Origin of the sequence: Rhizobium sp. Leaf306 (assembly GCF_001423425.1) — a bacterium.
GTDB classification, from domain to species: Bacteria; Pseudomonadota; Alphaproteobacteria; order Rhizobiales; family Rhizobiaceae; genus Neorhizobium; species Neorhizobium soli.
The window spans coordinates 1-230,686 of sequence record NZ_LMNX01000001.1; the positions used below are offsets into that span (position 1 = coordinate 1).

The following is a 230,686-nucleotide window of genomic DNA, read 5'->3' on the forward strand; positions in this document are numbered from 1 at the left end:
GTGATCGCCGCAGTCAGCGACGTCTTGCCGTGGTCGACGTGACCGATCGTGCCAATGTTGACGTGAGGCTTATTGCGCTCAAACTTGCTCTTTGCCATTTCCGGCTCTCCATTTTGCGTGAGCCCTCAAGGGCTCCAATTCTTGTTGTCGCCCCGGCACGAGGCCGAGGCGTATTTTGGATCGGTATTCCGATTACTTCTGACCGGAATACTTAGCCTGGATTTCGGTCGCGACGTTCGACGGAACCGGTGCGTAGTGATCGAAGGTCATCGAATACTGTGCACGGCCCTGCGACATGGAGCGCAGGTTGTCGACGTACTTGAACATGTTCGCGAGCGGAACGTGAGCGTTGATAACGATCGCGATGCCGCGCTGTTCCTGGCCCTGGATCTGGCCACGACGGGAGTTCAAGTCGCCGATAACGTCACCGACGTAATCTTCCGGCGTCACAACTTCGACCTTCATCATCGGTTCGAGAAGCTGTGCGCCAGCCTTCTTTGCCGCTTCACGGAAGCAAGCACGCGATGCGATTTCGAACGCGAGGACCGAGGAGTCGACGTCGTGGAAGGCGCCGTCCATCAGGGTTGCCTTGACGCCGAGCATCGGGAAGCCCGCGAGCGGACCCGAAGACAGAACGCTCTCGATACCCTTCTGAACGCCGGGGATGTATTCCTTCGGAATGGAACCACCAACGATCTTGGATTCGAACTTGAATTCGTCGCCATCTGGGTTCGGTTCGAAGACGATCTTGACGCGCGCGAACTGACCGGTACCACCGGACTGCTTCTTGTGCGTGTAATCTTCTTCGTGCGTGCGTGTGATGGTTTCGCGGTAGGCAACCTGCGGCGCACCGACAGTAGCTTCTACCTTGAATTCACGACGCATGCGGTCGACGAGGATGTCGAGATGCAGTTCGCCCATGCCGGCGATGATCGTCTGGCCGGATTCTTCATCCGTCTTGACGCGGAACGAAGGATCTTCAGCAGCCAGGCGGTTAAGCGCGAGGCCCATCTTTTCCTGGTCGCCCTTGGTCTTCGGCTCGATGGCGATCTGGATGACCGGCTCAGGGAATTCCATACGCTCGAGGATAACCGGGTGCAGCGGATCACACAGGGTGTCGCCGGTCGTGGTTTCCTTGAGACCTGCGAGAGCCACGATGTCGCCTGCAAAGGCTTCTTCGATGTCTTCACGGGAGTTGGAGTGCATCTGCAGCATGCGGCCGACGCGCTCGCGCTTTTCCTTGACCGTGTTCATGACGGCCGTGCCCTTGGTGAGCTTGCCGGAATAGATACGGGCGAAGGTGAGCGAACCAACGAAGGGGTCGTTCATGATCTTGAAGGCCAGCATCGAAAGCGGCTCATCATCCGACGGATGACGGGCGATTTCGGCTTCGGTCTTGACGTCGATACCGTTGATGGACGGGATGTCGAGCGGCGAAGGCAGATATTCGACAACGGCGTCGAGCAAAGGCTGAACGCCCTTGTTCTTGAACGCAGTGCCGCAGAACATCGGATGGAACTTGACGTCGATGGTACCACGACGAACCAGCGCACGGATCTTGTCATTGTCCGGCATGATGCCGTTCAAGTAGTTTTCCATGGCTTCTTCATCGATATCGACGACCTGTTCGATCATCTTCTCGCGGTATTCGGCAGCCTTTTCCTTCATGTCGTCAGGAATCTCGACGACGTCCCAGGCAGCGCCGAGCGACTCGTCGCGCCAGATCAGGGCATTCATCTCGATGAGATCGATGACGCCCTTGAACTCGGTTTCTGCACCGATCGGGAGCTGCATGACAACAGCGATGGCGCCGAGACGGGTTTTGATCATTTCTACCGAGCGGTAGAAGTCAGCGCCGGTCTTGTCCATCTTGTTGCAGAAGATCATCCGCGGGACATGGTACTTCTCGGCCTGACGCCAGACGGTTTCCGTCTGCGGCTCTACGCCGGCGTTTGCGTCGAGAAGAGCGATCGCACCGTCGAGCACGCGCAGCGAACGTTCGACTTCAATGGTGAAGTCGACGTGGCCGGGAGTGTCGATGATGTTGAAGCGGCGCATCTTGCCGTCACGGCCCTTCCAGAAGGTCGTGGTCGCAGCGGAGGTGATGGTGATCCCACGCTCCTGCTCCTGCTCCATCCAGTCCATGGTGGCTGCGCCATCATGAACTTCGCCGATCTTGTGCGACTTGCCCGTGTAGTAAAGAATCCGCTCTGTGGTCGTGGTCTTGCCGGCGTCGATATGCGCCATGATACCAAAGTTGCGGTAGTCTTCGATTTTATATTCGCGAGCCATAGGACTGCCTTTCGAAACTCGATCGGATGAAGATTACCAACGGTAATGCGAGAATGCGCGGTTTGCGTCCGCCATCTTGTGGGTGTCTTCACGCTTCTTGACGGCGCTGCCACGGTTGTTCGAAGCATCCATGAGTTCGCCCGAGAGGCGATCGATCATGGTGGTTTCGTTACGCTTGCGGGCAGCAGCGATCAGCCAGCGGATGGCGAGAGCCTGACGGCGCTCCGGACGAACGTCGACCGGGACCTGATAGGTTGCACCACCAACACGACGCGAACGGACTTCGACGTGCGGAGCGACGTTGTCGAGGGCTGTGTGGAAGATGCCGAGCGGATCGGCCTTGGACTTGCCCTGCACGGAGTCAAACGCACCGTAGACAATGCTTTCGGCGACAGACTTCTTGCCGTGAAGCATGATGGCATTCATGAACTTAGTGACGATCAAATCGCCGAACTTAGGGTCCGGATTGATCTCACGCTTTTCTGCACTATGGCGTCGGGACATATTACTCGTCTCTCAAACGGTTTAGACGCTTTATCACGCGGAGAACCTCGCGCAGCGCCGGAAAATTGGAAATCCGAAGGATTACTTCGGACGCTTCGCACCATACTTCGAACGGCGCTGCTTACGGTTCTTGACGCCCTGGGTGTCGAGAACGCCGCGGATGACGTGGTAACGAACGCCTGGCAAGTCCTTTACGCGGCCGCCACGGATCATGACGACAGAGTGTTCCTGCAGGTTGTGACCTTCACCCGGAATGTAGCCGATGACTTCGAAGCCATTGGTGAGGCGAATCTTGGCAACCTTACGCAGAGCCGAGTTAGGCTTCTTCGGGGTCGTCGTATAAACGCGGGTGCAAACGCCGCGCTTCTGCGGGTTTTCCTGCAGAGCAGGAACCTTGTTGCGCTTTACCTGCGCCTGGCGTGGCTTACGGATCAGCTGGTTTACGGTAGGCATATACCCATCCCTTGCAAAATCTTCTTTCAAGCCCCTTTCGGGACCATTCGGATGCCGTTTCCGGCGGCGACACACACATCTCCTCATGCACGAAACGTGGCCCGATCCGTATCCGGATGGACCACATAAGGCAGAGGACGCATTGAAAGCGCGTCGTGCGTGCAGCATTCTTGTAGTCAACGTGCGTTTTTTGGAAACCTGTTTGAGGCGAACTCCGGAGAAAGACTCTCCAGACGCACATGTCTCACATGGTGTCCGATGCCGCGGCGTTTACTGACTTAACCCTTCTGCGTCAAGAGCTGGCCCGAAAATAATGGCGGAAAGCCTTGTTTACCGGGGTTTTCGATCGCCTGAAAAGCCGCCCCAAAACATTAAAGTTCGACCCCGGCATTTCCGTTTGGGAATCACTGAATATGGCAATAAAGGAGGTTTTGGAACATTCCTCGCTCTTGCCTCTTGATGACAATGAAGCGTCAGCCCCTTTACCTGGAGATTGCACATGGCAAACCCCGCCGATAACGACAACACGCTCGATGACCCGATGATTTTCATCATTATCGGCAAGGCTTACGAGACCAAGGGCGGCGAAGGCATCGAGATGCATGTCATTCTGCGCGCACCCGACGATGACTCCGCCGTACGCGAGGCGCTGAACGCGCTGACCGAAGAAGGCTTCCTGGAGGCCGACCTCGATCAGATCGGCGTCCTGACCGACGAGCCGCCGGAAGAGCCGCATGCATCCGCCTATCAGGGTGCGCTTGAGGGCGAAGTCGCGATCATTCGCTTCGACTGAACTTATTTTAGATCTAGATAAACGGAAACGCCCGGATCGCTCCGGGCGTTTTTTTGTGGTGCGTTCCTGAAAAGAGAGCGCCCGTTTCCGGCCGCCCTACCCTCGCAGCCTTATTCGGCCGGAGTCTTTTCCGGGTTCATGTTCTGCAGCATCGGTGTAGCCGAGCTTGCGCCCGAACCCTTCTTACGTTCCTCGAGGATGAGGTCGTCGCGCGAAGTGGCGATGCGGCGGATCTGCGTCATGGTGCCGCCAGTACCAGCCGGGATGAGACGGCCGACGATGACGTTTTCCTTCAGACCCTGCAGCGTATCTGTCTTGCCGGCGATTGCAGCTTCCGTGAGAACCTTTGTGGTTTCCTGGAAGGATGCAGCCGAGATGAAGGACGGCGTCTGCAGCGATGCCTTGGTGATGCCGAGCAGTACCGGGTCGCCGAACGCAGGCTTCTTGCCTTCCTCGATGAGACGGTCGTTGGCATCGTCAAGCTCGATCCGGTCGACATTGTCACCGACGATATACTGGCTGTCGCCGCTATCGGTGATCTCGACCTTCTGAAGCATCTGACGAACAATCACTTCGATGTGCTTGTCGTTGATGACAACGCCCTGCAGACGGTAGACTTCCTGGATTTCGTTGACCAGGTAGGAAGCAAGTGCTTCCACGCCCTTGATCGCCAGGATGTCGTGCGGCGCAGGATTGCCGTCGAGGATGTAGTCGCCCTTTTCGATGTAGTCGCCTTCCTGAAGGTGGAAGGGCTTGCCCTTCGGGATCAGGTATTCGACTGCTTCGACACCGTCTTCGGCAGGCTCGATCTGGACGCGACGCTTGTTCTTGTAGTCGCGGCCGAGGCGGATCGTACCATCGATCTCAGCGATAATGGCGTGATCCTTCGGACGACGAGCTTCGAACAGTTCGGCAACGCGCGGCAGACCACCGGTGATGTCCTTGGTCTTGGCGCTTTCCATCGGGATACGCGCCAGAACATCGCCCTGCGATACCTTGCTGCCCGGTTCTACGGACAAGATGGCATCGACGTTGAGGTTGAAGCGGGCGTCACCACCACGCGACAGCTTCATGATCGCACCCGAAGCGTCCTTGATGACGATTGCAGGCTTCAGATCGATACCGCGCGGGGTCGAACGCCAGTCGATAACCTGACGCTTGGTGATACCCGTGGATTCGTCTGTCGATTCCGATACCGAAATCGAGTCGACCATGTCCTCGAAGAACACCGTACCGGCGACTTCCGTCATCATCGGGCGTGTGTAGGGGTCCCACTCTGCAAGACGCTGACCACGACGAACCTTGTCGCCGTCATCGACATGCAGCTTCGAACCGTAGGCAACGCGCTGCGAGGAACGCTCGACACCACGCTCGTCGAGAATGGTAACCGACATGTTGCGGCCCATTGCGACGAGAACGTTTTCCGAGTTGCGCAGCATGTTGCGGTTCTTGATGAGGATCGTGCCCTCATAGGACGCTTCCAGGAACGACGAGTCGACCACGTTTGCCGTACCACCCAAGTGGAACGTACGCATGGTCAGCTGGGTACCAGGCTCACCGATCGACTGAGCAGCGATAACGCCGACAGCCTCACCCATGTTGACCGGGGTACCGCGCGCAAGGTCACGGCCGTAGCAGATCGAGCATACGCCTGTCTGAACTTCGCAGGTCAGTGCAGAGCGGATACGGATCGACTGAATGCCGGCCTTTTCGATCTCGATGACATCGGGCTCGAGGATCATGCGACCAGCATCGACGATGCGCTCACCCGTGACTGGATGATCGATGTCGTCGAGGGCCGTACGACCGAGAACGCGGGTACCGATGGACGCAACAACCTGACCGGCGTCAACGATGGCGGTCATGGTGAGACCGCTCTCGGTGCCGCAATCGACCATGTTGACGATGCAGTCCTGGGCCACGTCGACGAGACGACGGGTCAGGTAACCGGAGTTCGCCGTCTTCAAGGCGGTGTCTGCGAGACCCTTACGGGCACCGTGGGTCGAGTTGAAGTACTCGTTAACGGTCAGGCCTTCTTTGAAGTTCGAGATGATCGGGGTCTCGATGATTTCACCCGACGGCTTCGCCATCAGGCCGCGCATGCCGCCCAGCTGACGCATCTGGTTCGGTGAACCACGGGCGCCGGAGTGGGACATCATGTAGATCGCGTTCATCGGCTTCTGGCGACCGGTCTCTGCGTCGAATTCGACAGCCTTAATGCGGGCCATCATGTCTTCGGCGACCTTCTCGGTGGCCTTACCCCAGGCGTCTACGACCTTGTTGTACTTCTCGCCCTGAGTGATCAGGCCGTCGTTGTACTGCTGTTCGTATTCCTTCACGAGGGCTTCGGTATCACCGACGATTTTCACCTTCGAGTCCGGGATGATCATGTCGTCCTTACCGAACGAAATGCCAGCCTTGCACGCATGGGTGAAGCCGAGCTGCATGATACGGTCGCAGAAAATGACCGTGTCCTTCTGACCGCAGTGGCGGTAGACCGTGTCGATCATCTTGGAGATGTTCTTCTTGGTCATTTCCTGGTTGCAGGTCTCGTACGGCACCTTGAAGTTCTTCGGCAGAAGTTCGCCGATGATCATACGACCAGGTGTCGTTTCATAGATCTTGGAAACTGGCTTGCCGTCCTCGTCGACCGTCTTGAAACGACCGCGAATCTTGGCGTGCAGGGTGACGACCTTGTTTTCCAGAGCATGGTGCAGTTCGCCCATGTCCGAGAAGACCATGCCTTCGCCCGGCTCGTTCTGATTGAGGATCGACAGATAGTACAGGCCGAGAACCATGTCCTGCGAAGGAACGATGATCGGTGCGCCGTTTGCCGGGTGCAGAATGTTGTTGGTCGACATCATCAGCACGCGGGCTTCAAGCTGGGCTTCCAGCGAGAGCGGCACGTGAACAGCCATCTGGTCACCGTCGAAGTCGGCGTTGAAGGCCGTGCAGACGAGCGGATGCAGCTGGATGGCCTTGCCTTCAACCAGAATTGGTTCGAAGGCCTGGATGCCCAGGCGGTGGAGCGTCGGTGCGCGGTTGAGGAGAACCGGATGCTCGCGGATGACCTCGTCGAGGATATCCCAGACTTCCGGCTTTTCCTTTTCAACCAGCTTCTTCGCCTGCTTGACGGTCGAGGAATAACCCTTGGCGTCGAGACGGGCGTAGATGAACGGCTTGAACAGCTCGAGCGCCATCTTCTTCGGCAGGCCGCACTGGTGCAGCTTCAGTTCCGGACCGGTCACGATGACCGAACGACCGGAATAGTCGACGCGCTTGCCGAGAAGGTTCTGGCGGAAGCGGCCCTGCTTGCCCTTGAGCATGTCGGACAGCGACTTCAGCGGACGCTTGTTGGCACCGGTGATGACGCGGCCACGACGGCCGTTGTCGAACAGCGCGTCCACAGATTCCTGCAGCATGCGCTTTTCGTTGCGGATGATGATGCCGGGAGCGCGCAGTTCGATCAGGCGCTTCAGACGGTTGTTACGGTTGATGACGCGGCGGTACAGATCGTTGAGGTCGGACGTCGCGAAACGACCGCCGTCAAGCGGAACCAGCGGGCGCAGATCCGGTGGGATGACCGGAACGACCTTCATGATCATCCATTCCGGGCGGTTGCCGGATTCCATGAAGTTCTCAACGATCTTCAGGCGCTTCATCAGCTTCTTCTGCTTGAGATCCGAAGTGGTCTCAGCAAGGTCCGTGCGAAGGTCGCCAGCGATCTTTTCGAGGTTCATCGATGCCAGCATCTCGTAGATGGCTTCAGCACCGATCATCGCCGTGAACTGATCTTCACCGAACTCGTCGATGGCGATCATGTATTCCTCTTCCGACAGAAGCTGATTTTCCTTCAGCGACGTCAGGCCAGGCTCGGTGACGATGTAGTTCTCGAAATACAGCACGCGTTCGACATCCTTCAGCGTCATGTCGAGCAGTGTCGAGATACGCGAAGGCAGCGACTTCAGGAACCAGATGTGGGCGACCGGAGCAGCGAGCTCGATATGGCCCATGCGCTCGCGGCGAACGCGCGACAGTGTGACTTCAACGCCGCACTTTTCGCAGATGATGCCCTTGTACTTCATGCGCTTGTACTTGCCGCACAGGCATTCGTAGTCCTTGATCGGTCCGAAAATGCGCGCGCAGAAAAGACCATCGCGTTCAGGCTTGAACGTACGATAGTTGATCGTTTCCGGCTTCTTGATCTCGCCGTAGGACCACGACAGGATCTTTTCCGGGCTCGCAATCGAGATCCGGATCGAATCGAAGTGCTGTGCGGGCACTGTCGGGTTGAAAAGGTTCATGACCTCTTGGTTCATGCCTGTCTCCTTGATGGGGCGTAACGCCCTCAGTCGGGTCGCGGTACCGGCAAATTCCCGGGATGCCGATCCTCGATCCATAAATGACAATAACCGCAGAATGCGGCAAAACTCCCCTCACCCGATGCAAACTCCACCGGCGGAGGGAATGGCGTGCGCGGTTGCCCCCGCACGCCCCTTGTCAAATTTTATTCAGCCGCGTCGGGCAGTGCGTCAGCCGTATCGAGCTTGGAATTTTCCAGTTCGACCGACAGACCCAGCGAGCGCATTTCCTTGACGAGAACGTTGAAGCTCTCCGGAATGCCTGCCTCGAACGTGTCGTCGCCTCGGACGATCGCCTCGTAGACCTTGGTACGACCTGCCACGTCGTCCGACTTCACCGTCAGCATTTCCTGCAGGGTGTAGGCGGCGCCGTAAGCTTCCAGAGCCCAGACTTCCATTTCCCCGAAGCGCTGACCACCGAACTGAGCCTTACCACCGAGCGGCTGCTGGGTGACGAGCGAGTACGGACCAATCGAACGCGCGTGGATCTTGTCGTCCACAAGGTGGTTCAGCTTGATCATGTACATGTAGCCAACAGTCACCTGACGGTCGAAGGCTTCACCGGTACGACCGTCGTACAGGGTCGACTGACCGCTTTCGTGCAGACCGGCCTTCTTCAGCATCGAAGCAACGTCTGGTTCATGCGCACCGTCGAAAACCGGCGTTGCGATGGAGACGCCCTTGCGGGACTGTTCGGCAAGTCTGACCAGCGAGTCATCGTCGAAGTCGACGACTTCGTTCTTGGCCTCACTGGCATACACGTCGGTCAGAACTGTCTTCAGCTCGCCGATGTCCATGGTCTTGCGGTATTCGTCGAGGAGCTCGCCGATCTTCTTACCCATGCCGGCGCAAGCCCAGGCAAGGTGGGTTTCGAGGATCTGACCGACGTTCATGCGCGAAGGCACGCCCAGCGGGTTCAAGCAGATGTCGACATGGGTACCGTCTTCGAGGAACGGCATGTCTTCGACAGGCACGATACGCGAAACAACGCCCTTGTTACCATGACGGCCGGCCATCTTGTCGCCCGGCTGGATCTTGCGCTTCACAGCGACAAAGACCTTGACCATCTTCATCACGCCCGGAGGCATTTCGTCGCCGCGCTGGACCTTTTCGACCTTGTCCATGAAGCGATGCTCGAGCAGCGACTTCGACTCGTCGTATTGACCACGCAGTGCTTCGATCTCGCCCTGTACCTTTTCGTCTTCGACCGCAAACATCCACCACTGGGAGCGGGGATATTCGGAGACGACGGCGTTGGAGAGCTCGACGCCCTTCTTGAAGCCCTTCGGACCGGCGACAGACGCCTGACCACGGAGCATCTCGATCAGACGGCCGTAGACGTTACGGTCGAGGATCGCCTGTTCGTCGTCGCGGTCCTTGGCGAGGCGTTCGATTTCCTCGCGTTCGATCGCCATCGCACGTTCGTCCTTTTCGACGCCGTGACGGTTGAAGACGCGAACTTCGACGACGGTGCCGAACGTGCCCGGAGGCATACGCATGGACGTGTCGCGAACGTCGGAAGCCTTTTCACCGAAGATGGCGCGCAGAAGCTTTTCTTCAGGCGTCATCGGGCTTTCGCCCTTCGGTGTGATCTTGCCGACGAGGATGTCGCCCGGCTGAACTTCGGCGCCGATATAGACGATGCCGGCTTCATCGAGGTTCTTCAGCGCTTCTTCCGATACGTTCGGAATGTCGCGCGTGATTTCTTCAGGACCAAGCTTCGTGTCGCGCGCCATCACTTCGAATTCTTCGATGTGGATGGAGGTGAACACGTCGTCAGACACGATGCGCTCGGACATGAGGATCGAGTCTTCGTAGTTGTAGCCGTTCCAAGGCATGAACGCGACGAGCGCGTTGCGGCCAAGAGCCAGGTCACCGAGGTCGGTCGAAGGACCGTCAGCGATGATGTCGCCCTTGTTCAGAATGTCGCCGACGGCGACCAGCGGACGCTGGTTGACGCAGGTATTCTGGTTGGAGCGCTGGAACTTCTGCAGGCGGTAGATATCGACGCCGGACTTGCCGGATTCGAGGTCTTCCGTCGCACGGATAACGATACGGGTCGCATCCACTTGGTCCACAACACCGCTACGGCGGGCAGCGATCGCCGCGCCGGAGTCACGCGCAACCACAGGCTCCATGCCGGTGCCGACGAACGGCGCTTCGGCGCGAACCAGCGGAACCGCCTGACGCTGCATGTTGGACCCCATGAGGGCGCGGTTGGCGTCGTCGTTTTCGAGGAACGGGATCAGAGCCGCTGCGACGGAGACGAGCTGCTTTGGCGAAACGTCCATCAGGTTGACGGTGTCGCGCGGGGACAGCATGACTTCGCCGGAATGGCGGCAGACCACGAACTCTTCGACGAAGGTGCCTTCGGAGGTGAGTTCCGAGTTCGCCTGCGCAACGTAGTACTTCGCCTCTTCCATAGCGGAGAGATAGACGACGTCCTTCGTGACCTTGCCATCGATGATCTTGCGGTACGGGCTTTCGATGAAGCCGTACTTGTTGACGCGGGCAAAGGTTGCAAGCGAGTTGATTAGACCGATGTTCGGGCCTTCCGGCGTTTCGATCGGGCAAATACGGCCGTAGTGGGTCGGATGAACGTCGCGGACTTCGAAGCCTGCGCGCTCGCGGGTCAGACCACCCGGGCCAAGTGCCGAAAGACGACGCTTGTGGGTGATTTCCGAAAGCGGGTTCACCTGGTCCATGAACTGCGACAGCTGCGAGGAACCGAAGAATTCGCGAACCGCGGCAGCAGCCGGCTTCGCATTGATCAGGTCCTGCGGCATGACGGTGTCGATCTCGATAGACGACATGCGTTCCTTGATGGCGCGCTCCATGCGGAGCAGGCCGAGACGGTACTGATTTTCCATCAGTTCGCCGACGGAACGAACACGGCGGTTGCCGAGGTTGTCGATGTCGTCGATTTCGCCCTTGCCGTCACGCAGTTCGACGAGCATCCGGACCACGGCCAGGATATCGTCCTTGCGCAGAACGCGCATCGTGTCTGGAGCGTCGACGTCGAGACGCATGTTCATTTTCACGCGGCCGACGGCGGAGAGATCGTAACGCTCCGAATCGAAGAACAGCGAATTGAACATGGCTTCGGCCGAGTCCATCGTCGGCGGCTCGCCCGGACGCATGACGCGGTAGATGTCGAACAGTGCATCCTGACGATGCTCGTTCTTGTCTGCGGCCAGCGTGTTGCGGATGTAGGCGCCAACATTGATGTGGTCGATGCCGAGAACCGGGATCTCGTCGAAACCGTGGTCGAGGATGACCTTGAGGGTCTTCTCGTCGATTTCGTCGCCGGCTTCGAGATAGATCTCACCCGTCGAGTAGTTGACGATGTCTTCGGCCAGATAGTTGCCGTAGAGGTCGTCATTCGTTGCCTTGATGGCCTTGAGGCCCTTCTCGGTCAGCGAACGAAGCAGACGCGGGGTCAGCTTCTTGCCGGATTCCACAACGACTTCGCCCGTATCGGCGTCAACCATTTCCGACAGCGCCTTGGCACCCTTGAGGGTTTCGGCGTTGAACGGAATGCGCCAGCCTTCGCCGTCGCGAACATAGTTGGACTTCGTATAGAACGTCGACAGGATTTCTTCGCCGTCCATGCCGAGTGCCATCAGCAGCGACGAGACGGGGATCTTGCGGCGACGGTCGATACGCGCGTAGACGATATCCTTGGCGTCGAATTCGATGTCGAGCCAGGAACCGCGATACGGAATGACGCGAGCAGCGAAAAGCAGCTTGCCGGACGAGTGGCTCTTGCCCTTGTCGTGGTCGAAGAACACGCCTGGCGAACGGTGCATCTGAGACACGATGACGCGTTCGGTACCGTTCACGATGAACGTGCCGTTGTCGGTCATGAGCGGCATGTCGCCCATGTAGACGGACTGTTCCTTGATGTCCTTGATGGACTTCGCGCCCGTATCCTCGTCGATATCAAACACGATGAGACGCAGCGTCACCTTGAGAGGCGCTGCGTAGGTCAGATCGCGCTGACGGCATTCTTCGACGTCGAACTTCGGCGGTTCGAATTCGTAGGACACGAATTCGAGCATGGAAGCGCCGGAGAAATCGCTGATCGGGAAGACAGACCTGAACACGGAGTTCAAACCTTCGTCCGGACGACCACCCTTCGGCTCTTCAACCATCAGAAACTGATCGTAAGACGCCTTCTGAACCTCGATAAGGTTCGGCATTTCTGTGACTTCGGGGATTTTCCCAAAAAACTTGCGTACGCGCCTGCGACCGTTAAATGAAAGGGTCTGAGCCATCGTCGCTCCTTCAAAATTGCATCCGGGCCTGCAACGGACGGGGTTCGCTGGCCAGTCGATCCCGTCGAACATGGTATTCTCAAACTCGTCCTACTTCCCGAAAGCGAAAGGCCGGATTGCCTTCTCGGTTCGGTTCAGGACCATCCTCTTGAGAACCCATTACCCAGGGGCCGTTTTCACGATCCCTGGGTAATAGTTTCGGAGGAAGAAAGCGGGGGAGACTGATCTCCCCCACCGTATTCCGATATTACTTGACGTCGACCTTGGCGCCTGCGTCTTCAAGCTTCTTCTTGAGGTCTGCAGCTTCAGCCTTGGAAACGGCTTCCTTGACAGCCTTAGGAGCGCCTTCGACGAGGTCCTTAGCTTCCTTCAGGCCGAGACCTGTGATTGCGCGGACTTCCTTGATGACGTTGATCTTGTTAGCGCCGGCTTCAACGAGGATAACGTCGAATTCGGTCTTTTCTTCTTCAACGACAGCAGCAGCACCGCCGCCAGCAGCAGCAGCTGCGACAGGAGCAGCAGCCGAAACGCCCCACTTTTCTTCGAGCATCTTGGAAAGCTCAGCAGCTTCCAGAACGGTCAGGGCGGACAGGTCTTCAACGATCTTTGCGAGATCAGCCATTTTATCAGTTCCTTATATTCGGTTCGAACTTGGTTTTGAACAGCGAAAAACCGCCTTACGCGGCTTCGTCCTTCTTTGAGTAAGCCGCAAACACGCGAGCAAGCTGAGCTGCTGGTGCGGATACAACCGTTGCAATGCGGGTAGCCGGGGCGTTCAAGAGGCCCAGCAGCTTGCCACGAAGCTCGTCCAGCGAAGGCAGGGTCGCAAGCGACTTGACTGCTTCAGCGTTGAGCGTGGTTGTTCCCATGGCTCCACCGAGGACAACGATCTTGTCGTTAGTCTTGGCGAAATCCACGACGACTTTGGGAGCAGTGATCGGGTCATTGCTGTAGGCAATGAGTGTCTGACCGGTGAAGAGATCGGAGATCCCTTCTGCTTCCGTACCCTGAAGAGCGATCTTGGCCAGGCGGTTCTTCGCGACTTTGACGGTGCCGCCAGCAGCACGCATTTTTGAACGGAAGTCGTTCATCTGCGCAACTGTGACACCAGCATAGTGGGCCACGACAACTGAACCAGAAGCCTTGAAGACTTCATTCAGCTCCGTGACGAATTCGCGTTTTTCCGCTCTTTCCACTGTCTGTCTCCAGTTGATAGGACCGCAATCCTGCAGGCCCTACCGGGTTTGCCTTTGCCTCGAACGATCGTTTGACGGACCGTCCGTGGCGGTTGAGGATCCTGTCCCCCCGCTCTGTCGCCACGAAGGCTTCAGGCTTAAGGCACACAAGGCTCGAACCGAATTGACAACGCCGGAGCGCCGAAAATCTGCGTTCTTACCCGTCTCATGCAGGCCAAGTGATTAAGGGAAAACCACCTGCAATCTCGGACAGGAATTCCGGATTTCTCCGGAAATTCCCGCTCCCCGAAGGGAGAGGGAATTCATGCAGCCGGAGCCCTGGGGCTCCGGCAATTCATTAAGCGGCTGTGACCGACGAAGGCTCGATCTTGACGCCTGGGCCCATCGTCGACGAAATCGCGACGCGCTTCAGGTAGTTGCCCTTGGCGCCAGCCGGCTTTGCCTTGATGACGGCGTCAGCAAAGGCACGGATGTTTTCTTCGAGTGCCTTGGCATCGAAGGAAGCCTTGCCGATGCCGGCGTGAACGATACCGGCCTTCTCGACGCGGAACTCGACAGCGCCGCCCTTGGAAGCCTTGACGGCTCCGGCAACGTCCATGGTCACAGTACCGACCTTCGGGTTCGGCATCATGCCACGCGGGCCGAGAACCTTACCGAGACGACCGACGAGCGGCATCATGTCAGGAGTTGCGATGCAACGATCGAAGTCGATCTTGCCGCCCTGAACGATTTCCAGCAGGTCTTCTGCGCCAACAATGTCTGCACCAGCAGCCTTGGCTTCATCAGCCTTGGCGCCACGTGCGAAAACAGCAACGCGAACGTCACGGCCGGTGCCGTTCGGCAGGTTGACAACGCCGCGGACCATCTGGTCTGCGTGACGCGGGTCAACGCCGAGGTTCATCGAGATTTCGACGGTTTCGTCGAACTTAGCCGTCGCACGTTCCTTGACCATCGAGATGGCTTCGGTGAGAGCGATGAGCGTTGTCGGATCCACGCCTTCGCGGATCTTCTTCATGCGCTTTGCGAGCTTTACCATGTTAAGCCACCACTTCCAGGCCCATGGAGCGGGCAGAGCCCTCAACCATCAGCATTGCGCCTTCGACGTCGGCTGCGTTGAGATCCTTCATCTTACCTTCGGCGATCGCACGGACCTGAGCCTTGGTGATGGTACCGGCCTTGCCACCCTTGCCAGGTGTCTTGGAACCGGAAGTGATCTTCGCTTCCTTCTTCAGCCAATAAGTAACCGGCGGCTGCTTCATCGCGAAGGTGAAGGACTTGTCCTGGTAGTAGGTGATGACGACCGGGATCGGCATACCCTTTTCCATTTCCTGCGTGGCGGCATTGAACGCCTTGCAGAATTCCATGATGTTGATGCCACGCTGACCAAGCGCCGGGCCGATTGGCGGGGACGGGTTAGCCGATCCTGCCTTGACCTGAAGCTTGAGCTGGCCTGCTACTTTCTTAGCCATTTCTCTGCCTTTCGTTATGGACCGATATCTTGGTCCGAAATGCCGGATTGACCGGCGGCTGCGGTTGCGTGGTGCGGCTTACCGAGGTCCGGCTAGACCCCTCACCTTCCACGCGGGTTACGGCAAACGCCGCACAGGGCCGCCAACTCAATGGCAGCCCATATTCAAAAACAATCAGACCTTCTCGACCTGAGCGTATTCGAGCTCCACCGGAGTGGCGCGGCCAAAGATCGACACTTCGACCTTGAGGCGCGAACGCTCTTCATCGACATCCTGAACAACGCCGTTGAACGACGCGAACGGACCATCGGAAACACGAACCTGTTCACCAACCTCGAACGAGATCGAGGACTTCGGCCGCTCGACACCTTCCTGAACCTGACCGAGGATACGATCGGCTTCGGAGTCAGGGATCGGAACAGGCTTGTTGTCGGAACCAAGGAAGCCGGTAACCTTCGGCGTGTTCTTGATCAGATGGTAGGCTTCGTCCGTCAGGTTCGCACGAACCATGACGTAGCCTGGGAAGAACTTGCGTTCGCTATCGACCTTTCGGCCGCGACGCACTTCCACAACCTTTTCCGTCGGAACGAGGATCTGTTCGAACAAATGCTCAAGCCCCTTCTGGCGAGCCTTGTTCTCGATGTCCTCAGCGACCTTTTTCTCAAAGTTCGAATATGCGTGGACGATGTACCAGCGGGCCGCCATCTTAATACTCCAGGATCAAACGCTGACGTTCAGCACGAAGCCGAGCAACCAGCCAATAAGCTGGTCCGCAGCGAAGAAAAACAGCGCCGCAACCACGACCATGACCAGAACCATGATCGTCGAGATCGTGGTTTCACGGCGGGATGGCCAAGTGATTTTAGACGCTTCGGAACGAACCTGCTTGAAGAACGTTGCCGGATTGGTTTTGGATGCCATCGATTGCCCACGCAATTACGGCACGTAAAGCCGATATCGTTCAGCCCCACGCACCGCGTGTCTGTTGTTCCCTACATAAACACCCATTTCCCGTTAAACAAGAGGAAAAAGGTGCCTACATGAAATTCCCAACTTTGGACAACAACCGCTCAGCGCCTATCAATTACAGTCGCAAGCTATGTGTTGTGCGAAGGCTGGCAGGGGCAGCCGGGCTTGAACCGACGACCTGCGGTTTTGGAGACCGCCGCTCTACCAACTGAGCTATACCCCTTCAAACCGAAGACTGACGGACCATCAAGATCCTCTCCGTCACCGGCTAGGCGCTCCCTTTAAGACGCTGCGCCGGACTTGGCAAGAGTGTTTTTCGAACTTTGCCAGGCTATCTGAATTTGCCGCCGACGTTGTCGCCGAGATCTCTTGCCGAGACCGGGGACAAGACTTGATCCGGCTTCCCCAGGAGAAGATCGCGCGTTGAAAGCTCGACGGCGCCCGTCGCCGTCCCGGTCGCCGGCACGCGCCTCTCTGTTGGCAGCGGAAGCCGTTGCCATGCCAGACGCGGCGGTTTTTCGACGAAGGCACCAGGTTCGTTGACGGTGCGGTCGCGAACGCGGGTGATGATCGATTCGATCGCGAGCGCGCGGCCCTCTTCGTGATAGAAATTGCCCTTGATCTGTACCGTGCCGGCCAATGCCTTGATGAAGGCGCGCAGCAGGTTCGCGTCAAGCGGCTCGGGGTCAGACCAGAACGAGTCGATCCCGCCCTGATGGGTCAACCCGGGCATGTCGTAAACTGCCGCACCGAGTGCAATCGTCGGAAGACCGGCTCTCAGGCTGTGCATCGCCGTCGTGGAGTTGGCAACGATCGTCCCGTGCGAATGGCGAAGGATCGCTCCGAGATCACCTCTTTCGATAAACACGACCCGGTTCGAGACGCGGTAGCGGGCGGCAATCTTCGACACGATCTTGCGCCAGCCCTCGAGATCGTTGTCGAGCGGATGCTGCTTTACGATCAACCGCGCGCTTTCGGGAGCATGTCTCGAGAACGAGTGGATGACCTGATCGATCATCTGAGAGAGATGCCGATAAGGAGAGTTTGCTCGGATCTGGTAGTCGCTCTGCAATTGCAGCGCCAGGAGGTAATTCTTGCCAGTTTCGCCGTCGAAAAATCCCACTGGCAGATCGTGGCGCGAACGGAACATGCGCGGCAGCCACGACAGATAGTCGAACAGCGGATCGTAGTACTTGTCCGAGCGGTAGAACGGGAACATCGGGCGGCCGAAATATGCCAGGAGATTATAGATGACCTCGTTTGTCGCCTCCTGTCCGAACGTGTGGCCGTAGCGCGCCTTGAGATCCGGTTCGGGAACCTGCTCGGCAACCTTGCGAATCACGTTCGGATCGTTGGGGAAGTGCGAGAAGCGGCCCATGCCATTGCGTTCGAGCGTGATCCAGTCCGGCCGAAGATAGCCGAACTCGACGGCATGACACTGAATGCCCAACCGACGTGCAACGCGTCCGGCAAAGCGATGGTAGGGCAGCCTGTCGGCATAATAGAGAATGTCGGTGATGCCTTCGCGACGGATGAGTTCAGCCAGATAGCGTGGCCAGGCCCTCAGCGTTCCGCGATAGTTGATCGCTCCGGACTTGCGCCAGTAGGCCTGGTCTCCGAACGAGAAGTTCACACGCTTCGTACCGATCCCCTGCGCTTCGAACGCGTTTGCCAGCTCGCGCCAGAACACGGACGGTGGACCTTGGAGAAACAGGACTTTTGTCATTCGAAGCCAATACCGCTTGATTCGGGATCATGAAATTGAGGGTCGTTTAGCCTGATCGGGGTTCTCCCGACGTAATACACAGCTCCCCGTACGTGAGACGGATGCCAATTCACACAATTACCGTTAAACAGTTCCGGTACTTTCACGAAGGCACCACCGTCGTCAATGGCGCCTTTTACGCACGAAGCATATCCCAAGGTTACGTCGCCATGCATCAACGCCGATTCCTGCTGCTTCAAGGACCTGCCTCGCCGTTTCTCAAGAAGCTCGCAGAAGCCATTGAAAACAAAGGCGCGGAGGTATCGAAGATCAACCTATCCATAGGTGATGTGGCGTTTTGGTGGCCGCGCAAAAGCGAACTGTTTCGCGAAAAGCCTGAACATTGGGCAGTGTATCTCGATCGCTACATAAGCGATCACAATGTAACCGATATCGTCATGCTTGGTGATGGTCGTGCGCCGCATCACAGCGCGGCTGCCGTTGCGTCAGCCAGAGGCGTTGACGTCCATATTCTCGAACACGGGTATCTGCGGCCCGACTGGCTGACGATAGAGCCGGATGGCATGTCGGCACATTCTCGCTTCCCGCAGGATGCGGAGCGTATCCGCATGATCGCGGAAAGCGCACCGGCCATTGACGGGGTCGGACGCTACCGCTCCAGCTTCTTCACCTACGCGCTCTACGATCTTGTCTATCACGTTCCCAATGTTCTCTTGGGATGGCTCGTTCATCCCCACTACCGGACCCATGGGCCCGTGCATCCGGTTAGGGAATATGCCGGCTGGATCTGGAAGGCGCTGAGGATGAAATCTCGGCGACGGAACGCCGATCTCGCGACCACAGCCGCCCTCACCCCGATTCAGACGGCGGATGGCGTGCGCTTGCCTCGGGTCTTCCTGTTTCCATTGCAGCTTCCTGGGGATTACCAGATCATCCGTCACGCCCCCGGCGGCGACCTCTTCGCCATCGTCGATTCGGTGATTGCTTCTTTCGCAAAGCACGCAGGCAGTAACGACCGCCTGCTGTTCAAGGTCCATCCGATCGACAATGGACTGTCGCGCTGGCCCGAGCGCATCCGGGCCGCCTCAAACCGCCACGGAATATCGGACCGTGTCTTCTATGCGGATGGCGGCGACACCGACGACCTTATCACCCGCGCGGCCGGCGTCGTCACAGTCAACTCGACCGTCGGACTGACCGCGCTATCGATGGCAAAGCCGGTAGTTGCGCTGGGCGCTGCGGTTTACGACATCCCCGGGCTGACGTTCCAAGAGCCACTCGCGGAGTTCTGGACGAATCCGGGACGGCCGGACATGGAACTGTTCGACGCCTTCCAGCGGGCGCTTGCCGCGACGACGCAGGTCCGCGGTGGTTTCATCGGGAGAGACGCGATTGAAGCAGGCGCCGAGAATGTTGCAGCACGGCTGATGGAGCCTGCGCCACGCCTGCCGAAGAGCTGGGCCAAGCCAGGCGGCAGCACGCAGTTCCGCTATATGAATGAACTCTTTGGCTGAACGGCGTACGCGCTTCCTGCGGACGTCTCCTCACCGATTTCAACACGCTGTAACGAAAAAGGCCCCGCGGTTTCCCGCGAGGCCTTTTTCAAGTGGTTGATCTATCGATTACTCGATGATCGAGGCAACGATGCCGGCGCCGACGGTACGACCGCCTTCGCGGATCGCGAAGCGCAGCTTTTCTTCCATCGCGATCGGAACGATCAGCTCGACTTCAACGGTGACGTTGTCGCCTGGCATAACCATTTCCGTGCCTTCTGGAAGCGAAACGATACCGGTCACGTCCGTTGTACGGAAGTAGAACTGAGGACGGTAGTTCGTGAAGAACGGCGTATGACGGCCGCCTTCTTCCTTCGTCNATGTTTCCGGCTGTCCTTCGATTCTACCAGGAAGCGAAACGATACCGGTCACGTCCGTTGTACGGAAGTAGAACTGAGGACGGTAGTTCGTGAAGAACGGCGTATGACGGCCGCCTTCTTCCTTCGTCAGGATGTAGGCTTCTGCCATGAACTTCTTGTGCGGCTTGACCGAACCCGGCTTGCACAGGATCTGGCCACGCTCAACGCCGTCACGCTGTACGCCACGGATCAGAGCGCCGATGTTGTCGCCGGCCTGGCCCTGGTCGAGCAGCTTGCGGAACATTTCAACGCCGGTAACAGTCGTCTTGGTCGTGGCGCGGATGCCGACGATTTCGACTTCTTCACCAACCTTGACGATGCCACGCTCGACGCGACCGGTCACGACCGTACCACGGCCCGAGATCGAGAACACGTCTTCGATCGGCAGCAGGAACGGCTGGTCGATCGGACGCTCAGGCGTCGGGATGTAGGCGTCRACAGCTGCCATCAGTTCGCGAACGGCGTCTTCGCCGATCTTCTTGTTCGAATCTTCAAGAGCGGCCAGAGCCGAACCCTTGACGATCGGAATGTCGTCGCCCGGGAAGTCGTAGGACGACAGAAGTTCGCGGACTTCAAGTTCGACGAGCTCGAGAAGCTCTTCGTCGTCAACCTGGTCAACCTTGTTGAGGAACACGACGATTGCCGGAACGCCAACCTGACGAGCAAGCAGGATGTGCTCGCGGGTCTGTGGCATCGGGCCGTCGGCAGCCGAGCAAACCAGGATCGCGCCGTCCATCTGCGCYGCACCGGTGATCATGTTCTTRACGTAGTCGGCGTGGCCGGGGCAGTCGACGTGTGCGTAGTGGCGGTTTGGCGTYTCGTATTCGACGTGTGCCGTCGAAATGGTGATGCCGCGGGCCTTCTCTTCAGGAGCAGCGTCGATCTGGTCGTAGGCCTTGAATTCGCCGAAGTACTTCGTGATCGCCGCAGTCAGCGACGTCTTGCCGTGGTCGACGTGACCGATCGTGCCAATGTTGACGTGAGGCTTATTGCGCTCAAACTTGCTCTTTGCCATTNGTTACGGACGTACGGCCTTACAGGCAGGGAGGCCCGAGACAGGCTCGTGATCGCCGCAGTCAGCGACGTCTTGCCGTGGTCGACGTGACCGATCGTGCCAATGTTGACGTGAGGCTTATTGCGCTCAAACTTGCTCTTTGCCATTGAATGCTTCCTGTGAACATAAGAGGTTGACCCGGCGACCGGGTTTGGTGTCGCCGTTTAAGGCTTTCCCAAGGATTGCGCAAGACATAATTACGCCGCCGCCCCGTACAAGGGGCAGGCCGAAAGATGGCGCCCTATCTGCCTGTATTTCAAGGCCTCGGCGTGTCGCCTTCCCCGTCCGCCGCCGAGATGGTCGCGTCAGAGATGGTGATGGCCTGATACGTAATCCTGACGTCCGATCCGGTTTTTGCGCGTGCCGCACGTGATCAACACGAGCACAAATCGACGCGATGTTTGAATGGATCAAACCGGTCGAAAATAGAAATCATCTGTCCGGGATATTGGAGCGGGTAGCGGGAATCGAACCCGCGTATTCAGCTTGGAAGGCTGCTGCTCTACCATTGAGCTATACCCGCGGGGGTGGTCCGATCTCGAAGACGAATGGTGGAGAGAGTTGGATTTGAACCAACGTAGGCGTAGCCAACGGATTTACAGTCCGTCCCCTTTAACCACTCGGGCATCTCTCCATTCGTCTGGATCGTTAGACCAAGTCTGCTGACCGTCAGGCTTGCCGCCCCTCGGTCTGCGCCGCGTATATGACGGCCTCATGTCCGTCTGTCAACACGACCTCTTTGAAAAAAGGAGGAAAAAATTGGATATCGTCATGCCACCGGACGAAGGCTCGAGCGGAGGGCTTTGCCGAAACCGCGCTCCTCGATATAAGGCAGCATGAGCACAAAAGATCCTAAAGACAAAACCGCCCGCGACACCCATTACGCGACGCTTCGCCGGAATGTTCGCGATACCAAGCGCGAACGCGGCGAGATCCCGACGCCGCAGCAGGGCCGCGTCAAATCCAACAAGGGCGCCAAGGATTGGACGCCACCGCAGCTGCAGCCGGAACAGGTGCTGCTCTATGGTCTCCATACGGTTCGGGCTGCGATCCAGAACCCGGAGCGCAAGCTGATCAAGCTTTCGGTGACACAGAACGCCTTTATGCGACTGGAGATCGGCGAATCGAGCGAGCTGTCTTTTCCTGTCGAGTTCGTCTCGCCGCAGGATATCGACAAGGTGCTGGGTCCCGAGGCGATCCACCAGGGCGTGATGCTGGAAACGCGGCCCCTGCCCGTACGCCGGCTTGAAGCCCTTAAAGAGAGCCCGCTCCTCCTGGTACTCGACCAGGTAACGGATCCCCATAACGTCGGTGCCGTCATGCGATCGGCCGTAGCCTTCGGCGCCGGCGCACTCATCACCACCCAGAGACATAGCCCTACCGAGTCAGGCGTGCTGGCAAAATCCGCGTCCGGCGCACTGGAACTCATCCCGTATATCCAGATCACCAACCTCGCCGACGCGCTGGAATCGATCCACAAGCTTGGTTTCCAGACGATCGGGCTTGATTCGGAAGGTCCTGCCCCGCTGGAAGGCACGTTCTCCGGTGAGCGGATTGCTTTGGTCCTCGGATCCGAGGGCAAGGGCTTGCGCCAGAAGACCCGCGAAACGGTGAATGCGTTGGCCCGGCTCGACATGCCCGGCGAGATCAAGTCGCTCAACGTCTCGAATGCCGCAGCGATTGGGCTTTACGCGACAAGGCAGCATCTCCTGAAGATCTCCTGAAATCACATCAGCGGCCTGACGAAAACCGTCGGGCCGCCGCGCTCCATCCTGGCGCAAGCTTTATATGAGTATTTCCTAATTATCTTAAATGGGAGAGCTTGGATGGATCGCGGGACCTGGAAGCAACCTGTCATCCTGGAAATCTTCGGCCAACCGGGGCCGATCATCGTGCAAGGCACGCTGGATGCCGCTCTTATGCTGCTCAGCGGATGGCCGGCCGCACGCACAGAAGCGCATATGGCGGCGGTGATGGCGTGCCGCGATGTGCTGACGGGCCGAAGCGTCGCGGCCCTTGCCCGCGCCGATTTCATTGAGGCCGCACTCGAGGCCGGCTTTCATGTTCAACCGCAAACCTTTCTTGCCGATATCGATGCCGAACCAATCAAAGACGTCCCGGCCTCACTTGCGACCCTGCCGGTCTCGCCGGACCGCCTCGCCCCCCTCGCACCGTTCCGGCGCCGCCTCAGTAAGTCGCCCCGCTTACGCGGGCTTACCCTTGCTTATACCGAGCGCGATGCTGACGAACTGGATTCACTCCCGTCATATCACCACCCGGTGATTAGCTGGAGCGAGCCGCATTCCGCGGCATCGGGGGCTGGGCCGGCCAGCCCACACACACCCTGCATGCGCGAATTATTGGCAGAGCTCTCGCGGACGATCGGCATGATTGCACGGCTCGGCGCCCGACGCGCCGCGGGCGTGCTGCGACCCCAGCTTCGCCACGGAGCATCGGATCTTCCGGCCGCGGCGGATGCGCACCTTGGCAATTCCTGGACCGTCGGTCGTCAGCAACCAATGGCATAGGCACGGTGATGTAGAGGCGAGACGAGCTTGCGCTGCTGAAGGCAAGGCAGTAGATCGTCTTCATGATGAGTATGCTTTCCATATTCGAGACGATCGCGCTCGATGCAGGCCGCACGATTCTTGAGATCCGTGACCGTGGCGCTCATACCCACTACAAGCCTGACCACTCGCCGGTGACGGAGGCCGACGAAGCCGCGGAAGCGATCATTCTCGAAGCGCTTGCGCAGCATTGGCCGGCGATCCCCGCGGTTGCAGAAGAAGCCGTCGCCGCCGGGCAGATCCCGGATATTTCCGGTGGTCGTTTCTTTCTGATCGACCCGCTCGACGGCACACGTGAATTCATCAACGGCCGCGATGACTTCACCGTCAATATTGCGCTTATCGAAAACGCCCTTCCGACCGTTGGTATCGTGTATGCTCCGGCGCTCAACGTCGGCTATGGCGGCGCACAGAACCAAGCGTCCAAGCTTTCGATCGCCCCCGATTTCATCATCGAAAACCGTCAGGCGATCCGCGCCCGCGTCATGCCACGGCGACCCATCGCCTGTGCCAGTCGGTCCCACCGAACTGTCGAAACGGATGATTTCCTGGCGCAATACGGCGACCTCGAAACCCTTTCCGTCGGTTCATCGCTGAAATTCGGTCTGCTGGCGGAAGGTGCCGCCGACATCTATCCGCGGTTCGGCCGGACGATGGAATGGGACACGGCAGCAGGAGATGCGGTCTTGCGCGCCGCCGGTGGCAAGACCTGCGCTATCGACGGACACCCGCTCCGGTACGGCAAGGTCGGTCGATCGGATGAGACTGATTTCGCCAATGGCGACTTCATCGCGACCGGCGCATCGGTTGATGCACTGTAGTTTACGAGTTCTGTCGACCACGAAAAAAGGCGCCTCCTTTCAGAAGCGCCTTCCTAAAACAGCTCGATATCTCAGAGGAAGAAATCGCTGTCGTACATTTTGGTCTGGCCCGCGATCTTGATCTGGAAGTCGGCATAACCGTCGCCGTTCACATCGCCTGAGACGATGCCGCCGCTAAAGCGCAACTCGCCCGCCTCGCCCGAAAAGCCTTTCGAACCGATGAAATCGAAGGACTGATTGCCGCCGAAGGTCGTATCCGCGTCGATCGACCGGAGATCGATATAATCGTCTTCTGCGCGGCTGAAGTCCAAGATGATGTCGCGGCTGCTGTTTGCCTTGGAGTCTGCGATCGAGGTGAACACGAACATATCGGCGCCCGATCCACCATAGAGATGGTCGTTGCCGGATCCGCCGTAAAGCTTGTCGTTGCCGCTGCCGCCGTAGAGGTCGTCGTTACCGGCGCCGCCGTAGAGCGTGTCATTACCGCCCTTGCCGTCGATCAAGTCGTTTCCATCATCGCCCCAAAGCTTGTTTGCGCCTGATGAGCCGTAGATCTTGTCGCTCGCACCGGTCCCGATGGCATTCTCGATGCTGACGAGCGTCTCTTTGTAACTGGTTCCGAGCGTCTGCGCCGAGCCCTTGCCGAGATCGATGGCGACGCCGAGACCGGCCAGATCATCATCCTCGTCCTGCGTCTCATAGCTGATCGTATCGGTCCCCGAGCCACCGTTGAAATAGTTGCGATAGCCGACCGAGAAGAAGGCGTCATTGCCCGTCTCGCCGTAATAGTCGCTGTGATAGGTGGAGACTTCGAAAGAGTCGTTGCCGCTGCCGGCATAGACGACATCATAGAGCTTGCTCGACGTCGAAAATCCTGTTGCGACGTAGCTGTCGTTGCCGGAGCCGAGATCGATCTTGTTGCCGCCTTCGAAGGAATTTCGCACCAAATCGTCGTCAGCGCCTGCATAAACCGTGTTGAAACCACCGTATTTGCCGACAAGGTTGAGGAAGATCCGGTCATCGCCGCCATAGGTGTAGACGGTAAGATCAGAATCGTAATCATCCTGGTAGACGGTGTTGTCGTAATCGTTGCCGTAGAATGTGGGCATCCGTTTCCTCCGGTCCGCTCCTGGCATGAGAATCGCCGCGGATTGCTGTGCTTATGCTAGACTACGAATCCTGACGGAATCCGTAATATCCCGTTGTCTGCCATTCAGGTTCGTTAACGCGCAATGGCCGCCTTCGTCATCCCCTCGCTTCGACGCTTTATCTCAATCAGATCAAGTACCACGTTGAAAAATCTTTGCGGAACCTCTTTGATTTCCATGGGTTGGTAGGGCTCACAGGAGATACCGACCATGAAAAAAACAATTCTCACCGCAGCATTTCTCATGACCGCAACGGCAGCTTTCGCGCAGTCGGCTGCAGAAAGCACCGGCGCAAACTCGGTTCTGGGTCGCGCTCCGACCACCGCAGACTTTATCATGCAGGCGTCTGCGAGCGGTATGTACGAGATCGAGTCGAGCAAGCTCGCACTGACCAAGGGCGACGACGCCACCAAGAAATTTGCGCAGCAGATGATTACAGACCATGAAAAGGCTTCTGCCGAACTCAAGGCGCTGATCGACAGCGGCAAGGTCCAGGGCAATCCTGTCACGGCATTGACCGAAGATGACAAGGAAGATGTCGACGAGCTGGCAAAGCTTGAAGGTGCCGATTTCATCGAGGAATATTTCGACGATCAGGTCGAAGCACATGAAGACGCGGTAGACCTCTTCAAGCGCTACGCTGAAGAAGGTGAAAATGCCGATCTGAAGGCCTTTGCCGCGAAGACACTTCCGGCCCTCGAGCATCACTACAAGATGGCACAGGACATGGATAAGTAAGAACTACCCTTCCACAACTGCCATACTCTAAAGAGACAGCCGCCCGATTCGTCGAGGCGGCTTTTTCTGTTGCTTCGCCCTCAGACCCCACTCCCCGGAGGTTCGTTGGAAGCTTACTGAGCAGCGAACCGTCAAACGGATGGTTTTGAAAACGCGAGATAGCGACGCACGAAGGATGCATTGACGTTTCCGTCAGGCCTCAACCGCTGCGTCACGCTTCTTCTTGCCGTCCAGTAACTGAGCGAAGAGTTCGGCCTGTCTTTCGGTTGCTGCTCGGATCGCATTGAGCTGCAAAAGCATGCTGCCAAACGCTGCGACGAGCACAGAGCCGATGAAGGCGGGTGCCGCCCAAGGCAGTGCTGCCAAGAGCGCGAGCAGGGCATAGGACCCCTGCCCGGCGCTGGCAATCAGCGCCACGAGGGCGCAGACCACCAGAACGATCCCGATCCAGCCAATCCACATCAAGACTTTTCCCATCAGTCTCCCCTTAAATTTAAGAGATCCTGACAGAGCGCATTCCATGTTGCAAGGATTGGCCGGCACGAGAAGATATGCCGGAAAGACAACGGAGCGACGTGCGTCACACCCTGCTCTCCTCAGCCCGAGAAAAGCATGATCAACCGATCAAAATGAATGGGATAGAAGTGGTGCCCCCGACAAGGTTCGAACTCGTGACCCCCTGATTACAAATCAGGTGCTCTACCAACTGAGCTACAAGGGCACTTCTGGGGGTGGAATTACCAGATTCTGATTTCGTGTAAAGCGAAAATTCCGTTGATCGCGATAAACACTTTCGAGAAACGAGATACTCGTGGTCTACCCGCAGCCGGAATGGCTGACGAAGTACCGACGCTGCACGGAAGCGGCTTGTTCGTCCTGTCGTTTCTCCTATAGCTACCTGCTGGAAGCCGTATGTTGACGATGCGGTGTTTCAGACTTGTATTCCCTGGGCGCATGTCCGCGTCACACCAAAGGCCTTCCCATGTCGATCGCGACCGAAAAGCTCGCATTCATCGCCTCAACGGCACCCGATGCCGAGGCAGCGTTTGACGAGCTGACCCGGCTTTATGGAAACGTTCCCCTGGTGGAGGCCGACGTGGTCGTGGCCTTGGGTGGTGACGGTCTCATGCTGCAAACGCTGCACGAGACCATGCATATCGGCAAAAGGGTCTACGGCATGAACCGAGGCTCGGTCGGCTTTCTGATGAACGATTTCGAAAAGGTCGATCTTCCCGACCGAATCGCGCGTGCCGTCGAAAACGAGTTTCACCCGCTAAAGATGACGGCGACCGATGCCTGGGGTGCGATATCCCACTCGCTCGCGATCAACGAGGTCTACCTGTTCCGCCAATCCTATCAGGCCGCGAAGCTGAAGGTGGTGGTCGATGGGCACACAAGGCTGGAGGAACTGATCTGCGACGGCCTGATGGTCGCGACGCCTGCCGGCTCCACCGCCTACAATCTGTCGGCGCACGGGCCGATCCTGCCGCTGGAGGCGCCGCTTCTGGCGATGACGCCCGTCAGTGCGTTTCGTCCGCGTCGCTGGCGCGGTGCGCTTTTGCCAAACCGTGTCTGCGTCGACATCGAGATTCTTGAGCCGGAAAAGCGACCGGTCAACGCGGTCGCCGACAATACCGAGGTGAAATCCGTCATCCATATCCGCATCGCGCAATCAACTGAACTGACGGCACGGCTTCTATCGGATCCCGACCATTCCTGGTCTGACCGGATCTTGGCCGAGCAGTTCAACGACTGACAACCACCCCATGAAACGCAAACGGCCGGATCGCGAGATCCGGCCGTTTGTGATTCGTGATGCGTCCAAACCTTACTCGGCTTCGGCGCCAAGATCGGGCTTGCCGCTGATGCGGTGTGCGAGGGCTGCTTCCATGAACTCGTTGAGTTCGCCGTCGAGAACGTCGCTGGGTGCCGTGCTTTCGACACCGGTGCGCAGGTCCTTCACCAGCTGGTATGGCTGCAGAACGTAGGAGCGGATCTGGTGGCCCCAGCCGATGTCGCTCTTCGAAGCGGCTTCCGCATTGGCGGCCGCTTCGCGCTTCATCAGTTCCGCTTCATACATACGGGCGCGTAGCATGTCCCACGCCTTGGCGCGGTTCTTGTGCTGCGAGCGTTCCTGCTGGCAGGCGACAACAATACCGGACGGAATGTGCGTGATACGCACGGCCGAGTCGGTGGTGTTGACGTGCTGCCCGCCGGCACCCGACGAACGATAGGTGTCGATGCGGCAATCGCTCTCGTTGATCTCGATGTTGATCGAGTCGTCGACCACAGGATAGACCCAGATCGACGAGAACGACGTGTGGCGGCGTGCCGCGCTGTCGTAGGGCGAAATGCGCACCAGGCGATGGACGCCCGACTCGGTCTTCAACCAGCCGAACGCATTGTGTCCCTTGACGAGTATAGTCGCGGACTTGATGCCGGCCTCTTCGCCATCGTGCACTTCCAAGAGCTCGACCTTGTAGCCCTGGCGCTCGGCCCAGCGGGTGTACATCCGCAGCAGAATGTTCGCCCAGTCCTGGCTTTCCGTGCCACCGGCACCGGAATGCACTTCGACATAGGTATCGTTGCTGTCTGCCTCGCCCGAAAGCATCGCTTCCACCTGACGGCGGTTGGCTTCAGTGCGCAACGTCTTCAGCGCTTCCTCGGCCTCTTTAACGATCGAGTCGTCGCCCTCGTCTTCCCCCATCGCGATGAGTTCGACATTGTCGTTGAGCTGCTGATCGAGCGCTCGCACGCCGTTGATGCTGTCATCCAGCTGCTGACGCTCGCGCATCAGCTTCTGCGCTTCGGAGGCGTCGTTCCAGAGGTTTGGATCCTCTGCCTTGTTGTTCAACCAGTCCAGTCGTCTTACCGCCTGGTCCCAGTCAAAGATGCCTCCTCAGCAGGCTTATGGCCTGCTTGATTTCGTCGGTTACGTTGATGATTTCCGCGCGCATGGCGTAATGCTTCTCTCGTCTTTTCGTTGTTGACCGAAGTTGCGGTGGACATAGTTGCGCCGGCCCCGGAAGTAAACCCCGGGCCGGCGCGTCGATGTCCTAGAGGACGTCAGTATGAGGATCAAAACAGGCCGGAGGCACCGGACGTGATGGCCTGCTGTGCCTGTGGCGAGGAGTCCAGGATCTGGTCCTGCGTCATGTATTCGCCGCCACCGATGACCTGGAAGACGTCGGCCGGGCCGGTTCCGGGCTTGAAGGCTTCGGTGATCGTATCCGGCTCGCCTTCCATGGCCATCATGCCCGTCTTGCGGTTGACAGCGACGAACTGCATGCCTTCCGGCACCAGGAATTTTTCAGCCGGCATATGCTTTGCCGCCGCTTCGATAAACTGACCAAAGATGGGCGCAGCAAGTCCGCCCCCCGTGCTGCCACGTCCGAGCGGAGCCGGTGTGTCGAAGCCGATATAAAGGCCGGCCACGATGTTCGGCGTGAAGCCGACGAACCAGGCGTCCTTCTCGTCATTGGTCGTTCCGGTCTTTCCGGCGACCGGGCGGTCGGTCAGATGGATCTTGCCGGCCGCGCTGCCGCGCTGCACGACGCCTTCCATCATCGAGGTGATCTGGTAGGCGGTCATCGGATCGAGAACCTGCTCGCGGTTGTCGGCCAGAACCGGCTCTTCCTGGTTCGCCCAACTGTTGGCATTGCAGCCTTCGCAGGTGCGCTCTTCATGGCGGAAAATGGTCTTGCCGTAACGATCCTGGATGCGGTCGATCACGGTCGGCTTGATCTGCTTGCCGCCGTTGGCGATGACCGCATAGGCCGACACCATCCGCATCACGGTCGTTTCGCCGGAACCGAGCGACATGGCGAGAACCGGCAGCATCTTGTCGTAGATGCCGAAGCGTTCCGCATATTCGGCGACCAGTTCCATGCCCATGTCCTGCGCCAGGCGGACAGTCATCTGGTTGCGCGACTTTTCGATACCGGTGCGCAGCGTTGCCGGGCCGTTGCCGTCCTTGTCGCCGTAGTTGGAGGGGCGCCAGACCTGGCCGCCGGTGACAATCTCGATCGGCGCGTCAAGCACAACCGATGCCGGGGTGTAGCCGTTGTCGAGCGCTGCAGAATAGACGAAGGGCTTGAACGACGAACCCGGCTGACGCATCGCCTGGGTGGCGCGGTTGAATTCCGACTGTGCATAGGAGAAGCCGCCGACCATGGCGAGAACGCGGCCGGTATTCGGGTCCATCGCGACAAAGCCGCCCTGTACCTTCGGAGGCTGACGCAGCCGGAAGGTCTTGGCTTCTTCATTGATCGGCTCGACATAGACGACGTCGCCCGGGCTCAGCACGCCATCGGGACCTTTCGCCGTCCGGCGAGAACCCTTGGCGTCGCGATAGGCCCATTTCATGGCGTCCGCGGGGATCGTTCCCGTCACGCGCTCTTCGGTCACCTTGCCGCCACCATCGGCAGCGGGACGCAGACCGATCTCGGCGGACTTGGCGGACGCGCTGATCACGACGGCAAGCTGCCATTCCGGGACATCGCGCAGGTCAGGCGCCTTGCCGTCGGTGATCGCCTTGGCAAGCGAGACACCCCAATCGGGTGAAATGTCGACCGTGGTCACCGGGCCCTGAAAACCGCGGCGTTCGTCGTAATCAAGAAGCCCGTTCTGCAGCGCGGCGCGCGCAGCAAGCTGAAGCTCGGGATTGATCGAGGTGCGGACGGACAGGCCACCTTCATAGAGCGACTTGTCGCCATAACGGCCAATGATCTGGCGACGCACCTCTTCGGAGAAATAGTCGGACGCGAACAGGTGCGTACCACTCCGGCGCTGCTTGACACCAAGCGGCTGGGTCTTGGCATCGTCGGCGTCCATCTGGGTAATGTAGCCGTTTTCGGCCATGCGATCGACAACCCAGTTGCGGCGATCAAGCGCTGCCTGCTGATGGCGGAACGGATGATAGTTGTTGGGGCCCTTCGGCAGCGCCGCGAGATAGGCTGCTTCCGCCGTCGTCAGTTCCGTCACCGACTTGTCGAAATAGGTCAGCGCCGCACCGGCGATGCCATAGGAGTTAAGGCCGAAGAAGATCTCGTTGAGGTAGAGCTCGAGGATCTTGTCCTTCGAGTAGGCCTGTTCGATGCGGAACGACAGGATCGCTTCCTTGACCTTGCGGTCCATCGTCTGGTCTGCCGACAGAAGGAAGTTCTTTGCCACCTGCTGGGTGATCGTAGACGCACCTTCCGGACGACGGCCTGAACCGAAGTTCTGGAGATTGTTCACAACCGCGCGGCCAAGGCCGAAGATATCGACGCCGGGGTGGTTGTAGAAATTCTTGTCTTCAGCAGACAGGAAGGCCGCCTTGACCCGGTCGGGGATAGCCTGGATGGGGAGGAACAAGCGACGCTCGCGCGCATATTCCGTGACCAGTGCACCGTTGCCGGCGTGGACACGCGTGGCAACCGGAGGCTCATAGGCAGCAAGGACCGCATAATCGGGCAAATCCTTGGATACACCATTCAAATAGATGGCAACCGCTGCAGCAACGCCCAGAAAAAGGACGCAGGCCATTCCAAAGAAGTATCCAATCAATCTGATCATGTCGAAGCTACCGTTCGGCTTTCGGGTTGCTGCGCAAGGCGCAACATCGCATGGTTCTCGGCGTTTTGCACGGTGATTACGCCAGCGCAAGGCGTCGAGGATAAAAGGCGCGTTATCCGCCCTGCCTCGTGCAGCAGGGTGTAACCGTCTGAATGTGCGTAAAATAGGGCTTCAACCAAGGTATTTCCGCAACTTAGCTTGTATACGGGGATATTCCCGGGCCGTTGTTGCACGTCAGCCACGCCGCATGCGACGCAGCACTCCCCTCACCCGCCGTTGGCGACAGAGTGACCGCGATACCGATCGACGGCTGCGGCAATCAGGTCTGCGATCCGGTTGCGCCAGTTCTGATCAAGCAGAAGTTTTTCGTCTTCCTGATTGGACAGAAAACCCAGCTCGAGCAGGACGGAGGGAATATCCGGCGCCCGCAGCACCTGGAAGCTTGCCTGCCGATGCGGGTTGTTGATGAGCCCGATCTGCCCCTCGAACGACTTGACGACATTGTCCGCCATGGCGATCGAGAAGGCCTGGGTCTCGCGCCGCGTCAGGTCGAGAAGGATATCCGCCACGTCCGACGGTCCGTTCTGAATGCTGTAGCCGGCGAGCTGGTCAGAAAAGTTTTCTCGCGCCGCAAGGTTCTCCGCCATCCGGTCCGATGCCTTGTCGGAGAGGGTATAGACGGTGGCACCGCGGATATCCTTTTGCGTCAGCGTATCGGCGTGAAGGGATATGAAAAGGTCGGCGCGATGTTCCCGCGCCGTCGCCACCCGCTCGGACAGCGAGAGAAACGTGTCGTCGTCACGCGTCAGAAATGCCTTCACGCCGGATAGCCGGTTCAGGCGCTCGGCAAGCGTCTTTGCGAAATCGAGGGTGATGACCTTTTCCTGCGTCTTCGTCGTCAACGCAGTCGCGCCGGCATCAATCCCGCCATGGCCTGCATCAACCGCAACGGTGAAAACGCCGTCGTCGGCCATCAGTGGCGTCGGCTCCGAGTCAGTTTGCGTCGTGGCGCGCCAGTCCTGGCCTTTCAGGAGAACGGCAAACTCTTCCTTCGAGACGACCTCGGCATCGAGGACGAGACGCCAGACGCCGTTCTCCCCCGGCCGAACATCCGCTGTCGAGAGCTTCACTGGCCGGTTGGTGGTCAGCACGATCCGGGCGCTCTGTTCATCCATGGTGCCGAAGCGGATATCCTTGAACAGACCGCGCGGCGATAGATCTTCGGGTGGAAAACCGAAGGCGGTCGCCGAGAGGTCGACAATGACGCGTTCGGGGCCGCCCACATAGTGCACGGAAAACTCAGGCTTCGATTCGAAGTCGATGACAATGCGGCTGCGTGCCGCGTCGCCGGCAATGCGGGCTCCGAATGCGAGGATCGGCTTCGTGGTTGCCGCCATCGCAGGCGCCAACGCTGCCCCAGCCAGCAACATGACCAAACCAAAAGCGATTCGCCTTACAACACCGGTTGCACCGGTCGCGAAATCGTATCTGGACGTCTCATGTGATACACGCAACGCACCCGTCGGTTTGCCCACCCTCACATAAGTCCCCTAACCTGACTTCGCACATTCGGAATGCAGCAACGGCAGCCGCTGCAGCCGCATGTTTTTAACATAGCAATTTCATGCAGATCGTATGCGAATCATCTCGTCCGCCCGTTGTTTTTGCATAGAATGGCAATTCGATCGACAATATGGCAAAGGCGGCTTTTCCCTTGCTATTGTGACAGATAAACCATACAACGCGAGCGAAGGTTGAAGTGTTGACGGGATAGTCTGCCGATAGGCTGCCAGCTGATAATGATCTGGCGCCATGGACCGACAGACATCCGCCGTCGCTACGCTTCATCCTGATACACGATCCGCCCGGCGGTGGCCGGAAACATATCGGGTGGCATGCCACCCACCGCTCCATCGAGCAAATCTCATTGGAGCAAATTCATCGGGCCCCGTTTGGGGCCTATGGTAAAGTCATTCTCGTTTGGTTTTTGATGGCGCGGCACAATTTTCAGAACCGGGAGAGATCAGGGACGCCTTTGGCTCCGTCTTCTTTCCGGTTGCCCGCACAATCCCACCCGACGGGATCCTTTTTATCCGGCGGAACGACCATTTCGCATGACAAGCCTGTTGTCGGGGAAATCCTCGCGGCAGGCTTTTGTGCATTTGCTCGGCGCCGAGGAGCAGAATTTACATGGCAGACAAAATGCTTATCGACGCGTCTCACGAAGAGGAGACGCGGGTAGTCGTTGTACGCGGCAACCGTATCGAGGAATTCGATTTTGAATCGGAACACAAGAAACAGATCCGGGGCAATATCTATCTGGCCAAAGTGACGCGCGTTGAGCCGTCGCTGCAGGCCGCGTTCGTCGATTACGGTGGCAACCGCCACGGCTTCCTGGCTTTTGCGGAAATCCACCCCGATTACTACCAGATCCCGCTGGCTGACCGGCAGGCGCTGATGCAGCAGGAAGCTGAAGATCAGCGCCGCATTGCGGAAGCCGATTCGGCGGATCCTGGCGATCCGGTGGTCGATCTCTCCCAGCAGGACCAGCCGGATGTCGGCATCGTCCCTGTCAACGCCGTAGAAGAACCGGTTGAAGCTGCAGTTGAAGACGCCCCGGCTGCCGAGGACGCACCGGTTGCAGATGTGGTCGAGAAGAAGGCCAAGCCGAAGCGCACCCGCTCGCGCAAGAAGGTTGTCGAGCCGACTGCGGAAGATGCGCCAGCTACTGAAACTGTCTCCGAAGAAGAAGCGCCCTCCTCCGACGAAAACCCGTCTTCCGACGACGAGGGTTCAAAGCCCGGCGAGATGGCCGCAATGGTCGACACCGATTCGATTTCCGAGGATGCCGGTGGGCGTGGCGGTAACGAAGATGACGATGATGGTGACGACGACGATCACCACGAAAAGGAAGAGATCGAATCCGTTGGCGCCGAAGACGCCATGGAAGAGGTTCCGGATCGCATCCAGCGCAAGCCGCGCAAGCAGTATCGCATCCAGGAAGTCATCAAGCGTCGCCAGATCCTGCTCGTGCAGGTCGCCAAGGAAGAGCGCGGCAACAAGGGCGCAGCTCTCACAACCTATCTGTCGCTCGCAGGCCGCTACTCGGTTCTGATGCCGAACACGGCACGTGGCGGCGGCATTTCCCGCAAGATCACCCAGCCGACGGACCGCAAGCGTCTGAAGGAAGTCGCTCGCGAGCTCGACGTGCCGCAGGGCATGGGCGTGATCCTGCGCACCGCCGGTGCCAACCGCACCCGCGTCGAAATCAAGCGCGACTTCGAGTATCTGATGCGCCTCTGGGAGAACGTCCGTACGCTGACGCTCGCCTCGACAGCACCTTGCCTCGTTTACGAGGAAGGTTCGCTGATCAAGCGCTCGATCCGCGACCTCTATAATAAAGACATCAACGAGGTCATCGTCTCCGGCGAAGAAGGCTATCGTGAAGCGAAAGACTTCATGAAGATGCTGATGCCGAGCCATGCCAAGGTGGTTCAGCCCTACCGCGACCTTCACCCGATCTTTTCCCGTTCGGGCATCGAGGCACAGCTCGACCGCATGCTGCAGCCGCAGGTGACGCTGAAGTCCGGTGGCTATCTCATCATCAACCAGACCGAAGCTTTGGTTGCAGTCGACGTGAACTCCGGTCGTTCGACCCGCGAACATTCGATCGAAGACACAGCACTCCAGACGAACCTTGAAGCTGCCGAAGAAGTTGCCCGCCAGCTCCGCCTGCGCGACCTTGCCGGTCTGATCGTCATCGACTTCATCGACATGGAAGAAAAGCGCAACAACCGCGCTGTCGAGAAGAAGCTGAAGGATTGCCTCAAGAACGACCGCGCCCGCATCCAGGTCGGCCGTATCTCGCATTTCGGCCTGCTCGAAATGTCGCGCCAGCGTATCCGCGCATCGGTTCTCGAATCGACCACGCAGATCTGCTCGCACTGCGGCGGCACAGGTCATGTGCGCTCGCAGTCGTCGGTTGCGCTGCATGTTCTGCGCGGCGTCGAGGAATACCTGCTTAAGAACACCACGCACGACATCACCGTGCGGACCACGCCTGACATCGCGCTCTTCCTGCTCAACCATAAGCGCGGCAGCGTTGTGGATTACGAGAACCGCTTCGGTGTGTCGATCTTCATCGAATCCGACGTCACCATCGGCTCCAACCATTTCGCGATCGATCGCGGCGAAGCCGTCGAGAACCCGGTCAAGATCGAAAGCCTGATGCAGTTTGCGGCGATCCCCGTTGAAGACGAGGACGACGACATCATCATCGAGGTTGATGAAGAGGAAGAAGACGAGGAGATCGTCGCTGCCGCGCCTGCCGCCAAGCAGGACCGCGAGCGGACCGAAGGCGATGATCAGAACGGCCGCAAGCGCAAGCGTCGCCGGCGTCGTCGCAACCGCAACGGCGAGAAGAATGGCGAAGGCCAGACGCTCGACGCGGCAAGCGATGCCGAATCGGGTGCCGATGACGAAGACGATGAAGACGGCGACGAGAACGAAGCAGTTGCTGCCGACGGAACTGCGCCTGTCGCAGACGGCGACGACTCGGATGAGAACTCGCGCCGCAAGCGCCGTCGTCGCGGCAAGCGTGGCGGACGCCGCAACCGGACCGAAGACGGTCAGGAGCTGAACGCGTCCGACGACGAGACCCAAACCGCAGACGCTGGCGACGGTTCCGAAGCCGGTCCGGCCGAGATGGTCGCTGCTGACGCGGGTGCTGATGTCGGTTCTGAAACCGAAGCTGCGCCGGCAGACGTTGCCGCAGCGCCGGTCGAGCCTGCACCCAAACCACGCCGTTCGCGCCGTGGCAAGGCGTCTTCCAAGACGGAAGAGGTTTCTTCCGAAGTTGAGGCTGTTGCCGAAGCTGAGGCCGTCGTCGAGGCTGCTACCGAAGCTCCGGCACCTGCCCCGGTCGAACTTCCGGTGGAAGCTCCGGTCGCAGCGATCGTCGAACAGGTCGATGCAGCCCTTGGCGAACAGACACCTGCCGAGGCCCCTGAAGCTACGCCGGCCGCTGAAGCCTCACCTGTCGCAGAAGCCCCGCAGGCCGAAGAAGCCGCGCCGGTCGCAGAGCCTGCTCCACAGGCTGTCGCTGCCGATGATGCGGACGAATCGAAGCCTGCCCGCGCGAACCGCGCCTCCAACATCTCTTCGTCCAGCGAAGCGGTGGTGAAGAGCTCCGATCCTGCCAAGGCAGCGACCGAGAGCGACGGCGATCCGGCCAAGCCCAAAAAGGGCGGCTGGTGGCAGAAGCGCGGCTTCTTTTGAGCCGTAACCCATCCTAGAAATCGAAACGGCCGCGTCTGACGCGGCCGTTTTTTTGTCTGCGGCATGTCCTCAGAAAATGATTCAAGTCGCTTGCTGATTGATTCCGGAAACGGATCTAAGGCTCTGATTGCAAGTGCTTTTTGTACCGCCTGCCCTGCGGAGTCGGCCACTGTTGCGCAGTCCCGGGCACCCCTGCCGTTTTTACTCTATCGCCTCGCGCCACGCTGGCTTAGTTTTGGCGCAAACAGACATGATGGTGCGGCGTTTCGCGCGAAGCCACGCCCAACAGACCGACGAGGAAACGAATGACCCGCCTTCTCAACCCGATACTGAAGACGCTTGCTGCCGGTTCGATGCTGGCCGCAACGGCGTTTGCCGTTCCGGCCTTTGCCCTGGATGACCAGCAGAAGAAGGAGATGGGCGAATTCATCCGGGAATATCTTATCCAGAACCCGGAAGTGATGATCGAGGTCCAGAACGCGCTGGAGGCCAAGCAGCAGAACCAGCGCGTCGACCAGTCCACCAAGGCGGTCGCGGCCAACAAGGAGGCGATCTTTGCCTCCCCCACCGACATCACGCTTGGCAATCCGAAGGGCGACGTCACGGTCGTTGAATTCTTCGATTACAATTGCGGCTACTGCAAGCATGCGCTGGCCGACATGGACACCATTCTCAAGAGGGACAAGAACGTCCGCTTCGTGCTGAAGGAATTCCCGATCCTCGGCCCGGACTCGATTGCCGCGCACAAGGTTGCCAATGCGGTGCGTCTGGTCGCCCCGACAAAGTATGCCGAGTTCCACCGCACGCTGCTCGGCAGCCGCGAGCACGCGTCCGAAGAGACCGCGCTCTCTGTCGCCACCGCGCTTGGGATCGACGGAGCAGCACTGCGGAAGTCGATGAAGGACAATCCCAACGACGATCTCGTACGCCAGGCCTATCAGTTGGCCACCGCGATCGGCATCACCGGCACGCCGACTTATGTTGTCGGAGACGAGGCCGTGTTCGGTGCTGTTGGCCTCGATACGATCGAGGAAAAGGTCGCCAATGTGCGCGCTTGCGGAAAGGCCAGCTGCTGACGGCCGAGATTTCGAGCGGGATGCTGCATTCTTGCCCGTTCGCCGGTGGATGCATGGCGTTTAGGCGCGTCAGGGGCTTTCCCTTGCCGTCCCAGCGGTTTATACGTGGCCGCTGAATTCTGGGTGGAACAAATAGTTATCTCGATGAGCAAACCGATTTTCGTCCTCAACGGTCCCAACCTCAACATGTTGGGAAAACGCGAACCTGGCATCTATGGCGGCAAAACCTTGGCCGATGTGGAGCAGGAATGTGCGGCCGTTGCTGCCGAACTCGGACTGACTGTCGAGTTTCGCCAGAGCAATCACGAGGGCGTCCTCATTGATTGGATGCATGAGGCCGGCGAGCGGGCTTCCGGTGTCGCCATCAATGCCGGCGCCTTTACCCATACCTCGATCGCCCTTCACGATGCGATCAAGGCCATTTCCGTACCGGTGGTGGAACTTCATATCTCGAATGTGCATGCGCGGGAGGAATTCCGCCACCATTCCATGATTGCACCGGCCTGCAAGGGCATCATCTGCGGGTTCGGCACGCAGAGCTACGTGCTCGCGCTGCACGCCTTGAAGACCACCATCGCCTGACAACATAACAAAACAGTAGGGTTTGCCATGTCTGAGAAGAAAGCCGGTATCGACAAGGGACTGATCCGCGATCTCGCGAACATCCTCAACGACACTGATCTCACCGAGATCGAAGTTGAGCAGGATGACCTGCGCATCCGTGTTTCACGCGCAGGCACTCCCCAGTACGTTCAGGCTCCGATTGCAGCCGCGCCTGCCCTCGCGGCCGCCCCTGCCGCCGCTGCAGCACCCGCTGCCGTAGCCGGCCCGGACCTCAAGAACGCGCTCACCGCTCCGATGGTTGGCACCGTCTACCTGGCACCTGCTCCCGGTTCGCGCAATTTCGTCGAAGTCGGCGCGACCGTGAAGGAAGGCCAGACCCTCGTCATCATCGAAGCCATGAAGACGATGAACCAGATCCCCTCGCCGAAGTCCGGCAAGGTTACGGAAATCCTGGTCACAGACGGGCAGCCTGTCGAATATGGCCAGCCGCTCGTCATCATCGAGTAAGGCGATCTCATGATCTCGAAAATCCTCATAGCCAACCGCGGCGAGATTGCACTTCGCGTCCTGCGCGCCTGCAAGGAACTCGGCATCGCGACCGTCGCCGTTCACTCGACGGCCGATTCGGATGCGATGCATGTGCGCCTCGCCGACGAGAGCGTCTGCATCGGCCCGCCGCCTTCGCGTGACAGCTATCTGAACATCCACCAGATAGTTGCCGCCTGCGAAATCACCGGTGCCGACGCCGTTCATCCCGGTTACGGCTTCCTGTCCGAGAACGCCAAGTTCGCGGATATCTTGGAAGCGCACGGCATCACCTTTATCGGACCGACCGCCGAGCATATCCGGCTGATGGGCGACAAGATCACGGCCAAGAAGACGGCAGTGGAGCTTGGCATTCCGGTCGTTCCGGGTTCGCCCGGCGAAGTTCTGCCTGAGAACGCGCTCGAAATTGCCCGCGAAATCGGTTTCCCGGTGCTGATCAAGGCGACCGCTGGCGGTGGTGGCCGCGGCATGAAGGTGGCAAAGACCGAGGCCGAGCTCGAGGAGGCCGTGTCCACGGCCCGTTCCGAAGCGCTCGCAGCTTTCGGCAACGATGCCGTCTACATGGAAAAGTATCTCGGCAAGCCGCGGCATATCGAGATCCAGGTCGTCGGTGATGGCGAAGGCAATGCCATTCATCTGGGTGAACGCGACTGCTCGCTGCAGCGCCGCCACCAGAAGGTCTGGGAAGAAGCCAATTCGCCGGCCCTCGATGTCGAACAGCGCATGAAGATCGGCCAGATCTGCGCCGACGCCATGAAGAAGATGAAGTATCGCGGCGCCGGTACAGTCGAGTTCCTCTACGAAAACGGCGAGTTCTATTTCATCGAAATGAACACCCGTCTTCAGGTCGAGCATCCGATCACCGAAGCGATCACCAATATCGACCTGGTGCACGAGCAGATCCGTGTTGCCTCCGGAAACGGCCTGTCCGTGACCCAGGACGAGATCCAGTTCCAGGGCCATGCGATCGAGTGCCGCATCAATGCCGAGGATCCAAGGACCTTCGTTCCGTCGCCTGGCACGATCACGCATTTCCATGCTCCCGGCGGTCTCGGCGTTCGCGTCGATTCGGGTGCCTATGCCGGCTACAAGATCCCGCCTTACTACGACAGCCTCATCGGCAAGCTCATCGTGCATGGACGCACCCGCGCCGAATGCATGATGCGCCTTCGCCGCGTGCTGGACGAGTTCGTCGTGGATGGTATCAAGACCACACTTCCCCTCTTCCAGGAACTGGTGGACAATCCGGATATCTTGAGCGGCAACTACGATATTCACTGGCTGGAAAACCATCTGGCCGGCGACAAGTCTCACTAGACGCTACCTACCGGATCCACACGATCCGTTAGCGGTTCATAAGATGCTGTCGACCATTCCGCGCCAGATGTGGCGCGGAATGCGATGGCCGGATCAAGGAGACCGATGGCAGGGCGTCGTGGCAAATATTACCCGGCAATAACCCCGGAAATTCTGTTGCGAGCCTATTCCATCGGGCTTTTCCCGATGGCGGAAGCCGCCGATGACCCGGAGATATTCTGGGTCGATCCCGAGATGCGGGGTATCCTGCCGCTCGACGCTTTTCACGTCTCCAAGAGCCTGCAGAAAACGGTCCGCAAAAAACCCTTCGACATCCGTTTCGACACCGACTTTGAGGGCGTCATCGCGCTTTGCGCGCAACCGGCCGATGACCGGCCGAGCACCTGGATCAACGAGACGATCCGCAAGCTCTATCGCGAACTCCACCACATGGGCCATGCCCATAGCGTGGAGGCTTATGACGGCGATGAACTCGTCGGCGGGCTTTACGGCGTTTCGCTTGGCGCTGCTTTCTTCGGCGAGAGCATGTTTTCGCGCCGAACCGACGCGTCCAAGATCTGCCTCGTGCATCTGGTGGAACGGATGAAGGCCAAGGGGTTCGAGCTGCTCGATACGCAGTTCACGACAGAACACCTGAAGACCTTCGGGGCGATCGACGTTCCGAAGGATGACTATCTCAAGCTGCTGCATGCGGCAGTCAACTCGCCACATCTCGAATTTTGATCTGTCCGGAAATCGTTGATTTCAATTGGTCGCGCGGGCGGGTGCCGGCACGTCGGAAGTCTGCTTGCAGCCTGTCAGCCAGACGTCATAGATTGGGTGCTCGACGGCGTTGAGGCCGGGGCTGTCCGCAAACATCCAACCGGTGAAGATGCGGCGGATCTTGCGGTCGAGTGTGATCTCGTCGACTTCGATAAACCCGTCGATCTTTTGGGCTTCCGTTTCGTCTCGGGAATAGCAGACCTTCGGCGTCACCTGAAGCGCGCCATACTGCACCGTCTCGTTGAGATAGACGTCGAATGTGGTGATGCGGCCGGTGATCTTGTCGATGCCGTTGAAGACGGCAACCGGATTTTCGATCCGCGCAGCCGAGGCATTTCCCCCTGTCAGAACCGAGACGACGGCCAGAAAGACGCCAATCGATCGTGTGCGGGGGGAAAGCTTCGTACGTGTCATTATTGGTCCCGTCTCGAAAAGGCGTCCTGGGAATGCCCGATCGAGGACTAGTTGTGGAATATGGCTAAAACAGGTGCCAGTCAGGCTCAGTTGCCGGGCGTCCAGGCGTCATAGTCGCCGGTGACGCGAGGACGTTCACCATTGGCCGACAGAGAACCCTGAGGCCGGTATGCAAGCGGCGATCCGGTGAGGTTCGGCTTGTGCGACTTCTGCCATTCGCGCGCCTTGTAATCCTCCTGCGACGGAGGCGTATCGGTGCGGTAATGCATCCAGCCGTGCCAGCCTGGCGGGATCGCGGAGGCTTCGGCGTAATCCTTGTAGATCACCCAGCGCTTCGGCTTACCCCAGGAGGTCATCGGGCCTTCGAAATAGACGTTGCCCAACTCATCGTCGCCCACCTTCTTGCCATGGCGCCAGGTGAAGAAACGCGTGCCCATGGTTTGGCCGTTCCACCAGGTGAAGATCTGCAGCAGGAGATTTTTCATGGGCTTGTCCATAGGATTGGCAAACAGGTGACCAGTCGAACTGGCTCCACCGCTTATGCCGCCAGACAGCGGTGATGTCCAGCATTTCCGAGATGTAGACCTCTATTTGAACTTCATCTTGAAGCCCGCATGGCTCTTGGCAAAACCCAACCGCTCGTAGAAGCGATGGGCATCCGTGCGCGCCGCATTGGAGGTCAGTTGCACGAGGCGGCAGTCGCGCCGCTTTGCCTCTTCGATCGCGTAACCGATCATCTGCGCGCCGATCCCCTTCCCGCGCATGTCGGGTCTCGTCTGCACGGCTTCGATAATCATCGACAGCGAGCCGCGACCGGTCAGCGTTCGGTTGAACAGGATCTGGAACGTGCCGACAACGTCGCCGTCCCGCTCGGCAACGAAAAGCTGCTCGTTCTGGGAGGCATCGATCATGTTGAAGGCGCGCAGGTAATCGTCGTAGGCGTCTGCATCGGTCGTATCGCCGTGGCCACCGACATCGTCGGAAGCAAACATTGCGATCAGTTGGGAGAGGTCCGATTCGCGAGCCCTGCGAATGATGATGCCGTCCATGTCACCCTCCCCTGATCCGAGCCGTCTAAAGCGACTGGAGCCGCTTTTCCATGATAATCGCCGGCAGGCCGGAGTTCGGCGCGCCCCATTCCTCCATGCGGTCGACTTCGGCAAAGCCAAGCCGCTGGTAGAAGGAGGCGGCACGCACATTCGGCAGCGACACCTCGACCCGCATGATTTCCGCATCCGGGAAGCAGGTCTCGATTTCGGCAAACAGATCCCGACCGATGCCGTCATTCTGGCAGGCCGGCGCGACGTAGAGCTGATGCAGCATCACCGTCTTTGCCATTTTCGGGTAGACGGCGGCGTAAGCGATGCCGCCGATCTTGCTTCCATCGTCGGCGACGAGAAACTCGCCGTCCTTCTTGATCAGCCGCGTGCGGATGGCGACCGGCGAATGCCAGTTGCGCACCATCTTCTCGACGGCGTCTGCACCGTAGAACGGGTCGTAGGACTGATGAAACGTCTCGGCGAGAAGGACGCGGATCTTCTCCACGTCCTCGTCGCCCGCTGTGCGAATGAAGTAGACCAACAGGTTAGTCCTCGATGCCCAGCTTGGCCTTGACCAGGGCCTGGACGGCCTGCGGATTAGCCTTGCCGCCGGTCGACTTCATCACCTGTCCCACGAACCAGCCGGCAAGCGTCGGCTTGGCCAGAACCTTGGCGACCTGATCGGGATTGGCGGCGATGATGTCGTCCACGGCTTTTTCAATGGCGCCGGTATCGGTGACCTGCTTCATACCGCGGCTCTCGACGATGTCCGCCGGGTCACCGCCTTCGGAAAAGACGATCTCGAACAGGTCCTTGGCGATCTTGCCGGAGATGACTTCCGACTTGATCAGATCGATGATGCCGCCAAGCTGGGCGGGAGAAACCGGAGTCTCTTCAATGCCTTTGCCCGCTTTGTTCAAGGCGCCCAGCAAGTCGTTGATGACCCAGTTGGCCGCCATCTTGCCGTCGCGGCCCTCAGCCACGGCTTCGTAATAGTCGGCGATGGCCTTCTCGGAAACCAGAACCGAGGCGTCATAGATCGAAAGGCCAAGTTCAGCCACGAAGCGGGCCTTCTTGTCGTCAGGCAGTTCCGGCAGGTCCTTGGCGAGCTCTGCGACGAACGCGTCGTCGAAGACGAGCGGCAGCAGGTCCGGATCCGGGAAATAGCGATAGTCGTGCGCGTCTTCCTTGGAGCGCATCGACCGCGTTTCGCCCTTGCCCGGATCAAACAGGCGGGTCTCCTGATCGATCGAGCCGCCGTCCTCGAGGATGGCGATCTGGCGACGGGCTTCGTATTCGATCGACTGGCCGATGAAGCGGATCGAGTTGACGTTCTTTATTTCGCAGCGCGTGCCGAAACCTTCCCCCGGACGACGCACGGACACGTTGACGTCGGCGCGCATCGAGCCCTCGTCCATGTTGCCGTCGCAGGTGCCGAGATAGCGCACGATCGAGCGCAGCTTGGTCATGTAGGCCTTCGCCTCGTCGGACGAACGCATGTCGGGCTTCGAGACGATTTCCATCAGTGCCACGCCGGATCGGTTTAGGTCCACATAGGACATGGTCGGATGCTGGTCGTGCATCGACTTGCCGGCATCCTGTTCCAGGTGCAGGCGTTCGATGCCGATCTCGATATCCTCGAACTGGCCCTGGCGGTCGGGGCCGAGCGAGATCACGATCTGGCCTTCGCCGACGATCGGATCCTTGAACTGCGAGATCTGGTAGCCCTGCGGAAGGTCAGGATAGAAATAGTTTTTGCGGTCGAAGATCGAACGGTTGTTGATCTGCGCCTTCAGGCCAAGGCCTGTGCGGACAGCCTGGCGGACGCATTCCTCGTTGATCACGGGAAGCATGCCGGGCATTGCCGCATCGACCAGCGAGACGTTGGCATTGGCAGGCTTGCCGAACTCGGTCGAAGCGCCGGAGAACAGTTTTGAATTGGAGAGAACCTGGGCGTGCACCTCCATGCCGATGATCACTTCCCAATCGCCAGTGGCGCCGGGAATGAAGCGTTTCGGATCGGGCGTGCGGACGTCAACTAGGGTCATCTTATGCTCGTTCGGGCTTAGTTTCGAAGTGCTTTGTGGGTAGAGCAAATGTTGGCGAGGTGCAAGCGCAGGCCAAGGCTTGCCGGGTGAAACATCTGATACCGCCCAGGATGAATCTTAACCGGAGCGCAGTTAGCTGGGGTTCATGACCCTCAACCTTGCGCTGACACTTCTCGTTCTCTGCATCCTCGTCAACGCAGTCGTCTTTTCCGTCTACTGGATCGACAAGCGGGCCGCCAGGAATGGACGCTGGCGGGTCAGCGAAACAACGCTCCTCCTGCTCGCATTTGCCGGCGGAAGTCTGGGCGCCGTGGCGGCCCAGCGCGTGTTGCGTCACAAGACGCACAAGGAGCCGTTCAGGACCATCCTTGCCGCCATCGTCACGCTGCATGTCTGCGTGAGCACCGTGCTGATCCTTGCGGCGTCCGGAATGCTCGCATCGATCTGGACGCTGCTCGTCGGCGTTTAAAAATTCGGCCCGTAGGTGCCCGGATCGTCGGATACGAGTTGCTTGGACAGTCCCATGGACTGGATGTCGCGATCGATCTTCGGCTGATAGGCGCTCGAAAGCCAATGGACGCTGTATCCCTGCTTTTCGAAGAAACCGACTGCCCCGTCGTTCTGCGCATGGGTCTCGACCCGCGCCTTATCGAACCCGCGACGAACGATATCGGCCTCGATATCGGCGAGCAGCGCCTTTCCGAGCCCCTGCCCCTCAAACTGCGGGTCGATCCAGAAGTCGGTGATCAGGTCGTCGCGATTCTCACAGGCAGCCCAACCGGCGACCGTGCCGTGGGCCTCGATCACCAAGATTGTCAGCCAGGACGAGGAAACGAAGTCGCGAAATGCGGCAAGCGCACTTTCGCGCATGCTGGACGGATCGCCAACGGCGCCCATCGCTTTTTCCCAGCTGAGCAAGCCGATCTGGACTAGCGCGGCTTCGTCGTCCTGACGTGCATTGCGAATGTTAGCCATAGCGTCCCCTGTGTCAGGAACAGTAGATCATCCGCATGCGATTCTGGCTAGAATGACCGTGTTCGCGGAATAGCCAGCAGTCGACCTCCGGCTACCACCATTTCGCAGGCGTAAACTTCCCCGCTGCCTGTTCGATCACATGCGCCGTGCGGAACAGGGTTTCCTCGTCGAACGGCTTGCCGATCAGCTGCAGGCCAAGCGGCAGGCCCTTCTTGTCGAGACCGGCCGGTACGGCGATGCCGGGGAGGCCTGCCATGTTGACCGTCACGGTGAAGATGTCATTCAGGTACATCGCGACCGGATCGGCAGCGAGTGCCTCGTCGGCAATGCCGAAGGCAGACGACGGCGTTGCGGGCGTCAGGATCGCATCGACACCGGCATGGAAGCAGAGTTCGAAATCGCGCTTGATCAGCGTGCGGACCTTCTGCGCCTGCAGGTAATAGGCGTCGTAATAACCGGCAGACAAGACGTAGGTGCCGATCATGATGCGGCGCTTGACCTCGGTGCCGAAGCCGGCCGCGCGGGTCTTTTCGTACATGTCGGAAATGTCCTTGCCATCGACGCGCAGGCCGTAGCGAACGCCGTCATAGCGGGCAAGGTTGGACGAGGCTTCAGCAGGCGCCACGATGTAATAGGCAGGCAGCGCGTATTTCGTGTGCGGCAGCGAGATATCGACGATCTCGGCACCGGCATCCTTCAGATAGGCAATGCCCTTCTGCCACAGGGCCTCGATGTCTTCCGGCATGCCCTCGACGCGGTATTCCTTCGGAATGCCGATCTTCATGCCCTTGACCGACTGGCCGAGCGCCTTTTCGTAATCCGGAATGGGCAGATCGACGGAGGTCGTGTCCTTGCGGTCGACGCTTGCCATCGACTTCAGCATGATCGCGGCATCGCGAACGTCGCGCGCGATCGGGCCGGCCTGATCGAGCGAGGATGCAAACGCGACAGTGCCCCAGCGTGAGCAGCGGCCATAGGTGGGCTTGATGCCGACGGTGCCGGTAAAGGCGGCCGGCTGGCGGATCGAGCCGCCGGTATCGGTCGCAGTCGCACCGGCGCAAAGATGCGCGGCGACGGCAGCGGCTGAACCGCCCGAGGAGCCGCCCGGAACCAGCTGAGTGTTCGAGCCTTCGGCTTTCCAGGGATTGACCACAGGTCCGTAATGCGAGGTCTCGTTGGAGGAGCCCATGGCGAACTCGTCCATGTTGAGCTTGCCAAGCATGACGGCGCCGTCATCCCACAGGTTCTGAGTGACGGTCGATTCGTATTCGGGCTTGAACCCGTCGAGTATATGGCTGCAGGCCTGGGTGTGGACGCCCTTGGTGGCAAACAGATCCTTGATGCCGAGCGGAATACCTTCGAGCGCCCCAACTTGACCCGAAGCGCGACGGGCATCGGAGGCCTTCGCCATCTCCAGCGCCATCTCGGGCGTAACGGTGATGTAGGCGTTAAGGACGGAATTTGCAGCGTCGATAGCGCCGAGATAGGCGTTCGTCAGATCGACGGAAGTGAATTCCTTCGATGCCAGTTTGTCGCGGGCTTCGGCAATGGTCAGGCTGGTCAGGTCGGTCATGATTTTTCGTGCTCTCGAAAGGCTAAAACGGGTCGGCGGCGCTTGGGCTAAAGCGGCTTATTCGACGACCTTCGGCACCATGAAGAAATTGCGGTCGGTTGCGGGCGCATTGGCGACGATATCGTCTGCCTTGTTGCCGTCGGTGACGACGTCGGCGCGCAACCGCATTTCCATCGGCATCACCGAGGTCATAGGCTCGACGCCTGTAACGTCGACTTCCGAGAGTTGTTCGACGAAATCGATGATCCCGTTCAATTCGCCAACCATGCGATTGGCCTCATCCTCCGTAACCGCAATACGGGCGAGGCGCGCGACGCGCTTGACGGTGGCGAGATCGACGGACATGGCAGGGCTCCGGTGGTAAAATTCACCTTCGCTATAATGGCCATGCCCGTCCTTCGCAACAGGCAGGGCGCCGGTTTCCTGGCGCGCCTTAACTGAAATGCCCGTTCAGCAGGTCAGCGTCACGCCGACGCCCGGCACCTCGACGGCGGTGCGGCTGCCTTCCATGCCCTTGACGAACTTGTCGGGTGTCTGCTCGATCATCGGGAACGTGCCGTAGTGGCAGGGAATGGCGTGCTTGAAATCGAAGAAGCGCTGGCAGGCAACGGCTGCGACAGCACCGCCCATGGTGAAGCGGTCGCCGATCGGCACGATGCCGATATCCGGCTGGTGCAACTCGTTAATCAGTCCCATGTCGGTAAAGATATCCGTATCACCCATGTGCAGAACCGACATCTCGTCGTCGAAATGCAGCATCAGTCCGTTCGCGGAACCGAGCGAGTGGGACACGCCGAGCTCGTCGATCTGGCCGGACGAATGGAGCGCCTGTGTGAAGGTCGCGGTGAAGCCCTCGAAGCCGACTGTGCCGCCGGTATTGCCCATCTCGAGCTTCTCGACGCCTTTTCCACCCAGCCAGGATGCGAGATCGGCGTTGGCAAGAACGATGGCGCCCTTTTCCTTGGCGATCGCGACCGTATCACCGACATGGTCGCCATGACCGTGGGTGAGAAGGATATGCGTGACACCTTCGGTCACGTCTTTCAGATCCTGGCCGGCAAAGGTCGGGCTATGGGTCAGGAACGGGTCGATCAGGATCTTTGCCTTTGCCGTTTCGATGCGGAAGGCGGCATGGCCGAGCCAGGTAATTTTCATGGGGAAGTGTCCTTGAGGATGGCAAAAAGAGAGGTGATGACACCAAATCAAAATTCATAGATGAAACTTCGAAAGGGAGGTTCCGAAGCACCGAAAGCGGATGAGACTCTGAACTCGGTTGTCTCACCTCACACCTCATCAAATAACGCGGCGCTTTCACATTTCAAAGGTCTAGGACGATGATTGCGCGAGCAGCGCCCGTATCGGAATTGACACACAGGCGGCGCCACGTTGCCACTGACTTGCCACTGGGTTAAGCGGTCGCATCCCGATATGATCGTCGCATGCTCGCTGCGATTGCGTCACATCCGAACCCCTAAGGAAACCGACATGGCCGACGACGATTATATCTATGACGAGGCTACCGGCGAATGGCTGTCTGCAGCCGATGCGGCTGCGAAGGCTTCCGCTGCATCCGAGGTGCGTGACTCAGCCGGCAATATTCTTGCCGATGGCGATGCAGTCACTCTCATCAAGGATCTCAAGGTGAAGGGAGCCGGTCAGACGCTGAAACAGGGCACCGTCATCCGCTCGATCCGTCTCACCGACAATCCGGAAGAGATCGATTGCCGGCACGATGCGATCAAGGGCCTCGTGCTGCGCACCGAATTCGTGCGCAAGAAAACCTAAGGTCAGCATATGGCAATCCTGACCATAGAAGAGCTCGCCACGACACTTGCGCCCGGCAAGGCAGTTGCAGGGCTCGATCTCGGTACCAAAACCATCGGGCTTGCGATGTCCGATCTCGGCCGGCGGTTCGCCACGCCCCGCACCGTCATCAAGCGCGTCAAGTTCACCAAGGATGCGGAGGTTCTGCTGGCGTTCGCGGAGAAGGAGAAGGTCTCAGCCTTCATTCTCGGGATGCCGATGAACATGGATGGTTCCGCCGGGCCGCGGGCTCAGGCGACCCGCGCCTTTGTGCGGGCGATGTCGGAGAAGACTGCCATTCCTTTCGTCTTCTGGGACGAAAGACTATCGACGGTCGCGGCTGAACGGGCACTTCTGGAGATGGATGTTTCGCGGGCCAAGCGCGCCGAACGCATCGATTCGGCGGCTGCGAGCTTTATTCTTCAGGGAGCCTTGGACAGGCTTTCGTCCCTTGCCAGAGAAACCGGCAACGACGTCCCAACCTGACGGCTACGCCACCAGGCTGCAATCTGCTTGCGCTTGCGGAAGGCGATGATGGCGAAAACGACAAGACTGTCGAATGCGATTGCGCGGGCAACCAGCGGCGGGATGGTTTCGGGTGGAATTCCGAGGACGTCGCCATAGACCTGAAAGACCAGATCATGGGTCTGACGGGTCAGCATGAAGAAGCCGAAGCTCATGTCGTAATAGGAAAGCCCGTACCAGCTGCCCAGCAAAAGCACGGGCCCTGCCCACAAGATCAAGAGCAACTTCATGCGGTTTCGCCTTCTGGTTCCGCTGGAGACAGGTCCAGCGTTACGACCCATCTCGACAGCGCCATCAGGCTGAGGACCAGAGCAGGAATGGCAATGTCGAGCGCCAGCACTGCAAAGATCGTCGTCATGACGATCAGCAATGCGATGCTCGTTGTGGAAGTTGCATTCTTGCCCATGGACGGCCGCGATTTGGTTAAGAAATCATTAACCAGAGATTTAGGCCGCATGGCGAAAGCTGCAATTCAAAACGCCAAACATGGTTAATTTCCAGAGCGTCGCTGTGGAGAACGTCTGCTGCTCAGCCGTAGATGGCGCGAACCAGGCGGCGAACGGAAGACGCTACCTTTTCCCAGTCTTTCTCGGACTTTAACGGTATGCCGGCGAACTCGCCGCTGACGGCAGACGAGACGACCAGATGCTGGATGGCGGCAAACAGGATGGCATTCGTGGTCGCGACATCGACACCCTTCGGGGGTGTGAGCGAGCCGCGCATCTTGTCCAGCCACTTTGCGAGAGCCTTGGTGCGTGATTCGGTCAGACGCCGGACCTGCGGCGTATCCTGCGACACTTCCCAGGCGACGATCTTGCAGACGAGCGGGTCCTCGCGCAGCGCATCCATGAAATAGATGGCGAGCTTTTCCATCAGGTCGCCGTAGGTCAGAAGAAACATGCCGCCGGTATCTTCGGGAATGCGATCCTTGACCCAGTTGCCGAGATCGGCGCCGATCGCGTCGATGAGGCCGTTGAGCCCGCCGTAATAGCGATAGATCAGTTGCTTGTCGCAGCCGGCGCGCCGCGCTACCGCATTGACGCCGAAGCCTTGGAAACCTTCCTCGGCCAGCAGCGTGCGGGCAGCAATGAAGATCGCGCGCTCCGTGCCGGCGCGGTTGCGGGGTCGCACGACTTGAGCGGATGCAGAACCGGTCTCGGTATTCGTCTCGGCTATCTGAAGCATCGCCCGCCTGTCTCGCAACTATTTGTTAACCATGGCGATAGCCCGCCGCTTCCCGTCATCGCAAGCGGCAGACGGCGCCATGCACAGGATAGAAGGCGGAAAACAGAGTGTCGCTGCCGCAACCGTGCGGGCAGCCTATCGTCTCGCCTGTCGGCGATCGCAGCTTACGTTGCTGGCGGGTAGAGAAGATCGACGATGTAGCGAGCGTCGAAGCGTGCATCGAGCATGCCGTAGGTCGAGCGCCAGCCGCCGGCGAGACGGGTTTCGAGGAAGGCATCGGCGATCTTGCCGGCACCGAGGCGCGCAAGCTCTGCTGCACCGGCCGCCAGCGCCAGCTGTTCGATCAGAAGCCTCGCAGCACCCTCGTCGCGCTCGCACAGCGCCATCGCGGCACGCAGAACTTCCACGGTCTTCTTGCCCGATGCGCCGAGATCCCGCTCAAAACCGGCCAGAACCGTATCGAACAGATCGCGGCCTCGCGACAGCACGCGCAGAACGTCGAGCGCCATGACACTGCCCGAGCCTTCCCAGATCGCATTGACCGGCGCCTCGCGGTAATGCCGGGCAATCGGACGCTCCTCGACATAGCCATTGCCGCCCAGGCATTCCATTGCCTCGGCGATAAGCGATGGCGCGATCTTGCAGTTCCAGTATTTGATGACTGGCGTCATGACGCGGGCATAGGCCGCATCGCCGGGGTTGCCGCGGGCGCGATCGAACGCGTCGGCCAGCCGGAACGACAGCGCCGTTGCAGCCGCGACATCCAGCGCCATATCGGCGAGCACGCGCGTCATCAGCGGCTGATCGATCAGGTTCTTGCCGAACACGGCACGACCGCGGGTATGATGGACCGCTTCGGCCAGCGACGCGCGCATCATGCCGGCAGACGCGACAGCACAATCGAGACGGGTCAGAGTCACCATATCGAGAATGGTGCGGATGCCGCCGCCAGACTCTCCGAGCAGATAGCCGAAGGCGTCGGTGAACTCGACTTCGGACGATGCATTGGAGCGGTTGCCGAGCTTGTCCTTCAGCCGCTGGAAATTCAAGCCATTGGCCGAACCGTCCTCGAGGAGCCGCGGCACGAGGAAACAGCCGATTCCCTCATTTGTCTTTGCCAGCATGATAAAGCCGTCGCTCATCGGCGCCGACATGAACCACTTGTGGCCGGAAAGGCGGTAGATCCCCTCGCCCACACGCTCGGCGGTAGACCGGTTGGCGCGCACGTCGGTGCCGCCCTGCTTTTCGGTCATGCCCATGCCGACCGTGATGGCGGACTTCTGCATGGCCGGCCGATTGGTCGAATCGTATTTGCGCGACAGAACTTTCGGCGCCCATTCCTTATGGACGCGTGGGGAAGCCATCATCGCCGCAATCGAAGCGCTCGTCATCGTCAGCGGGCACAGATGGCCGCATTCCAGCTGGGCGGACAGATAAAAGCGCGTGGCGCGAACCTTGTGTTCGTGGGCACGCTGCTCCGGAATGGTCTCCCAGATCGACGAATGCAGGCCGCTTTGCATCGAGCGGCGCATCAGGGCATGCCAGGCAGGATGGAACTCGACCGTGTCCTGCCGCTCGCCGCGCGGACCGTGGGTGCGCAGTTTGGGCGGATTTTCGTTCGCCATCCGCGCCAGTTCCTGGGCTTCCGGAGAGGTCACGTAATTGCCGAGCTGGTCGTATTCGTCGCGGATCGCGCGGTTCAGATCGCCGGTCAGGTCGACCACAAGGGGATCGGAGCGGTAGGCATTGATCCCCGACCAGGGCTTCGGCTGGTTCAGTTCGCCAAATTTTTCTTCATCGCGCGACATGTCGTTCATGGGGCGGTTCTAGCGGAAGTTAAAGGGCGTGGGAACGGCAGCATAGAAGGAATTCGACGGTTCTTCACAAAAGCTGACGACCGGCGCATAATCCATGCTGGCACTGAGCGGAGACGAAAGTTGCAGTCATGAGTTTGCGAAAATTCAGCGTCACGCTACCGCAAGATCTGGCGGACGAGATCGTGAGCCGTGTGGAAACCGGCCAATACGCCTCTACCGATGAGGCAATGCAGGCCGCGGTCGATGCACTTCTGCGGGACGACGCCGAACAGGATGAGCGTCTCGCGGCAATCCGCAACCGCGTCAAAAAATCGCTGGAAGATCCGCGACCCAGTATCAGCGGTGCTGAGGCTCGTGCCCATCTCGACAGGCTTTACACCTCGCATAAGCCGTAGATAACCTCCCATCCCGCTTGCGGCCTTCCCCCCCAGACCTTATAGACCGCCGAACGCAAGCGGAGACGCCCCCTATGGTCTTCTTTCCCCACCGCCATCTCCTTGGCATCAAGGGTCTCACCCGGCAGGACATTACGACGCTTCTCGACAAGGCCGACGAGGCCGTGCAGATTTCCCGTCAGCGGGAAAAGAAGACGTCCACGCTTCGGGGCCTCACCCAGATCAATCTCTTCTTCGAAGCCTCGACGCGCACGCAGTCCTCGTTCGAGCTTGCCGGTAAACGGCTCGGCGCCGACGTGATGAACATGTCCGTCAGCAATTCGTCGGTGAAAAAGGGCGAAACGCTGATCGATACGGCGATGACGCTGAATGCCATGCACCCGGACGTGCTGGTTCTGCGTCATTCCTCGGCCGGTGCCGCCGCCCTGCTTGCTCAGAAGGTGACCTGCTCGGTGGTCAATGCCGGCGATGGCCAGCATGAACATCCGACACAGGCGCTGCTCGACGCTTTGACCATCCGCCGGGCCAAGGGCAAACTATCAGGCATCATCGTCGCCATCTGCGGCGACGTTTTGCATTCGCGGGTCGCCCGCTCGAACATCATCCTGTTGAATGCCATGGGCGCCCGCGTCCGGGTCGTCGCGCCATCGACACTTCTGCCGTCAGGCATCCGCGACATGAGCGTCGAGGTCTTCCACTCGATGGAAGAAGGTTTGCGGGATGCGGATGTGGTGATGATGCTGCGCCTGCAGCGCGAGCGCATGGCCGGCTCCTTCGTGCCGTCGGTGCGCGAATACTTCCACTTCTACGGTCTCGATGCGGAAAAGCTGAAAGTCGCCAAGGGTGATGCGCTGGTCATGCATCCGGGTCCGATGAACCGCGGTGTCGAAATTGCTTCCGATGTCGCGGACGGTCCGCAGAGCGTCATCGAGCAGCAGGTCGAAATGGGCGTCGCCGTCCGCATGGCGGTCATGGAAACACTCCTGACCTCCAATCAGGGAGAGCGCGCATGAGCACGACCACGTCCAACGGCACCGTTCTCAGGAACCTGCGCATCATCGATCCCTCGCGCAATTTCGATGAAACCGGCACGATCATCATCGGCGCCGACGGCCGCATCCTTGCAGCCGGAAAGGATGCCCAGAACCAGGGTACACCCGACGGCGCCACGGTGCGCGATTGCCAGGGTCTTGTCGCAACGCCTGGTCTTGTCGATGCGCGCGTCTATGTCGGCGAGCCGGGTGCTGAACATCGCGAGACGATTTCTTCGGCCAGCCGTGCCGCTGCTGCCGGTGGCGTCACCTCGTTTATCATGATGCCGGATACCGATCCTGTTCTCGACGATATTGCGCTCGTTGAATTCGTGCAGAAGACGGCGCGTGACAAGGCGATCGTCAATGTCCACACTGCCGCAGCGCTCACCAAAGGGCTTGCCGGCAAGGAGATGACCGAGTTCGGCCTGCTGCAGCAAGCCGGTGCCGTGGCCTTTACCAATGGCCGTCACGGCCTGTCCGATTCGCTGCTGCTGCGCCGCGCGATGACCTATGCGCGCGAGTTCGATGCGGTGATCTCGCTCGAACTGCGCGAGAAATATCTCGGCAACGGCGTCATGAACGAGGGACTATTCGCCTCCTGGCTCGGCCTGTCGGGCGTGCCGAAGGAAGCGGAGATCATTCCGCTGGAACGCGATCTGCGGATTGCCGGCCTCACCCGCGCCAAATATCACGCGGCAAAAATCTCGGTGGCGGAATCGGCCGAAGCCATGCGGACTGCCCGGGCACGCGGCGCCAACGTCACCTGCGGCGTGTCGATCAACCATCTGTCGCTCAATGAAAACGACATCGGCGAATACCGCAGCTTCTTCAAGCTGTCGCCGCCACTGCGCTCCGAAGACGACCGGATCGCCATGGTCGAAGCACTCGCCGACGGCAGCATCGATATCATCGTGTCCTCGCATGATCCGCAGGATGTCGATACCAAGCGTCTTCCCTTCGCCGATGCCGCCGATGGCGCGATCGGGCTTGAAACCATGCTGTCGGCAGCCCTTCGCTTGCATCACGACGGTCGCGTGCCGCTGATGCGGCTGGTCTCTGCAATGTCGACCCGCCCGGCCGAAATCTTCGGTCTGGACGCCGGCACGCTGAGACCCGGCGCAAAGGCCGATATCACGCTGATCGATCTCGACGAGCCTTGGATCGTCGCCAAGGATATGCTTCTGTCGCGCTCGAAAAACACGCCGTTCGAGGACGCGCGCTTCTCCGGCCGGGCCGTCGCGACCTATGTCGGCGGGAAATGCGTTTATAAACTGGGATAGAGATGGGGCGGGCCAACCCCTCGCGCGCTTGCGCGAAAGGGTTGGAACGGGGGCAAACCCGACTAGGGGCTTTGGGGGAAACACATGATAACCGACCTTCTTACCTGGCAGATCACGCTGCCGATCGCAGTCGGCGCGCTTGTTCTCGGCTATCTGTTGGGCTCGATCCCGTTCGGCCTGCTTCTCACCCGCGCCGCCGGTCTCGGCGATATCCGCTCGATCGGTTCCGGCAATATCGGGGCGACCAACGTTCTTCGCACCGGAAATAAGAAGCTCGCCGCCGGCACGCTTCTGCTCGACGCATTGAAGGCGACGGTCGCAGCTCTGATCGGTTGGTACGCCTTCGGTCCGGAAGCGGGGCTGCTTGCGGGATTTGCCGCCTTCATGGGTCACCTCTATCCGGTCTGGCTCGGCTTCAAGGGTGGCAAGGGTGTCGCGACCTATATCGGCACGCTGCTGGGGGTCGCACCGCTCATGGTTCTGGTGTTTGCCGCGGTCTGGCTTTCGGTTGCCAAGCTCAGCAAGTACTCATCGCTGTCCGCCCTGGTTGCAACCCTTGTCATTCCGGTTGTGCTGTGGTTCATACAGGAACCAAAGATTGCTGCCGTCATGGCTCTCATGACGATCATCTCCTTTATCAAGCACAAGACCAATATCGAGCGGTTGATTGCCGGCACCGAAAGCAAGATCGGCCAAAAGGGCTAGTCCCTTAAAGGACGGATCATGCCGGATAGCAGCGCAAGACGGATAGGAATTGCGCTCACCGAACGGCAGAAGATCGCCTGGCTGCGGTTGATCCGCTCCGACAATGTCGGCCCGGCGACATTCCGGGATCTCATCAATCATTGCGGCTCGGCGGAAAATGCGCTGGCCATGTTGCCGGAACTGTCAGCGCGCGGCGGATCGACACGGGCAATCCGCATCGCCAGTGCCAGTGAGGCCGAACGCGAGCTGGAGATCGCACGCCGCCAGGGCGCACAGTTCATCGGCATCGGTGAACCCGACTACCCTCCCGCGTTGCGACAGATCGAGGCAGCGCCGCCGCTCGTTGCGGCAAAGGGCGATCTCTCCACCGCCACCCGCCCCTCGGTCGGCATTGTCGGCTCGCGCAACGCCTCAATCGCCGGGGCGAAGTTTGCGGCGGTGATTGCCAGGGATTGCGGCCGCGCCGGTTATGCGATCACTTCAGGACTTGCTCGCGGCATCGATGCGGCGGCGCACCGCGCCAGTCTCGATACCGGCACGATCGCGGTTCTGGCCGGCGGCATCGACCGTCCCTATCCGCCGGAAAACTTCTCCCTGCTCGATGAGATCACGGCCGGCAGCGGCCTTGCCGTCTCCGAAATGCCATTCGGCTGGGAGCCACGCGCTCGGGATTTTCCCCGTCGCAACCGGCTGATTTCAGGCATTTCGCTCGGGCTGGTTGTCGTTGAAGCGGCTGAGCGGTCAGGCTCGCTGATCACCGCAAGGCTTGCTGCCGATTTCGGACGGCTGGTGTTTGCCGTCCCGGGCTCGCCGCTCGATCCGCGCTGCCACGGCACGAACGGACTTCTCAAGCAGGGCGCCATCGTCACGACCGGCGCTTCGGATGTGCTGGCTGCGTTGGCGCCGCTGTCCGATCTCGATAGATTTCAAAATACCGTCATCGAAGAGCCCGGCAGAGGCAGCACACTCCTGCCGCCCGATGACGACGACAGGACGCGCATCATTTCGGCGCTTAGTCCGACACCGGTCGATATCGACGATATCATCCGGCATACGGGTGTTGCCGCGGCCAGTGTCTATCTTATTCTGCTGGAACTCGATCTTGCCGGTCGGCTGCACCGGCACCCGGGCGGCATGGTCTCACTTGCTATGGAAGACTGATCGCGGTCGTCGCCCGGCCTGCACGTCGCCAGCCTCGACATAGGCCATCTCGATGAGGTAGCACAGCATATCAGCCCCCTCGCTGAGCGCGACCTGCCGCAACTCTGCCAGCATCTGCCGGATGTAGGCGATGTTGCGCGAATTCTCGTCGCCCCGTCCGTCCTTGTCACCGTGAGAGACCATTTCACATCCTGTCAAATAGGGCGCGACACCGCCTAATATAACTATTCGTCACCTTATCAGCGCAGCTTAGAGATGTTTATTTAAGATTGCAACTAATTGCACATCACTCTCCGGTTGTAGTTCGTTGTATCCTACTAATTAACGATGACCTCTTGACCCCGGGACAAACGCCCGCCATGTCGGGAGACCAGATTTCCGCCTGGATCGTTACGAGACCGGGCAAAGCTCTATTGCAGAGAAACAAGATGAATGTAGTCATTGTAGAATCTCCAGCCAAAGCCAAGACCATCAACAAGTATCTTGGCTCGGGTTACAAGGTTCTCGCCTCTTTCGGCCACGTCCGCGACCTTCCTGCCAAGGACGGGTCGGTTTTGCCTGACCAGGACTTCGAGATGCTCTGGGAAGTCGACAGCGCATCCCAGAAGCGGATGAAGGATATTGCCGACGCCGTGAAGGGTTCGGACGCCGTTTATCTCGCGACCGACCCGGATCGCGAGGGTGAAGCGATTTCCTGGCATGTCCTCGACCTCTTGAAGAAGAAGAAGGTGATCGGCGATAAGCTGGTCAAGCGCGTCGTGTTCAACGCCATCACCAAGAAGGCGGTTCTCGATGCGATGGCCAACCCGCGCGATATCGACGTGCCGCTGGTGGACGCGTATCTCGCCCGCCGCGCTCTCGACTATCTCGTCGGCTTCAACCTGTCTCCGGTCCTGTGGCGCAAGCTGCCGGGCGCCCGTTCTGCCGGCCGTGTGCAGTCGGTTGCGCTGCGCCTCGTCTGCGACCGCGAAACCGAGATCGAGCGCTTCGTCTCGGAAGAGTACTGGAATATCTCCGCGCTTCTGAAGACACCGCGTGGCGACGAGTTCCTGGCCAAGCTGGTGCAGGCCGAAGGCAAGCGTCTGCAGGGCAAATCGATCACCAACGGCGAGGACGCCGGACGCTTGAAGACCCTGCTCGACGGCGCTGCCTATAGCGTCGAGACGGTCGAAGCAAAGCCGGTCAAGCGCAATCCCGGCCCGCCGTTCACCACCTCAAGCCTCCAGCAGGCCGCGTCGTCCAACATCGGCTTCGGCGCCTCGCGCACGATGCAGGTCGCGCAGAAGCTTTATGAAGGTATCGATATCGGTGGCGAGACCGTAGGTCTCATTACCTACATGCGTACCGATGGCGTTCAGATGGCACCCGAGGCGATCGAGCAGGCGCGTAGCGCCATCGTCGAGCAGTTCGGCCCGCGTTACATGCCCGAAAAGCCGCGCTTCTACTCCACCAAGGCGAAGAATGCGCAGGAAGCCCACGAAGCAATCCGCCCGACCGACTTCAACCGCACGCCGGACAAGGTTCGCCAGTATCTTGATGCCGATCAGGCGCGTCTCTACGAGCTGATCTGGAAGCGCGGCATTGCCAGCCAGATGGCATCTGCCGAGATGGAACGCACAACCGTGGAGATCTCGGCGACAAACGGCGCAGATAAGGCTGGCCTTCGGGCCGTCGGTTCGGTCGTGCGTTTCGACGGCTTCCTCGGCGCCTATGTGGACCGCCGCGAAGAGGATGACAAAAGCGAGGACGACGACGAAGACGGTCGCCTGCCCGAGATCAACGCTGGCGAAAAGCTCGACAAGAACAAGGTCAACTCGAGCCAGCATTTCACTGAGCCACCACCGCGCTATTCGGAAGCATCGCTGATCAAGAAGATGGAAGAGCTCGGCATCGGCCGTCCTTCCACCTATGCCGCGACGCTGAAGACGCTGTCCGATCGCGAATACGTGATCATGGACAAGCGCAAGCTGATCCCGCATTCCAAGGGACGGCTGGTCACGGCGTTCCTCGAGAACTTCTTCACGAAATACGTCGAATACGATTTCACGGCCGATCTCGAAGAGAAGCTCGACAGGATCTCGGCTGGCGAACTGGACTGGAAGCAGGTTCTGCGGGAGTTCTGGCAGGACTTCTTCGGCCAGATCGAAGACACCAAGGAACTGCGCGTCACCAACGTGCTGGATGCTTTGAACGAAGCGCTGGCACCGCTGGTCTTCCCGAAGCGGGAAGACGGTTCGGATCCGCGTATCTGCCAGGTCTGCGGCACCGGCAACCTGTCGCTGAAGCTCGGCAAGTACGGCGCATTCGTCGGCTGCTCGAACTATCCGGAGTGCAACTTCACCCGTCAGTTGTCGTCCGAAGGCGGCGCGGATGCGGAAGCTTCCGGCCTCAACGAACCGAAGGAACTTGGGACCGATCCGATGACCGGCGAGCAGCTGACGCTGCGGTCGGGTCGTTTCGGACCTTATATCCAGCGCGGCGACGGCAAGGAAGCCAAGCGTTCCTCGCTGCCCAAGGGCTGGCTGCCTGACGATATCGACCACGAAAAGGCGCTGGCACTGATCAACCTGCCGCGCGACGTGGGCAAGCATCCGGAATCGGGCAAGATGATTTCGGCAGGTCTTGGCCGTTACGGGCCGTTCCTGCTGCATGACGGTGGCTATGCGAACCTGGAAACGATCGAGGACGTGTTCTCGATCGGTCTCAACCGCGCCGTCACCGTGATTGCCGAGAAAAAGGAAAAAGGCCCCGGCGGACGCGGTCGTGGCACACCGGCAGCGCTCAAGGACCTTGGCGCGCATCCGGACGGCGGCGCGATCACCGTGCGCGACGGCAAATACGGGCCTTACGTCAACTGGGCCAAGGTCAATGCCACGCTGCCGAAGGGCATGGACCCGCAGTCGGTAACGATGGAACAGGCGATGGCGCTGATCATCGAAAAGGGCGGCAAGGCATCGTCGGGCAAGGCCAAGGCGAAAGCGCCTGCCAAGAAGGCCACAGCAAAAAAGGCTGCTGCCAAGACAGAGGCGGACGCAACGACCGAGACCGCCACAAAGAAGTCGCCTGCCAAGGCTAAGACCGCAGCCAAGAAGGCACCGGCCAAAAAGACAACCGCATCGAAGGCGAAGAAGACGGACACGTGAGAGAACCGAACGAGCGATCCAATCGCCAGCAGAAACGCGCCGCGAAGGCTGACCGTGGCGACAGCCAGTCGGCGAGCAGACCGGTAATTGTCCAGGGTGCGGTTCCTCCGCGCGATGTGCTGCTCCAGTTCATCGCTGACAATCCCGACAAGGGCTCGAAACGGGAGATTGCCAAGGCTTTCGGCCTGAAAGGCGATACGCGCATCGAGCTCAAGGATCTGCTGCATTCGCTCGAGGAAGACGGTCTTCTCACCAAGAACCGCAAGTCGCTCTCGCGTCCGGGTGCCCTGCCCCCGGTCACCGTTCTCGACATCACCACCCGCGACAAGGATGGCGAACTGATCGGCCGGCCGACGGAGTGGCCGGACGATATGGGCGCGGCCCCTGCCGTGCTTATTCGCCAGTCGCATGACAGCCGCGGGAAGGGCAAGGCGCCGGCCGCCGGCCTCAACGACCGCATCCTTGCAAAGATCTTCCCGAACAAGGACCGCTCAGGCCCGGCCTATACGGCCCGCGTCATCAAGGTCATCGACAAGCGCCGCGGCGCAGCACTCGGCGTCGTCCAGAGATTGGCCGACGGCGAGATGCGTCTTCTGCCGACCGACCGGCGCGGCGAGGAAATGGTGATCGAACCCGAGGACATCGGAGACGCCAAGGACGGCGATCTGGTCGAGTCGGAAGTCGTTCGCAACGGCCGTTTCGGCCTGCCGCGCGCCCGCGTCCTCAACATTGTCGGCTCCGTCGGTTCGGAAAAGGCGATCTCGATGATCGCCATCTATTCGCACGGCATTCCGCACATCTTCCCGAACGAGGTGATGGAAGAAGCGCAAGCTGCAAAGCCGGCCAGCATGTCGAAGCGCGAAGACTGGCGCGACGTGCCGCTCCTGACAATCGATCCCGCCGACGCCAAGGATCACGACGACGCTGTTTATGCCGAGCCGGACACCTCGCCCGACAATCCGGGCGGCGTCATCGTCACCGTCGCGATCGCCGATGTCTCCTGGTATGTCCGCACCGGCAAGCCATTGGACCGCGAGGCGCAGAAGCGCGGCAATTCCGTCTACTTCCCCGACCGCGTCGTACCGATGCTACCGGAACGCATTTCCAACGATCTCTGCTCGCTGCGCGAGGGCGAAGACCGGCCGGCGCTTGCCGTGCGAATGGTCTTTTCCAAGGAAGGCCGCAAGGCTGGCCATACGTTCCACCGCATCATGATGAAGAGTGCGGCCAAGCTCTCCTACCAGCAGGCTCAGGCCGCCATCAACGGCGAGACCGACGACAAGACCGGTCCGTTGCTGGAGCCTGTCCTGAAGCCGCTGTGGGACGCCTACCGGATCATGACGATCGGCCGCGACCGTCGACAGCCGCTCGAACTCGATATGCCCGAGCGCAAGATCATGCTGCAGCCGGATGGCACGGTGGATCGTGTGATCGTGCCAGAGAGGCTCGACGCGCATCGGCTCATCGAAGAGATGATGATCCAGGCAAACGTCTGCGCCGCCGAGACGCTCGAGAAGAAGAAGCAGTCGCTGATCTACCGTATCCATGACGGCCCCTCGCTTGCCAAGCAGGAGACGCTACGCGAGTTCCTGAACACGCTCGGCATTTCGATGGCTCGCGGCGGCCAGATGCGCTCCAACTCGTTCAACGGCATCCTGTCGCAGGCACAGGGCACGCCGCACCAGATCATGGTCAACGAGATGGTGCTGCGCTCCCAGAGCCAGGCGGTCTACAGCCCCGACAATATCGGCCATTTTGGCCTCAACCTGATGAAATACGCGCATTTCACCTCGCCCATCCGCCGCTATGCGGATCTGATCGTGCATCGCGCGCTGGTCGGGTCGCTCGGCCTCGGCGAAGGCGGAATCACGCCGGGCGAAGAAGCCCAGCTCGAAGACATCGCGGCAGAGATCTCCACCTTCGAGCGCCGCGCCATGGCGGCCGAACGCGACACGGTAAACCGTCTTGTGGCGCACCACCTTTCGACGAAGATCGGCGAGGAGTTCCAGGGCCGCGTGTCCGGCGTGACCAAGGCAGGCCTGTTCGTGGCCCTGCCGACCTATGGCGCCGATGGTTTCGTGCCGGTGTCAACGATCGGCGACGATTACTATATCTATGACGAGGCGCATCAGGCGCTAACAGGCGAACGTTCCGGTCTCGGCTACCAGATCGGCGATACCGTCGATGTGAAGCTGAAGGCGGCAGTTCCGCTTGCCGGTGCGCTTCAGTTTGAAATGCTGAGCGAAGGCAAGAAGCTGCCGGGCGGCGCCCGCTCGTTCCACAAGTCTGCGCGACGAGACAAATCCGGCGGACGGCCCAAAAAGCCCGGTACGCGCCCCTTCCGTGGCGGCAGGAGATAGCAATGCAGTCAGATGGCGAACAGACGGTCCGCTTCGGCGGGTCGGACCCGGTCGATCGACCTCTTGGCCGCTCCATCAAACGGGGCCTCGCCTGTCGCTGTCCTGCCTGTGGAGAGGGCCGGCTTTTCCGTGCCTTCCTGAAGCCAGTCGATCATTGTTCCGTCTGCGGTGAAGATATCTCCCACCATCGTGCAGACGACCTTCCGGCCTATCTCGTCATCGTCGTGGTTGGTCACGTGCTGATGACCGGCTACATGCTGACCGATATGATCCTGCGTGTCTCTCCTTGGGTCCACCTCGCCATCTGGGCACCGCTTGCGGTGCTTGCCGCCATCGCGACGATCCAGCCCATCAAGGGCGGTGTCATCGGCCTGCAATGGGCAAACCGCATGCATGGGTTCGGCGGCGGCGAGGACGGGACCGATTCGACCAGCGGTCCGAGCAACAGACCGAACTGATCATGGTCCACCGTTCGTTACCACCTTCCCGTCCTATTTCATGCGTACGGACGTCCAGTCCGAAGCCGACTTGTAAGGAAGTCTGAATGCCTCAGCCGACGACCGACGAAAACGGCCATGTCGCGGAGATCCACTGGCCATCCCTGATCGCAGCCACCGCCGCCGTCAGCGCCGTGGGAATAGCCATGGGGCTCGGCCTGCCGCTGCTGAGCATCATCCTTGAAAAACGCGGCATCTCATCGACGCTGATCGGGTTGAACGCTGCCATGGCAGGCGTTGCAGCCATGGTTGCCGCCCCGATCACGACGAAATGTGCACATGACTTTGGTGTGGCGCGCAGCATGATGATCGCCGTGGTGATCGCCGCCTTCAGCGCCATCTGTTTCTACTATGCTGACCAATTCTGGATGTGGTTTCCGCTGCGCTTTACCTTCCATGGCGCGACCACGGCCCTGTTCATCCTGTCCGAATTCTGGATCAATGAAGCCGCGCCACCCAGACGACGCGGATTGGTCCTCGGCATATACGCAACGGTGCTGGCGGTCGGGTTTGCGATCGGGCCGATGCTGTTTTCGCTTCTCGGCAGCGATGGCGTGCTTCCGTTCATCGTCGGCGCACTCATTATCATGACGGCCATCATACCGATCTTTCTCGCCCGTCACGAAAGTCCGAAGCTAGACAGCAAGCCCGAGCGGCACTTCTTCCACTATATATTCCTCGTTCCCAGTGCGACGGCAGCCGTCTTCGCCTTTGGTGCAGTCTCGGTTGGCGGACTGTCGCTGTTTCCGATCTATGCGTTGCGCGAACAGATGACCGAATCGCATGCGGCCATCCTCTTGACGGTGATGGGACTGGGCAACATGGCCTTCCAGATCCCGCTGGGGATGATTTCGGACCGCATGCGTGACCGCAGGCCGCTTCTGACCGGCCTCGCCGTGCTGGGCGTTCTCGGCTCTCTGACGATCCCCTTCCTGATCGGCAACTGGATGATGACCGCAGTTCTTCTGTTCATGTGGGGCGGCTGTATCTCCGGCCTCTACACCGTTGGCCTCGCGCATTTGGGAGCTCGCCTTCGAGGTGCCGATCTGGTCGCTGCCAATGCCGCCTTCATCTTCTGCTATGCCGTCGGCACGGTTGCAGGACCACAGGGCATCGGCGCTGCCATGGATGTCGCGGGCAATGACGGCTTTGCCTGGGCGCTGGCCGGTTTCTTTGGCTTTTACGTGGTTGTTTCGGGGGCTCGATGGTTTTTACCAACGAAACAAGGTTGACATTCTGACCGCGATTTGTAATTTCGCCCCAGATTTCGCCGTCGACCGTCTGCGTCCGCGGCTCCACTTTTCTTAAAGGCGCTAAGACCATGGCAAAAGCTACGACCATCAAGATCAAGCTGCTGTCGACGGCTGATACCGGTTTCTTCTACGTAACCACGAAGAACAGCCGTACGATGACAGACAAGATGACCAAGACGAAGTACGATCCGGTTGCCCGGAAGCACGTCGAATTCAAGGAAACCAAGATCAAGTAAGATCTGGTCCCTTAAAGGCATGAAAGAAGGCGCAGGCTGATTAGCCGGGCGCCTTTTTCTTTGCCTGCTGTTTCTACGCGTGAGTATCCAAACGCAAAAAGCGCCACCGTCATTTCTGACAGCGGCGCTTTGATTGGGGGTCGACCGGCTTGCAATCGCGGCACGAGGAGCCGTTGAAATTGCTTGCCAGTCGACCGACCCCACGACCCAGGAGATGCGGCGGACCTGAGCATCATGGGGTATCTCGACGTAAGCTGAAGGAACCCTTCGCCCCGTTGAAACCAAAATTGCGCAAAATCAATGGAAAATCAACTCATACTTAGATCAGTACGAAACTGTTTGGATATGATGGTTAAAATCCACACGCGTCTTTGTAGAAAGACGCTATTCCAACTCTTCAATTGTTAGGTTTATTCTGAGCCAAAGCGTTTTTAGCTTTACCCACCCTACGGTGTTCGATGCGAGCTTAAAGACTAGCCGGACTTCGAGACGGAAGTAAAAGGCGATTATAAATCATCAAGGAGAAGCAGGACTTTCTCGCTTGTGTGTAGATGCTACCGCATCAGTCGGTAATTCTCAAACAAAGCACCGGTCTTCCATTCCCGTATCTGTTTTATTTGGCTCGAAGCCGCATACGAGTCGTCAAATTTAATTGCGGAAACTGGGAAGACGAGAGCTTCTTTATCAAAAAGCCTCGCTGCGGGACGAAAGATATTATATTAGATTGTTTTAATATACGACGATTCTCGTGCAAATCTTAAGCGGCGGCTGCAACGACTCGGTTGCGACCGCTGTTCTTAGCGTCGTAAAGCGCACGGTCGGCTTGTTTCAACAACTGCTCCGGCGTTTCCGCTCCACTGCGGCTACAGGCAATCCCAAGCGAAGCTGTGATATTCAGGCTGGCGCCAGTGCTTTTCAGCACGAACGGCGTCTGCTCGATGATGTTGCGCAATCGTTCGGCAATCAAAGCCGCGGCGGCGCTATCCGTATCGGGCATAACCACAACGAATTCCTCGCCACCGAACCGGCAGGCGAGATCCGCGCCGCGTACTGTGGACCGGATACGGGCCGCAACTTCCTTCAGCACCTCGTCACCGGCGTCGTGGCCGTGCGTGTCGTTGACCGATTTGAAGCGATCGATGTCGGTGATGCAGACGGACAGCGGCCGCCCACGGGCTGTTGCGCGGGCAAACAGCACCTTCATGTGATTGTCGAGATAACGGCGATTGTGCAGACCGGTCAGGGCATCTGTCACAGCCAGTTCGATCGTATGGCGCACGCTTAACCGCAGGCGGTCGTTGTAACGCTTACGCTTGATCTGCGTCAGGGTCCGGGCCACGAGTTCATTCGGATCGATCGGCCGGATAATGTAGTCGTTGACGCCGAGATCGAGCGCCCGGACGATGACCTGGTCGTCGCCGTGTTCCGTCACCAGCAGCAACGGCAGGAATCGGGTCCGCTCCAGCGATCGCAGTTGTGAACAGAGCCTCAGCGGATCGTAGTCATCGAAATTCGTATTGACGATCACCAGATCGAACGGGTTTTCAGCCGCTTCGAAAAGGGCTGCCTGCGGATCGGAGATGGCAGTGATATCCGCGACGGGTTTCAGCGCCCTGACGATGCGTTCCTGCGAGCTTCCGCGGCCATCGACCAGCAGGACCTGCGCGACGTCGTCCTGAGCGTCCTGCCCCGCTGCACTCTTCATCATGTCCTGCAGCGTGAGATCCTGCGCGGTGTCGGACCGGATGCGCAGCTCGTCACTCAGCGTCTTCAGCCGCACGAGGCTTTTGACACGGGAAATCAGCTGCAGGTCGTTGACCGGCTTGGTCAGAAAATCGTCGGCACCGGCTTTCAGGCCGCGCACGCGGTCGGAGGGCTGGTCCAGCGCGGTGACCATGACAACAGGGATATGGGATGTCCGCGGATTGGCTTTCAGCCGCTCGCAGACTTCGAACCCGTCAATGCCCGGCATCATGATGTCGAGCAGGATGACATCGACATGGGCCTGTTCACAGATCGCCAGCGCCTTGTAGCCGTCATCGGCAGTCAAAACGTCGAAATATTCCGCAAGCAGGCGTGCCTCGAGCAGCTTCACGTTTGCGGGAATGTCGTCGACTACCAGGATCCGTGCCGTCATGTCATTCTCCGACCTTACGCGTCGCCAAGATACGTCTTGATGGTCTCTATGAACTTCGGCACCGAGATGGGCTTCGAAACATAGGCTTCGCACCCGCCCTGTCGGATTCGTTCCTCGTCGCCCTTCATCGCGAATGCGGTGACGGCGATGACCGGTATGACGTGCAGTTCGTCGTCTTCCTTCAGCCACTTGGTCACTTCCAGACCCGATACTTCGGGCAGCTGGATATCCATCAGGATCAGATCCGGACGGTGACGGCGGGCAAGATCCAACGCCTCCATGCCATTGCGCGTCTGGATCGTCTCGTAGCCGGACGCTTCGATCAAATCGCGGAAGAGCTTCATGTTCAGCTCGTTGTCTTCGACAATCATGACCCGTTTGGGCATGTCGATCCGTTCCTTAAATCGCGCCTTGCAAGCGTGCTTTCAGTCTATAAGCTTTCCGAACACGAGATTCTTTAAGCCACTAGCGGCACACGTTAAGGGCATTTGGTTGAGAAATAGGTAACTTGAGCAGGCGATGAGGTTCGATCCGTTGAATAACAAGGCACCCGCCGCAGCCCCTGAAGAGACGGCCGGCGCAATCCTCAGCTGGCTTGCGGACGAGCCTGACATGTTCTCCCGGTTTCTAGCGCTTTCCGGTCTCCAGCCCGGCCAACTTCGTTCTGTGATCGACGATCCGGGCTTTCTGGGCGGCATGATCGATTTTCTGATGAGCCACGAGCCAACGCTGATGGCATTTTGCGAAGCGACGAACACGAGACCGGAAACGGTTGCCGCAGCGTCACACTATTATTCCAAGCCTGCACTCGATTCGGGCGACTACTGAGATGGAGAACTCTTCCGGCGTTGCCCTCGATTTCTCCCATGTCCAACTGGGCGACCGCCCGCTGGTCGTATGCGACGTCGATGACGTCGTTCTGGACTTCGCGGCACCTTTCACCGAGTTCATCAAGGCAGAGGGGCTGGAGCTGCTGCCGCGCTCCTTCCGCCTCACCGGCAATATCGTTTCGGTCGAAACGCAGGTCCCTATCGAGGAAGCGGACGTCAAACGCCTGATCGGCGCGTTCTTCGACCGCCAAGAAGACTGGCAGACGCCCTCTGCGCTTTCGATCGAGACCCTTAAGGCGATCGGTAAGGCTGCAGACGTCATCTTCCTCACTGCCATGCCGCCACGCTATCAGGAACAGCGTCGCCGGCTTCTCGACCGGCTCGACCTCACCTTCCCTCTCGTCGCGACGGAGGAGAAGAAAGGCCCTGTCATGCAGATGATCCATGCCGCGCGCCCCCTTCCCTCGGTCTTTATCGATGACATGGCCCACAACCTGCATTCGGTCCGCGACCACGTGGAGAACTGCCTGCTGATCCACATGATGCCGGACAGTCCTCTGCACCAGCTTGCTCCGAAGCCTGATCAACCGATCGTCCGGGCCACAGACTGGCCGCATGCCGCAGAGATGATCGACACCTACATCCTGTCCCAAATCCCGCATCATCGAACCGCAAAATAGTGGTTGAAGGATGTGCGTTCTACTCTTGAGAGGTTGCAGCTTACGGCCTATTGTCGGAATGTTCAACCTTTGTTCCGCTGATGACAGTCGTACCAAATCACAAGCCCGGCTTCTGTCGAGACTGCTTTGCCGAGCAGAAGGCAGAGGTGCGACGGTGTCGCGCCTGCGGCAGTCCACGGCTGGTGTATCATCGCGAACTTCATGACCTGACGCTTGCCCATATCGACTGCGATGCCTTTTACGCCACCATCGAGAAACGCGACGACCCGAGCCTGGCCGACAAGCCGGTGATCATCGGCGGCGGCAAGCGCGGCGTGGTGTCGACCGCCTGCTATATCGCCCGCATCAGCGGCGTCCGGTCGGCAATGCCGATGTTCAAAGCGCTCGAACTCTGCCCGGATGCGGTCGTCATCAAGCCGAACATGGAGAAATACGTCACTGCCGGCCGACAGGTGCGGCAGATGATGATGGATCTGACGCCGCTGGTGCAGCCGATCTCGATCGACGAGGCGTTTCTGGAACTGGCAGGCACCCAGCGTCTGCACCACGATCAGCCCAGCCGCATTCTCGCAAAGCTCGCAAAACGCGTCGAATCCGAGATTGGCATCAGTATTTCCGTCGGGCTCTCCTACTGCAAGTTCCTCGCCAAGGTCGCTTCCGACCTCGAAAAGCCGCGGGGTTTTTCGGTGATCGGTCGCGCAGAAGCCGTGGAGTTTCTGGCGACCCGACCGGTCACGACGATCTGGGGCGTCGGCCGGGCTTTTGATGCGACGCTGGAGGCGGACGGCATCCGCACCATCGGGCAGTTGCAAGCCATGAACGAGGCCGACCTGATGCGCCGCTACGGCACGATGGGCCAGCGCCTCTATCGTTTGTCTCGCGGTATCGACGACCGCGAGGTGCATCTCAACGACCCGGCGAAAAGCGTGTCGGCCGAGACCACGTTCTTCGACGACATCTCCCGCCACGACGACCTGGTCCCGATCATGCGCCGGCTTTCGGAGAAGGTGTCTAAACGACTGAAGAGCGAGGACCTTGCAGGTCAGACGGTGGTGTTGAAATTGAAGACCGCGGATTTCAAAAGCCGAACCCGCAACAAGCGGCTGGAAGACCCGACCCAGCTGGCCGACCGCATCTTTCGCACTGGTATCTCCATGCTGGAGCGGGAGACGGACGGCACGAAATTTCGCCTGCTCGGGATCGGCGTCACCGATCTGACCGATCCTGCCCGCGCAGATCCGCCCGATCTCGTGGATGTTCAGGCCGGACGCCGGGCGGCTGCGGAAGCGGCCATGGACAAGCTGCGTGAGAAGTTCGGAGCTGCGGCCGTCGAGACCGGCTATACGTTTGGCGACAAGCGCCGCGACCGATAGTTTCAATCAAACGTGATTAAATTTTTCCTGCTAAACGTGACGAGATCAGCGCGGATGCAAACCTTCGTTAAACCTCGCTCGGTAAAATGCGGCTCAAGTTTTGCGTATGAGGTTTAGCATGATGCGTCGCCTGGTTCTGGGGTTCTGTCTGATGTCCGCGACGATGCTGTCGCCTCCAGCCTTTGCGGCGGACAGTGTTCCCCTGCAGATCATCGTTTCCAAGGACAGGCAGTCGCTGACCGTCTACGAGGGCGAGACCGTGGTCGCCAGGTCGCGGATATCGAGCGGCAAGGCCGGGCACGATACGCCGACCGGCATCTTCTCCATCCTTGAGAAGCGGAAATACCACGAGTCGAACATCTATTCGAATGCACCGATGCCGTTCATGCAGCGAATCACCTGGTCAGGTATCGCGCTGCACGAGGGCAACGTTCCGAACTATCCGGCGTCGCACGGCTGCGTGCGCCTGCCGAGCGGTTTTGCGACCAAGCTTTACGGCCTGACCGAGCGTGGTGCGCATGTGATCGTGACCGATGCGGACGTGGTGCCGCAGCGCATCGAGGACGTCGTGCTGTTTTCGCCGCGCAAGCCTTTGCCTGCCGGCGCGCTGATGACCGATGTCGATCTTCGCACCGCATCGATCAAGGCCTCGCCGAAGAAGCCGGTGGAAGTGGCGATGAATGTCGCGCCGGCCAATCCGAACCGCGCCACGGATGCTCTTCCGACGCAGCCTGATGATCTCGAGGAAGCGCAGACGCACGCGCTACGCATCCTGATCACGCGGCGTACCGACCGCGAGACGCTGATGGACGCCCAGAAGTTGCTGGAAGAAATGGGCTTTGAGACCGGCGGCTCCGACGGCTATGTCGGACCGCTGACTCGCAGCGCCGTTGCCGGCTTCAAGCGCTGGAAAGGCCTGAAGCAGACGGGCCCGATGATAAGCGGCGAGTTCATCGACGCGCTCTACGCCTCTGCCGGCCAGCCGAAGCCACCCGCCGGCCAGATCATGGTGCGGCAGAATTTCGAACCGCTGTTTGAGGCCCCTGTCGGCATCAAGGCGCCGGAAGTGGCCCTCGGCACGCATCTCTTCACTGTTGACAAGATCGATCGCTCGATCGAATCAGCCGATTGGCACGCGGTGACGTTGCCGAACGTGCTGTCCGATGCGACGATGAAGCGGCTGGGGATCACCGTGGCGGCCGATGCGAAACTGCCGGGTGCCGCGAAAGCCGCACTCGACCGCATCGAGATTTCGCAGGACGTGCGCGACAGGATCGAGACGCTGATGGCGGATGGGACGTCTGTCACGATCAACGACGAATCGCTTGGACCGGAGACCGGCAAGGGCACCGATTTCGTCACGCTGACCAAGTCGTCGAAAAGCGAGATGGTGGCGGTTCAGGATATCGGCTCAACGCCTGCCGCCGAGCCGCGCGCCAAGCGCAGCATCATCCGTTACCAAGGCGGCGTCGGCCTCTACTGAGGCCCACGCCGATAGCGGCAGTTATACGAGTTCCACATCCAGCACACCGGGCGCCGCCTTCAGAGCGGCGGCGATTTCCGGCGAGATACGGTACCGTTCCGTCAGTTCCACCTCGATCTCGCGCTTGCCATCATCCTTGATGACGATGAACGAGACGAGGCCATCGCCGCGGGCATTAAGATGCCGGGCGACCGTCTTCAGCGGCCCTGAGTCGCGCACGAAGACCCGCAGCGCCTTCTGCATGCGGACCGACTGTTCCTCGAGAGACTGCACTGTCTGGATCCGCAGGCCAATGCCTTCCGGGCGCTCGTCGGCCTGAACTGTGATGACAAGCGATTTTCCGGGCTCAAGCAGATCGCGGTATTGGGCAAGCGCTTCGGAAAACAGCACCGCCTCGAACTGACCGGTGGAATCGGAAAACATGACGATGCCCATCTTGTTGCCGGTGCGCGTCTTGCGTTCCTGGCGACCGGTGACGGTCCCGGCAAGACGGCCCGCCGTGGCGCCTGCCCTCACCGCCGTCGAGAAGTCGGCGAAGGTCTGGACGCGCATCTTGTCGAGCACCGCACCGTAGGTATCGAGCGGATGGGCCGACAGGTAGAAGCCGAGCACCTGATACTCGCGCATCAGCATTTCCGACGGCATCCACGGATTGAAGGTTGGAAGCACGAGTTTTTCCGGACCGCTGGCCGCGCCCGAGCCGAAGAAATCGGACTGGCCGGAGACCTTCTCCTCCTGGGCGCGCTGGGCATAGCCGATGACGCGGTCCATACCGGCGCTGAGCTGCGCCCGATCGAAGCCGAAGCAATCGAAGGCGCCGGCGGCGTTGAGGCTTTCAAAGACGCGGCGGTTGATCTGCTTGGGGTCGATGCGCAGACAGAAATCCTCGATCGACGCGAATGGCGTGTCGCCGCGGACTTCTACGATGTGATCGACGGCGTTTTCGCCGACGCCCTTGATGGCGGCGAGCGCGTAATAGATGCGGTTGTCACCTGTCTCGAAGCGGCGGAACGAGGTCTGGACCGATGGCGGAATGACCTTGATGCCGAGCCGTCCCGCGTCTTCGCGGAAATCGTTCAGCTTTTCGGTGTTCGCCATATCGTAGGTCATCGACGCGGCGAGGAACTCGACCGGGTAATGCGCCTTCATATAGGCCGTCTGGTAGGAGACGATGGCGTAGGCGGCGGCGTGGGATTTGTTGAAGCCGTAGTTGGCGAATTTCGCCAGCAGTTCGAAGATGTTCTTCGCCTGCGGCTTCGACACACCGTTCTTGATGGCGCCACTGACAAAGCGTTCGCTCTGCTGGTCCATCTCGGCCTTGATCTTCTTGCCCATGGCACGGCGCAGAAGGTCGGCTTCGCCGAGCGAATAGCCCGACAGGACCTGGGCGATCTGCATCACCTGTTCCTGGTAAACGATAACGCCCTGGGTTTCCTTGAGCAGATAATCGATCGACGGATGGACCGATTCGATTTCTTCCTCGCCATGCTTGCGGGCGTTGTAGGTCGGGATGTTTTCCATCGGACCCGGACGATAAAGCGCCACCAGCGCAATAATGTCCTCGATACAGTCCGGTTTCATGCCGATTAGCGCCTTGCGCATGCCGGCACTTTCCACCTGGAACACGCCGACGGTCTCGCCGCGCGACAGCATCTGGTAGGTCAGTTCGTCATCGAGAGGGATCTTGGCGAGATCCACGACGATATCGCGCTTCATGCAGAATTCAACCGCGGTTTTAAGAACTGTCAGCGTCTTCAGGCCGAGAAAGTCGAACTTGACCAGACCGGCCTGCTCGACCCATTTCATGTTGAACTGAGTGACCGGCATGTCGGAGCGCGGATCGCGGTACATCGGCACCAGCTTCGACAGCGGGCGATCGCCGATGACGATACCGGCGGCGTGGGTCGAGGCGTGGCGGTAGAGACCTTCGATCTTCTGGGCGATATCGAGAAGACGGCCGACGACCGGCTCCTTGTCGACCTCTTCCTGGAACTTCGGCTCTTCCTCGATCGCCTTTGCCAGGGTGGTCGGATTGGCCGGGTTGTTGGGCACCAGTTTGCAGATGCGATCGACCTGGCCATAGGGCATTTCGAGAACGCGGCCGACGTCGCGCAGTGCTGCGCGGGCCTGCAGCGAACCGAAGGTGATGATCTGCGCCACCTGCTCGCGGCCATATTTGCGCTGCACGTAGCGGATCACCTCTTCGCGGCGATCCTGGCAGAAGTCGATGTCGAAGTCGGGCATCGAGACGCGGTCGGGATTGAGGAAGCGTTCGAACAGCAAAGAGAAGCGCAGCGGATCGACGTCGGTGATCGTCAGCGCATAGGCAACCAGCGAGCCTGCACCGGAACCGCGGCCCGGACCGACCGGGATGTTCTGCAGCTTTGCCCATTTGATGAAGTCGGCAACGATCAGGAAGTAGCCCGGAAACTTCATCTTCTCGATGACGCCGAGCTCGAAATCGAGCCGTTCGCGATAATCCTGCTCGGTGAAGCCCGCGGTGATACCGAGTTCGGCCATCCGGTTCTCGAGGCCTTCGACCGACTGACGGCGCAGCTCCGCCGTTTCGGCCCGCTCCGCTTCTGCCGGATCATCGGTGGCGCCGGTGAAGCGCGGCAGGATCGGGCTGCGGGTCTTCAGGATGAACGAGCAGCGCTTGGCGATCTCGACCGTGTTTTCGAGCGCTTCCGGCAGATCGGCGAACAGCTTTGCCATTTCGGCACGGCTCTTCAGGTAATGGTCGGGCGTCAAACGGAAACGGGTATCGTCGGATACGATCGCATTGTGCGCGACGGCCATCAGGGCATCATGAGCGTCGTAATCGGACTTGCCCGGGAAGAAGGCCTCATTGGTCGCGACCAGCGGCACATCCTGGTCGTAGGCAAGATCGATCATCCGCTGCTCATGACGGCGGTCGTAAGTGCCGTGACGCTGCAGTTCAATATACAGACGATCGCCAAAGGCCTGCTTCAATGAAAGGAGGCGCGCCTTTGCGAGTACGGTGTTGCCATCCTTCATTGCCATGTCGACAGGGCCACCGGCAGCACCTGTCAGCGCGATCAGTCCTTCGGTGCCGCCATCTTCGAGCCAGGCGCGGCAGATATGCGTTGCCGCCTGCCCTTCTCCATCGAGATAGGCACGGCTGACGAGATCCACCAGCCGCTCGTATCCCTTGGCATTGGCGGCAAGCACAACGATTGCCGGCAGCTTCGCCAAATGGCCGTTGCGGCGCTCGTCTGGCTGATCCTCCATGTCAATCGACAGCTGGCAACCGATGATCGGCTGAATGCCATCACCGATGGATTTTTGGGCGAATTCCAGCGCGACGAAGAGATTGTTGGTATCGGTGACGGCGATCGCGGGCTGATTGTCCGCGATGGCCTTGGAGAGGATTTTCTTAAGCGGCAGCGCACCTTCCAGAAGCGAATAGGCGGAATGGACGCGCAGATGCACGAACTGTGGCGTCGCTCCCAAATCCTCCGATTCCGATTGTAAAGTCGCTGCGTCCGCCATCTGATACCCATTCCTTGAATCGGGTCATTGTCCGGCGCGGGGGCTTCAGAGTCGAGTCAAGAATGGTCTTCTCAACCTCTTTCCGCTTGCGCCCGCCGGCTGGGCGAGCACGGACCGGCTCACATCACCAGCATGATCATCGACAAGCTGGCAACGAAAGTTGCAATGGAGGCGAATGCGGCAATATCACGAAGAAGGTCAGTCATCGTCGTCTCCCGTGTTCGTTTATGTTGGCACTTTGTTCTCTTTTCGTGCCAACGTCAATAGTAGAACAAAACGGGAATAGAAGATTCTGACCGATGGTTAATGCTGCTTGCTGGCTGGAGGTAACCAGCGCTCCATAGGACCAAGCCGTTGCCGGCCGACGCACGCGGTCGGCAGCCAAACGTCAGCCATCGCTGCGGATCGCTGACGTGACGTCATTCCATGGCAGCAGTGTCCATCGCACGCCCCTTCGAGGATGTGACGATGGACACTATCGGATTAGGGGCACGCTTTGGGGATCAGTGCGTTCGCTAGAACTCGACGACTTTGCCGCCCTCGATCGTGACGCGACGATCCATGCGGGCAGCGAGATCATGATTGTGGGTGGCAATCAGGGCAGCAAGCCCTGACTGGCGCACCAGCGCCTCCAGCGCTTCGAACACGTAGGATGCCGTCTTCGGGTCGAGATTGCCGGTGGGTTCGTCGGCCAGCAAAAGGCGGGGCGCGTTGGCCACCGCACGGGCAATCGCCACGCGCTGCTGTTCACCACCAGACAGTTCCGACGGGCGGTGTTCGCCGCGATGACCGATTCGCATGTAATCGAGAAGCTGGCCCGCGCGTTCGCGCGCTTCCCCCTTCGAAAGGCCGCCAATCAACTGCGGCATCATGATGTTTTCGATCGCCGTGAATTCCGGCAGGAGATGGTGAAACTGGTAGACGAAGCCGATGTCGGAGCGACGGATCGAGGTGCGCTCTTCATCCGACAAACCGTTGCAGGCCCGACCGCCGATCGTCACATCGCCAGCGTCCGGATGTTCAAGCAGGCCTGCCAGATGCAAGAGCGTCGATTTGCCGGTACCGGACGGGGCGACGAGCGCCACGATCTCGCCGCTCACGAGCGAGAAGTCTGCCCCGTTGAGGATCGACAGGCTCGTCTCCCCCTGGCCGTAGTGACGTTCGACGCCTGAGAGATTGAGGACGGTTTTACGCGGGACAGCCATGGAGACCTATTCGTATCGGAGGGCCTGGACAGGATCGAGCTTCGAGGCTCTCCATGCCGGGAAAATGGTGGCGAAGAAGGACAGGACCAGCGCCATGATGACGACCGAGAAGGTCTCGCCAAAACTCATTTCGGCCGGAAGCTGGCTGAGGAAATAGAGCTCCGGATCAAAGAGGATGGTGCCCGAGACCCAGGAGAAGAACTGTCGGATCGATTCGATGTTGAGGCAGACGATAACGCCGAGCGCGACGCCGGCAAACGTGCCAACGATGCCGATGGCAGCACCCGTCATGAAGAAGATCCGCATGATGGCGCCGGAACTCGCGCCCATCGTGCGCAGGATTGCGATATCGGAGCCCTTGTCCTTCACCAGCATGATCAGGCCCGAGATGATGTTCAGTGCCGCGACCAGCACGATCAGCGTCAGGATCATGAACATCACGTTGCGTTCAACCTGAAGCGCCGAGAAGAAGGTCTGGTTGCGCTGACGCCAGTCGGTGATGAAAATCTGGCGACCGGCAGCCTGCTCCACCAGCGGACGCATGTCCTCGACATTGTCGGGGTGATCAATGAACAGTTCGATCGACTGCACCAGCCCTTCGGCATTGAAATAGAGCTGCGATTCCTCAAGCGGCATGTAGATGATCGTCGCGTCGTATTCCGACATGCCGATCTCGAAAACGCCGGACACGGGATAGGATTTAACGCGCGGATTGACACCCATCGGTGTCACGTCGCCTTCGGGCGAAATCAGCGTGATCTGGTCGCCGGCCGAAATGCCGAGCTGCGAGGCAAGCCTGGAGCCGACAAGAACGCCCTGCCCCGACGCGAAGCCGACGATATCGCCCTGCTTGATATTACCAGCAACTTCCGTGACCTTCTCAAGGTCTTCCGGCCGTACGCCGCGCACAAGAGCGCCGGAACCGGCGCCACCCTTGCCGGATGCCAGCGTCTGCCCCTCGACAAGCGGCAGGGCCATCTTGACGCCGGGAACGGCAGCGAATTTCTTGGTCAGTTCGGCGTAATCGGTGAACGGCTGGTCGATCGGCTGGATCACCATGTGGCCGTTGATGCCGAGAATGCGGGAAATGAGCTCGGTGCGAAAGCCGTTCATGACCGCCATCACGATGATCAGTGTCGCGACGCCAAGCATGATGCCGACGAAAGAAAAGCCCGCGATGACCGAGATGAAGGCTTCCTTGCGGCGCGAGCGCAGGTAGCGCCAGGCGACCATTCGCTCGAACGACGAGAAAGCGCCAGCCCGCGGAGACTTGTCGACCTTCTCTGGTTCACCACTCGTCGCGATGCTCGCCATTCACGCTTCCTTACACATGGAGCGCGCGGGAGGCTTCCCGCGCTGCTGTATCAGATATGCCTGCCTAGCCTGTCGTCAGACTGGCCCGGCGAGACGTCGGTGTCCGATCATCCGGCGACGCGGTTGAGCGCCGCTTCGAGCGTCATGACGTCACGGGCTGCGGACTTGCGGTCCTTGACCTCGACCTCGCCGTTGGCGGCGGAGCGCGGACCGACGATTATCTGTACCGGAACACCGATCAGATCCGCTGTCGCGAACTTGGTGCCGGCGCGTTCGTCGGTATCGTCAAGCAGCACGTCCTTGCCGGCCTTGTTGAGCTTTGCGTAGAGATCTTCCGACAGACGATCGCATGCCTCGTCACCGGGCTTCATGTTGATCACCACGACATCGAACGGCGCAACGGATGCCGGCCAGATGATTCCGTTATCGTCATGCGATGCTTCGATGATGGCGGGAACAAGGCGTGTCGGCCCGATGCCGTAGGATCCCATGTGGACAAGATGTTCCTTGCCATCAGGGCCCTGCACCTTTGCGCCCATCGGCTCGGAATATTTCGTGCCGAAATAGAAGATATGGCCGACTTCGATGCCGCGGGCAGAGAGGCGATCGGCATCCGGGATCTGATCGAAGGCTGATTCGTCGTGCATTTCGGACGTCGCGGCGTAGACCGATGTCCACTTGTCAAAGATCGCCTGCATGCCGGCGACATCGTCGAAATCGGTGTCTTCGCCGGGAATGTCGAAATTGACGAAGTCGCGGTGCGAGAAGACTTCCGACTCACCGGTTTCCGCAAGGATGATGAACTCGTGACTGTGGTTGCCACCGATCGGGCCGGTATCGGCACGCATCGGAATGGCGCGCAGGCCCAGCCGATCGAAGGTGCGCAGATAGGCCGCGAACATCTTGTTATACGAATGGACGGCGTCTTCCTTGTTGAGATCGAAGGAATAGGCATCCTTCATCAGGAATTCGCGCGAGCGCATGGTGCCGAAACGCGGGCGGATCTCGTCGCGGAACTTCAGCTGGATATGGTAGAGGTTGAGCGGCAGGCTCTTGTAGGACTTGACGTAGGACCGGAAGATATCCGTGATCATTTCCTCGTTGGTCGGTCCGTAGAGCATCGGCCGCTCCTGGCGGTCCTTGATGCGCAGCATTTCCTTGCCGTAGGCGTCGTAGCGACCGCTTTCCTGCCACAGCTCGGCCGACTGCAGCGTCGGCATCATCAGTTCGACGGCGCCAGCCCGGTTCTGTTCCTCGCGGACGATCTTGTTGACCTTGTCCAGCACGCGCTTGCCGAGCGGCAGCCAGGAATAGATGCCCTGGCTCTGCTGACGGATCATGCCCGCACGCAGCATCAGCCGGTGCGAGACGATTTCCGCTTCCTTGGGGTTTTCCTTCAGGATGGGCATAAAATAGCGGGACAGACGCATGGACGTTTCCGGTTTCCGAGGCGTTCCCCAGATAACAAGGGAATCGGCCGTTTCTTGGTTTAAACTTTGACGGCGTACATAGCCGTTCGAGGGCGCAAATGGAACCCATAGCGCACGCTGCGGAACAGCAGATTGCGCTTGCAACGACTGGAGCTCAACGGTTTGATGACAAGCCCTGCGACAAATTCGTCCACGGGAAATTTTTGCCAAACTGTGTCAAAAATGCAAAAAAATCGAGTGACAAAGCACATTCGTTAGGCTAGGTTCAGCTCACAAAAGAGGCAAGGAGTTCAAATTCTTGCCAGTTCGCGGTCAAGTCTTGGGAGGATCAGATCTCTGGCGCGCTCGTCGCAGCCCCGGTAACGGAATGAGTATCACGCGAAACTGAAAAACAAGGCTTAACCGCCTTGTTTTTTTTTGGCCTGCTCACAGGCCGGGCCGCTTCTGCAGAAATCCAGAACGAAAGCTGCATTTCGTCGCTGCTATGCCTGAAGAAAATGACAGCCGGATGACACGTCCGCCGGCAGCGCCCTACTCAAATGTCGGCATGAAGTTGGGAATGCTGTCGATCCCGAAGCCGAAATAGGTGGAGGCGAGATGGTAGGTGAGGTAGAGCGCCGCCGAGATCACGGTCGTCAACAAGATGACCCTGCCTCCGCGGAATCGAACGGGCGCACTTTCAACCGTCCCGATCATCACTTCCCCATCATCCTGCTGACTGCGAAAGCCAAGCGGCAGGACGGCGAACAGAACCGTCCACCAGAGAATGAAATAGATCGCAGCGACGGTCAGCAATGGCATGATGTATCTCCTCCGCACCACCTATAGAACAGAGGATGCCGGGCGCAAAGGACGAGGTTCGATATTTCCCGTCCGGCCAAGCTCTGCGAGATTGATTCCGCAGACGCAGCCAACATGCCCAAATGCTGACACATCTGCCCGGCCCCGGACCCTCTTGACGCTTACAGCGAGGAGAAGGTGTCGGAGGCCGTGGGCAGACTTGCTTTGGCGACGGCGCCTTAGACCTTGGAGACGAACACCGTCACGACCGGCTTCTTGCCCCAGGCCAGGTTGGCCGCGGAGCGGACGGAGCGACGCACGGCTTCGCGCAGCATGTCGAGATCCTTGCGGCGGGCGCGCGGGATGCTTTCGATCGCATTGAGAACCGCGTCATAAAGCGTGTCCTCCATGTCCTCGCCCTCATAGTCGACCTCCGGCATGCCGAAGGCAACGACGTCGGGATCGCTCAGGAAGTCGAAGCGGCTGTCGAGCAGCACGTTGACCGAGACGTGACCGGCAAAGGAGAGCTTGCGGCGGTCGCCGATACCCATTTCCTCAAAGTCGCCGATCAGCTTGCCGTCCTTGAAGACGCGGCCATGTGGCGCATCGTCGATGACCTGGGCCGGGCCCGGTGCGAGACGCAAAATATTGCCGTTGCGCACGCGCGGGATGGTCTTGATGCCGGCGGTGGCGCCGAGCGCTGCCTGGGCGGTAAGGTGGGCTGCCTCGCCGTGAACAGGCACGAGGATCTCCGGTCTGGTCCACTCGTACATCTTCAGAAGTTCATTGCGGCGCGGGTGGCCGGAAACATGCACAAGCGCATCCGAGTCGGTGATGATCTTGATGCCCTGTTCGATCAGCGCGTTCTTGATTTCGATGATCGGCTTTTCGTTGCCCGGAATGGTGCGCGAGGAGAATACGACCGTATCGCCCGAAGCAAACGCGACGTTGCGCATCTCGTCGCGGGAGATCTTGGCAAGCGCTGCGCGCGATTCGCCCTGGCTGCCCGTCAGGATCACGACGACCTTGTCGCGCGGGATATAACCGAACTCGTCTTCGGAGATGAAGGGCTTGATGCCTTCCATGATGCCGAGGTCGCGGGCCACGGCGACGACTCGCTTCAGCGACGAGCCGAGCAGCAGAACTTCGCGGCCGGCGGCGTCGGCTGCTTCGGCGATCGAGCGGATGCGGCCGACATTCGACGAGAAGGTGGTGATTGCCACCCTGCCCGCAGCATTTTGGATGACCTGGCGCAGGCCTTCCGACACTTCTTCCTCTGAGGGCGAAACGCCTTCGCGCAGTGCGTTGGTGCTGTCGCACATCAGTGCGAGAACGCCCTCGTCGCCGATCGCGCGGAAACGGTTCTCATCGGTCAGGGGCCCTAGCGACGGCGCATGGTCGATCTTCCAGTCGCCGGTATGGACGACGTTGCCGAGCGGTGTGCGGATGACCAGCGACATCGGCTCTGGGATCGAGTGGTTGACGCCGACGGCTTCGATCTCGAACGGGCCGACATTGATGCGGTCGCCAGCCTTGAAGATGGTGATCGGGATTTCGGCGCGCGTGCCTTCGTAATTCCGCTTTGCTTCCAGCATGCCGGCCGTGAATGGCGAAGCGTAGACCGGCACGTTCAGGCCGGGCCACAGATCATTCATGGCGCCGTAGTGATCCTCATGCGCGTGTGTGATGATCATCGCCTTGATGTTTTTCTTCTGGGCCGTCAGAAACCGGATATCGGGCAGGACAAGATCCACGCCCGGCAGGTCCGGACCTGGAAAAGTGACGCCGCAATCGACCATGATCCACTGCCGCTTGTCCGGCGTTCCGTAGCCGTAGAGAGCGAGGTTCATGCCGATCTCACCCACGCCGCCAAGCGGCAGGAACACCAGTTCGTCCTGTTTAGCCATTTTTATTGTTATTCCGTTCTTGCAAAAAATACATCGCCTGCTGCGATCGGCATCAAAGAGCCATGGCCGGTATCAAGCAGCAGAAATCCAGTGTCATCGATACCTGCGAATGTGCCGTTTAGCGAGCGCTCAGGTAGATTTACCGTAATTTTCTCACCAATTCCGCATGCGACGCGGCGCCATCGGTCGACGACTGTGGTAATACCCCGACCCTCGTCCCATTCCTCCAGAACTGTCGCCATCTCCCTGAAAAGATGTGCGAATACATCCTCTGGCGACGCAGAAGACCCTTGGTCGTGTAGACGTGTAACACCGTAGGGTGCGCTATCGGGCATGTGGCGAATATTGATGCCGATGCCAATCACCAGCGCACGGTGGCCGCCCGGAAGTGCTTCGCTTTCAATAAGGATGCCGCAGGTTTTCTTGCGTCCGATCAGGATATCGTTAGGCCATTTGACCTCGAGCGGCGCTCCATCGGTGGGAAGAACGGCCCGCAGGGCGGCGTGAACAGCGACGGCGACAGCAAGCGGAAGCGACGAGAGGCGCTCTGGTGGCGCCGGATCGATCAGCAGCAGTGAGGCATAGAGATTGCCCGGCTCTGACGTCCAGGCGCGGCCGCGGCGGCCACGGCCGTCTGTCTGGCGGGTAGCTGTCAACCACAACAAACCGGCTTCGCCCGCACGGGCGCGGGCGAGGCATTCTGTGTTGGTGGAGCCGACCTCGTTCAGCGCTTCATGACGAAACGCATTGAGCGATAGGCTTCGGCTCCTCAACGTCATCCTCAGAAGAACGACTTCGCAGCAGCGCTGGCGGCTGAGCCGATCGGTCCACCGATCAGCACATAGGCGACGACGAACAGGCCGGACAGGCCGAAGATCAGACGCAGTTCGCCGGAGACACGGGCGAACTGACCCTTCGGCTCATCAAACCACATCAGCTTGACGATGCGCAGGTAGTAGTAGGCGCCGACGACGGAAGAGAGCACGCCGATGATTGCCAGCGCATAGAGCTTAGCCTCGATCGCCGCGACGAAGACGAAGTACTTGGCAAAGAAGCCCGCCAGCGGCGGAATGCCGGCCATTGAGAACATCAGCGCCGTCAGCACCAGCGCCATGAAGGGCTTGGTGGAGGAAAGACCTGCGAGATCTTCCACGGTTTCGACATAGGTACCGTCTTCGCGGCGCATCGCCATGATGCAGGCGAAGGTGCCGAGCGTCATCACCATGTAGATGGTCATGTAGAGCACGACGCCGGAAACGCCGGTTTCCGTGCCGGCCGAAAGGCCAACCAGTGCGTAGCCCATGTGGCCGATCGAGGAATAGGCCATCAGGCGCTTGATGTTCTTCTGACCGATAGCCGCGAAGGAACCGAGCAGCATCGATGCGATCGCCACGAAGACGATGATCTGGCGCCAATCGGAAAGGATCGGCAGGAAGGCTTCCGAGACGACGCGGACGAGGATTGCCATGGCCGCAACCTTGGGCGCCGATGCGAAGAAGGCGGTCACCGGTGTCGGTGCACCTTCATATACGTCCGGCGTCCACATGTGGAACGGCACGGCGGAGATCTTGAAGCAGGCGCCGGCAAGGATGAAGACCATGCCGAAGATGAGCCCGAGGCCGCGCTCTTCAGACGACAAAACGGTGGCGATTTCGTCGAAGCCGGTATTGCCAGTGAAGCCGTAGACCAGCGACATGCCGTAAAGCATCATGCCCGACGACAGGGCGCCGAGGACGAAGTACTTCAGGCCCGCTTCCGTGGAGCGGAGGTTGTCGCGGCTGAAGGCAGCGACGACATAGAGCGCCAACGACATCAGTTCGAGGCCGAGATAGAAGGCGATGAGGTCGTTGGCCGAGATCAGCACCATCATGCCGAGCGTTGCAAGCACCAGGAGAACCGGAAATTCGAACTTGTCGAGTTCCAGCGCCTTGGCCTGCCCCATGGACATAACCATGGCGGTGATCGATCCGATCAGTGCCAGGATCTTCATGAAGCGGGCAAACGTATCCGATACGAAGGCGCCGCCAAAAGCCTGACCGTCGCCGGTCATGAAGACCAGCATGGCGCCTACGACCGCCAGAAGGGCGATCGCAAGACCGGTGACCAGCGGGGCGGATTTTTCGCCGGAGAAGACGCCAATCATCAGAAGGGCGAGCGCGCCTACGGCCAGGATAACTTCCGGCAGGGCCAGACGCAGGCTTTGGCTCAAGAGTTCAGCGGTCATGTCCAGTTTCGTCCCGTCTCAGTGCACGTTGAGTGCAAGGTTCTTTGCTGCGGCCAAGGCTGCGGAGTAATTGTTCACCACGAGATCCACCGAGGCTGCGGTCGCGTTGAGGACCGGCATTGGATAGAAACCGTAGAAAATCGTGAGCGCGACCAGTGGGTAGAGCAGGAACTTCTCGCGCGTCGAAAGGTCGAGAAGTGCCTTCAGCTTTTCCTTTTCCAGTGCCCCGAAAATGACCCGGCGATAAAGCCAGAGCGCATAGGACGCGGAAAGGATGACGCCGGTAGCGGCAAACAGTGCCACCCAGGTGTTGACCCGGAAGACGCCCATGATCGTCAGGAATTCGCCGACGAAGCCGGACGTTCCCGGAAGACCGACATTCGCCATGGTGAGGATCATGAAGGCGACGGCATATTTCGGCATGTTGTTGACGAGACCGCCGTAAGCCGAGATCTCGCGGGTATGGAGGCGGTCATAGACAACACCGACGCAGAGGAAGAGCGCGCCGGAAACGATGCCATGCGACAGCATCTGGAAGATCGCACCCTGAACGCCCTGCTGGTTTGCCGCAAAGATGCCCATCGTGACGTAGCCCATATGGGCAACCGACGAATAGGCGATCAGCTTCTTGATGTCGTCCTGCATCATCGCCACCAGTGAGGTGTAGATGATGGCAATGACGGACAGCGCGAACACCATCGGCGCGAAGTACTCGGATGCCAGCGGGAACATCTGCAAGAGGATACGGATCATGCCGTAGCCGCCGAGCTTCAGCATGACGCCGGCCAGGATGACCGAACCTGCGGTCGGAGCCTGAACGTGCGCATCCGGAAGCCAGGTGTGGACCGGCCACATCGGCATCTTGACCGCGAAGGCTGCAAAGCATGCAAGCCACAGCCAGGTCTGAACGCCGGCCGGGAAGCCGAACTTCAGAAGCTCGGTCATATCGGTCGTGCCGGCCTGCCAGTACATGGCCATCACGGCCAGCATCATCAGAACCGAACCAAGCAGCGTATAGAGGAACAGCTTGTAGGAGGCGTAGACGCGATCCTTGCCGCCCCAGACGCCGATGATGATGAACATCGGAATCAGCGTCGCTTCGAAGAAGATGTAGAAAAGAACGATATCGAGGCCGACGAAGACGCCGGTCATGGCCACCTGCAGAAGCAGGAAGGCAATCATGTATTCCTTGATGCGCTTCTCGATCGCTTCCCAGCTGGCAAGCACGCAGAACGGCATCAGGAATGTCGTCAGGATGACGAACAACATGGAAATGCCGTCGACGCCGAGATGATAGGAAATCCCCGTGCTCAGCCACTCATGCTTTTCGACCATCTGGAAGCCCGGGTTCGAATTGTCGAAACCGATCCAGATGAACAGAGAGACGATAAAGGTGACGACCGTCGTCAGGAGCGCGATGTTGAGCACGTTGCGGCGACCGTTCGCCCCCTCGCCGTTTGTCAGCAAGAGGAGGAGAACGCCGACCAGCGGCAGGAAGGTGACCGTCGAGAGAATTGGCCAGTCGGTCATTACATTGAGCTCCCGAGCATCATCCATGTGACGAGGGCGGCGACGCCGATCAGCATCGCGAACGCGTAGTGATAAAGGTAACCGGACTGCAGCTTGACCACCCGGTCGGTGATATCGACCACGCGGGCGGCGACGCCGTTGGGGCCGTAGTTATCGATGACGGCGACGTCACCCTTCTTCCACAGGAAGCGGCCGAGAGCCTTGGCCGAGCGGACGAAGAGGAAGTCGTAGAGTTCGTCGAAATACCACTTGTTCAGCAGGAACTGGTAGAGGCCCTGCTGCGAAGCGGCGAGACGCTTCGGGGTTTCCGGCGACTTGATGTAGAAGTACCAGGCGGTGACAAAACCGATCAGCATGGCGATGAATGGCGACAGCGCCACCAGTGCCGGCACGTGGTGGAACTCGTGTAGCAGTTCGTTCTGCTCGGACGTGAACAGCGCGCCCTTCCAGAAGGCGTCGTAGTCGTGGCCGTAGAAGAATTCCTTGAACACGACACCAGCGAGCACTGCGCCGGCTGCCAGGATGTAGAGCGGCACCAGCATGACGTTGGGGCTCTCATGGACGTGATGCATCACTTCATGGCTCGCACGCGGCTTGCCGAAGAAGGTGAGGAAGATCAGGCGCCACGAATAGAAGCTCGTGAACATCGCTGCAATGACCAGCAGAGTGAAGGCAAAGCCTGCAACCGGCGAATGGGACGCGTAGGTTGCCTCGATGATGAAGTCCTTCGAGAAGAAGCCTGCAAAACCGATCGGCGTGAACGGAATGCCGACGCCGGTGATGGCAAGCGTGCCGATCAGCATCATGGCGAAGGTCAGCTTGATGTGGCTGCGCAGGCCGCCCATGTGGCGCATGTCCTGTTCGCCATCGACGGCATGGATGACCGAGCCGGCGCAGAGGAACAGGAGTGCCTTGAAGAAGGCATGCGTGAACAGGTGGAATACGGCAGCACCATAAGCGCCGACGCCGAGTGCCACGAACATGTAGCCGAGCTGCGAACAGGTCGAATAAGCGATGACGCGCTTGATGTCGTTCTGCACGAGGCCGACGGTTGCCGCGAAGAAAGCGGTGATCGCACCGATGATGGTGACGATGGTCAGCGCATCTGGCGACAGTTCAAACACCGGCGACATGCGGGCGACGAGGAAGACGCCGGCGGTGACCATGGTTGCTGCGTGAATGAGGGCCGAGACCGGGGTCGGGCCTTCCATCGCGTCCGGCAACCAGGTGTGCAGCAGGAACTGCGCCGACTTGCCCATGGCGCCCATGAACAGAAGCAGGCAGACGACGGTGAGTGCTGTCGCCCGTGTCAGTTCCATGCCGAAGATGTTGGCAACGACCTGCGTCGCTTCCGGTGCGCCTTCAGCTGGCAGGTAGTTGGCAGCAGCGGCAAAGATGGTTTCAAAGCTGATAGAGCCGAACAGCACGAACAGGCCGGCAATGCCGAGAATGAAGCCGAAGTCGCCGACGCGGTTGACGATGAACGCCTTCATGGCAGCAGCCGAAGCGGACGGCTTCTTGTACCAGAAGCCGATCAGCAGATAGGATGCGAGACCCACGCCTTCCCAGCCGAAGAACATCTGGGCCAGGTTGTCGGACGTGATCAGCATCAACATCGCAAAGGTGAACAGCGACAGGTAGGCGAAGAACCGCGGGCGATGCGGATCGTGGTGCATGTAGCCGATCGAGTAGATATGCACGAGCGTCGACACGGAGTTGACGACGACGAACATGATCGCGCTCAGCGTATCGATGCGGAACGACCACTCGACGTCGATGCCGCCGGACTGCATCCACTGCATTACCGGAACCTTGATGACTTCGCCGGCTTCGCCGTGGTGAAGAGCCACGTTGAAGAAGACGATCCAGGAGAGGATCGCCGCGATGATCATCAGACCGCTGGTGACGTATTCGGAAGCCTTGGCACCGATCTGGCGGCCGAACAGGCCGGCGATCAGGAAGCCGATCAGGGGAAGAAAGACGATTGCCTTGTAGATCATGACCCGATCAGCCCTTCATCATATTGACGTCTTCGACCGCGATCGAGCCGCGGTTGCGGTAGAAGACGACGAGAATTGCAAGACCGATGGCGGCTTCCGCAGCAGCGACGGTCAGAATGAACAGTGCGAACACCTGTCCGACGATGTCGTTCAGGAAGGACGAGAAGGCCACCATGTTGAGGTTGACCGCGAGCAGGATAAGCTCGACCGACATCAGGATGATGATGACGTTCTTGCGGTTCAGGAAGATACCGAACACGCCGAGCGTGAACAGGATGGCGCTGACCGTGAGATAGTGGGAAAGACCGATTTCCATGTTTGTTGTTCCTTGTTCCCGCTACCTTCAGAGACCCTGGCCGGACTTGACCTTGACCACCTCGACGGCGGTTTCCGGCGTGCGTGCGACCTGCCTCGAAATATCCTGACGCTTGACGTTGGTGCGATGGCGCAGCGTCAGCACGATGGCGCCGATCATTGCGACCAGAAGCACCATGCCGGCGAGCTGGAAGAAATAGACGTAATTCGTATAGAGCACATCGCCGAGAGCGGCCGTGTTGGTGCGCACGGCAGGGTTCGGGATCGGCATCGTGATGGATTTGGCCGCCTCCGGTGCCAGAACCGAGCCGCCGATCACGACGATCAGTTCAGCCGCGAGGATCAGCCCGATGACGATGCCGATCGGCGCGTACTGGAGGATACCGGAACGCAGTTCGGCAAAATCGATGTCGAGCATCATGACGACGAACAGGAAGAGAACCGCGACCGCGCCGATATAGACGACGAGCAGGATCATCGCCAGGAACTCGGCCCCGGTCAGCAGGAACAGGCCCGCCGAATTGAAGAAGGTGAGGATGAGGAAGAGCACCGAATGGACCGGGTTCTTGGCCGAGATGACCATGAACGCCGACGCCACCGCGATGAACGCGAAGATGTAGAAAAAGATAGCCTGCAGACCCATCGTGGTGCCTTTTCGTTCCTCATCGGGCGGCGCTTCCAAAAAGCCCCCTGCCCGTCAGAACCCGGCGCTTCGAACGCACCGAGATTAAATGACCAATGCTTGCCCGGCGCCCGATCAGAGCGACGGCATGCTCGCCCCGTTACCGGTAGGGCGAGTCGATCCCGATGTTGCGCGCAATTTCACGCTCCCAACGATCGCCGTTTTCGAGAAGACGTGCCTTGTCGAAATACAGTTCTTCGCGGGTTTCCGTCGAGAATTCGAAATTCGGACCTTCGACGATCGCATCGACCGGGCAGGCTTCCTGGCAGAAGCCGCAGTAGATGCACTTCACCATGTCGATATCGTAACGCACCGTGCGGCGGGTGCCGTCGTTACGGCGCGGGCCGGCTTCGATCGTGATCGCCTGGGCGGGACAGATCGCCTCGCACAGCTTGCAGGCGATGCAACGCTCTTCGCCGTTCGGATAGCGGCGCAGTGCATGTTCGCCACGGAAGCGCGGCGAGACCGGGCCCTTTTCGAACGGGTAGTTGATCGTCGCCTTCTGCTTGAAGAAATACCTCATCGACAGGAAGAAGGCGCCGACGAATTCCTTCAGGAACAGCGAGTTGATAGCCTGGGTAATAGCCATCTTATTCTCCAATGATGCCGAGTGACGAACGGGCCATGATCATGCCCATCCCATCAGTTTCAGCACGAATGCAACGATCACGACCATGGCGAGCGACAGAGGCAGAAACACCTTCCAGCCGAGACGCATGAGTTGGTCGTAGCGATAGCGCGGTACGAAGGCCTTCACCATAGCGAACATGAAGAAGACCATGGAGCCTTTCAGCATGAACCAGATGATGCCGGGAACCCAGTTGAGGAACCAGACGTCTACCGGCGGCAGCCAGCCTCCGAGGAAAAGAATAGTGGTCAGCGAGCACATCATCAGGATGGCGGCATATTCGCCGAGCATCAGCATCATGTATGGCGCTGACGAATACTCGACCATGTAACCGGCGACAAGTTCGGATTCCGCTTCCGGCAAATCGAACGGGGGACGGTTGGTTTCTGCAAGCGCCGAGATGAAGAAGATCACGAACATCGGGAACAGCGCCAGCCAGTGCCAGTCGAGGAACGAAGCCGGCAGACCCATCATCGTGCCGAGACCGTCATGCTGTGCATTGACGATGTCGGTCAGGTTGAGCGAGCCGACGCAGAGCAGGACCGAGACGATGACGAAGCCGATCGAGACTTCATAAGACACCATCTGCGCCGCGGAGCGAAGTGCGCCGAGGAACGGGTACTTCGAGTTCGATGCCCAGCCCGCCATGATGATGCCGTAGACTTCGAGCGACGAGATCGCGAAGACGTAGAGGATACCGACATTGATGTTGGCGATAACCCAGTTCTGGCTGAACGGAATGACCGCCCAGGTAGCCAGCGCCAGCGTCACCGAAATCAGTGGAGCCAGAAGGAAGACGCCTTTGTTGGCGCCAGCCGGAATGATCGGCTCCTTCAGGATGAACTTCAAAAGGTCGGCGAAGGACTGGAACAGACCGAACGGACCAACGACGTTCGGACCACGGCGCAGCTGAACGGCCGCCCAGATCTTGCGGTCGGCGAGAAGGATATAGGCAATGAAGACCAGAAGGCAGACCAGGAGCAGAAGAGACTGCCCAACCATGATCAGTGCCGGCCAAACGTAGGTCCAGAAGAACGAATCCATGTTCATATTACTCCGCCGCAACCTGGAAATTGTTGCGGGCCAGTGCCGAGCACTCCGCCATGACGGCAGATGCGCGGGCGATCGGGTTGGTCAGATAGAAATCCTTGATCGGCGTCGTGAAGCCGCCCTTTGAAAGTTCACCGGATTTCAGGCCGAGGGTGGCGATGTCATTGACCGATCCGGCCGCGATCTCGTCGAGATCCGCAAAATGCGGGTGATCCGCATAAAGCTTCGCACGCAGAGCATAAAGCGAATCGAACGGCAGCTTCTTGCCCAGCACGTCTGACAGGGCGCGGATGATTGCCCAATCCTCGCGGGCTTCGCCCGGCGCGAAGCCGGCACGGTTGCCCATCTGGACACGGCCTTCGGTGTTGACCCAGGTTCCGGACTTTTCCGTGTAGGTCGCGGCCGGCAGGATGACGTCGGCGGTATGCGCGCCGTTATCGCCGTGGCTGCCGATATAGACGGTGAACTTGGCGTATTTCGTCGAGAATTCCATCTCGTCGGCGCCAAGCAGGAAGAGAACGTCCATCGACTTCAGCATGGTCGCGGCATTTGCACCCTTGGCACCCGGCACGAAGCCGAGATCGAGGCCACCGACGCGCGATGCTGCGGTGTGCAGCACGCCGAAACCGTTCCACTCTTCCGTCAGCGCGCCAACGGAACCGGCAAGCTTTGCAGCTGCCTGAAGGATGGCGAGACCATCCGGACGGGACAGAGCCCCCTGCCCTACGATGATCATCGGGTTCTTCACGCCGCGCAGCTTTTCGGCAAAGCTGTTGCTGCCCGACGAAAGCTCGGCAAGCGAGTCCGGGCCGGCGCCGAGATAATCATAGGCGTAGCGGAGTTCGCTTACTTCGCCGATCACGCCGATCGGGAAGTTGCCGCGACGGAAACGCTTGCGAATGCGGGCGTTCAGAACCGAAGCTTCATAGCGCGGGTTGGCGCCGATCAGGAGCAAGCCACCGGCCTGTTCGATGCCTTCGATGGTCGGGTTGAAGATGTAGCTGCCGCGACCAAGCGACGGATCGAGCGCCGTCCCGTCCTGGCGACAATCGAGGTTTTCCGAACCGAGCGAGTTCATCAGCGACTTCAGCGCGTACATTTCCTCGACCGAAGCCAGATCGCCGGCAATTGCGCCGATCTTGTCCCCTGATGTCGCGGAAACAGCGGTCTTGATCGCTGCGAAGGCTTCGGCCCAGCTTGCAGCCTGCAGACGGCCGTCCTTGCGGACATAAGGGCGATCGAGGCGCTGGGTTTTCAGACCGTCCCAGATGAAGCGGGTCTTGTCCGAGATCCACTCTTCGTTCACCTGCTCGTTGACGCGCGGCATGATGCGCATCACTTCGCGGCCGCGGGTGTCGACGCGGATTGCGGAGCCGACGGCATCCATGACGTCGATCGATTCGGTCTTGTTCAGTTCCCAAGGACGGGCCGTGAAGGCGAACGGCTTGGAGGTGAGCGCACCGACGGGGCAGAGATCGACAACGTTGCCCTGAAGCTCCGAGGTCATCGCGTGCTCGAGATAGGTCGTGATTTCGGCATCTTCACCGCGGCCGATAAGACCAAGCTCAGAAATGCCGCCGACTTCGGTCGTGAAGCGGACGCAGCGCGTGCAGTGAATGCAGCGGTTCATCACGGTCTTGACGAGCGGGCCGATATACTTGTCTTCGACGGCGCGCTTGTTTTCGGTGTAGCGCGAGCTATCGATGCCGAAGGCCATCGCCTGATCCTGCAGGTCGCATTCGCCACCCTGGTCGCAAATCGGGCAATCCAGCGGATGGTTGATCAGAAGGAATTCCATCACGCCTTCGCGGGCCTTCTTGACCATCGGCGTGTTGGTGAAGACTTCCGGCAGTTCGCCATTCGGGCCGCCGCGAATATCGCGCACGCCCATCGCGCAGGATGCCGCCGGCTTTGGCGGGCCACCCTTTACCTCGATCAGGCACATGCGACAGTTGCCTGCCACGGACAGACGCTCGTGGAAACAAAAGCGCGGGATTTCGGCGCCGGCTTCCTCACACGCCTGAAGCAGCGTGAAATGATCCGGGACTTCGATTTCCTTGCCGTCTACCTTCAGCTTCGTCATCGTCTTAACTACGTCCTCAGTTCATCCATCAGCCGTCTCGCCGAGGGACACATTCCTTACTTCAACAGCGCCCGCGCCTGGCCGACCCAGTCGTCCCGCGAAATGCGCCCATCGAAACCCAAGTCGTCTTCGAACCGGGCAATATCTGTTTCGGACCAAGCGGCGATCGCGGCAAGCCCGCCAACACCTTTGTCCTTCGAATTCTTTTCAACCTTCAAGCAGATGCCGTCCGGTTACTCCGCTGCTTCCAGAACTGCGCCGTGTGAGGTCGAGTCCTTCGTGTACTGGTCGATACGCGCCTCGATTTCGGGGCGGAAATTACGGATCAGGCCCTGGACCGGCCAAGCGGCCGCGTCGCCGAGCGCACAGATCGTGTGGCCTTCGATCTGCTTTGATACCTGGAAGAGCATGTCGATTTCGCGCTTCTGCGCGTTGCCGCGCACCATGCGCTCGAGAACGCGCATCATCCAGCCCGTGCCTTCGCGGCACGGCGTGCACTGGCCGCAGCTCTCGTGCTTGAAGAAGGCTGCGATGCGCCAGATCGCCTTGATTACGTCGGTCGACTTGTCCATGACGATCATGCCGCCCGTGCCGAACGACGATTTCACGTCGCGCATGCCGTCAAAGTCCATGATCGCGTCGGCCATGTCTTCGCCGCGAACGATCGGGCAGGACGCGCCACCGGGAATGACGCCGAGAAGGTTATCCCAACCGCCGCGGATACCGCCACAGTGATGCTCGATGATTTCGCGGAACGACAGACCCATCGCTTCTTCGAAGGTGCAGGGCTTGTTGACGTGGCCGGAGACCATGAACAGCTTGGTGCCGACATTGTTCGGGCGACCAATCGACGAGAACCAGGTGGCGCCACGGCGAAGGATGGTCGGTGCAACGGCAATCGATTCGACGTTGTTGACGGTCGTCGGGCAGCCGTAGAGACCCATATTGGCCGGGAACGGAGGCTTCAGGCGCGGCTGGCCCTTCTTGCCTTCGAGGCTTTCGAGCAGCGCCGTCTCTTCGCCGCAGATATAGGCACCGGCGCCGTGATGGACGTAAATGTCGAAATCCCAGCCGTTCTTGTTGTTCACACCGAGAAGACCGGCGGCATAGCATTCGTCGATCGCCGCCTGCAGGTCTTCACGTTCGCGCATATATTCGCCGCGGACATAGATGTAGGCGGTGTGCGCATTCATGGCGAAACCGGCAATCACGCAGCCTTCGATCAGCGTATGCGGATCGTTGCGCATAATTTCGCGGTCCTTGCAGGTGCCAGGCTCCGATTCGTCGGCATTGACGACGAGGTAGTGCGGGCGACCATCCGATTCCTTCGGCATGAAGGACCACTTGAGGCCGGTCGGGAAGCCTGCGCCACCACGACCGCGAAGACCGGAGGCCTTCATCTCGTTGATGATCCAGTCCCGGCCCTTCTCGATGATGATCTTCGTACCATCCCAGTGGCCACGGCTCATCGCGCCCTTCAAGGACTTGTCCTTGAGACCGTAGATATTGGTGAAAATGCGATCCTGGTCTTGCAACATGATCTATCTACCTACTCGACCGACTTTATCACATCGGATGTCATCATCAGCATGCCCGTAGTGACGGACCGAAACTTTGCCGCGCCCATCATCAGGAGCTTTCCCCTTCAGGCTTCGGCTTGCGGCTACGCTTCGGCTTCGTCTCGCCCGAGGGAACGCCGAGCTCTGCCGGAGCGCCTTCGGCCTTGCTCCCGGTCGCTGCTGGCGCCGTCTCGGTTGTCGTCGGCGAACCTTCGCCCTTTTCAGCAACCTTGACGTTCTCGGCAGCAGCCTTCGGCGCCGTGACCGGCGTCTTCAGCGACTTGTCTGTCTCAGGCGCCGTATCCTTCGGACGACCGGCATTTGCCGGTGGCACAGATGCGCCCTCGGTCACAGCCTGTGGCTGCGGCTCGAGATTGGTGCGAACAGGCTTGATATCGTCGACCAGTGTGATTGGAGCACCGATCGGTGCCGACTCATGACGGTCGATCTGCGGGCCGGTCTTGACCTCGGCGCCCTTGCCTGCCTCGAACGTGTCGATGATTTCTTCAAGACGCTCGGGGGTCAGGTCCTCGTAGGCATCCTTGAAGATGATCACCATCGGTGCGTTGACGCAGGCGCCCTGACACTCGACTTCTTCCCATGACAGCGTGCCGGAAGCATTGAGATGCAGCGGATCGTGATGGATCTTCTTCTGACAGACCTTGATCAGATCTTCAGAGCCGCGAAGCATGCAAGGCGTCGTGCCGCAGACCTGGATATGGGCGCGCGTGCCGATCGGCTTCAGCTGGAACTGGGTATAGAAGGTCGCGACTTCGAGAACGCGGATATAGGCCATGTCGAGCTTGGCGGCGATATGCTCGATGGCGGAACGGGTGACCCAGCCATCCTGCTCCTGCGCACGCATCAACAACGGAATGACGGCCGACTGCTGCCGGCCTTCCGGGTATTTCCTGATCGTTGCCTCTGCCCAGACCGCATTCTCCTCGTTGAAGGAGAAGTTTGCCGGCTGGAACTGTTCTTCGGCTAGTCGACGAACGGACATGCTTTCAACGCCTTATCAGTTTATGACCCCGCACCGCGATCTCGTGAGTGTCACGAATTCGCAGGCATAGGCCGTCTTGTCTTTCTGCATGAACACGATCAGCTTCGTGCCGTTGAGTACGGATGTCTTGATCTCGTATCCCTCGGACAGGAGCGTAGCCATCGACGCCGAACCGCCGCTGACACTCGACAGCGCCTCCTGCGCCTGCGAGACCGCAGGAGCAGAGAGCACGAGAGCAGCGGCTGCGACGGCGCGAAGCTTCATCAGCGGTCAACCTCACCGAACACGATGTCCAGAGAACCCAACACCGCAGACACGTCCGCCAGCTGGTGTCCGCGACAGATGAAGTCCATCGCCTGGAGATGTGCATAACCCGGAGCGCGGATCTTGCAGCGGTAGGGCTTGTTGGTGCCATCGGCGACCAGGAAAACGCCGAACTCGCCCTTGGGCGCTTCGACGGCCGCGTAAACTTCGCCGGCCGGAACGTGGTAGCCTTCGGTGTAGAGCTTGAAGTGGTGGATCAGCGCTTCCATCGAACGCTTCATCTCGCCACGCTTCGGCGGCACGACCTTGCCGTCGGTCGAAGACACTGGGCCGGTCTTTGCGTCGCTGAGCAGACGATTGACGCACTGCTTCATGATCTTGCAGGATTCGCGCATCTCGATCATGCGGATCAGGTAGCGGTCGTAGCAATCGCCGTTCTTGCCGATCGGAATATCGAAGTCGAGGTCGGCGTAGCATTCGTAAGGCTGCGACTTGCGCAGATCCCATGCCGCGCCCGAACCGCGGACCATGACGCCGGAGAAGCCCCAGGCCCATGCATCATCGAGACTGACGACGCCGATATCGACGTTGCGCTGCTTGAAAATACGGTTGCCGGTCAGAAGGTCGTCGATGTCGTCGAGCTTTGCCGGGAATTCATCGCACCATTGGCCGATGTCTTCGACCAGTTCCACCGGCAGGTCCTGATGGACGCCGCCCGGACGGAAGTACGCCGCATGCATGCGGGCGCCGCAGGCGCGCTCATAGAACACCATTAGCTTTTCGCGTTCTTCGAAGCCCCAGAGCGGCGGCGTCAGCGCGCCGACGTCCATGGCCTGGGTCGTGACGTTGAGAAGATGCGAGAGGATACGGCCGATTTCCGAATAGAGAACGCGGATCAGCTGACCGCGGATCGGGATCTCGAGGCCGAGCAGCTTTTCGACCGCGAGCGAATAGGCATGCTCCTGGTTCATCGGCGCGACGTAATCGAGCCGGTCGAAATAGGGCAAGGCCTGCAGATAGGTCTTTGTCTCGATCAGCTTTTCGGTGCCGCGATGCAGGAGGCCGATATGCGGATCGACACGCTCGACGATTTCGCCATCCAGTTCCAGCACCAGACGCAGAACGCCGTGGGCAGCCGGATGCTGCGGACCGAAGTTGATATTGAAGTTCCGGACGTTGTGTTCCGTCATTTCAGCGCTCCGCGCTTTGGAAAATGGGCAACCGCCCGAAATTCTGCTTCATCGTCATGTCAATCAATTCAGACGAACGCCGACCCAGTAGGAACCGATCTTTCAGGGAGTGCAACCATGTTGCTGTTCTCTCCTGATATTTTAGACCGATATCACATTACCACGTCTAATCGACCCGCCTGCCCGCTCCCTCAACCAAGTCCACCCAACCCGGCAATTACCAAATCAACCGCGTCAGGTCTTCGCTTTCTCGTCACCGGGAAGAACGTAATCCGTCCCCTCCCAAGGCGACAGGAAATCGAAGTTGCGGAATTCCTGCCGGAGCTCGACCGGTTCGTAGACGACGCGCTTGACGCTGTCGTCGTAGCGAACCTCGACGAAGCCGGTCGTCGGGAAGTCCTTGCGGAGCGGATGCCCCTCGAAACCGTAATCGGTCAGGATCCGGCGAAGATCCGGGTGACCGGTAAACAGGATGCCGTAGAGATCCCATGCCTCGCGTTCGAACCAGTCGGCGCCCGGATAGACCGAGAATGCCGAAGGAACCGGTTCGTCCTCGCCTGTTGCAACCTTGATCCGGATACGCAGGTTCCGGTGAGGCGACAGCAGATGGTAGACCACATCGAAACGCTTCGCACGGGCCGGATAATCGACGCCGCAGATATCGATGAAGCTGATGAAACCGCATTTCGGATCATCACGCAGGAAGGTCAGAAGCTCGATGATGTTGTCGCTGGTGGCAATCAGGTTCAGCTCGCCATAGGACATCACCGCGTCTTCGACCAGCGACGAGCGCGATTCGCGAATGTAGGTCGAAAGCTCGCTCAGGGTCTCGGTCATCATATCCTCCTCAAGCCCTCAACGCTCGATCGTTCCGGTGCGCCGGATCTTCTTCTGCAGCAGGAGCACGCCGTAAAGCAGCGCCTCTGCCGTGGGGGGACAGCCCGGCACGTAGATGTCGATCGGCACGATACGGTCGCAACCGCGAACGACGGAATAGGAATAGTGATAATACCCACCGCCGTTTGCGCATGATCCCATCGAGATGACGTAACGTGGCTCCGGCATCTGGTCATAGACCTTGCGAAGCGCAGGCGCCATCTTGTTGGTCAGCGTTCCCGCCACGATCATCACGTCCGACTGGCGCGGCGAAGCGCGTGGCGCAAAGCCGAAACGCTCGACGTCATAACGCGGCATGGAAAGCTGCATCATTTCGACGGCGCAGCAGGCCAGACCGAACGTCATCCACATCAGCGAGCCCGTACGGGCCCAGTTGATCAGTTCGTCGGTCGACGTGACAAGAAAGCCCTTGTCGGCGAGCTCATTGTTGATCTCGCCAAAGAACGCGTCGTCGCTGCCAATCGGCTTGCCGGTATTCGGGTCGATAATACCCTTGGACTTCGGCGCGACGAGAGTTGTGCCGCTATCGACTACTCCCATTCCAGCGCTCCTTTTTTCCATTCGTAGATAAAGCCGATCGTGAGGACACCCAGGAACACCATCATGGACCAGAAGCCGAACCAGCCGATTTCACCGAAGGACACAGCCCAAGGGAACAGGAAGGCAACTTCGAGGTCGAAAATGATGAACAGAATCGACACGAGATAGAAGCGGATGTCGAACTTCATGCGGGCATCGTCGAAGGCATTGAAGCCGCATTCGTAGGCAGAAAGCTTTTCCGAATCAGGCGCCTTGTAGGCAACGGCGAAAGGCGCGATGAGAAGCGCCAGACCGATCACCAAGGATATACCGATGAAGATCGCGATCGGGACGTAGGAAGTGAGGAGTTCACTCATGATATTCGATCCCTGCTTGCCTTTAGCGCCGGGCGACGCTCGAACATGAATTCGACAAGCGTACGTGCATTGCAACAAGGCGTGACTAGCGCAGCGTGAGGAAAGGCGCAAGCCCTTTGAGTCCCCCTCACCTACCAATAATACTCCACTGGAAAACACCAGTTCGTTCGCCAACAAATCAGTACCCGACATGTTCCCGGCCAAGGGTCTGCCGACGGTCTTCTAACGATGGAGTTTCATTCAGGAATAGCGATTCGAGAGGCGCGGCGGACGGACGTTGCAACTCTCAGCGCGACAGGTGGGTTCGACGACCCGATCATTCCCCATCCCGGTGAGGATAGAGACGCTTGATCAGTTTGGAGGAAAGAAAGTAAATGGCGCGAGTGACGGGGCTCGAACCCGCGACCTCCGGCGTGACAGGCCGGCACTCTAACCAACTGAGCTACACCCGCGCATATTGCCGACTTTACGGCGCCGCATCATTTGGACACGACGTTCGAGGAAGAAGAATGGCGCGAGTGACGGGGCTCGAACCCGCGACCTCCGGCGTGACAGGCCGGCACTCTAACCAACTGAGCTACACCCGCACATTTCTTCAGAAACTTTCGTCTCTCACCAGGCAGCCTCGACTGCTCGGTTGGCCGCTTCCTAAGAGGTTCGACGGGAGGTGTCAAGCAAGTTTGAAGACAAAATAATGACGCCACTCACTTTCCCACATCGAGGCCCGTGGTTTGTCGTTAAGAACCCTTATCTGCCACGGATTTTGTCGAAAATTCAAAAAAATGTCGTCAAAGCTCTTGCGGTTTTCGCGCGATCCGCATAGATCACGGCCACCGAAGCGGCAGACTAAACGGTCTGCAGTTTAGGGGCGATTAGCTCAGTTGGTAGAGCGCCTCGTTTACACCGAGGATGTCGGCGGTTCGAGTCCGTCATCGCCCACCATTCTTCGGCCTTCCCTACCAGATAATTTCCGTAGAATGCTCTCTCGCTGATAATGGCACATGTTTGCCCATCACTGCCTTTTGGACGATTGCGTTGACCGGAAGTAGGCGGCGGCTCTAAGCGGCTCATCCGCTCCGACAGAATACTGCGCGACATCAACGCCAGGTTCCAACCGATTCGTTATCCAGTCTCAATTATTCGATCACGGGCAAATGACGTTGGCGAGCTACACAATTGTGGTTTGCATCGCTGAGGGGCTAGGTTGCAAAAGACTGTCGGCCTGCACGACTATACGCGTTGTAGCATTTGGACGGCCGGCGAACACTCTCCGGTCTCCTGTTTTGTACGCCTGTCCGGCAGCACTTCAACCGGGACTGGCGCAGAGGCGAGCGGCATGCCATTGTCCCGCCATGAAAGCTGCCGCTGTCGCCTTTATTCTGCTCTCCTGCTGCGCCGTCTTCGTCGGCGGCATAGAGCTGTTCAAATATCGCCAAGGGGTCAAGCAACTCGCGGCGACCTACGCGCAGAGGCAGCCTTAGCAACAGCGCAGAAGCTCTCGTGCACTCGAAGCTCTTACCGGTTCAATCAAAGATGCTGAGTCGTTTGCTGATGTTCAGGTTCGGCATCACGCCGTAAGCCTGGCTGGTCCTGTAGGTGGTCTGCAGACAATAGTATGCGAAAATCCACAGGAAAAGGCTTGCCATAATCGAGATGGCAACGATCTGTATCCGCATTTATTTCCCTCCCCCAGCTCCTCCCCTCGATAGTGTTTCAAAATAAAACAACTGTCCATAGCAGCACGACGACTTGGTGCAGTGCAGCATTATATTTTGCGGAGCGCCGGTTTATACTTTCTCATACTGCAGCGGAGGTGCAGCAGCATCGGGATCGTTGAACGGTTTGCAACGAGATCCGAAAGGGCTTGTTAAACGTCCATTAGGGGCACATTTCCCATTGTGTTCTCACGTTCTCTCTCATTCTCGAAACGAACGGTATCATGCGCAAGGTCATAGGGTGGCTCACCCAGAAACGTTCCAGCCAGGGGAGCGTCCCACGTCCCCGTCGGCGTATCGACCTTGGCGTAGACGCGCCGACCTATCCGATCTACGCGATCGGCGACGTGCATGGCTGCCTGGAGCTCCTCAAGGAAGCCGAGGCGAAGATCGCCCGCGACATCGAAGAAACGCGCCGTGCGGGCGTGGTGGTTCTTCTCGGCGACTATGTGGACCGCGGCCCGGCATCCTCGGGTGTTCTCGACTATCTGATCAAGCCGAGCGAATACGGTCTGCGCCGAATGCCGCTATGCGGAAACCATGACGATGTGTTCCGCCTCTTCCTCGATGATCCGGAGACGCATGGCGAATGGCTGAGCCTTGGCGGAGAGCAGACGCTGGCGTCCTACGGGCTCGACGTGCATGACCAAAACTTTCGCCAGCGCAGCCGCAGTGGCACGCTGAAGCAGCTGCTGGCTGAAGTCGTGCCCGACGCGCACCGCCAGTTCCTCACCGATTTGCCGATCAGCATGAAGGTCGGACAACTCCTGTTCGTCCACGCCGGCATTCGGCCGGGTGTCGCGTTGAAAGACCAGGAGGAGGCTGACCTGATGTGGATCCGCGATCCATTCCTTGCGAAAGGACCGAACCTGCCATCCACCTTCGTGATCCACGGCCACACGCCGCAGACTGAGCCCTCGCTCGGACCGAACAGAATCGGCATCGATACCGGGGCATTTTATTCGGGCAAGCTGACGATCTTGAGGATTGCGGGCGAAGAGACGCGGTTTATCTAGCGACGTCTGGAAAACCAGGCCGCCACGAACGGCTTCACCAGTGGACCGAACAGGCCAAGGCCAGTAATGGAAAAGCCGAAATAGACTTTCTTCGACCGCCGATCGATGCCGCGAACGATCTTTTCGGCAACGGCATTCGCCTTCCACGGCGGCGCGGCACCCATCAGAGCCCGTGCCTGCGCCGGGCGTTTGGCGAGTTCCCTCTCAAACTGCGGCGTTTCGGTATCCGGCGGGAAGCACAGCGCTATGGTGACGCCATCTCCAACCGACTCAGCCTGGAGGGCCTCGGCGAAGCCCGTGAGCGCCGACTTGGAGGCACAATAAGCTGTGTAGCCGGGTATGCCGATCAGTGCCGCACCCGAGGACACGATCATGATTGCGCCCTGCCCGCGGCTCTTCATGCCCGCGTAGACTGCGCGTACGGCATTCGCCGTACCGAGCAGGTTGACGTCAATCTGGAGGGAAAAGTCGCTCTGCGATTGCTGGTCGAAAAATCCCGGCTCTACCATCCCGGCCGAGGCTACAAGAACGTCGCACGGTCCGAATGCGGCCTCGCAGGCATCAACAGCACGCGAGATCTCGCTATCGTTTGCGACATCCGCGTTTTCGCATCTGATGTCAGCCTTGACGGTACTGCGGAGGTCGACAACAGCGCTTTCAAGCATTGCCGCCGTGCGCGCGATGATCGATACGCGCGCACCCCGGCATGCGTAGATCCGCGCCACTTCGAGTCCGATGCCGCTTGATCCACCTGTTACGATCACGTGCATCGTCGTCGCCACCGGCTCAGGTGTTGTCAGGCGACTGGAGAAGCGGCGCAAGCTGCATCAGTTTTTCCGGGCTGAGAGAGGCAAGACCAAAATTCCTGTCCTGCAGGTCCTTCAGGCGTCTTGCGGTCGATTCCACCGCATGGCGAATCTGCTCTTCCGTATGGTCGCTGGTGATAAAGAATCGCAACCGGGCCATGCCTTCCGGGACGGCGGGATGAATGATCGGCAAAGCGTTGACGCCATCTTCCAGCAATTCGTTCGACAGCTGGATGGAGCGAAGCGAATCACCGACGAGGATCGGCACGACGGAGAAGCCGAGGCTCAATCCTGTGTCGAGACCGGCTTCCCGGGCGAGCTTCAAAAACAGCGAACCGTTCCGGTGCAACTGCTCGGCCCGATCCGGTTCCTCGCGCAGAATATCGAGGGCCGTGGCTGCAGCCGTTGCCAGAACCGGCGCAAGCCCGACGCTGTAGACGAAACCGCCCGCTTCTGCCTTGAGGATGTCAGCCAGCGCCCGGCTACCGGCGATATATCCGCCGCAGCTCGATGTCGTCTTTGACAGGGTGCCCATCCAGATATCGACGCTCTTCGGGTCGATATCAAAATGTTCAAACGAGCCGCGACCGGTCTTGCCGAGAACGCCGAGGGAATGGGCCTCGTCGACCATCAGCCAGAAGCCGTACCGATTGCGCAGCTCGATCAGGCGCGGCAGGTCGGCGATGTCGCCATCCATCGAATAGACGCCCTCGACAATCACGAGCACGCGCCGGAAATCGCCGGCGAGCGTGTTGAGCACCGTCTCAAGATTATCGACGTCATTGTGCTTGAACAGGCGCCGCGTGGCGCCGGAAAGCTTGATGCCGGCCAGCGCGCTGTTGTGGATGAATTCGTCGTGGATGACGAGGTCCTTGGGGCCGACGACACAGCTGATTGCCGCAACGTTGGTAAGGTAGCCGCTGACGAAACAGACTGCAGCATCAACGCCGTAAACGCTGGCAAGCTTTTCTTCGAGTTCCGCATGCACCGGGCGCTCGCCTGCGACCAGACGGCTGGCGGAGGCAGAAATGCCGAAACGATCGATCGCAGCCTTGGCGGCTTCGGTCACCCTCGGGTCCGTGTTGGTACCGAGATAGTCGTAGGAAGCAAAATTCGCATAGACTTCCCCGTCCATGGTCGTCGTCGCGCCGGCGGCTTCGTCGTGCGAGCGATAGAACGGGTTGTCGACGCCGATGATTTCGCTCGCCTTGCGCTGCACCATGACCCGTTGATATTCGGGCAAGGCGTCAAAGCCGACCGGAGGGCGGGCCGGTTGCTGCGGCTGTGCATTGAGCCGCGTCGTGCGATTGCGCCCGACGTTTTCGTTGGCCTTGCGCATCTGGTCGATAAAATTGCCCTTCCCCCCAAGGCTCAGCTTGGAGGGCCGGGTTTCATCCGAACTGCTGTCTGTCACTGCGTTGCGGCTTTCTGCTGCGTCGAATGGCTCTTGACCAGCCGGTCGATCACTTCGTTCTGGACGGTGTCGTCCTCGCCGTTGCGCTTGGCGACACGCTCTCTCAGACGGCTTACCACGTCGCTGACGGACGTGTCTTCCCCTACTCCGCTCAGCGGAATATCAAAGCCCGTCTTCTGCTGGAAGCTCATACCGAGCTCCATCGCCATCAGACTGTCGAGACCGATATCCTTCAAGACCTTTTCCGGCGTGATACTGTCTTCCGTGACACGCAGGATCGTGGCGATTTCAGACGCGACGAGGTTGTGAAGAAGCTGCTGCGCTTCATCCGCCGATTTGCCACGGATCAGATCCTCAAGATCAATCCGGTCGCCATCGGAGGCCGATTGCTGATTGCCGGCCGAACGGATCGCCGTCTCGAAGATCGAGGCGTTAGAAATCGGCAGCATCCGCACTGCCTGCCAGTCGACTTCGGCAATCATCACGGCTGCCGCATCAATGGTGCCGGTGTCTGACGCCATGTAGCGTTCGACCTGCTCCAGCGCATCGCGCGCCTTCATCGCCGTCTTGCCAATTCGCTTGGACAGGATTTCGTTGACCTCGGCATTGCGTGCAAGGAAACCGGTATCGGCAATGGCGCCAAAGCCGACTGCGAGACCCGGCTTGCCGGCCGCGCGACGTGCACGGGCAAGACCTTCGAGATAGCCGTTGGCAATGACGTAGTTGGCTTGGCCCGGGTTGCCGAGCATGGTCGTGGCCGAGGAGAAGACGAGGAAGAGATCGAGATCGTCGCCCGCCGTCAGCTTGTCGAGGAGAGCCGCACCGCGAACCTTGACCTCGACAACCGGTCGGTTGCGCTCGGGCGTCAGGTTGGACAGAAGCGCGTCGTCGAGCACCATGGCCGCGTGAACGATGCCCTTGATCGGAGCCTGCTTGCGCAGGCTGTCGAGGAGTCCGGAAAGAGCCGGCTCGCTGGTGATATCGCAGGCATGGACAGATGCTTTGACGCCCTTCGCCTTCCATTTGGCGATCGCCGCCTCAGTTTCAGCGTCGGCGATACCCTTGCGCGAGCAGAGAGCAATCTGCTTGGCACCGCGTGCGGCAAGCCAGTCCGCTGTAACGAGGCCGAAGCCGCCAATGCCGCCAGCAACCAAATAGATGCCATCCGCACCGAAGGCGACCGGCTTTTCGTTTGCGATCACCACCTTGTCCTTGCCGGCGACCGGCGGACGGATGACGATCTTGCCGATCTGGCCGGCATTCTGCATGAGACGGAAGGCACTGCCGATCTCTTCATAGCCGAAGGCGCGATAGGGCAGCGGAGACAGGTCGCCCCGCTCGAACAGGACGCCGATCTCGGTAAAGATCTTCTTGGTGATTGCCGGCAGCTTCACCAGCAACTGGTCGGCGTCGATGCCGAAGTAGCTGATGTTGCGACGGAACGGACGAAGGCCGATCTTGCGGTCGGAATAGTAGTCGCGCTTGCCGAGTTCGAGGAAGCGACCGAATGGCTTCACCAGTTCCAGGCTGCGTTCCATCGCTTCCGAGAACAGCGAGTTGAGGACAAGGTCGACGCCTTCGCCACCGGTGACGCCGCGCACGCGGGCCACGAAATCCAGCGAGCGGCTGTCGAACACATGGTCTGCACCAAGCGCTTCCAGGAAGCGGCGTTTTTCCACCGTACCGGCCGTCGCGATGACAACCGCACCCTTCAGCTTGGCGATCTGCAATGCGGCAAGGCCGACACCACCGGCCGCGCCATGGATGAGGATGGTTTCACCGGGTTCGATATGGCCGAGCTGGACCATCGCGTAATAGGCGGTGAGGAATGCCACCGGAACGGTTGCTGCGGCCTCATAGTCGAGGCGGGCCGGGAACTTCGTCACGCCGTCGCGGCGAACCTTGACGTGCGTGGAGAACGCGGCCGGGCCGATGCCCATGACACGGTCTCCGGCAACGAGATCCGTCACCGACGCACCGACCGAGATGACGCGGCCGGACATTTCCATGCCGATGGTTGCGCCGGCAAAGCCGTCTTCGAGCGCTTCTTCCGGAAGCAGGCCCATGGCCCACATGACGTCACGGAAGTTGAGGCCGGCCGCTTCCACGGCGAGAACGATCTCGTCGGCATCCGGCACCGGCTCGGAGGCGCTCTCCCAGATGATGCTGTCGACGCGTCCATTCACCGTCTGACGGATCGTGGCCGCGGTGAAGTCGGCGCTTTCTGTATCCTTCGGCCCGAACGGACCGCTCGATGCGCGGATTTCCGACAGCGAACCATGGCGCAGGATCCACTCACGGTTGGTACTGGCGGATGCAAGGATCTCGCCGACATGAAGGCCGAGTTCCGCACTGTCCGTCTCGAGATCGAGAAGGTGCGTGGCGACCGCATCGTATTCGTTCTGAAGAACGCGGGCGAAGGTCCAGAGACCGGCGTTGACGTCATCAGTCGCCTCACCGGCAAGCGGCGAGCCGCCGGGTGCGACGATCACGAGACGGGACTGGTCGCCCGACGCGAGGCTGGCGCTATGCCGGGTGAACGCTTCAACGATACGCTTCAGGTTTTCGAGACGTGCCAGAGCGACATCGGAGGCTTCGCGATCGCTCAGACGTTCGGCTAAGAAGATGGCTTGCACGGGTTTGCCATCGAATCCGGCAAGCGACTGCGAAATCGCAGTCTCGTCCGCATCCGCGCTGAGCAGGACGACGGTGTCGCCGTCACCAAACGCTGCAGCACGGGCAACATCTTCAGCGAAGACGAGCGCCGACGGGATCGACGGCAGCGCCTGCAGCTGGTCGGCCGCGGCCGAGGAGGCGCCTGCAACGATCAGCAGCCCTTCGGCCACATCTTTCTCTTCGACAAGCGGGGCGGCAAAGCCGAGACCTGTCAGAAGGTCGGTTACCTGTTCGGTTGTCGCGAGACGCCCGACCGGAAATTCCGGCGACTGACTTGCGGCAAACCAGTCATCCGATAGGCCGAAGGCAAAGTCGTTGAACGCTGACGGTGCACGGTCGACGAACAGGAATGCAGCGCCTCTCGCGGCGGCGCCTCGTACAGCGGAACGAAGGCTATCGTCGGTGACCAGAACCGCCTGGCTTTCAAGTCCGGCGGCAATGATCACATCGATGCCGCGGAGATCGGCCAGCGCCTTCGGCTCGATCACCGAGACATGTGCATGCTGTTCGAAGGCAAGTTCGAGTGTACGGCGAACGCTTTCGCGCGGCTCGACGATCGCGAGCGTCGCCGAGTGATCGACGGCAAGCGACGCAAGCTTGCTGCTGACGGATACGGATGTGGAGCCGAGCTCGACAATGACCCGGGTCCGGCCGCCATTGGCCCGACAGGCTTGCTCGACAAGATGCAGCGCCAGATCGGAGCGCTTGCGCCCAAGTGGCGAGTGAACAAGCACGTGTTCGAGCGTTGCTTCGCTGGTGTGGCGCGCTTCGGAGACGTCTTCGCCGCTATGGAGGCCGCCAAGCGACAGGTGTTCCAGAGCATCGCGATAGGCATTGTGCAGCAGCACGGCCTCGGCGATACGCCCGGAATCCTCACGGTAGATTTCTTGCAGAAGTTCAGAGACGGCCGGCATGGTGAATTCGGACGGCACGCGCCAGCCGGATTCCTCGGACGACGCGATCCCGGCATCTTCCAGAATAAACAGACAGCTTGCCAGGAAAGCCCGGAAATTGGGTTCTCCCGGGAACTCGGTAACGGACACGAACCCGACCTGTGATGCGAGCGACAGCGCAATCTCGTGGCAGGCACGGTAAATCATTGCATCCAGCATCAACGACGCAGTGTCCTTGGCTTCTGCATCCGTCGTCGCGGCCAGTAGACCGCCGGCAAACCCGATCCGAGCGAAATTGCCTGACATCGTCGACGGCACGGCTTCGTAATGGAACGCAACCGAAGCCAGCGTGTGATGACGACGCAACGAGGTGCGGCGGAACCGGCAGTCGTCAAAAGAGGCGACGATTTCGCCATCTTCCCCGAACATGCGGAAGTTGACTTTGATCGAGAAGCCGCTGAACCGTTCGATCTCAATGACTGCACGGGTAATAGGCTTGGCCCGCGCCCCCACCCGAACCGAACCAAATCGTACGGGGATATAGGGAGAGCCGGCATCCCTGCCCGATAACTGGTCGAACATGGCAACGAGGCCATGGAACACCGCGTCCACCGAGAACGGGTTGAGGTTGTAGGTCAGATAGGGGTGGGCCGGAGCCTCGGCCGCTTTCAGATCGACCTCGACGGTGTTGCGACCAAAGACGCGCGCTTCGCGCAGCAGCTGGAAGTGCGGGCCGTATTGAAGGCCGAACTTTTCGGCAGTCCCGTAGACCTCCAGCGAGGAGAGCTTCGCGCTTTCGCCTTCGTTGGCGCGCCAGATCTGACGGTCAGATGCATGCTCTACTGGCTTGCGGCAGCGGGCCACCGCATGCACGGTCCAGTCGTCGCTGCTCAGTCGTTCGCGCGAGCGGATTTCGATATCGCCTGTCTCGGGCGACAGGATCGTCGATAGCTCGAGCAGCCGGTCGGTACGAAGTTCGAGCGGACGCACGATCTCCATATTCGTCAGTTCGACGTCGTCGGATCCGAAATGCACCTGGGCGGCTGTGACGGCGATCTCGACAAATCCGCTCCCCGGAAGGATCGCGCGCGAATCGACGACGTGCTCGGCCAGATCCGGAAAAAGCTGCGCGTCGACATGGTTCTTCCAGTGGGCGCTGTTGGGATCGGTACGCCATCCGAGCAGCGAGTAGCTGCCGCGGTGTTCGCGGCCGAAGATATCGACCTCATCGGTCGTGTTCGCCATCTTCAAGACGGACGGCTCGAGCGGCAGGACCGGGAGGCCTGCAAACGCATCGCGCTTGCTGCTACGGCGCGACACGCTCGGCGAGACGCCGTGGGCGATGGCGCGGGCAAACGACTGCGCGACCGGGTCACGTCCCTCGATCGGGGTCTCTCGCTGCAGGGTGCCGATCACGACAGCCGAATGCGACGCATGCTTGGCGATTTCACTGACATAGTTCGACAGAATCGAACGTGGCGAAATCTCGATGAAGAGGTTGCAGCCGAGGTCCAGTGCTGTTTCGGCCGCGGACTTGAAGAGAACCGGATCGCGGACATTCCGCCACCAGTAATCGGCATCCAGGCCGCGGCAGTCGTAGATGCCGCCGGTGACCGTCGAAACATAGGTGCAAGCGCCACTCTTCGGCTCGATCGTCGGCAGGTCCGCGAGAAAAAGATCGCGCGCGCTGTCGATGATCGGGTGATGGAACGGGTAGTTGATGTCGAGAACATGGACGACGGTCTGCGCCTTGCGTGCCGCATCGCGAAACGCCTGGATCTCGTCAGTCGGACCGGAAATCGTGACCGAGTTCGGTGCGTTGATGGCGGCGACGCCGATCTCGTTCAGACCATGGGTCTTTGCGAAGGCAAGCGCCGTCTCCTCGTTCATCACAGCGGCAGCCATCTTGCCCTTGCCGGCAAACAGATCCTGCGACTTGGAGCGCTTGGCAACGATCGCCACGGCTTCCGCAGCCGTTAGGGCCTTGGCGGCATAGGCAGCTGCAATTTCGCCCACAGAGTGGCCGAAGACGACATCCGGGCGAACCCCGAGATTAGCGAGGCAATCCGAGATGGAAGCCTGGATCGCAAACAGCATCGGCTGGGCGATCTTCGTATCGGCAAGCCTAGTGCCGATATCGTCGGCAAACAGCAGATCCGAGAGCTTTTCGCCCAGGTGATACTCGAACAGCGCGCTGAAGGATTGGAAGCACTGGCGGAAATGGCGGCTTTCACGATAGGCTTCAACGCCCATTCCGGCCCACTGCGCACCATTGCCGGAAAACACGAAAGCTGTCTTGCCGGCATGGGACGGCGCTTCTCCGCGCTCCCCCTGCGAAGCCGTTCCGGCCAAATGCGTTTCGATCGCCCTGAGAACCCTGCCCTCGTCCTTGGCTTCGACGGCGAAGCGATAGCGCATCGGGTCGCGATTGGCGCTGGAGGCGGCGATCATCCGACGTGCCTTGACAGCATCGGAGCGTTCGAGGGCCGACTGGTAGTTTTCCAGAAGCGACTTCAGGGCGGTGGCGCTATGGGCGCTGGCAAAGAAGAACTGGCTGTCGGCCTTGGTGGGCAGCGCCGGCGCGTCGACCGGATCGGGATCGCCGATCACGACGTGGGCGTTGGTGCCGCCGAAGCCGAACGAGTTGATGCCGGCGAGCCGAGCGCCCTTGGCAGGCATCAGCTTCATCGCGGACATGTTGACCCGCACGTTGAGCGAGGCGAAGTCGATATCCTCGTTGGCTTTTTCGATATGCAGCGTCGCGGGCAGGAAATCGTTTTCCAGCGCAATCATCGCCTTGATGAGACCGAAAAGACCCGACACCGGCTCGGTATGGCCGATATTCGACTTGATCGAACCGATCGGCAGCGGAGCCGGACGGTTCTGGCCGATGACAGTGCCAATGGCCCAGACTTCCGCCGGGTCGCCCACACGCGTTCCCGTGCCGTGGCCTTCGATAAAGGCGACGCGGTTCACGTCGATGCCGTTGCCCTGATAGATCGAGCGCAGAAGATCGGCCTGCGCTTCGCGAGACGGCAGACTGATGCCGTTGGTGCGGCCCGAAGAATTCACGCCTGTTGCGTGGATCTTGGCGTAGCTGCGGTCATTTTCCCGCTTCGCGCGATCGCTGCGACGAAGGACGATCGCTACCCCGCCTTCGGCGCGGACATAACCATGGCCGTTGGTGTCATAAGCACGGCAAAGCCCTTCGGGCGACAGCATGCGCGCCTGCGCGAAGCCGACGAAGGAGAGCGGGTTGACCAGGATATTGACGCCGCCGACGATCGCGGTGTCGATATCACCGCGCTCGAGCGAGCGCACCGCCTGATCCAGCGCCACCAGCGACGACGAGCAGGCGGTGTCGATGGTCATGCTCGGCCCATTGAGGCCGAAAACGTGCGAAATGCGGTTCGAGACGATAGAGAGAGTATTGCCCGTCATGAAATACGGGCTGCCAGATGCGGGATCCTCGGACGAAAGCGTACTGTTTTCGAGACTAGACGCGCCGATATAAACGCCGACCTTTTCCTTGGCGAGCGTGCTTGCCGGAAGATTGGCGTCTTCCAGCGCCTGCCAGACCAGTGTCAGAAGCACGCGCTGCTGCGGGTCCATCTGCATGGCCTCGCGCTGCGAAATGCCGAAAACGGCAGGATCGAAGTCATACAGCCTGTCGATAACGCCTGCGGCAAACGTATAGGTCTTTCCAGCGACACCCTGTGCCGGATGCCAGAAACGTGCCAAGTCCCATCGATCTCCAGGGATCTCCGAAACGGTGCAACGGCCGCCGCTCAGGATCGTCTTGAGTTCCTTGACGGAGCTTGCACCCGGCGCCACACAGGCTCTACCAATAATTTCGATCGTCATTGTCACTCTGTTTTCACAGCTAAAATGGCGGATGCGGAATGCCCGCATCGGACAACTTTAACAACATACTTATTAGCGGATGTCACGAGAAAAGCTAATACACATATGGCCCAAGGCGGGTTCAGGGGTTCGCAAAAAGCACAAAGTTATTGCATAAACAAGCCATTACATAACCTGCCTCCTGTTTATACTAGCATGGGTTGGATCGCCAGATACCTTACAGCAACAATCAACCATACAGTGAACAGAAAGCGGCACCACGCCTGCAAATGGAGTTGAGAAGGCGAGACAGCTTACAGCTCCGACCAGCGTAAACTCGTCCGCCAGGCGCTGATGACCGCCGGTCGAATCGAAAATATGGCGAAGCTCTAGATTTGAAGCCTGTTAGTAATGTGGTAAGCGCAGGCATCATCGCAGGCATTCCTCGATCGGAACAAGACTATGCCGCAAGAGGAGAGGCCCGCAATTTCGACCCCTGCCGAACAGCGTCGCCGACGCGGCGGCCGGTTGTTCGTTCTTGCGGTATTCCTTCTCGTTGTCTTCAGCGGGCTTGCGGCGACCGTCCTTTTCGTCAACGAAGGGCGCAACTATAAGCGTCTGGTGCGCCAGTTCGGCCTGCAAACCTATCTGCTTCCTCCTCCTCCCGCACCGGCTGTTCGCATCGGGCGCCAGCGACGGCTTGCGGCGAGTAGCAAGCAGCTGCCCAGACTGGTCCGGCCGCTGGCGCACGACACGTCGCGTCTCATCCCACCCGTTACGACATCAACCGAGGAACGCTGCCAGGCACTGGCGGGCATAGGCGGCGAACCGCCGAACTTCTTGGCGGGCGCCAATGTATGGGAGTGCACGTTCTTCCTGCCGCTGGGCCCGGGTGAAGATCCGGCGTCTCTGTTCATCCAGGCGAAAGGGGTTGGAGAGGATGACCTGCGCACCTTCCGGATCAAGCTCAGTTTCACGGATGAGCGCCACGACGGTGCGCTGTTGCAGACTGCACTGACCACGCTCGACGGTTACGGCCTGTCGCTGACACCGCAGAGCCGGTCATATCTCGAGGCAAGGCTTTCCGCCCGCACGGCGTTTAAATCCGATCTCGAAAACTACCGCGCCACCTTTGTCCCCGAAATGATGGACCAGAGACGGTTCAACCTGCTCCTCGTTGCCCATCCCGTTACCACGGCATGCCCGGTACCGACGCCGGAACCTGGCAGGGCGTCACAGCGAGCGATCGTCAGCACGCGGATCGGCTGCCTGACGCTCCCAGTGGGGCAAGTTTTTTCGCCGCAAGGCTAGCCACGCTACGCAACCGTCAGATTGCGTTAAAGCCTGATCAAATCCAGCCGCTCTCCGAGTTCGCGCTGCGCCGTTTCCACCAGGCTGAGCTGGTGGGTGAACAGCACCGTCTGGAACTTGTCGCCGGCAGCAGCCAGTGTGCGGATGCCGGCAGCGGTGCGTTCGTCGTCGAATGTCTGGAAGATGTCGTCGAGGATCAGCGGTGCCGGTTCGTTGCGGCTGCAGTAATCCTCGAGGAACGCCAGACGCAGCGCCAGATAGAGCTGGTCGCCGGTCCCTTCGCTGAGGCCCGATAGCGGAACCTGCTCACCGGTGTTTCGCTCGACAGCCAGCTGCAGCTCGTCCTTTTCGTCATAGAGCTGCACCAGCTTCGCAAACCGTCCACCGGTGAGATCCGCAAATACCTTGCCGGCCCGCTGCATGACCGGATCGGCCTGCTGCTCGCGATAGGTTTCCATCGAGGACGATAGAAGGCTGGCCGCGAGCTTCAGCACCACCCACCGCCGCGCAAGGTCCCTCGCCTCGGTTTCGGCCGCGTGCTTCTGGAACACCGCGCGCTCGGCACCGATGCCGCTTTCCAGTTCGCGGCGACGGCGGGCATTGTCGGCCTCGGCGGTCCTCAAAGTCGAGATACGGTCGATCTGCCTGCTATCGGCGCTTTCCAGCTGTTCGATCTCAAGACCTGCCGTCACCTTGTCGAAATCGACCAGCGCTGAGCGCACTGCCGCTTCATCGTCACCATCAGCGTGCTCGTTGAAACGGGAGCGGCACTGCAGAAGCTGTCCGTTCAGCCGGCTTCGCTGGCGCAATTCTTCCAGCACCTGTTCGAGGTCGGCGACGTCTCGCGAGGCGGATGTGGCAAGCGAAGCGAGCTCGTCCTGCAGGGTTTTTTCCCGCGTGGCATAGCGCTCCAGGGCGAGCGTCGCGCGTTCGAGGTCAGCCGACATCGCTGCCTTGTGCTTGGCGGCGGCATTGGCATCCATTGCCCGATCGTTAAGGAGACCGGCCGCGACGTCTGCCGGCACAGTGATCAGGTCGGGTGCCACCTTGGTGCAGAGGCTGCGGATCTCTTCGTCGAAGGTTTCCATGTCGCGCTGCATGCCGCGCACACGGCGGCGGCGGTTTTCGCGCTCGGCCAGAATATCCGGCACGCTGCGCCAGACATCGAGCGCTGCCGCTGCCATGTCGACCGTCGCCTCATCCGGCAGGCCGGCCATGGTCGCAGCGTTGGAGAATGCGGCCCGCCAGCTATCGACCTCACGACGAAGAACGGTCTCGCGCTCTTCGAGGCGTTGCAGCGCATCGACAGCGGAATGGCGCTTGCCCTCCAGCGAGCGGCTTTCCGTCCAGCGTTCCGCTATCTCCGCCAGTCTGCGGTCGAGAGCGCGCGCCAGGGCCGCAGGCGGCAAGGCGGTTGCGGCAAGCCCGATCGCGTCCGCAAGACCGACCAGCACCGGCTTCAATCGCTCTTCCTTCAGCCGCGCGGTCTGCAGCGCGTCGCTTGCATCCTTCAGCGCATCGACCTGATGCGACAGGGCTTCGACGCCGCGGCGCCATTCGAGCATGCGCTCCGGCGATAGCGGCGAGACGGGCACCGAGCGGAACAGGTCCTCGAATTCTGTGATCGCATCCGACAGCGCGATATCGCTTTCGCGCGCTTCGGCGCGGGCGTTCGTCAACTGCTGCTCGATCTCGTGCTGGCGCAGGCTGAGCTGCGCGTGGCGGGAAACGCGCTCGGCGTCTGTCAGGGCAGCGTCAGCCAGTTCGTCAGCGTTCTGCACGGCCTTCTGGACATCGGCTAGCTGACCCGCTGATGGCTTTGCTCCGAGCGCGGCAAGACCCGCGTCGCGCTGTTTCCGGGCTTCAACAAGATCGGCACGCGAAACGATGCGGCCCTGCCCTTCCAGCGCCGCCATCTGATCCGCCACGGTCTTGGCGTCTGCCTTCACCGTCGTCAGCGTCTGGGTGATCCTCGCATGCACGGCGCGTGCATCGTCGATCAGCTTGCGGTGGCTGCTGAGCGCTGCGAGATCCGGCAGCGGGCTCGCAAGCAGGGCGTCGATGTCCTTGACCGGCGGATCGAGCCTTGCAACGGCGGCGGCAAGATCGCTCTCTGCCCGTGTGGCCCGGACCTGCAGGTTTTCGATGCCTGCGAGATCACTGAGTTCGGGGCGCAGCGCCGTGAGCTGCTCGGCCCATGGTTTCGGATCGATCAGGCGGCTGTCCGGATTGGCTTCATCCAGACGCCGCAGCGCCTCGCGCTCTTCTTCCAGACGGAGATGCAGCTGTTTGAGGCTGCGGTCGAGTTCGCTGCCTTCGTCGAGCAGCGTTTTCAGCCGCACCAGATCGGCATCGGCAGGCTGGTGGCGTTCAAGGTCATCGGTCCTGACAAGACCCAGCCTGCGCCCCAGCTGCACCAGCCGGGTGTCGAAATCCTCGACCTCGCCGCGAACCCTTGCGATATCCTCGCGGGCTTTCAGATAGATGCCCTTGTCGGCGTGGCGGGCGAGAATGCTCCCGGCAGCGGCGATCAGCGCGTCGTCGACATGGAGAGCGGCGATCTCGTCGCCCAGCCGCGAGACTTCGGTTTGCGCCGCCCGATGCGCGTCGTCGTTGCGCCGCGCATCGTCCAGCGCCCGCGCAAGTGCGTCCTCGAAGCCAGGCGGCAGCGAGCCCAGCGACTGATATTGCGCCAGTTGGTCCTGCTCGCGATCGATTTCGCGCAGCACCGGCTCCAGCCGCATCAGTTTGCGCAGCCGCTCCAGCGTCTGCTTGGTGGTTTCGCGCTCGGTCTTGATGGTGGCGAGTTCCGCTTCCAGCTCGGCCTGTTCGGCCAGTAGCTTCTTCCAATCGCCGGACTTCAGCTCGTTGTCGCGCTCGGCCTTGCGCGCCTCGTCATGGCTGTCGAGCACCTGGTAAAACAACCGGTCCTTGGAGCGGCGCGACGCGTAGATGGTGTCGGCCTCGGCATCGAAGCTCTTGCGCAGGTCGGAGAGGCCGGTAAGGCCCGACGCTGCGGAAAACAGCAGGCTGCCGATCTCGCCGCCGCTTTTCAGCATGCTCTGGCCGCCAGCCCGCAGCGAAGCCGAATCAAGACCGAAGGCGCGTTGAAACACATCGCGGTTCAGCGTGCCGAGAAAGGGTGCCAGCGCATCTTCGGGCAGCGCCTCTTCCGCCTCGCTTGCCGCGAGCAGCGTGTTCTTGCGGCCGCGACGACGGCGAAAGCCCAGCTTGCTACCATCGCGCGTCTCGATTTCAGCGCCAACCCTAAGTGCGGTTGCGTCATGCAGAAAACTGTATTCGGCAGCGGTCGGAAAGCCGAACAGCAGATCCGAGATCGCCGACAGCGCCGAAGACTTTCCGGCTTCGTTCGGACCATAGATGACATGCAGCTGCGCATCCGGGCGGAACGCAAGCGCGCGGTCGGTAAGCGCGCCGTAGCGCAGGATGTCGAGACGGGTAAAACGCATGTGACTACCCTACCCTTGCCGCGCGCGACAGAAGCAGCTCGCGCGCCTCTGCCAACAGTGCTGCCGCATCATCGCCAAGCGCCAGGTCGCCGGCGCCGATGCCGCCCGGCAGACGCGCGGCGATCTCGGCAATCCGGGCCTCGGCTTCGCTGACCAGAAGCGGCGAGAACTCCGCGGTCGGCAGCAGGCCTTCGAGCCCGAGCAGATCGGTCGATTTCCCCGTCGATGCGACCTCGGCTTCGAGTTTTACTTCCAGCTTTTCCAGCCAGATATCCTCATGGCCGCGATGGCAGGCGGCCTGGACTTCATCGCGAAAATCGGCCGCTCTTGCCAGGATCTCGTTGCGGAAGCGACTGCGGCCACTGATGCGGATGCGCAGCGCAAGCGGGCGGCTTTCCATGGCATCGATCACAGAACCAAGCAGGTCTTCCAGCCGCCGCAGGATCGCCGCCGGTGTTTCATCCGGCTCGACGAGAACGGCCAGCTCGGCAAACCTTGCGCTGTCGGTCACGATACGCTCGTAGGCGATGCGCCCGTCCTCGACGGTCACGAGCACGGCGCCCTTTGCCCCCTGCTCGCGGATCGACCGTCCCTGAAGGTTTCCGGGGAACACGACGAGCGGGTCTTCGGCGACGATTTCGAAATCGTGGACATGGCCGAGCGCCCAGTAATCGTAGCCTCGCGATCGCAGGTCTTCGACGGAACAGGGCGCGTAGGCTGCGTGCGGCTCGCGGCCAGTCAGCGACGTGTGCAGCACGCCGATGTTGAACCAGCCCGGCTCCGGCTTCGGATAGGCAAGCGCCAGGTTTTCATTGGCAGAGCGCTCGGCGAAACCCTGGCCGTGCAGCGCGACCTTTAGGTGATCCAGCTTGAACGTACCGGGCTTTGCCGTCGGGAATTCGCTGACATTCTTTGGTAGCGTAATTGTCTTGGTGATGACGCTTTCGGCGTCGTGATTGCCCTTCAGCAGAAAGACCGGAATGCCGGCGCGTTCCAGCCGGGCGACTTCGCGGTTGAAGAACAGGCCGATCTTGTTGTCTTTCCAGTCGCCGTCATAGACATCGCCCGCAACGATGAAGAAGTCGACCTTGCGCTCCACCGCCTCGTCCACCAGGCCTGAAAACGCCTTGCGGCTGGCCTCGATGAAGATATCGGCAAGCTCGACATCCTTCAGCGCCAGGCCCTGAAAGGGACTGCCAAGATGCAGATCGGCGGCATGGATGAAGCGGAATGAGGTCATCGACTCGGCTGCTGGAACACATCGGGAACGACAGACTTAAGTCACGCATCGGCAATAAAAAAGGCCGGGTGCGGAAACACCCGGCCTTTTCCTGTTGATGAACGGTCTAGTTGGTCGCCTTGATCTCAACCGGGAAGAACAGCGTCTCGCCGGAACTGTTATCGACGCCGTCATTGTCGGTGATGGCGAAGGCCTTGCCGGACTTGTCGAAGGCGAAACCTTCGAGCTTGTCGACCACGTATCCGTTGGTGGCGTTCTTCAGGTCGGGCAGGAAGTCGTGAACTTCCTGCTTGGTGACGAGCGGCAGCTCTCCGCCAAGCTTTGCGGGCTTCAGATCGGCGATTGCCACACGGTAGAGCTTCTTGAGCTTTGCGTTGTCGCCGATCAGGTTGTCGCGCTCGATGATGTAGAGGTAGTCACCGCGGGCGGTGATTTCCGACAGGCCGACCCAGCCTTTTTCGGTCTTTTCGAGCGGGTAGCGAACGGCGGCCCATTCCTTGGACTTCGGCTTGTACGACAGAAGCTTCACCTGGCCCTTCGGATCGTCCTTCCATTCGCGCTGGATTGCCATCCAGAGTGTCAGGTCGTCGCCCGAACCCGTTGTGGTGATGCCTTCGAGACCGAAGCGGGTTTCACCTGCCAGAAGTTCTGCCGGCAGCGCGATCTCGGACTTGATCTCACCCTTGGCGCTGACGTTGTAGATGCCGTGACCGACGAACTTGGCACTGTCGCCTTCGGAAGCGAGCCAGAAGCCGCCCTTGCCGTCGAGCGCGATACCTTCGATATCGAGCTTCTGGGCCGGCTGACCGTTGCGGGTCACACGCACCACGCTGGTGATTTCCGCCGGCTTCTTGGTGGCGTCGATGGTGAAGATCGAGGGCTGCATGGCATAGACGCTATCGCTGACTGCATAGAGAATGCCGTCCTTTTCCGCATCACCGACGAGGCCCGACATGGCACCCCAGCCGAGCGGCTTGCCGTCGACATCCTTGGAGACGAGCATCGGATAGGCCTTTGCGCCTTCGCCAAGCTCGTAGATCATGACATGCGAGCGGGCACCGCCGTCTTCGCCGAGATCGGCTTCGTTGGCGGAGGCGAGCAGGTTGCGGCCGGGAATGGCGACAGCGCCTTCAGGCGAGATGCCTGAGGGCAGAAGCTGCACCAGTTCCGGTTCCGCACCGGTATCCTTGTAGACCGCGATCATCGAACCGCGTTCCGACAGGACGAAGAAATATTTCTGACCGTTGAAAGTCGCAGCTTCCAGGCCTTCCGGCTCGATGCCCTTGTTCTTGGCACGCTTTTCCGGGAAGTGTCCGACGCGGGCGACAGCATATTCGAGCGACGTGCCGGCGTCATAGAGAACCTTGCCGGTACGATCGAAAATGGTGAAACCGCGCGAGCCGCCCTTGTAATCACCTTCGTTGGCGACAACGAAACGATCGGTACCGAGCCACTTTACCGCATCCGGTTCGCGCGGAATGGCCGTGAGCTTGCCGGAGAAGGTCAGTGCGCCGTCGGTCTTGATGTCAACGCCGTCGAGATCAACCGTGCCGGCCGTGAAATGGCCGGTGACCTTTGCGGTCTTGCTGTCGACGATGACGATGTGGTTGTTTTCCTGCAGCGTCACGACGATTTCGCCGTTGGCGTTGATATTGACGAATTCCGGCTCAGGATCCTCAGGAGCGACAGTGGACAGTCCCGTCAGGTCGACGTGACGGATGCTATCGCAAACCGGCACGCCATTGTTCAGGGTGACGATCTGCAATTCACCAGCCGGCAGCTGCGGAAGAGCGCCGTCGTTGAGCTTTTCGTCGCGCTGGTTCTCGATGGCAATGGCCGCAAACGTGCCATCCGGCGAGATGACGACCGAGTCCGGCTGGCCGCCGAGATCGCAGGTGGCCTCGATCTTGCGAGAGGCGATATCGACCACCCCGAGCTGGCCTGCGGGCTTGGTGAGGTCCTTGGTCCGGTCGATGGTGACGAGAACCTTCGCACCAACTGCGGCGACCGAGTTCGGCTCGCCATCGATCTTGACCGATCCGCCTGCCTTAGGGGCCTTCGCGTCGGTGATGTCGATAAAGCCAATCGTGCCGCCCGGCGCATCGGAATAGATGAGCGTGTTGCCGTCGGCGGTGGCCGTGATGATTTCCGACGAGGTCGCCTTGTCCTCGCCCTTGGGCAGGTTCTGGGCGACCGGGAAGGATGCAATGCGGTTGAAGACTTGCTCGGCGCCGGCAGGAGCTGCAACGGAGCCGAGGAGGAGCGCGGTCAAAGCGGCGCGTGTCGAGAATGTCATGGGAAGCCTCCGTGAAACTACACTCGGCTTGTGCTGCACTGTCATGACAGGCGGATGACAGTTTGGGACGCAGAAAGAACGGACCTGCGGATAAGGCTCGAACACGCTTTCCGTTCAACGAAAAAGGCCCGGTTTTCACCGGGCCTTCTCAACGCTTTGCATCACGGCGGCAGGCCGCCAGATGCTTTCGATCAGCTGTTAACAGCTTCCTTGAGACCCTTGCCGGCCGAGAACTTCGGAACGTTGCGAGCCGGGATATCGACTTCAGCGCCCGTGGACGGGTTGCGGCCCTTGGATGCTTCGCGACGCGAAACGGAGAAGCTGCCGAAGCCAGCGAGGCGGATGTCGCCACCATTCTTCAGTTCGGCCTGGACAGTCTCGAAAACGGCATCGACTGCAGAGGCGGCATCAGCCTTGGAGAGGCCGGCTTTTTCGGCCACTGCGGACACCAGTTCGGTCTTGTTCATATTTCCACCCTTTCAACGGTTTTGGAACGACTCATTTGGTCGGCGCCGACAATAGTTTTGCGTCGGCACTTGGCAACCCAAAGGCTCCGAAAAAGCCTGAAAAACAAGGGGTCTTGGGCATTTTTCACAAAAAAAGCCGGCTTTCGCCGGCTTTTTTATCAGTTCGTGGCGGCTTCAAGGCACCGCTTAGTGAGCGATCGTTGTCGACGAGTCGTCGGCACCGTCAACCGTCGCAATGACCGGTGTCTCCACCGTGCCATCCCACTCGATCGGTTCGGGAAGGCGAACCAAAGCGTGCTTGATCACCTCGCCCATACGCGACACCGGGATGATCTCCATGCCGTTTTTCACGTTGTCCGGAATGTCCGCGAGGTCCTTCGCGTTCTCCTCCGGGATCAGCACAACCTTGATGTTGCCGCGCAGAGCCGCAAGGAGTTTTTCCTTGAGACCACCGATCGGCAGCACCCGGCCGCGCAACGTGATTTCGCCGGTCATGGCGACATCCTTGCGTACAGGAATGCCGGTCATGATCGAAACGATCGCGGTTGCCATGCCCACACCGGCCGACGGACCGTCCTTCGGCGTCGCACCCTCCGGCACGTGCACGTGGATATCCGACTTGTCGAAGCGCGGCGGCTCGATGCCGAAATCGACGGCACGGGAGCGGACATAGGATGCCGCAGCCGAAATCGATTCCTTCATCACGTCCTTGAGGTTGCCGGTGACGGTCATGCGACCCTTGCCCGGCATCATGACGCCTTCGATGGTGAGAAGCTCACCGCCGACTTCTGTCCAGGCAAGACCCGTGACGACGCCGACCTGATCCTCACCCTCGGCTTCGCCGTGACGGAAACGCGGAACGCCAAGGTAATCCGAAATGTTGGCAGCGGTAACCGCAACCGACTTCGTCTTGCCCTTGATGATCTCGGTCACGGCCTTGCGGGCGAGCTTCATCAGCTCGCGCTCGAAGGAGCGAACGCCGGCTTCGCGCGTGTACTGCTGGCTGATCGCCATCAGGGCATCGTCCGACACCGAGAATTCTTTCGGCTGCAGCGCATGGTCCCGGATAGCCTTCGGCAGAAGGTGACGCTTGGCAATCTCGCGCTTCTCATCCTCGGTGTACCCGGCGATGCGGATCACTTCCATGCGGTCCATCAGGGGACCTGGGATGTTCAGCGTGTTCGCCGTGGTGATGAACATCACGTCGGACAGATCGTATTCGACCTCAAGGTAGTGGTCCATGAAGGTCGAGTTCTGCGCCGGATCGAGCACTTCGAGCAGGGCCGACGACGGATCTCCGCGGAAGTCCGAGCCCATCTTGTCGATTTCGTCGAGCAGGAAGAGCGGGTTGGACTTCTTCGCCTTCTTCATCGACTGGATGACCTTGCCGGGCATCGAGCCGATGTAGGTGCGGCGGTGACCACGGATTTCGGCTTCGTCACGAACGCCACCGAGTGCCATGCGCACGTACTCGCGGCCGGTCGCCTTGGCGATCGACTGGGCAAGAGACGTCTTGCCGACGCCCGGAGGACCCACGAGGCAGAGGATCGGGCCCTTGAGCTTGGTGGCGCGGGCCTGCACGGCGAGATACTCGACGATGCGTTCCTTGACCTTGTCGAGACCGAAGTGATCCAGTTCGAGGACCTTTTCAGCCGCGTTAAGATCGGTCTTGATCTTCGACTTCTTGGACCACGGAATACCAAGCAGCCAGTCGAGATAGTTGCGCACGACGGTGGCTTCCGCCGACATCGGGCTCATCTGCTTCAGCTTCTTCAGCTCGGCGTCGGCCTTTTCCTTGGCTTCCTTGGAAAGCTTGGTCTTGCCGATGCGCTCTTCCAGTTCGGCCATCTCGTCACGGCCTTCGTCGCCGTCGCCGAGTTCCTTCTGGATCGCCTTCATCTGCTCGTTGAGGTAATACTCGCGCTGGGTTTTTTCCATCTGGCGCTTGACGCGCGAGCGGATGCGCTTCTCGACCTGGAGGACGGAGATTTCGCCTTCCATGAAGCCGAGGGCCTTTTCAAGCCGCAGCTTGATCGAGACCGTTTCGAGCATTTCCTGCTTCTCGGTGATCTTGATCGACAGGTGCGAGGCGACCGTGTCGGCCAGCTTCGAGTAGTCCTCGATCTGGCTCGCGGCGCCAACGACTTCCGGCGAGATCTTCTTGTTGAGCTTCACGTAGTTCTCGAATTCGGAAACCACGGAGCGCGACAGCGCTTCCACCTCGACGGCGTCCTCATCCGGCTCGGCCAGAATCTCTGCCTTGGCTTCGTAGAACTCTTCGCGATCGCTGTATTCGGAGATCTGGGCGCGTGCCTTGCCTTCGACCAGAACCTTGACGGTTCCGTCCGGGAGCTTCAGGAGCTGCAGCACATTGGCCACCGTGCCGACCTTGTAGATCTGCTCAGGCTCAGGATCGTCGTCGCTGGCATTGATCTGGGTGACGAGCATGATCTGCTTGTCGGAACCCATGACCTCTTCAAGCGCCCGAATGGACTTTTCCCGTCCGACGAACAGCGGCACGATCATGTGCGGGAAGACCACAATGTCGCGCAGTGGCAGGACCGGATAGGTCTCAGCGCCGGATGCCGCAGACGTTGAATTCGTCATGTCATTTCCTTTCCATCGTCCCGTTGCCGGGATGGCTTGAGAAATTACCCAAGCACTTCACTCCCGCTAAAAGTGGAGTTTTCACAGATCGTTTTCAAGCCTTGCAAGGTCGCTGCACTGCACCTTGTGCAACCAGCCGTCAGACAAAGCGCCCACGCATAACGCCTTACGCAAAATGTCAGCTCTTCAGCACGGACGCGCCACCGTCCTTGCCGACAAACCTTTTCGAGACGAGGTCCGAAATCAACGGCACACGCACAAAAGGTGCGAAGCAGCCGGAACGGAAAGGTTCATCCCTGACCCTGTCTAAATCAAGCGGATTATCTTGCAACTCTTTGCAGTGCAAAAAACGTGTAATACGGCCTAAAACAATAGCCGAGGCTAAAACGAAAAAGAGGCCCCAATGGGGCCCCTTCTCAATGTTGCTATGACCGCTGAGGATCAGGCCGAAACGTTGGCCTTTTCTTCCTGCCTGTCGGCGTAGATGTAGAGCGGACGTGCATTGCCCCGCACCACATCGTCGGAAATGACCACTTCGCGAACGCCTTCCAGCGCCGGCAGCTCGAACATCGTGTCGAGCAGGATCTTTTCCATGATCGAGCGAAGACCACGAGCACCGGTCTTGCGGATGATGGCGCGCTTGGCGATCTCGCGCAGCGCGTCCTCGTGGAACGTCAGTTCGACGTCTTCCATCTCGAACAGGCGCTGGTACTGCTTGATCAGCGCGTTCTTCGGCTCCGACAGGATCTGGATCAGCGCATCCTCATCGAGATCCTCGAGCGTTGCCAGAACCGGCAGACGACCGATGAATTCCGGAATGAGACCGAACTTGACCAGATCTTCCGGCTCCAGTTCGCGCAGCACTTCGCCAACGCGACGATCGTCCGGAGACTGGACGGATGCACCGAAACCGATCGAGGTCTTCTCGCCACGGGCAGAGATGATCTTGTCGAGACCGGCAAAGGCGCCGCCGCAGATGAACAGGATGTTCGTCGTGTCGACCTGCAGGAATTCCTGCTGCGGATGCTTGCGGCCTCCCTGTGGGGGTACGGATGCGACCGTGCCTTCCATGATCTTCAGAAGCGCCTGCTGGACGCCCTCGCCCGACACGTCGCGGGTGATCGAAGGGTTGTCCGACTTGCGGGAGATCTTGTCGACTTCGTCGATATAGACGATGCCGCGCTGGGCGCGCTCGACATTGTAATCAGCCGACTGAAGCAGCTTCAGAATGATGTTTTCCACGTCTTCACCGACATAGCCGGCTTCCGTGAGTGTCGTCGCGTCGGCCATCGTGAAGGGCACGTCGATGATACGCGCGAGCGTCTGGGCAAGATAGGTCTTGCCGCAACCCGTCGGACCGACGAGCATGATGTTCGACTTCGCAAGCTCGACATCGCCGCCCTTTGAGGCATGCGCGAGACGCTTGTAATGATTGTGGACTGCGACCGACAGAATACGCTTGGCCTGCTTCTGGCCGATGACGTACTCGTCGAGGACCTTGATGATGTCCTGCGGCGTGGGAACGCCTTCACGGGACTTCACCATCGAAGACTTGTTCTCTTCGCGAATGATGTCCATGCACAATTCGACGCATTCATCGCAGATGAATACGGTCGGGCCGGCAATCAGCTTGCGGACCTCGTGCTGGCTCTTTCCGCAGAAGGAGCAATACAGGGTATTCTTGGAGTCGCCGCCGTTGCCGCCGCTGACTTTGCTCATATCACTTTCCTTCCAGCACTCCGCCTATCCGCCTGTCCAGACGGTCGCGGTCAACTTTGTCGCTGTCGACACGCGCGGACGCCATGCCGCGCCTGTCTTCGCTCAAGGGGTACTCTACCGGCCTTAAACTCGCTTTCGCAGGTCCAGAATGACCGGCTGCAACGAAACCCCTAAGACGCCAATGCTATGTCATAAACACTCAACACAGCCTTAATAGGTACTAATAGCGCGTTCCGTGCCACTTGGAACCCCCGAAATCACTCAAATCCGGGTGAGCAGCACGGATGCCACTATTGCCTCAAGACGCCGAAACGCCTTCCATTTCCTGACGCGTGGTCAGGATCTTGTCGACGACGCCCCAGTCCTGAGCTTCGTCGGCGGTCATGAAGTGGTCACGATCGAGGGTCTTTTCAACTTCCTCAAGCGTACGGCCGGTGTGCTTCACGTAAACGTCGTTCAGGCGGCGCTTCATCTTCAGAATGTCGCGGGCATGACGCTCGATGTCCGAGGCCTGACCGGTAAAGCCGCCGGAGGGCTGGTGAACCATGATACGCGAGTTCGGCATTGCAAAACGCATGCCCTTCTCGCCGGCGCACAGCAGCAGCGAGCCCATTGACGCGGCCTGACCGATGCAGAGCGTCGACACGGCCGGCTTGATGAACTGCATCGTGTCGTAGATCGACATGCCGGCGGTGACGACACCACCTGGCGAATTGATGTAGAGCGCGATTTCCTTCTTCGGATTTTCAGCCTCGAGGAAAAGCAGCTGGGCGCACACGAGCGACGCCATGTAATCTTCCACCGGACCGGTGACGAAGATGATGCGCTCCTTCAGGAGGCGCGAGTAGATATCGTAGGAGCGTTCACCGCGATTGGTCTGCTCAACGACCATCGGCACCAAGGCCATTGCGGTATCAACTGGATTTCTCATGTCCGTCCTTTGTCAAATGCATCGCCGAAGGCGGCGATGCGCTCCGGAATCATTGGAATGGGTTATCTCCTACATAGAGTGTCACCGCCGGGTACTTCAAGACGGAGAGCCCGATATCCTTAATCGGCTTGGGATGCGCGAGGCTGACCGATAATGCAACAACTCTCATATACCAGAGGCAAAAGAGAAGTATCGACGGCCATCCAAGCATTTTTGATCGAGCAGGGTAAAGCAGATATGAATAAATGACAGCATTCTAATCAAAATAACCGACGCAAAACAGCAACGCAGCCTTAAAGACTTGGCTGCATACTGAAGCGGCCGGGAATGAATGACGGAGCTGGATGTGGATATCTTGACGGGTCTGTTGATCTGGGCCGCTGAAGCGGTGACGCTCGCCGTCCTGCTCTTTTCACGCTGGTACTATGAGCGCGAACCACTTTATCTCAGCTGGGGCAGCGGCTTCGCTGTGCACGGGATTGGCGCAGCTCTGGTCGCAATGCGCGGCGACATCCCGGACTTCGTTTCGATTGAGATCGCCAATACCATGGTTCTTGCGGGTATCGGCCTGTGGGCTGCGGGCCTGATGCAACTCGACCGCCGGCCCGTGGAACCCTATGTTGGCATTCCGGCCCTTATCTGGATTGCCGGGATGTTTCTCGACCCCGTCCGCGGCGACTTCGCCAGTCGCGCCATCCTTCACCACGTCGCGGCCATGGTCGGTCACGCCATGATCATCGGCATTCTGCTTTACCATCGCGGTCCGCCCAGTATCACCCGTCGCGTGTTTGCCAGCGTCATCGGGATACAGTTCTTCTCCTGTGCGCTGATTGTCCTGATGGTGTTCATCGGTAGACCGGATGCGCTTGTCGCTGCGTCGCATTCGCCGTGGCTCTATCTCCCGACGGCTTTCGTCTTTGTCGGCAGCATCGTCTGCGGGGCGCGACTCCTGACCGAGCGGTCCGAGCTGACCCTGAAGGAGCTGGCGCGGACCGACCCGCTGACCGGCGTGCTCAACCGCCGCGGTCTGCTGGAAGAGTTTCACCGGTCGAAGGGTGTTGATGCGGTGGATGGCAGCATGATTGCTTTCATCCAGTTCGATCTCGACGGGTTCAAGCAGATCAACGACGTCTACGGTCATCAGGCCGGCGATGACGTGCTCTCCGCCTTTGCACGGATTGGTGCGGCGGCTCAGCGCGGCCGCGGCTCGTTCGGACGCATGGGCGGCGAGGAGTTCGCGTCGATCATCCGCGTCTCCGATATGGTCGAAGCAGCCAGTATCGCAGAGGCAATCCGCTCGACGCTCAGACGCCATCCAATAAGAGTCGGCGAACACAGGATAGCCGTGACGGTCAGCGCCGGCATCTCGCTGTGCTCCACGAAGAATGCTGATATCGACGTGTTGCTAACCGCTGCCGACAAGGCTCTTTACGTGTCGAAGACCAGCGGCCGCGATCGCACCGCCGTTCATACGGATCAGGAAATCATGATCGTACCGTCAACGGATTTTGCGTCCCCAACCCCATTTGCCGCAGATCCTTTCGAAGACATCAGCGTGTCCCAACAGGTGGCGTCGCTGAAACGCATCGTCGTCCTCAGCCAATAGTGCCGTTGCCCACGACCGCCTAAAGTCTTGCAATGGCGCGACAATGCTCCACACTCTCCCCGAGCAAATTCAAAAATGCGGAGAGACATGCCATGCTGAAGCAAATTTCCGGAACTGTTCTCGCCGGTTTCCTGACGATCTCGGTTGCCTCGGCGCAGCAGGCATCGGACACGACCGCGCCGGAAAAGGCATCGGCAGTCACGTCGGCCAAGCGGGTGGAGACGAAGCGCTACATGGTCGCCGCCGCCAATCCGCTCGCCGCGGAAGCGGGCCGTGCAGTGATCGAGAAAGGCGGCAGTGCCGCCGATGCACTGGTTGCCGTGCAGACCGTGCTCGGGCTCGTGGAGCCGCAAAGTTCGGGCCTCGGCGGTGGCGCTTTCCTCGTCTATTACGACGCAGCCTCGCAGAAACTGACGACGTTCGACGGCCGCGAGACGGCGCCGATGGAAGCCACGCCGAAGCTCTTTCTCGACGATCAGGGCCAGCCGTTGAAGTTCATGGCAGCCGTGGTCGGCGGCCGGTCGGTCGGCACGCCGGGCACGGTGCGGCTTCTGGAGACGGTCCACCGTAAATACGGCAAGGCGAACTGGGCGGGATTGTTTACTGCCGCCGAGCGCCTCGCCACTGACGGCTTTGAGGTCTCGCCGCGGCTCGGCACTCTGCTTGCGGCCGAAGGTGACAAGCTGAAGACCGATGACGCTACGATCCGCTATTTCTTCGACGATGGCGGCGCACCACTGAAGACCGGCACTCTCCTAAAGAACCCGGCCTATGCCGAAACGCTGCGGACGATCGCGGCCGGCGGCGCTGATGCCTTCTATTCCGGCCCGATTGCGCAGGCGATCGTCAGGGCCGTGCGCGAAGCGAAGGGCAATCCCGGCGTTCTGTCGCTATCCGATTTCACCAACTACAGGGTCAAGGAGCGGGAACCCGTCTGCCTTGCCTATCGCGCTCTCGATATATGCGGCATGGGCCCACCCTCCTCCGGAGGCGTTGCCGTCGGCCAGATGCTGGGCATGCTCGAAAACTTCGATCTGAAGGGGCTCGGGCCGGACAATGTTGAAAGCTGGAGGCTTATCGGCGATGCGCAGCGTCTGGCGTTTGCTGACCGCGAAAGATATCTGGCCGATCCCGATTTTGTGCCGGCACCGATCAAGGGTCTCCTCAAAAAAGAGTATCTCGGCGAACGGGCAAGACTGCTTGACACGGACAAGGCCCTTGCCAAGGATGCCGTGAAGTCGGGTGAGCCGACCTGGGATCACGCGCTCCTGTTCGGCCGCGGTGAGGCGATCGAACTGCCCTCGACCAGCCATATCTCCATCGCCGACAAGGATGGCAACGTCGCCAGCATGACGACGACGATCGAGAACGGGTTCGGTTCGCGGCTGATGGTCAACGGCTTTCTGCTGAACAACGAACTGACCGACTTTTCCTTCAAGACGCATGATGGCAGCCTGCCGGTCGCCAACCGCGTCGAGCCGGGCAAACGCCCCCGCTCCTCGATGGCGCCGACGATCGTGATGAAGGACGGCAAGCCGCTGATGGCCATCGGGTCGCCCGGCGGCAGCCAGATCATCGGATATGTGGCGCAGGCGCTGGTCGCCTATATAGACTGGGGCATGCCGGTGGAGCAAATCGTCGCCCAGCCGCATCTGATCAACCGTTTCGGGACATACGATATCGAAGCCGGAACGCGGGCCGAGACGCTGATGGAGCCGCTGAAGTCACTCGGCTACGAGGTGAAGGCCGGCGAAATGACGTCTGGCCTGCAGGCAATCGAGATCACCGACCGAGGACTTGCGGGAAGTGCCGATCCGCGGCGCGAGGGTATCGCGACAGACGAATGACGGGCTTTCGTGGGACCGCGGATTGAGTTACCCATTCCGCATGACCGCGATCCCCGATTTCCTCCGCATCGATCCAGAAACCCGTCGCGTCTCGCTGGATGGCCGCAACCCGGCCTTCTACAGCGACCCGAACAGCGTCTACGGGCTTTTGCATCAGCACTGTCCAACCTTCTTCTGGGAGGAGCAGCGGCAGTGGTTCTTCACAGGTTATGACCATGTGAACCTTCTCCTGCGCGACCGCCGATTCGGCCGGCAGATCCTGCATGTCGCCAGCCGCGAGGAGCTGGGCCTCCCCGAGCCGGAAGCGCATCTTGCAAATTTCGACCTCGCCGAGCGGCACTCGCTCCTGGAGATCGAACCGCCGGAACATACGCGGCTGCGGACAATGGTAAACCGAGCCTTCGTCTCCCGCCATATCGAGAAGCTGCGGCCGGAGATTACCGAGCTTGCGGAGCGTCTGATCGACGCGTTCGACGGCCAAGGCCGGGTGGAACTGCTCTCGGCTTTCGCCGACATCATTCCCGTGACGATGATTGCGAGAATGATCGGCATTCCGGACGAGATGGGTCCGCAGTTGCTGAAATGGAGCCATGCCTATGTCGGCATGTACATGTTCAAGCGCTCGCGGGAAGACGAACATGCGGCGGACCGCGCCGCTGCGGAATTCGCAGCTTATGTGAAGACGCTGATCGCTGAGCGCCGGCGTGAACCGCGCGAAGACCTGCTGACCCACATGATCCATACGGAGCACAAGGGCCAGTATCTGACCGATGACGAACTCGTCTCGACCACGATCGTGCTGCTCAACGCTGGCCACGAGGCGACCGTGCACCAGATCGGCAATTCGGTTCGCGTGATCCTCGAAAGCGGTCTAGCGCCGGTCGAGCTCTTCCGCGACGAGGCCGCGACGGAGCGGACGGTGGAAGAGACGCTGCGGCTGTGCGCGCCCGTCCATATCTTCCAGCGCTGGGCGCTCGAGGACGCGGAAATCGACGGCGTTTCCGTGAAGCGTGGCGACAAGGTGAGCCTGATCCTCGCCGCCGCCAATCTGGACCCCAGGAAATTTTCAGATCCGCTGGCGTTCAAGCCGGATCGCCAGGAAGGCCAGAACCTGTCCTTCGGCGCCGGCATCCACTTCTGCATCGGCGCGCCGCTGGCGCGGCTGGAGCTGAAAACGGTTCTGCCCATCCTGTTTCGCCGCCTGCCCGGCCTGAAATTGGCCGGGGTGCCGACTGTCAAGGACGTCTACCATTTCCACGGGCTGGAGCGGCTCGATCTCACCTGGGGGTAGGAGCAGCCGGAGGACCCGCCGTCAGGCTTACAGCCTGATGACGTAATCCTTGCGGGTCGTCTCCACCACTTCCCAGGTGGCAACCAGACCGGGCCGCAGAACCATGCTGTCGCCGGCCTTCAGATGCAGCGGTTCTGCGCCTTCTTCGGTGATGATCGAGTAGCCGAACTGGATGTGGAAATATTCCCACTCGTCATAGACGATCTTCCACTTGCCCGGTGTCGCTTCCCAGACGCCGGCATAGATCCCGCCTTCGGCCTCCTCGAAATTCCAGGTCAGGAATTTCGGATCGCCGAAGATGACGCGGTCGGGCGCGGGTGCGCCCTCCTCCGGTTCGATTGCGGTCAAATCGAATGTCAGCCAGTTCTTCATGAGTGTCTCAAGTCCTTGCTAATGCTTGGTCGAGGTCGGAGATCAGGTCTGCGACATCCTCGATGCCAACAGACAGGCGAACCACGTCAGGTCCGGCACCGGCAGCAATCTGCTGCTCCTCGGTGAGTTGCCGATGGGTGGTCGATGCCGGGTGGATGACCAGCGAGCGGGTGTCGCCGATATTGGCAAGGTGCGAGAAGAGCTTGAGGCTCTCCACGAAGATCTTGCCGGCCTCGTAGCCGTTCTTCAGGCCAAAGGTGAAGACAGCGCCGGCACCATTCGGCGAATAGCGCTGCTGCAGAGCATTGTTCGGGTCGTCAGGCAGGCCGGCGTAGTTCACCCATCCAACCCTCGGATGGCGGCTCAGCCATTCCGCGACCGCAAGCGCATTATCGCAATGCCGCTGCATGCGCAGCGAGAGCGTCTCGATCCCCGTCTGGATCTGGAAGGCGTTGAAGGGCGAGATGGCCGGCCCGAGGTCGCGAAGGCCGAGCACGCGCGCGGCGATCGCAAAGGCGATGTTCCCGAAGGTTTCATGCAGGACCATGCCCGAATATTCCGGCCGCGGTTCGGACAGGACCGGGTAGTTGCCGGAGCGCGACCAGTCGAACGTGCCGCCGTCGACGATGATGCCGCCCATGGAATTGCCGTGGCCGCCGAGAAATTTGGTGAGCGAGTGTACGACGATATCGGCGCCGTGTTCGAGCGGCCGGACGAGATAGGGGCTCGCCATCGTGTTGTCGACGATCAGCGGGATTCCGAAACGCTGGGCCACCTCCGAAATCGCCGCGATATCGACGAAGGTGCCGCCGGGGTTTGCCAGGCTTTCGACGAAAATCGCCTTGGTGCGATCGTCGATCTCGTTTTCAAAACTTTCCGGAACGGCGCTATCGGCCCAGCGCACCTGCCAGCCGAAATTCTGAAACGCGTTGCCGAACTGATTGATCGAACCGCCATAAAGTTTGCGCGCCGCGACAAAGTTGTCACCGGGCTGCATGACCGTGTGGAAGACCAACAACTGCGCTGCATGGCCGGACGCGACGGCAAGGGCTGCCGTGCCGCCTTCGAGCGCCGCCACCTTTTCCTCCAGCGCGGCCTGCGTCGGGTTCATGATGCGGGTATAGATGTTGCCGAATTCCTTCAGCCCGAACAATGCGGCTGCATGTTCGGTATCCTTGAAGACGAAGGACGTCGTCTGATAGATCGGCACCGCCCGGGCGCCGGTCGTCGGATCGGGCTCGGCGCCGGCATGAACAGCGAGCGTTGAAAATCCGGGATTGCCGGAACTGCGTGAATTCGGGTTGGCCATGCCGGTCTCCTCTAGGGTCGTTTCATCACAGCAGAGCCTGCGGGCCGACGGCGATCAAGAAATATCGTTGCAGCATTCGCACCGATTGCGAAAAGAGTCCGCGAAATCAATCCGCGAATTACCTGCCCCGCTCCCTTACCCTATCCGAGAAGACGGGCAAGCCTCGGATATTCGATCGCCGGGCAGCGATCCATGATTACCTGGATACCGGCAGCCTCCGCCTTGACTGCGGCCTGATCGTCGCGGACGCCAAGCTGCGCCCATATGACCTTGGGCAGCTGATCCAGCGCCAGCGCTTCGTCCACCACACTGTCCAGATATTCCGAAGCGCGGAACACATCGACCATATCGACGGGTTCGGGCACATCCGCGAGGCTCGCATAGACCTCCTGACCTAGGATCTGCTTGCCGGCCTGGCCGGGATTGACCGGAAACACCCGGTAGCCGCGCTGCAACAGAAATCCCATGACGCGGTTGCTGGGCCGGTCGGGATTGGGCGATGCACCGACCAGCGCAATCGTCTTCGTGCTTTTCAAGACGCCAGCGATGACGTCGTCGTCATACCGATCGTGAGCCATGGTTCTAACCTCCTCATGCAGTCACCTGGACATAGGAAAGCAATGGAAATCTTCCAACTCGGTTCCGGAATCACATTTTCCCACCAGCCAGGCGTCCGGTGTGATGCGGCTCAAACCAAGGTATCCCTTCTCAAGAAGTCGTGTAAGAGACGAAACACCGGCCGATTATTTGTGAGGTATTATTTTACCTCATCAGTAAGTCGTTCTAAACGTTGAGTTATTTTTCAGAGCGCTCCGGGCCACGTGCTTGACGCTTTTTAGGCTCCGTCGTATAAGCCGCCCAGATCGCGGACCTCTCGAAGGCCCGCTTTCTTTTTTGTCGGCATGCCCGAGCAAATCAAGCAACAAAAAACGCCCTTACGGCCGGTCTTCCGGTGGTCTTGGGTTCAGATGAGAGAGAAAAACAATGTCAACCTTCGTTCAGAAGCCTGCAGAGGTGGAGAAGAAGTGGATCATCATCGATGCCGAAGGCCTCGTTGTCGGTCGCCTCGCCACCCTCGTTGCCAATCGCCTTCGCGGCAAGCACAAGGTCACCTACACACCTCACGTCGACGACGGTGACAATGTCATCATCATCAACGCTGAAAAGGTTGTCCTGACCGGCAAGAAATACACAGACAAGAAGTACTACTGGCACACCGGTTACCCGGGTGGCATCAAGGAGCGTACTGCACGCGCCATCATCGAAGGCCGCTTTCCTGAGCGCGTCGTCGAAAAGGCGATCGAGCGTATGATCCCGCGCGGCCCGCTCGGCCGTCGCCAGTTGAAGAACCTGCGTGTATACGCCGGCTCCAACCATCCCCATGAAGCACAGCAGCCTGTCGCTCTCGACGTGGCATCGCTGAACAGCAAGAACGTAAGGAGCGCCTGATCATGGCCGATCTTTCCTCTTTGAAGGACCTCGCTCCGGCTGAAAGCCAGGCACCGGTTCACGTCCGCAAGGTCGATGCACAGGGCCGTTCCTATGCAACCGGCAAGCGCAAGAACGCGATTGCCCGCGTTTGGGTCAAGCCGGGCTCCGGCAAGATCATCATCAACGGTCGCGACTTCTCGGCGTACTTCGCCCGTCCGGTTCTGCAGATGATCCTTCAGCAGCCGCTGGTTGCCGCTGCCCGCACAGGTCAGTTCGACATCATTGCCACCGTCACCGGTGGTGGTCTTTCCGGTCAGGCCGGTGCCGTTCGTCACGGCGTCTCCAAGGCCCTCACCTACTTCGAACCAGGCCTGCGCCCGGTTCTGAAGAAGGGTGGCTTCCTGACCCGCGACAGCCGCGTCGTCGAGCGTAAGAAGTACGGTAAGGCGAAGGCCCGCCGGTCCTTCCAGTTCTCGAAGCGCTAATCGCTTCAAGACTTTGCATTTCGAAAGGCGGGGCTTCGGCTCCGCCTTTTTCGTTTCGGGCTTTCTTCGGTCCGGGTCTTGTCTTCCAGACACTCCCACTGCACTTTCTCTGCGATCCGGGAGAATGCAATGGCTTCAAAATCCATCGACAACGCCTTTACCGCCAAGTCCCTGCGCGATGCTGCCACCGACCCGACCTATGCGGGCGCGCTGTCCTTCATGCGGCGGCGCTATACCAAGGATCTGATCGGCGCCGATGCGGTCGTCCTCGGTATTCCGTTCGATGCGGCGGTTTCCAACCGGCCGGGCGCGCGGTTCGGGCCACAGGCCATCCGCCGCGCTTCGGCGATCTTCGACAACGACCCGCAATACCCATTCTCACGTGATCTCTTCGACGCCATGTCCGTGATCGATTACGGTGACGTGATGCTCGACTACGGTCATCACTGGAAGACGCCGCGCCTGATCGAGGCGGAGGCGACGAAGATCATCGAGTCGGGCGCGTTTCTGCTGTCGCTCGGCGGTGATCACTTCGTCACCTGGCCGCTCTTGAAGGCGCATGCGGCCCGCCACGGCCCCCTCGCCCTCGTGCATTTCGATGCCCATCAGGATACCTGGAGCGATGATGCGGACGAGACCGGCGAAATTGAACGCATCGACCACGGTTCTTTCGTGGCGCGTGCCGTGCGACAGGGCGTGATCGAGCCGCAGCATTCGATACAGATCGGCATCCGCACCCATGCGCCCGAGGATTTCAGTATCCGGATCATGCCCGGCCATGAGGTGGAGGATCTGAGCGCCCAGGCGATTGCCGATGCGATCCTTGCCCATGTCGGTGACCGCCCGTGTTACCTCACCTTCGACATCGACTGCCTTGACCCCGCCTACGCGCCCGGAACCGGAACGCCGGTTGCCGGTGGCCCGTCTAGCGCGAAAATCCTGTCCGTGCTGCGCAAACTCGGCAGTCTCGATATCTGCGGCGCCGATGTGGTGGAGGTGGCGCCGGCCTATGACCACGCCGATATCACCGCCATTGCCGGGGCAACGGTTGCGATGTATATGCTTGGCCTGCGCGCGGAGCGACTTTCCGCCCGTTGACACTTTGAATCAAGCCGCTGGCAAACTGGTTCCGGCTCTCACCCCAAGGCACTGACATTTCAGGGATAAAGACAATGACGGCAAAGATCTTCATCGACGGCGAACACGGCACGACAGGGCTGCAGATCCGCACCCGCATGGCCGACCGCCGCGACGTCGAGCTCTTGTCGATCCCGGAAGCCGAACGACGCAATGCCGCAATGCGCGAGGACCTGCTCAACAGCGCCGATATCGCGATCCTGTGCCTGCCGGACGAGGCTTCGAAAGAAGCCGTGACGATGCTTGCGGGCAACAACAACGTGCGGGTGATCGACACCTCCACTGCCTACCGCGTCGATCCGAACTGGGCCTATGGTTTTGCCGAGCTGGACAAGGCACAGGCCGACAAGATCAAGGCTGCCCGCAACGTCGCCAATCCGGGCTGCTATCCGACCGGCGCGATCGCGCTGCTGCGTCCGCTGCGCGCTGCCGGTCTTCTGCCCGACGGCTACCCGGTCTCGGTCAACGCGGTGTCCGGCTATACCGGCGGCGGCAAGCAGCTGATCGGCCAGATGGAAGACGCTTCACGCGAGGACGCCATCTCCGCCAACAATTTCCTCTACGGCCTGACGCTGAAGCACAAGCACGTTCCCGAGATGAAGGAACACGGCCTGCTCGATCGAGCGCCGCTGTTTTCGCCATCTGTCGGTCGCTTTGCGCAGGGCATGATCGTACAGGTGCCGCTGTTCCTCGAAGACCTCAAGGATGGTGCCACGATCGAGAGCATTCATAGCGCTCTCGGCGCCCACTATGCGGGACAGGATATCGTTACCGTCGTGCCGCTCAACGAGAGCGCGACGCTTGCCCGCGTCGATGCCGAGGAACTGGTCAACACCGACAGGATGAAGCTGTTCGTGTTCGGCGCGGCTGGCAGCCCGCATGTCAATCTCGTGGCGCTGCTCGACAATCTCGGCAAGGGTGCCTCCGGTGCCGCCGTCCAGAACATGGACCTGATGCTGTCTGCCTGAAGACATCCGGATTTTTAAGACTTGAGGCCGCGGTGAACTCAGTTCGCCGCGGCTTTTTTGTCTTCGATAGGGTATTCGCCGACATAGCCGCGCCAGTGGGTGATGGCATAGCCGAGGACGACAAGGGCGCCGCCCTGATGCGCCAGCGCCAGATCCAGTGGCACCTGATAGACCAGCGTCAGAATGCCGATCACGGCCTGCAGACAGACCAGCAGGAACAGGATGACGGCGCGCCCCGTATGGACCGAGCCCGGCGCTTTGGACAGTGACACGATCATGTGGATCAGCGCTGCTGCCAGAAGCACATAGGCGCCGCAGCGGTGGACGAACTGCACCGTCTTCGGGTTCTCGAACAGATTGATCCACCAGGGATCGCGCAAGAACAGGGCGGCCGGAACGAAGGCGCCATCCATCATCGGCCAGGTATTGTAGCTGAGCCCGGCATCGAGACCCGCAACGAGTGCTCCGAGATAGATCTGGAACAGCGCCAGAAACGCAAGGCCTCCAGCCGCGATATAGGAGTGACGCGTCGGGGCCGCCCCCTGCTTCTGGGGCGTGAGGCCGCGCATGATCCAGACGCAGGCGGAAAAGATCAGACAGGCAATGACCAGGTGTGTGGCGAGGCGGTATTGCGACACGCTGACGAGCTTGGTGAGACCCGACGACACCATCCACCATCCAATGAAGCCCTGAAATCCGCCGAGTGCCAGCGTGCCGACCAGCGGCCAGCGCAGGCGTTTCTCGATGCGACCGGTCACCCAGAAGAAGATCAGCGGCAGGGCGAAGACGAGGCCGATCGAGCGCGCCAGGAAACGGTGCGCCCATTCCCACCAGAAGATGGTCTTGAACTCGTCGACCGTCATGCCGGCGTTGACCAGCTGGTATTGCGGGATGCGCTGATAGAGCTCGAACTCTTCCTGCCATTCTGCCGCATTGAGAGGCGGAATGACGCCGTGGATCGGTTTCCATTCGGTGATCGAGAGACCCGAATCGGTCAGCCGGGTCGCGCCGCCGACCAGGACGAGGCAGAACAGCACGAAGACGACGAAGCCGAGCCAGATACGCACCGATCTGCGGTCGCGCTCGCGGCGTTTTGCTGCCGGATGGATGACATCGATGATGACGCTATCAGTCGCCGACATGCGGAAACTCCTGTCGCTCGAAGAAAGATCAGCCTTGCACGCGCTTGAGAGCACCATGCGGGCGGTAATCTTTCCGCTCCTGGCGTTGATTTGCCCCAAGGACACGTGCAAAACAAGCCCCGATGCTTTGCGGCATCGCGTCGCGGGAGGAGAAACGCGTTGGTCCCACGCCTGAGAAGTTTCATCGGCACGATCATGATCATCGTGCTCGTCATCGTCTACGCGCTGGCTGCAACCACGGTCGCGACGCTGTTGCTCGCGACATCGCCGTGGTGGGTGCATTTCCTCTACTTCCTGCTGTCGGGGCTTTTGTGGATCCTGCCGGCCATGCTGATCATCAAGTGGATGGCGGGCGCACGGCCGAAAGTCTAGGTTATGCCTGGGTTCACCCCGCATTAACCAGCCGTGATAGTATTGGCGGCGGGCGACACAGCAATAAACAGATTGTTGGTGCACGCTGCCTATTCTCCCCGCTTGAAAGACAGCGGAGCGCGTCATGCAAACCTCGAGACTGATTGAAGAGCTTGCGCCGGCAGGGACATCGGGATCGCCTTCCCGTGAGACTGTCCCGTTGCGTTTCGCGCAGATCGAAATGGCAGTCGCGACGGACATGGCGGATCTGAAGTCCGACTGGCACCGTCTGCAGGCGATCAAACTCAATTCGCTGCATCAGGGTTTCGACTGGTGCGAAGCCTGGGTAAAATCCCACGGCCGCACGCTCGCAGTCGTCGTCGGTCGCATCGGCGGTCGCGCCGTGTTTATCCTGCCGCTCGATATCGTGCTCGAAAAAAGCATCCGCATCGCCCGCCTCCCCGGCAACCATTACAACAATCTCAATACCGGCCTGTTCGATCCGGCACTCGAGGTGGCTTCCGCTGCCGAGCTGAAGCCGTTCCTGCACATGCTGCGCACGGCGCTTTCTCCTTACGCCGATCTCGTGGTGCTCGATTGCGTGCCGCTCTCCTGGCGCGGCAGTCGGCATCCGCTGAGTGCTCTCGCAACGACGGAGAACCAGAACCATTCGTTCCAGCTGCCGCTATTCCCGAATTTCGAGACGACGCTCGCACAGCTCAACGCCAAGACCCGCCGCAAGAAATTCCGCTCGCAGAGCCGCAAGATCGAAGCGGCCGGCGGCTATGACCATGTGATCGCGCTAGACGCGGACGAAAAGCACGCGCTGCTCGATACGTTCTTCCGCCAGAAGGCGGCGCGGCTGAAAATGTTCGGCCTGCCCGATGTCTTCCACGCGTCCGAGATCCGAGAGTTTTTCCATCGCCTGATAGACGCGCCGACGGATGGGACAGACACTTCGCTCACCCTTCACGCGATCCGCATGCGGGGTGAGCACGAGGGACATGTCGTGGCGATTGCCGGCGTGTCGCGCAAGGGCGACCATGTGATCTGCCAGTTCAGCTCCATCGACGACAGCATTTGCCCGGAGGCAAGCCCCGGCGAGTTGCTGTTCTGGCTGATGATCGAGAAAAGCTGCCGCGAAGGCGCGGCGCTGTTCGATTTCGGCGTGGGCGACCAGCCCTACAAGCGCAGCTGGTGCAGCCAGGAAACCGTGCTGCACGATATTCTGATCGCCATCACCCCGAAGGGCTCCGTCCTCAAACCGCTGATGGTTCTGGCAACAAGGGCGAAGGCTGCGGTCAAGCACAACCCGCGCCTCTACGCTCTTTTGCAGAAACTGCGGGCCGCCAAAACGAACAAGGCGGCCTGAAAGCCGCCTTGTAGATCGTGGTTCATGCGGTGTGGCTCACGCCACCTGTCGTCCAGCCTTGCGCGGCGAACTGCGGTCATTGGCGTCAGACATTACCAGCAGATTGCGAATTCCCTCGCCTTGGAAGTCCTGGACAATCTTTGCGACATCCTCTTCCTTGAATTCAGGCACGGAGAGGATGACCTCCGCCTTTTCGTTGCGGGTCAGTCGCGACAGCATCGGCGCTTCCGCCGGGCCGCATTCGATCAGAACCAGATCATAGGCGTCTGCGAGTGCATCGACGACCATCGGCAGCCGGTCTGCGCCCCGCATGGCGCGAACCGGATCGGCAGAACCGAACGGGATGATATGCGCATCCGAGAGACGGTCCGGATGGATGGCTTCCCCGAACGCAACCTCGCCGCACAGCAGATCGGTGATGCCGGCAAGCTTGACGTCCTGCGCCATCAGCCGTGTCGGGCAAGCCGAGCCGGTCATGTCGATCAGGGCGACGGTGCGACCGCGCTCCGAAATTTCACGGGCCAACATCACGGTCGCCGTCGAGCCTGCATCGCCACCGGGCGACACGACCAGGCCGATCGGCACCGCACGGCGCTGGAGGTAGCGGGCAACGGACGCGATCGTGAAGGATTCCTCCTCCCCGTCGTTCGCCGGCGTCGTGACGGCAATTTCTTCGACCGGTGGCTCGGCAGCGACCGCAGCCTCCTGCTTCTGGTCAACTTCCGCGCCCTTCGCGGCAGCGGCATCCTTGCGGGAGGCAGCCAGCATTTCCTTTGCCGCCGCGAACAGCCTGTGTTCGCGCTTTGGCCGATCTGCAACAGTTTCTGCCGCAACCGGAGCTGCGGCGGGTGTTGTTGCAACCAAAGCGCCGGCAGGGGTCGGTTCGGGCTCGGCCGGGGCCGGTTCGACTGCAGGCGTTGCGACCTCGTGTGGTGTCAGCAAGAAATCGTCCTCGCGACGGCGATTGAGAGGGCGGAGCGCCCGGCCGCTGAACAGTTCGGCGATGATGACGACCAGGCAGCTGACGATCAGTGTCGCGAGCGTCGCCACGATGACAATCGGAATGACCTTCGGAAAGAAGGGTTCCGACGGTTCGACCGCGCTCGATACGATGCGGGCATCCGCGGGGCTTGAATTCGCGTCGCGGCGCGAGGTCGCCTCGCGGTAGCGCACGAGATAGGTTTCGAGCAGCTGGCGCTGGGCGGACGCTTCGCGTTCCAGGGCCCGCAGCCCGACTTCCTCTTCACCGGCCTTGGCCGAATCAGCCTTCAAGCCGTTCATCTGCTGCGTCAGCTGACGCTCGCGGAGCCGTGCAATCTCTCTCTCGTTGTCGAGGCTTGCCAGGATCTTCTGGGTTTCACGCTCGATCTGCTGATTGATGCCGCTGAGCTGCGCGCGAAGTCCCCGAAGACGCGGATGGTTGTCGAGCAGGGATGTCGAGAGATCATTGATCTGCGCCTGCAAATTGGTCTGGGTTTCCTTCAGGCGCTGGATGACCTGCGATCCGGCAACATCCGCCAGCGTGTCCGAAGCGCGGCCGGCTCTCAAACCAGCGCGGACGTTTTCCGAACGGGCCTCGGCATTGGCGAGATCAGCGCGAACGCGGGCAAGTTCGGTCGATATATCGTTCAACTGCTTGCTGGAAAAACTGTTGGCTTCGCTGGTCTGGAAAAGGCCGTTGGAGGAGCGGTAGTCCGCCACCTTCTTTTCGGCATCGTTGACGCGGGTCGTCAGGTTGGCGATTTCCGGCTCCAACCAGCGGGCGGTTTCGGCATGGGTGTCCACCTTCGAGCCACTCTGGATCTGAAGATAGGCTTCGGCCATCCGGTTCGGGACATCCGCCGCGAGCTTCGGATCATGCGATGCAAATTCGACGGCGATGACGCGCGAGCCCTCGACCGGATAGACCGACAGCTTTTCGCGGAACTTCTGGATGACCCGGTCTTCCGGATCGATCGCCATCGGATCCTGCTTCAGGCCGACCATCACCAGAAGGTCCGGCAGTGCCGACTGTCCAGCCGGGTCGAATTCCGGGCGATCGGAAAGCTTCAGATCGCGCGCAACCCGCTTGATGAGGTCGGTCGATTGCAGCAGCTGGGCCTGACTGGTGATGTTAAGCGTGTCCAGAACCGGATCGTTGGAACTGCCTGCCCCTTCCCCGCCGGACAGGTTCGGCGATCGCGATTCGATCAGCAGCCTGGTTTCGGCCTTGTAGCTGGGTTTGATCAGCGAGGCGCCGACCAGCGCCAGCGCGCCCGCCGCGATCGTCACGGCGAGGATCTTCGCCTTGCGTTCCCAGACGGCCGCGATGACCTGCCTGAGGTCGATATCCACATCCTGATGGCCGCCGTTTACGCCAGACATTGCCCGCTCCAAACTGGTCTATTTGGGCGGACAGTAAATTATCATGGTAACGCTACAGTTAATGAGCCGCGGCTTCGAAGAAAAACCGGACTCTGATCTTGCAGGCATTATTTCCGATGGTCGTCGCGCCTCTCTTTACCGGGCATTAACCCTAATGGATCGATAACAGGCTCGAAATCGTCGAACCACCACCCCGAGCCTGGGACGCGAACATGCTATTCGCCCAAGACAAGAAAAATCCGACGCGCAACCAGCGCGCCAAAACCGTTCTGGCTCTTGCGGCGGCAGCCGTTGCGATGACGCTGTCGGGCTGCGCCTCCTACAAACCGGCTCCCAAAAGCTTTCAGGAAGCGACGATCCAGCCTTACCGGCTGGACAGCGGCGATCGGCTACGTGTCAGCGTCTTCGAACAGCCGAGCCTTTCCAACACCTATACCGTCGATCAGGCCGGCTATATCGCCTTCCCGCTGATCGGTCAGATCACGGCCCGGGGCCAGACCATGCCGACGCTCGAGGGTGCAATCGCCGCCAAGCTCAAGCAGGGCTATCTGCGCGATCCCGACGTGACGATCGAAATGGATCGCTACCGCCCGGTTTTCGTCATGGGCGAAGTCGGACGACCCGGACAGTATTCCTATGTGCCCGGCATGACGGCACAGAACGCCATCGCAATCGCCGGAGGCTTTACCTCTCGCGGAAACCAGCGCGATGTCGACGTCACACGCAAGATCAACGGCGAGGTCATCACGGGCCGTACGACGATTTCCTCACAGGTCCTCGCTGGCGACACGGTCTACGTCCGCGAGCGGCTGTTCTGACATCATCATGTCGGCTGAGGCCCCTCCCTTGCGCATCCTCCATTGTTTCAGGTCGCCTGTCGGCGGGATCTTCCGCCATGTGCGGGATCTGGTGGAAGAACATCGGGCTGCCGGCCACGAGGTCGGCATCCTCTGCGACAGCTCGACCGGTGGCGAGCATGAGGACAGGTTGTTCGACACGATCCGGCCGCAGCTTTCGCTTGGCCTGACACGAATTCCGATGCGCCGTTCGATCGCTCCTTCCGATCTTGCGGCACTCTACAGAAGCTACAAGCATATCAAGAGCTTGCGGCCGGACATATTGCACGGACACGGCGCCAAGGGCGGCGTTCTGGCGCGATTGATCGGCTCAGCCTTGCGGGTTAACAGGTATTGCGTGGCCCGCCTCTATTCGCCGCACGGCGGCAGTCTGCATTTCGACCGGTCCAGTCTTTCGGGCAAGGTCGTGCTGCAGCTCGAACGGTTCCAGGAACGCTTCGGCGATGCCCTGGTCTTTGTCTGCGATTACGAGCGCCGCACCTACGAGGAAAAGGTCGGAAAACCGCTCAAGACGGCGCGCGTGATCTATAACGGCATTGGCGAGGCCGAGTTCGAGCCGGTCCCAGCGGTCATTTCCGCGGTCGACTTTCTCTATATCGGCATGCTGCGCGACCTAAAGGGACCGGATGTCTTCATCGACGCCTTTGCCCGAACGGAACGCGCGGTCGGGCGGCCTCTCTCGGCGCTGATGGTCGGCGACGGTCCGGGCCGTGAGCGCTACGAAGCCATGATTTCCGAACGTGGCCTTGGCCGCCGGCTGACGATGATGCCGGCCATGCCCGCCCGCAAGGCGTTTGCCCTCACAAATTTCGTCGTCGTTCCGTCGCGGGCGGAAGCGATGCCCTATATCGTGCTGGAAGCGCTCGCCGCCGGGAAGCCTGTCATCGCATCGCGTGTCGGCGGCATTCCCGAAGTGCTGGGAGTGAAAAGTGCGGCCCTTGCCGTCCCCGGCGACGCCACAAGCCTTTCCGACGTGATGACGCAGGCACTGCAGACACCGGAGTGGCATGACCGCGTCATGCCGAAGCCGTCCGATTTTAAGGCAGTGTTTTCCGCCTCCGTTATGGCGGACGACATGCTTCACTTGTACCAGGATCTACTCGGCCAAATCCCTGACCGAAGGTACAGCTAAAGGCTTCTTTAGCTTCTTTTTGCTACTGGACTGAGACTACTTCTGCGCCTTCGCGGCAGCTGAGTCGAGGATCCTGGCATGAGCCCGCTGAACAAGCCCGATGAATTCGACGTCGAAAGCCTTCGCCGCAAGGTCTCAGAGATGCGTGCGAGCGAGGAGAAGGAAGCGGGCGCGGTCCTCAATCCCTTCGCACGCCAGATCGCCCAGCAGTTCCGCGAAACCAGCTATTCGCCATCCCTGCTGGTCGGACTGATCCGGCTTACCGAATTTGCCGCGATCCTGATTGTCGGCCTCATCGTCGACCTGATCTACGGCGCGACCGAGATGTCGCTTTCCCGCCTGGTCATCATCACCTTCGGTTCTGCCATCACGCTTCTGCTTCTGCAGATTGCCGACACCTATCAGATCCCCTCCCTGAGGTCCGCCAACAGGACCTTGAAGCGGGTTCTCATCACATGGGCCTTCGGTTTTGTCCTGACCAATCTCGCGCTCAGCTTTGCCGCGGGCGGCTGGGTGCCCGTGACCGGTCTCATCGTCTGGTTCTCCGTCAGCTGCGTCGTCCTTGCCGCCGAGCGGCAGGCGATCGCGCTTGGCATCCGCCACTGGGCGCGCAACGGCGTTATGGAACGCCGCGCCGTAATCGTCGGCGGCGGCGAACCTGCCAAGCAACTGGTGCGCGCCCTGGAACGCCAGTCGGATAATGACATCCGCATCTGCGGCATCTTCGACGACCGCAACAGCGACCGCTCGCCGACCGTCGTTGCCGGCTACCCGAAGCTTGGTACCTTTGCCGAGCTTGTGGAATTCTCGCGCCTTGCCCGTATCGACATGCTCATCATCGCGCTTCCTGCCAGCGCCGAGCAGCGTATCCTGCAGCTTCTGCGCAAACTCTGGGTTCTGCCGGTCGATATCCGGCTTGCGGCGCATGCGAACCGCCTGCGCTTCCGCCCACGGGCCTATAGTCACGTGGGCACCGTTCCGATGTTCGATATTTTCGACAAGCCGATCCGCGACTGGGATTCGGTCGCAAAGCGCATCTTCGATATCGTCTTTGCCGTGTTCGCGATCGCCTGCCTCTGGCCCGTCATGCTGGCTGCCGGCATTGCCGTGAAGCTCAGCTCGAAAGGGCCGATGCTGTTTCGCCAGAAGCGCCACGGCTTCAACAATGAGATCATCAACGTTCTCAAATTCCGCTCGATGTACACGAGCATGAGCGACCAGACCGCGATCAGGGCCGTGACCAAGGGCGATCCGCGGGTCACGCCCGTCGGCCGGTTTCTGCGCAAGTCCTCGATCGACGAGCTACCGCAGCTGTTCAACGTGCTGAAAGGAGAGCTGTCTCTCGTTGGTCCCCGTCCGCATGCGGTCAGTGCCCAGACTGGCGAACGCAGATATGTGGACGTCGTCGAAGGCTACTTCGCCCGCCACCGCGTGAAACCCGGCGTGACTGGCTGGGCGCAGATCAACGGACTGCGCGGCGAGTTGGACAGCGACGAAAAGATCCGTGCCCGCACCGCCCACGATCTCGACTATATCGAGAACTGGTCGATCCTGTTCGATCTCAAGATCCTGTTCCTGACGCCGATCCGGCTTCTCAACACGGACAATGCATATTGACGACGCTGGCCGCACATGAGACCCGGCCGTTCAACGTCCAGCTGGCCGTGTTCGCTCTCGTGGCAAACGGCATGCTGGCCTTTGGCGTCTTTCTGTCCGGCTTCGTTATGTCGGAGCCTGCCCCTTACGAACTGATGATGGTGGCCCAGATCGGCCTCTGGTTCCTGTTTGGGCTCAGGATCTCCCGGACGGTCGCGATGCTCATGGCGATGCTGCTGATCTTCAACATTAGCGGCCTGTTTTCCATCTTCGTGATGAAGGATTCGTCCGGCGCCGGTATGTATTATGCGGTCTCGATCTTTCTCGCGCTCACCGCCGTGTTCTTTGCAGCGGTCATAGAGAACGACCATCGGCGGCTGAAGATCATCTTTCATGCCTGGGTGGCGGCCGCCATCATCACGGCCACTCTCGGCATCCTCGGCTATTTCGACGCGTTTCCCGGGGCCCATGTCTTTACCCGCTATAACCGCGCCATGGGCGCCTTTCAGGACCCCAACGTGTTCGGCCCCTATCTGGTCGGCCCGCTCCTCTATCTCCTTTACCGCATGCTGACCGGCCCGGTCATCCGTACCCCCCTTCTCATCCTCGGCATGCTGGTGCTGGCGATCGGCATCTTTCTGTCGTTTTCACGCGCGGCCTGGGGCCTCCTGCTGTTCGGTGCCATCGCACTGATCGTCCTCATGCTCCTCAAGGAGCGCACGACGGCATTCCGCCTGAAGATCCTGGTCATCTCGATTTGTGCCGGCGTGGCACTCGTGCTCGCCCTTGCGATCGCTTTGCAGATCCCGCAGATCGCCGACCTGTTTTCCAACCGTGCGAAACTGGTGCAGGATTACGACGGCGCGCGGCTTGGTCGCTTCGAGCGGCATAAGATCGGCTTCCTGATGGCGATGGAGCGACCGCTCGGTATGGGACCGATGGCGCTTGGAAAAATCTTCGGCGAAGACGAGCACAATATCTGGCTGAAGACACTCACGACCTATGGCTGGGTGGGTGCGGTGACGTATCAGATCATGATCTGGTCCAGCCTGTGGATGGGTTTCCGCTATATGCTGCGCGAGAGGCCTTGGCAGCCTTTTCTGATGATTGCATGGGTCCTGATCCTGGGACATGCGATGATCGGAAACGTCATCGACACGGACCACTGGCGGCACTTCTATCTCTCGCTCGGCATTCTCTGGGCCTGCGTCGCGCTGGAAAACCGCTATCAGCGCAACACCACTGCCGCGACGCCGCCGTTACAGGCCTGAGTTGTTGCCTCAAGCGCAAGTCCTTGACATTGGGTCGCCTTGCGCCAGATTTCTCGTATGTTGACCGCATCACAAATTCGCGCAGCGCGCGCACTCACCGGCATCTCGAAAGACGCGCTTTGCGCCGCTTCGGGCCTGTCCGCCGTCGAATTCGACGACGCGGAGGCCCATGACGCCCTGCCCGACCCAACCATCAGCGAGAGACTGAGGGCATTCTTCGAGACAAGGGGCGTTATATTCCTGGCAGCCGGCGACGGCGGATCAGGAATGGGACCGGGTGTGAGACTGAAGCACGACGGTCAGGAAGAGGGCATGCGCCCCGAAGATCTCAACGCCGCAAACGACGATTGAAAAAACCTGAAACTCGCTGGAACATATTGAGCTCATAGGCGTTTCCCGGCCAGAATTGCATAGTCGGGGAAATTCATGACGCGTTCCAATAATCTGTACTTCATCATCGGCGCTCTCGTTGTTCTGGTCGTCGGTCTGGGGTTCTATGTCTACCGCGAAGAAACCAAGCCAAAGGGCGTAGAATTCAGCATCGGCCAGGATGGCGTCAAGGTCGAGGAAAAGTAGTTTCTCCGCGCAAACCGAGCTTAAGAAGTTTCTCTATTTAACGTCGTTTTTATATGCACTAGATATTGGAGGATACCATCCTCCAATATTTGTGAGGGGGCACAATGTCGCATATTACACCCGTCGATCTTCAGCAGTCCGGAATGAAGAAGGTGTGGAGCGTAACTGACTTTGCGCGCCGTTACCGTCTCGACAAGGACGAGGAAAACCGTCTTCTGCAGCTCCTGGGGTCGTTTGCTTCCGAGCAGGAGCTTCTGATGAATGCGAGCCGGACAGCGCGTTTTCGCTAACGCGAACTACTATCACGTCTGCTACGCCTATACTTGCTGATTGATCGCAGGCGGAACTTTACCACTCACAAATCAGTTACATCCCCGTGAATATCTTGCGCCGCAGGCCCTGCCACGGCTCCATACACGGAGGATACAATGATCAATGTTTTCGCAAAGGCAGGCTTGGCCTTGGCCTTGTCCGTCTGCACCCTTGGTGCGGCCACTGCCCCGGCATTGGCCCAAGACGTACAGCTGCGCATCGGACCTGACGGCGTGCGCCCGGTGATCCGCGACAGGGATCGCGATTACGACAGACGCGATCGCCGCATGGGCTGCAGCCCTGGCGAAGCACGCGCCGCCGCTCGCGACGAAGGCTTCCGTCAGACGGAGATCGTCCGCGCCACTCGCCGCAGCATCACCGTCCAGGGCATGACCCGTCGGGGTCCCGACCGGATCACCTTCGCCAATCGCCCTGGTTGCCCGGAAATCTGAGACTGACTGAAAAGGCCCCGCAAGTTCGGGGCCTTTTTTTGCTCGAGCTATATCTCGTCAACAGCGGCAAAAATGAAAAAGGGTCAGCTCGTGTCTCGGAGCTGACCCTTTTAGATCGAAATGCGCTGGCCGTTACCGCCAGAGATCCAGAACTTTAGAATACGAATGCGTAGAGCAGCACGATTACAAGGATCGGAACGCCCATCGCCCAAAGTACAACACCCTTCAACATCACATTCTCCTTTGTTTTCCTATCTGACAACGCGTCGGGAACACTGACGTTCCAGCCAAATGCAAATTGTAGTCAGATAAGTCGAACGCGGTTCGGGATGATCCATCATTCGTTCACAGGTTCTGGTGAGTGACGTCGCAACAGGTTGGTGTGACGAGAGACGAGTTCACCCATGGCGAGCTCATGTCAAAGCGGCTCTGGGGGAGCCTGTCGCCGAAGGAAGAATGGTCGGAATGGCCGGATTCGAACCGACGACCCCTTGACCCCCAGTCAAGTGCGCTACCGGGCTGCGCTACATTCCGCCACATCGCTTCGAGCCGGCGGACCGGCGTCGCGTGAAGCATGCATTCCATACTGACATGATCTTCACCACGCAAGGAAAAAATCGGCTTTCAATGGATCTCGGATCGACGGTCTTGCTTCAACAAGAAAGCCGGCCCCATTGTCTGGGGCCGGCCTATCAGGACGCCTTGGCGACTGCCCTATCAGTAGGGCGAGTAGCACAGCTGGCGCGGGCCGTTATAGGGCTGGAACGTATTGTCATAAGCCCTGTAGGACCGGTAGCGGTTGGCGCACCAGTTGACGTGCGCGCTATTGGCGTTCACGTAACGACGTGGCTGCACGTAACGCGGTTCGGCGAAGCGCGGCTGGGATGCAATGGCACCGCCAATCAGAGCGCCGGCAGCAAGACCGCCGATGATCGCACCTGAATTGTGGCCACGGTAGTGGCGACCGCGATAATAGTCGCCGCGGCGGTAGTCGCGGTGGTGACGATAGTAGCGACGACCTTCCCAACGATCACGATGCCGCCACTGAACCTGCTGGACCTGATCAACGCTCTGCGGCGCTTCGATGGTCTTCGGTGCGTTGACGACAGGGAAGGCGTGTGCCGGTACCATGCTCGTCAGTGCCGTCATGGCCGAGACGACAATGATTGCGAGTTTTTTCACGTTTGCATCTCCTCTAGTGTTTCCTCGTAGGTAAATGTTGTACCTTCGCGTTTGAACCAGAGGTGAACGGTAAATTTACAGTGAGTTCATGTAAGCAGGTATCGGATCAACGAACCTGGTCCAGCAGACGCTTGCATTCGAGAAGGTCAAACAGTGCCTCCTGCAGCAGGGCACGGTCTTCCTTGCCGACGCTCGATTTTCCAACCGACACTTCCAACTGGTCCTCCCCGGCCCCGCCGAAACCGAAGAACCGGCCGCTCGGCTTTACCTTCGGGCGCCCGACGACCTGATCTTCTTCCTGGGTGGAAATTTTAGGCTCGGCATTCTTCTCGCTGTTGGCCGCCATGATGGCTTCCATCGTGGCGATATCACCCGATGCGATTGCTGAGACGAACTTGTTGCCATTCGTCTTCAGGAGCTTCTGAACGCCCTTGATCGTGTATCCGTGGTCGTAGAGAAGGTGACGGATCCCCTTCAACAGGTCCACGTCCTCCGGGCGGTAGTAGCGACGGCCGCCTCCCCGCTTCATCGGCTTGATCTGCGGAAACCGCGTTTCCCAGAAGCGCAGGACGTGTTGCGGCAGGTCGAGATCGTCAGCGACTTCGCTGATGGTGCGGAATGCGTCCGGGCTCTTGTCCAAGTGTCAATCTCCAGGGATCGAACGGCCGTGCGGCGCGAAAGGGGTCAGCACGAAAGGCTGGACGAGGATTATGCGTCGAATCGCACATTTCTCAACGGCTTGCACCGAAAGATTCAAGTGTGTTCACAAGATTGGTGTTTTGGCAGGGGTGCCAGCGTGCAAAACGGGCGTGTCAGCTCGCAGGGCTTGCCGGCTTCTGCTTGACCTTGCGCAATGTGTGCGCCTTGAGGATGCGTTGCTTCAAAACATTGGATGCCTTGAAGGTCATCACCCGGCGGGGTGAGATCGGTACTTCCTCGCCTGTCTTCGGATTGCGACCGATGCGCTCGTTCTTGGCGCGCACCTGAAATGTCGCAAACGACGAAAGCTTGACCATTTCGCCGCGAACGATGGCGTTGCAGATTTCGTCGATTACCGTTTCGACGAGTTCCGCCGATTCCGTGCGAGAGAGGCCAACCTTGCGAAAAACCGATTCCGCCAGATCCGCGCGTGTGACTGTCTTGCCGGCCATGGTCCCCCGCCTGATTTAATGTGATATTATCAAAGCCCGCAAACAGTATTTTGGTTGTGCCCCACGGTCAAGCGCCCCCGGGCCAAGCATCTGTTCGGCATTGATTATTTCATAATATGGCTCAGGTTTTCAGCCGGCATCACCAGCGGATCAGGACGGCCCCCCAGGTGAAGCCGCCACCCATGGCTTCCAGCATCACAAGATCGCCCTTCTTGATGCGACCGTCGGCACAGGCGACTGAAAGCGCAAGCGGGATCGATGCCGCCGACGTGTTGCCGTGAATGTCGACGGTGACGACGACTTTCTCGGTGGGAATGTTGAGCTTCTTGGCAGATCCATCAATGATACGACGGTTGGCCTGGTGCGGTACCAGCCAGTCGATATCCTCGGCAGTCGTGCCGGTCGCCTCGAATGCGTCCTCGATCACGTCGGTGATCATAGCCACCGCATGCTTGAAGACCTCACGGCCTTCCATCTTCAGGTGCCCGACCGTGCCGGTCGTCGATGGGCCGCCATCGACGTAGAGCTTGTCCTTGTGGGATCCGTCCGAGCGCAGATGCGCCGTCAGGATACCGCGGTCGGCAATCGTGCCCTCGCCTTCCTGAGCCTCCAGCACAACGGCGCCGGCGCCATCGCCGAACAGCACGCAGGTTGTGCGGTCGTTCCAGTCCAGAATGCGGGAAAAGGTTTCGGCGCCGATCACCAGCGCGCGCTTCGCAAGCCCGCCACGCAGGTGGAGGTCTGCCGTCGTCATCGCGTAAACGAAGCCGCTGCAGACCGCCTGCATGTCGAAAGCGTAGCCATGCTTCATGCCGAGCCGGTTCTGGATCTCGACGGCGGTCGCGGGAAAGGTGTTGTTCGGCGTCGAAGTCGCCAGAAGGACCAGATCGATGTCATCAGGTGTCAGGCCGGCATTATCGAGCGCTGCCCGCGCTGCCTTCTCACCGAGCGATGCCGTCGTTTCGTCGTCGCCGGCGATGTAGCGCTGGGTGATGCCGGTGCGCTGGACGATCCACTCGTCCGACGTGTCGACCATCGTCTCCAGCTCGCGATTGGTGACGACCCGTTTCGGGAGCGCTGCCCCGTAACCGCGAACAACTGATCGAATCATAGTCAAATCACATCCTAACGTCATGCGGCTTCAGGGCCGGCCGGCGGCAGGCGTCTGGCATGATAAATCTTCAAATCCTGCGAAATTTTGGCGTTGAGGTCGTTTCGCGCCATGTCGTAGCCGACTGCGATCGCGGCTGCGATGCCTTCGGCGTTGGCGCTACCGTGGCTCTTGATCACAATACCGTTGAGGCCGAGAAAGACGCCGCCATTGACCTTGTTCGGGTCCATCTTCTCGCGCAAGCGATCGAATGCTGGCTTGGCGAGAAGGTAGCCGATCCGGGCAAGCAGCGTGCGCGACATGGATTCGCGCAAAAGCGTGGCGATCTGGCGCGCAGTTCCCTCGGCGGTCTTCAGAGCGATATTGCCGGTAAAGCCTTCGGTCACCACAACGTCGACAGTGCCCCGACCGATATCGTCGCCCTCGACGAAACCGTGATAGGAGAGGTGCGGAAGGTTGGCTTCGCGGATCAGGCGACCGGCTTCCTTCACCTCTTCCTGACCCTTGACCTCTTCGACACCGACATTGAGAAGGCCGACGGTCGGGCAATCGACTTCAAACAGGGCCCGCGCCATAGCGCCGCCCATCAGGGCGAAATCGAGCAGCTGCTGGCTGTCGGCACCAATCGTCGCGCCGATATCGAGAACGATGCTTTCGCCCTTCAGCGTCGGCCAGATGCCTGCAATTGCGGGGCGTTCGATACTCGCCAACGTGCGAAGACAGAATTTCGACATTGCCATCAGCGCACCGGTATTGCCGGCGGACACAACGACATCAGCTTCGCCAAGCTTCACGGCTTCGATGGAACGCCACATGGTCGAGACATAGCGACCACGGCGTAGCGCCGCACTCGGCTTCTCGTCCATGGCAACGGCCAGTTCACACGCATGGAACACGGACCGCTCGCGCAATTTCGGATAGCGCGCAAGCCACGGCTCGCATTCGGCTTTCAGTCCGTAGAGGAGGAAACTGACGTCGGGATGGCGTTCGAGCGCCTTCGCGGCGCCCGCCATGACAACCTCGGGGCCAAAGTCGCCACCCATGGCGTCAATCGAAATTCTGATCACGCGTCCCTGATCCTTGTTTTAACCGGCCGCACGCGCCTGCAACGAATGCCTGCGCCGACTTTTGCTTCTTCAGTGGGCACGCTCATGCGCCGCCCTGCCGGCGAAATCGTGGCCAAAATATAGGTTTTGTTTCTGCTTACAACCGGTCTCAGTCTTTTTTCCAATCCTTGAGCGCGGCAAACGGATTGGGTTTGGTTGCCGGATCGTTCGGGTCGCTCTCGATATGGTCCTTGAAATCGATGCCCGGCCTGCGCGGATAAGGGTCTATCGCCAGTGCCACGAACTCGGCAACGACCTCGCCCGCATCGATCGTATCGCCGACAAACATTTCCGGCAGGTCCGGACCATCAGGATCGACCACCATCTCGGCGCTTTCGGCCGTGACGACGCGCGCAAGCTTGGATCCCTCAGGCACAAAGACCTGATCGAAATCCTCTGAAATGGTCGACGACACAGGATCAAGCGTCACCACGCAAGCCTGGGTGACAGCGGCCTTGACGTGGCCCTTGAGGCGCACGCCGTCCTTCTTCCAGCGGGCAATGTAGATTTCCGCCTTCAACGAATTGACCGATACGACGTCCCAGAGAACGGCCAAGTCCTTCCGTTCGTTTTCATCGGCTTCGACAGTAACGGTGACCGGATTGGCGGAAATATTTCCAACCTTCACGGCATAGGAGAACGGAGGCTTGCCGCCTCTGGCCTTGCTGGGTTCTTGATCGCGTTTCATTGTTCCTCGCCTTCCCGGACCGGCTCCGGCACGACCAGCAGCCCACGGGAAATCGTATCTTCCGAGACCGCTGACATAGCGGTTTCGGTGGTTGTCATCCAGTGCGCAAGTGCGCTCATGTCTTGTATATCGGTGGCTTTAGGATGGATATTACGGTGCAGCGCTGCGGCAAGCGCGGTTTCATCGCCGCTGTCGAGAGCTGCGGCATAGGTTTCTAGCCGACCGTAGAACATGCCCGCGAGCTTCTTCATCCGCTTCGGAACCCCCTGGTCGCCGATTCCGAGCTCGCGAATCGAATGGTCGATATCCTGAAAGAAGGCATCGACGATCTCCTGCGCCAGTTCCTGCCCGCTCGGCCCCGACTTCGCCGTCCGGCGAAAAAACAGGATCATCACGATGGACAGCATTTCAAACCGGCCCATCACGGTATCGGGTACGCCGAAATCCTCGTAGAAGACGGGGATGCGCGCTCCCGACGTCAGGGCGTAGTATTGCCGGTTGACGATGGTCTGATTGCTGTTTTTCTTTTTGAACAGGCCGAATATCATCGTGTTTCCTGCATTTGCCTTCATGTTTGCGTCATGGTCGAAGCTGGCGATGTTGCATGCAAACGAAAGCTGGTTTACCGAAGCAGGCACGAATTGCAATGCATTCGCCATCGGCGGGCTTCGGTTCGGCTATCCGGAAGCGGCAGTCAGCTGTCCCCGGAATAGCCACAATGGTATGAGCAGCAGAGTAACCGGCTTCCGCCGGCACATCGACATGTGGGGGATACCGTTGAAGAAGCGGGTTTTCGGATACGAAATGAAAGCGTTGAGCAAAACGGCGGCGGCCCTTGTCGTTGCATCGATTGCAGTTTCCGGCTGCACATCCATGGAAATCGGCGACACGATGTACAACGGCTATGTCGTTGACCAGCAGTCGCTGAACCTGATCCCTGTCGGTTCAAGCCGCGAGCAGGTGATCCTGACCATGGGTACACCGTCGACGACCGCGACCTTCGATACGGAAGTGTTCTATTACATTTCCCAGAAGCGCCACCGTCGGGCAGCCTTCATGAAGCCGCAGATCGTCGAGCAGAGCGTGCTTGCCATCTATTTCGACAAGAACGGCGTGGTCGCACAGCGCGCCAACTACGCACTTCAGGACGGCAAGGTGTTCGACACGATCTCGCGCACGACGCCAACCGGCGGCCGCGACCTTACCTTCCTGCAGCAGCTTCTGTCGGGTGGTTCCGGAGCAGCAAGCGGCGGTGCCGGCCAGATCCGCAACATGCTGCAGAGCATGGGCAACTAACAAGCGCATTTCCGAATATCAAAAAGCCCGCGATACCAATGGTACCGCGGGCTTTCTTTTGTCTGTGTGAGACCTGGTTCTAGTGGGCGAGAACCGCCAGCAGCAGAAGGGCGACGATGTTGGTGATCTTGATCGCCGGATTGACGGCAGGGCCTGCCGTATCCTTGTAGGGATCGCCGACCGTATCGCCTGTCACCGAAGCCTTGTGGGCATCGGATCCCTTCATGTGGCGGGTGCCGTCCTTATCGACGAAACCGTCCTCGAAGCTCTTCTTGGCATTGTCCCAGGCGCCGCCGCCCGAGGTCATCGAGATCGCGACGAACAGGCCGTTGATGATGACGCCGAGAAGCGAGGCACCGAGCGCTGCAAAGGCGGACGCCTTGTCACCGCCGGAGACGAGAAGCACACCGAAATAGACGAAGATCGGTGCCAGCACCGGTAGCAGCGACGGCACGATCATTTCGCGAATCGCGGCCTTGGTCAGGATATCGACCGCGCGGCCATAGTCGGGCTTTTCCGTTCCCTGCATGATGCCGGGCTTTTCGCGGAACTGCCGGCGAACTTCCTCGACAATCGAGCTTGCCGCCTTGCCGACCGCCGTCATGGCGATGCCGCCGAACAGATACGGGATGAGACCGCCAAACAGCAGGCCCGCCACCACATACGGATTGGACAGGCTGAACGAGATCTGGCCTACCCCCTGGAAGTACGGATATTTATCGGCGTTTGCCACGAAGTACTGGAGATCGTTGGCGTAGGCCGCAAACAGCACCAGTGCGCCGAGACCGGCTGAGCCGATCGCGTAGCCCTTGGTGACGGCCTTGGTCGTATTGCCGACGGCATCCAGAGCATCCGTGGCTTTCCGAACATCCGGCGGCAAATGCGCCATTTCGGCAATGCCGCCGGCATTGTCGGTGACAGGGCCGAAGGCATCGAGTGCCACGATCATTCCGGCAAGGCCGAGCATGGCGGTGACGGCAATGCCTGTGCCGAACAGTCCGGCGAGCTGATAGGTGGAGATGATGCCACCGACGATGACGAGTGCCGGCAACGCGGTTGATTCCAGCGAGACGGCCAGTCCCTGGATGACGTTGGTGCCATGGCCGGTCACGGAGGCCTGGGCGATGGAATTGACCGGCCGCTTGTTGGTGCCGGTATAGTATTCGGTGATGACAACGATCAGTGCCGTCACCACGAGCCCGACAAGGCCACAGGCAAACAGTCTGGCGCCGGTGATGTCCATGCCGGCAACCGTGCCGATCGTTCCCCAGCCGATGGTGATCGAGGTCGCGATCGCAAGTCCGACAATGGACAGCAGCCCCGTCACGATCAGGCCCTTGTAGAGGGCGCCCATGATCGAGCCGTTGGTGCCGAGCTTGACGAAGAACGTGCCGACGATCGAGGTGATGATGCAGGTGCCGCAGATCGCCAGCGGATAGAGCATCGCCTGGTCGATGACGGCGCTGCCTGCAAAGAAGATTGCGGCGAGCACCATGGTCGCGACGACCGAGACCGCGTAGGTTTCGAACAGGTCGGCCGCCATGCCGGCGCAATCGCCGACATTGTCGCCCACATTGTCGGCGATCGTTGCCGGGTTGCGTGGATCGTCTTCCGGAATACCGGCTTCCACCTTGCCGACGAGATCGCCGCCGACATCGGCGCCTTTGGTGAAGATGCCGCCGCCGAGGCGCGCGAAGATCGAGATCAGCGAGGCGCCGAAGCCGAGTGCCACAAGGGCATCGATCACTTCGCGTGAACCGACCGCATGGCCAAGCACGGTTGTCAGGATGAAAAAGTAGATGGACACGCCGAGCAGTGCGAGGCCCGCGACAAGCATGCCGGTGATGGCGCCAGACTTGAAGGCAATGTCGAGACCTGCCGCCAGACTATGGGATGCCGCCTGCGCCGTGCGCACATTTGCCCGCACCGATACGTGCATGCCGATGAAGCCGGCAGCGCCCGAGAGAACGGCGCCGATGATGAAGCCGATGGCTGCCGTGCCAGACAGAAGAAACCATGTGAGACCCGCAACCAGCACCCCGACGATGGCGATGGTCATATACTGGCGCGACAGGTACGCCTGTGCGCCTTCCCGGATATAACCGGCGATCTCCTGCATCCGCTGATTGCCTTGATCGGCGGCAAGTACGGAACGCGTGGCCCATGCAGCATAAATGATCGACAGCAGACCGCAGACGATCACACCTAGAATTACAGTCATGCGAATTTTCCTCTCCCTGACCGGCTGCGGCCGATGCCGCCCCGGCATTCTGCATCCGCCGGCAACGGCTCTCCCCTCCCAAGGAATGCGCTTGTCGCCATGCACGGGTGAGATTGCGGTGAGGAACAACCGCCGTCAAGCGCTACGACGGTAATAGAACCGGGTCAGTTGGCTTTTGCGACGGGCCTGCGCAGCATCAGCGCCAGAATGAGAAGAAGGCAAAAGATCGCGACCGGCCAGATCACCAGGTTGATGAATGACCAGCCCCAGGTGACGAACACCTTGCCCGAGGAGAAGGAGGACAGTGCCACCGTGCCGAAGAGGACGATGTCGTGAAACCCCTGCACCTTGTCGGCCTCCTGCGGGCGATAGCTGGAGGCGACGATCGTGGTCGAGCCGATGAAACCGAAATTCCAACCTATCCCGAGCAGGACCAGCGCCAGCCAGAAATTCCACAATTCCACGCCCATATGGGCAACGATCGCGCAGCCCATCAGCGTGACGAGGCCAGCGGCGACCACTTTTTCCGCGCCGAAGCGGGTGATCAGCATGCCGGTGAAAAAGCTCGGTCCGAACATGGCGAGCACATGCCACTGGATGCCGAGCGCCGCCAGTTCCGTCGGAAAGCCGCAGCCGATCACCATGGCGAGCGGCGCACCAGTCATCACGAAGGTCATCAGCGCGTAGGTGCAGATACCGGAGACCATGCCGGTCATGAACCGCTGCGTCACGACGATTTCCCGCAGCGACCGTGCCGGCGGCTGCTGGGTTGAGAGCGACGCATCCGCCTTGGTCGGCAGACGCAGGAAGGCCATGATGCAGATACCGGCAAGACAAAGCGGGATCAGCATCAGGAACGCACCGGCAAAGGTCACCGGCGCCAGCCAATCCTTTGCGGCGATGGAGAGCTGAGGCCCGACGATCGCCGAGACGATACCGGCCCCGAGGATCCAGGAGATGGCTCGCGGCTTATAGGCTTTGGGAGAAATATCGGCAGCGGCGAAGCGGATCTTCTGGGTGAAACCGGCGCAGGACCCGACCAGCAGCAGCGCGAAGGCAAACAGCCAGAAATCACCGCGAAACAGCGCAATTGCCGCAAGCCCGCCGCCGATCGCGCCGAGCATGCCGCCCGACATGAAGGCCGCCTTGCGGCCCAGGAACTTGGACGCGATGGCAATCAGCACCGCACCGACGGCCGTGCCGAGGTTGAACGCGGTAATCGGCGCTGTCGCAAGCGACTTGTCGTCGCCGAGAAGCTGATAGCCGGCAAGAGCGCCGATCGACACGGTGAGAGGTGTGGCAGACCCCAGGATGGCCTGGGTGCCTGCGAGCAGAAACACGCTGCGGCGGGCGGTGCTCAAGTCAATTCTTTGACGCTCGACCGCTTCGTCCATCTGATGCTCTTTCCGGGATGTTACTTCTTCGCGTCGCCGCGGATTTGCTTGGCAATGCGGTCGAGAACCGCATTGACGACCTTCGGCTCATCTTCCTCGAAGAACGCGCGGGCAATCTCGACATACTCGGTAACGATGACGGCCACCGGGACATCCTTGCGCTCGACGATCTCGAACGTTCCGGCACGCAGGATGGCGCGCAGGGTGGAATCGATCCGCGACAGCAGCCAGTCTTCCTGCAGCGCCGAGCGGATCAGCGGGTCGATCTTGTCCTGATCGCGTACGACGCCGGCGACGATCGAGCGGAACCAGGAGGCATCCGCCTTCAGATAGGTATCGCCATCGAGTTCCTGGCCGAGGCGATGGGCCTCATATTCGGCCACGACCTCGAGAACGCCGGTGCCGCCGACATCCATCTGATACAGGGCCTGAACGGCTGCCAAACGCGCCGCGCCACGCTGATTTGCCGGCTTGACCGGATGCTCGCCTTCTTTGGACATTCTATCAACCACCATTCAGCTTTTCGCGCAGTGCGATCATGGTGAGGCAGGCACGGGCCGCAAAGCCGCCCTTGTCCTTCTCGGACCGCTTGATACGCACCCAGGCTTGCTCGTCGTTCTCGACGGTCATGATGCCGTTGCCGATCGCCAGCGATTCGGAGACCGCAAGATCCATCAGCGCGCGCGAGGATTCGTTCGAGACGATGTCGAAATGGTAGGTTTCGCCACGGATGACCATGCCGAGCGCGACAAAGCCGTCATAGGACGTGCCGTCCTGATCGCCGGCATCGAGCGCCATCGCGATTGCCGGCGGAATTTCGAGCGCGCCGGGAACCGTCACCACGTCGTAGGTCGCACCCGCATCCTTGAGAGCGGTCGTTGCGCCATCGAGCAGCGCGTCCGCCATGTCGTCATAAAACCGTGCTTCCACGATCAGGATGTGAGGTGCGTGTTCTTGCGGCATGATTTCACCTTGGTTACATCGGCGCGTTGGGCGACAAGCCGAATAGTCGGCGGTCAAAACATGCCCGGCCGGGAATGGCAAGTGGTTTTCGCTGAACGTTGCGTTGCAGGGCGCGAATACCTATTGTGCAACGTCATCGGGGCGGAACAGGAGGAGCGCAGCTTGCCCGCTGGCGCCTGTATCCGCTTGTCGTCGGATCGACCTCAGCCCGTCGGGAACTGCGCCAGCCTTGCTGCGTAGCGGGCCATCGTATCGACTTCGAAATTGACGAAATCGCCGGCCTGGCGATCGCCCCATGTGGTGACGCCCAGCGTGTGCCTGATCAGCAGCACGTCGAAATCGGTGTTATCGACAGCGTTGACGGTGAGCGATGTGCCATCGAGCGCAACCGAACCCTTCGGCGCGACGAAGCGGGCGAGACTTTCCGGCGCCCGAAGGCGAATGCGGACTGCTTCGCCTTCGGAGGTCACGGACAGGATCTCCGCCTTGCCGTCGACATGGCCGGAGACGATGTGGCCGCCCAGTTCGTCGCCGATCTTCAGCGCCCGCTCCAGATTGACGCGGGTACCGGATGTCCAGTCGGCGATCGTCGTCAGCCGCAGCGCTTCTTCCCAGGCTTCCACCTCGAACCAGCGCTCATTGCTGCCATCGTCCGGCAAGTTGGTCACGGTCAGGCAAACGCCGCCATGGGCGATCGACGCGCCCATCGCGATCGTCTTCGGATCGTAGCTGGTGGCGATGCGGAGCTTGACGCCCTCGTCCATCGGGGTCGTCGCCGCTACGGTTCCGACATCGGTGACAATTCCGGTAAACATCGACGACCTCTATGACTGCTCGATTTTCTGGAAATCGTAGGAACGGTCGGGACCGAACGTATCCTCACGAACCAGCTGGAAACCCTCCGGCATATCGGATGGCGACAGAGGCGATTCAAGACCGCCCTCGCCCACCATCGTCGGCCCCTGCGACAGCACGATCCGATCGACGAGGCCGGCATCCAGAAAGGCCTTGCCAACCGTTGCGCCGCCTTCGACGAATAGAAGGGAAATTCCGCGTGTCGCCAACTGGTCGAGAAGTGCTGCGAGATCGCCTGCCTCGATCACATCGACACCTGCGGCCAGAAGTTTCTCGCGCTTTTCGGCCTCTTGCGAGACCGGCACGCAGGCGACGATCACAGGCACGTCGCGGGCAGACTTCACCAGAAGGCTGTCGAGCGGCAGTTCGAGACGGCGATCTAGAATAATGCGGACGGGCGATCTGTCGCTCATCTCGGGAAGCCGGACCGTCAGTTGCGGATCGTCGGAACGGACGGTTCCCATACCAACCAGGATCGCATCGCTTTCGGCGCGCATGACATGCACCTGGGCACGGGCGAGCGGCCCGGTGATCAGTACTTCCTCGCCACGGCGTCCCAGCATGCCGTCGGCCGAGACGGCTAGCTTGAGCGTGACGAAAGGGCGGTGACGGATCTGGCGGGAGAGATAACCGGCGAGCGCGCGCTTGCCGTCATCTTCCATGAGGCCAAGCTCGGTCGCGATGCCGGCATCGTGCAGGATCTTCAATCCCTGACCGGAGACGCGCGGATCGGGATCGGCGACGCTGACGACAACGCGGGAAACACCGGCCGCCACGAGCGCATTGGCGCAGGGCGGGGTCTTGCCGTGATGGGCGCAAGGTTCCAGCGTCACATAGGCGGTCGCCCCCCTCGCCTTCTCGCCGGCAACGGCGAGCGCGCGGGCTTCCGCATGTGGTCGGCCATCGCGGGCCGTAACCGCTGCACCAACAATGGCACCATCCCTGACGAGCACGCAGCCGACCGATGGATTGGTCATGGTCTGGCCTTCATGCCAGCGCGAAAGCCTCAGCGCTGCGGCCATGAACCTCTGGTCGTCGGCCTCCGACATGGCGTCAGGACTCCAGCCCGGGATCGCGGGCAATCTTGGCGTTGATCTCGGATATCACTTTCTCGAAGTCCTCCGCATGGGAGAAGTCGCGATAGACGGATGCGTAGCGCACGAAGGCAACGTCATCGAGGCTTTTCAGCGATTCGAGCACCTGCAGGCCGATCTCTTCGGAGGAGATTTCGCTCTCGCCCGAGCTTTCGAGGCGCCGGACGATGCCGGAGACGGCGCGCTCGATGCGGTCGGGATCGACCGGCCGCTTGCGCAGCGCAATCTGGAACGACCGCACCAGCTTGTTGCGGTCGAACGGTACCTTGCGGCCGGTCTTCTTCGACACCAGCAGCTCGCGCAACTGCACGCGCTCGAATGTCGTGAAGCGACCGCCGCAGTCAGGGCAAATGCGCCGCCGCCTTATAGAGGTGAAATCCTCGGCCGGACGCGAGTCCTTGACCTGGGTATCCTCCGAACCGCAATAGGGGCAGCGCATCGTGTTTCCTTAGAGGTACGGGTACATCGGGAAGCGATTGGTGAGCGTCATCACCTTTTCGCGGACACCCGCTTCCACCACCGCATTGCCCTCGTCCGAATTGGCCGTCTTCAGGCCGTCAAGCAGTTCGACGATCAGGTTGCCGATTTCGGTGAACTCGGCTTCCTTGAAGCCGCGCGTCGTTCCGGCCGGCGTGCCGAGACGGATACCGGACGTGACGAATGGCTTTTCAGGATCGAACGGAATGCCGTTCTTGTTGCAGGTGATATAGCCGCGGCCAAGCGCTGCTTCGGCCCGCTTTCCGGTCGCGTTCTTCTTGCGCAGATCGACCAGCATCAGGTGGTTGTCGGTGCCGCCGGAGACGATGTCGAGACCGCCTGCCACCAGCGTTTCCGACAGGGCCTTGGCGTTCTTGACGATCTGAGCCGCGTAATCCTGGAATTCAGGCTGCAGCGCTTCGCCGAAGGCCACCGCCTTTGCGGCAATGACATGCATCAGCGGGCCGCCCTGCAGGCCAGGGAAGACAGCCGAGTTGAATTTCTTCGCCAGATCCTCGTCATTGGTGAGGATCATGCCGCCGCGCGGTCCGCGGAGCGACTTGTGGGTCGTGGTGGTCGCGACATGGCAGTGCGGGAACGGCGACGGATGCTGGTTGCCGGCAACGAGACCGGCGATATGCGCCATGTCGACCATGAGATAGGCGCCGACTTCGTCGGCGATCTCGCGGAAACGCTTCCAGTCCCAGGTGCGGGAATAGGCCGTGCCGCCGGCAATGATCAGCTTCGGCTTGGTCGTGCGGGCCTTCTCAGCCACGGCATCCATATCGAGAAGGTTGTCGCCTTCACGAACGCCGTAGGACACAACGTTGAACCACTTGCCGGACATGTTGACCGGCGAGCCGTGGGTCAGGTGCCCCCCCGAGTTGAGATCGAGGCCCATGAACGTGTCACCCGGCTGCAGCAGCGCCAGGAACACGGCCTGGTTCATCTGCGAACCGGAATTGGGCTGGACGTTGGCGAAGTTGACGCCGAACAGCTTCTTAGCGCGTTCGATGGCAAGTTCTTCGGCGATGTCGACGAACTGGCAGCCGCCGTAGTAGCGCTTGCCCGGATAGCCTTCGGCATACTTGTTGGTCATGATCGAGCCCTGGGCTTCGAGCACGGCGCGCGACACGATGTTTTCCGAGGCGATCAGTTCGATCTCATGGCGCTGACGGCCAAGTTCCTTCTCGATCGCGCCGAAAATATCCGGATCGGATTCGGCCAGCGGGCGGGAGAAGAATGCTTCGGTATTGGACATGTGCGAGGCTCCTCGAAGGGTGGCAGGCGATGTGACGCGTCTTAGCCTTCCCTTCCGATCAGGGCAATACACGGAGCGACATTTGCGCGTCCAACTCCGTTTCGAGACAACGGCAAAAGGCCGCACCACCCTTTTGGGCGATGCGGCCTTTCAATCGAATTGGTCGTTCGTCAGCGACGTCCTGCTTATTGCGGCAGGAGATCCTGTTCGGTGATCGCACCGGAGGCACGCTCCACGCCGGTCGTGGTCTGCAGAGCCAGTTCCTGGTTGCCGTCGCGCTGGTAGATGTCGTCGCGGAACTGGACGACCTGGTCCTTTGCCGACCATGCCGTGACATAGACGATATAGACCGGAACTTCCTGGCTGAGCTTGATCGGGTTGTTCTGGCGAGCAGCGATAACCCGTTCGATTTCCTGACGCGACCAGCCGGGCGTGTCACGCAGCAGCCAGGTCACGAGATCGCGCACGTTCTGGATACGCATGCAGCCCGAGGACTCAAAGCGCATCAGCTTGTTGAACAGGCCCTGCTGGGGCGTGTCGTGCATGTATTCGTTGTTCGGGTTGTGGAAGTTGATCTTCGTCGAGGACATCGCGTTGATCTTGCCCGGATCCTGGCGGAACATGAAGTTCGGCGCCTTGGGGGCATTCCAATCCACGGTTTCTGGCGACACTTCCTGGCCACGACCGTCGATCAGACGGATGTTGTTGCGCGTCAGGTAGGTCGGGTCCTTGCGCATCAACGGCACGATGTCCTTTTCGACAATCGAGCGCGGTGCGGTCCAGTAAGGATTGAGGATGACTTCGTAGATCTTCGAATTGATCGCATGGGTCGGGCGGTCGATACGGCCGACGACCGCATTGGTGCGCAGCGCCACGCGATCGTTCTCGACCGCTTCAACATAGGCCGCCGGGATGTTGACCATGACGTAACGCGAACCGAGATCACCGGACATCGACTGCAGACGGACCCGGTTGGTTTCGAGCTGCATCAGACGTGTCTGGGCCGGAACGTTCATCGCTTTGACGCTGAATTCGCCAAGCACGCCATCTGCCGGCAGGCCGTGACGGGCCTGGAAGCGCTTGACGGCACCGTCGACATTGCTGTCGAACGAGCTGGACATGCCTGCGGACTGATCGAGATCACCGGCGATCATAAGGCGACGGCGCAGGTTCTGCACCGACGGATCAACGACGCCGAGCTGCAGGCGCACGGACGAATTGACATCTGGCCAGCCACCTGCAGAAACGATCTGCTGATAGAAGGCAATTGCCTGCTGGATGTTTGCCGGGCCTTCGGAACCAAGGATCGGATTGTTGGAGACGACACCGACGGCCGAGCGCGAACCACGCGCATCGAACTGGTCATCCCAGTTGCCACGACGAGGCGCGGTCATGATGCCATCGAGCGTCGACTGCGCCAAAGCCGGCGCGGCCAGAACGGCGGCACCCACGGAGACGGCCGAACGCAACATGGCGCGGCGGGAAAGCAATTCCGATCCGATCTTTTTCGACATCATCCTGTCCATCTGGTCCCAGAGGCTTCAAAACAAAAGCGCTACAGGGATATGGTTAATAAACGCGCAAAATTCCGCGGCTGGGCTGCTGGAAATGCTCGGGGGGCCATCTGGAGTAGCACGAGTTTCCCGAACCTGTTCAAGCATGGCGGTCCCATAGCAATATGGCCAATTCGTGTCAGTTGCCGCAGCGTCACAAAGCCGTGTGAAAGCGTGACTTTTCGGCCTCCTTCGAGATACTCAACGGGAAATGTGGCAGGCGCGAACTCGAAGCCATTTCGGGAGGTTGGGAGTGCGCTGTGGAGCGAGAGAACGCTGCGTTCCGGTGTTCTGAAAGAGCCTGCATCAGGCGACCATGACAGAGGACATCTGGAGCTCTGAAACGGGATCGGCGGAGCGTATTGCTACGCTCCGCCCGATATGTGTGTCGTGCCACTGCATGACTGGAGGAAATGCAGGCGCCGACAGTTGTCTTTGCCGTGCCGCCGTCGCGCCTCCGGTGGTTCAGGAGCGCGGCGCGGCGATGGCAGATATTACATGCGGTAAGCGATGCTGTCGTTCCAGAAGCGGTCGAGGCGCTGCAGAAGCTTGTTCATCTGCGAGAACTCGCCTTCGCCGATGCCGCCGACTTTTTCGATCGAGCCAACGTGGCGATCATAGAGCTTGGCGACGGTTTCTGCGACTTCCTGGCCTTCCTTGGTCAGGCTGATGCGGACCGAGCGGCGGTCGATGCGCGAACGCTGGTGGTTGATGAAACCGAGGTCGACCAGCTTCTTGACGTTGTAGGAAACGTTGGAGCCGAGATAGTAACCGCGCGAGCGCAGTTCACCGGCAGTGAGTTCCGAGTTGCCGATGTTGAAGAGGAGAAGTGCCTGGATGGCGTTTACGTCGTCGCGACCCTGGCGGTCGAACTCGTCCTTGATGACGTCGAGCAGGCGGCGGTGAAGACGCTCGACCAGGTGGAGCGATTCCATATAAAGCGAACGGATCGGGTCTTCGTTGATGTCTGCTGCGACCGGTGCCTGCGGCTTCATTTTCGTGTTCATCATGACTGCCTCACTGTTTTGCTTGGCGGTGTGTTTGTTTATTCCCGCCTTGAGACAGACACTAACGAAAGCGCATAAAATTCGACTTAAAACAAAGGGTTAACAAAATCTTGCAGAAGTTTTTCCAATCGTCAGCAGTCTAGCTGCCTCCCCCTCACCCTTATTTCCGCCCTATTGAAATCAATGGGTTAGGTCGAAATTTCAGGCCAAATAAAGGCGCCAAAGCTTTAGGGTCAAGGTGAATCAATCCTTACCCGCTCCGCCTTGCGCCGCTCTTCCAGCCATAAAGAGAGCCGAAACACGCCGTAAATGGCGGCCACGAGGCCGTGCAGGATGGGCACAAGAGTGTTCCGTCCGAAGATTTCTGGCCAGACGAGATACATCAGCACCTGCGAGAACGCTGCGATAGTCCAGAGCACCGCGCCCCAGGACACGGTGAGCCACAAACCGAGCGAGGCAACCGGAAACAGAACGGCAAGCGAGGCCGCCGCCACTTTCCATGGCGGCGCCAGAAGATCGAAGCGCGCCATGCCGTGCAGCGAATAGCCGACCAGCATCGCCCAGTACTGGATGCCGAACCATAGGCAGGCAACCGCGATAATCCTGAGGAAGACGACGAAAAGGATTTCCGTCAGCGTGCGCTTGGGTACCGTGGGTGAATCAGATTCCATGCCTTCGATCATATCGGGAGACGTCGCGAGCCGCCAGCAGGCCGCATGGCAGCAATGCGCAGTAAGCCCCATTCATAAACAGTTTCTCGCGTGTTAGAGCGTTTGACCTGACACAAGCCTGCTCCGGCAGAATGTTTCAATCCAGCCAGGAAACGCTCTCGTCAGCAGCGAGCAATAAGAACGGAGTATCCGTCATGGACAAGACCCACCTCGTCGACCACGTCACCGGTCATCGCCGCATGCGGCGCAACCGCAAGGCAGACTGGACGCGACGCATGGTGCAGGAGAACCGGCTGACCGTGGACGACCTGATCTGGCCGATCTTCATCGTGCCCGGCACCGGCATCGTCGATCCGATCAAGTCGATGCCCGGGGTCAACCGGATGAGCGTCGACAAGGCGGTGGAAGCCATACGGGAAGCGGCCGATCTCGGCATTCCAGCTGTTGCGCCCTTCCCCGACATCGAGATGAACCTGCGCGATGAGACGGGATCAGCGATCCTCGATCCGAACAACCTCATCAACCAGTTCACCATCGCCGCGAAGAAAGCGGTGCCCAATATCGGCGTCATCACCGACGTGGCGCTCGATCCATTCACCAGCCATGGCCATGACGGCATCCTGCGTGAGGGCATCATCGTCAACGACGAGACGGTTGATCAGGTGATCAAGGCGGCGGTCCTGCAGGCGGATGCAGGTGCCGACATCATCGCGCCGTCCGAGATGATGGACGGTCGCATCGGCGCCATCCGCCGCGGGCTCGACGCTGCCGGTCACCAGGATGTCGGCATCATGTCCTATGCGACAAAGTTCTCCTCGGGATTTTACGGTCCGTACCGTGAGGCGATCAATACGAGCGGGCTCCTGAAGGGCGACAAGAACGCCTATTACATCTCGCCCGCCAACGGCACCGAAGCGATGCGCGACGCGGCACTCGACGTGGAAGAAGGCGCCGACATGCTGATGGTCAAGCCGGGTATCGCCTATCTCGATATCTGTTGGCGCGTGAAGGAAGCTTTCGGCCTGCCGACCTACGCCTATCAGGTCTCCGGCGAATATTCGCAGATCAAGGCGGCGGCGATGAACGGCTGGATCGACGGCGACCGGATCATGATGGAGACGCTGCTCTGCTTCAAGCGCGCCGGCTGCGACGGCATCCTGACCTACTTTGCGATCGAGGCCGCGAAGAAACTCGGCCGGGTTTAAAGCCTATGGTGGCAAACCTTGCTGTTGGGCTTGCCACCTCTTATATCGGGTTTGGTACAACTGGAGAACCACGCGAATGAGCTTCGAACCGAACCCGACCTATGCCGCACCGGACAATTGGCGCGCCTATAGCGGCGTTCTGTCACGCCGGATCTTCGCCTTTGTCATCGATTACCTGTTCGTTCTTCTGCTGTGCATCCCTGCAGCGGTGATCGTGTTCTTCTTGGGAATTCTGACGCTCGGGCTTGGCTTCATGCTCTATCCCGCGTTGTTCTTCATCGTCGCCCTCCTCTATTTCGGCCTGACGCTCGGTGGCGCCAGCCAGGGATCTCCGGGCATGCGCGCCATGGGGCTTGCCATGACACGGGTCGACGGGCGCCGGATGGATTTCCTGACTGCCATGGTTCACACGGTACTGTTCTGGGTGATCAATTCGGTACTGACGCCGCTGGTGCTCCTGGCCGGGCTGTTTATCGAGCGCTCGCGGCTGGTTCACGATCTCCTCCTCGGCACCGTCGTCGTCCGCAGGTCGTAAGACCGCAACAGTGATCTAGGGATGCGTCAACCGGCAAATGCGCCAGTTGACGTTTCCGCGTTATGCGCCATGCTAGGATCAGTAGCGCCACGAGCAAGACGACGGACCGGGCTGCACCTCCATGAACACACAGACAACGCCATCACCTCAGTTCTACCTGACGGCACCGGCGATTTGTCCGTATCTATCGGGTGAAATGGAACGCAAGGTGTTCACGCATCTCGTCGGTCCCCGCGCGGCGGAGATGAACGACCTATTGACCCAAGGCGGGTTTCGACGGTCCCAGAACATAGCCTACCGGCCAGCCTGCGAAGCGTGCCGTGCCTGCGTTTCCGTACGAATCCTTGCAGGCGACTTCCAGCCGGCGAAATCCATGAGGCGCGTTCTCGCGACCAACAGCGACATCATTGCGACCCTTGGTCCAGCGCAGCCGTCGACCGAACAGTTCTCCCTGTTCCGAAGGTATCTCGACAGCCGTCACCAGCGCGGCGGGATGTCGGACATGTCCGCCCTCGACTACGCGATCATGGTCGAGGATTCGCACGTCAACACCCGCGTCATCGAATACCGCCGCCGCGAGCCGGGAGACGGTATCGCCGGCACGCCGAGGGGCGAATTGCTCGCCGTGGCGCTGACCGACATGATGAGCGACGGGCTGTCGATGGTCTATTCCTTCTTCAACCCCGATCTCGAAAAGCGCTCTCTCGGCACCTTCATGATCCTCGACCATATCAACCGCACGAAGACGCTCGGCCTGCCGCATGTCTATCTCGGCTACTGGGTGAAGGGCTCGCCCAAGATGGGCTACAAGACCCGCTACCAGCCTCAGGAACACCTGACGGCCCGCGGATGGGAACTTGCCGATCCGGCGCGCGACGTCTGACGCCCCCTCTCCCGACGGCATTGCAAATCGGCCATCCTCATGTTGTAACTCGCGTTGCAACACGAGGATACGCGCATGAAGACCACCATCCGCAAGATCGGCAATTCCGAAGGCATCATCATCCCGAAGGAGATTCTGGAGCGGATGGGGTTGCGCGCGGGAGATAATATCGATCTTAGCGAAGAAGCAGGGAAGCTGGTCTTGAAGCCGCTCGATGACGATTTCAACCGTCAGCTAGAGCATGCGGAGCGCTTCATGGACAGATACAAGGTTGCCCTCAAGAAGCTGGCCGAGTGATGGCCATCCAATTTCTTTCACGAGCGCTGGTTGAACGCCTCCACCTGCGCCAGATCGAAAGATTCGGTGGGGCTTATGGTTTGCGCGATGAGAGCGCGCTGGAATCTGCGCTGATGCTTGCCGTCAACAAGGTTGCATATGGATCGACAGACCTCATCGAGCTGGCGGTAGCGTATCTTTACGTTCTTGCAATGAACAATGCTTTCATCGACGGAAACAAGCGGATCGCGATCGTCTCAGCCGGTGTCTTCCTGATGGACAACGGGTATGCCATCGATACCGATGACGCCACGCTCTACCAATTCATCCTCTCCGTCGCAGCCGGCGAGATCGACGAGGATGGTGCAGCGCGGTTCCTTCGCGATCACACGGTCCCCTACCCCTGAACCGGTCCGCCCATCAGGGCGAACCGTCTCAATCCAAAGGCCTGATCAGCCGGCGAACTTGCCGCTTCGTGGAAAGCCCTTCGGAACGGTGCGGCCGGCGGAGGCGCGGTCACCCATCCATTCGAGAAGCTCATCCTTGTTGCGGTTGAAGGCGCGTCCGGCGCTATCTTCCCAGGCAAGCCCGGCATCGATTGCGAAACACTTGATGTCGGAGATGCCGCCGTCCTTGTAGCGCTGCAGGCGCACGCCCTTGCCGCGTGTCATTTCCGGCAACTGGTCGAGCGGGAAGACCAGCATCTTGCGGTTCTCGCCGACGATAGCGACGTGATCACCCTTGACCTGAACGACCAGCTTTGCCTCGTCCGGCATCGAGACGTTCATGACTTGCTTGCCCTTGCGGGTATTGGCCACCATCTCGCTTTCGGCAATGACAAAGCCATAGCCCGCTGTCGATGCGATCACCATCTTGCGGCTTGCGTCGTGGACGAAGGCGGTCAGGATGTCCTGGTCGTTCTCCATGTCGACGATGATGCGGATCGGCTCGCCATGGCCGCGGCCGCCCGGCAGCTTATCGGCGCCGAGCGTGTAGGCCTTGCCGCCTGTTGTCACCAGCAGCAGCTTGTCGGTCGTCTGCGCCGTGAACGCGATCTTCGGTCCGTCTCCTTCCTTGAAGACGAGGCCCGACGTATCGGTCACGTGCCCCTTCAAGGCGCGGATCCAGCCCTTCTGCGAAATCACGACGGTGATCGGTTCCTTTTCGATCATCGCCTGTTGGATTGCTTCCAGATTGGCTTCCGGCGCATTGGCGAACTGGGTGCGCCGGCGGCCGAGCTCGGTCGCCTTGGCATACTGTTTCTTGACTTCCTGGATCTCCCAGGCGACGGTCTTCCACTGCTGTTCGTCGGAGGCGAGAAGCGCTTCGATCTCGCCCTTTTCCTTGGTCAGACTATCGTGTTCGGTGCGGATCTCGAACTCTTCGAGCTTGCGCAAATTGCGCAGCCGCATGTTGAGGATCGATTCCACCTGCAGGTCGGTCAGAGACCAGCGCGCCACCATGACAGGCTTCGGCTCGTCCTCCTCGCGGATGATGCGGATCACCTCGTCGATATTGAGATAGGCTATCAGCAGGCCGCCGAGGATTTCCAGCCGCCGGTCGATGGCTGCCAGACGGTAGCGGGAGCGGCGAACCAGCACGTCCTTGCGATGCGCCAGCCATTCAAGCAGCACCTCGTTCAGCGCCATCACCCGCGGCACGCGCCCCATCGAGAGCAAGTTCATGTTGAGCGGAATGCGGTTTTCAAGCTCGGTCAGCTTGAACATCGATTCCATCAGCAGCGTCGCATCGACCGTGCGGTTCTTCGGCACGATGATGATGCGGACGTCTTCGGCGGATTCGTCGCGGATGTCGTCGAGCAGCGGCAGCCTGCGGGCAATCAGCAGTTCGGCGATCTTTTCGATCAGGCGCGACTTCTGCACCTGGTAGGGAATTTCGGTGACGACGATCTGATAGCCGCCGCGGCCGAGATCCTCGATCTCCCACTTGGCGCGGACGCGGAAGCCGCCGCGACCTGTCTTGTAGCTCTCGAGGATCGACTCGCGGTTATCGATGATGATGCCGCCGGTCGGAAGATCCGGACCCGGCATGAACTCGAGCAGCTTTTCGACGCTGGCATCCGGATGGGCGATGAGATGCAGCGCCGCGTCGCAGACTTCATGGGCATTGTGCGACGGGATCGACGTCGCCATGCCGACCGCGATCCCGGAGGCGCCGTTGGCCAGCAGGTTCGGGAAGGCACCGGGCAGAACCGTCGGTTCGGAGTTGCTCTCGTCATAGGTATCGCGAAAGTCGACCGCATCCTCGCCGATTCCCTGCAGCAGCAGTTCGGCAACGGCAGTCATCTTCGATTCGGTGTAACGCATCGCGGCGGGGCTATCGCCGTCGATATTGCCGAAATTGCCCTGGCCGTTGACCAGCGGATAGCGCTGCGAGAAATCCTGCGCGAGACGGGCAAGCGCATCGTAGATCGATTGGTCGCCGTGCGGATGGTAGTTACCCATCACTTCACCGACGATCTTCGCGCATTTGCGGAAGGCCGAGTTGGGGCGAAGGCCCATCTCGTTCATCGCGTAGACGATACGGCGATGGACGGGTTTCAGACCGTCGCGCACATCAGGCAGAGCACGGTGCATGATCGTGGAAAGAGCGTAGGCAAGATAGCGCTCTTCGAGCGCTGCCTTCAGGTCAACCGCCTGAATGTGGTCGCCGCCGCCGTCTCCCGAGCCGTCGCCAGGTGGAGTTACAATTTTTCCCATGGCACTTGACTATAGAAATCCCTGATTCCCGGCAAGAAACCTATCCAAACGCCCTGTGGATGATCGGGCCGATGACACAAGTTTTCACTGTTTGGCGACAAACATTTACGCTGCCGCAATTATGCCGAAGCGAATGGACACTACGGCATGGACGTTTTGCACCGTCCGCCTTAACTCTTGCCTCAGCCAGACTGTAATTGATCCCGGGCCGTGCCGCCCGCCAGGAGGACCTATGACCCACTTTTCCACCACGGCGCGCCTGCTTGCCGCCGCCACAGCGCTGTCGGTGTTTGCCGGGCCGGCCTTGGCTCTCGACGGCAACGATCTTCTGAAGAAGATCAACGCCGCGCTCGTCATCCAGGGCGGCGCGCTCGAAGCTCAGTCGGTTGCCGTCGACGGGTCGAAGGTGACGCTGACAGGCGCAACCTACAATCCCTCAGGGGCTCCGCAGAAGATGCCGATCGGCACTGTGACGATGGATGGCGTCGAAGAAGCCGAGGGTGGCTACACGATCGACAAGGTGACCTTCCCCAACATCAACGTTTCGCATGAAGCCACCACCATCAGCGCGTCCGACATCACGATGAGCGGCGTCACGGTACCGGCGGACGCCACGAAGAACACAATCGAGTCGCTCCTGCTCTACGAGGAAGCCAAGACCGGCGCCACGACCGTCGCAGTCGGCGGCAAGACCGTTCTCACAGTCGGCCCGAGCAGCGTCACGACGGAGGTTGCCGACGACAATTCCGGTATCGACTTCGATATGGCGCTGAACGAAATCAAGGCGGATCTCAGCATCATCGACGATCCGCAGTCGCGCGAGGCAATCCAGGCGCTTGGCGTCAACACTCTGGATGGCAGCATCAACCTCAACGGCACATGGACGCAGAACGACGGTACTGTCGCCGTCGAGGAATATGCGATCGACTTCGACAAGGTTGGCCGCCTCGACCTGTCCTTCAGCTTTTCCGGCTATACGATCGACTTCCTGAAGTCCGCGCAGGAAACCGCAAAGGCGCTGGAAGCCAACCCGAACAAGCAGGAAGCGCAGCAGGCGGCAAACCTTGCCATGCTCGGCCTGATGCAGCGGCTCACGTTCAACGCCGCCCAGATCCGCTTCGAGGATGACGGCGTGACGGCGAAGGCGCTGGATTATGCCGGCAAGAAGCAGGGTTCGAACGGCCCGCAGATGGCACAGATGATCAAGGCGATGACGCCGATCGTGCTGTCGCAGTATAACATTCCGGAACTGCAGAACATGCTGAGCCAGGCCGTCAACACCTATCTCGACAAGCCCGAGAACCTGACGATCACGGCAGAGCCGGCAAACCCTGTTCCGTTCCCGATGATCATGGGCGCGGCAATGGGCGCACCGAACACGCTGCCGAACGTGCTGGGCGTCAAGGTCTCCGCGAACGACTGATCGATTCCCTCTACGGAATGAATGAAAAAGCCCCGGCAAGCGATTGCCGGGGCTTTGTTTTGTTCAGGATAGGTGCGCCGCTTCAGTGTCCGGGGGTTGCCGAAAGGGCCGCGTGTTCCTTGTCGTGCAGCGCGAACCGGTCGATCATCGAGGCGCTTGCCTCGTTGGCACCGATCACCTCGACGGCGATGCCGCGACTACGGAATTTCATCACCGCACGGTCGAGTGCCCCGATGGCCGAGATATCCCAGAGGTGCGCACGGCGAACGTCGATCGTGACGCGCTCCAGGCTTTCGGCGAAATCGAAGGCATCAACGAGAGCGTCTGCCGAGGCGAAGAAGACCTGTCCTTCAACCGCATAGGTTCTTGCCTTGCCTTCTTCGGAAAGGCTGGAGGACACGCGCACCATCCTGGCCACCTTGCCCGCAAAGAACACACCCGACAGAAGCACGCCGACGATGACGCCCTTCGACAGATCGTGCGTTGCCAGAACAACCGCGACGGTCGAGAGCATGACGATCGAGGATGTACCGGGATGCCGCTTGAGATCGATGACCGACTTCCAAGAGAACGTGCCGATCGCCACCATGATCATGACGGCCACGAGTGCTGCAACCGGCACAATGCGCAGGATATCATCCAGCACCAGAAGCAGGATCAGCAGGTATATGCCGGAGGCAAAGGTCGAAAGCCGGCCTCGCCCGCCTGACGTGACGTTGATCACCGATTGGCCGATCATGGCGCAGCCGCCCATGCCGCCGAACAGGGCTGCAACGATGTTGCCGCTGCCCTGACCGAAACATTCTTTTGTCTTGCTGCTGGTCGTGTCTGTCATTTCGTCGACGATCTGTGCGGTCAGCAGCGATTCCAGAAGACCGACGGCTGCGAGTGCCAGCGAATACGGAAAGATGATCCGCAGCGTCTCGAGGGTCAGTGGCACATCGGGCAACAGGAAGTCCGGAAGCGCCGTCGGCATCGCGCCGAGATCGGCAACGGTCGGAACCTCTATGCCGAAGGAGAGCGCCAGAATGGTAACGGCAGCGATCGCCACAAGGGGTGACGGAATGGCTTTTGTTACATAGGGAAACAGATAGATGATGCCGAGCGCCAATGCGATGAGCAGGTAGGTTACTTCGGGAACGTTGATGAGCTGCGGAAGCTGAGCCAAAAAAATCAGGATCGCCAGTGAGTTGACGAAGCCGGTCATGACCGATTTCGACACGAACCGCATCAGGCGACCGAGTTTCAGCATGCCGGCGAAGATCTGCAGGATGCCCATCAGGATGGTTGCGGCAAACAGGTACTGGATGCCGTGATCGCGTACAAGGGGCCCCATCAGCACCGCAGTGGCAGCTGTGGCGGCCGAAATCATGGCCGGGCGGCCACCGGTGATCGCGGTGGTGCAGGCAATGGCGACCGAGGCGAACAGGCCGACCTTTGGATCAACGCCGGCAATGATGGAAAAACCGACAGCTTCGGGGATGAGCGCGAGCGCAACGACGATGCCGGCAAGGAGATCGCCGCGAATGTTCGAAAACCATTCGCGCCGATAGGCGGAAATTGACTGTGTCATGTATTGGAAACTTCGCAAATAAAGCGCATCCGCCGGGAGGTATCCTCCAGGGTGAGAAAGACGGCTGATGCTTTGCGTTGTCCGGCGGATCGGCGGCCGGAAGAGCCACTCGGGAGTTTCACCTGAGTCCTTGTGATGGGCGACCTATAGCGGAGAGAATTGCAGATGCCAAGCGTGGTACGGTAATATCTGCGAGACGGCGACGGTAGCGGCTCCGAAGCGATACGGACTAAAAGCTCCGACGCAAAAAGACCGGAGCTGCGGTGGCAGCCCCGGTCTCTCAAATACTATCCGAAATCGGACAGGTCCTATTCCAGGACCTGAATAACCGTGCGCGTCTGCGGGTCGACGATGACGCGGCGATCGTTCACGACCGTGTAACCGTAGGAGTCATATCCCTGCACAGGACGAACCTGGACAGCTTCCGGCAGCACGCGGCCGACCAGAACGTCGCCATCGTACGGCTCGGATTCAACCGGCTGCTCCATCACGTAGGTGCGGACTTCGCCTGGCATGACAACCGTTGCGGGTGCCATTGCTGGTTCCTGCGTGATGATCGTCGTCTGGGCGAAGGCTGCACTCGAAAGCGCCATGAATGCCGCCGAAGCGGTCAGTACGATCTTGCGCATAGTCTTACTCCATTTGTTTATTCTGCCTCTACAACTCGAAGTACGCGGCGATGGTTCCGTCCGACCAAGGTCTGATCGCTGCACTGCAACCAAGCCCTGCCCTTCTGAAACGGGAAAGCCCGGCGTCTTTCGAGCGCCGGGCTTTGCAATCTCGTCACAGAAATAGAACCGAAGATCAGTCCTTCTTGACCGGCGGAATCGGGCGGATCGCCAGTTCGCGCAGCTGCGCGGGGCTCGCTTCCGAAGGCGCTCCCATCAGAAGGTCCTGAGCCTGCTGGTTCATCGGGAACAGTGTGATCTCGCGCAGGTTCTTGGCACCGGTCAGAAGCATGACGACGCGGTCGACACCGGCTGCCATGCCGCCATGCGGCGGTGCGCCGTACTGGAATGCGCGGTAGAGGCCACCGAAGCGATCTTCCACGTCCTGCTGCGAAAGGCCGACCATTTCGAACGCCTTGACCATGACTTCCGGCAGCTGGTTACGGATCGAGCCAGAGGCGATTTCGAAGCCGTTGCAAACCATGTCGTACTGGTAGGCCTTGATCGTCAGCGGATCCTGGTTTTCCAGCGCGTCGAGACCGCCCTGCGGCATCGAGAACGGGTTGTGGGCGAAGTCGATCTTCTTGTCTTCCTCGTTGTATTCGAAGAACGGGAAGTCGACGATCCAGCACAGGGCGAACTGCTTCTTGTCGGAAAGGTTCAGCTCGTCGGCAGCGCGGTTACGGGCTTCGCCGGCAAACTTGTAGAACTTGTCCGGATCGCCAGCGACGAAGAAGCAGGCATCGCCCGCTTCGAGGCCAAGCTGGGTGCGAACGGCTTCGGTGCGCTCCTCGCCGATGTTCTTGGCGAGCGGACCGGAGCCCGCGATCTTGCCGTCTTCTTCCTTCCAGAAGATGTAGCCGAGACCCGGCTGGCCCTGGCCCTGCGCCCAGGCGTTCATACGGTCGCAGAACGCTCTTGAGCCGCCGGTCTTGGCCGGGATCGCCCAGACTTCGACCTTCGGGTTGGACGCGATCATGTTTGCGAACACTTTGAAGCCGGAGCCGGCGAAATGCTCGGTGACGGCTTCCATCTCGATCGGGTTGCGCAGGTCCGGCTTGTCGGAGCCGTATTTGCGCAGCGCGACGTCGTAAGGAATCCGCGGGAATTCCTTGGTGACCGGCTTGCCTTCGGCAAACTCCTCGAAGATGCCGCGCATGACCGGCTCCATCGTCTCCCAGACTTCTTCCTGGGTAACGAAGCTCATTTCCAGGTCGAGCTGGTAGAATTCGCCTGGCAGGCGGTCGGCACGCGGGTCTTCGTCGCGGAAACACGGTGCGATCTGGAAGTAGCGGTCAAAGCCCGCCACCATCATCAGCTGCTTGTACTGCTGCGGCGCCTGCGGCAGCGCGAAGAACTTGCCGGGATGGATACGGCTTGGAACCAGGAAGTCGCGCGCGCCTTCGGGCGACGATGCGGTCAGGATCGGTGTCGAATATTCGGTAAAGCCACAGGTAGCCATTTCGCGGCGCATGGCAGCGATGATCTGCGTGCGCTTGACGATGTTCTTGTGCAGCGTTTCGCGGCGAAGATCGAGAAAGCGGTACTTGAGGCGCACGTCTTCCGGATATTCCGGCTCGCCGAACACCGGCAGCGGCAGTTCCTTGGCAGCGGACAGGACTTCGATCTCCTGTGCGTAGAGTTCGATCTCGCCGGTCGCCATCGTCTTGTTGACGGTCTCGTCGGAACGCGCCTTGACGGTGCCGTCGATGCGGATGACCCACTCGCCACGCACGACTTCGGCCGACTTGAAGGCCGGGCTGTCCGGGTCGGCAACGACCTGGGTCATGCCATAATGGTCGCGAAGGTCGATGAACAGAACGCCGCCATGGTCACGGACGCGATGAACCCAGCCGGAGATACGGACATTGGAGCCGACATCCGACTTGCGGAGGGCTGCACAGGTGTGGCTGCGGTAACGATGCATTGTCTTTTATCCTGGACTGATGCTGAAAGCGGCTTCATCGGCGCGCGAAGCACAGCCGTACGAACCCATGAAAATCGGCCGGAAAAGCGCATGGTGGGCCTGCTTTGTCAAGACTTGTCACAGTCTCCCGCGGCGCTCGAGCCCTTTCCCCCGCTTTTACGGCTAGAGTTGCATAGGAGGATGTCATAACCAGAATGGGTCGATACGGCCAGCGCGCTGGCTGAGTCTCTGCGCCTGCCGACCATGCCCGAAAGCATCCGATGAACCAGATCCGCCCGCTGATACCGCTTCTGATCACCGCAGGGATCCTGATCGGCGGCAACGGGCTCCAGGGCACTTATATCGCGCTGCGCGGTTCGGCCGAGGGTTTTTCGCCGTCGGTCATCGGCCTGATCGGTGCCGGCTACAGTGTCGGCTTTGCGATCGGCTGCATCTATGTGGCAAGGCTGCTGCGCTCGATCGGCCATATCCGCACCTTTGCGGCCATGGCGGCAATCGCTGCGTCCGCCTCGATCGCCCTATCAATGGTCATCGACCCCGTCTTCTGGTTCGCCATGCGTTTCCTGATCGGCATCACTATCGCCAGCCTGTTTGCCACCGTCGAGAGCTGGATCAACTCGCAGGTGACCAACGAGAACCGCGCGCGGACGCTGTCGATCTACCGTTTCGTCGATCTCGGCTCGGTCACGATCGCGCAATACCTGATCCCGACCTTCGGCATCGACGGACCTGTCATCTTCAACATCATCGCCATCGCGCTGACGCTTTCGCTTGTGCCGATATCCATCGCCGACAAGTCGGGGCCGACGCCACCGGCCTCCATCTCATTCGATCTGAGAACCGTGTGGCGCATTTCGCCGCTCGCTGTGGTCGGCGTCGTGGCGGTCGGTCTGTCGATGGCGGCCTTTCGCAATATCGGGCCGATCTACGCCAAGGAGATCGGCATGAGTATCACGTCGATCGCGACCTTCATGAGTGCCGGCATCATCGGCGGCGTGGTACTGCAATATCCGCTCGGCGTCTATTCGGACAAGCTCGACCGGCGGCGCGTCATCCTGTGGACGACGATCGGGTCCGTCATCACCGGCGCCTATCTGTCGTTCGGCGCGGGCAGCAACGAGACGGCCAATATCATCAGCGTCTTCCTGTTCGGCGCCTTTTCGATGCCGCTCTATTCGCTCTGCTCGGCGCATGGCAACGACCACGCGAAACCAGGCGAGCACGCGGTGATCGCGGCAGGCTTGCTGTTCTTCTGGTCGGTCGGCGCCACGTTCGGACCGCTGCTTGCCGCGGCGCTTCTCGAATTCTACGGCCCGCGCGCATTCTTCCTCTACACGTCCTTCATCTTCGCCGGGTTCGCGATCTACACGCTGCGCCGGATGCAGGTGCGGGCACCGGTGCCGCCGCAGCAGCGCAACTCGCGATTTCGGTCCCTTCTGCGCACGTCCGCCTATTTCAACCGGCTTGCAGACCCTGCGGACCGGGCTAGCGACAAGGACAGGGACGCTGACGGCAACAACAGGAAATAGCCGCCCGCTGCCGGGAAAGGCTGGCCGTTTGTCTTGACATCTGCGGCGGGAAGGGAAAGGAAGGTTGACCACCTGCACGTGAATGAGACGATGATCGAAACAACAATTGCCCTTCAGGAAGCCTGCGAAAAGCTGGCTCAGTCAGACTTCATCACCATCGATACGGAGTTCTTGAGAGAGACGACCTTCTGGCCGGAACTCTGCCTGATCCAGATGGCGAGCCCGACAGTCGAAGTTCTCGTCGATCCGCTGGCAAAAGGGCTCGACCTCAAGCCCTTCTTCGAGCTGATGGCGAATACGGCGGTCACCAAGGTGTTTCATGCCGCGCGCCAGGATATCGAGATCATCCATCATCTCGGCAATCTCGTGCCGCATCCGATCTTCGATACGCAGGTTGCAGCCATGGTGTGCGGCTTCGGCGACAGCGTCTCCTACGACCAGCTCGTCAACCGCATCAAGGGCGTGCAGATCGACAAGTCGTCGCGCTTTACCGACTGGAGCCGCCGGCCGCTGTCGGAAAAGCAGCTCGACTATGCGCTGGCCGACGTCACCCATCTGCGCGACGTTTATCTGTCTCTGAAAGAACAGCTGGAACGTGAAGGCCGTGCCCTCTGGCTGACGGAGGAAATGGCGGTCCTCGAGAGCGCGTCGACCTATGACCTGCATCCCGACGATGCCTGGCTTCGTCTGAAGTCGCGTCTGAGGAAGCCGAGCGAGTTGGCGATCCTGAAATTCGTCGCCGCATGGCGCGAACGTGAGGCGCGCAGCCGCAACGTGCCGCGCTCGCGCGTGTTGAAGGACGATGCGATCTACGAGATCGCCCAGCAGCAGCCCAAGGATACCGAAGCTCTCGGACGTCTTCGCACCGTGCCGAAGGGCTGGGAACGCTCATCCTCAGGCGCCGCGATCGTCGAGGCTGTCAATACGGCGCTGGCGCTGCCGAAGACCGAGATGCCGCATGCTCCGAAGCATGTGCATCTGCCAGAAGGCACGGGCGCTGCCGTCGAACTCTTGAAGGTTCTGCTGAAGCTCATTTCCGACAAGCAGGGCGTTGCCGCCAAGGTGCTCGCCAATACCGACGATCTGGAAAAGATTGCTGCCGAAGGCGAGTTGGCCGAAGTGGCCGCCCTTTCCGGCTGGCGTCGCGAACTGTTCGGCGACACGGCGCTCAAGCTGATCCAAGGCGGCGTGGCGCTGCGCTTCGTCAACAAGAAGGTCGAGGCGGTCGAGCTGTAAGGCTCGTCCTCACCGTCTCCAAGCATACAAGGGATCGGCCACCGGACTTCCGGGGTCGGTCCCTTTTCGCTTAAATCCCAGACATTCCGGCGTTTCTGCCCTGCTCAGCGACGCTGCTGACGGGTGCTTTAGCGTGTCAAGAAACAGACGTAAAACGTTCATCCAAGCGTCAAGCGATCATCACCTCACCGTCATGCGTGCCGCCTATCGACGTCGCGTGTTCTTCTCAATCGAACAGGTGATTTGATGACCAAGACCTTTTTAGCCTCCGTCTTCGTAAGTGCCCTCCTCGCCGGCACGGTATTGGCCGACGACCGCGAATTTCCGGCAAAGCTCGCGGGCCAGGCGATCCTGCCGGCCAACACGGTGACTGCTTCCCCATCCGATGTTCCTGAATTTCTCAAGACCTCGGGCAAGTTCACGACGCCGGACCGCAAGCGCACGGAAAAGCTTGGCTCGATCGACGGCAAGGACGGTGTTCGCGTCACCGACGTCAAGCTGCCGTTCAACGGTCAGCCGATCCAGGGCTTTTCCGGGATCAAGGCCATGGCAGACGGTACGTTCTGGACTCTGTCCGACAACGGTTTCGGCTCCAAGGCCAATTCCTCCGACGCGATGCTGTTCCTGCATCAGGTGAAGTTCGACTGGGCGGCAAACAAGGTCGACGTCGTCAAGAACATCTTCCTGTCGGACCCCAACAAGATCGCCCCCTTCCCGATCGCCATGGAAGGCAGCGACAAGCGCTACCTGACCGGCGCCGATTTCGATATCGAATCGATCCAGCCGGTGGCAGACGGTTTCTGGCTCGGCGAGGAATTCGGGCCTTACCTCATCAAGGTCGACATGCTCGGCCAGCTGACCGACGTCGTTGCCACCACCGTTGACGGCAAGAAGGTCACCTCGCCCGACAACCCGACACTTTCCATGCCGGCCAACCCCGCCGCCAAGATGCCGGTCTTCAACCTGAAGCGTTCGGGTGGCTATGAAGGCATGGCAATGTCGAAGGATGGGCAGAAGCTCTACGGTCTGCTGGAAGGCCCGATCTTCCTCGACGACGGCAAGGTCGAACAGGCCGATGGCCGCACCGCACTGCGCGTCATCGAATTCGACATCGCATCGAAAAGCTGGACAGGCCGTTCCTGGCTCTATCCGCTGTCCGAAAAGGGCGTTGCCATCGGCGATTTCAACATGCTGGATGCCACCACCGCCCTCGTCATCGAGCGCGACAATGGCGCCGGCACGAAGGACAAGGCGTGCGCCGATCCGAAGCAGCCGAAGCCGGATTGCTTTGATGCGCCAGCCGAGTTGAAGCGCGTCTACAAGATCGAGATGACCGACGCCAATGTCGGCGCTGCCGTCCGCAAGATCGGCTATATCGACCTTCTGAACATCAAGGATCCCGACAACAAGAAGAAGGCTGGTTCGAAGGACGGCGTCTACGACATGCCGTTCGTGACGATCGAGAATGTCGACCAGATCGACGCCACCCACCTGATCATCGGCAATGACAACAACCTGCCCTTCTCGGCCGGTCGCGCAGTCAACAAGGCCGACGACAACGAGTTCAGCCTGATCGAAGCCGCCGAGTTCCTCAACGCGAAGTAAAGCAGTGAGGCGGTGATCGGCAGGCCTCTAAAGCCCGGACATCACCACGACGAAACAGAAAGGGTATCTGCATCGGCAGGTACCCTTTTCGACTCCATGACACCTCGAACCTGCACGTATTAAAGCTCACGTATCGCCCGGATCTACCATTTCAGGACGTCGTTAAGCGATGATGGCGCTTTCAAGCTTCTGTTCAAATTCGTCGAAGGATCATTGAGCTGACGGACGATGTCGCTCTTTTGCGACGAGGAAAGATTGCTCCCCGACTGCCGCAGGATCAGGATCTGGTTATTGGCCACACCCTGATCTGTCGTATTCTTGGCAGCGTTTACGCTCAGCTCCACGGCCCGCGGATCCTGCAGGCGGTACAGAAAATCGGCTGCCTGGTAGCGAATAGTCTTGTCCGGATCTGCGGCCGCCTGGATCAGCAACGGAAAGTCCTCAGCGGTCAACTTTTGCGACAGAGACGACGCCAGGTTGGGGTCGGAGCGGATCATTTCTGCCAGGGCATAGACCACGCCGAGCTTGACGCGGTAATCGTCCGGCGATGCGTGCAGCGCAGACAGCATCATGGGCACTGCGACAACTCCGGCAGAGACCAGAAAGTCGCGGGAATTGCGCCTCAGGAACGTATCCTCGTTCCGCAGGCCGGCAAGCGCCTTCTGAACTTGGTCGACCGATGCTTCCGGCCTAACCGCCGCCTGAGCGAACGCGCTCAGATCCCACCATGCACCCGTCGTGCTGCCGCTAACCTCCGCTGTCGGCCCAGGCGAAAGCGTATCCAGTTCGGACAGGAGAACCAGCGAGCCGTTCTTGACCTGCCGCGCATTGTAGTCGAAGCGCCACTGGACCGGCCGGCCTTCGGCGAAAATTGCCCGGATTTTCTGGGCATCGCCGATAAGCTCGAAATACTCTTTGCCAGCTTCCTTTTCGATTGTCTCGACCTGCATCCGCATCTGCGTGCTTTGCAGCGATGTACCGAGGCCAAGAAACTTGATCCGTCGGACCATGGCATCCTTGTAGATGTAGAGCGGCTCGTCATCGATTATGCGGATATCGGCGACATGCGAGAAGTCGCCGCTGATCTCGCCTTTAAACAGCGCCGGCGTGCCAGGCGGCGTAAATTGCTGGAGCATCAGAAACAGAACGACTGCCATGGCGCCGGCCCCGGTCACCGACCAGCCGGCCCAGTTACCTGCAACCTTTGCGCCGAATGCCGCAAGCACCAGCCCGAAGCCGACGCAGATGGTCAGCGAGGAGGCGGTCTGGCTGCGTCCCAAGAGAAGGATCGCAGTACCCAGCAGCACGAGAAAGAGCCCGACGGCGACGCCGGCAACAAAGTATTTTTCCGGAAAATTGTTCTCGGGCGCCAGCGCGTTATTGGCCCCACCGTCCGCATGATTGTTCGCGCCTTGATCTGCCACTGCCATGTTCGAGCCCCCTCGAAGCCAACACCAACATAAGGCATGCCTGTTCAACCGAAGATAAGCCGAAGCTCGATCAGTTGCAACCGTCTAGATCTGATGCATCTGTTCTCGCAACAGCTGCTATTCGAACACGAAGGCGAGCTTCTTGCCGGTCAGCTTGGCAAGCTGCTGCAGCCGACCTTCCAGCCGCTCCCCAGCGAAGTTGCGGTAAGCGTGCGGAACGACGAATTCCATGTCGAGATCGGGCGAACTCGACTGTCGGAAGGTCAGGTTATTGACGATGCCAGGCATCGAGGCCGAAAACAGATAGACGACCCGCAACAATCCGCCGAGCAGTTTAGCCAGTTCCAGCAGCCGCGGTGTCGCAATCGTCGAGAGCGGGCCGGTGGCACCGTCGTCGCTCAAACCCTCGAACCGGTAGTAGTTGGCGAGCGCTAGGTAGGCGCGGCCCGCATGGGTAATGCCGACGAAGGACGAGTGGGCGATGACGTTAAGTGCCTGGGCGCCGCGGTAATCGGGATGCGCACGCCAGCTGATATCGGCCAGCAGGCAGGCAGCCCTGCGATAGCGGCTTTCTTCCTCGGTCTCGGTAATGCCGAAGAACGGCACCATGCGGCCGGTCCAATCGGCAAGCTCCCGCGCATGTTCGGGCGAACGCGCGCGCAGGATGGCGAGTTGATCGGCAGCCACGACCAGCGGATCGGCCTGCTTTTCCTCATCCGGCATCAGGTGATAGAGATAGCCTTCCCGCACGCCCTGCGCCGAAAAGCTGACGACCGCCGGCTTCATGACGGAGAGCACTTCCTGCAGGGCCACGGCGCCGAAGGGCAGAAGCGAACGACGGCTTTTCGAGACGGCCTGCCAGGCAGGATCCTTGGAATCCTTGGCATCGATCACGTCCTCGAGGAATTTCTGGATTTCCTCGAAGGTCAGTTCATACCCCTGCATCATGTGCAGCGGATATTTGGTGATTTCCATGTGCAGTTTGGCGATGTTGCGCCATGTACCGCCAACGGCGTAGAAGGTGCGGCCCTCGCCCTTTTCCAGGAAGCGGGCGGTATTGACCTGCTTGCGGGCAAAGGTGCGCGCCTTGGAAATGGAGCCACCTGATGATTCCGACAGGCGCAGGCCGCCGAGAGGCAGGGTGATCCCCTTGCCGAACTCATGTCCCTTGATGTCGATCAGTTCAAGCGAACCGCCGCCAAGATCGCCGGCAACACCGTCGACATCGTGGAAGCCGCTGATCACGCCGAGAGCCGAATACTTGGCTTCTTCCTCGCCGGACAGGAGCTGGATTTCCTGGCCGAGGATTTCCTCCGCCTTGGCGATGAAATCAGGGCCGTTGGAGGCTTCGCGGGCGGCGGCCGTTGCAAGGACGTAGATTTCCGTCGCCTGCGCCTGGTCGGACAGCGCCTTGAACCGTCTGAGAGCGGCGAGCGCGCGCAACACGCCCTCGTCGTCCATCCGGCCGTTCGAGCCGAGACCCTTGCCAAGACCGCACAGAACCTTCTCGTTGAAGAGAACGGTCGGTGCCCTGGTCAGGCCTTCGTAAATCACCACGCGAACCGAGTTCGAGCCAATGTCGATGACGGAAACAGGGGCGATGCCAGGCAGGCGCCCTTGAGCTTCAGATCGTACCATGCTGCCTATTTCTTGACTGTTCTTGCCGGCTACTTTTTGCGTCCGGACATGACGCCGGCAATCAGTTTCGGAGCGCTGGATTTCAGGGCTTCACCACGCCCCGAGAGGCTAGGATTGGTCATGAAATAATGCTGCGCGTTGAACGGTTCTTCACCCTTGCGCACTTCCATGCGCCTTGACGTACCGTCCGCCAATATCTCGTAGCTCTGTTGATTGTCAATGAGATTGCCCAGCATGATCTGTGAAAGAACCTGCTCGTGCACGGTCGGATTGAGCAGCGGTACCAGCGTTTCGACGCGGCGGTCGAGGTTGCGCGGCATCATGTCGGCAGACCCGATGTAGAGCAGCGCCTTGTCCGAAGGCAGGCCGTAACCGTTGCCGAAGCAGAAGATGCGGCTGTGTTCGAGGAAGCGCCCGACGATCGATTTGACGCGGATGTTGTCGGAAAGACCGGATACCTGCGGGCGCAGGCAGCAGATGCCGCGGATGACCAGATCGATTTCGACACCGGCGCGGCTGGCGCGATAGAGGGCGTCGATAATCTCGGGATCGACCAGTGAATTCATCTTCATCCAAATCGCGGCCGGAGCTCCCGCCTTCGCGTGCGCGATCTCTTCCTCGATGTGTTTGAGAATGCGCGGTCGCAGCGTGTAGGGCGACATGGCGATCTTGGTGCTTTCCTTCGGCTCGCCGTAACCGGTGATAAAGTTGAAGATATTCGCCATGTCGTGGGCGATCTTCGGGTTGCAGGTGAAGAAGGAAAGGTCCGTGTAGATCTTTGCGGTGATGGGATGGTAGTTGCCGGTACCAAGGTGGCAGTAGGTTCTCAGCTTGCCGTCCTCACGGCGCACCACCATCGACATCTTCGAATGTGTCTTGAGCTCGATAAAGCCGAACACGACCTGCACGCCAGCGCGCTCCAGGTCCCGCGCCCAGCGGATGTTGGCCTCTTCGTCGAAGCGTGCCTTCAACTCGACCAGCGCCGTCACCGACTTGCCGGCCTCGGCCGCATCGATCAGGGCTCGGACGATGGGGCTGTCGTTGGAGGTTCTGTAGAGGGTCTGCTTGATGGCGAGGACGTCGGGGTCACGGGCTGCCTGAAGAAGAAACTGCACCACAACGTCGAAACTCTCGTACGGGTGGTGGACCACCATGTCCTTTTCGCGGATGGCGGCGAGGCAGTCTCCGGCGTGTTCGCGGACGCGTTCGGGAAATCGGGCGTTGTAGCTTTCGAACCGCAGATCGTCGCGCGGCGCCTTGGTGATTTCCGACAGCGTGTTGAGTGCCAGAAGACCCGGCAAGACCGCGACGCGGTTGTCCGGAACGCCGAGTTCCTGCACCACGAACTGGCGTAGTTCCGCCGGCATTTCCGAATCGGTCTCGATGCGGATGACCTTGCCACGACGGCGGCGCTTGAGCGCCGTCTCGAAGAAGCGGACCAGATCTTCGGCTTCTTCCTCGACTTCGAGATCGCTGTCGCGGATGATGCGGAACGTACCGCCGCCCTTGACCTCGTAACCGGGGAAAAGCCGGTCGGTAAACATGGCGACCGCATCTTCTAGCGTGATGTAGCGGATCGTGTTTGCGTCGTCGGGCAGACGGATGAAGCGGTCAAGCGTCGTCGGCAGGCGCAGAAGACCCGTCATCGGCTCCTTGCCGTTCAGGCTGTGCAATTGCAGCCCCATCGAGAAGCCAAGATTGGGGATGAACGGGAACGGATGCGCCGGATCGATCGAAAGCGGTGTCAGGATCGGGAACAGCTCGTCGTCGAACGTCCCGGACAGCCAGTTACGGTCTTCGTCCGAAAGCGCTGCCGGACGGACGATCAAGATCTCTTCCTGCGCCAGATACTGCTGTAGCACGGCGAGCGAAGCCTGCTGCTCCATCTGCAGATTGTCGATTTCCTGCAGGATCGCATCCAGCTGTTCTGCCGGCGTCTTGCCATCGGGGCTCTTGATGACGATGCCCTGACGGACCTGCCCCTCGAGACCGGCAACGCGCACCATGAAGAATTCGTCGAGGTTTGCTGCCGAGATCGACAGGAAGCGGATGCGCTCCAGAAGCGGATGCGACGCGTTCAGCGTTTCCTCGAGAACGCGGCGGTTGAACTGCAGCCAGGAAAACTCGCGGTTGATGAACCGCTCGGGGCTGGAAAGCAGCGCCTCGCCCATATCCGCCGCTTCGTCCCTGCTGGCTGCCTCGCCCTTTTTGGGTTGCTCAATCTCGGTCGTCATCGATTCCATCTTCATCCATCCCAGAGCCAGCCCCATAACCGGTATGCGTGGGGCCGTGCGATACGTTTGACGACGCGACCGTCATAGTCAATTGCCGGCGCAGACGTTGCTAATCATTCGGTACGGCACTGCCGAAATCCTTGAGGACTTCGGTTGCCAGAGGACGGGTGATCCGGGTCCCGCGCGCCAATGCCAACCGGTCAAGCCGGTCGACGATGGTCTGCGCAGCGCCCAGGGATCGCTCCATCCTGGTGACGATGTAACTGAGAAGTTTGTCATCAATATAAAGCTGACGATCGGCAAACAGTTTTACCATCACCTGGGCCAGCAATTCCTCATCGGGCTCGCCGATTTCCACCACGGTCGCAGCCTTCAGCCGTGATTTGAGGTCGGGCAGCGTCACGGACCAGGACATGGGCCACAGCCGCGATGTCATCAACAAAGTGCGGCCATGCTGGCGCACGGCATTGATGACGTGGAAAAGCGTGGTCTCGTCGAAGTCGCGCCGATCGGCGTCCTCAAACAGCACCGGCCCATCCGCTGCGACAGTTGCTGCATTCGAACCCGAGATCGGATGGATCTCGGCAGCCCCTGCCCGCTCCCGCCAGATCTGGGCGAGATGCGACTTGCCGGAACCGACGGGACCCGCAAGGATCACGACCGGCGATGGCCAGGCCGGCCACTCGTCGACGATAGAGACGGCGGCGGCCAGCCGTTCGGAGACCAGGAGATCATCCCGGCTCTGCGCGGAATCATGGGTGAATTGCAGCGGAAGCTGTTCGCTTCTGCGCTGGTCGCGTTCGCTCGATCCGGTCATTCGCTTTTCAGATGTCTTTCTGGTCGCTCTTGGGAGCATCGAGACGCTGCATGCCGGTATTTTCATTGACCACGGCCTGTGGCGCCCCTTCCCACGGCAGATCTACCGATCGGCCGTAATAGAGATCGCTGTCAAGATACCGTGAGATCGCGAAGCGGACAAGCACGCCGACGACTGCCGCTGCGGGCACGGCCAGAAGAAGACCGACAAAGCCGAACATGGCACCGAAGGCAAACAGCGCAAACATCAGCCAGACCGGATGCAGACCGACGCTCTCGCCGACCAGCTTCGGCTGCAGGATATTGCCTTCCAGGAACTGGCCGGAAAAGAACACGGCAGCGACCGCCATGATCCACAGATAGTCCGGCCAGAACTGTACGAGCGCCACACCGATCGCCATGATCAGACCGATCATCGAGCCGATATAGGGAATAAACGAGATCATGCCGGCGACGAAGCCGATCAGCAGGCCGAAATTCAGGCCCACCAGCGACAGACCGACGGCATAGTAGATGCCGAGGATGAGGCAGAGCGATCCCTGCCCGCGAATAAAGCCGGCGACGGATCCATCCATGTCGCGGGCGATATCGCGCACCGTCTGGACCTGATCGCGCGGGATCCAGCTGTCAACTTTCGATACCATCCGGTCCCAGTCGAGCAGCAGATAGAAGGCGACGACCGGGGTAACGATCAGAAGCGACACGACGTCGACGATCGCCTTGCCGGAGTTCCAGATCTGCGCAAACAGGGTACCGATGAAACCGGCGCCCTGGCTCAGCACTTCGGAGAAATTCTGTTTGACGGTCTCGATCTGGCTGGAGACCCAGCTCGGCAGGAACGAGTTCTCCGGGTTGGAAATGATCTGCTGCAACTGGGTGATGTAACCGGGCAAAGCGGCGGCGAACTGGGTGAACTGGGTGACGATGATCGGGATGACCAGCATCAGCGACAGCGCGAACACCGTGACGAACGAGACCAGGATCAGCACGGAAGCCATCATGCGGCTCAGTCCGCGGCGCTGCAGCCAGTCTGCGACAGGATCGAGGAAATAGGCGAGCGCCATGCCCGCAACGAAGGGCAGAAGGATGGAGCTGAAAAACCACAGAAACAGCGCAAAGATGAAAAGAACGGCTGCCCAGAAGAAGACATGGCGGCGAAGGCTCGCTCCGCTGATATGATAGGGCATCTTTACGTCCTTTTTTGCACTGCATTCCCGGTATCACGCATATGAGCCCGGACCGGGTAAGGTCAAGATCGGCATCGACTTCGCCGCGTCGCCAGAGGCCGGGCCTGTGAAAAGCCTTGAAAGCCCACGCTTCTGCTTGCATCCTCCGCCTTGTCATGCAATGGCGGGCCGGAGATTTTTGCGCAGCCGCACCACGCCGAAAGGTCTCGATCTTCGGTTCGCGCGGCATGTCCCAACGGAGAATTACGATGAGCGAGACGGGCAAGAACGGTCTCACCTATAGCGATGCCGGCGTCGATATCGACGCGGGCAACCTGATGGTCGAGAAGATCAAGCCGGCGGTACGCTCAACCCGCCGTCCCGGCGCAGACGGCGAAATCGGTGGCTTCGGCGGCCTGTTCGACCTGAAAGCTGCAGGATTTACCGATCCGATCCTGGTGGCTGCCAATGACGGCGTCGGCACCAAGCTGAAGATCGCGATCGATGCCAATTTCCACGACACGGTCGGCATCGATCTCGTCGCCATGTGCGTCAACGACCTCGTCGTGCAGGGCGCAGAGCCGCTGCTGTTTCTTGACTACTTTGCCACCGGCAAGCTTGATCCGGACCAGGGCGCTGCCATCGTCAAGGGGATCGCTGCGGGCTGCGTCGATGCAGGCTGCGCGCTGATCGGCGGCGAGACGGCGGAAATGCCGGGCATGTATTCCGATGGCGACTACGACCTTGCCGGCTTTGCCGTGGGTGCAGCCGAACGTGGCCAGCTTCTACCGGTCGGCGATCTCGCAGCTGGTGACGTCATTCTCGGCCTCACCTCATCGGGCGTGCATTCCAACGGTTTCTCGCTGGTGCGCAAGATCGTCTCGATCTCCGGCCTCGGCTGGGACGCGCCTGCGCCGTTCTTCGACGGCAAGTCGCTCGGCGAAGCGCTTTTGACGCCGACCCGCATCTATGTGAAGCCGCTGCTGAAGGCGATCCGCGAAACCGGCGCCCTGAAGGCGCTTGCCCACATTACCGGCGGCGGCTTTCCGGAAAACATTCCGCGCGTGCTGCCGAAGAACCTGGCGGCCGAAGTCGATCTCGACTCGATCCCTGTTCCGCCCGTGTTCTCGTGGCTGGCAAAGACCGGCGGTGTCGAGCCGAAGGAAATGCTGCGCACGTTCAACTGCGGCATCGGCATGATCGTCGTCGTTTCGGCTGAGAATGCGCAGACGGTGACGGATGTGCTCACCCGCGAAGGCGAAATCGTCGTCCCGCTCGGCCGCATGATCGACCGTGCAGAAGGCGAAGCAGGCGTCGTCTACAAGGGCACGCTCGGTCTATGAGCGAAGCACTCGCCAGCGTGCAGAAGAAGCGCGTCGTCGTGTTCATTTCCGGCGGCGGCTCCAACATGCTGTCGCTGGCGGACGCCTGTGAAGATCCAGGCTTCCCGGCCGAAATCGTTGCCGTCATCTCCGACAAACCGCAAGCCGGCGGGCTTGCCAAAGCTCAGGCGCGGGGCATCCTGACGCTCGCATTCGAGCGCAGGTCCTTTGCCGGCAAGGCCGAACACGAGGCGGCTATTCTCGAGACGCTCGCGGATATCCAGCCGGATATTATCTGTCTTGCGGGTTATATGCGGCTGATTTCGGGAGAGTTCATTTCCCGCTACGAGGGCCGGATGCTCAACATCCACCCATCAATCCTGCCGTTGTTTCCGGGCTTGCACACGCATCAGCGCGCGCTCGATGCCGGGATGAGGGTCGCCGGTTGCACGGTGCATTTCGTGACCGAGGGCATGGATGAAGGCCCGATCGTGGCCCAGGCCTGCGTTCCCATTGAGAACGGCGATACGCCTGATACGCTCGCTGCGCGGGTACTGACCGTCGAGCACCAGATCTATCCGGAAGCACTCGCGCTTCTGGCGACCGGCGGCGTCAGCTTACGCGCCGGCCGGGCAGAGTTTTAATCACAGCGTTCGTGTACATCTTGGCCGCACGCCGGACATAACCATCCGGTGTGCGGCCATTTGTGTTAGCTGCGCAGGAACGCCATCAGGTCATCCGTCAGCTGCTGCTTGTTCGATGCAAACAGTCCGTGGGGCGCGCCCTCGTATTCGATCAGCGTCGCGCCGGGGATCGCGGCGGCGGCAGCACGGCCGGACGTCTCGATCGGTACCGTCTGGTCGCCTGTTCCGTGGATGATCAGCGTCGGCACCTTGAAGCTCGGCAGGTCCGGACGGAAATCCGTCGAGGAGAAGGCCTTGGCGCAAGCAAGCGTTGGCCGAAGACCCGCCATCATCGTCTGCTGGAACGACCAGTCGAGCACGGCTTCGCTCACCGAACCGGTGAACACGCCGACGCCGTAGAAGCTTTTCAAAAAGCCGTGGAAGAAATGCGCCCGGTCTTCCTTCATGCCGGCCGTCATCTCGTCGAACACCGACTGCGGCACACCATCAGGGTTGTCGGGCGTCTGCGCCATATAGGGAACGACCGACGCAATCAGCGCGGCCTTGGAAACGCCCTTGCCGCCGTGGCGCGACATATAGCGGGCAACCTCGCCACCGCCCATGGAAAAGCCGAACAGTGCTGCATCCTGCGCGCCGGTCGCCTCGATGACATCGGCAAGATCGTCGGCCAGCGTATCGTACTCATAACCGTCCCACGGCTGCTCGGAGCGGCCGAACCCGCGTCGGTCATAGGAAATGGCGCGGAACCCGGCGTCTGCTGCCACCACCGCGAAGTCGTCCCAGGTGTCGGATGTCAGCGGCCAACCGTGCATCATGATAACGGGACGGCCGGTCTTCGGACCCCAGTCCTTGACATAAAGCTGCGTTCCGTCGCGGGTGGTGATCATGGTCATCTTTGCATCCCTTCTTCTGGCAATGGAACCAGTCTAACGGGAGGTCTCTGGCAATTGTTCCCCGACATGGAAGCGATGCATCCCTCCCAACGACCAGCCATTTGACGACCGGCTTGGCGCGGACTACCTTGGATTGAACCGGAGGTGTGAGATGACGATCACGGTCAAGCTGGGTGATGCGAAAACCGAACTTTCCGAGCTCCTGCCCCTCGTCGAAGCCGGCCAGGAGGTGGTGATTGCGCGTGGCGAAACACCCGTCGCGCGGCTCAGCCCGATCGCGGCCACGCCCGGTATGAATGCTGAGTTCACCGAAGAACAACTCGCGCGGCGGCGGGCAGTGATCGAAGACATCATCGCTTTCCGCGACAGGATGCCGTCGGCAACTGCCGAGGAAATCGTTGAGTGGAAAAAGGAAGGTCGCCGATAGTGACGGCATTCGTTGCAGACGCATCCGTGGTTTGCAGCTGGATCCTTCCAGACGAACGTCATCCAATCGCAGATGCAGCCTTTGCTCGCCTGCAGACTTCCGAGGCAATCGCGCCACAACTGCTCTGGTACGAAGTGCGGAACGTGCTGATGGTCGCATACAGGCGTCAGCGCATCTCGTTCGACCTCGTCCTCGAAGGCTTGGCGAAGCTGCGCAAGCTCAACATATCGACGGTCGCTGTCGAGGATGACGGCGTTATTCTCGACCTTGCGACACGGTACCAGCTATCCGCCTACGACGCCGCCTATCTTGCGCTGTCGCTCGAGGAAAACCTCGAACTCGCAACGCTCGACAAGCAGTTGATCGCGGCAGCCCCGTCGGCCGGGTGCAGCCTCGTGCGGGCCTAAAGCGCCGCCCGGTTAAGCACGGCCCACTGCAGCAGCATGATTGTCTTGGCATCGATGATCTCGCCGTCGGTGATCATCGTGACGGCCTTGTCGAGCGGAAGCTCAAGCACTTCTATATCCTCGTGCTCGTCGGCGAGCCCGCCACCCTCGTTGATCCGGTCGGAAAGATCGATCGAGGCGTGGAAGAAGTGGATGACCTCCGTCACGGAGCCCGGCGACGTCAGTGCCTTGAAGACGAAACGCACGTCGCGGATCCGGTAGCCGGTCTCCTCCATCGCCTCGCGGCGGATCGCGTCTTCGGCGTCTTCGCCATCAAGAAGGCCGGCCGGGACCTCGATCATGAAGGACGGCTCGCCGATGAGATGCGCGGGCAGCCGGAACTGTTTGACGAGGACGACGATATCGCGTTCGCGGTCATAAAGCAGGATGCAGGCGGCCGGCGTGCGATGGAAAACCTCGCGCTTGATCCGCTGCGTCTCGCCGTTGCGATCAGTATAGTCGAGTTGATAATCGGAAAGCCGCGTCCAGCCCTGCGACAGCGTCGTATCGCTGACGATCTTCACCCGGTCATTCACGTCGCTCATGCGATTTCCCTGCGTAGCCAGACCTTGTTGTCGTGCACGGCAGCACCTCCGAAAGGCGCCACCGGGTCGGCGCCGGTGAGGACGTTGATGCCCTCGCCGTCGAGATGCGCGTCGTTGGGCCACAGTCCTTCGGCGATCAGCACGCCCGGTTTCGCGCCGGCCACGAGTCTCGCATGCAGACGGATCTTGCCCCGACTGTTGCCGAGCGTGACTATATCGCCGTCAACGATGCCGAGACGTGCGGCGTCCGTCGGATCGATCATCACGTCCGGCCGCCCTTCCTTCTCCACCGAGCTTTTGGTCTCGGCAAAGGATGAATTGAGGAAGCTGCGCGACGGCGAGGTCGCGAGGCGGAACGGATGCTCGGCGTCGGCTGTCTCAATCACATCGACATGATCGGGAAAACGCGGCAACTGCGCGTGTGGCCCGAGCGGGCCGACGCTGTCGGGCGTCCGATCCGGCGATGGGCCGTTGACCCAATCGGGGCTGAAGCGGAATTTGCCGTCCGGATAGCCGAAACCGTTGATGTAGTGCGCGGTGTCGAAATCCGGTTGCGCATCGATCCACTTGTCGGCCTTCAGCGCGTCATAGGAACCCCAACCGCTGGCAGTCAGGATACGGTCGATATGGGTGCGTTCGTCCATGCCGAAGCCGGCAAACCCGTCGACGCCGAGACGCTTTGCCAGTTCCTCGATGACGAAAAGGTTGGTGCGCACCGTTGCCGGTGGTTCGACCAGTTTCGGGCCGAGCAGGATATGCTGGTGCCCGCCGCCGCGATAAAGGTCGTCATGCTCGAGGAACATGGTCGCGGGCAGAACGATATCGGCAACCTTTGCCGTATCGGTCATGAACTGCTCGTGGACGGCGGTGAAAAGATCGTCGCGCAGAAAACCTTCGCGTACCAGGCGCTGTTCCGGGGCAATGTTCATCGGATTGGTGTTCTGGATCAGCAGCGCCGTCACCGGTCCGCGATGGCGCAGCGCTTCCGCGTCGCCGGTCAGCACGCGGCCGATCTGCGACTGGTCGAGCATGCGGATGTCCGGATCCTTGTAGGCCGTGCCCATCAGCTCGGCTTTGTTGAACCGATAAATCTCGCCGTTGTTGTGGAAGGCGCCGCCGCCTTCGTGTCGCCAGGAGCCGAGCACGGTCGCGATCGACAGCGCCGCGTGCATCGCCGCCGTGCCGTTGCGCTGACGGGAAAAGCCGTAGCCCAACCGGAAGAAACTCTTCGGCGTCGTGCCGACGAGCCTGGCGAACCCTTCGATTTCTTCGACGCTGAGACCTGTGATCGCCGACGCCCATTCCGGCGTGCGGCTTTTCAGATGCGCTTCGAGGCCTGCCGGATCATCGGCATATTTCGCCATATAGGCACGGTCGGCATACCCATCGCGGAAGGCGACATGCATCACGGCGCAGGCGAGTGCCGCATCGGTGCCAGGGCGCAGCACCAGCTTGACGTCGGCCTGTTTCATTGTCGGATTATCGTAGATGTCGATGACGACGATCTTGGCGCCGCGCTGTTTGCGGGCCTTGATTGCATGGGTCATCACATTGACCTGGGTGGAGACCGCGTTGGTGCCCCAGATCACGACGCAATCGGATTTCGCGATCTCGCGCGGATCGGGGCCGCGCAGGGCGCCGGTGCCCATCACATAGCCGGTCCAGGCCATGTTGGTGCAGATCGTGCCCATAAAGCCGGAATATTTCTTGGCATGACGCAGGCGCTCGATCGAATCGCGCTGCACCTGACCCATGGTTCCCGCATAGAAATAGGGCCACACCGCCTCGGACCCGTGCTTCGCTTCAGCCTTGACGAACGCATCGGCGATCTCGTCCAGCGCCGCTTCCCAGGAGATCTCCTGCCAGAGCCCCTCGCCCTTGGCACCCATGCGGCGCTGTGGCACCATCAGGCGGCCGGGATGATAGATGCGCTCGGTATAGCGCGCGACCTTGGCGCAGATGACGCCGGCCGTGTAGCTGTTGTCGGACGAGCCGCGGACACGACCGATCCTGCCATCCGCGGTCAGATCGACATCCAGCGCGCAGGCGCTCGGACAGTCGTGCGGACAGACGGTATGGCCGACGGAAGTGTGACCAACGACGGGGCTTTCGGGAATGGGGGTCGCAACGTTCATGGCTTTTCTATATGGCATGGCGACGGCTGCAAAAAGGGCCATTTGCAGCGCATCAATTTTATTCAAGCGAGACACAAGCTGAGATGAACTATCGGCACATCTACCACGCAGGCAATTTCGCCGACGTCCTCAAGCACGCCGTCCTGTCGCGGCTCGTTCTTTATGCACAGAACAAGGACAAGGCGTTCCGCTTCCTCGATACGCATGCGGGCATCGGGCTTTACGACTTATCCTCCGAAGAAGCGCAGAAGACCGGCGAATGGCTCGACGGCATCGGCAAGCTGGTCGATGCCGAGTTTTCTCCCGAAGTGGCCGAAATCCTTGCGCCCTATCTCGGTGCCGTGAAGGAACTGAACCCGAAGGGTGGCGTCAAGTTCTATCCCGGCTCGCCGAAACTCGCGCGCATGCTGTTTCGCCCGCAGGACCGTCTCTCGGCAATGGAGCTGCATCCGGAAGACTTTGCCCGCCTGTCGCGCCTGTTCGAAGGCGACTACCAGGCACGTGTGACCGAACTCGACGGCTGGCTGGCGCTCGGGGCGCATCTGCCGCCGAAGGAAAAGCGCGGCATCGTGCTGATCGATCCGCCCTTCGAGGAAGAAGGCGAGTACGACCGGATGGTCAGGGGTCTTGCCAACGCCTATCGCAAGTTTTCAGGCGGCACCTATTGCCTCTGGTACCCGATGAAGAAGGGCGCACCGATCAAGGACTTCCACGAGCAGTTGAACGCGCTGGATATCCCCAAAATGCTCTGCGTCGAGCTGACCGTGAAAAGCGACCGGGATCTTGTCGGCCTGAACGGCTCGGGCCTCGTCATCGTCAACCCGCCTTTCACGCTCAAGGATGAGCTGCATACGATCCTGCCCCCGATAAAGACGGCGCTGGCACAGGATCGTTACGCCTCGCAGCGATGCTTCTGGATAAGAGGTGAACACACCGACGCCGAGGCTTGACCCGTCGGCGCATCCCTTTCATGGTGCGGCGCGACTGGAGGCCGCCCACCATGAAACGCTTGTTCGCCGCCCTTGCAGGCCTCGTCGTCCTTCTCGCCTTCACTACTGCGTCGACGGCGCAGGAGCGGCAGCGCAACCGGGGTCAGCAAGGCTCCGAGGACCGTGCGGGCGCTTTCGATTTCTACGTCCTCTCTCTGTCCTGGTCGCCAACCTTCTGCGCATCCGATGACGGAGGCCGCAACCGGCAGCAATGCGGCACCGACAAGCGTTTCCGCTTCGTCGTACACGGGCTCTGGCCGCAATACGAAACCGGCTTCCCGGATTTCTGCCGCTCGTCGGAACCCGATCGCGTGCCGCGCCAGCTTGGTGAAAAGCTGTTCGACATCATGCCGTCGATGGGTCTGATCGGTCACCAGTGGCGCAAGCATGGAAGCTGCACCGGCCTCGACCAGCCAACCTATTTCGACACTGTCCGCAAGGCTTTTGAGCACGTCAAACTTCCGGCGGACCTTGCTGGCGGGCAAAGCCCGCTCAAGCTTTCCCCTGATGCCATCGAGCAGGCCTTCATGTCCGCCAACCCGGGTCTTTCCCGCCGCGGTATCGCTGCGAGCTGCGAAGGTGAAAAGCTCGATGAAATTCGTATCTGCCTTAGCAAGGATCTACAGTTTCGCGATTGCGCGGAGGTCGACCGCCGCGGCTGCCGGATTGGCCAGATTACGCTTCCTCCGGCCCGCTGACATCCGCTTGCTCAAGATGACACCAGCGGCCCTCGATATCAGAACAAGGACATACCGATGAAGATCCTCCACTCCCCGGCCTCGCCCTACTCCGTCAAGGTTCGCATGGCCGCCCGCCATCTCGGTCTCGACGTGACCGAAGAAAAGACCGACACGAATGCGGCGCCTCCCGAACTCATCGACAACAATCCGCTCGGGAAGATCCCGGTTCTGATCCGCAAGAACGAGCCGCCGGTCTATGACAGCGTCGCGATCATGCACTTCCTCGATCGTCACTCCGGCGGCAAGCTTTACCCGAAGAAGGACGTGAAGCGGACCGAGGCGGAAGTGCTCGAAGCGCTCTGCGACGGCATTACCGATAGCCTTCTCGCGATCGTCTACGAGCGTCGCTCGCGCGAAGAGGAAAAGGTCCACCAGCCCTGGATCGACAAGCAGTGGGACAAGGTGGTGCGCGGGCTGGACTATCTGGAAAAGAACCTGCCGAAGACCGGCAAGAAGCTGCATGGTGGCCATTTCGCGCTTGCCGCTATGATCGGTTATCTCGACCTGCGCTTTAACGGCCAGTGGGCCGAAGGTCGTCCGGAACTCGCCTCCTGGCCTGACACGTTCTCCAAGCGCTTTCCGGCCTATATGGAAATGAAGCCCTACGCCTGAACCGAATGAGATCCGCGGCCGCCCTAGAACTCTTGGGTTGCCGCGGATCCTGGCACAACCTGCCGGTCTTTCGAGACCTTCTCCCATTTGCACAAGCAATTGAAACGCTTGCCCTCCGGTTTTCCTCCGCTACTATGACGAGAACGGCGGGAGGCCGTTTGAAGCAATTCGGAGGAATTTCATGAAGCGATCAGCGTTGACGCGGCGAACCGCCCTGCGCCTTTCCGTAGCCCTTGCAGGCTCGGCTCTGTCCCTGATGTCACTAGCACTTTCAGCCACCGGGGCTGCGGCCCAGTCGTTTCCCGACCAGACGATCACCCTCGTCGTGCCGTTTGCAGCCGGCGGATCGACGGATGTTGTCGGTCGAGTCGTGGCGCAGAAGATGGGCGATATCCTCGGCCAGCAGATCGTGGTCGAAAACGTCGCCGGAGCCGGCGGCAATCTCGGCGCCGACCGCGTCGCGCGTGCGGAGCCGGACGGTTACACGATCCTGATGGGCACGGTTGCGACCCACGCGCTCAACCCGCTGATCCTCAAGCAGAAGCCCTACGACCCCGAGAAGGATTTTGCGCCTGTCTCGCTACTGGTCATCGTGCCGAACGTTCTGGTCATCAATCCGAAACTGCCGGTCAACACGGTGGCGGAACTGGTGGAGCTCCTCAAGAAGGAGCCGGAGAAGTATTCTTACGCGTCGTCGGGCAACGGCACGCCCCTGCATCTCTCGGGCGAATTGTTCAAGGCGATGACCGGCGTCAAGATGGAGCATGTTCCTTACAAGGGCGCGGGTCCTGCCCTCAACGACCTGATCGGCAACCAGATCTCGATCATGTTCGACAACCTGCCCTCCTCGTCTCCGCATATCAAGGCGGGAACTCTGAAGGCACTGGGCGTCACCACTGCCGAGCGGGCAGCTTCGTTCCCGGACGTGCCGACGATTGCCGAGACGGTACCGGGTTACGAGACCTACACCTGGAACGCCCTGTTCGCACCGGCCGGCACGCCGCCTGAAGTGGTCGCAAAACTGAACGACGCCGCCAACAAGGCGCTACAGGACCCGGCAGTTGTCGCGAGGATGAAGGATTTCAGCGCCAAGATCGTCGGTTCCACCCCGGAGGAACTCGGTAAACACGTGACAGCCGAACTCGCAAAATGGACCCCGGTCGTCAAGAACGCCAATATCCAGATGGACTGACCGTTATACCGACCGAAAACCACGCATGAAAAAAGCCCGTTGGTGACAACGGGCTTTTAGATGAGAAGCCGGGAAACGCTCCCGGCTTTTTATTGTTCTTATTAGAACTTTACGCCGATACCGACCTTAACGCTGTGGTCGTCGAAGCCCTTGGAGACGTTGCCGCTGTCGAGGCTGTAGTCCTTGGCTGCGAAGTCCGTGTAGCGATATTCGATACGGGTCGTGATGTTGCTGGTGACGAATGCTTCAGCACCGACGCCGACCGTGTAACCAACGGATGTCTTGTCGTCAGACGACGTTGCATCCTTGAGTTCGTTGTTCTGCAGCGCGACACCAGCCGTACCGTAGATCAGGAAGGGGTTGAGGTCGTAACCGACGCGGCCGCGGACCGAACCGTCCCAGCCAGCTTCGCCACGATAACCGCCGGACGTTCTGCCGTCCTGGCCGTTGTAGCCGACGTCAGCTTCGATACCGTACACAACCTGGCCGCTCTGCCAGTTGTAACCGGTGTAAGCACCGCCGCCTGCACCCTTGGCATTGTAGTCGCCACCGCCGAAACGGCCCCAGTCGTAGGAACCGGTGGCGCCGAGGTAGAAGCCCTGCCACGTAGCGGCCGGTGCGACTTCTTCAACAGCCATAGGAGCTGCAGGGATCTGGTCGACGGCGTCAGCAGCGCTGGCCGAGGAAATTGCAATAAAGCTGGCAGCCGAGGCCATCAGAGTCGCGACGAGAATACGCATACCTTTTTCTCCGTTTGGCGCATCGGCTCAAAAACCACTTCGGGTTTCGGAAGGTCCGACACGAGTATTCCTAATTGCTACAACGTCCCTGCGCACCCTTTCGGGTATCGGCGCTGTAGGCTGCCGGGCAAGTGTCACATCAACAGAGTTGACGACAGCTTTGTTCCCTGCTGGCTGAGGACGAATTTGGGGGGCAATTGAGGAATTGAAAGAGCCGAAATGTGAATTGTTTGTGGCAGCTAGACGGCTAAATTTCGATGTTGCTTCATCGCCACAGGTATATCGTTAAGGATAATGAGACGTTAATCGCACTATAGAGCATTTTACATTTCTTGATCGTTTCTTAACATTGCGAACAAACGCTGCCAAACAGCCTCGATACATATCACGACTCCGAGAGGCGCGAGATTTAGCCTCCTTTATTCGAGTTTAACTCAAATTTAGCCGAGCAACGCATCAACGCCATCACAGCATCCTGCAGAACTCCTACTTGCAAATCGTCATTTCCGGTCGAAACGAGGCCGAATTCCTGCCGTATTCGCTTCCAGGACCCCGCGAGCACGTTTGCTGAGAGAGAAATGCAGGCGTGGTGGCACGCTTCCAAAGCTGCCGGCAAAACACTATCTGTTGGCGAACAGCTTCAGCCCCGAGTCGCCGATTTCTTCGGGTTGGATGATCACAAAGACGAGATGAGCCCGCAGAAATAGTCGTCTGAACTGATTCTGCCGGCGGAGACATGCGATGAACGCGAAGAATGTGCCCGATGGCGGCGTTCTTTATGACGGAAACGAAGACGATGACGACGATGCCCTGGCACCGGAAGCGGTCGCTGCGGCTATCACCACGTCCATCGACTGGAACGAGGCTGTCCGCCACGACACGGGCCTCAAGGGCGCCGACCTGATCGCCGAGTTCGTCAAGCACCTTCCGAACGCGCCGGGCGTCTACCGGATGTTCAACGAGGCCGGCGACGTGATGTATGTCGGCAAGGCGAAGAGCCTCAAGAAACGCGTCAGCAATTATGCGCAGGGCCGACTGCATTCCAACCGCCTCACCCGCATGGTGCGCGAAACCACGCATATGGAATTCGTCACGACGCGGACGGAGACCGAGGCGCTGCTGCTTGAAGCGAACCTCATCAAGCGGTTACGTCCGCGGTTCAACGTTCTGCTGCGCGACGACAAGTCGTTTCCGTATATTCTCATCAGCGGCGATCACCGTGCCCCTGCCCTGATGAAACACAGAGGCGCCCGCGCCCGCAAAGGCCAGTATTTCGGACCGTTCGCATCGGCCTCTGCCGTCGGCCGAACGATCAACTCGCTACAGCGTGCGTTCCTGCTGCGCACCTGCACAGACAGCGTGTTCGAGAGCCGCACGCGTCCCTGTCTTCTTTATCAGATCAAACGCTGTTCCGGCCCCTGCACCCATGAAGTCAGCGACGAGGGCTATGCCGAGCTCGTCAAGGAAGCCTCGGACTTTCTTTCGGGCCAGAGCCAGAACGTGAAGACCGTCATCGCCAGGCAGATGTCGGAAGCCTCCGAAGACATGGATTTCGAGCGCGCCGCGATCTATCGCGATCGGCTTGCAGCGCTCAGCCACGTTCAAAGCCACCAGGGCATCAATCCGGCCGGCGTCGAGGAAGCCGATATCTTCGCCATCCACCACGAAGGCGGGCTTACCTGCATCCAGGTGTTCTTCTTCCGCACCGGCCAGAACTGGGGCAACCGCGCCTATTTCCCGAAGGCCGATCCGCAGATGGCGGGAGCGGAGGTCCTCAACGCGTTTCTCGCGCAGTTCTATGACGACAAGCCGGTTCCCAAGCAGATCCTGCTGTCGGAAACGGTCGAGGAGCAGGAACTGCTGGCGCTCGCGTTTTCCGAAAAGGCGGGACACAAGGTCTCGATCCTGGTGCCGCAGCGTGGGGAAAAGCGCGATCTCGTCGATCACGTCGCTGCCAATGCGCGCGAAGCACATGGCCGCAAGCTGGCCGAAACATCGTCGCAGGCGCGCCTTCTCAAGGGTCTCGCCGAAACCTTCAGCCTGCCCTACCAGCCCCGGCGCATCGAGATCTACGACAACTCGCATATGATGGGGACCAATGCCGTCGGCGGCATGGTCGTCGCGGGTCCGGAAGGGTTCGTGAAGGGCCAGTACCGCAAGTTCAACATCAAATCGACCGACATCACCCCCGGCGACGACTTCGGCATGATGCGCGAGGTCATGACCCGGCGCTTCTCGCGACTGATCAAGGAAGAAGGCATTCCTGATCGCAGCATCTCGGCGCCGAAACCCGTCGAGGCGACCAGCGATGACATCAACGATGCCGCCTTCCCGGCATGGCCCGATGTCATCCTGATTGATGGCGGCCAGGGCCAGATGACGGCTGTGCGCACCATCCTCGACGAACTTGGCATCCGAGACGTGGTGACGGCGATCGGGGTGGCCAAAGGTGTCGACCGCGATGCCGGCCGCGAACGCTTCTTTGCCGATGGCCGCAGCGATTTTTCTCTGCCGCCACGCGATCCCGTCCTCTACTTCGTCCAGCGCATGCGCGACGAAGCGCACCGGTTCGCGATCGGCTCGCACCGGGCCCGGCGCAAAAAGGAAATGATCAAGAACCCGCTCGACGAAATCGCCGGCATCGGGCCGGGCCGAAAGCGCAAGCTGCTGCAGCATTTCGGCACCGCAAAGGCCGTGTCCCGCGCAGGTCTCAACGATCTGATGGCGGTCGAAGGAATTTCCGAAGCGGTGGCCAAACAGGTCTATAATCACTTCCACGAGAGCCGAAGTGGATGACGATGAACGACATGCATGGGTCATCAAAACAGCGTATGCATCTCAACCAACTGTAAAAAAGCCGCGAAAACTGTTGACGCTGGCGTCTCGAAACCTCAACTAGAGGCAACCCTCAAGCACAGGTCCATCATGGCTTCCCGCGCGTACAACATTCCCAATCTTCTGACCTATGCGCGCATCCTTGCCGTACCGGTGATCGTTCTGTGCTTCTTCATCGAAGGAAAGCTGGAAAGTTCGGATTTTGCCCGCTGGGCCGGATTCTGGATCTTCGTCGTGGCGTCGCTGACCGACTATCTGGATGGCTATCTGGCCCGTATCTGGAACCAGACCTCGAATATCGGCCGCATGCTGGATCCGATCGCCGACAAGCTTCTGGTTGCCGCCGTGCTTCTGCTGCTTGCTGCCGACCAGACGATTGCCGGCTGGTCGCTGTGGGCTGCAATCACGATTCTCTGCCGCGAAATTCTCGTCTCGGGCCTGCGTGAATATCTGGCGGCGCTCAAGGTATCGGTGCCGGTGACCCGCATCGCCAAGTGGAAGACGACGATCCAGATGGTGTCGATCGCCTTCCTGCTGGCCGGACCTGCCGGCGACAAGTTCCTGCCGTTCACGACGCAGATCGGCATCGGCCTTCTCTGGGTCGCCGCGGCCCTCACCTTCTACAGCGGCTACGACTATTTCCGCGCCGGTCTCAAGCATCTCGTGGATGACGAGGGATGACAAAACTCGTCTATTTCGCCTGGGTGCGTGAGAGAATCGGCAAGACCGAGGAAGATCTCGACCTGCCGCCTGAGGTCGTTACCGCGCGTGATCTCCTTAATCACCTGAAGACGCTCGGCGAGGAATACGAGAACGCGCTGCAATATCCCGAGGTCATTCGCGTCGCGATCGACCAGGAGCATGTGGAGCATTTCGAAAAGATCGCCGGAGCACGCGAGATCGGCATTTTCCCCCCGATGACAGGCGGGTAAACGGAAGACAATCTGATGACGATGCCCACGATCCGCGTCCAGACCGACGATTTCGATCTGCGATCGGAGATCGATCTCCTCACTGCCGGCCGCATGGATATCGGCGCGGTGGTCAGCTTCTGCGGTCTTTGCCGTGACGAGCAGGGAGCGCTCTCGGCGCTGGAGCTCGAGCATTATCCGGGCATGGCGGAAGCCGAGATGAACCGCATCGCCCTTCTTGCCATCGACCGCTTTTCGCTTCTCGGACTGACCGCCATCCATCGCTACGGCAAGATTGCCCCCGGTGCCAACATCGTCCTGGTCATTGCCGTCGCCTCGCATCGCCAGGCAGCCTTCGACGGCGCCAATTTCGTGATGGATTTTCTGAAGACATCGGCGCCGTTCTGGAAAAAGGAACACGCGGCTGACGGTTCGCCCCGGTCCTGGGTCGATGCGAAAGACGCCGACGATACCGCCCGCGATCGGTGGCGCTGAGGTTTACGGGACCACCCTTTCCCGCCGGCTGATGACGAGAACCGCAACCAGCACCAGCCCGATGGCGAAATCCCGCCACAGGATCGGGCCGTAACCGCTCCACAGTGTTTCGGCGAAACCGACAGCGGCGGCACCGGCTGCCGACCGCAGCGGATGCGAATGTCCGCCGGCTGCGGCAATCAGGACGATCTTGATGCTGATGAGCAACCCGGCGCCGAAGTCCATCGTTCCGTAATACGAGGTCGCCAACACGCCTGCGACGGAGGCGTATAGAGATGCTGCCGCGTAGGCGAGGACGAATACCAGACGGGAACTGATGCCGCAGAGTTGGGCCGCAATCTTGTCGTCGGCCACCGCCCGCCAGACGCGCCCGAGGCTAGTATGATCGATCACCAGCCAGCCGGCCGCGATCATTGCCAGCATCAGGCCGGAATTGAGCAACTGGATCAGCGTCAGGGTTACCGCGAAGCCATCACCCGCCCAGAGCGGAACGGCACGGTTCAAAAACGGCGATAGCCAGATCTCCCGGGAGCCGGAGGCAAGCCGAGCGCCCTCCATCAGCACCAGCAGCACGCCCAGCGCGGCGACGATCGGCGCGTTGCGCGCATGCCTTTCGATCAACCGCAGGGTCAGCCCGCCGACCGCGATCCCGGTCGCGACGCCGCCGACGATCGCCGCGCCCGCCCCCATCGCCAGTGCCGCCGGCAGGACAAGCCAGAACTCGTCCCAGCCGAGCTGCGCGAACAACACGTAGAGATGGCCGGAAAAAGCAAAGATGGCGCCATAGGCGATGTCTGCGCGCTTCGTCAGCGCAAAGCCGATCACGTAGCCGAAGGCAAGCGTTGCGTAGAGTACCGACAGCGGCACAGCATTCGCCAATTGCTGGAGCAGATAGGCCATCGGCAAACCCCAAAAGGATGACACGAATATAACTGGTAAACCGCGTTACACCAGTTATAATTCTGGGATGGATTTCACCTGGACCCCGCATCGTTTCGTCGGTGGCGCCTTGGCGCTCGATGTCGCCAACAGCGTCATACTGCGCATCGATCCGTCACGCCGCATTGATCGCTTCGCCTCTCCGCAGCAGATGGATGCCTTTCCCGAGGCGGCCGGAGAATTCTCGGCGGAGCGGGCGTTGTTTGGAGAAGTGACGCCAGTCGCCGCGGAAAGACGCGCCGATTTCCTCGTGCTTCGGGAAGCGATCGACCGGTATTTCCGTGCTCGAGCGGATGGCGAGGATGACCCGCACAAACTGGCCGATCTGCTTGGCGCGACGGCTGTGGCGTTGCGCGGAACCGGCACCGGCTCACTTGAGGCCGCCACCGCCCGCTCGGCCTTGCGGCTTCTCGGCGACGATCAGATTTCCCGCCTGAAGACCTGCGGCAATTGCGGCTGGCTGTTTATCGACCGAAGCCGCAACCGCAGCAGAAGCTGGTGCGACATGACCGTCTGCGGCAACCGCGTGAAGGCGAACCGCCACTATCGCCGCAGCCGCGATGGCGGACCTTCGGCTGGAGACGCAACATGAGGTGGAGGGCAGCGATATCAGCCGGGCTCTGCGTGATGGGCCTGATTGTGACTGGCTGCCAGCGACCGTCGGAAGGCGTGTATTTCGAACTGTCCGGCCGGATTTTCGTCTTCAACTACCGGGTGGCTACCGCTAACTACCTCGTCACGCTTCGAAAGGTCGCCGCCACCCCTAAGGAAAGCCACGCCAGAGCGGAATTCGAAGATCCGCAGGGCGGACCGGCGCTTTTCACCGTAGAGAAAGTTCTCGATGTCGACGATGTGCTCACGCTTGCCAGCCCGTTCGTCCAGTGCGTCCGGAAGGACAGGCCCTACCGCGTGGCCATCACGCTGACAGGCGCGTCCGGCGAGGTGCTGCAGGTGATCGAAACCACCGTGACGTCGGATGTCGATCAGTCTGTGATACCGGCGGCACCGCTGGTCGTCGGCCCAGCCTACACACCCAACCCCGACATGTTCAAGGCCGATGGCTCGACCGACTTCTCAGGGCGAACCGGCTGCCCGGCGACGCCATGACCTTGCCGCAGACACCAAAAAAGGCCGGAGCGAATGCCCCGGCCTTTGAAGATCAAACCGATCCGCGCAGCAATCAGCCGACGATTTCGGTTTCGGCGAACCAGTAAGCGATTTCCTGAGCAGCGGTTTCCGGAGCATCCGAACCGTGAACCGAATTTTCACCGATCGACAGGGCGAACTGCTTGCGGATCGTGCCTTCGTCGGCGTTGGCCGGGTTGGTCGCGCCCATGATTTCGCGGTTCTTCAGGATGGCGCCTTCGCCTTCGAGAACCTGAACGATGGTCGGGCCGGACGTCATGCCGTCGACGAGTTCGCCGAAGAAAGGACGTTCCTTGTGAACGGCGTAGAAGCCTTCAGCTTCGCGCTTGCTCATCCAGACGCGCTTGGATGCGATGATGCGCAGGCCGTTGTCTTCAAATACCTTGGTGATGGCACCGGTCAGGTTGCGCTTCGTTGCGTCCGGCTTGATCATCGAAAACGTGCGTTCAATCGCCATTGGTCTCATCCTTTGTTTCCACGGAAAGTGGGCGGTGTTTAACCGCCCCTTTCGCCGGAAACAAGGGGGATGGGCCTAATTTCACGCAGCCGTCACAACGCGTCCTGCGCTGTCATGAAGGTCGAGCAGACGCTCGAACCACGAAGCCAGCAAGCCGTCCTTGCCCAGCACGTCGGCACCATCCGTCACCCGCAGCCACTGCAGCGCGCCGAACAGAATGTAGTCGGCAAACAGCGGCGCCTCGCCGCCAAGGAAAGGCTGGAATTTCAGCGTGTGCGTAACCGGCTTCAGTTTCTCGGCGAAGGTGTCGATTTCCCTCTGCCGGTCGGCGGCGACCTCTTCCAGCGACCGGCCGAATATGGCCTCGCGGCTGCTGCGGAAATAGGCCTGGTCGGCCGGCCCCAGCGTATCGTGTACGCTCTTGATTGCGATCCTCGCGATTGCGCCGTGTACCACCGTCTGCGAAAAACCCTCGACAAACCGGGAAAGCGCCTTGCCGCCTTCCCCGCCGAACAGGGTCGGACGGTCGGGATAGCGCTCGTCCAGATAGACCGCGATGTCGAAACTGTCACGGATCAATTCGTTTCCGTCCCGCAGGATCGGCACGGTCTTGGAAAACCCGTTCTCCAGGTTGGGGATCTGCGTAAACGGTGTCGGCTGCTCCGTGTATTCGAGCCCCTTGTGCTTGAGCGCCATCACCACTTTCCACGCATGCGGCGAAAATGGCCGGTGCGCGTCAGCGCCGCAGAGGGAATAGAGAATGCGTGTCATCATGGGCTCCTGATCTGTCACTCACCGCACATGATGGGATGGGAAGCCTCACAAATCCAGTCAGGAAATTTCATGGGTGGTATCAACCCCTGCCCCTCGGGTTGGCCGACAAATCCGGTATGATTACACGTGAACAACCGGAGACGCTTTGAATGCTGCGCCATTTCCAGATGCTTGCCGCTTACAATTCCTGGGCAAATTCACAGGTCTACGATGCCTGTGCCGCGCTGACGGACGCCGAATACCGCGAAGATCGTGGCGCCTTCTTCGGACCAATCCACCGCACGCTCAACCACATTCTCGTTGCCGACCGCATCTGGATGCGCCGCCTGACCGGAGACGGCACGGCCTCGACGGATCTGGGGGCCGTTCTGTTCGAGGATTTCTCTGACCTGCGCACGGCGCGTGACGCAGAAGATGTCCGTATTACGAACTATCTCGGGTCTCTGACCGATAACGCGCTCAGCACCACCGTCACCTATACGCCGGTGACCGTTCCGACGGAGGTCACCGAACCAGTGGCGCCTGTTCTCGCCCATCTCTTCAACCACCAGACCCACCACCGGGGGCAGGTGCACGCCATCCTCACCTCGCTCGGCAAGCCCTCCGTAGTGCTCGATATGATCGCCTTCCTACGGGGGCATGGAAAACAGTGGATGCAGGTTTAACGTAATACGGCTTTAGGACAAACAGGGGTTGTGAACTCAGCCTTAACCGTATTCGCAACGAGACGTCTTCAAACGCCTGACAAAAGCCAACGTTTCAGGCGTTCTTAACCCTCGATCTCGCGTAATGTCTTCCTGAAACGAGACAGTAACGAGACCCTGAGGAATAGGTGGATCATGTCGGCGGACAATGCACGGCAATCGCGTGACAGGAGCCTGGCTGTCGTGGCGCAGCAGATGGCAAAGCAGGACGTTGCCGGTCTTCCACGCAACTACACGCTGTTCCACGAAGCGCTGTCGGGGTCCGATCCGGCGCTTACCCGCGACGTCGCCACCCTTCCGGCCGGCGCTACCCAGGCCCAGATCGACGAGATCGGCCTGCGCTACCAGCTTCCCGGCTTCGTGGTTCTATCGATCGCCAACCGGGACGAGGAAACGAGACGCGTTCTCGATCTCGTCGGCACGATTGCCCAGGCCACGCTGAAGAAGCAGAATTTCGTACGTGCGCTGGAGACGGCGGCCGAAAGCCTTCGGAGCGGAAGTGCCAGCGGTCTCGCCGACATCCAGGCCGAGCTCGATCATCTTCAGGCGAACCTCAGCGAAACGCTCTCCGCCGAGATCGGTCTCACCAAATCTCTGGAGCTTGCCGCCGACCGGCTGCTGATGTCGAGCAATCTGGCGGAAGCGGCCCGAACCAATTCTCTGTCCGACCGGCTGACCGGGCTTCCCAACCATGTGGCGCTGGCTGAAAAGCTGGATCTGCTCTACGCGCCTGCCGCCGAGCATCGCGCGGCCGCGCTGTTTGTCGTCCGCCTCGTCGATCTCGGCGAGATGGCGCAGACCTATGGCCAGGTGACTGCCGGCCGGATCGTCAAGCGCGCCGCCGCGATTTTCCGCAAGGCGATCAAGAAGAACGACTTTCTGGCCCGGACCGCGACCGACAGCTTTGCGTTTCTGTTCGAGGATGTTGATCGGAGCGGTGCAAAAGCGATCGCCGATCGACTCGTAACTTCGATCGCCGACAGCCTCGTGTTTGCAGGTTCCGGTGAAGGGCATTACCCCCACATGCGGCTGTCGATCGGCGTGGCGCTCTCGACCGAGGCATTCTCGCCGCAACAGATCAAGCTGCATGCGGCAACGGCACTCGAAAGTCTTCGTGCCCAGGGTTCAGGCGCCGGAACCGACACCGTGGCGATCTTCGGCGATCCAAGCCGTCGCGTTTCCTGAACGCATCGACCGATCCCCCATACGACGTTGACGCGGCGGCCCATCCGGGCGCCGCGTCCTGCATTTCAGCAAAAAGTCGATCGCGTCGGCGTCAGGCGGGAACGAACTGGTTTTCCTGCGTGAAGCGGATTGTCTTTCTGGTCACGCCCTGCGCGAACTGGACCGGAAACGCTGCGGACGAGATGGCCGTATCGATCACCTGCCCCTCGATGAACGAGCCGGCGATGATGAAATAGCTCGGCTTCGGCGTGAATGTGTAGTCGAGGTTTGGCTCGAGCTGCACGGCGACGGCCGGTTTGCCGCCCATCGCAAGACCCACGTTCAGCGACATCCGGACACTGGCCTGCTGCAGAACCGACGGGATCAGGTTGTTCGCCCGCACGAGAAAGACACCTGCGGGGCCGCTGGTCGGATTTGTCGGGAACGCCGGAGCACCGTTCGGGAACGCGCCCTGATAGGTTACGGCGACGTTGTTCAGGCCATCGAGAACCACGTCACATTTGCTGGCGGTAGCAAATGCCCGCGGGTTGAGTGTCGAACCCAGTTCCTGGATGTAACCGGCGCTGATCGAGTAGTCGATCGTCCAGCTGAATACCGACGTGCTCGGGTTTTCCGGGCTGCCCGAGGCCGCGTTGCCGATCATCCATGCCAGAGACAACGGGCTCTGCGACGCGCCGACCACGTCCGGTATCGTCTGGAACAACGCATAACTCTGGAACTTCGGGTTCTCGTTCATGACCGTAAGCGTATAGGGCGTTCCCAGATCCTGTTTCTCGAAGATCTCGATCGATTCCCTTCCCATCATAACACGCATGCTGACCTCTCCTCTTTCACATTCTTGCCGCCGCGACATGCGGACCGGACCGAGCGGCCCGTTCGGCTACCAACGGCAATTCCTGCCGTGAGCACAACCTAGAATGATTTATCGTCGGAGAATGTCACGCAAGTAACAACTTTTAATTGCATTTATCCGTATCACGGCTCAGACGGCAAGCGACACCTCAGCGTCCGAGTGGGTTTATGACATCGAACCTTATCTCCAAGATCAGCAGCGACATCCGACATTCCGCGTGGTTCGACGATCTCGACGACGACACGTTCTCGCGTCTCGTCTCGGGATCCGCGAGCCGGCTCTATAGGGACGGCCAGACGCTGTTTTTCAGCGGTCAGGCCTGCGACGCGCTGTCGATCATCGTGTCCGGTTGCGTGCACCTCTATTTCATCTCGGAGGATGGGCATGAGGTGATCTTCGCCGAGCTCGGCGCTGGCGACGTTCTGGGAGATGTCGAACTCACCCTCGGCTGCACCCACTTCGCGAACGCGGTCGCGGCCGGTGAGACCCGCGTGATGGTGGTCCGTCGCAGCGCATTCAGTGAGATCACCCGCATGCCCCAGATGTCGGCTTTTCTGATGAAGACATTCGCACGCAAGCTCAGAAAGACGATGGCCTTTGCCGAAGGCATGGCACTGCATACGCTGCAGACCAGGCTTGCGCGTCTTCTCGTCGATCTCGCCCGCCTGCACGGCCGCAGCACAGCGGAGGGGCTGCTGATCGACAGAGCGATATCGCAGGAGAGAATGGGGCAACTGATCAATGCCAGCCGCCCACGAGTGAACGCGCAGCTTCAGGCTTGGAAGGGCGACGGCGTGCTCGGCATGCGGCGCGGCCGCCTGATCATCCTCGACTACCGATCGCTGAAGATCATGTCGCGCGAGGGGGCGACCGACAATTGACAGGGTGGTCCAAGCCGCGACGCCGAGCGCGACGGATTTTGAGTTCCGTCGCGCAGGTCGCCTGCCCTTTTGCGATCGCTACTTGCAGCCACCCTTGACGTACTCGATCATTTCCTCGGTCTCATGCGTGAAATGCGGCCCCTTGACGTTACTAGGGCTGCCATTCGACACGACGCTGAAGATTTCGAATGCCTTATTCTCAGCCGGCAGGAACCACGCTCCGCCACTGGCACCGCCGCCGTACATCGGATGCGGCTTTGCCTCGTAAGCCGTCGCATCGCTGACGCTGATCGACGGGTCCTCCATGAACATGTACTCGCCACCATCCAGCCGTCCGGGATATCCCATCAGGGTGAGTTCGGTTTTCTCAGGCACCTTAGCGAGACGCAGCTGGAATTTTCCAGACGTCGATGCCTTGGTACTGCGCATGACCGCGTAATCGACTGCGGCCGCGGCAAGGCCCGGGACTTGCGGTATCTTCGTCCACGCCGTCAGGACGGACGCCATTTCGATAGGATAAGCCTCGCCCGGCGCTCCGTCATAACCCGGATAGAACACCACGTTGCTGGCCTGGTCTCCATTCAGCCACATGGCGTGTGCCGCCCCGATAATGATCTTGTCGTCGGAGACGAACTGGGCGCTGGCCGCTTGATCGATTCCGCCCAGGCTAAAGAACAGCTTGCCACCGAACTTGAACGGAGCCTCCTTGATCGGTGCCAGCTTGACCTCGGTCCCTTCGAGGGAATGTACGTCGCCACCTGGCATGCCGCTCTCCGGCAGTAGGCCGGGAGCGGGGATTGCATTGCGACGGCGCTCGTCCGTCCAGTAGTCTGCGGTAAAGGCCGCCTGCGCCGCGGTCGGCGCCCAGCAGGTGAACCGGTCATCGGCGAATGCGCCTGTCGGTGCCAGGGAAACCGACACCAAAAGTGTCAGGCATGACGCTTTCCAAAACTTCATCTCTCAACCCTCCTTGTTCGAACATCCGTCAGGGATGCTTCGGCCGAGTGGCCAGGGACGAACCTAGATGGGCGCGGTCTGGAGGGCTGTTCCCGGAGGAACAGGGGGAGATCCTTGAGAGATTGTCCCTTCGCAGCGCACAATGCCCGCAAATCGCGACGGCCGCCGTCTTGCCTTCACGCCCGGTTTCGGCCAAAACCGCGGCCATGATTACCATTACCGACCTTTCCGCCCGTATTGCCGGGCGCCTTCTCCTCGACCATGCCAGCGTGACGCTGCCCGCCGGCACCAAAGCCGGGCTTGTGGGCCGAAACGGTGCGGGCAAATCGACGCTGTTCAAGCTGATTACCGGCGAGCTCAGCTCGGAGACCGGCTCGGTCTCCTATCCGAAGAGCGCCAAGCTCGGACAGGTGGCTCAGGAAGCGCCCGGCACCGAGGATTCGCTGCTGGAAATCGTGCTCGCCGCCGACAAGGAACGGGCAGCGCTGATGGCCGAGTCGGAAACGGCCACCGATCCGGACAGAATTGCCGACATCCAGATGCGCCTCGTCGACATCGACGCCCATTCGGCGGAAGCGCGCGCCGCCAGCATTCTCGCCGGCCTCGGCTTTTCGCAGGAAGCCCAGCTTCGGCCTGCCTCGTCATTTTCCGGCGGCTGGCGCATGCGTGTGGCGCTTGCTTCGGTTCTGTTTGCCGAGCCGGACCTGCTTTTGCTCGACGAGCCGACCAACTATCTCGATCTTGAAGGCACGCTCTGGCTGGAAGATTACGTGCGCCGCTATCCGCACACGGTGATCGTCATCAGCCATGACCGCGACATGCTCAACAATGCGGTCACGTCGATTGTCCATCTCGACCAGAAGAAGCTCACCTTCTATCGCGGCGGCTATGACCAGTTCGAACGCCAGAAGGCGGAAAACGACGAGCTGCAGACCAAGGCCAAGGTGAAGAACGATGCGGCCCGCAAGCATTTGCAGACCTTCATCGACCGCTTCAAGGCCAAGGCCTCCAAGGCCAAGCAGGCGCAGAGCCGCGTCAAGGCGCTGGAGCGGATGGGAACGGTCGCCTCTGTTATCGAGGATCATGTCCAGCCGATCACCTTCCCCGAGCCCGAAAAGCAACCCGCCTCGCCGATCATCTCGGTGCAGAACGGTGCCGTCGGGTACGAGCCGGGCAAGCCGATCCTCAAGAACATCACGCTCCGGATCGACCATGACGACCGCATCGCCCTCCTCGGCTCGAACGGCAACGGCAAGTCGACCTTCGCCAAGTTCATCGCCGGCCGGCTTGCCGCCGAAAGCGGCGAACTGAAGCTCGCGCCAAGCCTGAAGATCGGCTTCTTCGCACAGCACCAGCTCGACGACCTCGTCCCGGGTGATTCTCCCGTGGAGCACGTGCGCCGCCTGATGCCGTCAGTCCCGGAAGGCAAGGTACGCGCCCGCGTCGCCCAGATGGGGCTTGCGACAGAAAAGATGTCGACGCCTGCAAAGGATCTGTCGGGCGGCGAAAAGGCGCGCCTGCTGATGGGGCTTGCCGCCTTCCACGCGCCCAACCTCCTCATCCTCGACGAGCCGACCAACCATCTGGACATCGACAGCCGAAGAGCCCTGATCGAGGCGCTCAACGACTATCAGGGCGCCGTCATACTGATCTCCCATGACCGGCATCTGATCGAGGCGACGGTCGATCGTCTCTGGCTCGTCAACAACGGCACGGTGCAAACCTTCGAGGGAGATCTCGAAGAATACCGCGACCTGATTGTCAGTTCCGGTAAAAAAAAAGAAGAAAAACCGCAGCTGATTGACGATGCGGCATCGAAGGTCGAACAGCGCAAGGCGAGCGCGGAAAGGCGTGCCTCGCTCGCCCCGTTGCGCAAAAAGATCAACGATGCCGAGGCCTTGACCGCCAAGCTTGAGAAGCTGATTCAGGCGCTTGATAAAGAGCTTGCAGACCCGGCGCTCTATGAAAAGACGCCGGCAAAGGCTGCAACCAAGGCCAAGGAACGGGGCGAGGCCGCGGCCAAGCTCTCGGCCGCCGAAGAGCAATGGCTGATGCTGTCTTCCGAATACGAAGAGGCGATGGCCGGCTGAGTTTCGTAATCCGGTTGCCCCTGCCCCTCTGCATGCCTAGCTAAGGTGCTGCAGCCAGAGGAGGCCTTCGATGGATCTTTATCTCGAAACCGACGACGACGCCCGCACGCTCGCCTTTATCGCCGAGCAGAACGCGATCTCGGCGGACGCCCTGGAAACACCCCAATTCGAAGCGGACCGCGACACGCTGAAGGCGATGTTTGAGCGCGAGGACCGGCTGATCGTGCCGGCGCGGCGCGGACGCTGGCAGTTCGACTTTCATCGCACCAAGGACAATCCCCTCGGTCTCTGGCGCCGACTACCGGCAGCAGACGAGCCGCGCCACGACGCGGCCTGGGAAACCATTTTCGATTTCGACGCCTTTTGCGTTACCGAAGGCAAGCGCTGGATCTATAGTGGCGCCGTCACCTCCCCTTACGAGCCGACCCGCGTTCTCGTCATCCTGTCCGACGGCGGATCCGACCAGATGCGATTGCTGGAGTTCGACACGGAGGCGAAGGCGGTCGTCGAGGGCGGTTTCGACACACCGGCAGCGCGAGCCCATGCAAGCTGGATCGGTCCCGACGAGATTGCCTATTTCGGCTCGATCGACGAGAACTCCGCCACCCGCTCGGGCTGGCCCCGCGTCGGACGCCGTCTCAAACGCGGCATGGATCCGAAGGATGCGCCGATCCTGTTCGAGGCAGGCCCGGACGACGTTCAGGCGACCGGCGGGATCATCGATCCACTGTTCTGGAACGGCGGACCGGACGAGAAGCCGATCGAGTTCTTTACCGTCATCCACGAGATCGACCGGATGAGCGTCCATGTCCGCGATGGACAAGGTGCGCTCCGGCGTCTCGATCTGCCCGACAGGATCGATGTCACCGCCAACCATCGCCATCTGCTCTGGCGCGCCAAGAGTGACGAGCGCTATCCGACCGGCAGCCTGATCCTGCAGGAATTCATCACGTTTTCGGATGAACCTCTGGGCGCGGCCCGTGTCGTCTTCGCTCCAGAACACGGCCAGACCGTCACCCAGTTCTCGCTGTTCAAGACCTGGGGCGCGATCATCGTCAGCGACGTGATGGTGCCGCGGTTATTCCTGATTGACCTCACGAAACCGGATGCGCAGCCGCAGGAACTGCAGCTGCCGTCCACTCTGCAGACCGTCGGATTCCGCACGCTCGATGCCGACCTCACGCGCGGCGAGGAAATCCTGACCGTCATCGGCCAGGGCTTCCTGCAGCCTTACGGGACATGGCGTCTCGACCTGACGGATCGCGCCCGCTTGCCCGATTTGGTTCCGACAGGCGTCTCTCCCGCCTATTTCGATGCGCAAGGGATGCAGTCCGAGCTTCTGCAGGCGACATCGGAAGACGGGACGAAAATCCCCTATCACATCGTCTATCCGAAGACGTGGGAGAAGGGCGAACTGCCGGTCCTGATGTATGGCTATGGTGGTTTCGGCTGGCCGCTTGCTCCCTACTACTCGGGCAATACCGGCGTCTGGCTCGAGCATGGCGGCGCCTATGTACAGGCCTATATCCGCGGCGGCGCGGAATTCGGCCCCGACTGGCACACGGTCGCCAAGGGCAAGGGCCGTCACAAGGCGTTCGAGGATTTCGTCGCAGTCTCCCGCGATCTTGTCGCACGTGGCATCACAAAACCGTCGCGCATCGCCTGCCATGGCGGCAGCAATGGCGGTCTTCTGACCGCGGTCATGGCAACCCGTTACCCGGAAGACTTCGGCGCGATCTGGACCTCGGTCCCCGTCATCGACATGTCGCGCTTCCACGTCTTCCCAGCCGGCAAGGCCTGGATGGATGAATACGGCAACCCTGACGTCGCGGAAGAGCTTGCCGCGATGCTGACCTATTCGCCGCTCCACAATATCGACCCCGCGGCTGAGGTGACCTATCCGCCGATCTACATCGAGAGCTCGACCAACGACGACCGCGTGCATCCATCGCATGCCCGCCGTTTCGCCAAGCGACTGATCGACGCCGGGCATCGTCCTCTGTTTCACGAATACGGCTCGGGCGGCCACGGCGGCGCCGGCGATACGCTTGAACAGGCGGAACGACTTGCCATGGGTTACAGTTTCCTGCGCGAGACGATCATGAAGACGTAAAAGAGAACCGTCGGTTGTGCCGCAACCGCAGATACACTATCGTCCATGAACAACCCCGTGAGGCATGACCATGACGCTTCATATCACCGACCCTGATCTCGATGCGCTTGCCGAACAGGCGCAGAAAATCCTGAATGCTCCGAGCAAGGAGGATGCGGTTCGCCAGGCGCTGGAGCGCGTGGTGGGAGAGGCTTCAGAAGGGATCGACGTCCTGCCCGAGGATAAGAAGCGGCGGCAAAGACTAGACGCCATTCGAGCGAGCTACCTTGCTATGGGTGAGCTCAATCCCGATTTTGACGAAAAGAAATCAACCGACGACATGTCGGAAAGCTGATGTTTCTTGCCTGATCAGGCCTTTTTCACCCAACGTCCCTCGGGCGACTGCTGCCAGTAGGTCAGGGCATGGCCATCGCCCTTCAGCTTCTTCCACTGGGCGCGCGCGCCTTCCAGCTGGAGCTGATCGTAACCGTCGAACATGAAGACGACGCGTTCGTAAGGGTCGAGCGGCGGTGGCTCGGCGCCGTCGACGACGAAGCGCACGGTTGCGGAATTCTGGTTTTCGGGTGTCGCGGTCAGCAGGACCGGTTGCTCCTGCGGCATCGGTGCTGCATCGGTGCCATGCGGCAGGAAGCTGTCATCGCGAAACGTCCACAAATGTGCGTCGAGGAAATCCCGACGCACCTCTTCGGCCGTCTGAACGACCACCTTCCAGCCCCGCTCGATGCTCTTTTCAAGAAGCGCCGGCAGCGCATCCTCAAGCTTCGATTCGGTCAGGTGATAGAACAGAACTTCGGTCATCAGTTCTCGTAGTTCCTGCGAACGAGTTCGTCCAGCAGGCGCACGCCGTAGCCGGATGCCCAGGACTGGTTGATCTCGTTCTGCGGCGAATTGAGCGCCGTTGCCGCGATGTCGAGATGCGCCCAGGGCGTATCGCCGACGAAACGCTTGAGGAACTGCGCCGCGGTGATCGAGCCGGCCTGCCTGCCGCCGCTGTTCTTCATGTCGGCAAAGCGGCTGTCGATCATCTTGTCGTAGTCCTTGGAAAGCGGCATGCGCCAAAGCTTCTCGCCGCTTGTCTCGCCCGCCTGTGTCAGTTCGTCCGCCAGCGCGTCATCGTTGGAAAACAGTCCGGCATGGAGGTTGCCGAGCGCGACAACGATGGCGCCGGTCAGCGTCGCGAGATCGATCATGAAGCGAGGCTTGAAGCGTTCCTTGCAGTACCAGAGCGCATCGCCCAGCACGAGACGGCCTTCCGCATCGGTATTGACGATTTCGATCGTCTGGCCGGACATCGAGGTGACGATATCACCGGGTCTCTGGGCGTTGCCGTCAGGCATGTTCTCGACCAAGCCGATAATGCCGATGACGTTCGCCTTGGCCTTGCGGGCGGCCAGCGTGTGCATCAGGCCTGTCACGGCGGCGGCACCGCCCATGTCGCCCTTCATGTCTTCCATGCCAAGGCTCGGCTTGATCGAGATGCCGCCGGTATCGAAAACGACGCCCTTGCCGATAAAGGCGACCGGCTGATCTCCAGGCGTGCCGCCGTTCCAGGTCATGATCGCCAGCCGCGGCGGCCGGGAAGAGCCTTGGGCGACGCCGAGCAGAGCGCCCATGCCAAGTTCCGTCATCTCGGTTTCCGTCAGGATCTCCACGTCGACGCCGAGCGTTTCCAGATCTTTCGCCTTTTGCGCAAACTCGATCGGGCCAAGCACGTTCGGCGGCAGATTGACGAGGTCGCGGGCGAGAATCACACCCTCGGCAATGGCCTTCGCCGAGACAAATTCCTTAGTCGCCGCATCGGCTTTTGCGGTGACGATGGTGACTGTCACCGTCTTCGGCGACTTGTCCTCGTCCTCGTCTTTCTTCTTGGTCTTGAAGGTATCGAACTTGTAGGCGCGCAGCAGCATTCCCGTGGCGAAATCCGCAGCTTCGGCAGCGCCGACATCGGCACCGGGTGCGTCGAGGAACACCGTCACCTTTTCCATCGTCTTGACCGCAGCGGCTGCGACGCCGCCCGCTTTCAGCCAATCGTAGGCTGTCAGCTTGTCGGCCTTGCCGAGACCCAGCACGATAAGCCGGTCGGCCGTCGATCCGGAAGGCGCCAGAATATCCAGCGTCGCCAATGCCTTGCCCTTGAACTTGGCGATCCCTGCCGCCCTCACCGCGACAGCCTGCGGATCGACTTCGGCGACACCGGCGGCTACGGCATCTCCCGAAAGCTTGAGCTGAATCGCAAGTCCTCCATCGATGACGGCGGAGGCGGAAAAGGCGATATCGAATTTCATGGACATTACAGCTCCAGGCATTGTGGTGCGGAAGAAAGGCCCGATCTTCACCCTTTCGGTCGCGAACGCAAGCGCGCAGGATCGAACTTCTCGCCTTCCTAAAGCCCGTATTGATGTCCAATCCACTGTTTCCAAATGTCACAACGCCGAAGAAAACCGGGGTTGCCAACATTTTGTGACAGGGGCCCTGTCGCAATGCCGTTCCCAATCGCTTAGATAGGCGCGGCTACCATCGATCGAATGCGGGACGAAAGCCCCTTAGGACCTGAGGCATAATGCGGGAATGAAGCTTCTCGAACTCTACATATTGCGCCGAATCCTGCAGATGTTCCTGGTGGCACTCGTTCCGGTGCTCACGATCATCTGGACGATTCAGGTGCTCGGCCGCATCAACCTGGTCACCGACACCGGCCAGTCGATGGGCTCGTTCATGCAGCTCGCAAGCTATATCCTGCCGACCATCATTCCGGTTGTCCTGCCCTTCGCCTTTGTCATCGGCATCACCCAGACGCTGACGGCGATGAACAACGATTCGGAACTGCCTGTGATCGACGCGGCCGGTGCGGCCCGCAGCATCATCTACAAGCCGGTGATCCTGCTCGCGGTCGCGCTCAGCCTCGTCTCCTTCACCATCACCAATTTCATCGAACCCAAATCACGGCTCGGCGCGCGCGAAATGGTCGCAGCTGCCTATGCTGACCTTCTATCTTCCGTGATCGAGGAAAAGACCTTTCGCAGCATCGAGGACGGGCTTTACGTCCAGATCTCCGAGCGCCATTCAGGCCGGGTGCTGAAAGGCCTTTTCATCGTCGATTACCGCGATCCGAATTTCGGCCTGATCTATTATGCCCGCGAAGGATCGGTCGATCCTGGCGGCACATCGCTTACCATGCGCGATGGCGAAGTGCATCGCAAAGGCCCGGACGGCCGGATCTCGATCGTCAAGTTCGCGTCCTATGCGTTCGATCTGTCCGCGATGACCCAATCGGATGAGGGCGGCCTGCCGCTTTACTCCGGTGACCGGCCGCTGAGCTTCCTGCTCAACCCAGACAAGACCGATCCCGCCTATCAGAAAAAGCCCGAGAGCTTCCGCAGCGAACTGCATCGTCGCCTGTCCGACTGGCTGTTCCCGATCACCTTCGCGCTGGTGTCTCTGCTTGTCGCCGGCAACACGCGGTCGCACCGGTCGGCACGGCTGCATCCGATGATCTATGTGCTGCTTTTCGCCTTCCTGCTGCGCTGGCTGGGCTTCTCGGCCACCAATCTGACGGAACGCAACGCCGCCTACGTGCCGCTGGTCTACGCGATTCCGCTGGTGACCTGCCTGGTGACGGGCTTCATGCTGGCCACCAATCGGCAGATCCAGATGCCTCGCCTGTTCAGCCGCAGCATCACGAAAGCGACAACCGTCGTGCAGAAGCGCTTGTCGCCGACGGGACGCGGAACCACGGGAGAAGTGAAATGATCTTCTCCACTCTCGGCCGCTATTTCTTTAAGCGCTATATCAGCACCGCATTCTGGTTCCTGCTCGGTGTCAGCGCCATTATCTTTCTTGCCGATTTCAGCGAGACGAGCCGTCGCCTCTCGGGCCTCAACGGCTACAGCCTCTACGGCGCGCTGGCGATGACGGCGTTGCGCGTGCCGCAGATCCTGCAGCAGGCCATCCCGACGCTGAGCCTGTTTATCGGCATGACGGTGCTGATCGCGCTCAACCGTCGCTACGAACTGGTCGTCACCCGTGCAGCCGGAATTTCCGTCTGGCAGTTCGTCGCACCTTTCATTGTCGGATCGTTTCTGCTCGGTCTGTTCACGCTGTTCGTCGTCAACCCGATCGGCGCCTGGGGCCAGCGCGAATCAATTTCGCTCGAGACCACGTGGCGGCAGGCCAGCAACAAGTCCAAGTCGTCCAAGTTCGTGCCGTGGATCCGCCAGCTGTCCGGCGACGAAGACGTGATCATCGGCGCCAAGACCTATCGCGAGAGCGGTACCGAGCTCCTCGACGTGGTGGTTTTCCACTTCGACAAGGACGACGTCATCACCATGCGGCAGGACGCCAAGACCGCTAAGTTGGAAGATGGTTACTGGCTTCTTAACGACGTTCTGGAGAATCGGCCGGGCGAAATTCCGACCCGTCTCGAGACGGCACAGGTCAAAACCAATTTGAGACGCGAGTATCTCCAGGAGAGCCTTGCTCAGCCGGAAACCGTTGCGTTTCTTGGTCTTTCCCGAAAGATCGAGATCGGCAAATCCTTTGGAATCTCGACGAAGGCGCTGGAAACCCAGTTTCACTCCCTGCTTTCACTGCCGCTGCTGCTCGTCGCCATGACAATGATTGCGGCAACAGTGTCGTTAAAATTCAGTCGCTTCGCACAGTCCAGGTCGATGATTCTGGGTGGAATAGTTTCGGGCTTCGTGCTTTATGTCGTCTCGGTGCTTGTGAAGGCATTCGGGAGCAGCGGGGCGATTCCTCCTTTCGTGGCGGTCTGGATTCCAGTCGTCGTCGCGACTGCCCTGGGCGCTACGATCTTGCTTCATCAGGAGGATGGCTAGTGGCGGTAAGTAACCGCGGAAATATCAGTCGGCTCGCCGCCGCCCTGCTGACCGGTGTGTCTGTATGTGTCTCTGGCGTCGCTGCATTGACGGGCGGCGCGTATGCGCAGGGCCTCGTGCCGGCTGCTGAAGACGGTGCGAAGATGCTTCTGCGCGCCAACGAACTGACCTACAATCAGGACAACAAGCGCGTCACCGCGACCGGTGGCGTCCAGATCTATTACAACCGTTACCGCATGGTCGCGCAGCGGGTGGAATACGATCAGAACACCGGCCGCGTCATGGCAACCGGCAATATCGAGTTCATCGAACCGTCGGGCAGCCGCGTCTACGCGGAAGAGCTCGACGTGACCGACGATTTCGGCCAGGGCTTCATCAATGCCCTGCGCGTGGAAACCACTGACAATACCCGCCTTGCGGCTGAAAGCGCCGAGCGCCAGACCGGCGATATCATGGTGCTCAACAACACCGTGTACACCGCCTGCCTTCCATGCGCCGCCACACCCGGCAAGGCGCCTCTTTGGCAAGTCAAGGCGCAGCGCGTCATTCGCAACGGACAGAAGCATACGATTCGCCTCGAGAATGCACAGTTCGAGTTGTTCGGCTTTTCGCTTGGAAAACTGCCCTTCCCGATCGAGGTTCCCGACGAGACTGTCGAGCGCAAGTCCGGCGTGCTGTTTCCGAAGTTCATCGTCAGCGACAACCTCGGGTTCGGCGTCACCGTCCCCTATTACCATGTCTTCTCGCCAAGCATGGATGCGACGATCAGCCCGACCTACTATTCGAGCCAGGGACTTCTGGTCGAAGGCGAAGTGCGCAACCGGTTCGACAACGGCGACCACACGTTCCGTTTTGCCGGCATCGATCAGCGCGATCCCGGCTCGTTCGACGCTGGCACAAGCGACCGCGAGCAGAACAGCCGCTTCATGGCCGCCTCCAAGGGCGAGTTCCAGATCAACCCGCGCTGGGCCTTCGGCTGGAACGTCATGGCCCAGACGGACGCGAACTTCTCGCGGACCTACAGCCTGACCGATGTCAGCCAGGATACGTTCACCAACGACGTCTACCTGACCGGCCTTGGCAAGCGTAACTATTTCGACCTGCACGCCTACTATTTCGACGTCCAGGACAATGGCACGTCGAACACGCTCGAGCGCCAGCAGGCGATCGCCTATCCGTCGTTGGACTACCAGTATATCGCGCCCGAATCGGTGTACGGCGGTGAGCTTTCGTTCAACGCCAACCTGACCAACCTGTCGCGTCGCGAAGAGGATTCCTACTTCGAGGGCACCACATACCGCTTCCCTGGTCTCGAAGGCGATTACGCCCGCGTGACGACCGAAGCCGAATGGAAGCGCACCTACACGACATCGGGCGGCCTGCTGCTGACGCCGCTGTTTGCAGCACGCGCCGATGGCATCCGCCACGATGTGTCCAATCCGAACTTTGCCTATGACGGCAATCTGGAGCCGAACGGCACGAACGGTCGATACATGCTGACGGCTGGCCTCGAGGCCCGCTATCCGTTCCTGATCACCAGCGAAAACAGCAGCCACATCATCGAGCCGATCGCGCAGATCTATGCGCGTCCGGACGAACAGATGTCCGGCGGCCTCCCGAACGAAGATGCGCAGAGCTTCGTGTTCGATGCCACTTCGCTGTTCGAACGGGACAAGTTCTCCGGCTACGACCGTGTCGAAGGCGGCACCCGTGCCAATGTCGGCTTCCGCTATACCGGTTCGTTCAACAACGGCATCGGCGTGCGCGGCATCTTCGGCCAGTCCTACCAGATTGCCGGCGAGAATTCCTTCGCCAGCGACGATCTGGTTCAGGCCGGCGCCAATTCGGGCCTCGAAACATCGCGATCCGATTACGTCGCCATGGCGGCGATAGACCTGCCGCAGGGCTTCTCGCTTTCCAACAACGTGCGGCTCGATGAAAAGTCGCTCGATATCCGTCGCACCGATACAGCGTTCAGCTATTCCACACCGCGGGTCAGCGGCAAGCTGATCTACACTAAGGTCGATGCGCAGGACGAGTACGGCGACAGCGACGCGACGGACGTGCTGAAGAACAGCATGTCGCTCCGGGTCAACGAAAACTGGTCGCTGGCCGGTTCCGCCACGTGGGACCTGACAGACAGTTCGCTCATCCGGCGCGGCGTCGGTATCAGCTACGCCGACGAGTGCACGATCTTCACGCTTGCCTATACCGACAAGCCTTCGGAAGCCGATGCGAACGACTGGACGATCAGTGCGCGCCTGAGTTTCCGCACGCTTGGCGACGTCAATATCGGCACGACCAAGGATTACGATCAAACCTTCCGTTACTGAGACCGGTAACGGAAGAATCGTCATGGTTTTGCCGCAACGATTGTGCAATCGGACGCCAATCGGCTAGTATGGCGGCCGAAAGCGCGCAAAGTCGCGCGACAAGTGCCCGGGCGGAAAAAAGGGATTGGTTTCATGTTTGCAATGACCGCGACACGCAAGATCGTGCTGGCAGTCTCCGTGCTCGCCGCGACCACGGTCGCCACGCCGGTGATGACACCAATCGTGGCAATGGCACAGTCGACGAGCGGCGTCGCAGCCGTCGTCAACCGATCGGCGATCACCACCGCCGACGTTGCTCGCCGTTCGGCCTTCATGCGCCTTCAGCGTCAGAAGCCGAGCAACAAGGTAGCTCTCGATCAGCTGATCGACGAAACGCTGAAGCGCCAGGAAATCTCGCGCGTCAAGATGTCCGTCAGCACCGAGGACGTTGATCGTTCGTTTGCCCGCTTCGCGCAGGGCAACAAGATGACAACCGAGCAGTTGAGCAGCGTGCTCAATCAGGCCGGCGTCACACCGGACCATTTCAAGGCCTATATCGCCGTGCAGATGAGCTGGCCGCGCCTGGTCAACGCCCGTTACGGCGGCGGTCGTCAGCGCATGTCGACCGACCAGCTTGTTACCCGCATGATGGAGAACAAGCAGAAGCCCGTCACCACCGAATATTTCCTGAAACAGGTGATCTTCGTTGTTCCCGCGGCAAAGCGGAACGCCATCCTCAACAAGCGCAAGGCAGAAGCCGACGCGTCGCGGTCGCGGTTCCCCGGCTGCGCCGAAGCTAAAACCTTTGCAGCGACGATGCTGGACGTTTCCATCCGTGATCTGGGCCGCGTGCTTGCGCCGGATTTGCCGGAAGACTGGAAGCCGCTGATCGAGAAGTCCTCCGGCAACACGACCGGCACGCGCGTTACCGAGCGTGGCGTCGAATTCCTGGCGATCTGCGAGCAGCGTCAGGTTTCCGATGACGTGGCGGCCGAAGCCGTGTTCCGCGCCGAGGATCTCGGCAAGGCTGAAAAGTCCGGTGAAGACCCGAACAGCAAGAAGTACATGGACGATCTGCGCGCCAAGGCCCAGATCGATTACATCCAGAAGTCGTAAAGCCCAAAGGGCCTGAACGGAGACCGCATGCCTTTTGATCGTCCGCTCGCGCTGACCCAGGGCGATCCTGCCGGCATTGGTCCAGACATCACGCTCGCCGCATGGACGGCGAGACGGACACACGGCATTGCGCCGTTTCTCTTCCTCGGCGACCCGGCGGTGCTTGCATCGCGCGCGGCCCTTCTTGGCCTCGACGTTGCGATCCGTGAAACCGACGCGGACGGCGCCGTTTCGATCTTCGAAGACGCGCTTCCCGTTCTGCCGATCCCGGCCGGAGCCGAAGTCGCCGCCGGCGAGCCGCATGTCGCCACCGCCCGTGGGACGATCGAGGCGATCGAGACCGCCGTGTCGCTGTCGTTTGCGGGAAAGACGCTCGGCGTCGTCACCAATCCGATTGCCAAGTCCGTTCTATACCAGGCAGGCTTCGGCTTTCCCGGCCATACGGAATTCCTGGCGGACCTTGCGCACAAGCATACAGGCACCCCCGTGCGCCCCGTCATGCTGCTGGCCGGACCGAAGCTGCGGGCCATCCCCGTCACGATCCACATTCCGCTCAAGGACATTCCAGCGGCGCTCACCGAAACGCTGATCCTTGAAACCTGCCGCGTGACCCATCACGACCTGAAAGTCCGGTTCGGCATCGACCAGCCGCGCATCGCGATTGCCGGTCTCAATCCGCATGCGGGCGAAGACGGTACGATGGGCACCGAAGAACGCGACATCATCCATCCGGCCATCGTCAAGCTGCGCGCAGAGGGCATCAACGCCTTCGGGCCGCTACCGGCCGATACGATGTTTCATGACGAAGCCCGCGGCCGCTACGACGTGGCAATCTGCATGTATCACGATCAGGCGCTGATCCCGGCCAAGGCGCTGGGTTTCGATACCTCCGTCAACGTCACGCTCGGCTTGCCCTTCATCCGGACCTCTCCCGACCACGGCACCGCCTTCGGCATCGCCGGCAAGGGTGTCGCCCGCGAAACGAGCCTGGTCGAGGCAATCCGGCTTGCAGGCGCCATGGCCGGAACAATGACACCGAGCCTTGCGGGGCGCATCTGATGGCGACGCTCGATGGGCTGCCGCCGCTGCGTGACGTCGTCCAGCGTCATGGACTGGACGCCAAGAAATCGCTTGGCCAGAACTTTCTGTTCGATCTCAACCTCACCCAGAAGATCGCCCGCGCGGCCGGACCGCTGGAGGACGTGACCGTATTCGAGGTTGGGCCGGGTCCCGGCGGCCTTACCCGTGCCATCCTGTCGCTCGGCGCCAAGAAGGTGATCGCCATCGAGCGCGACGCCCGCGCGCTTCCAGTGCTTGCAGAAATCGCCGACCACTATCCGGGACGGCTTGAGGTCATCGAAGGCGACGCGCTGCAGATCGATTTTGCCGCGCTCGCGGCCGAGAAGGCTGCCGGTGGACCGGTCAAGATCATCGCCAACCTGCCCTACAATATCGGCACGCAACTGCTGCTGAACTGGCTTCTGCCTGAGGACAAGACCTGGCCGCCATTCTGGCAGAGCCTGACGCTGATGTTCCAGAGGGAAGTGGGTCTGCGGATCGTTGCCGACCAAGAAGACGACCACTACGGCCGCCTCGGCGTCCTCGCGGGCTGGCGCACCGATCCCCACATGATGTTCGACGTGCCGCCTCAGGCCTTTTCGCCGCCACCCAAGGTGACCTCGACCGTCGTGCATATGATCCCGCGGGCCAATCCCCTGCCCTGCGACGTCTCCAAGCTGGAACGCATCACCCACGCCGCCTTCGGCCAACGCCGCAAGATGCTGCGCCAGAGCCTGAAACCGGTCGGTGGCGAAGCTCTGCTCGCCAAAGCCGGCATCGACCCGCAACGCCGCGCCGAAACGCTGTCGGTGGAAGAGTTCGTAAGACTGGCGAACTTGCTTTAAGGGGTCGCGGCGAGCGCTATAGCCCCGTTTACACCAGAACCTAGAGTGTCGGCTCTTCCGTCAGAAGATTGCTGACGAACTCGAACAGGCCGTGCCTGCGGTCGCGGCGGACGCGTTCGGCGTTGACGATGCAGCTGACGTTGTGGAAGGCTTCGTCGAGATCGTCGTTGACGATGACGTAGTCGTATTCGCGCCAGCGCTCGATTTCCGAGCGGGAATTGGCAAGCCGGGTGCGGATCACGTCTTCGCTGTCTTCGGCGCGGCGGTGCAGACGTGACTGCAGCTCGGTCATGGTTGGCGGCAGCACGAAGATCGAGACGACGTCCGCCTTCATCTTTTCCTGCAGCTGAAGTGCGCCCTGCCAGTCGATGTCGAACAGCATGTCGCGTCCCTCGGCCATCGCCTTTTCCACGGGCTCGCGCGGCGTGCCGTAGAAATTGCCATGCACCTCGGCCCATTCCAGGAGGTCGTCGGCATCGCGCATGCGCTCGAACTGCGGCACGGTGATAAAGTGGTAATGGGTGTCGGCGATCTCGCTCGGGCGCTTGGCGCGGGTGGTGACACTGACCGAGATCTCGAGGCTATGGTCGCCGCGCAAGAGATTGCCGGCGATGGTGGATTTGCCAGCGCCTGACGGCGACGACAGGACCAGCATCAATCCCCGGCGCGCGATCGTCGTCTTCATCTTCGAGGGCGACGAGGTTTTCGGTGTCGAGGGGGCCGGGCTCATGGTCGTGTCACTCCAGATTCTGAACCTGTTCGCGGAACTGGTCGATCACGACTTTCAGTTCCAGTCCTGCTGCCGTTACAGCAGCGGCGTTGGATTTGGAACAGATCGTATTCGATTCCCGGTTAAATTCCTGTGCAAGGAAGTCGAGACGGCGCCCGGCAGGCCCGCCCGTCTGCAGAAGCTCGCGGGCTGCGACGACATGGGCCTTCAGCCGGTCGATCTCTTCGCGCAGATCGGCGCGGGTCGCAAGCAGTGCTGCCTCGCCATAAAGCCTGTCGCGGTCGAGAGTCGGCGCCTCTGCCATCAAGGCGGCGAGCTGCGTGGAAAGCTTCTTGGCAATCTCTTCCGGCGAGCGGGACGGGTCCTTCTCCACCAGCGTCGTCAGTTCGGCGATGCGGTCCACATGGCGGGTGAGAATGTCCCGCAGTGCCGACCCTTCGTGCTCGCGCATCTCTTCAAGTTTGAAAAGCGCGTCGCCGAGACAGTTGAGGATGGCGGCGTCGCGCGCCGTCACCGCCTGTTCGTCATCCTCGGCCTCGCGGATCTCGACGAGACCACGGATGCCAAGCAACGTGTCGAGACGCAGCGGTGCCGAATCGACCAGATCGCCCAGTTCAGCACGGAGCGCCATCACGGCGGCCAGTGCATCGCGGTTCAGCACCGCTTCCACCTTTGCGTCGTCGGTCGAGAGCGACAGCGCCACCTGCAGATTGCCGCGAGAAAACCGTTCGGAAATCCGCTTGCGGACATCCTGCTCAAGACGATCAACGCCGGAGGGCAGCCGCAATCGCATGTCGAGCCCCTTGCCGTTAACCGAGCGCAGTTCCCAGGCAAAGCGGTTGCGGCCGCTTGTTCCTTCGCTGCGAGCAAAGCCGGTCATCGACTGCAGGGATTTCGGGTTAGACGGCAGGCTCATACGCTTCTCCGGACTGCCTTCCCCAGAGGCAAGGCGTCAGTTGCTTTTCGGTGGCGTTTCGGCGTCGTCGCCATCCGGCTGGCCATCGACCACTTCTTCACCGCGGGCTGCCGCATTGCCGGTTGACCGTTCGGCCTCGATCCGACGCCAGCGACGTACGTTGGCATTGTGCTCTTCCAGCGTGGCTGCAAACACGTGCCCGCCTGTGCCGTCTGCCACGAAATAGAGATCGTTGGTGCGCCACGGATTGGCAACAGCCTCGAGTGCGGCGCGGCCGGGGTTGGAGATCGGCGTCGGCGGCAGGCCCTTGATCTGATAGGTATTGTAGGGCGTCTGCTTGGTCAGATCGGACTTGTAGATCGGCCGATCGGACGGTTTGCCCTCACCGCCGAAGATGCCGTAGACAATGGTCGGGTCAGACTGCAGTCGCATGCCCTTGTTCAGCCGGTTGATGAAGACCGAGGCGACATGGGCGCGCTCGTCGTCCTTGCCGGTTTCCTTCTCGACGATCGAGGCGAGCACCACGAACTCTGCCTTGGTCTTGACCGGCAGGTCGGGGTCGCGCTTTTCCCAGATCTGGTCGATCGTCTTCTGCTGAGCGGCATGCATCTGCGAGAGGATTTCCGACCTCTTGGTGCCGCGCGAGAACTTGTAGGTATCGGGCCGCAGGCTGCCTTCGGCGGGAAGCTCAGCCGGCATGTCGCCTTCCAAAACCGCATCCTCGTTCAGACGCAGCATCATCTGGCGCACGGTCAGGCCTTCCGGGAAGACGACGGAATAGAGGATGGACTTGCCGGAGATCAGCGTCTCCATCACGTCCTTCATCGAAGCCTTCGCCTTGATGTCGTATTCGCCGGCCTTCAGCGTCTCGCCGCCGCGCAGATAGGTCGCGGTCACGTAGCGGAACACGCGCGCGTCGGACACGACGCCGTTGCGCTCGAGATTGTTGGCAATCTCCGCCAGGCCGTTGCCGGGACGGACCATGAAGTGGGCGTTCGTCTCCAGCGGGCCCGGATCCTGAAACGTTCGGATCATGTAATACAGGCCGCCGATCACCACGATGCAGACGAGCACGACCATCGTCATAACGAAGTTCAGGAAGATCACCAGCTGGCTGCGCGCCTTCTTGGAGCGACGCGGCGGTTCCGGCACCCGTTCGGGCTTCAGGGCCTCGTTCGGCGATTTCGGAATGATCGGACCACGGGTCGTACCGTTGCCATTGCCGCCATGGCCGTTTCCACTGCCATAACCCGGCTGATCATTCGATGAATTCATGTCGCTCAACCGTTTCCCCTCGACTCTGGACTTTCAACCGGCTGTTTGGCCAAGCAATACGGCAAAAAGCAGGTTCGGAAAATGATATCGGCCGGACTGTCGAAGTCCAGCCGAGAAGCGAAGGCCGAATGCGCGTCAGGCTTCGTAGCGCTTGAGCACCAGAGACGCGTTGGTACCGCCGAAACCAAAGGAGTTCGACAGAGCCACGTTGATTTCGCGCTTGCGCGCGGTATGCGGAACAAGATCGATCACAGTGTCGACATCAGGGTTGTCGAGGTTCAGCGTCGGCGGCGCGATATTGTCACGGATCGCCAGTGCGGAGAAGATGGCTTCGACAGCGCCGGCTGCACCGAGAAGGTGACCGATTGCCGACTTGGTCGACGACATGGAGACCTTGGAGGCCGCATCGCCAACCAGGCGTTCGACAGCACCGAGTTCGATCGTGTCGGCCATGGTCGATGTGCCATGCGCGTTGATGTAGTCGATGTCGGATGCGCCAAGACCAGCGCGCTTCAGGGCCGACGTCATGCAACGGAAAGCACCATCGCCGTCTTCGGAAGGAGCCGTGATGTGGAAGGCATCGCCGGACATGCCGTAACCGACGACTTCGGCGTAAATCTTGGCACCGCGCGCCTTGGCGTGTTCGAGCTCTTCCAGCACGACGATTCCGGCGCCCTCGCCCATCACGAAACCGTCACGGTCGCGGTCGTAGGGGCGCGAGGCGCTTTGCGGGTCGTCGTTGCGAAGGGTCGACAGCGCCTTGCAGGCAGCAAAGCCGGCCAGCGCGATCCGGCAGATGGGTGATTCGGCACCACCGGCCACCATGACCTCCGCGTCGCCCAGCATGATCAGCCGGGCGGCATCGCCAATCGCGTGCGCACCGGTGGAACAGGCGGTGACGACCGAATGGTTCGGGCCGCGCAGCTTGTGCTTGATCGAGACCTGTCCGGAGACAAGGTTGATCAGGCGGCCGGGAATGAAGAACGGCGAGATGCGGCGTGGGCCTTTGTCTCGCAAAGTGTAGCCAGCCTCGACGATACCCTCGAGACCACCGATGCCGGAGCCGATCAGGACACCGGTCTCGATCTGGTCCTGGTCGGTCTGCGGGTGCCAGCCGGCGTCGGCCAGCGCCATGTCGGCGGCGGCAACACCATAAAGAATAAATGGATCGATCTTGCGCTGTTCTTTCGGCTCCATCCAGTTGTCGGCATTGAATGTGCCGTTGGAACCGTCGCCGACCGGAATGCGGCAGGCGATTTTGGCCGGAAGATCTTCGACTTCAAATTCGGTCACGACCCGGGCGGCGTTGTCGCCGGCCAGCAGACGTTGCCAGCTGACTTCCGTTCCGCATCCCAGAGGAGATACCATGCCGGTACCGGTGATAACGACACGCCTCATCGCCAGTGCCCCACCCTGTAGTAGTATTGTCAGTTAGTTGCTGAAACGGCCCGAACAAGCGGGCCGTCATGAGAGATCGCGGCCTCGCAACGAGGCGCGCGTCCCGAATATGGTTCGATCAGGCCTGAGCCTTTTCGATGAACTTTACAGCGTCGCCGACCGTCAGGATCGAGTCAGCTGCATCGTCCGGAATTTCCACGCCGAATTCTTCTTCGAACGCCATGACCAGTTCGACCGTATCGAGCGAGTCCGCGCCGAGGTCGTCGATGAAGCTAGCGCCTTCGACAACCTTTTCGGCGTCGACGCCGAGATGATCAACAACAATTTTCTTAACGCGTTCTGCGATATCGCTCATGTCGGTTTCCTCGACCTTTTGTCTTCTCGAATGCCTGAATGGCATCCGTATCCTGTTAATACCTGCCGCCGGCACTTCATGGTGCCGATGCGGGCAAACCCCTTCGCCCCTCTTCAGGTTCCAGTCACATGCTCACGCATTATGACGCCCTGAATTTCGGGGTGACTTCGTGTAGTCAAGGCCCGCTTAACACGGTTTCCGTGCTACGCAAAGCCAGAATCTGTTCCGCCGCACAGCCGCCAACAGCCGATTTTACTCGGATTTGCTGCGCCCGTGCCCCGGATCAGATCATCGCCATACCGCCATTGATATGCAAGGTCTGTCCAGTCACATATCCCGCTTCATTCGAAGCGAGGTAAAGAACAGCGGCGGCAATGTCGGATCCGGCGCCCATCCGCTTCATCGGAATGGCCCCCATGATGGCGTCTTTCTGCTTGTCGTTCAGCTTGCCGGTCATGGCGCTCTCGATAAAGCCTGGCGCGACGCAGTTAACCGTCACGTTGCGCGTGGCGATTTCCTGCGCCAGCGACTTCGAGAAGCCGATCATGCCGGCCTTGGAGGCGCAATAGTTGGCCTGGCCCGGATTGCCGGTGACGCCGACGATCGAGGTGATGTTGATAATGCGGCCGAAGCGACGGCGCATCATCGGATGGGTCAGCTCGCGGGTCAGGCGGAACACGGAGGTCAGGTTGACTTCAAGGACTGCGTCCCAGTCCTCGTCGCTCATGCGCACGAACAGGCCGTCCTTGGTGATGCCCGCATTGTTGACGAGAATGTCAACGCCGCCGAGTTCCGCTTCCGCCTTTTCACCGAGCGCCTTGACCGCGGCGCGGTCGGAGAGATTGGCCGGAAAGATGTGGACGCGATCGCCGAGTTCGGCAGCGAGTGCTTCCAGCTTCTCGACGCGGGTGCCGTGCAGGCCGACGGTTGCACCCTGCGCATGCAGCATGCGGGCGATTTCTTCGCCGAGGCCACCGGTGGCACCGGTGACGAGGGCCTTGCGGCCGGTCAGGTCAAACATGTTGAATTCCTTCTCTTCAGCCGAGGATGGCAGCCAGCGCCGCGTCGATATCAGCCGGGGTGTTGAGGGCTATGCCAGAGATATTCTTGTCGATGCGGCGGGCAAGACCCGTCAGCACCTTGCCGGAACCAATTTCGTAGAGCGTCGTCACGCCATTGGCGCCGAACCACTCGACGGTTTCGCGCCAGCGCACCTGTCCGGTCACCTGCGCCACCAGCAACGTCGCGATTTCGTTCGCGTCGGTGACCGGCGTTGCGCGCACATTGGCGATGACAGGCACGACCGGATCGTTTTTCTGGACGGTGTCCAGCGCATGGCGCATGGCGTCGGCCGCCGGCGCCATCAGGTCGCTGTGGAAGGGTGCAGAGACCGGCAGCATGATCGCGCGCTTGGCGCCTTTTTCGGTCGCCAGAGCCGCTGCTTTCTCGACAGCAGCCTTCGAGCCGGAAATCACCAGCTGGCCGCCGCCATTGTCGTTGGCGATCTGACACACGCCTTCCGACTTCGCCTCCACACAGATCGCTTCGACATCGGCATGATCGAGACCGATGATCGCAGCCATCGCGCCCTGGCCGACCGGAACGGCGGACTGCATCGCGTCACCGCGAATGCGCAACAGCCGTGCTGTGTCTGCGAGAGAGAACGTGCCGGCCGCACAAAGAGCCGAATATTCGCCGAGCGAATGGCCGGCGACGAAACCGACCTTGTCGGCGAGAACGAGTCCGCGAGCTTCGAGAACGCGCATAGTCGCGATGGAAACGGCCATGAGGGCCGGCTGCGCGTTGGCGGTCAGCGTCAACGTTTCTTCCGGCCCGTTCCACATTGTTTCGGACAG

General features: G+C 60.2%; 203 protein-coding genes, 8 tRNA genes, 3 pseudogenes and 1 other annotated feature (1 of these 215 cut by a window edge). Of the genes and pseudogenes, 87 read left to right on the forward strand and 127 right to left on the reverse strand.

Annotated elements, in window-relative coordinates; genetic code table 11:
- The 4 genes from ASG19_RS24665 to rpsL all read right to left on the reverse strand — a co-directional run.
- On the reverse strand, window positions 1-98 hold a 98-nt coding region (locus tag ASG19_RS24665), incomplete at its 3' end, for a GTP-binding protein (RefSeq protein WP_141681087.1).
- Window positions 99-192: 94 nt separating this feature from the next.
- Entirely contained in the window at window positions 193-2,292 is a 2,100-nt protein-coding gene (gene fusA / locus ASG19_RS00005) for an elongation factor G (protein ID WP_062453161.1), read from the reverse strand.
- A 33-nt stretch (window positions 2,293-2,325) separates the two neighbouring features.
- On the reverse strand, window positions 2,326-2,796 hold the full coding sequence (rpsG, locus tag ASG19_RS00010) for a 30S ribosomal protein S7 (RefSeq protein ID WP_062453162.1): 471 nt from the start codon (window positions 2,794-2,796) through the stop codon (window positions 2,326-2,328).
- An 81-nt stretch (window positions 2,797-2,877) separates the two neighbouring features.
- Complete coding sequence (gene rpsL / locus ASG19_RS00015; RefSeq protein ID WP_042618537.1) at window positions 2,878-3,249, reverse strand: 30S ribosomal protein S12; 372 nt, start codon at window positions 3,247-3,249, stop codon at window positions 2,878-2,880.
- 499 nt (window positions 3,250-3,748) lie between these two features.
- Here rpsL and ASG19_RS00020 point away from each other — a divergent pair, with 499 nt between their 5' ends.
- Window positions 3,749-4,042 carry a hypothetical protein gene (locus ASG19_RS00020; RefSeq protein WP_062453163.1) on the forward strand — a complete coding sequence of 98 codons (294 nt, stop codon included), beginning with the start codon at window positions 3,749-3,751 and terminating at the stop codon, window positions 4,040-4,042.
- 110 nt (window positions 4,043-4,152) lie between these two features.
- Here ASG19_RS00020 and rpoC read toward each other — a convergent pair whose 3' ends face one another.
- The 10 genes from rpoC to ASG19_RS00070 form a co-directional block, all read right to left on the reverse strand.
- Window positions 4,153-8,361, reverse strand: a complete 4,209-nt coding sequence (gene rpoC / locus ASG19_RS00025) for a DNA-directed RNA polymerase subunit beta' (protein WP_062453164.1) — start codon at window positions 8,359-8,361, stop codon at window positions 4,153-4,155.
- 188 nt (window positions 8,362-8,549) lie between these two features.
- Complete coding sequence (rpoB, locus tag ASG19_RS00030; RefSeq protein ID WP_062454716.1) at window positions 8,550-12,680, reverse strand: DNA-directed RNA polymerase subunit beta; 4,131 nt, start codon at window positions 12,678-12,680, stop codon at window positions 8,550-8,552.
- Between the two features lie 247 nt (window positions 12,681-12,927).
- On the reverse strand, window positions 12,928-13,302 hold the full coding sequence (gene rplL, locus ASG19_RS00035) for a 50S ribosomal protein L7/L12 (protein WP_062453165.1): 375 nt from the start codon (window positions 13,300-13,302) through the stop codon (window positions 12,928-12,930).
- A gap of 55 nt (window positions 13,303-13,357) precedes the next feature.
- Complete coding sequence (gene rplJ, locus ASG19_RS00040) at window positions 13,358-13,876, reverse strand: 50S ribosomal protein L10 (RefSeq protein ID WP_062453166.1); 519 nt, start codon at window positions 13,874-13,876, stop codon at window positions 13,358-13,360.
- 337 nt (window positions 13,877-14,213) lie between these two features.
- A complete protein-coding gene (gene rplA / locus ASG19_RS00045; RefSeq protein WP_062453167.1) occupies window positions 14,214-14,912 on the reverse strand; it encodes a 50S ribosomal protein L1 in 699 nt (232 codons plus the stop codon).
- A 1-nt stretch (window position 14,913) separates the two neighbouring features.
- Entirely contained in the window at window positions 14,914-15,345 is a 432-nt protein-coding gene (gene rplK, locus ASG19_RS00050; protein ID WP_062453168.1) for a 50S ribosomal protein L11, read from the reverse strand.
- A 174-nt stretch (window positions 15,346-15,519) separates the two neighbouring features.
- The gene (gene nusG / locus ASG19_RS00055) at window positions 15,520-16,050 is read right to left on the reverse strand and encodes a transcription termination/antitermination protein NusG (protein ID WP_062453169.1); all 531 of its coding nucleotides are present in this window, start codon (window positions 16,048-16,050) and stop codon (window positions 15,520-15,522) included.
- Window positions 16,051-16,065: 15 nt separating this feature from the next.
- Window positions 16,066-16,266 (reverse strand): preprotein translocase subunit SecE, encoded by a 201-nt coding sequence (secE, locus tag ASG19_RS00060; RefSeq protein ID WP_062453170.1) that lies wholly within the window; start codon window positions 16,264-16,266, stop codon window positions 16,066-16,068.
- 195 nt (window positions 16,267-16,461) lie between these two features.
- Window positions 16,462-16,537, reverse strand: a tRNA-Trp gene (locus ASG19_RS00065).
- 108 nt (window positions 16,538-16,645) lie between these two features.
- Complete coding sequence (locus ASG19_RS00070) at window positions 16,646-18,040, reverse strand: capsular biosynthesis protein (protein WP_062453171.1); 1,395 nt, start codon at window positions 18,038-18,040, stop codon at window positions 16,646-16,648.
- Between the two features lie 209 nt (window positions 18,041-18,249).
- Between ASG19_RS00070 and ASG19_RS00075 the strand changes: the two genes are divergently transcribed.
- A complete protein-coding gene (locus tag ASG19_RS00075) occupies window positions 18,250-19,554 on the forward strand; it encodes a capsular biosynthesis protein (protein ID WP_062453172.1) in 1,305 nt (434 codons plus the stop codon).
- A 108-nt stretch (window positions 19,555-19,662) separates the two neighbouring features.
- On the opposite strand, the pseudogene tuf (ASG19_RS24145) reads toward ASG19_RS00075, so the two are convergent.
- From tuf (ASG19_RS24145) to ASG19_RS00090, 5 genes and pseudogenes are all read right to left on the reverse strand, one after another.
- Window positions 19,663-19,912 (reverse strand): annotated as a pseudogene (gene tuf, locus ASG19_RS24145) (elongation factor Tu); the annotation flags it as partial.
- A 1-nt stretch (window position 19,913) separates the two neighbouring features.
- Window positions 19,914-20,967, reverse strand: a pseudogene (tuf, locus tag ASG19_RS00080) (elongation factor Tu); the annotation flags it as partial.
- Between the two features lie 2 nt (window positions 20,968-20,969).
- Window positions 20,970-21,113, reverse strand: a pseudogene (locus tag ASG19_RS23740) (GTP-binding protein); the annotation flags it as partial.
- Between the two features lie 342 nt (window positions 21,114-21,455).
- Window positions 21,456-21,529: transfer RNA gene (locus tag ASG19_RS00085), tRNA-Gly, on the reverse strand.
- 26 nt (window positions 21,530-21,555) lie between these two features.
- Window positions 21,556-21,640 (reverse strand) — tRNA-Tyr (locus ASG19_RS00090).
- Window positions 21,641-21,842: 202 nt separating this feature from the next.
- On the opposite strand from ASG19_RS00090, the gene ASG19_RS00095 reads away from it, so the two are divergent.
- The 3 genes from ASG19_RS00095 to cysQ all read left to right on the forward strand — a co-directional run bounded on the left by ASG19_RS00095 (window position 21,843) and on the right by cysQ (window position 24,394).
- Entirely contained in the window at window positions 21,843-22,730 is an 888-nt protein-coding gene (locus ASG19_RS00095) for an RNA methyltransferase (protein ID WP_062453174.1), read from the forward strand.
- Between the two features lie 102 nt (window positions 22,731-22,832).
- On the forward strand, window positions 22,833-23,534 hold the full coding sequence (locus tag ASG19_RS00100) for a DUF982 domain-containing protein (protein WP_062453175.1): 702 nt from the start codon (window positions 22,833-22,835) through the stop codon (window positions 23,532-23,534).
- A gap of 62 nt (window positions 23,535-23,596) precedes the next feature.
- Window positions 23,597-24,394 (forward strand): 3'(2'),5'-bisphosphate nucleotidase CysQ, encoded by a 798-nt coding sequence (gene cysQ / locus ASG19_RS00105; RefSeq protein WP_156466377.1) that lies wholly within the window; start codon window positions 23,597-23,599, stop codon window positions 24,392-24,394.
- 71 nt (window positions 24,395-24,465) lie between these two features.
- On the opposite strand, the gene ASG19_RS00110 is transcribed toward cysQ, so the two are convergent.
- The gene (locus ASG19_RS00110; protein ID WP_062453177.1) at window positions 24,466-25,503 is read right to left on the reverse strand and encodes a calcium-binding protein; all 1,038 of its coding nucleotides are present in this window, start codon (window positions 25,501-25,503) and stop codon (window positions 24,466-24,468) included.
- Between the two features lie 249 nt (window positions 25,504-25,752).
- Between ASG19_RS00110 and ASG19_RS00115 the strand changes: the two genes are divergently transcribed.
- Window positions 25,753-26,280, forward strand: a complete 528-nt coding sequence (locus ASG19_RS00115; protein WP_062453178.1) for a DUF4142 domain-containing protein — start codon at window positions 25,753-25,755, stop codon at window positions 26,278-26,280.
- Between the two features lie 192 nt (window positions 26,281-26,472).
- On the opposite strand, the gene ASG19_RS00120 is transcribed toward ASG19_RS00115, so the two are convergent.
- Window positions 26,473-26,757, reverse strand: a complete 285-nt coding sequence (locus ASG19_RS00120) for a hypothetical protein (RefSeq protein WP_156466378.1) — start codon at window positions 26,755-26,757, stop codon at window positions 26,473-26,475.
- Window positions 26,758-26,925: 168 nt separating this feature from the next.
- A tRNA-Thr gene (locus ASG19_RS00125) sits at window positions 26,926-27,001 on the reverse strand.
- A gap of 261 nt (window positions 27,002-27,262) precedes the next feature.
- On the opposite strand from ASG19_RS00125, the gene ASG19_RS00130 reads away from it, so the two are divergent.
- Window positions 27,263-28,036: an NAD kinase gene (locus ASG19_RS00130; protein WP_062453180.1), complete on the forward strand. Its 774-nt coding sequence runs from the start codon at window positions 27,263-27,265 to the stop codon at window positions 28,034-28,036.
- A 72-nt stretch (window positions 28,037-28,108) separates the two neighbouring features.
- Here the strand turns inward: ASG19_RS00130 and prfB are convergent.
- The 3 genes from prfB to ASG19_RS00145 all read right to left on the reverse strand — a co-directional run bounded on the left by prfB (window position 28,109) and on the right by ASG19_RS00145 (window position 33,266).
- Window positions 28,109-29,237 (reverse strand): peptide chain release factor 2 gene (gene prfB, locus ASG19_RS00135; RefSeq protein ID WP_113469309.1). Its coding sequence is split into 2 segments (ribosomal slippage): window positions 28,109-29,167 and window positions 29,169-29,237, totalling 1,128 coding nucleotides; the frame shifts between segments, so codons are not numbered across the junction.
- 121 nt (window positions 29,238-29,358) lie between these two features.
- On the reverse strand, window positions 29,359-31,836 hold the full coding sequence (locus ASG19_RS00140; protein ID WP_062453182.1) for a penicillin-binding protein 1A: 2,478 nt from the start codon (window positions 31,834-31,836) through the stop codon (window positions 29,359-29,361).
- 266 nt (window positions 31,837-32,102) lie between these two features.
- Window positions 32,103-33,266 (reverse strand): N-acetylmuramoyl-L-alanine amidase, encoded by a 1,164-nt coding sequence (locus ASG19_RS00145; protein ID WP_062453183.1) that lies wholly within the window; start codon window positions 33,264-33,266, stop codon window positions 32,103-32,105.
- A 760-nt stretch (window positions 33,267-34,026) separates the two neighbouring features.
- On the opposite strand from ASG19_RS00145, the gene ASG19_RS00150 reads away from it, so the two are divergent.
- The 6 genes from ASG19_RS00150 to aat all read left to right on the forward strand — a co-directional run bounded on the left by ASG19_RS00150 (window position 34,027) and on the right by aat (window position 41,339).
- The gene (locus ASG19_RS00150; protein WP_062453184.1) at window positions 34,027-37,113 is read left to right on the forward strand and encodes a ribonuclease E/G; all 3,087 of its coding nucleotides are present in this window, start codon (window positions 34,027-34,029) and stop codon (window positions 37,111-37,113) included.
- A gap of 353 nt (window positions 37,114-37,466) precedes the next feature.
- Window positions 37,467-38,189 carry a DsbA family protein gene (locus tag ASG19_RS00155; RefSeq protein WP_244476101.1) on the forward strand — a complete coding sequence of 241 codons (723 nt, stop codon included), beginning with the start codon at window positions 37,467-37,469 and terminating at the stop codon, window positions 38,187-38,189.
- A gap of 144 nt (window positions 38,190-38,333) precedes the next feature.
- Entirely contained in the window at window positions 38,334-38,771 is a 438-nt protein-coding gene (gene aroQ, locus ASG19_RS00160) for a type II 3-dehydroquinate dehydratase (protein ID WP_062453186.1), read from the forward strand.
- Window positions 38,772-38,798: 27 nt separating this feature from the next.
- A complete protein-coding gene (gene accB / locus ASG19_RS00165; protein WP_062453187.1) occupies window positions 38,799-39,260 on the forward strand; it encodes an acetyl-CoA carboxylase biotin carboxyl carrier protein in 462 nt (153 codons plus the stop codon).
- Window positions 39,261-39,269: 9 nt separating this feature from the next.
- Window positions 39,270-40,616 carry an acetyl-CoA carboxylase biotin carboxylase subunit gene (gene accC, locus ASG19_RS00170; RefSeq protein ID WP_062453188.1) on the forward strand — a complete coding sequence of 449 codons (1,347 nt, stop codon included), beginning with the start codon at window positions 39,270-39,272 and terminating at the stop codon, window positions 40,614-40,616.
- Window positions 40,617-40,721: 105 nt separating this feature from the next.
- Window positions 40,722-41,339 (forward strand): leucyl/phenylalanyl-tRNA--protein transferase, encoded by a 618-nt coding sequence (gene aat / locus ASG19_RS00175; RefSeq protein WP_062453189.1) that lies wholly within the window; start codon window positions 40,722-40,724, stop codon window positions 41,337-41,339.
- A gap of 21 nt (window positions 41,340-41,360) precedes the next feature.
- Here aat and ASG19_RS00180 read toward each other — a convergent pair whose 3' ends face one another.
- The 5 genes from ASG19_RS00180 to gatB form a co-directional block, all read right to left on the reverse strand.
- The gene (locus ASG19_RS00180; RefSeq protein ID WP_062453190.1) at window positions 41,361-41,792 is read right to left on the reverse strand and encodes a DUF2155 domain-containing protein; all 432 of its coding nucleotides are present in this window, start codon (window positions 41,790-41,792) and stop codon (window positions 41,361-41,363) included.
- 86 nt (window positions 41,793-41,878) lie between these two features.
- The gene (locus tag ASG19_RS00185) at window positions 41,879-42,277 is read right to left on the reverse strand and encodes an NADH:ubiquinone oxidoreductase subunit NDUFA12 (protein WP_062454718.1); all 399 of its coding nucleotides are present in this window, start codon (window positions 42,275-42,277) and stop codon (window positions 41,879-41,881) included.
- 102 nt (window positions 42,278-42,379) lie between these two features.
- Window positions 42,380-42,841, reverse strand: a complete 462-nt coding sequence (locus tag ASG19_RS00190) for a GNAT family N-acetyltransferase (protein WP_062453191.1) — start codon at window positions 42,839-42,841, stop codon at window positions 42,380-42,382.
- A 25-nt stretch (window positions 42,842-42,866) separates the two neighbouring features.
- Window positions 42,867-43,373, reverse strand: a complete 507-nt coding sequence (locus tag ASG19_RS00195) for a GNAT family N-acetyltransferase (protein WP_062453192.1) — start codon at window positions 43,371-43,373, stop codon at window positions 42,867-42,869.
- A gap of 4 nt (window positions 43,374-43,377) precedes the next feature.
- Entirely contained in the window at window positions 43,378-44,880 is a 1,503-nt protein-coding gene (gene gatB / locus ASG19_RS00200; protein WP_062453193.1) for an Asp-tRNA(Asn)/Glu-tRNA(Gln) amidotransferase subunit GatB, read from the reverse strand.
- Window positions 44,881-45,025: 145 nt separating this feature from the next.
- Here gatB and ASG19_RS00205 point away from each other — a divergent pair, with 145 nt between their 5' ends.
- Window positions 45,026-45,349, forward strand: coding sequence for a DUF1294 domain-containing protein (locus ASG19_RS00205; RefSeq protein WP_062453194.1), 324 nt, complete (start codon window positions 45,026-45,028; stop codon window positions 45,347-45,349).
- Here ASG19_RS00205 and ASG19_RS00210 read toward each other — a convergent pair.
- The 4 genes from ASG19_RS00210 to ASG19_RS00225 form a co-directional block, all read right to left on the reverse strand.
- Complete coding sequence (locus ASG19_RS00210; RefSeq protein ID WP_062453195.1) at window positions 45,346-45,855, reverse strand: GNAT family N-acetyltransferase; 510 nt, start codon at window positions 45,853-45,855, stop codon at window positions 45,346-45,348. The two genes, ASG19_RS00205 and ASG19_RS00210, sit on opposite strands and share 4 nt — an antisense overlap.
- A 91-nt stretch (window positions 45,856-45,946) precedes the next feature.
- The gene (gatA, locus tag ASG19_RS00215) at window positions 45,947-47,428 is read right to left on the reverse strand and encodes an Asp-tRNA(Asn)/Glu-tRNA(Gln) amidotransferase subunit GatA (RefSeq protein WP_062453196.1); all 1,482 of its coding nucleotides are present in this window, start codon (window positions 47,426-47,428) and stop codon (window positions 45,947-45,949) included.
- A 57-nt stretch (window positions 47,429-47,485) separates the two neighbouring features.
- Window positions 47,486-47,773, reverse strand: coding sequence for an Asp-tRNA(Asn)/Glu-tRNA(Gln) amidotransferase subunit GatC (gene gatC / locus ASG19_RS00220; protein ID WP_062453197.1), 288 nt, complete (start codon window positions 47,771-47,773; stop codon window positions 47,486-47,488).
- A 105-nt stretch (window positions 47,774-47,878) separates the two neighbouring features.
- Window positions 47,879-48,583 carry a metal-dependent hydrolase gene (locus ASG19_RS00225; protein WP_062453198.1) on the reverse strand — a complete coding sequence of 235 codons (705 nt, stop codon included), beginning with the start codon at window positions 48,581-48,583 and terminating at the stop codon, window positions 47,879-47,881.
- A gap of 330 nt (window positions 48,584-48,913) precedes the next feature.
- Here ASG19_RS00225 and ASG19_RS00230 point away from each other — a divergent pair, with 330 nt between their 5' ends.
- Both ASG19_RS00230 and ruvX read left to right on the forward strand, forming a co-directional pair.
- Window positions 48,914-49,213, forward strand: coding sequence for an alkylphosphonate utilization protein (locus tag ASG19_RS00230; protein ID WP_062453199.1), 300 nt, complete (start codon window positions 48,914-48,916; stop codon window positions 49,211-49,213).
- A 9-nt stretch (window positions 49,214-49,222) separates the two neighbouring features.
- Window positions 49,223-49,717: a Holliday junction resolvase RuvX gene (ruvX, locus tag ASG19_RS00235; RefSeq protein ID WP_062453200.1), complete on the forward strand. Its 495-nt coding sequence runs from the start codon at window positions 49,223-49,225 to the stop codon at window positions 49,715-49,717.
- On the opposite strand, the gene ASG19_RS00240 is transcribed toward ruvX, so the two are convergent.
- Window positions 49,654-49,986 carry a DUF6105 family protein gene (locus ASG19_RS00240; RefSeq protein ID WP_062453201.1) on the reverse strand — a complete coding sequence of 111 codons (333 nt, stop codon included), beginning with the start codon at window positions 49,984-49,986 and terminating at the stop codon, window positions 49,654-49,656. The two genes, ruvX and ASG19_RS00240, sit on opposite strands and share 64 nt — an antisense overlap.
- The gene (locus ASG19_RS24570; RefSeq protein WP_256413734.1) at window positions 49,983-50,114 is read right to left on the reverse strand and encodes a hypothetical protein; all 132 of its coding nucleotides are present in this window, start codon (window positions 50,112-50,114) and stop codon (window positions 49,983-49,985) included. The genes ASG19_RS00240 and ASG19_RS24570 overlap by 4 nt, the downstream gene beginning before the upstream one ends.
- Here ASG19_RS24570 and ASG19_RS23745 point away from each other — a divergent pair.
- Window positions 50,113-50,250, forward strand: a complete 138-nt coding sequence (locus tag ASG19_RS23745) for a hypothetical protein (RefSeq protein ID WP_156461817.1) — start codon at window positions 50,113-50,115, stop codon at window positions 50,248-50,250. The two genes, ASG19_RS24570 and ASG19_RS23745, sit on opposite strands and share 2 nt — an antisense overlap.
- A 34-nt stretch (window positions 50,251-50,284) precedes the next feature.
- On the opposite strand, the gene ASG19_RS00250 is transcribed toward ASG19_RS23745, so the two are convergent.
- The gene (locus tag ASG19_RS00250) at window positions 50,285-50,941 is read right to left on the reverse strand and encodes a TetR/AcrR family transcriptional regulator (RefSeq protein WP_062453203.1); all 657 of its coding nucleotides are present in this window, start codon (window positions 50,939-50,941) and stop codon (window positions 50,285-50,287) included.
- A 164-nt stretch (window positions 50,942-51,105) separates the two neighbouring features.
- The gene (locus ASG19_RS00255) at window positions 51,106-52,758 is read right to left on the reverse strand and encodes an acyl-CoA dehydrogenase family protein (protein ID WP_062453204.1); all 1,653 of its coding nucleotides are present in this window, start codon (window positions 52,756-52,758) and stop codon (window positions 51,106-51,108) included.
- 128 nt (window positions 52,759-52,886) lie between these two features.
- Here ASG19_RS00255 and ASG19_RS00260 point away from each other — a divergent pair, with 128 nt between their 5' ends.
- From ASG19_RS00260 to dprA, 5 genes are all read left to right on the forward strand, one after another.
- Window positions 52,887-53,153 carry a hypothetical protein gene (locus tag ASG19_RS00260; RefSeq protein WP_062453205.1) on the forward strand — a complete coding sequence of 89 codons (267 nt, stop codon included), beginning with the start codon at window positions 52,887-52,889 and terminating at the stop codon, window positions 53,151-53,153.
- 74 nt (window positions 53,154-53,227) lie between these two features.
- Entirely contained in the window at window positions 53,228-54,166 is a 939-nt protein-coding gene (locus ASG19_RS00265) for an aspartate carbamoyltransferase catalytic subunit (protein ID WP_062453206.1), read from the forward strand.
- Window positions 54,163-55,467, forward strand: coding sequence for a dihydroorotase (locus ASG19_RS00270; protein WP_062453207.1), 1,305 nt, complete (start codon window positions 54,163-54,165; stop codon window positions 55,465-55,467). Before ASG19_RS00265 ends, ASG19_RS00270 begins: the two co-directional genes overlap by 4 nt.
- 84 nt (window positions 55,468-55,551) lie before the next feature.
- Complete coding sequence (plsY, locus tag ASG19_RS00275) at window positions 55,552-56,172, forward strand: glycerol-3-phosphate 1-O-acyltransferase PlsY (RefSeq protein WP_062453208.1); 621 nt, start codon at window positions 55,552-55,554, stop codon at window positions 56,170-56,172.
- A gap of 18 nt (window positions 56,173-56,190) precedes the next feature.
- Window positions 56,191-57,333 carry a DNA-processing protein DprA gene (gene dprA / locus ASG19_RS00280; RefSeq protein WP_062453209.1) on the forward strand — a complete coding sequence of 381 codons (1,143 nt, stop codon included), beginning with the start codon at window positions 56,191-56,193 and terminating at the stop codon, window positions 57,331-57,333.
- Here the strand turns inward: dprA and ASG19_RS00285 are convergent.
- Window positions 57,313-57,516, reverse strand: coding sequence for a hypothetical protein (locus ASG19_RS00285; RefSeq protein WP_062453210.1), 204 nt, complete (start codon window positions 57,514-57,516; stop codon window positions 57,313-57,315). The two genes, dprA and ASG19_RS00285, sit on opposite strands and share 21 nt — an antisense overlap.
- A gap of 245 nt (window positions 57,517-57,761) precedes the next feature.
- On the opposite strand from ASG19_RS00285, the gene topA reads away from it, so the two are divergent.
- The 5 genes from topA to rpmG all read left to right on the forward strand — a co-directional run bounded on the left by topA (window position 57,762) and on the right by rpmG (window position 64,822).
- Window positions 57,762-60,476 (forward strand): type I DNA topoisomerase, encoded by a 2,715-nt coding sequence (gene topA / locus ASG19_RS00290; protein WP_062454720.1) that lies wholly within the window; start codon window positions 57,762-57,764, stop codon window positions 60,474-60,476.
- Window positions 60,473-62,836, forward strand: a complete 2,364-nt coding sequence (rnr, locus tag ASG19_RS00295) for a ribonuclease R (protein ID WP_062453211.1) — start codon at window positions 60,473-60,475, stop codon at window positions 62,834-62,836. Before topA ends, rnr begins: the two co-directional genes overlap by 4 nt.
- 2 nt (window positions 62,837-62,838) lie before the next feature.
- The gene (locus ASG19_RS00300; RefSeq protein ID WP_062453212.1) at window positions 62,839-63,294 is read left to right on the forward strand and encodes a DUF983 domain-containing protein; all 456 of its coding nucleotides are present in this window, start codon (window positions 62,839-62,841) and stop codon (window positions 63,292-63,294) included.
- Between the two features lie 86 nt (window positions 63,295-63,380).
- Window positions 63,381-64,565, forward strand: a complete 1,185-nt coding sequence (locus ASG19_RS00305; protein ID WP_062453213.1) for an MFS transporter — start codon at window positions 63,381-63,383, stop codon at window positions 64,563-64,565.
- A gap of 89 nt (window positions 64,566-64,654) precedes the next feature.
- Complete coding sequence (gene rpmG, locus ASG19_RS00310) at window positions 64,655-64,822, forward strand: 50S ribosomal protein L33 (RefSeq protein WP_007626161.1); 168 nt, start codon at window positions 64,655-64,657, stop codon at window positions 64,820-64,822.
- Between the two features lie 757 nt (window positions 64,823-65,579).
- Here the strand turns inward: rpmG and ASG19_RS00315 are convergent.
- Together ASG19_RS00315 and ASG19_RS00320 are read right to left on the reverse strand one after the other, a co-directional pair.
- Window positions 65,580-66,959: a PleD family two-component system response regulator gene (locus ASG19_RS00315; RefSeq protein ID WP_062453214.1), complete on the reverse strand. Its 1,380-nt coding sequence runs from the start codon at window positions 66,957-66,959 to the stop codon at window positions 65,580-65,582.
- Between the two features lie 14 nt (window positions 66,960-66,973).
- Window positions 66,974-67,345, reverse strand: coding sequence for a response regulator (locus tag ASG19_RS00320; RefSeq protein ID WP_062453215.1), 372 nt, complete (start codon window positions 67,343-67,345; stop codon window positions 66,974-66,976).
- A gap of 133 nt (window positions 67,346-67,478) precedes the next feature.
- Between ASG19_RS00320 and ASG19_RS00325 the strand changes: the two genes are divergently transcribed.
- From ASG19_RS00325 to ASG19_RS00340, 4 genes are all read left to right on the forward strand, one after another.
- A complete protein-coding gene (locus ASG19_RS00325; protein ID WP_062453216.1) occupies window positions 67,479-67,787 on the forward strand; it encodes a DUF3572 domain-containing protein in 309 nt (102 codons plus the stop codon).
- 1 nt (window position 67,788) lies between these two features.
- Complete coding sequence (locus ASG19_RS00330) at window positions 67,789-68,469, forward strand: hypothetical protein (RefSeq protein ID WP_062453217.1); 681 nt, start codon at window positions 67,789-67,791, stop codon at window positions 68,467-68,469.
- A gap of 80 nt (window positions 68,470-68,549) precedes the next feature.
- Entirely contained in the window at window positions 68,550-69,842 is a 1,293-nt protein-coding gene (locus tag ASG19_RS00335; protein WP_082476227.1) for a DNA polymerase IV, read from the forward strand.
- A gap of 118 nt (window positions 69,843-69,960) precedes the next feature.
- The gene (locus tag ASG19_RS00340; RefSeq protein ID WP_082476134.1) at window positions 69,961-71,325 is read left to right on the forward strand and encodes a L,D-transpeptidase family protein; all 1,365 of its coding nucleotides are present in this window, start codon (window positions 69,961-69,963) and stop codon (window positions 71,323-71,325) included.
- Window positions 71,326-71,346: 21 nt separating this feature from the next.
- Here ASG19_RS00340 and dnaE read toward each other — a convergent pair whose 3' ends face one another.
- The 25 genes from dnaE to ASG19_RS00460 form a co-directional block, all read right to left on the reverse strand.
- Window positions 71,347-74,838, reverse strand: a complete 3,492-nt coding sequence (gene dnaE / locus ASG19_RS00345) for a DNA polymerase III subunit alpha (RefSeq protein ID WP_062453219.1) — start codon at window positions 74,836-74,838, stop codon at window positions 71,347-71,349.
- 515 nt (window positions 74,839-75,353) lie between these two features.
- Window positions 75,354-76,043 (reverse strand): ABC transporter ATP-binding protein, encoded by a 690-nt coding sequence (locus ASG19_RS00350; RefSeq protein ID WP_062453220.1) that lies wholly within the window; start codon window positions 76,041-76,043, stop codon window positions 75,354-75,356.
- 6 nt (window positions 76,044-76,049) lie between these two features.
- Window positions 76,050-77,357: a lipoprotein-releasing ABC transporter permease subunit gene (locus tag ASG19_RS00355; protein WP_062453221.1), complete on the reverse strand. Its 1,308-nt coding sequence runs from the start codon at window positions 77,355-77,357 to the stop codon at window positions 76,050-76,052.
- Between the two features lie 107 nt (window positions 77,358-77,464).
- A complete protein-coding gene (gene proS / locus ASG19_RS00360) occupies window positions 77,465-78,787 on the reverse strand; it encodes a proline--tRNA ligase (protein WP_062453222.1) in 1,323 nt (440 codons plus the stop codon).
- A gap of 531 nt (window positions 78,788-79,318) precedes the next feature.
- Window positions 79,319-79,588 (reverse strand): DUF1467 family protein, encoded by a 270-nt coding sequence (locus ASG19_RS00365; protein ID WP_062453223.1) that lies wholly within the window; start codon window positions 79,586-79,588, stop codon window positions 79,319-79,321.
- Window positions 79,589-79,806: 218 nt separating this feature from the next.
- Window positions 79,807-81,474 (reverse strand): ribonuclease J, encoded by a 1,668-nt coding sequence (locus tag ASG19_RS00370; protein WP_062453224.1) that lies wholly within the window; start codon window positions 81,472-81,474, stop codon window positions 79,807-79,809.
- An 8-nt stretch (window positions 81,475-81,482) separates the two neighbouring features.
- Window positions 81,483-82,253, reverse strand: a complete 771-nt coding sequence (locus ASG19_RS00375; RefSeq protein WP_062453225.1) for a biotin--[acetyl-CoA-carboxylase] ligase — start codon at window positions 82,251-82,253, stop codon at window positions 81,483-81,485.
- A 2-nt stretch (window positions 82,254-82,255) separates the two neighbouring features.
- On the reverse strand, window positions 82,256-83,698 hold the full coding sequence (nuoN, locus tag ASG19_RS00380) for an NADH-quinone oxidoreductase subunit NuoN (protein ID WP_062453226.1): 1,443 nt from the start codon (window positions 83,696-83,698) through the stop codon (window positions 82,256-82,258).
- Between the two features lie 18 nt (window positions 83,699-83,716).
- Complete coding sequence (locus tag ASG19_RS00385; protein ID WP_062453227.1) at window positions 83,717-85,228, reverse strand: NADH-quinone oxidoreductase subunit M; 1,512 nt, start codon at window positions 85,226-85,228, stop codon at window positions 83,717-83,719.
- A complete protein-coding gene (gene nuoL, locus ASG19_RS00390) occupies window positions 85,228-87,228 on the reverse strand; it encodes an NADH-quinone oxidoreductase subunit L (protein ID WP_062453228.1) in 2,001 nt (666 codons plus the stop codon). The genes ASG19_RS00385 and nuoL overlap by 1 nt, the downstream gene beginning before the upstream one ends.
- A gap of 7 nt (window positions 87,229-87,235) precedes the next feature.
- Window positions 87,236-87,544, reverse strand: coding sequence for an NADH-quinone oxidoreductase subunit NuoK (gene nuoK, locus ASG19_RS00395; protein WP_062453229.1), 309 nt, complete (start codon window positions 87,542-87,544; stop codon window positions 87,236-87,238).
- Window positions 87,545-87,571: 27 nt separating this feature from the next.
- Window positions 87,572-88,186 (reverse strand): NADH-quinone oxidoreductase subunit J, encoded by a 615-nt coding sequence (locus ASG19_RS00400; protein WP_062453230.1) that lies wholly within the window; start codon window positions 88,184-88,186, stop codon window positions 87,572-87,574.
- Window positions 88,187-88,325: 139 nt separating this feature from the next.
- Complete coding sequence (nuoI, locus tag ASG19_RS00405; RefSeq protein ID WP_062453231.1) at window positions 88,326-88,814, reverse strand: NADH-quinone oxidoreductase subunit NuoI; 489 nt, start codon at window positions 88,812-88,814, stop codon at window positions 88,326-88,328.
- A 39-nt stretch (window positions 88,815-88,853) separates the two neighbouring features.
- Window positions 88,854-89,897, reverse strand: a complete 1,044-nt coding sequence (gene nuoH / locus ASG19_RS00410; protein WP_062454722.1) for an NADH-quinone oxidoreductase subunit NuoH — start codon at window positions 89,895-89,897, stop codon at window positions 88,854-88,856.
- 7 nt (window positions 89,898-89,904) lie between these two features.
- Window positions 89,905-91,986 carry an NADH-quinone oxidoreductase subunit NuoG gene (gene nuoG / locus ASG19_RS00415; RefSeq protein ID WP_062453232.1) on the reverse strand — a complete coding sequence of 694 codons (2,082 nt, stop codon included), beginning with the start codon at window positions 91,984-91,986 and terminating at the stop codon, window positions 89,905-89,907.
- Between the two features lie 56 nt (window positions 91,987-92,042).
- Window positions 92,043-92,204 carry a hypothetical protein gene (locus ASG19_RS23750; RefSeq protein ID WP_156466379.1) on the reverse strand — a complete coding sequence of 54 codons (162 nt, stop codon included), beginning with the start codon at window positions 92,202-92,204 and terminating at the stop codon, window positions 92,043-92,045.
- A 15-nt stretch (window positions 92,205-92,219) separates the two neighbouring features.
- Window positions 92,220-93,524, reverse strand: a complete 1,305-nt coding sequence (gene nuoF, locus ASG19_RS00420) for an NADH-quinone oxidoreductase subunit NuoF (RefSeq protein ID WP_062453233.1) — start codon at window positions 93,522-93,524, stop codon at window positions 92,220-92,222.
- A gap of 91 nt (window positions 93,525-93,615) precedes the next feature.
- Window positions 93,616-94,548 (reverse strand): NADH-quinone oxidoreductase subunit NuoE, encoded by a 933-nt coding sequence (nuoE, locus tag ASG19_RS00425; protein WP_082476136.1) that lies wholly within the window; start codon window positions 94,546-94,548, stop codon window positions 93,616-93,618.
- 15 nt (window positions 94,549-94,563) lie between these two features.
- Entirely contained in the window at window positions 94,564-94,812 is a 249-nt protein-coding gene (locus ASG19_RS00430) for a hypothetical protein (protein WP_062453234.1), read from the reverse strand.
- Window positions 94,812-96,002, reverse strand: a complete 1,191-nt coding sequence (locus ASG19_RS00435) for an NADH-quinone oxidoreductase subunit D (RefSeq protein ID WP_062453235.1) — start codon at window positions 96,000-96,002, stop codon at window positions 94,812-94,814. Before ASG19_RS00435 ends, ASG19_RS00430 begins: the two co-directional genes overlap by 1 nt.
- A gap of 234 nt (window positions 96,003-96,236) precedes the next feature.
- A complete protein-coding gene (locus ASG19_RS00440) occupies window positions 96,237-96,839 on the reverse strand; it encodes an NADH-quinone oxidoreductase subunit C (RefSeq protein ID WP_062454724.1) in 603 nt (200 codons plus the stop codon).
- Window positions 96,840-96,857: 18 nt separating this feature from the next.
- On the reverse strand, window positions 96,858-97,439 hold the full coding sequence (locus ASG19_RS00445; protein WP_062453236.1) for an NADH-quinone oxidoreductase subunit B: 582 nt from the start codon (window positions 97,437-97,439) through the stop codon (window positions 96,858-96,860).
- Complete coding sequence (locus ASG19_RS00450) at window positions 97,430-97,795, reverse strand: NADH-quinone oxidoreductase subunit A (protein ID WP_062453237.1); 366 nt, start codon at window positions 97,793-97,795, stop codon at window positions 97,430-97,432. The genes ASG19_RS00445 and ASG19_RS00450 overlap by 10 nt, the downstream gene beginning before the upstream one ends.
- 375 nt (window positions 97,796-98,170) lie before the next feature.
- A tRNA-Asp gene (locus ASG19_RS00455) sits at window positions 98,171-98,247 on the reverse strand.
- 58 nt (window positions 98,248-98,305) lie between these two features.
- Window positions 98,306-98,382: transfer RNA gene (locus ASG19_RS00460), tRNA-Asp, on the reverse strand.
- 279 nt (window positions 98,383-98,661) lie between these two features.
- On the opposite strand from ASG19_RS00460, the gene ASG19_RS00465 reads away from it, so the two are divergent.
- Window positions 98,662-98,737, forward strand: a tRNA-Val gene (locus ASG19_RS00465).
- A gap of 997 nt (window positions 98,738-99,734) precedes the next feature.
- Entirely contained in the window at window positions 99,735-100,526 is a 792-nt protein-coding gene (locus ASG19_RS00470) for a metallophosphoesterase family protein (RefSeq protein WP_062453238.1), read from the forward strand.
- On the opposite strand, the gene ASG19_RS00475 is transcribed toward ASG19_RS00470, so the two are convergent.
- Genes ASG19_RS00475 through ASG19_RS00485 form a run of 3 tightly spaced genes read right to left on the reverse strand, consistent with a single transcriptional unit; the run spans window position 100,523 to window position 110,179 of the window.
- On the reverse strand, window positions 100,523-101,296 hold the full coding sequence (locus tag ASG19_RS00475) for an SDR family oxidoreductase (protein ID WP_062454726.1): 774 nt from the start codon (window positions 101,294-101,296) through the stop codon (window positions 100,523-100,525). The genes ASG19_RS00470 and ASG19_RS00475 overlap by 4 nt on opposite strands.
- Before the next feature lie 16 nt (window positions 101,297-101,312).
- Window positions 101,313-102,746, reverse strand: coding sequence for an aminotransferase class I/II-fold pyridoxal phosphate-dependent enzyme (locus ASG19_RS00480; RefSeq protein ID WP_062453239.1), 1,434 nt, complete (start codon window positions 102,744-102,746; stop codon window positions 101,313-101,315).
- Window positions 102,743-110,179 (reverse strand): type I polyketide synthase, encoded by a 7,437-nt coding sequence (locus tag ASG19_RS00485; protein WP_062453240.1) that lies wholly within the window; start codon window positions 110,177-110,179, stop codon window positions 102,743-102,745. The genes ASG19_RS00480 and ASG19_RS00485 overlap by 4 nt, the downstream gene beginning before the upstream one ends.
- Before the next feature lie 441 nt (window positions 110,180-110,620).
- Here ASG19_RS00485 and ASG19_RS00490 point away from each other — a divergent pair, with 441 nt between their 5' ends.
- Complete coding sequence (locus tag ASG19_RS00490) at window positions 110,621-111,469, forward strand: DUF6030 family protein (RefSeq protein ID WP_062453241.1); 849 nt, start codon at window positions 110,621-110,623, stop codon at window positions 111,467-111,469.
- A gap of 26 nt (window positions 111,470-111,495) precedes the next feature.
- Here ASG19_RS00490 and ASG19_RS00495 read toward each other — a convergent pair whose 3' ends face one another.
- From ASG19_RS00495 to clpP, 7 genes are all read right to left on the reverse strand, one after another.
- Window positions 111,496-114,939 (reverse strand): YhaN family protein, encoded by a 3,444-nt coding sequence (locus ASG19_RS00495; RefSeq protein ID WP_062453242.1) that lies wholly within the window; start codon window positions 114,937-114,939, stop codon window positions 111,496-111,498.
- Between the two features lie 4 nt (window positions 114,940-114,943).
- Complete coding sequence (locus ASG19_RS00500) at window positions 114,944-116,179, reverse strand: DNA repair exonuclease (RefSeq protein WP_062453243.1); 1,236 nt, start codon at window positions 116,177-116,179, stop codon at window positions 114,944-114,946.
- A 106-nt stretch (window positions 116,180-116,285) separates the two neighbouring features.
- Window positions 116,286-118,475 (reverse strand): esterase-like activity of phytase family protein, encoded by a 2,190-nt coding sequence (locus ASG19_RS00505; RefSeq protein ID WP_062453244.1) that lies wholly within the window; start codon window positions 118,473-118,475, stop codon window positions 116,286-116,288.
- A gap of 191 nt (window positions 118,476-118,666) precedes the next feature.
- Window positions 118,667-118,942, reverse strand: a complete 276-nt coding sequence (gene hupB / locus ASG19_RS00510) for a DNA-binding protein HupB (RefSeq protein WP_062453245.1) — start codon at window positions 118,940-118,942, stop codon at window positions 118,667-118,669.
- Between the two features lie 186 nt (window positions 118,943-119,128).
- Window positions 119,129-121,549, reverse strand: a complete 2,421-nt coding sequence (gene lon, locus ASG19_RS00515) for an endopeptidase La (protein ID WP_062453246.1) — start codon at window positions 121,547-121,549, stop codon at window positions 119,129-119,131.
- Window positions 121,550-121,990: 441 nt separating this feature from the next.
- Window positions 121,991-123,268, reverse strand: a complete 1,278-nt coding sequence (gene clpX / locus ASG19_RS00520) for an ATP-dependent Clp protease ATP-binding subunit ClpX (RefSeq protein ID WP_062453247.1) — start codon at window positions 123,266-123,268, stop codon at window positions 121,991-121,993.
- Between the two features lie 298 nt (window positions 123,269-123,566).
- Window positions 123,567-124,199 carry an ATP-dependent Clp endopeptidase proteolytic subunit ClpP gene (gene clpP, locus ASG19_RS00525; protein ID WP_062453248.1) on the reverse strand — a complete coding sequence of 211 codons (633 nt, stop codon included), beginning with the start codon at window positions 124,197-124,199 and terminating at the stop codon, window positions 123,567-123,569.
- 346 nt (window positions 124,200-124,545) lie between these two features.
- Here clpP and ASG19_RS00530 point away from each other — a divergent pair, with 346 nt between their 5' ends.
- The 3 genes from ASG19_RS00530 to ASG19_RS00540 all read left to right on the forward strand — a co-directional run bounded on the left by ASG19_RS00530 (window position 124,546) and on the right by ASG19_RS00540 (window position 128,943).
- Window positions 124,546-125,805, forward strand: coding sequence for a GGDEF domain-containing protein (locus ASG19_RS00530; RefSeq protein ID WP_162238111.1), 1,260 nt, complete (start codon window positions 124,546-124,548; stop codon window positions 125,803-125,805).
- Window positions 125,806-125,897: 92 nt separating this feature from the next.
- Window positions 125,898-127,652 (forward strand): gamma-glutamyltransferase, encoded by a 1,755-nt coding sequence (gene ggt, locus ASG19_RS00535; RefSeq protein ID WP_062453250.1) that lies wholly within the window; start codon window positions 125,898-125,900, stop codon window positions 127,650-127,652.
- 40 nt (window positions 127,653-127,692) lie between these two features.
- A complete protein-coding gene (locus ASG19_RS00540) occupies window positions 127,693-128,943 on the forward strand; it encodes a cytochrome P450 (RefSeq protein ID WP_062453251.1) in 1,251 nt (416 codons plus the stop codon).
- Window positions 128,944-128,970: 27 nt separating this feature from the next.
- Here ASG19_RS00540 and ASG19_RS00545 read toward each other — a convergent pair whose 3' ends face one another.
- From ASG19_RS00545 to ASG19_RS00555, 3 genes are all read right to left on the reverse strand, one after another.
- The gene (locus ASG19_RS00545; RefSeq protein ID WP_062453252.1) at window positions 128,971-129,315 is read right to left on the reverse strand and encodes a cupin domain-containing protein; all 345 of its coding nucleotides are present in this window, start codon (window positions 129,313-129,315) and stop codon (window positions 128,971-128,973) included.
- A gap of 7 nt (window positions 129,316-129,322) precedes the next feature.
- Window positions 129,323-130,624, reverse strand: coding sequence for an O-acetylhomoserine aminocarboxypropyltransferase (locus tag ASG19_RS00550; RefSeq protein WP_062453253.1), 1,302 nt, complete (start codon window positions 130,622-130,624; stop codon window positions 129,323-129,325).
- A gap of 140 nt (window positions 130,625-130,764) precedes the next feature.
- Window positions 130,765-131,202 carry a CoA-binding protein gene (locus ASG19_RS00555; RefSeq protein WP_062453254.1) on the reverse strand — a complete coding sequence of 146 codons (438 nt, stop codon included), beginning with the start codon at window positions 131,200-131,202 and terminating at the stop codon, window positions 130,765-130,767.
- Between the two features lie 406 nt (window positions 131,203-131,608).
- Here ASG19_RS00555 and rplM point away from each other — a divergent pair, with 406 nt between their 5' ends.
- The 4 genes from rplM to argC all read left to right on the forward strand — a co-directional run bounded on the left by rplM (window position 131,609) and on the right by argC (window position 134,645).
- Window positions 131,609-132,073, forward strand: a complete 465-nt coding sequence (gene rplM, locus ASG19_RS00560) for a 50S ribosomal protein L13 (RefSeq protein ID WP_062453255.1) — start codon at window positions 131,609-131,611, stop codon at window positions 132,071-132,073.
- 2 nt (window positions 132,074-132,075) lie between these two features.
- Entirely contained in the window at window positions 132,076-132,540 is a 465-nt protein-coding gene (gene rpsI, locus ASG19_RS00565; RefSeq protein WP_062453256.1) for a 30S ribosomal protein S9, read from the forward strand.
- A gap of 129 nt (window positions 132,541-132,669) precedes the next feature.
- A complete protein-coding gene (gene speB, locus ASG19_RS00570) occupies window positions 132,670-133,638 on the forward strand; it encodes an agmatinase (RefSeq protein ID WP_062453257.1) in 969 nt (322 codons plus the stop codon).
- A 74-nt stretch (window positions 133,639-133,712) separates the two neighbouring features.
- The gene (argC, locus tag ASG19_RS00575; protein WP_062453258.1) at window positions 133,713-134,645 is read left to right on the forward strand and encodes an N-acetyl-gamma-glutamyl-phosphate reductase; all 933 of its coding nucleotides are present in this window, start codon (window positions 133,713-133,715) and stop codon (window positions 134,643-134,645) included.
- Window positions 134,646-134,683: 38 nt separating this feature from the next.
- Here argC and ASG19_RS00580 read toward each other — a convergent pair whose 3' ends face one another.
- Entirely contained in the window at window positions 134,684-135,787 is a 1,104-nt protein-coding gene (locus ASG19_RS00580) for a COX15/CtaA family protein (RefSeq protein ID WP_062454728.1), read from the reverse strand.
- 159 nt (window positions 135,788-135,946) lie between these two features.
- Here ASG19_RS00580 and ASG19_RS00585 point away from each other — a divergent pair, with 159 nt between their 5' ends.
- On the forward strand, window positions 135,947-136,159 hold the full coding sequence (locus tag ASG19_RS00585; protein ID WP_062453259.1) for a DUF2842 domain-containing protein: 213 nt from the start codon (window positions 135,947-135,949) through the stop codon (window positions 136,157-136,159).
- A gap of 124 nt (window positions 136,160-136,283) precedes the next feature.
- Window positions 136,284-137,510: a GNAT family N-acetyltransferase gene (locus ASG19_RS00590; RefSeq protein ID WP_082476138.1), complete on the forward strand. Its 1,227-nt coding sequence runs from the start codon at window positions 136,284-136,286 to the stop codon at window positions 137,508-137,510.
- Window positions 137,511-137,546: 36 nt separating this feature from the next.
- On the opposite strand, the gene ASG19_RS00595 is transcribed toward ASG19_RS00590, so the two are convergent.
- Window positions 137,547-139,874, reverse strand: a complete 2,328-nt coding sequence (locus tag ASG19_RS00595) for an exopolysaccharide transport family protein (RefSeq protein ID WP_062453261.1) — start codon at window positions 139,872-139,874, stop codon at window positions 137,547-137,549.
- Between the two features lie 296 nt (window positions 139,875-140,170).
- Here ASG19_RS00595 and ASG19_RS00600 point away from each other — a divergent pair, with 296 nt between their 5' ends.
- The 8 genes from ASG19_RS00600 to ASG19_RS00630 all read left to right on the forward strand — a co-directional run bounded on the left by ASG19_RS00600 (window position 140,171) and on the right by ASG19_RS00630 (window position 146,070).
- On the forward strand, window positions 140,171-140,692 hold the full coding sequence (locus ASG19_RS00600) for a polysaccharide biosynthesis/export family protein (protein ID WP_062454730.1): 522 nt from the start codon (window positions 140,171-140,173) through the stop codon (window positions 140,690-140,692).
- Window positions 140,693-140,699: 7 nt separating this feature from the next.
- The gene (locus tag ASG19_RS00605) at window positions 140,700-141,863 is read left to right on the forward strand and encodes a glycosyltransferase family 4 protein (protein ID WP_062453262.1); all 1,164 of its coding nucleotides are present in this window, start codon (window positions 140,700-140,702) and stop codon (window positions 141,861-141,863) included.
- Between the two features lie 78 nt (window positions 141,864-141,941).
- Complete coding sequence (locus ASG19_RS00610; RefSeq protein ID WP_062453263.1) at window positions 141,942-143,480, forward strand: undecaprenyl-phosphate glucose phosphotransferase; 1,539 nt, start codon at window positions 141,942-141,944, stop codon at window positions 143,478-143,480.
- 5 nt (window positions 143,481-143,485) lie between these two features.
- Window positions 143,486-144,730, forward strand: a complete 1,245-nt coding sequence (locus tag ASG19_RS00615) for an O-antigen ligase family protein (protein WP_244476102.1) — start codon at window positions 143,486-143,488, stop codon at window positions 144,728-144,730.
- Window positions 144,731-144,787: 57 nt separating this feature from the next.
- Window positions 144,788-145,081, forward strand: coding sequence for a hypothetical protein (locus ASG19_RS00620; RefSeq protein ID WP_062453265.1), 294 nt, complete (start codon window positions 144,788-144,790; stop codon window positions 145,079-145,081).
- Between the two features lie 75 nt (window positions 145,082-145,156).
- Window positions 145,157-145,306 (forward strand): hypothetical protein, encoded by a 150-nt coding sequence (locus ASG19_RS24155; RefSeq protein ID WP_092661949.1) that lies wholly within the window; start codon window positions 145,157-145,159, stop codon window positions 145,304-145,306.
- 104 nt (window positions 145,307-145,410) lie between these two features.
- Window positions 145,411-145,596 (forward strand): hypothetical protein, encoded by a 186-nt coding sequence (locus ASG19_RS00625; RefSeq protein WP_062453266.1) that lies wholly within the window; start codon window positions 145,411-145,413, stop codon window positions 145,594-145,596.
- 138 nt (window positions 145,597-145,734) lie between these two features.
- Window positions 145,735-146,070, forward strand: a complete 336-nt coding sequence (locus ASG19_RS00630; protein ID WP_062453267.1) for a hypothetical protein — start codon at window positions 145,735-145,737, stop codon at window positions 146,068-146,070.
- 457 nt (window positions 146,071-146,527) lie between these two features.
- Here the strand turns inward: ASG19_RS00630 and ASG19_RS00635 are convergent.
- The 8 genes from ASG19_RS00635 to ASG19_RS00670 form a co-directional block, all read right to left on the reverse strand.
- Window positions 146,528-146,604, reverse strand: a tRNA-Pro gene (locus ASG19_RS00635).
- Between the two features lie 183 nt (window positions 146,605-146,787).
- On the reverse strand, window positions 146,788-147,252 hold the full coding sequence (locus ASG19_RS00640) for a BA14K family protein (RefSeq protein WP_062453268.1): 465 nt from the start codon (window positions 147,250-147,252) through the stop codon (window positions 146,788-146,790).
- A gap of 106 nt (window positions 147,253-147,358) precedes the next feature.
- Window positions 147,359-147,892 carry a MerR family transcriptional regulator gene (locus tag ASG19_RS00645; protein WP_062453269.1) on the reverse strand — a complete coding sequence of 178 codons (534 nt, stop codon included), beginning with the start codon at window positions 147,890-147,892 and terminating at the stop codon, window positions 147,359-147,361.
- Between the two features lie 172 nt (window positions 147,893-148,064).
- Window positions 148,065-148,403 carry an integration host factor subunit alpha gene (locus tag ASG19_RS00650; protein ID WP_062453270.1) on the reverse strand — a complete coding sequence of 113 codons (339 nt, stop codon included), beginning with the start codon at window positions 148,401-148,403 and terminating at the stop codon, window positions 148,065-148,067.
- A 139-nt stretch (window positions 148,404-148,542) separates the two neighbouring features.
- The gene (locus tag ASG19_RS00655; RefSeq protein ID WP_062453271.1) at window positions 148,543-149,514 is read right to left on the reverse strand and encodes a beta-ketoacyl-ACP synthase III; all 972 of its coding nucleotides are present in this window, start codon (window positions 149,512-149,514) and stop codon (window positions 148,543-148,545) included.
- 20 nt (window positions 149,515-149,534) lie between these two features.
- On the reverse strand, window positions 149,535-150,581 hold the full coding sequence (gene plsX, locus ASG19_RS00660; protein ID WP_062453272.1) for a phosphate acyltransferase PlsX: 1,047 nt from the start codon (window positions 150,579-150,581) through the stop codon (window positions 149,535-149,537).
- A 148-nt stretch (window positions 150,582-150,729) separates the two neighbouring features.
- Window positions 150,730-151,308, reverse strand: a complete 579-nt coding sequence (locus tag ASG19_RS00665) for a DUF177 domain-containing protein (protein ID WP_062453273.1) — start codon at window positions 151,306-151,308, stop codon at window positions 150,730-150,732.
- A complete protein-coding gene (locus tag ASG19_RS00670) occupies window positions 151,305-151,856 on the reverse strand; it encodes a ubiquinol-cytochrome C chaperone family protein (RefSeq protein WP_062453274.1) in 552 nt (183 codons plus the stop codon). The genes ASG19_RS00665 and ASG19_RS00670 overlap by 4 nt, the downstream gene beginning before the upstream one ends.
- A gap of 223 nt (window positions 151,857-152,079) precedes the next feature.
- Here ASG19_RS00670 and ASG19_RS00675 point away from each other — a divergent pair, with 223 nt between their 5' ends.
- Complete coding sequence (locus ASG19_RS00675; protein ID WP_062454732.1) at window positions 152,080-152,604, forward strand: outer membrane protein assembly factor BamE; 525 nt, start codon at window positions 152,080-152,082, stop codon at window positions 152,602-152,604.
- Window positions 152,605-152,683: 79 nt separating this feature from the next.
- On the opposite strand, the gene ASG19_RS00680 is transcribed toward ASG19_RS00675, so the two are convergent.
- The 11 genes from ASG19_RS00680 to ASG19_RS00730 all read right to left on the reverse strand — a co-directional run bounded on the left by ASG19_RS00680 (window position 152,684) and on the right by ASG19_RS00730 (window position 164,100).
- Complete coding sequence (locus tag ASG19_RS00680) at window positions 152,684-154,825, reverse strand: sodium-translocating pyrophosphatase (RefSeq protein WP_062453275.1); 2,142 nt, start codon at window positions 154,823-154,825, stop codon at window positions 152,684-152,686.
- A gap of 164 nt (window positions 154,826-154,989) precedes the next feature.
- Window positions 154,990-156,219, reverse strand: coding sequence for an MFS transporter (locus tag ASG19_RS00685; protein ID WP_062453276.1), 1,230 nt, complete (start codon window positions 156,217-156,219; stop codon window positions 154,990-154,992).
- A gap of 20 nt (window positions 156,220-156,239) precedes the next feature.
- On the reverse strand, window positions 156,240-156,719 hold the full coding sequence (gene nusB, locus ASG19_RS00690; protein WP_062453277.1) for a transcription antitermination factor NusB: 480 nt from the start codon (window positions 156,717-156,719) through the stop codon (window positions 156,240-156,242).
- Between the two features lie 4 nt (window positions 156,720-156,723).
- Complete coding sequence (ribH, locus tag ASG19_RS00695; protein WP_062453278.1) at window positions 156,724-157,182, reverse strand: 6,7-dimethyl-8-ribityllumazine synthase; 459 nt, start codon at window positions 157,180-157,182, stop codon at window positions 156,724-156,726.
- A 203-nt stretch (window positions 157,183-157,385) separates the two neighbouring features.
- Entirely contained in the window at window positions 157,386-157,997 is a 612-nt protein-coding gene (locus ASG19_RS00700) for a riboflavin synthase (RefSeq protein ID WP_062453279.1), read from the reverse strand.
- 9 nt (window positions 157,998-158,006) lie between these two features.
- On the reverse strand, window positions 158,007-159,086 hold the full coding sequence (ribD, locus tag ASG19_RS00705) for a bifunctional diaminohydroxyphosphoribosylaminopyrimidine deaminase/5-amino-6-(5-phosphoribosylamino)uracil reductase RibD (RefSeq protein ID WP_062453280.1): 1,080 nt from the start codon (window positions 159,084-159,086) through the stop codon (window positions 158,007-158,009).
- Window positions 159,087-159,090: 4 nt separating this feature from the next.
- The gene (nrdR, locus tag ASG19_RS00710; protein ID WP_062453281.1) at window positions 159,091-159,570 is read right to left on the reverse strand and encodes a transcriptional regulator NrdR; all 480 of its coding nucleotides are present in this window, start codon (window positions 159,568-159,570) and stop codon (window positions 159,091-159,093) included.
- A 9-nt stretch (window positions 159,571-159,579) separates the two neighbouring features.
- The gene (gene glyA, locus ASG19_RS00715) at window positions 159,580-160,869 is read right to left on the reverse strand and encodes a serine hydroxymethyltransferase (protein WP_062453282.1); all 1,290 of its coding nucleotides are present in this window, start codon (window positions 160,867-160,869) and stop codon (window positions 159,580-159,582) included.
- Between the two features lie 185 nt (window positions 160,870-161,054).
- Window positions 161,055-162,383: a L,D-transpeptidase family protein gene (locus tag ASG19_RS00720; RefSeq protein ID WP_062454734.1), complete on the reverse strand. Its 1,329-nt coding sequence runs from the start codon at window positions 162,381-162,383 to the stop codon at window positions 161,055-161,057.
- A gap of 533 nt (window positions 162,384-162,916) precedes the next feature.
- The gene (locus ASG19_RS00725) at window positions 162,917-163,429 is read right to left on the reverse strand and encodes a MarR family winged helix-turn-helix transcriptional regulator (RefSeq protein WP_062454736.1); all 513 of its coding nucleotides are present in this window, start codon (window positions 163,427-163,429) and stop codon (window positions 162,917-162,919) included.
- A gap of 233 nt (window positions 163,430-163,662) precedes the next feature.
- On the reverse strand, window positions 163,663-164,100 hold the full coding sequence (locus ASG19_RS00730) for a DUF6163 family protein (RefSeq protein ID WP_062454738.1): 438 nt from the start codon (window positions 164,098-164,100) through the stop codon (window positions 163,663-163,665).
- A gap of 194 nt (window positions 164,101-164,294) precedes the next feature.
- Between ASG19_RS00730 and hemB the strand changes: the two genes are divergently transcribed.
- From hemB to ASG19_RS00755, 5 genes are all read left to right on the forward strand, one after another.
- Entirely contained in the window at window positions 164,295-165,305 is a 1,011-nt protein-coding gene (gene hemB, locus ASG19_RS00735; protein WP_244474015.1) for a porphobilinogen synthase, read from the forward strand.
- Window positions 165,306-165,381: 76 nt separating this feature from the next.
- Window positions 165,382-165,840: an RDD family protein gene (locus ASG19_RS00740; protein ID WP_062453284.1), complete on the forward strand. Its 459-nt coding sequence runs from the start codon at window positions 165,382-165,384 to the stop codon at window positions 165,838-165,840.
- A gap of 121 nt (window positions 165,841-165,961) precedes the next feature.
- Window positions 165,962-166,723, forward strand: coding sequence for an arginyltransferase (locus ASG19_RS00745; RefSeq protein WP_062453285.1), 762 nt, complete (start codon window positions 165,962-165,964; stop codon window positions 166,721-166,723).
- Between the two features lie 75 nt (window positions 166,724-166,798).
- The gene (locus ASG19_RS00750; RefSeq protein ID WP_062453286.1) at window positions 166,799-167,020 is read left to right on the forward strand and encodes an AbrB/MazE/SpoVT family DNA-binding domain-containing protein; all 222 of its coding nucleotides are present in this window, start codon (window positions 166,799-166,801) and stop codon (window positions 167,018-167,020) included.
- On the forward strand, window positions 167,020-167,406 hold the full coding sequence (locus ASG19_RS00755; protein ID WP_062453287.1) for a type II toxin-antitoxin system death-on-curing family toxin: 387 nt from the start codon (window positions 167,020-167,022) through the stop codon (window positions 167,404-167,406). The genes ASG19_RS00750 and ASG19_RS00755 overlap by 1 nt, the downstream gene beginning before the upstream one ends.
- Before the next feature lie 45 nt (window positions 167,407-167,451).
- On the opposite strand, the gene parC is transcribed toward ASG19_RS00755, so the two are convergent.
- On the reverse strand, window positions 167,452-169,719 hold the full coding sequence (gene parC / locus ASG19_RS00760) for a DNA topoisomerase IV subunit A (protein ID WP_062453288.1): 2,268 nt from the start codon (window positions 169,717-169,719) through the stop codon (window positions 167,452-167,454).
- Between the two features lie 232 nt (window positions 169,720-169,951).
- Between parC and ASG19_RS00765 the strand changes: the two genes are divergently transcribed.
- The gene (locus ASG19_RS00765; RefSeq protein ID WP_062453289.1) at window positions 169,952-171,142 is read left to right on the forward strand and encodes a hypothetical protein; all 1,191 of its coding nucleotides are present in this window, start codon (window positions 169,952-169,954) and stop codon (window positions 171,140-171,142) included.
- Window positions 171,143-171,224: 82 nt separating this feature from the next.
- Here the strand turns inward: ASG19_RS00765 and ASG19_RS00770 are convergent, their stop codons facing one another.
- The 3 genes from ASG19_RS00770 to aspS form a co-directional block, all read right to left on the reverse strand.
- Window positions 171,225-172,715, reverse strand: coding sequence for a SulP family inorganic anion transporter (locus tag ASG19_RS00770; protein WP_062453290.1), 1,491 nt, complete (start codon window positions 172,713-172,715; stop codon window positions 171,225-171,227).
- Between the two features lie 75 nt (window positions 172,716-172,790).
- Window positions 172,791-172,848 (reverse strand) — a sequence feature (sul1 is cis-regulatory element that is thought to sense ions involved in sulfur or methionine metabolism; They are found in Alphaproteobacteria).
- Window positions 172,849-173,023: 175 nt separating this feature from the next.
- Complete coding sequence (locus ASG19_RS00775) at window positions 173,024-173,344, reverse strand: DUF1236 domain-containing protein (RefSeq protein ID WP_062453291.1); 321 nt, start codon at window positions 173,342-173,344, stop codon at window positions 173,024-173,026.
- Between the two features lie 175 nt (window positions 173,345-173,519).
- Window positions 173,520-175,310, reverse strand: coding sequence for an aspartate--tRNA ligase (gene aspS / locus ASG19_RS00780; protein WP_062453292.1), 1,791 nt, complete (start codon window positions 175,308-175,310; stop codon window positions 173,520-173,522).
- Window positions 175,311-175,570: 260 nt separating this feature from the next.
- Between aspS and ASG19_RS00785 the strand changes: the two genes are divergently transcribed.
- From ASG19_RS00785 to ASG19_RS00795, 3 genes are all read left to right on the forward strand, one after another.
- Window positions 175,571-176,839: an MFS transporter gene (locus ASG19_RS00785; protein WP_062453293.1), complete on the forward strand. Its 1,269-nt coding sequence runs from the start codon at window positions 175,571-175,573 to the stop codon at window positions 176,837-176,839.
- A gap of 90 nt (window positions 176,840-176,929) precedes the next feature.
- Window positions 176,930-178,075, forward strand: coding sequence for a ribonuclease D (gene rnd, locus ASG19_RS00790; protein WP_062453294.1), 1,146 nt, complete (start codon window positions 176,930-176,932; stop codon window positions 178,073-178,075).
- Window positions 178,076-178,321: 246 nt separating this feature from the next.
- Window positions 178,322-179,680, forward strand: a complete 1,359-nt coding sequence (locus ASG19_RS00795) for an esterase-like activity of phytase family protein (protein ID WP_062453295.1) — start codon at window positions 178,322-178,324, stop codon at window positions 179,678-179,680.
- Between the two features lie 143 nt (window positions 179,681-179,823).
- On the opposite strand, the gene ASG19_RS00800 is transcribed toward ASG19_RS00795, so the two are convergent.
- The 5 genes from ASG19_RS00800 to ASG19_RS00820 all read right to left on the reverse strand — a co-directional run bounded on the left by ASG19_RS00800 (window position 179,824) and on the right by ASG19_RS00820 (window position 186,985).
- On the reverse strand, window positions 179,824-181,110 hold the full coding sequence (locus ASG19_RS00800) for a HEAT repeat domain-containing protein (RefSeq protein ID WP_062453296.1): 1,287 nt from the start codon (window positions 181,108-181,110) through the stop codon (window positions 179,824-179,826).
- Window positions 181,111-181,227: 117 nt separating this feature from the next.
- Window positions 181,228-182,748 carry an exopolyphosphatase gene (gene ppx, locus ASG19_RS00805; RefSeq protein WP_062453297.1) on the reverse strand — a complete coding sequence of 507 codons (1,521 nt, stop codon included), beginning with the start codon at window positions 182,746-182,748 and terminating at the stop codon, window positions 181,228-181,230.
- Between the two features lie 29 nt (window positions 182,749-182,777).
- Window positions 182,778-184,991, reverse strand: coding sequence for an RNA degradosome polyphosphate kinase (locus ASG19_RS00810; RefSeq protein WP_082476230.1), 2,214 nt, complete (start codon window positions 184,989-184,991; stop codon window positions 182,778-182,780).
- A 100-nt stretch (window positions 184,992-185,091) separates the two neighbouring features.
- The gene (gene hdaA / locus ASG19_RS00815; protein WP_062453298.1) at window positions 185,092-185,799 is read right to left on the reverse strand and encodes a DnaA regulatory inactivator HdaA; all 708 of its coding nucleotides are present in this window, start codon (window positions 185,797-185,799) and stop codon (window positions 185,092-185,094) included.
- A gap of 7 nt (window positions 185,800-185,806) precedes the next feature.
- The gene (locus ASG19_RS00820) at window positions 185,807-186,985 is read right to left on the reverse strand and encodes an AI-2E family transporter (RefSeq protein WP_062453299.1); all 1,179 of its coding nucleotides are present in this window, start codon (window positions 186,983-186,985) and stop codon (window positions 185,807-185,809) included.
- Window positions 186,986-187,233: 248 nt separating this feature from the next.
- Between ASG19_RS00820 and purM the strand changes: the two genes are divergently transcribed.
- Window positions 187,234-188,307 carry a phosphoribosylformylglycinamidine cyclo-ligase gene (gene purM / locus ASG19_RS00825; protein WP_062453300.1) on the forward strand — a complete coding sequence of 358 codons (1,074 nt, stop codon included), beginning with the start codon at window positions 187,234-187,236 and terminating at the stop codon, window positions 188,305-188,307.
- Window positions 188,304-188,930 (forward strand): phosphoribosylglycinamide formyltransferase, encoded by a 627-nt coding sequence (gene purN / locus ASG19_RS00830; protein WP_062453301.1) that lies wholly within the window; start codon window positions 188,304-188,306, stop codon window positions 188,928-188,930. Before purM ends, purN begins: the two co-directional genes overlap by 4 nt.
- A gap of 65 nt (window positions 188,931-188,995) precedes the next feature.
- Here purN and ASG19_RS00835 read toward each other — a convergent pair whose 3' ends face one another.
- Entirely contained in the window at window positions 188,996-189,823 is an 828-nt protein-coding gene (locus ASG19_RS00835) for an alpha/beta hydrolase (protein WP_062453302.1), read from the reverse strand.
- A gap of 151 nt (window positions 189,824-189,974) precedes the next feature.
- Between ASG19_RS00835 and ASG19_RS00840 the strand changes: the two genes are divergently transcribed.
- Window positions 189,975-190,250, forward strand: coding sequence for a type II toxin-antitoxin system Phd/YefM family antitoxin (locus tag ASG19_RS00840; RefSeq protein WP_062453303.1), 276 nt, complete (start codon window positions 189,975-189,977; stop codon window positions 190,248-190,250).
- Window positions 190,250-190,657, forward strand: coding sequence for a type II toxin-antitoxin system VapC family toxin (locus ASG19_RS00845; protein ID WP_062453304.1), 408 nt, complete (start codon window positions 190,250-190,252; stop codon window positions 190,655-190,657). Before ASG19_RS00840 ends, ASG19_RS00845 begins: the two co-directional genes overlap by 1 nt.
- Here ASG19_RS00845 and ASG19_RS00850 read toward each other — a convergent pair.
- Both ASG19_RS00850 and ASG19_RS00855 read right to left on the reverse strand, forming a co-directional pair.
- Window positions 190,654-191,241, reverse strand: a complete 588-nt coding sequence (locus tag ASG19_RS00850) for an NUDIX domain-containing protein (RefSeq protein WP_062453305.1) — start codon at window positions 191,239-191,241, stop codon at window positions 190,654-190,656. The two genes, ASG19_RS00845 and ASG19_RS00850, sit on opposite strands and share 4 nt — an antisense overlap.
- Window positions 191,238-193,376: a molybdopterin oxidoreductase family protein gene (locus ASG19_RS00855; protein ID WP_156466380.1), complete on the reverse strand. Its 2,139-nt coding sequence runs from the start codon at window positions 193,374-193,376 to the stop codon at window positions 191,238-191,240. Before ASG19_RS00855 ends, ASG19_RS00850 begins: the two co-directional genes overlap by 4 nt.
- 83 nt (window positions 193,377-193,459) lie before the next feature.
- On the opposite strand from ASG19_RS00855, the gene ASG19_RS00860 reads away from it, so the two are divergent.
- From ASG19_RS00860 to ASG19_RS00875, 4 genes are all read left to right on the forward strand, one after another.
- Complete coding sequence (locus ASG19_RS00860; RefSeq protein ID WP_062453307.1) at window positions 193,460-194,326, forward strand: 23S rRNA (adenine(2030)-N(6))-methyltransferase RlmJ; 867 nt, start codon at window positions 193,460-193,462, stop codon at window positions 194,324-194,326.
- Window positions 194,327-194,376: 50 nt separating this feature from the next.
- Window positions 194,377-195,063, forward strand: a complete 687-nt coding sequence (locus tag ASG19_RS00865; RefSeq protein WP_062453308.1) for a ribonuclease — start codon at window positions 194,377-194,379, stop codon at window positions 195,061-195,063.
- Window positions 195,064-195,120: 57 nt separating this feature from the next.
- Complete coding sequence (locus ASG19_RS00870) at window positions 195,121-195,717, forward strand: glutathione S-transferase family protein (RefSeq protein WP_062453309.1); 597 nt, start codon at window positions 195,121-195,123, stop codon at window positions 195,715-195,717.
- A gap of 181 nt (window positions 195,718-195,898) precedes the next feature.
- Window positions 195,899-196,909, forward strand: coding sequence for a tripartite tricarboxylate transporter substrate binding protein (locus tag ASG19_RS00875; protein WP_062453310.1), 1,011 nt, complete (start codon window positions 195,899-195,901; stop codon window positions 196,907-196,909).
- Between the two features lie 101 nt (window positions 196,910-197,010).
- On the opposite strand, the gene ASG19_RS00880 is transcribed toward ASG19_RS00875, so the two are convergent.
- Window positions 197,011-197,649, reverse strand: a complete 639-nt coding sequence (locus tag ASG19_RS00880; protein WP_062453311.1) for an outer membrane protein — start codon at window positions 197,647-197,649, stop codon at window positions 197,011-197,013.
- 741 nt (window positions 197,650-198,390) lie between these two features.
- Between ASG19_RS00880 and uvrC the strand changes: the two genes are divergently transcribed.
- From uvrC to ASG19_RS00900, 4 genes are all read left to right on the forward strand, one after another.
- Complete coding sequence (uvrC, locus tag ASG19_RS00885; protein WP_062453312.1) at window positions 198,391-200,445, forward strand: excinuclease ABC subunit UvrC; 2,055 nt, start codon at window positions 198,391-198,393, stop codon at window positions 200,443-200,445.
- Window positions 200,446-200,574: 129 nt separating this feature from the next.
- Window positions 200,575-201,165, forward strand: a complete 591-nt coding sequence (pgsA, locus tag ASG19_RS00890; RefSeq protein WP_062453313.1) for a CDP-diacylglycerol--glycerol-3-phosphate 3-phosphatidyltransferase — start codon at window positions 200,575-200,577, stop codon at window positions 201,163-201,165.
- Window positions 201,162-201,416 carry a molybdopterin converting factor subunit 1 gene (gene moaD / locus ASG19_RS00895; protein ID WP_062453314.1) on the forward strand — a complete coding sequence of 85 codons (255 nt, stop codon included), beginning with the start codon at window positions 201,162-201,164 and terminating at the stop codon, window positions 201,414-201,416. Before pgsA ends, moaD begins: the two co-directional genes overlap by 4 nt.
- 15 nt (window positions 201,417-201,431) lie before the next feature.
- Window positions 201,432-201,890, forward strand: a complete 459-nt coding sequence (locus tag ASG19_RS00900; RefSeq protein ID WP_062453315.1) for a molybdenum cofactor biosynthesis protein MoaE — start codon at window positions 201,432-201,434, stop codon at window positions 201,888-201,890.
- A 3-nt stretch (window positions 201,891-201,893) separates the two neighbouring features.
- Here the strand turns inward: ASG19_RS00900 and ASG19_RS00905 are convergent, their stop codons facing one another.
- Window positions 201,894-202,790, reverse strand: coding sequence for a branched-chain amino acid ABC transporter permease (locus tag ASG19_RS00905; RefSeq protein WP_062453316.1), 897 nt, complete (start codon window positions 202,788-202,790; stop codon window positions 201,894-201,896).
- A 67-nt stretch (window positions 202,791-202,857) separates the two neighbouring features.
- Here ASG19_RS00905 and ASG19_RS00910 point away from each other — a divergent pair, with 67 nt between their 5' ends.
- Together ASG19_RS00910 and ASG19_RS00915 are read left to right on the forward strand one after the other, a co-directional pair.
- The gene (locus ASG19_RS00910; RefSeq protein WP_062453317.1) at window positions 202,858-203,421 is read left to right on the forward strand and encodes a CGNR zinc finger domain-containing protein; all 564 of its coding nucleotides are present in this window, start codon (window positions 202,858-202,860) and stop codon (window positions 203,419-203,421) included.
- Entirely contained in the window at window positions 203,418-203,936 is a 519-nt protein-coding gene (locus tag ASG19_RS00915; RefSeq protein WP_062453318.1) for a hypothetical protein, read from the forward strand. Before ASG19_RS00910 ends, ASG19_RS00915 begins: the two co-directional genes overlap by 4 nt.
- Before the next feature lie 73 nt (window positions 203,937-204,009).
- On the opposite strand, the gene ndk is transcribed toward ASG19_RS00915, so the two are convergent.
- Both ndk and ASG19_RS00925 read right to left on the reverse strand, forming a co-directional pair.
- A complete protein-coding gene (gene ndk, locus ASG19_RS00920; protein WP_062453319.1) occupies window positions 204,010-204,432 on the reverse strand; it encodes a nucleoside-diphosphate kinase in 423 nt (140 codons plus the stop codon).
- A gap of 81 nt (window positions 204,433-204,513) precedes the next feature.
- Entirely contained in the window at window positions 204,514-205,203 is a 690-nt protein-coding gene (locus tag ASG19_RS00925) for a glutathione S-transferase family protein (RefSeq protein WP_062454742.1), read from the reverse strand.
- A 152-nt stretch (window positions 205,204-205,355) separates the two neighbouring features.
- Between ASG19_RS00925 and ASG19_RS00930 the strand changes: the two genes are divergently transcribed.
- Entirely contained in the window at window positions 205,356-205,871 is a 516-nt protein-coding gene (locus ASG19_RS00930) for a DinB family protein (protein WP_062453320.1), read from the forward strand.
- Between the two features lie 174 nt (window positions 205,872-206,045).
- Window positions 206,046-207,095 carry a diguanylate cyclase gene (locus ASG19_RS00935; RefSeq protein WP_062453321.1) on the forward strand — a complete coding sequence of 350 codons (1,050 nt, stop codon included), beginning with the start codon at window positions 206,046-206,048 and terminating at the stop codon, window positions 207,093-207,095.
- A gap of 91 nt (window positions 207,096-207,186) precedes the next feature.
- Here ASG19_RS00935 and ASG19_RS00940 read toward each other — a convergent pair whose 3' ends face one another.
- Window positions 207,187-207,909, reverse strand: coding sequence for a hypothetical protein (locus ASG19_RS00940; RefSeq protein ID WP_062453322.1), 723 nt, complete (start codon window positions 207,907-207,909; stop codon window positions 207,187-207,189).
- A 206-nt stretch (window positions 207,910-208,115) separates the two neighbouring features.
- Between ASG19_RS00940 and ASG19_RS00945 the strand changes: the two genes are divergently transcribed.
- A complete protein-coding gene (locus ASG19_RS00945; RefSeq protein ID WP_062453323.1) occupies window positions 208,116-208,829 on the forward strand; it encodes a Crp/Fnr family transcriptional regulator in 714 nt (237 codons plus the stop codon).
- Between the two features lie 78 nt (window positions 208,830-208,907).
- On the opposite strand, the gene ASG19_RS00950 is transcribed toward ASG19_RS00945, so the two are convergent.
- Window positions 208,908-209,786, reverse strand: coding sequence for a hypothetical protein (locus tag ASG19_RS00950; protein ID WP_062453324.1), 879 nt, complete (start codon window positions 209,784-209,786; stop codon window positions 208,908-208,910).
- A gap of 206 nt (window positions 209,787-209,992) precedes the next feature.
- Here ASG19_RS00950 and ASG19_RS00955 point away from each other — a divergent pair, with 206 nt between their 5' ends.
- The 3 genes from ASG19_RS00955 (at window position 209,993) to ASG19_RS00965 (ending at window position 214,323) form a co-directional block, all read left to right on the forward strand.
- Window positions 209,993-211,876, forward strand: a complete 1,884-nt coding sequence (locus tag ASG19_RS00955) for an ABC-F family ATP-binding cassette domain-containing protein (protein WP_062453325.1) — start codon at window positions 209,993-209,995, stop codon at window positions 211,874-211,876.
- 70 nt (window positions 211,877-211,946) lie between these two features.
- Complete coding sequence (locus ASG19_RS00960; protein WP_062453326.1) at window positions 211,947-213,989, forward strand: prolyl oligopeptidase family serine peptidase; 2,043 nt, start codon at window positions 211,947-211,949, stop codon at window positions 213,987-213,989.
- Window positions 213,990-214,059: 70 nt separating this feature from the next.
- Window positions 214,060-214,323, forward strand: a complete 264-nt coding sequence (locus tag ASG19_RS00965) for a type II toxin-antitoxin system VapB family antitoxin (RefSeq protein ID WP_062454744.1) — start codon at window positions 214,060-214,062, stop codon at window positions 214,321-214,323.
- A gap of 14 nt (window positions 214,324-214,337) precedes the next feature.
- On the opposite strand, the gene ASG19_RS00970 is transcribed toward ASG19_RS00965, so the two are convergent.
- Together ASG19_RS00970 and ASG19_RS00975 are read right to left on the reverse strand one after the other, a co-directional pair.
- Window positions 214,338-214,787: a DNA polymerase III subunit chi gene (locus tag ASG19_RS00970; protein ID WP_062453327.1), complete on the reverse strand. Its 450-nt coding sequence runs from the start codon at window positions 214,785-214,787 to the stop codon at window positions 214,338-214,340.
- The gene (locus ASG19_RS00975) at window positions 214,787-216,280 is read right to left on the reverse strand and encodes a leucyl aminopeptidase (RefSeq protein ID WP_062453328.1); all 1,494 of its coding nucleotides are present in this window, start codon (window positions 216,278-216,280) and stop codon (window positions 214,787-214,789) included. The genes ASG19_RS00970 and ASG19_RS00975 overlap by 1 nt, the downstream gene beginning before the upstream one ends.
- A gap of 277 nt (window positions 216,281-216,557) precedes the next feature.
- Here ASG19_RS00975 and ASG19_RS00980 point away from each other — a divergent pair, with 277 nt between their 5' ends.
- The 6 genes from ASG19_RS00980 to rsmA all read left to right on the forward strand — a co-directional run bounded on the left by ASG19_RS00980 (window position 216,558) and on the right by rsmA (window position 224,156).
- Entirely contained in the window at window positions 216,558-217,739 is a 1,182-nt protein-coding gene (locus ASG19_RS00980; protein WP_062453329.1) for an LptF/LptG family permease, read from the forward strand.
- Entirely contained in the window at window positions 217,736-218,824 is a 1,089-nt protein-coding gene (lptG, locus tag ASG19_RS00985) for an LPS export ABC transporter permease LptG (protein WP_062453330.1), read from the forward strand. Before ASG19_RS00980 ends, lptG begins: the two co-directional genes overlap by 4 nt.
- Window positions 218,824-221,157, forward strand: coding sequence for an LPS-assembly protein LptD (locus tag ASG19_RS00990; protein ID WP_062453331.1), 2,334 nt, complete (start codon window positions 218,824-218,826; stop codon window positions 221,155-221,157). The genes lptG and ASG19_RS00990 overlap by 1 nt, the downstream gene beginning before the upstream one ends.
- Before the next feature lie 141 nt (window positions 221,158-221,298).
- Window positions 221,299-222,252 (forward strand): peptidylprolyl isomerase, encoded by a 954-nt coding sequence (locus ASG19_RS00995; RefSeq protein ID WP_062454746.1) that lies wholly within the window; start codon window positions 221,299-221,301, stop codon window positions 222,250-222,252.
- Window positions 222,253-222,279: 27 nt separating this feature from the next.
- Window positions 222,280-223,311 (forward strand): 4-hydroxythreonine-4-phosphate dehydrogenase PdxA, encoded by a 1,032-nt coding sequence (gene pdxA / locus ASG19_RS01000; protein WP_062453332.1) that lies wholly within the window; start codon window positions 222,280-222,282, stop codon window positions 223,309-223,311.
- Window positions 223,311-224,156 carry a 16S rRNA (adenine(1518)-N(6)/adenine(1519)-N(6))-dimethyltransferase RsmA gene (gene rsmA, locus ASG19_RS01005; RefSeq protein ID WP_062453333.1) on the forward strand — a complete coding sequence of 282 codons (846 nt, stop codon included), beginning with the start codon at window positions 223,311-223,313 and terminating at the stop codon, window positions 224,154-224,156. The genes pdxA and rsmA overlap by 1 nt, the downstream gene beginning before the upstream one ends.
- A 40-nt stretch (window positions 224,157-224,196) precedes the next feature.
- On the opposite strand, the gene gmk is transcribed toward rsmA, so the two are convergent.
- The 7 genes from gmk to fabD all read right to left on the reverse strand — a co-directional run.
- Window positions 224,197-224,886, reverse strand: a complete 690-nt coding sequence (gene gmk, locus ASG19_RS01010; protein ID WP_062453334.1) for a guanylate kinase — start codon at window positions 224,884-224,886, stop codon at window positions 224,197-224,199.
- A 7-nt stretch (window positions 224,887-224,893) separates the two neighbouring features.
- Window positions 224,894-225,802 carry a YicC/YloC family endoribonuclease gene (locus ASG19_RS01015; RefSeq protein WP_062453335.1) on the reverse strand — a complete coding sequence of 303 codons (909 nt, stop codon included), beginning with the start codon at window positions 225,800-225,802 and terminating at the stop codon, window positions 224,894-224,896.
- Between the two features lie 36 nt (window positions 225,803-225,838).
- Window positions 225,839-227,077 carry an endolytic transglycosylase MltG gene (mltG, locus tag ASG19_RS01020; RefSeq protein ID WP_082476140.1) on the reverse strand — a complete coding sequence of 413 codons (1,239 nt, stop codon included), beginning with the start codon at window positions 227,075-227,077 and terminating at the stop codon, window positions 225,839-225,841.
- A 135-nt stretch (window positions 227,078-227,212) separates the two neighbouring features.
- Window positions 227,213-228,475 carry a beta-ketoacyl-ACP synthase II gene (fabF, locus tag ASG19_RS01025; protein ID WP_062453337.1) on the reverse strand — a complete coding sequence of 421 codons (1,263 nt, stop codon included), beginning with the start codon at window positions 228,473-228,475 and terminating at the stop codon, window positions 227,213-227,215.
- A 118-nt stretch (window positions 228,476-228,593) separates the two neighbouring features.
- On the reverse strand, window positions 228,594-228,830 hold the full coding sequence (locus ASG19_RS01030) for an acyl carrier protein (RefSeq protein WP_006727438.1): 237 nt from the start codon (window positions 228,828-228,830) through the stop codon (window positions 228,594-228,596).
- Between the two features lie 283 nt (window positions 228,831-229,113).
- On the reverse strand, window positions 229,114-229,851 hold the full coding sequence (gene fabG, locus ASG19_RS01035) for a 3-oxoacyl-[acyl-carrier-protein] reductase (RefSeq protein ID WP_062453338.1): 738 nt from the start codon (window positions 229,849-229,851) through the stop codon (window positions 229,114-229,116).
- A gap of 16 nt (window positions 229,852-229,867) precedes the next feature.
- Window positions 229,868-230,686 carry the 3' portion of an ACP S-malonyltransferase gene (fabD, locus tag ASG19_RS01040; RefSeq protein ID WP_062453339.1) on the reverse strand. It continues 141 nt past the right edge of the window, so only the last 819 of its 960 coding nucleotides appear in the window; its start codon lies off the right edge, out of view; its stop codon occupies window positions 229,868-229,870.

Coding starts and splice junctions, on each gene's coding strand:
- fusA (WP_062453161.1), bottom strand. CDS start 2,292: ATGGCTCGCGAATATAAAATCGAAGACTACCGCAACTTTGGTATCATG.
- rpsG (WP_062453162.1), bottom strand. CDS start 2,796: ATGTCCCGACGCCATAGTGCAGAAAAGCGTGAGATCAATCCGGACCCT.
- rpsL (WP_042618537.1), bottom strand. CDS start 3,249: ATGCCTACCGTAAACCAGCTGATCCGTAAGCCACGCCAGGCGCAGGTA.
- ASG19_RS00020 (WP_062453163.1), top strand. CDS start 3,749: ATGGCAAACCCCGCCGATAACGACAACACGCTCGATGACCCGATGATT.
- rpoC (WP_062453164.1), bottom strand. CDS start 8,361: ATGAACCAAGAGGTCATGAACCTTTTCAACCCGACAGTGCCCGCACAG.
- rpoB (WP_062454716.1), bottom strand. CDS start 12,680: ATGGCTCAGACCCTTTCATTTAACGGTCGCAGGCGCGTACGCAAGTTT.
- rplL (WP_062453165.1), bottom strand. CDS start 13,302: ATGGCTGATCTCGCAAAGATCGTTGAAGACCTGTCCGCCCTGACCGTT.
- rplA (WP_062453167.1), bottom strand. CDS start 14,912: ATGGTAAAGCTCGCAAAGCGCATGAAGAAGATCCGCGAAGGCGTGGAT.
- rplK (WP_062453168.1), bottom strand. CDS start 15,345: ATGGCTAAGAAAGTAGCAGGCCAGCTCAAGCTTCAGGTCAAGGCAGGA.
- nusG (WP_062453169.1), bottom strand. CDS start 16,050: ATGGCGGCCCGCTGGTACATCGTCCACGCATATTCGAACTTTGAGAAA.
- secE (WP_062453170.1), bottom strand. CDS start 16,266: ATGGCATCCAAAACCAATCCGGCAACGTTCTTCAAGCAGGTTCGTTCC.
- ASG19_RS00070 (WP_062453171.1), bottom strand. CDS start 18,040: ATGACAAAAGTCCTGTTTCTCCAAGGTCCACCGTCCGTGTTCTGGCGC.
- ASG19_RS00075 (WP_062453172.1), top strand. CDS start 18,250: ATGCATCAACGCCGATTCCTGCTGCTTCAAGGACCTGCCTCGCCGTTT.
- ASG19_RS00095 (WP_062453174.1), top strand. CDS start 21,843: ATGAGCACAAAAGATCCTAAAGACAAAACCGCCCGCGACACCCATTAC.
- ASG19_RS00100 (WP_062453175.1), top strand. CDS start 22,833: ATGGATCGCGGGACCTGGAAGCAACCTGTCATCCTGGAAATCTTCGGC.
- cysQ (WP_156466377.1), top strand. CDS start 23,597: ATGATGAGTATGCTTTCCATATTCGAGACGATCGCGCTCGATGCAGGC.
- ASG19_RS00110 (WP_062453177.1), bottom strand. CDS start 25,503: ATGCCCACATTCTACGGCAACGATTACGACAACACCGTCTACCAGGAT.
- ASG19_RS00115 (WP_062453178.1), top strand. CDS start 25,753: ATGAAAAAAACAATTCTCACCGCAGCATTTCTCATGACCGCAACGGCA.
- ASG19_RS00120 (WP_156466378.1), bottom strand. CDS start 26,757: ATGGGAAAAGTCTTGATGTGGATTGGCTGGATCGGGATCGTTCTGGTG.
- ASG19_RS00130 (WP_062453180.1), top strand. CDS start 27,263: ATGTCGATCGCGACCGAAAAGCTCGCATTCATCGCCTCAACGGCACCC.
- ASG19_RS00140 (WP_062453182.1), bottom strand. CDS start 31,836: ATGATCAGATTGATTGGATACTTCTTTGGAATGGCCTGCGTCCTTTTT.
- ASG19_RS00145 (WP_062453183.1), bottom strand. CDS start 33,266: ATGTTGCTGGCTGGGGCAGCGTTGGCGCCTGCGATGGCGGCAACCACG.
- ASG19_RS00150 (WP_062453184.1), top strand. CDS start 34,027: ATGGCAGACAAAATGCTTATCGACGCGTCTCACGAAGAGGAGACGCGG.
- ASG19_RS00155 (WP_244476101.1), top strand. CDS start 37,467: ATGCTGGCCGCAACGGCGTTTGCCGTTCCGGCCTTTGCCCTGGATGAC.
- aroQ (WP_062453186.1), top strand. CDS start 38,334: ATGAGCAAACCGATTTTCGTCCTCAACGGTCCCAACCTCAACATGTTG.
- accB (WP_062453187.1), top strand. CDS start 38,799: ATGTCTGAGAAGAAAGCCGGTATCGACAAGGGACTGATCCGCGATCTC.
- accC (WP_062453188.1), top strand. CDS start 39,270: ATGATCTCGAAAATCCTCATAGCCAACCGCGGCGAGATTGCACTTCGC.
- aat (WP_062453189.1), top strand. CDS start 40,722: ATGGCAGGGCGTCGTGGCAAATATTACCCGGCAATAACCCCGGAAATT.
- ASG19_RS00180 (WP_062453190.1), bottom strand. CDS start 41,792: ATGACACGTACGAAGCTTTCCCCCCGCACACGATCGATTGGCGTCTTT.
- ASG19_RS00185 (WP_062454718.1), bottom strand. CDS start 42,277: ATGAAAAATCTCCTGCTGCAGATCTTCACCTGGTGGAACGGCCAAACC.
- ASG19_RS00190 (WP_062453191.1), bottom strand. CDS start 42,841: ATGGACGGCATCATCATTCGCAGGGCTCGCGAATCGGACCTCTCCCAA.
- gatB (WP_062453193.1), bottom strand. CDS start 44,880: ATGACCCTAGTTGACGTCCGCACGCCCGATCCGAAACGCTTCATTCCC.
- ASG19_RS00205 (WP_062453194.1), top strand. CDS start 45,026: ATGACCCTCAACCTTGCGCTGACACTTCTCGTTCTCTGCATCCTCGTC.
- ASG19_RS00210 (WP_062453195.1), bottom strand. CDS start 45,855: ATGGCTAACATTCGCAATGCACGTCAGGACGACGAAGCCGCGCTAGTC.
- gatA (WP_062453196.1), bottom strand. CDS start 47,428: ATGACCGACCTGACCAGCCTGACCATTGCCGAAGCCCGCGACAAACTG.
- gatC (WP_062453197.1), bottom strand. CDS start 47,773: ATGTCCGTCGATCTCGCCACCGTCAAGCGCGTCGCGCGCCTCGCCCGT.
- ASG19_RS00225 (WP_062453198.1), bottom strand. CDS start 48,583: ATGAAAATTACCTGGCTCGGCCATGCCGCCTTCCGCATCGAAACGGCA.
- ASG19_RS00230 (WP_062453199.1), top strand. CDS start 48,914: ATGGCCGACGACGATTATATCTATGACGAGGCTACCGGCGAATGGCTG.
- ruvX (WP_062453200.1), top strand. CDS start 49,223: ATGGCAATCCTGACCATAGAAGAGCTCGCCACGACACTTGCGCCCGGC.
- ASG19_RS00240 (WP_062453201.1), bottom strand. CDS start 49,986: ATGAAGTTGCTCTTGATCTTGTGGGCAGGGCCCGTGCTTTTGCTGGGC.
- ASG19_RS23745 (WP_156461817.1), top strand. CDS start 50,113: ATGACGATCAGCAATGCGATGCTCGTTGTGGAAGTTGCATTCTTGCCC.
- ASG19_RS24570 (WP_256413734.1), bottom strand. CDS start 50,114: ATGACGACGATCTTTGCAGTGCTGGCGCTCGACATTGCCATTCCTGCT.
- ASG19_RS00250 (WP_062453203.1), bottom strand. CDS start 50,941: ATGCTTCAGATAGCCGAGACGAATACCGAGACCGGTTCTGCATCCGCT.
- ASG19_RS00255 (WP_062453204.1), bottom strand. CDS start 52,758: ATGAACGACATGTCGCGCGATGAAGAAAAATTTGGCGAACTGAACCAG.
- ASG19_RS00260 (WP_062453205.1), top strand. CDS start 52,887: ATGAGTTTGCGAAAATTCAGCGTCACGCTACCGCAAGATCTGGCGGAC.
- ASG19_RS00265 (WP_062453206.1), top strand. CDS start 53,228: ATGGTCTTCTTTCCCCACCGCCATCTCCTTGGCATCAAGGGTCTCACC.
- ASG19_RS00270 (WP_062453207.1), top strand. CDS start 54,163: ATGAGCACGACCACGTCCAACGGCACCGTTCTCAGGAACCTGCGCATC.
- plsY (WP_062453208.1), top strand. CDS start 55,552: ATGATAACCGACCTTCTTACCTGGCAGATCACGCTGCCGATCGCAGTC.
- dprA (WP_062453209.1), top strand. CDS start 56,191: ATGCCGGATAGCAGCGCAAGACGGATAGGAATTGCGCTCACCGAACGG.
- ASG19_RS00285 (WP_062453210.1), bottom strand. CDS start 57,516: ATGGTCTCTCACGGTGACAAGGACGGACGGGGCGACGAGAATTCGCGC.
- topA (WP_062454720.1), top strand. CDS start 57,762: ATGAATGTAGTCATTGTAGAATCTCCAGCCAAAGCCAAGACCATCAAC.
- ASG19_RS00300 (WP_062453212.1), top strand. CDS start 62,839: ATGCAGTCAGATGGCGAACAGACGGTCCGCTTCGGCGGGTCGGACCCG.
- ASG19_RS00305 (WP_062453213.1), top strand. CDS start 63,381: ATGCCTCAGCCGACGACCGACGAAAACGGCCATGTCGCGGAGATCCAC.
- rpmG (WP_007626161.1), top strand. CDS start 64,655: ATGGCAAAAGCTACGACCATCAAGATCAAGCTGCTGTCGACGGCTGAT.
- ASG19_RS00315 (WP_062453214.1), bottom strand. CDS start 66,959: ATGACGGCACGGATCCTGGTAGTCGACGACATTCCCGCAAACGTGAAG.
- ASG19_RS00320 (WP_062453215.1), bottom strand. CDS start 67,345: ATGCCCAAACGGGTCATGATTGTCGAAGACAACGAGCTGAACATGAAG.
- ASG19_RS00325 (WP_062453216.1), top strand. CDS start 67,479: ATGAGGTTCGATCCGTTGAATAACAAGGCACCCGCCGCAGCCCCTGAA.
- ASG19_RS00330 (WP_062453217.1), top strand. CDS start 67,789: ATGGAGAACTCTTCCGGCGTTGCCCTCGATTTCTCCCATGTCCAACTG.
- ASG19_RS00335 (WP_082476227.1), top strand. CDS start 68,550: ATGACAGTCGTACCAAATCACAAGCCCGGCTTCTGTCGAGACTGCTTT.
- ASG19_RS00340 (WP_082476134.1), top strand. CDS start 69,961: ATGATGCGTCGCCTGGTTCTGGGGTTCTGTCTGATGTCCGCGACGATG.
- dnaE (WP_062453219.1), bottom strand. CDS start 74,838: ATGGCGGACGCAGCGACTTTACAATCGGAATCGGAGGATTTGGGAGCG.
- ASG19_RS00350 (WP_062453220.1), bottom strand. CDS start 76,043: ATGGCTGTCCCGCGTAAAACCGTCCTCAATCTCTCAGGCGTCGAACGT.
- ASG19_RS00355 (WP_062453221.1), bottom strand. CDS start 77,357: ATGGCGAGCATCGCGACGAGTGGTGAACCAGAGAAGGTCGACAAGTCT.
- proS (WP_062453222.1), bottom strand. CDS start 78,787: ATGCGTCTGTCCCGCTATTTTATGCCCATCCTGAAGGAAAACCCCAAG.
- ASG19_RS00365 (WP_062453223.1), bottom strand. CDS start 79,588: ATGCCATTGCTGACCGTCGCTGCGATCTATTTCATTCTCTGGTGGACG.
- ASG19_RS00370 (WP_062453224.1), bottom strand. CDS start 81,474: ATGGCTAAACAGGACGAACTGGTGTTCCTGCCGCTTGGCGGCGTGGGT.
- ASG19_RS00375 (WP_062453225.1), bottom strand. CDS start 82,253: ATGACGTTGAGGAGCCGAAGCCTATCGCTCAATGCGTTTCGTCATGAA.
- nuoN (WP_062453226.1), bottom strand. CDS start 83,698: ATGACCGCTGAACTCTTGAGCCAAAGCCTGCGTCTGGCCCTGCCGGAA.
- ASG19_RS00385 (WP_062453227.1), bottom strand. CDS start 85,228: ATGACCGACTGGCCAATTCTCTCGACGGTCACCTTCCTGCCGCTGGTC.
- nuoL (WP_062453228.1), bottom strand. CDS start 87,228: ATGATCTACAAGGCAATCGTCTTTCTTCCCCTGATCGGCTTCCTGATC.
- nuoK (WP_062453229.1), bottom strand. CDS start 87,544: ATGGAAATCGGTCTTTCCCACTATCTCACGGTCAGCGCCATCCTGTTC.
- ASG19_RS00400 (WP_062453230.1), bottom strand. CDS start 88,186: ATGGGTCTGCAGGCTATCTTTTTCTACATCTTCGCGTTCATCGCGGTG.
- nuoI (WP_062453231.1), bottom strand. CDS start 88,814: ATGGCTATTACCCAGGCTATCAACTCGCTGTTCCTGAAGGAATTCGTC.
- nuoH (WP_062454722.1), bottom strand. CDS start 89,897: ATGGATTCGTTCTTCTGGACCTACGTTTGGCCGGCACTGATCATGGTT.
- nuoG (WP_062453232.1), bottom strand. CDS start 91,986: ATGACGAAGCTGAAGGTAGACGGCAAGGAAATCGAAGTCCCGGATCAT.
- nuoF (WP_062453233.1), bottom strand. CDS start 93,524: ATGTTGCAAGACCAGGATCGCATTTTCACCAATATCTACGGTCTCAAG.
- nuoE (WP_082476136.1), bottom strand. CDS start 94,548: ATGTCCGTTCGTCGACTAGCCGAAGAACAGTTCCAGCCGGCAAACTTC.
- ASG19_RS00430 (WP_062453234.1), bottom strand. CDS start 94,812: ATGAAGCTTCGCGCCGTCGCAGCCGCTGCTCTCGTGCTCTCTGCTCCT.
- ASG19_RS00435 (WP_062453235.1), bottom strand. CDS start 96,002: ATGACGGAACACAACGTCCGGAACTTCAATATCAACTTCGGTCCGCAG.
- ASG19_RS00440 (WP_062454724.1), bottom strand. CDS start 96,839: ATGACCGAGACCCTGAGCGAGCTTTCGACCTACATTCGCGAATCGCGC.
- ASG19_RS00445 (WP_062453236.1), bottom strand. CDS start 97,439: ATGGGAGTAGTCGATAGCGGCACAACTCTCGTCGCGCCGAAGTCCAAG.
- ASG19_RS00450 (WP_062453237.1), bottom strand. CDS start 97,795: ATGAGTGAACTCCTCACTTCCTACGTCCCGATCGCGATCTTCATCGGT.
- ASG19_RS00470 (WP_062453238.1), top strand. CDS start 99,735: ATGCGCAAGGTCATAGGGTGGCTCACCCAGAAACGTTCCAGCCAGGGG.
- ASG19_RS00475 (WP_062454726.1), bottom strand. CDS start 101,296: ATGCACGTGATCGTAACAGGTGGATCAAGCGGCATCGGACTCGAAGTG.
- ASG19_RS00485 (WP_062453240.1), bottom strand. CDS start 110,179: ATGACGATCGAAATTATTGGTAGAGCCTGTGTGGCGCCGGGTGCAAGC.
- ASG19_RS00490 (WP_062453241.1), top strand. CDS start 110,621: ATGCCGCAAGAGGAGAGGCCCGCAATTTCGACCCCTGCCGAACAGCGT.
- ASG19_RS00495 (WP_062453242.1), bottom strand. CDS start 114,939: ATGCGTTTTACCCGTCTCGACATCCTGCGCTACGGCGCGCTTACCGAC.
- ASG19_RS00500 (WP_062453243.1), bottom strand. CDS start 116,179: ATGACCTCATTCCGCTTCATCCATGCCGCCGATCTGCATCTTGGCAGT.
- ASG19_RS00505 (WP_062453244.1), bottom strand. CDS start 118,475: ATGACATTCTCGACACGCGCCGCTTTGACCGCGCTCCTCCTCGGCTCC.
- hupB (WP_062453245.1), bottom strand. CDS start 118,942: ATGAACAAGACCGAACTGGTGTCCGCAGTGGCCGAAAAAGCCGGCCTC.
- lon (WP_062453246.1), bottom strand. CDS start 121,549: ATGACGAATTCAACGTCTGCGGCATCCGGCGCTGAGACCTATCCGGTC.
- clpX (WP_062453247.1), bottom strand. CDS start 123,268: ATGAGCAAAGTCAGCGGCGGCAACGGCGGCGACTCCAAGAATACCCTG.
- clpP (WP_062453248.1), bottom strand. CDS start 124,199: ATGAGAAATCCAGTTGATACCGCAATGGCCTTGGTGCCGATGGTCGTT.
- ggt (WP_062453250.1), top strand. CDS start 125,898: ATGCTGAAGCAAATTTCCGGAACTGTTCTCGCCGGTTTCCTGACGATC.
- ASG19_RS00540 (WP_062453251.1), top strand. CDS start 127,693: ATGACCGCGATCCCCGATTTCCTCCGCATCGATCCAGAAACCCGTCGC.
- ASG19_RS00545 (WP_062453252.1), bottom strand. CDS start 129,315: ATGAAGAACTGGCTGACATTCGATTTGACCGCAATCGAACCGGAGGAG.
- ASG19_RS00550 (WP_062453253.1), bottom strand. CDS start 130,624: ATGGCCAACCCGAATTCACGCAGTTCCGGCAATCCCGGATTTTCAACG.
- ASG19_RS00555 (WP_062453254.1), bottom strand. CDS start 131,202: ATGGCTCACGATCGGTATGACGACGACGTCATCGCTGGCGTCTTGAAA.
- rplM (WP_062453255.1), top strand. CDS start 131,609: ATGTCAACCTTCGTTCAGAAGCCTGCAGAGGTGGAGAAGAAGTGGATC.
- rpsI (WP_062453256.1), top strand. CDS start 132,076: ATGGCCGATCTTTCCTCTTTGAAGGACCTCGCTCCGGCTGAAAGCCAG.
- speB (WP_062453257.1), top strand. CDS start 132,670: ATGGCTTCAAAATCCATCGACAACGCCTTTACCGCCAAGTCCCTGCGC.
- argC (WP_062453258.1), top strand. CDS start 133,713: ATGACGGCAAAGATCTTCATCGACGGCGAACACGGCACGACAGGGCTG.
- ASG19_RS00580 (WP_062454728.1), bottom strand. CDS start 135,787: ATGTCGGCGACTGATAGCGTCATCATCGATGTCATCCATCCGGCAGCA.
- ASG19_RS00590 (WP_082476138.1), top strand. CDS start 136,284: ATGCAAACCTCGAGACTGATTGAAGAGCTTGCGCCGGCAGGGACATCG.
- ASG19_RS00595 (WP_062453261.1), bottom strand. CDS start 139,874: ATGTCTGGCGTAAACGGCGGCCATCAGGATGTGGATATCGACCTCAGG.
- ASG19_RS00600 (WP_062454730.1), top strand. CDS start 140,171: ATGACGCTGTCGGGCTGCGCCTCCTACAAACCGGCTCCCAAAAGCTTT.
- ASG19_RS00605 (WP_062453262.1), top strand. CDS start 140,700: ATGTCGGCTGAGGCCCCTCCCTTGCGCATCCTCCATTGTTTCAGGTCG.
- ASG19_RS00610 (WP_062453263.1), top strand. CDS start 141,942: ATGAGCCCGCTGAACAAGCCCGATGAATTCGACGTCGAAAGCCTTCGC.
- ASG19_RS00620 (WP_062453265.1), top strand. CDS start 144,788: ATGTTGACCGCATCACAAATTCGCGCAGCGCGCGCACTCACCGGCATC.
- ASG19_RS24155 (WP_092661949.1), top strand. CDS start 145,157: ATGACGCGTTCCAATAATCTGTACTTCATCATCGGCGCTCTCGTTGTT.
- ASG19_RS00625 (WP_062453266.1), top strand. CDS start 145,411: ATGTCGCATATTACACCCGTCGATCTTCAGCAGTCCGGAATGAAGAAG.
- ASG19_RS00630 (WP_062453267.1), top strand. CDS start 145,735: ATGATCAATGTTTTCGCAAAGGCAGGCTTGGCCTTGGCCTTGTCCGTC.
- ASG19_RS00650 (WP_062453270.1), bottom strand. CDS start 148,403: ATGGCCGGCAAGACAGTCACACGCGCGGATCTGGCGGAATCGGTTTTT.
- ASG19_RS00655 (WP_062453271.1), bottom strand. CDS start 149,514: ATGATTCGATCAGTTGTTCGCGGTTACGGGGCAGCGCTCCCGAAACGG.
- ASG19_RS00665 (WP_062453273.1), bottom strand. CDS start 151,308: ATGAAACGCGATCAAGAACCCAGCAAGGCCAGAGGCGGCAAGCCTCCG.
- ASG19_RS00670 (WP_062453274.1), bottom strand. CDS start 151,856: ATGATATTCGGCCTGTTCAAAAAGAAAAACAGCAATCAGACCATCGTC.
- ASG19_RS00680 (WP_062453275.1), bottom strand. CDS start 154,825: ATGACTGTAATTCTAGGTGTGATCGTCTGCGGTCTGCTGTCGATCATT.
- ASG19_RS00685 (WP_062453276.1), bottom strand. CDS start 156,219: ATGGACGAAGCGGTCGAGCGTCAAAGAATTGACTTGAGCACCGCCCGC.
- nusB (WP_062453277.1), bottom strand. CDS start 156,719: ATGTCCAAAGAAGGCGAGCATCCGGTCAAGCCGGCAAATCAGCGTGGC.
- ribH (WP_062453278.1), bottom strand. CDS start 157,182: ATGCCGCAAGAACACGCACCTCACATCCTGATCGTGGAAGCACGGTTT.
- ASG19_RS00700 (WP_062453279.1), bottom strand. CDS start 157,997: ATGTTTACCGGAATTGTCACCGATGTCGGAACCGTAGCGGCGACGACC.
- ribD (WP_062453280.1), bottom strand. CDS start 159,086: ATGTCGGAGGCCGACGACCAGAGGTTCATGGCCGCAGCGCTGAGGCTT.
- nrdR (WP_062453281.1), bottom strand. CDS start 159,570: ATGCGCTGCCCCTATTGCGGTTCGGAGGATACCCAGGTCAAGGACTCG.
- glyA (WP_062453282.1), bottom strand. CDS start 160,869: ATGTCCAATACCGAAGCATTCTTCTCCCGCCCGCTGGCCGAATCCGAT.
- ASG19_RS00720 (WP_062454734.1), bottom strand. CDS start 162,383: ATGTCGAAAAAGATCGGATCGGAATTGCTTTCCCGCCGCGCCATGTTG.
- ASG19_RS00725 (WP_062454736.1), bottom strand. CDS start 163,429: ATGAACACGAAAATGAAGCCGCAGGCACCGGTCGCAGCAGACATCAAC.
- ASG19_RS00730 (WP_062454738.1), bottom strand. CDS start 164,100: ATGGAATCTGATTCACCCACGGTACCCAAGCGCACGCTGACGGAAATC.
- hemB (WP_244474015.1), top strand. CDS start 164,295: ATGGACAAGACCCACCTCGTCGACCACGTCACCGGTCATCGCCGCATG.
- ASG19_RS00740 (WP_062453284.1), top strand. CDS start 165,382: ATGAGCTTCGAACCGAACCCGACCTATGCCGCACCGGACAATTGGCGC.
- ASG19_RS00745 (WP_062453285.1), top strand. CDS start 165,962: ATGAACACACAGACAACGCCATCACCTCAGTTCTACCTGACGGCACCG.
- ASG19_RS00750 (WP_062453286.1), top strand. CDS start 166,799: ATGAAGACCACCATCCGCAAGATCGGCAATTCCGAAGGCATCATCATC.
- ASG19_RS00755 (WP_062453287.1), top strand. CDS start 167,020: ATGGCCATCCAATTTCTTTCACGAGCGCTGGTTGAACGCCTCCACCTG.
- parC (WP_062453288.1), bottom strand. CDS start 169,719: ATGGGAAAAATTGTAACTCCACCTGGCGACGGCTCGGGAGACGGCGGC.
- ASG19_RS00765 (WP_062453289.1), top strand. CDS start 169,952: ATGACCCACTTTTCCACCACGGCGCGCCTGCTTGCCGCCGCCACAGCG.
- ASG19_RS00770 (WP_062453290.1), bottom strand. CDS start 172,715: ATGACACAGTCAATTTCCGCCTATCGGCGCGAATGGTTTTCGAACATT.
- ASG19_RS00775 (WP_062453291.1), bottom strand. CDS start 173,344: ATGCGCAAGATCGTACTGACCGCTTCGGCGGCATTCATGGCGCTTTCG.
- aspS (WP_062453292.1), bottom strand. CDS start 175,310: ATGCATCGTTACCGCAGCCACACCTGTGCAGCCCTCCGCAAGTCGGAT.
- ASG19_RS00785 (WP_062453293.1), top strand. CDS start 175,571: ATGAACCAGATCCGCCCGCTGATACCGCTTCTGATCACCGCAGGGATC.
- rnd (WP_062453294.1), top strand. CDS start 176,930: ATGATCGAAACAACAATTGCCCTTCAGGAAGCCTGCGAAAAGCTGGCT.
- ASG19_RS00795 (WP_062453295.1), top strand. CDS start 178,322: ATGACCAAGACCTTTTTAGCCTCCGTCTTCGTAAGTGCCCTCCTCGCC.
- ASG19_RS00800 (WP_062453296.1), bottom strand. CDS start 181,110: ATGGCAGTGGCAGATCAAGGCGCGAACAATCATGCGGACGGTGGGGCC.
- ppx (WP_062453297.1), bottom strand. CDS start 182,748: ATGGTACGATCTGAAGCTCAAGGGCGCCTGCCTGGCATCGCCCCTGTT.
- ASG19_RS00810 (WP_082476230.1), bottom strand. CDS start 184,991: ATGGAATCGATGACGACCGAGATTGAGCAACCCAAAAAGGGCGAGGCA.
- hdaA (WP_062453298.1), bottom strand. CDS start 185,799: ATGACCGGATCGAGCGAACGCGACCAGCGCAGAAGCGAACAGCTTCCG.
- ASG19_RS00820 (WP_062453299.1), bottom strand. CDS start 186,985: ATGCCCTATCATATCAGCGGAGCGAGCCTTCGCCGCCATGTCTTCTTC.
- purM (WP_062453300.1), top strand. CDS start 187,234: ATGAGCGAGACGGGCAAGAACGGTCTCACCTATAGCGATGCCGGCGTC.
- purN (WP_062453301.1), top strand. CDS start 188,304: ATGAGCGAAGCACTCGCCAGCGTGCAGAAGAAGCGCGTCGTCGTGTTC.
- ASG19_RS00835 (WP_062453302.1), bottom strand. CDS start 189,823: ATGACCATGATCACCACCCGCGACGGAACGCAGCTTTATGTCAAGGAC.
- ASG19_RS00840 (WP_062453303.1), top strand. CDS start 189,975: ATGACGATCACGGTCAAGCTGGGTGATGCGAAAACCGAACTTTCCGAG.
- ASG19_RS00850 (WP_062453305.1), bottom strand. CDS start 191,241: ATGAGCGACGTGAATGACCGGGTGAAGATCGTCAGCGATACGACGCTG.
- ASG19_RS00855 (WP_156466380.1), bottom strand. CDS start 193,376: ATGAACGTTGCGACCCCCATTCCCGAAAGCCCCGTCGTTGGTCACACT.
- ASG19_RS00860 (WP_062453307.1), top strand. CDS start 193,460: ATGAACTATCGGCACATCTACCACGCAGGCAATTTCGCCGACGTCCTC.
- ASG19_RS00865 (WP_062453308.1), top strand. CDS start 194,377: ATGAAACGCTTGTTCGCCGCCCTTGCAGGCCTCGTCGTCCTTCTCGCC.
- ASG19_RS00870 (WP_062453309.1), top strand. CDS start 195,121: ATGAAGATCCTCCACTCCCCGGCCTCGCCCTACTCCGTCAAGGTTCGC.
- ASG19_RS00875 (WP_062453310.1), top strand. CDS start 195,899: ATGAAGCGATCAGCGTTGACGCGGCGAACCGCCCTGCGCCTTTCCGTA.
- ASG19_RS00880 (WP_062453311.1), bottom strand. CDS start 197,649: ATGCGTATTCTCGTCGCGACTCTGATGGCCTCGGCTGCCAGCTTTATT.
- uvrC (WP_062453312.1), top strand. CDS start 198,391: ATGAACGCGAAGAATGTGCCCGATGGCGGCGTTCTTTATGACGGAAAC.
- pgsA (WP_062453313.1), top strand. CDS start 200,575: ATGGCTTCCCGCGCGTACAACATTCCCAATCTTCTGACCTATGCGCGC.
- moaD (WP_062453314.1), top strand. CDS start 201,162: ATGACAAAACTCGTCTATTTCGCCTGGGTGCGTGAGAGAATCGGCAAG.
- ASG19_RS00900 (WP_062453315.1), top strand. CDS start 201,432: ATGACGATGCCCACGATCCGCGTCCAGACCGACGATTTCGATCTGCGA.
- ASG19_RS00905 (WP_062453316.1), bottom strand. CDS start 202,790: ATGGCCTATCTGCTCCAGCAATTGGCGAATGCTGTGCCGCTGTCGGTA.
- ASG19_RS00910 (WP_062453317.1), top strand. CDS start 202,858: ATGGATTTCACCTGGACCCCGCATCGTTTCGTCGGTGGCGCCTTGGCG.
- ASG19_RS00915 (WP_062453318.1), top strand. CDS start 203,418: ATGAGGTGGAGGGCAGCGATATCAGCCGGGCTCTGCGTGATGGGCCTG.
- ndk (WP_062453319.1), bottom strand. CDS start 204,432: ATGGCGATTGAACGCACGTTTTCGATGATCAAGCCGGACGCAACGAAG.
- ASG19_RS00925 (WP_062454742.1), bottom strand. CDS start 205,203: ATGACACGCATTCTCTATTCCCTCTGCGGCGCTGACGCGCACCGGCCA.
- ASG19_RS00930 (WP_062453320.1), top strand. CDS start 205,356: ATGCTGCGCCATTTCCAGATGCTTGCCGCTTACAATTCCTGGGCAAAT.
- ASG19_RS00935 (WP_062453321.1), top strand. CDS start 206,046: ATGTCGGCGGACAATGCACGGCAATCGCGTGACAGGAGCCTGGCTGTC.
- ASG19_RS00940 (WP_062453322.1), bottom strand. CDS start 207,909: ATGCGTGTTATGATGGGAAGGGAATCGATCGAGATCTTCGAGAAACAG.
- ASG19_RS00945 (WP_062453323.1), top strand. CDS start 208,116: ATGACATCGAACCTTATCTCCAAGATCAGCAGCGACATCCGACATTCC.
- ASG19_RS00950 (WP_062453324.1), bottom strand. CDS start 209,786: ATGAAGTTTTGGAAAGCGTCATGCCTGACACTTTTGGTGTCGGTTTCC.
- ASG19_RS00955 (WP_062453325.1), top strand. CDS start 209,993: ATGATTACCATTACCGACCTTTCCGCCCGTATTGCCGGGCGCCTTCTC.
- ASG19_RS00960 (WP_062453326.1), top strand. CDS start 211,947: ATGGATCTTTATCTCGAAACCGACGACGACGCCCGCACGCTCGCCTTT.
- ASG19_RS00965 (WP_062454744.1), top strand. CDS start 214,060: ATGACGCTTCATATCACCGACCCTGATCTCGATGCGCTTGCCGAACAG.
- ASG19_RS00970 (WP_062453327.1), bottom strand. CDS start 214,787: ATGACCGAAGTTCTGTTCTATCACCTGACCGAATCGAAGCTTGAGGAT.
- ASG19_RS00975 (WP_062453328.1), bottom strand. CDS start 216,280: ATGTCCATGAAATTCGATATCGCCTTTTCCGCCTCCGCCGTCATCGAT.
- ASG19_RS00980 (WP_062453329.1), top strand. CDS start 216,558: ATGAAGCTTCTCGAACTCTACATATTGCGCCGAATCCTGCAGATGTTC.
- lptG (WP_062453330.1), top strand. CDS start 217,736: ATGATCTTCTCCACTCTCGGCCGCTATTTCTTTAAGCGCTATATCAGC.
- ASG19_RS00995 (WP_062454746.1), top strand. CDS start 221,299: ATGACCGCGACACGCAAGATCGTGCTGGCAGTCTCCGTGCTCGCCGCG.
- pdxA (WP_062453332.1), top strand. CDS start 222,280: ATGCCTTTTGATCGTCCGCTCGCGCTGACCCAGGGCGATCCTGCCGGC.
- rsmA (WP_062453333.1), top strand. CDS start 223,311: ATGGCGACGCTCGATGGGCTGCCGCCGCTGCGTGACGTCGTCCAGCGT.
- gmk (WP_062453334.1), bottom strand. CDS start 224,886: ATGAGCCCGGCCCCCTCGACACCGAAAACCTCGTCGCCCTCGAAGATG.
- ASG19_RS01015 (WP_062453335.1), bottom strand. CDS start 225,802: ATGAGCCTGCCGTCTAACCCGAAATCCCTGCAGTCGATGACCGGCTTT.
- mltG (WP_082476140.1), bottom strand. CDS start 227,077: ATGAATTCATCGAATGATCAGCCGGGTTATGGCAGTGGAAACGGCCAT.
- fabF (WP_062453337.1), bottom strand. CDS start 228,475: ATGAGGCGTGTCGTTATCACCGGTACCGGCATGGTATCTCCTCTGGGA.
- ASG19_RS01030 (WP_006727438.1), bottom strand. CDS start 228,830: ATGAGCGATATCGCAGAACGCGTTAAGAAAATTGTTGTTGATCATCTC.
- fabG (WP_062453338.1), bottom strand. CDS start 229,851: ATGTTTGACCTGACCGGCCGCAAGGCCCTCGTCACCGGTGCCACCGGT.